The sequence below is a fragment of the Streptomyces sp. NPDC087215 genome, assembly GCF_044744885.1.
Taxonomy (GTDB): Bacteria; Actinomycetota; Actinomycetes; order Streptomycetales; family Streptomycetaceae; genus Streptomyces.
In genome coordinates this window covers 52,942-283,007 of sequence record NZ_JBIUZD010000010.1, presented here as the reverse complement: position 1 = coordinate 283,007, position 230,066 = coordinate 52,942, and the positions used below count along the sequence as shown (strand labels likewise).

The following is a 230,066-nucleotide window of genomic DNA, read 5'->3' as shown; positions in this document are numbered from 1 at the left end:
TCTCGGCGGTCTCGTCGCCGAAGACGTGCGGGTGGCGCAGGATCAGCTTCTCCACGAGGGTCCCGGCGACGTCGTCCACGGAGAACGGCTCCTCCGGGTCCTCCTCGGCGATCCGGGCGTGGAAGACGACCTGGAGGAGGACGTCCCCCAGTTCCTCGCGCAGCTCGCGCCGGTCGCCGTCCTCGATCGCCTCGACGAGCTCGTACGCCTCCTCGATGGCGTACTTGGCGAGCCCCCGGTGGGTCTGGCGCGAGGTCCACGGGCAGGCCCGGCGGATGCGGTCCATGATCTGTACGAGGTCGAGCAGCCGGGCGCCGGGCAGGTCGTAGGAGCCGGGCAGCAGTTCCAGGTCGGGCATCGCCACCCGGCCCGAGCCCGCGAGCCGGGCGAGGCCGTCGGTGAGGGCCCGGTCGCCCTCGCCGGAGGGCAGCACGAGGACCGTACGGCCCCCGGCGCAGGCGGCGACGAGTTCCTCGGCGGTGGGCCGCAGCCGCTCGACGGCGATCCCCGCCTCGCGCAGGTACGGCAGCTGGGGGTGGTCCTCGTCGGGGCAGAGCACCCGGTCGGCGGCGCCCAGCGCCCGCCAGGCGGGCCAGGACAGCAGTCCGGGTGCCACGCGGTGGCTGGCGGTGAGGAGGACGACGCGGCCGGGGCTCTCAGATGTCACCCCTCGAACCTACCGCTGTTCAGGAAGGGCCTCAGGCACCGGCCGGGGCGGCAGCGGGGTCCTTGGTGATCTGCCGCAGCCAGGGGCTGCCCTCGTACGCGGTGTCCAGGCGGACCTGGGTGTCGTCCCAGCGGCCGTAGCGGGGGTTCACGTCGATGGCGAGCGCCTTGGAGGCGGCGGAGAAGACGTCCGTCAGCTTCTGCTGGCCCTCGGGGCTGTCGGTGACGCCCAGCTTGGCGGCGATCTTGTTCATCAGGACGTTGCGCCGGACGACGGCGTCGATCTGGTCGGGGGCCACGCCCTGCTCCTGGAGGAGGGCCGTCGCCAGCCGGTCCTCGCCGCCGCTCTGGCGGACGAAGGCGGTGCGGGTCTCCTGGAGCTCGGCGCGGGTCGCGCCGACGCCGTTGTCCCGGGCGACCCGGTCGACGACCCGGTCGAAGATCATGACGTTGAGCTTGCGGCGGGGCAGGTCACCGGTGGCCTGGACGAGCTGTGCGGCCTGCGGGGAGCCCTGCTGGGCCGCCCGCACGTCGTCCACCTGGGCCTGGAGGCTGGAGACGTCGATCCGTTCGCCGCCGACGACGGCCGCCGCTCCTGGGTGGGCGTCGCTCCCGCAGGCGGTGAGCAGCGGGGCCGCGGCGAGCAGTGCGGCGGAGACGGTGAGCGCAGTGCGGCGGTGCAAAGGAGCCTCCCGGGCTGGTCGTGCGTCAGTGGAACGACCTTGCGGTGATCGATGGTAGGCAGTCGCCGGGGCCGAAACCACTACTTCGGTGCGACTGTTTCCCACAACGACCCACCCGTATGCCGGGTGTCGGCCCGTACCGCCTCCGTCTCGTGCCCCTCGTGGGTCTCCTGCACCAGGTAATGGGGCCGCCGCTTGACCTCGTAGTAGATGCGGCCGACGTACTCGCCGATCAGTCCGGCCATCACCATCTGCACCCCGGCGAGGGCCGTGACGGCGACGAGGAGGGTGACGTACCCGGGTGTGTCCACGCCGTTGGCCAGGGCGTCCCCGACGATCCAGGCCGCGTACCCGAGGGCCACGAGGACGAGCAGCAGACCGAGGTGGACGGCGGCCCGCAGCGGCTTGTTGTTGAAGGAGAGCAGCCCGTCCAGGCCGTAGTTGAGGAGCTTGCCGAAGGTCCACTTGGAGCGGCCCTGCTCCCGGACGGCGTTCTCGTACGAGAAGGTCGTCGTCCGGAACCCGACCCAGGAGAACAGGCCCTTGGAGAAGCGGTTGTACTCGCCGAGGCCGAGGACCGCGTCGACGGTGCGGCGGGACAGCAGCCGGAAGTCGCCGACGCCGTCGACCAGCTCGACGTCGACGAGCCGGTTGATCGCCCAGTAGTAGAGGCGGGCGGTCAGGGTGCGGGTGACCCGGTCGCCCTCGCGGGTGCGGCGGGCGACGACCTGGTCGTACCCCTCGGCGTGCAGCGCGACCATCCGGTGCACCAGCTCCGGCGGGTGCTGGAGGTCGGCGTCCATGAGGACGACGGCGTCCCCCGCGGCCTGCCGGAGACCGGCCAGCATCGCCGCCTCCTTGCCGAAGTTACGGCTGAAGGAGACGTACCGGACATGGCGGGGGTCGCGCGCGGCGAGCTCCTGGAGGAGCGGGAGCGTCCGGTCGCGGCTTCCGTCGTCCACGTAGACGATCTCGAACTCGCCTTCCAGGCGGTCGAGTTCGCGGGTCACATGGTCGTGGAAGCGGGCGAGGACGTCCTGCTCGTTGAAGCACGGGACGACGATCGAGAGCAGCACGCGGACCACGACAACGGAGCGGGGTGACCCGGCCGGTCCGGCGGGGTGGCGCGCAGAAGACCATTGCGTGAACGGGGCCGCCGGGGCCCGTCCCGGCCCGCCCGGCGCTGGCATATTCGACACCGCCATGCCGAACACCACGCGCCCGTACCGCCGTTCCGCCCCGCGCCCCGCGCCCGTCGCCGCCGCCCCGCCCGGCCGTCCCGCCCGGTCCGGTCTCCGGTCCGGTCTCCGCTCCTGCGCGCTCGCCGCCCTGCTCACCGTGGCGGCCGTCTGCGGCGGGGACGCCGTCGCCCGGGTCTTCCCCTTCGGGCCGCGCCACCGGGCCGTCAACGACCTCGCCAACCAGTTCACGCCCTTCCACGCGCACCTGTGGGACCTGCTGCGCGGGCGGGCGGACGGCGGGCTGTTCCTGGACTGGCGGGCGGGCTGGGGGACCTCCTTCCTGCCCGACTACGGCACGTACCTCTCCAGCCCCTTCGCCCCGCTGGTCGCGCTGTTCCCGCGCGCGGACATCGAGTACGCGGTGTACGCGGTCACCGTCCTGAAGACGGCCGTCGCCGCCGTCGCCATGACGTTCCTGCTGCGCCGCCTCGGCACCGCGCCCCGCTGGTGGTGGGCGCCCGTCCTCGGCGCCGCGTACGCGCTGTGCGGCTGGTCCCTCGCCGAGGGCACCTACAACCCGATGTGGCTCGACGGGCTCATCGCCCTCCCGCTGCTGTGTCTGGTCGGCGAGTGGGCCCGGGAGGCCCGGCGCCCGTTCCTCGGCCCGCTGGTGGTGGCGGTCTGCTGGACGGCGAACTTCTACACCGCGTACATGGCGACCCTCGGCGCCGCCCTCGTCCTCCTCGTCCGGCTCGCGGCGACCGGGACCTTCCGCCCCCGCGTGCTGCTGCGGGCGGCCGTCACGGCCTGCACCGGGATCGCGCTCGCCGCGCCCGTCCTCGTCCCCGTGTTCCTCGGCTCCCGGCACGCCCACCCGGGTCTGGTACGGGAGTTCGCCCCGGCGCCCTTCACCGACGTCCTGGCCCGGCTGCTGCCCGTCACGTACGGCTTCGCCACCCCGGCGGTCTTCGTCGGCACGGTGGTGCCGCTGCTGGTGGCGGCGCTGCTGTTCCGCCGGGACGTGCCCGCCCGGGAGCGGTGGCTGTGGCCGGGGCTCTGCGCGGCGGTCGCCGCCTCCACGCAGTGGGGCCCCACGCATCTGGTGTGGCACGCCTTCGCCACCCCGAACGGCAGCCCGTACCGCCAGACCTTCGTCCTCTCCGGTGTCCTCGTCGTCGCCGCCTGGACCGGTCTCACCCACGGCCCGCCGGACCGGCGGGCGCTGCTGGGCGGGACGGGGGTCGTCCTGGCCCTGACGGCGGGGGCGCTGCCCAGCCCGTCCCTGACCTCCTGGGCGCTGCTGCTGACCGGCGCCGGTCTGGTGGCGGTGGCGGGGGCGCTGCTGCTGACCGGCGCCGGTCTGGTGGCGGTGGCGGGGGCGCTGCTGCTGCCCCGGCGGGGGCGGTACGGGGTGCTCGCCGCGCTCCTGGTGGCCGGGACCGTCGTGGGGCAGGCGGCGGCGACGACCGCGTACGCCGACCGGGAGCGGCTCGTCCGGCTCGACGACTACCCGCCGCTGGGGCCGGAGCAGGAGCGGCGGGCGGCGGCGCTCTCGGCGGCCGACGGCTGGCCCGCGTACCGCACGGACCCGGGGCTGCCCCGGGTCGCGGGCAACGATCCGCTGCTGCTCGGCGGGCAGGGCGCCGCCTACTACAGCAGCCACACCCCGGCGGTCCTCACGGCGACGCTGGGCGCGCTGGGCGGCGGCTGGACGTCCCGGGGCCGCAACCTGCAGAGCCTGGACAATCCGGTGACGGACGCGCTGTTCGGGGTGGGGGCGCGGTGGCGGGACGGGCGGGTGGTCCGCGCGGACGCGCTGCCGCTGGTGACGGTCCGCCCGGAGGGCCCGTCACCCCGCTACGGCCGGTCGCCCTTCCGCAACCAGGAACTCCTGCTGGGCTCGCGGGTGTACGGGTCCCCGGTCGCCGGGGCCTGTCCGGTCGGCACCGAGGTCTTCCTGTGGGCGCCCGACGCGACGGGCCCGGCCCGGCTCGGCGGCCATGAGGTCCGGCTGCTCGGCGGGCAGCCGAAGCGGCGGGCCGCCCTGGTGTCCCTGGGCGTCCAGCGGCGGGCGGGCGAGCGGCCGGTGGTCCCCGCCCCCGGCGGCACCCTCGGCTGTCTGGACCGGGCCCGGCTGCGGGCGGCCGTGACGGCACTGCGCGCCCGCGCGGCGACCGGGGTCGCCGTCACCTCGACGGGCGTCACGGCGGCGCTGCCGCCCGGCACGACGGGCACGGTGGTGGTGGCGGTCCCGAGGATCGCGGGCTGGCGCTGCGAGGGCGCGCGGGCGGAGTCGTACGGCGGGCTGCTCGCGGTCCGGCCCGCCCCCGGCACCACCGCCCTGAGCTGCTCCTTCCGTCCGCCGGGCCTCCGCGCGGGCCTGGCGGCGGGCGCGGCGGGGGCGCTGGCGCTGGGCACGGGGGTGTGGTGGCGCGGGCGGCGGGGCCTCGGTGAGAGGGGCGGGGCCTCGGGGCGGGCCTGAGCCCGGAGGTCCCGGGGCCCGCGCGGCCGGACCGCAGGACCAGGGCGGTCGGGGTCGAGGCCGGTGGCGGCGGGGGGCGGCCCGAGGGGCCTGAGAAGGGAGCGGACGGCAGAAGCCCGAGGCTGCCCGAGGGGTTCCGGGGGTCCTGCCCGAGGGGTTCCGGGGGTCGTACGGCAGCGGGGTGGGCGCCCGCCCCCACGGGCCTGGGCGTCAGGACGGCAGCGGGGGCGAGGCTGAGCCCGAGGGCCTGGGAGCACACGGGCGTCGGGCGGCAAGGCCGCCCGACGGTCCTGAGGGGCGGACAGCGGGCCGGAGCGAGGGCGGCCCCGAGGGGCCCGGGGGTCAGCCGGTGCCGGGGGACAGGGCTTCGAGGGTTTCGGGGACCGTCTGGCCGCCGTCGACGGTGAGGGTCTGGCCGGTGATGAAGGCGGCCTCGTCCGAGGCGAGGAAGCGCACCGCGTGGGCGATGTCCTCCGGCTCCCCGAGGCGGCCGACCGGGATCGAGGCGGTCATCCGGCCCAGGCACTCCTCGCCCAGCGCGTCCAGCCCCTCGGTGCGGACGCTGCCGGGCAGGACCGCGTTCACGGTGATCCGGAGCGGGGCCAGTTCCAGGGCCGCGCCGCGCAGGAAGCCGAGCTGTCCCGCCTTGCTGGCGCCGTAGTGCGACCAGCCCCTGTAGCCGGTGGTGGGGCCGGTGATCGAGGAGGTGAGGACGACCCGGCCGCGCCCGGCGCGTTCCATCGCGGGCAGACAGGCCCGTACGGTCAGGATCGAGCCGCGCAGGTTGACGCCCAGGACCTCGTCGATGTCGGCGGCGGTCATCTCGCGCAGCGGCTTCTCGGGGAAGATCCCGGCGTTCGCGCACAGCACGTCCAGATGTCCGTGGCGGCGCTCGGCCTCCGCGGCCATCTCCTCCACCGCGTCGGGGTCGCGCAGATCCGTCCCCAGACCGGTGACCCTTCCGCCGGTGGCGTCCGCGATCTCCGCCGCGACCCCGGCCGCCGCACGGGCGTCCCGGCCCGTGAGCGCGACCGCCGCGCCGCTGCGGGCGAAGAGCTCCGCGATGCCTCGTCCGATGCCTCGGGTGCCGCCGGTCACGAGGACCGACCGGTTCTCCCACCGGGTGAACGTCATGGGGTGTCGCCGTCCCTTCCGCCGGGCCTCCTCCGGCCCGCGCCGCGAAGATCCACCCTAGGCGGGCGCCGCGCTCCGGGAGGGACTTCCGGCCATGCCCCGGCCGCGCTCCCTGACGGGTGCCGTCCCCTCAGCGGGCGGCCCCGGGAAGGCGGAGTTCCCAGCGGATCTCGCCGTCCTCCTCCTCACCGGTCGAGGTGAGTCCGGCGGCGCGGGCCACGGCGGCGGAGGCCGTGTGCTCGGGGTGGATGTGGGCGAGGACCGTCCCGACGCCCCGGTCGGCCAGCAGCCCCACCAGGCCCGTCGCGGCCTCGCCCGCGAATCCCCGGCCCTGCCAGGGCGTTCCGATCACCCAGGCGATCTCGGCGGTCCGGCCGCCGTCGGTGACGGTGGCCTGGACCGTGCCGGCCGCCCGGCCGTCGGAGCGGAGGCGGACCGTCCAGTTCGCCCACACCGTCGCGGGGTCGGGCGAACCGGCGGCCAACCGCTCGTACCGGGCCAGGAGTTCGGACCGGGAGAGCGGGGCGCCGCCGATGAAGGAGTGCAGTGCGGGGTCGGCGAGGACCTCGGACATCTCGTCCGCGTCGGCGACGGCGAGAGGCCTCAGGTCGAGCCGCCGGGTCCGCACGGCGGTGTCCCTCACGGCGGTGTCCCGTGCGGGGTCCTTCTCCGGTGTCGGCGGCACCGCGTGCTCCTCAGGCTCTGAGGTCCCAGACCCCCTGACCGACGTTCGTGGTCTTCATGGTCGCATCCCCCCTCCCGTGTTCGTCCGGCGGTCCACCTGCGGCTCCAGCCTAGGAACGGGCCGCTCCGCCCGGTGTGCGCGGAGCGCGGGCCTCCTTGATCCTCAGCGCACGGAATTCGGTGGGGCTGACCCCGTACGCCTCGCGGAAGGCACGGCTGAAGACGGCGGGGCCGCTGAACCCCCGGCGCGCGGCGATGGCCTGCACCGGGTGGGCGAGGAGCTCGGGACTCGCGAGGTCGTCCCGGCACCGCTCCAGACGGCGGCGCCGGATGCGCGCCTGGACGGTCTCCCCCTCGCCCTTGAACAACTGGTGCAGACTGCGCACCGAGAGGTTGTGGTGGGCGGCCACGACGGCGGGGGTCAGCTCCGGGTCTCCGAGGTTGTACTCGATGAAGAGATGGACGCGGCGGAGCAGCGCCCGGGAGCGCACCTCGGCCGGAAGCCGGTCCTCGGCGTCCGCGTTCCCCGCGAGGCAGGCCGCCGCGAGGTCGATCGCGGTGGCGCCGAGCCGGGCCAGCTCCTCCGGGGCGCAGCCGCCGCCGTGGGTGACGAGCGAGCGCAGGAAGTCGACGAGGACGGCGCCCACCCCGCTCCGGCCGGACATCCGGTGGGCGAGCATCCCGTCCAGCCGCCCGGCGCGCAACGGCAGTGCCTCGCGGGGCAGTTGGAGGATGACGAGCTGCCCCGGGTCGCCCTCGGAGACGTAACGGGCGTCGGAGGGGCGGGAGGTGTCCCAGAAGACGAGGTCCCCGGCCTCCGCCGCGCAGTCGTTGCCGTTCTGGTCGAGGGTCATGGCACCCCGGGTGACCAGTCCGAGCTGGTACTGCTCGGGGTCGCCGCGCCGGATCAGGGCGGGTGTCCTGCGGGACCGCAGCGGGGAGTAGGCGACCTTGGAGAGCTGGACGCCGCCGAGGTCGAGCAGGGCCACGTCGGCCGTGAACTCCTCGGGGCGTTCGCTGGTCAGGGCGGTGGGCATGACCTCGCGGGAGATCATGTCCGCGAACCACTCGAACCGTTCCTGGTCGGGCAGTTCCCCCGACGACACCACTGACCACATCGCGCGCTCCCCCGGACTCGGTCATGCTTCTGGTGGCCAGAATGCATCGACGCGTTCCCGTTCGTCGCGGGGGTTGACCGGCGTGTGGCGCGATCCGCCCGCCCGGGGGCCGCTCGCCCGGCCGCGGCGACCCGGCCGCTCCGCCGTTCCCCGGCGGCCCGAGCCCCTCGGCGCGGAAGGAATCCGCCGCGCCCACCCGCCAGGAGCGCGGGTGGAGCGGGAGCCGGACGGGGACGGTGCCGTACGCGACGGGGGACGCGCCCGCCCCGGACTCCTCCACGTCTCTCCCCCCGGGCGTCGCCGCCCGAGCCGGGTCCTCCGCCTCCGGCCGCGCCATGCGCCCTGCGGCGCGATCTCCCAACTGGCCTGCCCCGGCGAGGTGATCGGGCCCGTTCCGGATCGGGTCCCGCCGTCGGCCGGTGACCGGAGTCCACACGAGCGGCTCCCCCGGCACTCCGGCGTGACCCGCGCGGGCGCGGGCGCGGGACCGGCGCCCTCCGCCTTGCCGGGGCCGCTGCGGCACAGCGGCGGGAGGGCCGTGGGGGCGCGGCTCCGCCCCGCCGCCACGTGGGTCGGCTCGTGCGCGGGGGTGCCCGGCCGCTCGACGGCGCCCTCCGGCCGGGCCGGGACGCGGGTCGTCGCGCGCGTGCCGTCGCCGTTCCGCCGCGCCCGGCGTTCCCGCGCCCAGGGCCACGGCCGGGCACGAATCCGTCACGTCGACGGGGGCGGCCCGGTCACCACCGGGACCCCGGCGCGGGACCCCGGCGGCGGAGGCGTGCCCCCGCGCCGTGCCGGTACCGCGTCCGGGGGGCCGCCGACCGGGGCCGCCGACCGGGGCGTCCGGACAGCGGGGTGTCGCCCTCGGTGGCCTGGAGCACGGGACCTTCTCGTACCCGCCTCGCCTCGCCCCACCCCGCCTCGCACCGCCGGAACCCTCGTGCACCGGCGGCGGGCGAGGGTCTTCCCGAACGTTCCGAAAGTTTTCCGGCGGCGGTCGCAACCCCTGGGGGTGCCGCACGTCTGGTGGGGTGAAGGCGCCCTTCACCGCTCCACCAGACCGTGTCTCCGATCCACTTCTCGGGAGAACCCCATGACCAGCCACTCCACGCGGATCCGCCGCCCCCGTCACCGCGTCCTGGGTGTCGTCGCCGGTGCCGCCCTCCTCCTCGGCGGCGGCTTCGCCGCGCAGGCCTTCGCCGACTCCGGCGCGAAGCCCGCTCCGGCTCCGGCCCCGGCCACCGCGCCCGCCGTGTCGAAGCCCGCGCCCGCCGCTCCCGCCGACGCCCCGCGCGTCGTCACCCCGGGCAAGACCGCCCCGGGCAGGACCGCCCCGGCCGTGGAGCCGACCCGCGCCTCCGTCGCCGTCAAGCCGACCCCGGCGCCCGCCCCGGCCGACGGCGGTACGGTCGTCACCCCCGCACCGGCCGGGGTCGCGCCGCAGGTCGTCAAGCCCGGCACCGCCGTCGGCAAGTAACGGCGAGCGGTGGTTCCCGGGGGAGCGGGCCGGGCCCGGCCCGCTCCCCCTTCCGCACCGGACCGATCGAGGACCCTGCCGTTGTCGTACGCCGTACCCGCCCCCTTCCCCGCACCGCGACCCTGGTGGTCCCGGCTGCTCACCCGCGCGTCCCGGACCGCTGACGCGGTCGCGCCCGGCCGGGGGTTCGCCCGCCGTCTGCGCGCGGTCGGCTCCCCGCCGGGCAGGGCGCGCCCGTACGACACCGGGACGCCTCCCTCGTACGGTCACGGGTCCGCGTACGGCCAGGAGCCGCCGCCCTCGCTCACCGATCTGTACCGGGCCCGGCGGCTCGACATGGTGCGGCTCGCGCTGTTCCTCGTCGACGACCTGCAGACGGCGGAGGATGTCGTCCAGGACGCGTTCACGGCCCTGTGCCGCAGTCACGGCACCGCCCTGGGCGGGCTCAGGGACCCGGGGGCGTACCTGCACACCGCCGTGGTCAACGCCGCCCGTTCCGTACTGCGCAGGCGCCGCACCGCGCGCGCGTACACCCCGCCGCACCCGGGCGTCGGGGCCCCCGTCGACGAGGGGCTGCTGCTCGCGGAGGAGCACCGGCGGGTGCTCGACGCCCTCGCCCTGCTGACCCGCCGCCAGCGCGAGGTCCTCGTGCTGCGCTACTGGTCGGAGCTGACCGAGGAGCAGATCGCCCGGACGCTCGGGCTCTCGCGCGGCACGGTCAAGTCCACCGCGAGCCGCGCGCTCGACGCCCTGGAGAAGAGACTGACGATGCCGGAGACGGACCGATGAGACCCGGGAGCCCGTCCGCCGAGGAGCGGCGTTCCGCCACCGAGGAGCGGCTGCGGGCCGCGTTCACCGCCCGCGCGGCCCTCGTCACCCACCGCGAGCTGCGCCACGCCGAGCCTCCCCGGGGCCGGGCCTGGGGGACGCACCGGGTGCGCGGGCTGGTCGTCGCCGGGTTCGGGGCGGCGGTCGCGGTGGCCGCCGCGTATCTGCTCGTCCTGTCCCCCGGCCCGGTCGGGCCCCGGGTGCCCGAGCCGCCCGCCCGGTCGCCGGGCGTGGTGGAACGCCCGGTGTCGCCGACCCCGCACCCGGCACCGGTCGAGCCCTCCGTACAGCCGGACGTGACCTCGCCGGGTCCGGTACGGACGTCCTGAGCTGAGATCTTGAGCTGAGATCTTGAGCTGAGATCTTGAGCTGAGATCTTGAGCTGAGATCTTGAGCTGAGATCTTGAGCTGACGTTCTGAGCTACGTCCTTGGCTGACGTTCCGAGCTGACCGGGCGGGGTCGGCCGGTGTGCGGAGACGGCGGGGCGGGGCCGGGTCAGCCGGTGTGCAGGACGCGGAAGCGGGCCGGGTCGGCCGGGTCCCGGTCGACGACCTGGACGGGTGCCCACACCCACTGCCAGACGCCGGTGCCGGGCGTACGGGAGAACCGGACCGTGCCCCGGGTGCCTTCGGCGGTGACGTGCGGCCAGGCACCGGCGACGGCCGCCCGGTCCGTGCCGTGCGCACGCAGGGCCTCGGCGAGGACGGTGACGGTGTCCCAGCCCTCGAAGGCGACGAACGAGGGCGTTCCGCCGAGCCGTTCGCGCAGGAGGCCCTCGACGCGCGTGCCGAGCGGTCCGAAGCGCTCGGGCAGATACCGCAGGAAGGGGACGCCCGCCCCGGATGGGCCGAGTTCCCCGGCCCATCCGGTGAGTTCGGGCTGTCCGGCGGGGGCGCCGATCAGGAGTCCGTCGAGCCGCCGGTCGGCCCGGACGGCCCGGACGACCGGCACCGCCGGGTCGGGGTGGCCCACCAGGAGGAGCAGCGCGTCGGCTCCGTGTCCGACGAGCGCGTCGCACAGGGCGCCCGGGTCGAACGTCCCCGCGTCGAGGGTGACGACGGTGCCGCCCCGGGGGGCGAGGTGGTCCCGCAGGACGCGGGTGCCCGTCTCCCAGTAGACGCTCGGCTGGGTGACGACGGCGATCCGGTTCCGGCCGGTGGCGAGGAGGAAGTCGGCGTAGACGCGCCAGCCGTGGGACTGGGCCGGGGCCACGCGCGCGACCCACCGGGTGGGCCCTTCGGTGAGCGCGTCGAGGACGGCCGACGAGCAGAGGAAGGGCACGCCGAGGGCGTCCGCACGTTCCGCGGCTGTCCGGGCGACGACGCTGTGGTACTCGCCGACGAGGGCGGTCACGCCCAGGGCGGCCAGTTCGTCCACGGCGGCGCGGGCCCGCTCGGGGTCGGCCGCGGTGTCCCGGACGAGCAGTTCCAGGGGGCGTCCGCCGATCCCGCCGGTGGCGTTGGCCTCCCGGACGGCCAGTTCGAGTCCGGCGAGCAGATGCTCACCCGCCTCCGTCCAGCCGGGCCGGGTGAGGGGGACGAGGGCGCCCAGCCGGACGGCCGGGCCGTCCGTGGGGTCCGTGGGGTCCGTTCCGGACAGGGCCAGGGCCAGGGGCTGTGACGGCGGTGGCGGTGATGGTGGCGGTGGCGGCATCGGGAGGTTCCCTCTGGGACGGATGCGGGTGCGAGTGCCGGTCATTCGACCCGTCGCGCCCGCCGCCGGGCAACCGGTTATCGGTCCGCCGCCGCCCCGGGCGTCACGTGGCGGGGACCGCTTCGAGGCAGAGGACGAACTTGTCCGAATCCAACTGCTGCGCGAGCGCGGAGAGCTGACCGCCGCACTTGTTCACGTCGAAGGTGTCGTCGATGACCTTGACGACCTTGAAGAGCTCGGGCTTCCCGGAGCCGCAGTCCGTGGTGTCGACCTTCGGGTCGTCGTCCGGTCCGGTCACGGTGACGCACTCGCCGGCCTTGGCATGGACCGGGGCGTCGCCGGTCAGATGGGGCAGGCCGAGCTTGACGGCGAGGGCCACGGCGATGGCGACCACGACTCCGCCGACCTTCTTCAGGAGTGCGGCGCCCTTCTTCGCGGGGGCGGGCTGCTCGGGGGTGAAGGGCGCGGACGGCGTCGTCATGAGGGATTCCTTGGAGACGTGGACATGATCAGACGCGAACGCTACATCTACCAAAAAAGACAAAAGGGATCACGAAGATCCACTTCTCGATCATTTACCGAGTCATGACCCTGCCGGTCCGTCAGAGACCCGGACCGAGCTGCCGCTGGTGCTCCAGAGTCCGGCGCAGCTCCACCGGGAGGGGGTGGTAGGGGCCGTAGGCGCGTTCGGTGTCGAACAGCAGGCGCTGGAGCGCGTCCTGACCCGCCGGGTACTGGCCCGTCGCCACCAGGAGCAGACCGATCCGCTGCCGGACGTCGAAGGAGCGCGCGGTGTCCCCCTCGCGCTCGAAGTGCGGCAGCACCGCGCGGAACTCCGCGAGCGCCCCGGCCGTCTCCCCCAACTGCTCCAGACAGAGCGCCGCGTCGTAGCGGAACCGTACGGCCTGCGGGTCGGCCGGGCCCGCCTCCGCCTCCCGGTCGGCCGTGAGGCGGCGCAGTTCCGGCAGCGCCCGCCGGTACTGGCCGTCGTCGAGGAGCGTGGAGGCGTACTGCTTGCGCAGGATGCGGACGACCGGCGAACCCTCGCCGTGCTCGGCGGCGGCGACCGGCAGGATGCCGCCGAGGACGTCCACCGCCTGGGTCAGCGAGCCCTCGCCGAGCAGCCGCTTCACCTCGTCCACGGCGGCGGCCACGTCGAGCGGCGCGGGAGCCCGCCGGTACGTCCCCGGGGCGGCGCTCGGACCGGTGCGGGGATCGGGGGGCGGGCTGACGGCCGGTGTGACGGCCGGATCCGTACGGGGATCGGCGGGCGGGGCCACGGGCCACACCACGGGCGCGGGAACGGCCGGGAAGCGGGCGGCGGACCCGGAGCCGTGGAGCGGGACCGGGTCCGGCATCGGCCCCGGGGCGGGTGCCGGGGAGCCCGGTGCGAGCCCCGTCCGCGGCGGCACCGTCGGATGCGCCGGGGTCATCGGCGCCGTCGGGGCGGTCGGCGCCGTCGGGCGGTCCGGCCACGGCGCGTGCGGGCGGAGGAACGGCCGGGTCGGGTCCATCGGGCCCACCGGCGCCCCGCGCTCCGGGAGCAGCGGCAGCAGGTGCTCGTACACCTCGTGGGCGCCGGAGGGCCGCTCCCTCGGGTCCTTGGCGAGCAGCCGCAGGACGAGGGACTCCAGGGCCTCGGGCACCTCGGGCCGCAGCCCCCTGAGCGGCACGGGCGGCTCGTACAGGTGCCGGTGGAGGACCCCGAGCGCGGTGGAACCGGCGAACGGCACGTTCCCGCTGAGGAGTTCGTGGAGGAGCACGCCGAGCGCGTACAGGTCGGTGGAGGGGCCCACCGCGCCGCCCATGGCCTGCTCGGGCGCCATGTAGGCGGGGCTGCCGATGGGGGAGCCGGTGTGCGTGAGGCGGGTGGTGTCGGCGTCGAGGACGGAGGCGACACCGAGGTCGAGGACGACGAGCGAGCCGTCCGGACGGACCATCACGTTCCGCGGCTTGAGGTCCCGGTGGACGATCGGCACCGCGTGCACGGCGGCGAGCACCGCGCACAGCTGCGCGGCGACGCAGACGGCCCATTCCCACGGGTAGGGGTCGTGCTCGGCAAGGTGGTCCGCGAGGTCGGCACCCGCCACGTACTGCATGACGAGGTACAGGTCGTCGCCCTCGCTGCCCGCGTCGTGCACGGTGACCAGACCGGGGTGGTCGACCTGCGCGGTCACCCGGCACTCCCGTACGAAGCGGCGGCGCAGTTCGTCGGCGGCGGTCGCGGGGCCGCTCAGGGTGGCGGGCCGGAGCAGCTTCACCGCGACCCGGCGGTCGAGCCGTCCGTCGTACGCCGTCCAGACCTGCCCCATGCCGCCCTGCCCGATGACGGTGGCGAGCTCGTACCGCCCGCCGACGACCCGCCCGTTCACACCCGGCCGTCGCCGGAGCCGTCGCGGCGGGCGTCGTCCCGGCCGTCGCCACGGCGGAGGAGGTCGCTCAGCTCGTCCAGCTCGGCGCGGACCTGCTGGATCCGGGGCGGAGGGGCGGCGTGCGCGGGGGGCGGCCCGGCAGTGTACGGGTTCAGGGGCGCGGGTCCGCCGCTGGGCACGGTGGCGGCGGTGGCGGAGTCGTACCCGAGCGGCGGCAGGTGCGGGGGCGCGGTCCGCAGCCGGTCGAAGTGGCGGATCTCCGCCACCAGGTAGTACGTGAGGGAGCCCGCCGCCAGGAGGACCATCGTGCCGACGCCGAGGAAGGCCTCCAGCCCACCGACCTCCTCCTTCTCGGCGGTGGCCACCATGTACGTGAAGAGCGCGGCCGATCCGAGCAGCGCGATCCCGAACAGCACCCTGTCCGCCGTCCTGCGGGTCACGACGGCGAGCCGCAGCAGCGGCGCCCAGCCGAGGAATCCGCAGCTGAGCAGGGCGAGCGCGCAGAACAGCACGCGCAGCGGGACGAGCCCTCGGGGGGCGGGCTTCCGGGGGGACGGCGCCGGCCGGGGCGGCGGGCCCTGCGGGGCCTGGGGAGGGCCGTACATCTCCTGCTGCTCCTGCTCGGACGGATCTGGGGTGCGGAGACGAGCGTATACACCGGGACGGACAAGGGTTCGACGTTGTGCCGAACCGTTGTACGGGACCGCCGTACAAGACCGTTGCGTCTGACCGTCGCGTCTGACCGTCGCGTCTGATCCGTCGTGCCAGATGTTCCGGGCCGTTGTGCCGGACCGTCGTCCGCTCCCGGCGGCGGGAGCGGACGGGGCGGGCCGTACGCGGCCGGGCGGGGCGGTTCCGGTCAGGGCCCTGCCGGGACCCGCCCGGTGCCGGGGTCAGGGCTCCACGGTGCCGTCCGCGAGGCCGTCGTACAGGCCCTGGACGAGCTGGTCGCCGAGGCGGGAGGCCTGCCGCAGGGCGTCCTCGAACGCGGCGAGGGCGCGGAACCGCTCGCCGAAGCGGCGCTGCTGCGCCAGGGGCAGGCGGGGCAGCCGGAGGCGGCGGACGTCGAGCCGGGTCGCCGTGGAGGCGTAACTGCTGGCCCGGCGGTTGTTGCCGGTGGCCCGGAGGAAGCCCGCGAGGAACCAGGGGTCGAGCGCCGAGGGGTCGGGGCGCAGGAGTTGGAGGTTGCGGCCGAGGGCGGCGCCCGCCGCGGCGGCGTCCACGACCCGGACGGCCGCGCCGCCGCCGAGGACCGGGACGACCACGTCACCGGCGGCCAGCAGTACGGGCTCCTCGGGCGGGCCGCCGGGCAGCGCCCCGGTCGGCGGCTGTCCGGCCAGGACGTCGTGGTCGGTGAGGACGGCGACGGGGGCGTCGGCGGGGGCGGTGCCGGTGCCGCCCGCGTGGAGCGTCAGGGCGCCCGCGCGGGCGAGTTCGCCGACGGTGGTGGCGGGGCGGCCGGGCCCGGCGGGGCCCGCGGGTCCTGTGACGGGCGGCGGGGTGAGTTCCCGGGTGCGGAGCAGGGTCTCCGTGAGGCGTTCGCGGACCCCGGCCAGCTGGGTCGCGCCCTCGGCGGCGGCGGGGGGCGGCAGGTGCCGGGCGGGGGCCAGGTCCACGTCGTCGTCGAGCAGTTCGATCACGGGGACGGAGCGGCTGGCCCCCGGCTCCTCCGGCACGGTCCCGTCCTGGTCGAACGGCGTCCAGGCCGCCAGGACTGCGGTGCGGACCGAGGGCCAGTCGAGCCGGTCGCGGCCCTGGCCGTCCCTGCCCTGGCCGGTGTGTTCGGAGGCGGTGTCGACGAGGAGGAGTTCGGCGGGCGGGCGGGCGCCCGGGACGGGCCTGCGCAGCACCCACAGGTGCAGCGGGACGCCGTACGGGGGCGCGGCACCGGCCGGCAGGGCGACGACGGCCCGCAGGGCGCCCCGGCGGAGCAGGTCGGCGCGGATGCGGCGGCCCGAGCGGCGGGACGCGGCGGCGGGCGGCATCAGGAGGACGGCGGTGCCGCCGGGGCGGAGGCGGGCCAGGGCGTGCTGGACCCAGGCGAGTTCGGACTCGGTGCGGGCCGGGAAGCCGTACTCCCAGCGCGGGTCGTAGGCGAGTTCGTCGTGGCCCCAGTTGCGTTCGTTGAACGGCGGGTGGCAGAGGACCGCGTCTGCGGCCAGGGCGGGGAAGCCGTCGGCGCGCAGGCTGTCCCCGGACCGGACGCGGATGTCGGCGGCGGCCCCGGCGGAGAGCGCGAGGCGCAGGGCGGTCAGCGCGGCGAGTTCGGGATCGGCGTCCTGTCCGCAGAGGGCGCCGGGCCGTCCGACCGCGCTGAGCAGGCCCCCGGTGCCGCAGGCGGGGTCGAGGACGGTGAGGGGGGCTTCGGCGGGGGGCGCGGCCGGGCCGCCCTCCGCGCTCGTGGTGCTCGTGGTGCTCGTGTCGCTCGTGGTGCTCGTGTCGCTCGTGAGGGTGCCGGACGCGGTGGCGGTCCCGGCGTCGGGCGCGGCCCGGCCGGTGCGGGGTGCGGCGCCCGCGAGGGCCGCCATGAGGGCGGCGGGTCCCGGCGGGGTGAGCGTGTACTGGCGCGGGTTGGCGTCGAGGTGGCGGCCGAGCAGGAACTCGAAGGTCTCGTGGACGCCGGTCTCCGTCGCCAGTTCGGCGGCCCCCCGCAGCAGGGGGAGCGAGGGGGCGAGCGCGGAGGCGGTGGGGGTGTGCACGGGGCGCTCGGGGCCGAGGCGCTCGGTGAGCGTCTCCTCCAGGGCGACCGGCAGCACCTCCACCAGTCGCGCGTCGGGAAGCTCGGCGAGCGAGGGCCAGGCCGCCGACCGGTTCCGTACGAGGAGGAGCCCGCAGCCCGCGTGGACGAGGGCGGTGACCGCGCCCGCCGGGTGGCCCGCGATCTGCTGCCAGACGCGCTCGCGGAGCGGGACCTCGGCCAGTTTGCCCTGGTCGCGGAGCCAGCGTTCGATCTCGGCGAGGGCGAAGGAGGGGCTGGTCTCCGTGCCGCCCACGGGCTTGGGGAAGTCGGGGTGCCGACGCCGCCAGTTGCTGACGGCGGCCCGCCCGACCCCGGCGAGCCGGGCGATCCCGGCGGCGGTGACCTCTGTCGCTCCCGGCTCTGCTGCGCTCTCCGGCACCTGGCCCATCTCCCTGGCTCGTCCGCTGGCGTGTCCTTGTGTGACTCCGATCATACCGATGAGCACACCCGACACCACTTCACAGCGTGAGCCGATCCGTTTTCCGTGAACCGTGTTGACTCGGTTCACACGCTCTGCTGTGATTGACCCATCGCGCCAGACATCTTCTCCGTCCGGGAGGACACACTCATGTCGTACGACACTCAGGTCCCGCCCGCCGCCCCGCACGCGGCGATGCGCAACGGGCTCGGCACCGCCGCGCTGATCCTCGGCATCATCGGCACCCTCGCCGGGCTGATCCCGCTGCTCTTCTGGCTCGCGGGCGTCCTGGGCGTGATCGCCCTGATCCTGGGCCTGGTCGGCAAGGGCCGGGTGAAGCGGGGCGAGGCGAACAACAAGGGAGTGACGCTGACCGGCGCGGTCCTGGGCCTCGCGGCGCTGGTCCTCTCGGTGGTCGGCCTGGTCATCACGGTCACGGCCGTCAGCGACGCGGTCGACGAGATCGACAAGGCCGTCAAGGACGCGGCCCCGAAGGACCCCTCGGCCGGGGCGCCCGCGGGCAAGGGCGACTCCACGTCCGAGCCCGGCAAGGGCAAGGCCCTCGCGGACGGTGACACCTCGGTCTACGACGACGACGTGAAGGTGACGGTCGCGGACCCGAAGGCGTACACGCCCGGCGAGTTCGCGGTCGGCCACACCAAGGGCAACAAGGCCTTCCAGGTCACCGTCGTGATCGAGAACGCGGGCAAGGACAAGTTCGACACCGCCCTCGTCCAGGTCAGCGCGCGGGCCGGGAAGAACAGCGTGACGGCCGAGCAGATCTACGACGACAAGACCGGCACGGGCTTCGAGGGCACCGTCCTGCCCGGCAAGAAGGCCACGGTGACCTTCGCCTTCGACACCCCGAAGGACGCGAAGGACCTGACCGTCGAGGTCAACCCGGGCTGGGACTACAACGCCTCGCAGTGGGACCTGAAGCTCGGCTGACCAGGCACCCGGACGGCGGCCGACGGCCCGGCACCCCCGCACCCGGCGGGCGGCCCGGCCCCGGCCCGGCCCCGGCCCGCCGCCACCCCGACCGCCCCATTCAGCACACCCGGCACACCCGGCACACATCCCCTCGCTCCCCCTCAGCTCCTTCCCTCCCCGCGCTTCCCCTCCCCCGCGCCTTCCCTCACGGAGACACCGGCACCATGCAGGCCCAGCCCCGCTCCCGCTCCCACTCCCGGACCCGTCGTACGGCCGTCGCCGCGCTGCTGTGCGGCGCCCTCGCCCTCGGTTCGGCCGCCTGCGGCCCCTCCGGCGGCGACACGAAGACGAAGGGCCCCTTCGGGGAGCTGACCGGCTCGCAGATCCTCGACAAGGCGATGGCCGCGACGAAGTCGGCGAAGTCCCTCACCGTCGCCGTGGACATCACCTCCGAGGGCGAGCCGCTGAAGGCCCATCTCTCCCTCGACACCGCGAGGAAGTGCGCGGGGACGCTGAGCGTCGGCGTCGCGGGCACGGCCGAGATCGTGAAGGCCGACGACCGGGACGTCTACCTGCGTCTCGACGAGGCCCTGCTGCGGGACGAGTTGAAGGACGAGAGCCCGGAGATGCGGGAGGCGGCACTGGAGCAGCTCGGGGGCCGCTGGACGAAGTCGCCGGTGACCGACCCGGACACCCGGGACATGGTGGCGTTCTGCGACCTGAAGGACCTGCTCGCGGACTTCGAGGAGGGCGCGGCCGGGACGGTGAGGGGCGAGGAGACCACCGTCGACGGGCGGAAGGCCCTGAAGCTGACGGAGTCCGGGGGCGGCGAGACGAACACGGCGTACGTGGCCACGGAGGGGACGCCGTACCTCCTGAAGGTGGTCACGACGGGCGGCACCGAACCGGGAACGATCACCTTCTCCCGGTACGACGAGCCGGTCGCCGCGAAGACTCCGGCGCCGAAGGACGTGGTCGACCTCGGCTGACCGCGCGGGACGGACACCCCCCGCCGCCGGAACAGCCCCTCGGAGCCGGTCCGGACGGGCGCGGGACAGCGGAATCGGGGAGAAAGGGGAGGGGCGGGGCCACCACAGGGGTGTGGCCCCGCCCCTCCCCTCCTCGGCGGGCCGCTCCGCGCCGCCGTCACGTCAGACGGTGGCGGACCCATATGTTCGGTTCGACGTAGACCGCGTAGCCTCGGGCGGCCTCGCAGTGGACGGGGACGAGGGCGCCCTCCACCTCGACCGGGCCGTCGGTGTCGAAGGGCAGGCCCGTCCAGGACCGCCACTCCTCCACGGAGCCCGAGATCGTCATGGACGCCGGGGCGACCGTCTCGATCGTCCCGCCCGCGCGGACGTGGGCGCGGAGCCACGGGTCGTGTGGCAGACCGTCGTCCTCGCGGGTACGCAAGGCGTACTCGTGGATCGGGGAACCGGCCTCCAGGTGCTTGCCGTTGGGGCGGACGGGGGCGACGAGTTCGGCGAAGCCGCGCCGGGCCGCGTTGTCCCGCAGGGCCGCCAGCATCCGGTGCGAGACGCCCCGGCCGAGGAAACCGGTGTCCACGGTGATCTCGATGGCGCTGACCGTGTCGGCCTCCCGGCCGTGCTTCAGGTCGGAGAACGCCCAGAGCAGCACCTCGTCCCAGCCTCGGAGGGGCAGTTCGCGGCGGCCGTCCACGTCCAGCCGGAAGGGGACGCTGAAGCCGCGCGCGACGATCTCGCCCCCGGCGTCGGTGGCGACGAGCACGTACTCGGGCAGTTCCCGCACGATCCGGCCGATGTTCGCCCAGCCCACCGGGTCGTGCATCATGAATTCGGGCCAGAGGTCGCTCATGCCCCACATCGGCCCCTCGAGTTCGGGGCGTTCCGCGAGGGTGGAGATCGTCAGTTCCATGCCGTGCAGACTAGAAAGCGGCCCCCATCTGCACAAACGTTTTTTCAGCGCCCTCCCGACCGTTCCGGTCCGCGCGCACCCACCAGCAGTTCGGCACACGCGTTCATCCACACCGGACGGCCGGGGAGGCCCCCTGCCCGCATACAGTTGACTCGCCTTGCCACCACCTGTTCCGTGAGGGGCAGACACCCCACCGTCGACGCCTCTCTGGACTGCCGTGATGCCACACCTCGCCACCCGCCGCACACCTCGCCTCGCCCCCCTCGCCACGCTGCTGCTGGCGGGCTCCCTCGCCCTGGCGGGTTGCGGCGGGGGGAACACGTCCGACGACACTCGGCCCCGAACCACCCCAGCGGCAAAGGGAACAGCGCTGCAGGCCGTCGAAGGGCTCACGGTGAAGGGGCGGGCGCCCAAAACCGGTTATGAGCGGAAGAAGTTCGGCACCGCTTGGGCCGACACCGACCGCAACGGTTGCGGAACCCGCGACGACATACTCGCGCACCAGCTCCGCTCCGTCTCCCGGGACTCGGACGGCTGCAAGGTGCTGAGCGGAACCCTCGATCCGGATCCCTACACCGGCACCCGCATCAGCTATGTACGCGGGCGTAGCAAAGTCGACATAGACCACCTCGTCGCCCTGTCCGACGCCTGGCAGAAGGGCGCTCACCAGTGGACCGCCCGCAAGAGGCTGGCCTTCGCGAACGACCCGCTCAACCTCGTCGCCGCCGATTCCTCCGCCAACCGCCAGAAGGGGGACGGTGACGCGGCGACCTGGCTGCCCTCCAACAAGTCGTATCTCTGTACGTACGTGGCGGGACAGGTCTCGGTCAAGAAGAAGTACGGGCTGTGGGTGACGCAGGCGGAGAAGGACGCGATGACGCGAGTGCTGGGACGTTGCCCGGACCTGAAGCTGCCCTGAGGACTGTCCCAGGTCATGCCCCCCGAGTGGTGTGGCCGATCAAGTGGCGTTCGTGGCGTTCGTGGCGTTCGTGGCGTTCGTGGCGTTCGTGGCGTTCGTGGCGTTCGTGGCGTTCGTGGCGGTGGTGCCGGTCGTGTCAGTGGTGCCGGGTGGCGCGGGGGCGCTGCCGGGGCGCTCGGCGGGGTGGAGCTGGTCCATGCCGGGGATGCGAGGTCGTCTGAGGTGCGGGATCCGCGACCCGGGAGCGGGCGCGGGAATCTGTCCGTGCGGGCCTGGGCGGAGGCGCGGCTCCGCCCGCCGGTCGCGGGGGAGCCGCGCCCCCGGTCCTCCGCCGTCCGGCCCGGCCGTCACCCGTGCGTTCTGAGAAGGTCCAGGGCTCGGCGCGGGCCGATGACGAGACGGAGGTCGTCCAGCCAGACCGCCGTCTCGTCGAACTCCGCGAACAGCGGCTGGTTGACGACGGCGGGATCGCGGCACTGGAGGAAGCGCAGGGACATCAGCCGTCGGCCCTCGATGTCCGGCACACCGTCCACCAGGACCTTGCCCGGGGTCGCGGACATGACCGGCCCCCGCACGGTGCGGCAGAGTCCGGGCACCGACCGGTACGCGTCCGAGAAGATCTCGTAGGCGCGGACGAGCGGCACGGCGAAGAAGTCCCGGGGGCCGGTGTCGCGTTCCACGAACATGTAGTACGGGACCATGCCCAGCCGGGCCTCCCGGCGCCAGAGCTCCGCCCACGCGTGCGCGCAGTCGTTGACCCCTCGGATGACCGGGCTCTGCGTACGGATGACCGCCCCGGTCCCCAGCACCCGGCGCACGGCCCGCTCGGCCGTCGCGGTCTCCAGTTCCCGCGGATGGGTCAGATGGGCCATGAAGGCCAGGTGCTTGCCGCGCGTCTGCACCTTCTCGAACAGCTTGAGCATGTCGTCGGCGTCGGGGTCCGAGACGAACCTGTGCGGCCAGTAGGACAAGGCCTTGGTGCCGATCCGGATGGACTCGACGTGGTCGAGGAGGGGATCGTCGAGCAGCGCGTCGATGTAGGGCGCGAGGACCGCGGTGCTCATCACCATGGGGTCGCCCCCGGTGATCAGGACGTTCCGCACCTCCCGGTGCCGGCGGAGATAGGAGCAGAGCCTCTCCACGTCGCCCGTCGCGATCTTGAGGGCGGGCTCGTTCACGAACTGGGGCCAGCGGAAGCAGTAGGTGCAGTACGAGTGGCAGGTCTGGCCCTGGCGCGGAAAGAAGAGCACGGTCTCCGGATACTTGTGCTGGAGGCCGGCCATCGGTTCGCCGTCCAGCCGGGGCACGTTCAGGTCGAGTTGGCCCGCCGGGTGCGGGTTGAGTCCGCGCCGGACCTCCGCGGCCGCCTGTGCCACCTCCCGGTGGGGCGCCTCGCGTTCCAGCAGCCCGGCGATCCGGGCCACGCTCTCCCGCGGCAGCATGTCCGGCTGCGGGAACGTCAGCCTGTACAGGGGGTCGTCCGGGGCGGCGTCCCAGTCGATCAGCTCCTCGACCACGTAGTCGCTGACCCGGAAGGGCAGCACCGTGGCCACGGCCCGTACGGCCAGCCGCTCGGCGGGACCGAGCCCCGCCCGTGCGGTGAGGTGATCCAGGTGCGCGGCGTTGTAGAAGCGGGGCCGCCGCCCGCGGCGCGCGTCCGTCACAGCGCCGCTTCCGTGCTGAAGAACCCGGCCACGGAGGCCCGCATGTGATCGCCGGCCGCCGGGTCGACCCGGGTGATCCGGTGCGGGTGCCCGCCTTGCAGGAGGACGAGCCGGTTGGGCTTGGGCAGCACGGTCCGTCCTATTCCGGGGCCGAGGAGATGACGGCTCATCGCGCCCCTGTCCAAGGGGGAGGCCAATCGCTCGGCCGTGCTGTCCGGATCGATCTGTCCGGGCGGGCAGTACGGAATGCGGCACGAGGCGTCGGCGACGATCAGCTCGCCGCCCCAGTGGGCCTCCCAGCGAGGGTGCGCGTAGAAGATGTACGTCCCCGCGTATGCGTAGTCGGTGTGCCAGGCCAGGCCCGCTCCGGCGCCGTAGAGGTACGGGGTGGCCGAGCAGGTCCGCCAGTCGGTGCCCGGCGTTCCGAGCAAGGGCCGGGCCTCGGCTGCGAGGGCGGTGATCCGGGCCGTCAGGCGATGCAGCGGCGACGCCGCCCCGGCGCGCTCGGAACCGTACTCGTGCGACGGGAGCGTGAGACCCGGGCCGGCCAGCGGGAGGCGGTTCTCGACGAGCCATGGGGACCCGGGACGGCCCGGGTCGACCTGCTTGTAGCGGACCGACTGAAGATGGCGCCACAGCAGGTCGAACTCCGCGGCCGGGAGGACATCGTCATGGACGGCGAACTGCTCGCACGCGTAGACCGGGTGCGTCGTGGTGGTGGTGCTGCCGGTCATACGTGAGCACCGTCCCAGAAGTTTCCGTAGGATCCGAGCTCTTCCTCAGCCGGCGGTTCCCCGAAGTACGGCCGCTTGCCCATCGCCTCGCCGAGCCACTCGACCCCCTCCAGGAAGACCTCGTAGATCTCGTCGGGCTTCGCGTGCGGGGTCTCGTACACCGGCGGCATGTCCTCGTGGTACAGGCCGTACTCGTGGTGGAGGAGCTTCATCCCGTACTGCTCCGGCGCCTGGTACAACGCGCTGCCCGGATAGGGGACGAGCCCGAAGAGGTACGAGGCCTGCAGCAGGTCCTTCTCGATGAGGCCGCACACCCATTCCACACTGCGTCGCATCTGGTCGGGGGTCTGCTCCGGGAATCCGTTGACGGTGAAGGCGCAGGCCGCGAGCCCCTCGTCACGGATCTTCTTGAGGGTCTCCTCGGTGGGGTCGAGCTTCATGTGGTGCTTGTGCAGATGGTGGCTGTCCTGTCCGGCGGTCTCCAGGCCGATCTCGATCCAGCGGCAGCCGCTCGCCTTGAGCCCGCGCAGTACTTTCGGGTCGCCCAGGCAGTTGAGCCGGGTCTGGCAGTCGTAGGCGATGTCCCCCTCGGCCTCCAGGGCGCTCAGCAGTTCGAGGGTGTGCTCGGGGTGCAGGGTGAAGGTCTCGTCGCCCCAGTAGAGGTGGTGGTGCTCCCCGTACCGCTCGCGGTACGCGTGGATCTCCGCCAGCACTCGGTCAATGGCGAAGTATTCGGCTTTGCGTCCGATGGTCTGGATGGTGCAGAAGGAGCACTTGTACGGGCAGCCCAGCGCATAGACCTGGCGCAGATAGCGGAGGTCCTCGCCCGTGGACCGGGGGAAGAGATCCACCTTCGGGAACGGCAGCTCAGCTACGGGCAGATCGGGGTACCGCAGTCCTGTGGAGCGGACGGTGCCGTCCCGGTCGCGGTAGGTGAGGTGACCGACCGCGTCGGGCTCACCCGGGCCGCGGAGGGCGTCGAGCAGGGCGGGGAGGGCGATCTCACCGCGGTCGGTGACGACGTAGTCGACCGAAGGGTCCGCGGCCACGATCCGGCGCAGGGGGGTGGCCGCGATCCCGCCGAAGACGGTGACGCTGCGGGGGAAGGCGTCCTTGACGGCGTGCGCGATCTGCAGGGCGATGGGCAGGTTCACCGTCATCGGCGAGAACAGGTAGACATCACCGGGGTGTTCACGCAGGGCGGCCCGGACCACGCTGTCGTCGACGGATCCGGCGACCCCGACCGCACCGGGTTCCGTGTACAGGTCCAGGACGTCCATGGACGTGTAGCCGTGCGTCTCCAGCACACCGCCGAGCCAGTGCATCCAGTGCGGGAGTTCCCACATCACCCGTTTCATCGGCCTGAGTTCGGCATGGGTGCTGCGGTACTGGATGTCGAAGTTGCGCCAGAAGGCCTGCCGCTCCGGCACGGAGACCGTGGACATGGGGGTATGGACGAAGACGATGTGCACTGGTGCCCCATTCTCGCCTGGGAGGCGGTCCGGCGGACCGGCTCCGGGGGGTCAGAAGACGATCCGTGCGTCGGCACGCAGTCGGGAGGCTCGGGATTTGCGCAGGTCGCGGGTGACGCTGACCCGCTTGAGCCAGCGGTCGGTGCCGTCGTGCCGGGCCTTGAAGGAGTTCCGGCCGTGTACGGCGCGGTAGTTGTCGACGAAGAAGCAGTCCCCGGGGTGGAACACGACGCGCTCCAGGCGCGTGTCGATCTCGTTCAGCAGCCAGTCGTACGCGGCGCGGGCCCGGGAGTCGAGCCGGTCCAGGTCGCGGAAGTACGGGTCGACGCACAGGTAGGGCGCGTCCGGTGCGCCGAGGAGCATGGCCACCGGCTCCGGATCTTCCAGCATCCGCACGATGCGCCGGTAGGACTGTTCGGCGAGTTCCTTGCCGCCCTCGAACCAGCCGGTGGTGCGGTCCTGTTCGCGGGGCATGTGGGAACCGTCCGGCTGGAGGTGGAAGAGCGGCTCGAAGAGCGTTCTCACGACTTCCGTGGAGGGATCGAGGCCCAGGCTGTCGACACCGGCGTAGGTGGTCTCGGTCTCGTCGGGATTGCGCAGGCAGAACAGACCGATGTAGTCGGCCCGGCTGGGGTGGAAGGCGTCCTCGGTGTGCCACACCAGCGTCTGGTTGCTCCCGGTGCCCAGCTGCCGGTCGGCGTGCTCCGGGACGGGCACCACGTCGTGGACGAGATAGCCGTCCTGCTGGGTGGCCCAGGCGAACGGGTCCCCGAGCAGCGCTCCGCACATCAGCGCGAACATCTCCTCGCGCAGCGTGGGTGAGGTGCCCTCGCGGGGGTTCCAGTGGCGGGGGGTGGGGCCGATGGCGGCGTCGTCCACGGGGTATCCCGAGACCAGGCAGGCCCCGGCCGGTTCCGCCAGCCGGAAGTCGTTGAGGAATCGGCGCAGCCCGCGCGGCAGTTCCTGCGCGTACAGGGTGAGGTCGCGCTGGAATTCCGGCTGTTCGACGGAGCTGTGCGCGGCGGTCAGCTCCTCCAGGAGAGCCGTGATTCCGACGATGTCCCGGTCGTCGAGCGTGAGCCGATGGATGGGTCCACCTCCTCCGTCTTCTTCCGTCGGCCGGTTACCGGGCATCTGAGGTCAGGGCGTCGGAGAGCGCGTCGAGCCCCTCGGCCAGGTCCCGCGGGTCCATGCCGAAGCCGAGGCGCAGGTGTGCCGGGTGTCCGAAGCAGTGACCGGGTACGACCACCACGCCCCGCTCGCGTTCCAGACGGTCGGCGAAGGCGGTCGGATCGGCCACGGTCCGCATCCGGGGGAAGAGGGTGACGCCGCCGGCCGGCTCGGTCCAGACGAGGTGCTCCTCGTGCGCGGACAACCATTCCCGCAGTACGGCGCGGTTGCGGTGGGCCTGTTCGAGGCGGGGCGCGGCGAACTCGGGGGCGTGCTGGGCGGCGTACCGGGCCACGAGCTCCACCAGCGGGGACAGGAAGAGCGTGACGTAGTCGCGCAGCCGTACGCACCGGTCGAGGATCTCGGGAGCCGCCACGCACCAGCCCACGCGCAACCCGGGCAGCCCGTACGCCTTGGAGAAGGTGCCCGTGGAGATGGCGCGCGGGTACTCGCCCGCGGGGTCGGGCAGCGGGCGGGAGTCGAGGGCCAGCTCGGTGAAAGCGCCGTCCCACAGCAGGTAGGCGCCGACGGCCTCGCACGCGTTCATCACCTGGAGCTGCTGATCCCGGGTGATGGTCACCCCGGTCGGGTTGTGCGGGAAGTTGAGCACGACCATCCGGGTGTCGGGGCCGATCATCCGGACCAGTTCGTCCACGTCGGGGGCGAACCCGTCCTCGGGTCGCAGCCGCCAGCGGCGTACCCGGCAGCCGGAGGCCTCCGCGATGGCGTCCAGCGAGGCGTAGGCGGGGTCGGGCACGATGACTTCGTCGCCGGGTTCGAGCAGGGCCCGCTGCACCAGGTAGAGGGCCTCGGTCGAGCCGAGGGTGGCCATGATCCGGCCGGGGTCGCCGCCCGCCCAGCGGGCGGCCATGGCCTCGCGCAGCTCGACCCCTCCCAGGGAGTGGGTGTCGCCCAGCACGAGTTCGTCGAGGACTCCCGGGGTCAGCCCGGTCATCCGGCGGAGCTCGGCGAAGGAATAGTTCTGCACTCCGCTGGCACCGAGGTCGATCTTCGCTGTGAAGTACCGCTCGCGGTACCAGTCCTCCAGATGTGCGGCCGGGATGCTCATGACCGTCCCTCCTCGTCGGGGCTGCTCGGGGCGTGGTGCTGTTCCGGGGCGGCGGCGAGCCGTCGCGCGAGGGCGGCGACGGTCGGTGCCTCGAAGATGTCGTGTACGGCCGGGCCGGGCCGGGCAGCGGGGTCGGCCTCGCGGATGCGGGCGTGCAGGCGGACGGCCAGCAGGGAATGGGCGCCGAGGGCGAAGAAGTCGTCGTGCGCGCCGACCCGGTCGAGCCCCAGGAGCTCGGCGACGAGCCCGGCCAGCCAGGTCTCGGCGGGGCCGGAGGGCGGCGTGTACGTGTCCTCGGCGGCGAGGTCCGCCCGCCGGGGCCGGGGCAGGGCCCGCGTGTCGACCTTGCCGTGGCTGTTCAGCGGCAGCGCGTCCAGGACGACGAGGGCCGCCGGGCGCAGATACGCGGGCAGGCCGCGGTGCAGCAGGCCGTGCAGTTCGGCGGTGAGGGCCTCGCGGCGGGGGACGTGGCCGGGTGCCGCCACGTAGCCGACGAGCCGCTTGTCCCCGGGGGTGACCTCCTGGAGCAGGACCAGTGCCTCGCCGACGGCGGGGTGGCGGGCGAGGACCGACTCGATCTCGCCGGGTTCGACGCGGTGACCACGGATCTTGACGGCCTGGTCGGCGCGGCCGAGGAATTCGAGGCAGCCGTCGGCGCGCAGCCGGGCCAGGTCGCCGGTCCGGTACAGCACCCCGCCGGGCCTCGGGGCGAAGGGGTCGGGAAGGAACCGCTCCGCGGTGGCGGCGGGGCGGCCCAGGTAGCCGCGGGCCGGGCCGGTGCCGCCGATGTACAGCTCTCCCGGTACGCCGACGGGGACCGGCAGCATGGCCCGGTCGAGCACGTGCAGGCGGGTGTTGGCGATCGGCCGGCCGACCGGGATCTCCTGACGGGCCGAGGCCGGGCCCGTGGCCGGATCCGGCCGTCCGGGAGCGGCGGGCGTGTACGGCAGCACTGTCGAGGTGACGGTCGCCTCGGTCAGACCGTAGATGTGCAGCAGCGGCGTTTCGAAGTGGCGGTGCCACTGGTCCCAGCGTTCCGGCAGCATCCGCTCGCCGCCCGTGACCACCAGGCGGAGTCCAGGGTGCGGTGCGCGGCCGGAGCCGATGAGACCGGCGGTCCATTCGTGCCAGTAGGCGGTCGTCAGCTCGACGCAGCTGATCTCGTGCTTGGCCAGCCAGTCGGTGAGATCCGTACCGTCGGCCAGGATCCGGGCCCCGGGCAGCACGACGGTACCGCCGGTGGCCAGGACCGGCAGCACCTCCTCGATCAGGACGTCGAAGCCGGGCGAGGCCAGCTGGGCGAAGCGGTCCCCGGGACCGAGCCCGAACTCCCCGGCGATGGCCAGGGCGTAGCTCACCAGGTCCCGGTGGACGAACATGACGCCTTTGGCCGCACCCGTCGAGCCCGAGGTGTGGAAGACACAGGCCAGGCCGGTGGGTTGCGCGGCGGCCGGGGAAGCCGGGGGCGGGGAAGCGCCGACCGGTACGTCCTCCCGGTCCAGGCAGATCACCGCACGGTGCTCCGCGATGTCCGTGAGCCCCGGGAGCAGGGCGGACTCGGTGAGGAGAACCCCGGCCCCGGCCCCCTCCACCAGGGCACGCAGCCGCTCCACCGGGTGGCCGGGGTCGAGGGGCGCGAACGCCGCCCCCGCCTTCCAGACCCCGAGCATGGCCACCACCAGCCGGGTGGAGGGGGCCAGGCACAGCGCGACCACCGACTCGGGCCCCGCCCCCGCCGCGGAAAGACGCCGGGCCAGCCCGGCGGCCAGATCGTCGAGTTCCGCGTAGGTCAGGCTGCCGCCGTCGTCCTCGGCCGCCACCGCGTCGGGCGTACGCCGTACCTGCTCCTCGACCAGCCGGTGGGCCAGCGGGACCGGCGGCAGCTCCATCGGCGCGCCGGTGCCCAGCGCGAGTACGCGGCGGGCCCCGGCCTCGTCCAGCAGGGGCACTCGGGAGACACACTGGTCCGGACTGGTGGACACCGAGCGCAGCACCGCGAGATATCCGGCAGCGAGCCGTTCGACCGTGGCCGCGTCGAAGAGCTCGGCGTCGTACTCGAAGTTCACCTCCAGCTCCGGGCCCGCGGGCGTGCAGGAGCACACGAGATCGAAGCCCACCATGTGCCGCCCCGTCTCCACCGGGAAGCGCTCGGCGCCCGCCAGGTCCAGGTGCGGCTCCGGGGCGTTCTGCAGCGCGAAGAGCACCTGGAACAGGGGGTTGCGGCCCGCCGTACGCCGTGGCTGGAGCTCCTCCACCAGCCGCTCGAACGGCAGGTCCTGGTGCGCCAGCGCACCGAGGGTGCCGCGCCGCACCCGGTCGAGCACCTGCCGGAAGGACGGGTCGCCGGACAGGTCGGTCCGCATGACCAGGGTGTTGTCGAAGAAACCGACGAGCCCTTCCAGACGGGTGTGCGTACGGTTCGACACGGGCGTGCCGACGACCACGTCCTCGGTGCCGGTCCAGCGGCCGAGCAGCACCTGGAAGGCGCCCAGCAGGGTCATGAACAGGGTGGTGCCCGCCGCGCGGGACAGCTCCTTGAGGCCCTCCGCGAGGCCGGGGTCCAGCCGGAGGCTGTGGGTGGCTCCCCGGTGTGCGGACACCGTCGGCCGGGGCCGGTCCGTGACCAGCGCCACTCTCGGGCACACCGTCCAGCGCGGCCTCCCAGTGGGCGAGATCTCCGGCCGCGGTCTCCGCGTCGAGGGCCTCGCGCTGCCAGGCCGCGTAGTCCGAGTACTGCACCGGGAGGACCGGCAGCGCGGACGCGGCCCCCGGCCCGGCCCGGTAGAGCTCGGTCAGCTCGCGGAAGAAGATCTCCAGGGACCAGCCGTCGCACACGATGTGGTGCATGACGACCCACAGCACGTGATCCACGGGTCCGAGGCGGGCCACGCCCACCCGCAGGAGCGGTCCCCGGCCGAGGTCGAAGGGCAGCGCGGCGGCGGCCTCGGCGAGCCGCCGGACCTCCTCCTCCCGCCGTTCCGCCGGTACACCGCCCATGTCGTGCACCTCCACCGGGACCGGCCCGGGAGGCTCGACGATCTGCCGGGGTGCGCCGTCGGCCGCCGGGAAGCGGGTGCGCAGAACCTCGTGGCGGGCGGTCAGCGCCGCCAGCGCGCCGCGCAGCGCGTCCGGGGAGAACTCCCCGCGCAGCCGGTAGGCGGTGGTGATGTTGTAGAACGGGTTTCCGGGTGCGAGCCGGTCGAGGAACCACATGCGCTGCTGGGCGAAGGACAGGACGGGAGCGCCGCCCTCCGGGGCGGGTTCGAGCGTCGGCAGGGGCCTTCCGGCGGGACCGGAGCGCGCGCCCGACGGCCGCCGCCAGCCCGGCGACGGTACGGGTCTCGAAGAACGCGCTCAGCGGGAGCTGGACGGCGAACGTCTCCCGTACGAAGGCCATGACCTGGGTCGCCAGCAGGCTGTGGCCGCCGAGGTCGAAGAAGTCGGCGTCGGCCGGAACGTGGTCCGTGCCGAGCAGCGCGGACCACAGTTCGCACAGGGTCCGCTCGGTGGCCGTCAGGGTGACGGGAGCGCTCGGGGTCTCCGCGTGTTCGCGGGGCGCGTCGGGCAGGGCCCGGCGGTCGGTCTTCCCCGACGGGGTCTGCGGCAGCGCGTCCAGGGCCGTGAACACCGTCGGCACCATGTACTCGGGGAGCCGGTCCCGCAGGTGCCGGCGCAGGGCGGCGCCGTCGGGGGAGGTGTCCGCCGCGGTCGTGTAGTAGGCGAGCAGCCGGGTGCCGGTGGCCGGGTCCTCGCGGGCCACGACCACCGCCTGGGCCCCGTCCGGGTGCTCCGCCAGCACTCCTTCGACCTCGCCCGGTTCGACGCGGAAGCCGCGGATCTTGACCTGGTCGTCGATGCGGCCGAGGAAGTGCAGGGTGCCATCGGGCTGCCGTCGTACGAGGTCGCCGGTGCGGTACAGGCGCGCGCCGGACGTCCCACGGGGGTCGGGCAGAAAACGCTCGGCCGTGGCCTCGGGACGGCGCGCGTATCCCCTGGCGGGTGCCGCGCCGCCGATCAGCAGTTCTCCCGGGACCCCGTCCGGGACCGGATCGAGGCGGTCGTCGCAGACCACGGCGGTCACGCCCTCGATGGGCCGCCCGATGGGTGGGAGCACCGGCCAGCCGCCGGGGTCCCCGGTGAGTTGATGCGCCGTCACCACATGGGTCTCGGTGGGCCCGTAGTGGTTGTGCAGGCGACATCCGGGGAGGGCCGAGAACCAGGCCCGGATCTCGTCCGTCACCTGGAGCTGCTCTCCCGCCGTGATCACGTCGCGGAGGGAACGGGGGGCGGGCCGTCCGTCGGCCGTCGCGGCCAGTCGGCGCAGTGCGGTGAACGGCAGGAACAGGCGCGTCGCCCGGCTCCGCTCCACCAGGTCCAGCAGCAGACCGGGGTCGTGACGGGCCTCCTCCGGGGCCACCACCAGTCGGCCACCCGCGCACAGGGTGGAGAAGACCTCCTGGAACGAGACGTCGAACGTCAGCGGTGTGGAGTGCACCGTGACGGGCGCCGCCGACAGCTGACTCCGCTGCCATCGCAGCAGGTTCACCAGGGGAGCGTGCGGCATACACACCCCCTTGGGACGGCCTGTCGACCCGGAGGTGTACAGCACATAGGCGGCATCCTGCGGGTGCGCCGTGACGCGCGGCGGCTCGGCCGCCCCGGGTAGCGGCTCCTCGCCGACGTGGATCCGGGGGAGCCCGGCGGCCTCGGGCAGGCGGCGGCCCGTCTCCCGGGTGGTCACCAGCACCGAGGCCCCGCAGTCGTCGAGCAGGTGGGTGAGGCGGGCGGGCGGATGGGAGGGATCCAGGGGCACATAGGCGGACCCGGCTTTGAGGACGGCCAGCATCGCCACCACCGACTCACGGCCGCGCTCCAGGCACAGTGCCACCGGAGAGTTCCGGTCCGGTGCCAGTTCCCGGATACGGCGGGCCAGACCGTTCGACCGGAATTCCAGCTCGGCGTAGTCGAGGCTTCCGCCCGGATACACGACGGCCACATTGTCGGGAGTTCTCGCGCACTGCTCCGCGATCAAGTGATGAACGCAGCTGCCGGAAACAGGCATGACGGAATCCACAGACGCCACCGATCGGATCTCATGAGCTGCGGGCGGGAAAAGAGGCTTCGCGGAGCGTGCGATGTTCCGGGCCGGGGCCGACGCTTCAGGAAGCGGGTTCCCCCCGGTCGTCCCTCGCGCCCAGCGGACACATATCGGTCCATACACGCTGTACATGGGTCAGACATTCGTCCCGGGTGCCGTGCGTTCCCTCGTCGGACCGGCCGGGGGCGTTCACCCGGCCCAACGACCGGATCGAATACTGTCGCTCCGCATTGACGGCGATCTTGAATTCCTGACCGTCATCCCCGATGAGGATCAATTCACGTCTCCAGCCGTCGCGATGTGATCACTGACAGGCGGCACGAGTGAAGAGCCTAGTGGCGTCGCTCCGGCCGGACAGCACCTCGTTTCCGCCAATTCTCGGCCGGTGCCCCGAACCGCACGCCACCGATTCCTCGGCCGTGGCCAAAAAGCCGTCATTGCCGGGCGTGGGCGGCCCCGCCACCCTGAACCCTGGTTCGCGTGACGGGCGCTGAAGCAGAGGGAGCGGTCCATGCAGGGAACGGAGTCCGGTCGGCCGCCCGCCTTGGATCCCGGCGTGCTGTGCGGCCATGAGCTGTGGTCCACGGCCCACGCCTGTCCGGTGACGGTGCGGCTGAGCGGCGATCTGGACGCCGACCGGCTGGCGCGCTGCCTCGACGAGCTGACCGGCGGTGATCCGACCGCGCCGACCTGGGCGGCCGAGCCGACCGGGCCGCACGGGCCGCACGGGCCGGAGAGTCCGCTGCCCGGACTTCCCCCGGACGCCGGGCTGCGGGCCCGGCTGCTGCGCCACGGGCCGCAGGAGCACGTACTCGCACTCCTGCTGCACCCCTCACTGTGCTCCGGCCGCTTCCTCACCGAGCTGTTCCACGAGCTGTTCGCGCGCTACCGAGGGCAGGCGCGGGGCAGCTTCGGCCCGTTGTCACCGGTCGTGCCCACCGACCGGGCCCCGTCGGACGGCACACCCCCCGCCGTGCTCGACCTGCCGGTCGACTTTCCCCGGGCGTCCCCTCCCTCCAGGTCCGGTGCCTGGATCGCCGCCACCGTGCCCGTGGACCTGGCGACCAGCCTCACCGGCCTGGGAAACCGCACGGGGGCCACCCTGTCGGACATCGTGCTCGGCGCCCTGAATCTGCTGCTGGGCCGCCTCGGGGACACCGACGACGTGACCGTGGCCGTGGCGGACGCGGCCCCGGCACCGGGCCACCTGCGCCTGCTGCGCACCGGCCTCCTCGGCGACGAGCCGTTCCTCGACCTGCTCCGGCGCTCTCGCCCCGCGGCCCGCGGACTCGAACACACCCTGTCCTGGGGGCAGTTGATCCAGGACCTGCGCCCCGGCGCCCTCGGCGCGGTCGCGGAGCCGCCGTTCCCCGTCCTCTTCGAGTCCGTGCCCGAGCCGCCCCGGCTCGCAGGCGTGTCGCTGGAGTTCCTCCCCTCCGGACACCCGGTGCAGACCCCCTTCCCACTGGCCCTTCGCCTGCGGGAAGGCAGCGAGCCGGAACTGCGCCTGCTGTACCGGACCTCGATGTTCGCCCCGGCCCGCGCGCGCACCCTGCTGGACCAGCTCACCGGTCTTCTGGGCCTGATCGCCGACGACCCGGGCCGCCCGATCAGCAGCTACCGGCTCACCCCCGAGCACCCGTCCGTCCCGCTGCCCGACCCGAGCGCCCCCCTGCCCGAGCAGCCGTACCCGCTGGTGCGGGACCTGGTCCAGGCATGGGCCTGGGCGCACCCCGACGCCGTGGCCGTCGACCAGGGCGGCCGTACGCTCGGCTACGCCGCACTCGTGGCGGCGGCCGACCGGATCCGCGCCGCACTGGCCGCGCGCGGGCTCGCGCCCGGAGACGTCGTCGCCGTGTACGGGCCGCACAGCCCCGGCCTGGTGGCCTCGCTGCTCGCGGTGTTCTCCGGCGGCGGTGTCCTGCTGGCCCTGGACCGGCGGCTGCCCGACCAGCGGCTGCACACCATGCTGGACCAGGCCGGGGCCGCCTTCCTGCTGCTGGTCGAGGAGGACGGGCGGCCGGCCGGAAGGGACGTGCTGGGCGGGCTGGAAACCGTACGGGTCGACGCGGCGTCGGCGGGTACGCCGGACCTCGGCCCGGCTCCCCGGCAACCGGCCCGGCCCGCCCTCCCCCCGATCCTGTCCGACGCCCCGGCCTGCGTGTTCTACACCTCGGGCTCCACCGGGACACCGAAGGGAGTCGTCAGCGCGCACAACAGCGTCAGCCACTATCTGGTCTGGCACCGCGACACCTTCGGGATCGGACCGGAGGACCGCTGCCCGCTGATCGCCCGGCTGTCCTTCGACGCGGTGCTGCGGGACGTCTTCCTCCCCCTGGTCAGCGGCGCGACGCTGTGTCTGGCGGAGCGCGGCGACGAGCTGGCGCCGCACGAAACCCTCGCCTGGGTGGCCGATGCGGGCATCACCTGCCTGCACGCCGTGCCCACGGTCGCCCAGTCCTGGCTGACCGGCACCCCCGCCCCGGTCGCGCCCACGGTGCGCCTGACCACCTTCGCGGGAGAGCCGCTCACCGGGGAACTGGTGGGCAGATGGCGGACAACGGCCCCCTCGGCCCGGATCGCCAACCTTTACGGAACGACCGAAAGCGTCGTCATCAAGAGCTGGTACGAGGTCCCGGGCGACTGCCCCGACGGTGTGCTGCCCGTCGGCTCGGCGCTGCCGGGCAGCCAGGTCCTCGTCCTCGGCCCCGCCCGGCGGCCCTGCGGAGTCGGCGAGGCGGGAGAGGTCGTCTTCCGCGGGCCGTACCGGAGCCGGGGCTACTGGAACACCAAGGCCGACACCGCGTCCCCGTTCACCGCCAACCCGCACACCGGAGATCCAGCCGATCTGCTCCTGCCGACCGGAGACAAGGGCCGGTACCGCCCCGATGGGTCGGTGGAACTGCTGGGCAGGCTGGACCGGCAGGTGAAGATACGGGGTGTACGCATCGAACCGGGTGAGGTCGCGGCGGTGCTCGCCGCCCATCCCCGCCTGGCTCAGGCGGCGGTCACCGCACAGCGGGACGCGGCGGGCGACACCGTGCTGGCGGCCCATGTCGTGACCGCCGCAGGACAGCCGGTCACCGCACGCGAGCTGCGCCGGTACCTGGGTGAACGCCTCCCGGCCGTGATGGTGCCCGCCGTGTTCGCCTTCCGCGCCGACCTGCCCCGCACCGCCAGCGGCAAGACGGATCTCGACGCACTGGCGGCGCCCGGATCCACCCGGACGGCGGCGCGCTCCGCGGACCCGCCCCGTACGGCCACGGAGGCGGCGCTGTGCGCGCTGTGGGCGGAGGCCTTCGGCCTGGAGCGGGTGGGGCGCGAGGAGGACTTCTTCGACCTGGGCGGGCAGTCACTGCTCGCGGCGCGCATCGTCTCCGGAATCCGGGCCCGGCTCGGGGTGGACCTACAGATCCCGGCCCTGTTCGACAGCCCCACGGTGGCCGAACTGGCCATACGCGTCGGCGAGTCGACCACGCTCGTGCCGAGCGCCCCGGTGCGCCGCCCCGACCCCGTACCGCTCGCTCCGGCACAGCAACGGCTGTGGTTCCTGCAGGAGCTGCGACCGGACAGCTCCGCCTACCACATGTCCCGCGCCTACCGGCTGAGCGGAGCGACGGACACCGCGTCCCTCCGCCGTGCGCTGGACGCCGTCGTCGCCCGGCACGAGGTGCTGCGCACCCGCATCACCACCGCCTCGGACGGACTGCCGTGCCAGACCGTCGACCCGCCGGGACCGGTCCCGCTCGGCCTCCACGACCTGAGCACCGTCCCGGCCGAGCTGCGGGAGACAGAGGCGGCCCGCCTGCTGGCGGACCTGCACGACCGCCCCTTCCGGCTCGCCCTGGACTCCGTACTGCGTCCTGCGCTCGTCCGGCTCGGCGAGGACGACCACGTCCTGTCGCTGACCATCCACCACATCGCCTGTGACGACTGGTCCTTCGACCTGCTGGAACGAGAACTCTCCGCCCGCTACGGCCCATCCGTCCCGCCGGACGGCCCGTCGACGGCACCCCTCCGCGTCCAGTACGCCGATTACGCCGCTGCTCAGCACGCCCTGCTCAGCGGCACCCCGCTCGGTACCACTCTCGACCACTGGCGGTCCCACCTGACCGGCGCCCCGCCGGTCCTGCCGCTGCCCACCGACCGCCCCCATCCGAAGACACCCTCGTACCAAGGGGCCGCGCAGCACTTCCGCATCGACGCCCCGCTGCGCGAGGCCCTCCTCGCGCTGGCCCGCGCCGAGGGCGCCACGCTGCACATGACCCTGCTGGCCGCCTGGCAGGTCGTACTGGGCCGAGCCTCGGGGCGTACGGATCTGCTGGTGGGCGTCCCCGTGGCCAACCGCCCCGACGCCGCGGCGGAGAGTCTGATCGGGTTCTTCGTCAACACGCTCGTGCTGCGCGCCGACCTCACCGGCGCGCCCGACTTCCGGCGGCTGATCGCCCGTACCCGGAAGAGCTCGCTGGAGGCGTACACCCATGCCCACCTGCCCTTCGACCGGCTCGTGCGGGAACTCGACCCGCCCCGGGAGCCCGGCCGCACTCCGCTGGTCCAGGCGATCTTCCAAGTCGTCGACAGCCCGGGGGAGGGGCTGTCGCTGCCGGGCCTCACCGTGACGCGCTTCCCGATGGAGACCCGCACGACCCACTTCGAGCTCGAAATGGAGATCACGGACGACGGCCGGGTCCTGACCGGCCGAGCCGTCCACAGCACCGAGATCTTCGACGCGGCCACCGTCAGGGGGCTGGTCGAGCAGTACCTCACGCTGCTCCGCACCGTGGTGGCCGCACCTGACGTGCCCCTGGACCTGCCGACCGCACAAGGAGTGACCGGATGAAGACGGCCGTGATGATCGGCTCGCGCGGACTGGAGGCGTTCCGCCCGGACCTGCTGGAGCACCCGGACGAAGTGCGGTTCGTGGGCATGTTCACCGAACCCGATGCCGCTCAGATCCCGGCACCCACGCGGGCCTTCCTCCAGACCGAGCACCTCGTGCCGACCTCCCTGCCCGACGCCGGCCAGCTGATGCGCCAGCAGGTCTCCCCCGCGGCCGCCGAGGCGGTGATCGGGAACCTGCTGCGGGACACACCGGCGCAGCAGGTGACCCTGCACTGCCAGAGCGAGCGGAACATGCTCATCGTCGCGCGGCTGCGTGAGCGCTTCGGCATCCGGGGGCCGCGCCGGACGGACATCGCCCCCTACCGGGACAAGCTGCTGATGAAGCGCATCCTCCAGGACGCGGGAATCCGCGTACCGGCCTTCGGAGCCTGGGAACCCGGGCGGTACGCCGCGGACCCGCCCGGCTACTTCGAGCACATCGGCAAGGCCGTGGGCGTGCCCTTCATCCTCAAGCCCGCCAGGGCCTCCGGGGGCGAGGGGGTGTTCCCCGTCGCCTCCCTCGAGGAGTTCGCGGCCCTGCCGCAGGACCTCGGCACCGGCGGGGAGGACGCGGAGTACGAGTACGAGGAGTTCCTGCGCGGCACGATGCACAGCGTCAACATCATCTCAGCGGGCGGCAGGACGCTCTTCGCCGGTGCCTCCCAGTACCTGGTCCGCTCCGCCACGACCACGCCCGGTCTCGTCAACGCCGACATGAACCTGCCCGACGGCGACCCGCGGGTGGCCCCGATGGTGGCCTTCGCCGAACGGGCGCTCCATGCTCTGGGGAGGCTCGACGGCGCCTGCCACATGGAGCTGTTCCACACCCCGGACGGCGAGCTGGTCTTCCTGGAGGTCGGCGCACGGTTCAAGGGCCTGGCCGGACTGACGGCCATGCAGCGGCACTACGGCCGCGCCCTCGCCAACACGGTGTTCGCGATCGAGAGCGGCATCAGCAGCCGCCCGTACGACGCGGACCGTACGCCCTGCTTCGACGCGGCCTTCCTGCTGCGCCGCGGGGTGGCCGCCCGCCTCGTGCCCCCCGACGTCGAGAGCCGCTTCGAGATGCGCTGGAAGGTGCGCCCCGGGCAGCGGGTGGACGTGACGGGCGAACTGGGCGGCACGTTCCTGCTGTGGAACGAGAGCGAGGAGGCGCTGCACCGCGACTTCATCAGGCTCGCGGACTACCGGCCGGTCGTCTACGCCTGACGGCGAGCTGCCGGGCGGCGTACCGTCGGTCCCGGATCGGACGGGCCCAAGGCCCCGGACCCGGCGACCCGGCGCCGGTCCGGGGCAGTTCGGCGTCGGCGGCGGCGAGCGGACGCCCGGCGACCCCGCTGTCCCTGCTGTCCCTGCCGTCCCCACAGACCGCACTGGCCGCGCTATCCCTGCTGTCCCCACCGACCCCACCGATCGCACGATCCCACTCGGCTGAAAAAGATACTTCGCCACTCGATATATGCTCGCTGCATGACACGCCAGAGTCCGTCCCTGACGGAAGCGCAGTACTTCATCCTCGCGGCGCTCCTGGACGGACCGCTGCACGGCTACGGGATCGTCAAGGCCGCCGAGCGGGCCACCGACGGGCGGCTGAGGATCGCCGTCGGCACCCTCTACGGCGCGCTGGAACGGCTCGAAAGGGCCGGTCACGTGACCCCCGGCGACGAGGAGATCGTCGACGGCCGGGCCCGGCGCTACTACCGGCTCACCGAGGACGGCCGCGGGGCGCTCGACCGGGAGGCGCTGCGGATGCGGCAGGCGGCGGCCCTCGTCCTCGGCCGCGCGCGGGAGGCCGGGGCGGCCCCCGCGTGAACCGCCTGCTGCTCATGGCCTACCCCGAGCCCTACCGCTCCCGGCAGGGACGGGAGCTGCTGGACTGCCTCGCCGAGGCGTATCCCGGCCGCTCCTGGCCCCCGCCCCGGGAGCTCGCCGCCGTCGCGCGCGCCGGGACACGGGCCCGCGCCCGCGCCGTCGTGGACGACCGGACCCGCCCGTGGTGGCTGGACGGCATCCAGCTGGCCGCCCTCGTCCTGGCCGCCCTCGCCCTCGTGCCGTACCTCCAGGACGTCTGGCACTGGGCGCTGCGCGTCGATCCCGGGCAGCACGCCATCGCCTTCGACCACGCCGGCTGGTACCCGTGGGCGGAGGGCCCCGGCACCCGGACCCGGATGCTGCCGTACGGGCTGCTCCCGCTGGTCTGTCTGGTCGCCCTGCTGCGCGGCCGGGCGTGGCTCGCGCTGCCCGCCGCCGCGACGATGGTCTACGCCGGGGCGGACTTCCCCCACGGCACGCTCTTCGGCGACGAGGGCAAAGCGGGCCTCGGCTACTACGGCCTCGGCTCCCCGATCACCGCCCGCGACCTGGTTCTCTCCGGGCTGCTGTGCGCCGCCTGCGCCGTCCTCGCGGTCTGCCGTCCCGGACGGCTGCGGCGCCACTCGTACGGCTGGCTGGTGCCCCTGGGGCTCGCCCTGTTCACCGCCGGGGCCCTGCACGTCATCGCCGTCAGCCCGTCGTTCCAGCGCGGTCTGTTCGTCCTGGAGATCGCCGGGCTCGTCGTCGCGTGGGTGGCGACGGCCGCGACCGGTGACCGCCGGTGGCTGATTCCGGTGGCGGCGTTCGCGTTCGTCCGTACGCAGGCGATCGTCCTCCAGCCCGACGGCTTCATGCGGTCGCTGCCGGACCTGGCCGTCCTGCTGCTGCTCGTCGCCCCGCTCCCGGCGCTCGCCATCGCCGCCCAGCGCCGCCAGGACCGCGCGGTCCTCGGCTAGGACCCCCGGCCGGGGCCCGCCGCCCCGCGCGTCCCGCCCTGCCCCGAACGCCCCGAAACGCCCCGACCGACAGAGAAGGCCATGACCCAGCACCTCTCCCCGCCCCCGTCCATCCGCCCGGCCGCCGGGACCGGCACGGGCGCGGCACCGGCTCCCCGGTCCTGGCTCCCGGCCGCGCTCTGCCTCCTGGCCTTCGCCGCGGTCTATCTGGTCGCGGTCCTCACCCCGTTCGGGCAGCGGGCGGAGAACCACCTGTTCAGCGGGGAGCAGGGGGCCATCCCCGCCTGGGTCTACGGCATCGCCGGGGGCGAGTACGGCTCGTGGGCGCTGCCGCCCATGGAACAGACCGCGATCCCCACCCTGCTGGTGGGTACGGCGCTCCTCGCGCTCGTCGCGGCGGCGCGCAGGCGCTGGTGGCAGGGGGTCGCGGCGGTCGGGACGGTCGTGGCCGCGATCGGCGCGAAGGAGCTGGCCGCCCGGCTGCTGCCCCGCCCCGACCTGGTGGGCGCCCGCGACTCCCTGATCGAGTCGAGCTTCCCCAGCGGACACGCGGCCGTGCCCGTCGCCCTGGTCCTGGGCGCGCTGCTCGTCGTCTCCCCCAGGGTCCGCCCGTACGTCGCCGCCGCCGGGATCCTGTGGACGACCTTCGCGGCCTCCGGGGTCCTGGCGACCTACCACCACCGGTCCAGCGACTCGCTGGGCTCCACGCTGCTCGCGTGCGGCTGCTACCTGCTCGCGGTCCGGCTGCTGCCCCGCGAGGACGCGCCCGACAGCCCGTGGCGGACCCGGGCGGTGACGGGGACCGCGCTGGCCGGGGCGGCGGCCGTCGCGCTGCTCTCCGGCGCCCGGGACGACTCGCTCCTGGAGTCGCTGGTCTTCGCGGCGGCGGGCTTCCTCTGCGCGCTGCTCCTCTGGCTCACCACCTCCCGGGGCACGCGGGCCGCCACGGGCCGGACGGCACCCTGACACCCGTACGGGAGGACCCGGCGCCCCGTACACGAGGCCGAACCCGGCCCTCGTACGGGAGCACCGGGCGGCGCCCGTACGGGAAACGGGCGGCTCCCCAGGACGAGCACCGCCCGCTGTCGTGCCGGACCCGGACCCGGACCCGATCTCGATCCGGGTCCGGGTCCGTCAGCCGCCGAGGATCGTGGTGAGGAACTCCCCGGTCCAGGCGAGCAGTTCGCGGCCCACCACCGGCTTCCCGCCGATCTTCCCGCTGGTCGGGCGCGGCACCAGGATCTGGTGGACGGCCGGCTTGATGACCACGCGCGGGTGGAGCCGCTTCAGGCGCAGTTCCTGCGACTCGCGCAGCTCCACCGGGGCGAACCGGATGCTGGAGCCCTGGAGGACGATCTCGCCGACGCCGCAGGCACGGGCCAGCATCCGCAGGCCCGCGACCAGGAGGAGGTTCTCGACCGGCTCGGGCAGCTTGCCGTAGCGGTCGGTCAGCTCCTCCCGTACGGCCCTGACGTCCTCCTCCGAGTTGGCGGCGGCGATCGACCGGTAGGCCTGGAGGCGCAGCCGCTCCCCCGGCGCGTAGTCGTGCGGCACATGGGCGTCGACCGGCAGTTCGATCTTCACCTCCAGGGGTGCCTCCTCCTCGGTGACGCCCTCCATCTGCGCCCGGTAGTCCGCGACCGCCTCGCCGACCATCCGTACGTACAGGTCGAAGCCGACGCCCGCGATGTGGCCGGACTGCTCGCCGCCGAGCAGATTGCCCGCGCCCCGGATCTCCAGGTCCTTCATGGCCACGTACATGCCCGCGCCCATCTCGGTGTGCTGGGCGATCGTGGCGAGCCGCTCGTGCGCGGTCTCCGTGAGCGGCTTCTCCGGCGGGTAGAGGAAGTACGCGTAGCCCCGCTCGCGGCCACGGCCGACGCGCCCGCGCAGCTGGTGCAGCTGCGACAGGCCGAAGTTGTCGCCGCGCTCGACGATCAGGGTGTTGGCGTTGGAGATGTCGATGCCGGACTCGACGATCGTGGTGGACACGAGGACGTCGAACTTGTTCTCCCAGAAGTCGACGACGACCTGCTCCAGGGCCTGCTCCGACATCTGGCCGTGGGCCGTGGCGATCCGCGCCTCGGGCACGATCTCCCGCAGCCGGGCCGCCGCGCGGTCGATGGAGTCGACCCGGTTGTGGATGTAGAAGACCTGGCCCTCGCGGAGCAGTTCGCGGCGGATGGCGGCGCCGATCTGCTTCTCCTCGTACGGTCCGACGAAGGTGAGGACCGGGTGCCGCTCCTCCGGCGGGGTGGTGATCGTGGACATCTCGCGGATGCCGGTGACGGCCATCTCCAGCGTGCGGGGGATGGGGGTGGCCGACATGGTGAGGACGTCGACGTTGGCGCGGAGCTTCTTCAGCTGCTCCTTGTGCTCGACGCCGAAGCGCTGCTCCTCGTCGACGACGACCAGGCCCAGGTCCTTGAACTTCGTCTCCGACGAGAACAGCCGGTGGGTGCCGATGACGATGTCGACCGAGCCCTCCCGCAGCCCCTCCAGGGTCGCCTTCGACTCGGTGTCCGTCTGGAACCGGGACAGCGCCCGCACCTTCACCGGGAACTGGGAGTACCGCTCGCTGAACGTGCCGAAGTGCTGCTGCACGAGCAGGGTGGTGGGGACGAGGACGGCGACCTGCTTGCCGTCCTGCACCGCCTTGAACGCGGCCCGCACCGCGATCTCGGTCTTGCCGTAGCCGACGTCTCCGCAGATCAGCCGGTCCATGGGGACCGTCTTCTCCATGTCCTCCTTCACCTCGGCGATGGTGGACAGCTGGTCGGGGGTCTCGGCGTACGGGAAGGCGTCCTCCAGCTCCCGCTGCCAGGGGGTGTCGGGGCCGAAGGCGTGGCCGGGGGCCGCCATCCGCGCCGAGTACAGCTTGATCAGGTCGGCCGCGATCTCCTTGACGGCCTTCTTCGCGCGCTGCTTGGTCTTCGTCCAGTCGGCGCCGCCGAGCCGGTGCAGCGTCGGTGCCTCGCCGCCGACGTACTTGGTGACCTGCTCCAGCTGGTCGGTGGGGATGTACAGCCGGTCGCCGGGCTGTCCGCGCTTGGCGGGGGCGTACTCGACGAGGAGGTACTCGCGGGTGGCGTCCTGCACGGTCCGCTGGACCATCTCCACGTACCGGCCGACACCGTGCTGCTCGTGCACGATGTAGTCGCCGGGCTCCAGGGTCAGCGGGTCGATGGTCTTGCGGCGCTTGGCGGGCATCCGCTGCCCGTCCTTGCCCGCTGCCTTCTGGCCGGACAGGTCGGTCTCGGTGAGGACCGCGAGGCGGAGCGCCGGGTCCACGAAGCCGTGGTCGATGGAGCCCCGGACGACATGGACGACGGCCGGGGAGATCTCCGCCAGGTCGGTGTCGAGCCGGGCGGCGATGCCCTCGCCGCCGAGGACCTCGACCGTACGGGTGGCGGGGCCGTGGGCCTCGGTCACATAGACCGTGCGCCAGCCGTCGGACAGCCAGCCCTTGGTGTCGGCGAGCGCGCGGGCGGTGTCGCCCCGGTAGGACTCGGGGGCCCGCATCCCCAGGGTGAGGGTGTCGCCCGTGACGGTCTCGTCCGCCGCGAACGGCGACACCGACCACCAGGCGATGCCCAGCTCGCGGGCCCGGTCACGGACGTCCGCGATCCCCCACAGGGAGGCCGCGTCGACGTCGATCGGGGCCTCGCCGCCGCCCGCCGTCGCCGCCCAGGACGCCTGGAGGAACTCCTGGCTGGTGGCGACCAGGTCGGCGGCCCGGGTCCTGACCCGCTCGGGGTCGCAGACCACCGTCATGGAGCCCTGCGGCAGCACGTCGAGGAGGAGTTCCATGTCGTCGACGAGGACCGGCGCCAGGGACTCCATGCCCTCGACGGCGATGCCCTCCGCGATCTTCCCCAGGAGTTCGCCCAGCTCCGGGTGGGCCTCGGCGAGGGCCGCCGCCCGCTCCCGTACCGAGTCGGTGAGGAGCAGCTCCCGGCAGGGCGGCGCCCACAGTCCGTGCTCGGCGACCTCCAGGGACCGCTGGTCGGCCACCTTGAAGTAGCGGATCTCCTCGACGTCGTCGCCCCAGAACTCGACCCGGAGCGGATGCTCCTCGGTGGGCGGGAAGACGTCCAGGATGCCGCCGCGCACGGCGAACTCGCCGCGCTTCTCGACCAGCTCCACGCGCGCGTACGCGGCGGCGGCGAGGCCCTCGACGATCTCGTTCAGATCGGCCGTCCCGCCGGACCTGAGCGCCACGGGCTCCAGGTCGCCCAGGCCCTTGACCTGCGGCTGGAGCACGGACCTGATGGGGGCGACGACCACGCTGACCGGTCCGGCCGCCGGGTCGTCGGAGCGCGGGTGGGCGAGGCGGCGCAGCACCGCGAGGCGACGGCCGACGGTGTCGGAGCGGGGCGAGAGCCGCTCGTGCGGCAGGGTCTCCCAGGAGGGGAACTCGGCGACGGTGTCGGGGTCGAGGAGCGAGCGCAGGGCGGCGGCGAGGTCCTCGGCCTCCCGGCCGGTCGCGGTCACCGCGAGCACCGGGCGCCCCGAGTCCCGGGCGAGCGCGGCGACGGTGAAGGGCCGGGCGGCGGCCGGTCCGACCAGGTCCACGTGCGGGCGGTTGCCGTCGGCTGCGGCCTTCACCGCCTCCGCGAGGGCCGGATCCTTGACGACTACGTCGAGCAGGCCGTGCAGGCTCATGAAGCTTTCCATCCCGGAGGGTGACGGGGGCGGTCAACGCGAACAGCCCGACACGTGGTCACGGGCCGGGGTGCTCCCGGGCGCGTACGGCCCGGTGCGACCAGCCTACGGCGTACCACTGTCACCTGCCCGAGCGAACCCGGGACGGGGGGCCGCTCGGGCGGGTGACGGAGGGGGCGCGAGGGCCGCCCGTACGGGGCAGCCCGTACGGGGACAGCCAGCCGTACCGGGACGGAGCCCCGTACGGGGACAGCCGTACGGCCCCGGGCGGACCTGGCAGGGTCCTTCCGGGGCCGTACGGGGTCCTGGGGCGCCGTGCGGCAACTCGGCACCCACCCGCTCACCGCCGCCGCGTGCGGCTCGCTGCCCGCTACTCGCTGGCGATGGCGTTCAGGACGTTCATCCGGCCCGCCCGGAAGGCGGGGACGAGGGCCGCGAAGAGGCCGACGAAGGCCGAGCCGACGAAGACGGTGAGGATCGTCGCCCAGGGGATGTCGAGGACGCCGAGCCCGTCGAGGGCGAGGAGCTTCTGGGCGGAGGTGCCCCAGCCCATGCCCAGGCCGAGGCCGAGGAGCGCGCCGAAGAGGGCGATGACCACCGACTCCAGACGGATCATGCGGCGCAGCTGGCGGCGGGAGAGGCCGATGGCCCGCATGAGGCCGATCTCGCGGGTCCGCTCGACGACCGAGAGGGCCAGGGTGTTCACGACCCCGAGGACGGCGACGACGATCGCGAGGGCGAGGAGCCCGTACACGATGTTGAGGAGCTGTCCGACCTGGTCCTGGAGGGCCTTCTTGTAGTCGGCCTGGTTGTTGACCTGGTACTGCGGGTAGGGCGCGAGGGCGTCCTTGAGCGCCTGGTACGCCTGGGTCTCCTGGCCGTCCTTCGCGCTGGCGAGGAGCAGCAGGCTCTGCGGCGTCCGCTCGACGGGCAGGTGCTCGGCGAGGGTGGCGAGGCTGGTGTACATCGCCCCGTTGTCGACGTTGCCGGTGTCGGCGGTGATCGCCGCGACCTTCAGCCGTGCCTTGTCGCCGCCCTTGAAGGCGACCGTCAGGACGTCGCCGACCTTGACGCCGTGCTCGGTGGCGTAGTCGCTGCCGACGGACATGGCGCCCTTGCCGTAGGCGTCGGTGAGCTTGCCGGCCGTGGTCTCGCGGCGCAGGTCGTCCACGTACGTGGGGTCGGTGGCGGCCAGGTCGGCGGTGGTGGTCCGGCCGCGCGGGTCGGTGACGGTGGCGTCCACCCACTTGTAGGAGGTGAGGTGGTCCAGGCCGGGGGTCTTCGCCAGGGCGGCCTGGGCCTGCGGCACGATCGGCTGGCCGGTGGCGGACTGGACGATGAAGTCGGCGCCGACGGACCGGTCGAGTTCGTCGGTGACCGAGGCGACCATCGAGGAGCCGACGACGGAGAGGCAGGCGACGAGCGCGAGGCCGATCATGAGGGCCGCGCCGGTGGCGCCGGTGCGGCGCGGGTTGCGGAGCGCGTTGCGTTCGGCGAGGCGTCCGACGGGGCCGAAGACCCGCAGGACGACGACGCCGAGGGCGCGGACGACGAAGCCCGCGAGGAGCGGTCCGACGACGACGAGGCCGAGCAGGGAGAGGACGACGCCGAGGGCGAGCCAGAGGGAACCGGGCTTGGCCTCCTCGGCGCGGGCGGCGGCGACGAGCCCGGCGGCCCCGGCGGCGGTGAGGGCCAGGCCGACGGCGGCGCGGACCCGGCCCGCCCGGCCGTCGGCGGGGGTGCCCGCGTCCCGGAGGGCGGCCATCGGGGAGACCTTCCCGGCGCGGCGGGCCGGGACGTAGGCGGCGAGGACGGTGACGACGATGCCGAGGAGGAGACCGATGGCGGGGGTCGTCCACTTCACGGTGAGGTCGCGGGTGGAGAGTTCCATGCCGATGGACGACATGACCTTCATGAGGCCGACGGCGAGGCCGACGCCCGCGACGACCCCGGCGGCGGAGCCGAAGAGGCCGAGGAGCAGCGCCTCCACGAGGACGGACCGGTTGACCTGCTTGCGGCTGGAGCCGATGGCCCGCATGAGGCCGATCTCGCGGGTGCGCTGGGCGACCAGCATCGAGAAGGTGTTGACGATGAGGAAGATGCCGACGAGGAAGGCGATTCCGGCGAAGCCGAGCATCGCGTACTTCATGACGTCGAGGAAGGAGCCGAGTTCCGTCCGGCCCTCGTCGGCGGTCTCGGCGGCGGTCTGGAGCTCGTAGGCGCCGCCGCCGAGGGAGGCGGCGATGTTCCGCTTGACGGCGTCGTGGCTGACGCCGGGCTTCGCGTCGACGGTGATCTGGGTGAACAGGCCGGTCTTGCCGAGGAGTTCACGCTGGGCGGTGGCGGTCTCGAAGTAGACGACGGTGGCGCCGGGGTTGGTGACCTTGAAGTCGACGAGGCCGGAGATCTCGGCGGTGAAGTCGCCGGTGACGGAGATGACGCGCAGGGTGTCGCCGAGCTTCAGGCCGTTCTTCTCGGCGGTGGCGCCGTCGACGACGACGTCGGTGGGGCCGCGCGGTTCGTGGCCGGAGGAGAACTCCACCGAACGCAGTTCGCTGTCGCTCCAGTTGGCGGCGATGGTCGGGGCGCCGCTGGTGGGTCCGATGTTCTTGTCGCGGGAGTCCACGACGGTGACGCCGGTGGAGACGACGGTGCCCCGGGCGTCCTGGACGCCCTCGGTCTTCTCGACCCGCTCGACGAGGGAGGCGGGGAGCGCCTCGGGCCGGCCGGTCTGCGGGGTGCCGCCCGCGTCGGAGTCCTCGGGGCCGACGGTGACGTCCGAGGCGGTGACCGCGAAGAGCTTGTCGAAGGTCGTGTTCATGGTGTCGGTGAACACGAGGGTGCCGCAGACGAAGGCGACGGAGAGCAGGACGGCGACGGCGGAGAGCGCCATGCGTCCCTTGTGCGCGAAGAAGTTGCGCAGGGAGGTCTTCAGGACGCTCATGAGGTCCGCCCGCGCGCGTCGAAGTCCTTCATCCGGTCGAGGACGGCTTCGGCGGTGGGCCGCTCCATCTCGTCGACGATCCGGCCGTCGGCGAGGTAGAGGACGCGGTCGGAGTAGGAGGCGGCGACCGGGTCGTGGGTGACCATGACGATCGTCTGGCCGAGTTCGTCGACGGAGGTGCGGAGGAAGCCGAGGACTTCGGCACCGGCGCGGGAGTCCAGGTTTCCGGTGGGCTCGTCGCCGAAGATGATCTCGGGCCGGGCGGCGAGCGCGCGGGCCACGGCCACGCGCTGCTGCTGGCCGCCGGAGAGCTCGTTCGGGCGGTGCTTGAGCCGCTCGGAGAGACCGACGGTGTCGACGACCCGGCGGAGCCATTCGGCGTCCGGCTTGCGGCCCGCGATGTCCATGGGCAGCGTGATGTTCTCGATGGCGCTGAGCGTCGGCAGCAGGTTGAACGCCTGGAAGATGAAGCCGATCCGGTCCCGGCGGAGCTGGGTGAGCTTCTTGTCCTTGAGCCGGGTTATCTCGGTGTCGGCGAGGTGGATCTCGCCGCTGGTGACGGTGTCGAGTCCGGCGAGGCAGTGCATCAGGGTCGACTTGCCGGAGCCCGAGGGGCCCATGATGGCGGTGAACCGGCCACGGGCGATGTCGACGTCGACGTGGTCGAGGGCGAGGACCCGGGTCTCGCCGGAGCCGTAGGCCTTGACGACCTGGCGTGCCCGTGCGGCAACGGCCGAACTCAGTCCGGTTTCCCCGGACTTGGGGATGGTCACAGCCGTTGTCACGGTTTCTCCTCGGAGCAGTGGGTGGTGTAGGTCCAAGTTAAGGAGCCCGTGGGCGCGTTCTCCTCCTCCGCCGGTACGAACGACCCCTGGCCCGTATGGGGGAGAGGCCCCTAGGGGTTCCTCCACCCGTGGTCCGAGTGGGACCCTGGCCCCGCTCATTTAGATGTATGGGGAAATGAGGGCTCGGTGGGGGAACCGTACGTGGGGAAGGCCGTGACGGCGGGCCCGGCGGCGCCGTCCCCGCCCGGCCGTGGCCTGGTCCTGGCGCTGATGCTGGGCATGGGTCTCGCCGCCGTGGACGGCACGATCGTGGCCACCGCCGTGCCGCAGATCGTCGGCGACCTCGGTGGCCTTTCGGTCTTCTCCTGGCTGTTCTCCGGCTATCTGCTCGCCGTGACCGTGACCCTGCCGGTGTACGGCAAGCTCAGCGACACCTTCGGCCGCAAGCCGGTCCTGGTCGCCGGGGTCGTCCTCTTCCTCGTCGGCTCCCTGCTGTGCGCCGCCGCCTGGGACATGGCGTCCCTGATCGCCTTCCGGGTCGTCCAGGGGCTCGGCGGCGGCGCCCTCCAGGGCACGGTCCAGACGATCGCCGCCGATCTGTACCCGCTGAAGGAGCGCCCCAGGATCCAGGCGAAGCTGTCCTCGGTGTGGGCCGCGTCCTCGGTCGCGGGCCCGGCGGCGGGCGGCCTCCTCGCGGGATACGCGGACTGGCGCTGGATCTTCCTCGTCAACCTGCCGATCGGGCTGCTCGCGCTGTGGCTGATCGTCCGCCACCTGGTGGAGCCGGGGCGGCCTCCGGCGGCCCGGGGGCGGGACCGGACGGCGGGGCCCGCGCCCCGCGCCCGGGTGCGGATCGACTGGCCCGGGGCGCTCGGGATCTTCGCCACGGGGGCGCTGCTGCTGACCGCGCTGGTCCAGGGCGGTGTCGCCTGGCCGTGGCTGTCGGGGCCGTCCCTCGGGCTGTTCGCGGGGGCGGCGGTCCTCGCCGCCGTCACCGTCGTGATCGAGCGGCGCGCCGCCGAACCGGTCATCCCGGGCTGGGTCTGGCGCCGCCGGACGATCGCCGCGGTGAACCTGGCCCTGGGCGCGCTCGGTCTGCTGATCGTCGCGCCGACGGTGTTCCTGCCGACGTACGCGCAGTCCGTGCTGGGGCTGGGCCCGATCGCCGCCGGGTTGGTCCTGTCGGTGATGACCCTGAGCTGGCCGATCAGCGCCGCGTTCGCGGACCGGGTGTACAACAGGATCGGTTTCCGGCTGACGGCGGTCGTCGGCATCTCCCTGGCGCTGCTCCTGCTGCTGGCGTTCCCGTTCCTGCCGTTCCCCGGGGAACCCTGGCAGCCCGCCCTGCTGATGCTGCTCCTCGGCGCGGCCATCGGCCTCTTCCAACTGCCGCTGATCGTCGGGGTCCAGTCGACCGTCCCCTACGGGGAGCGGGGCACGACGACGGCGTCGGTGCTGTTCTGCCGCCAGGTCGGCCAGAGCGTGGGCGCGGCGCTGTTCGGTGCGCTGGCGAACGGCGTCCTCACCGCCCGGCTGGGCGACGGCGGGGACCTGGACACCCTGGCCCGCGCGCTGGACGCCCCGGCGTCACTGACCCCGGAGACGACGGAGAGCCTGCGCCGGGCGGTGGACGCGGCGGTGGACCACGTCTACGTGGGCGCGGCCTGCGCGGCGGCCCTGGCCCTCCTGGTCCTCCTCACCCTGGCCCCCCGCCGCTTCCCGGTGGTGGGCGAGGCGAAGGGGGGCGCGGAGTGACCTCGTACAGAACGGGGTTGTCCTACCGGACGGAGGCGAGCCGGAGGAAACCGCCCCAGGCGTCACGGGAGACCTGAAGACCCTGCCGGGTCACGTCCTTGGAGTCCCGCACGTGCACGGCTCCGGCGCCGGGGGCGACCTCGACGCAGTCGCCGCCGTCCCCGCCGCTGTGGCTGCTCTTGAACCAGGTGAGGCGTTCCGTGATGTTCATGGCTCTCCCTTTCAGCGCAGCTGTCCACTAGGCCGTGGCGAGCCGGAGGAAACCGCCCCAGGCGTCACGGGAGACCTGAAGACCCTGCCGGGTCACGTCCTTGGAGTCCCGCACGTGCACGGCTGCGGCGCCGGGGGCGACCTCGACGCACTGGCCACCCTCGGTTCCGCTGTAGCTGCTCTTGAACCAGGCGAGGGGCTCGGGGTTGTTCATAGCTCTCCCAGCAACTTCTCGATGAACTCCAGTGACTCTCGCGGGGTGAGAGCCTGTGACCGGATAATCCCATAGCGAGCTGCCGCAAGGACTGTCTGCTCCGGGTCAGTTGCCAGCGAGCTCGTGTTCTGCGCCTCGACGTACAAGAACTTCTTGCCGTCCTTACGCGTAACCACCGTGAACGGGCCGTTCACACCCGCGTTGTCCTCGGATTCGGTGGGCATGACCTGAATCTCCACATTCCGCCGCTGCCCGATCAGGAGCAGGTGCTCCAGTTGGCCACGCACCACAGACTTGCCGCCGTACCGGTGCCGTAGGACCGCCTCGTCCATGACGAAGCCGAGCAACGGAGCCGGGCGTCGGTCGAAGATGTCCTGTCGTGCCAGTCGGGCCGTCACTCGCTGCTCGATCGTCTCCCCGTCCAACGGCGGGCGCCTCATGTCCAGGAGGGCCCTCATGTATTCCTCGTTCTGCAGCAGTCCATTGACCACCATCGTGTCGTACACCAGCAGCTCTATGGCCTGCTTCTCCAGCTGTGCCATCCCCTGGAAGAACACCGGGTACTGGGCCTTCTCCAGCTGTTCCTTCCAGACCGTCAGCAGTCCACCCGCTCCAAGGACCTCGTCCGACTGGTCGATCGCGCGCGGCGGTGGAATTCGCCGCCCCTGCTCGAAGGAGGCGATGGTGGAAGCCGAGTATCCAAGGCGCCTGCCGAACTCCTCCCGCTCCATCCCCGCCCGGGTCCGCAGCATCTTCATGCTCTGCCCGAAGGCCGCCACCACGCCCTGACCGGACTTGTCCGCCGACCGTCCGGCGTCCGCCGTCCCGGGCTCCGGTGCCGCGCCCGCCTGCTCATCCGCCATCGCGCCCCGCCTCTCGTACCTGCACCGACGGCAGGCGTACAAGGCCATCGCGTCGGTGCGTCACCACTGGTCACGCTACGCCACCAGGAGGAGCTTGGTGGGCATGACGAACAACCTCAACCGCCCCGCCGAGACCACCCAACTCGGCTACCTCACAGGTCGCTTGAACACGCATACGTTTTCCATGCGCTTCACCTCCACGCCCCGGGGCGCCCGGCTCGCGCGGCGGCTGGCGGGGATGCGGCTGGACGAGTGGGGGGTGCCGTACGGGAGCGGGCCGCACGAGGCCGCCGTCCTGGTGGTGGCCGAACTGGCGGCGAACGCGGTGCTGCACGGGCACGTGCCGGGGCGGGACTTCCACCTGCTGCTGCGCGTCACGGCGGGCCCCCGCCCGTGCGTACGGATCGAGGTGAGCGACACCCGCGCCGAACGGCTCCCGCCGCGCCCGGAGACCGGCCCGGCCCCCGCTCCCGGCCTGACGGAGGGAGGCCGGGGGCTGCTCCTCGTCGACGGCCTCGCCGAGCGGTGGGGCTGGTACCCGAGGGAGCAGGGGCCGGGCAAGACGGTGTGGGCGGAGTGCGCCCTCCCGCGAAAGGGCGGGAGCCCGTCTGCCGCTCCGGGCACATCCGACGCCGTGGCCATGAGGCCCCCGGCACCGACAGGAGAGAAAGGCACCGCACCGATGACACGGACTCCCGCGCCGTGGGGAACGCACCGCATGGGGCCCTTCACGGCCACCGCCACAGTCCCCCGGTACACACCCGTGATCGACCCCGAAACCCAGGTCGCCGTGATCATGGACGAGTACGGCCGGACCATCGAGCTGGGCGACCACGGCACCAGCACGAGCGGCCTGACACCCACCACGACCTCTCCCGGTGACGGGTCCGGCCCGGGTGGTGCGACCGACGCGGACAGTACCGAGTCGTACGACCAGGACCAGGGTTCCGACTGATGCGGGACGACGGACCGGTGCTGGTGCTGACCAACCCGTCGGACGTGACGGCCGACGTGGTGCTGCGGCTGCTCGCCGACCGCAGGGTCCCCGTGGTCCGCCTCGACCCCGGCACCGACCTGTACACGGACGCCTCGCTGACCGCCACGTACGGTACGGACGGCCGCCGGGGCACCCTGCGCACGGCGAGCCGGTCGACCGGCATCGACCAGGTGCGATCCGTCTGGGTCCGCAGACCCTCACCCCACCACGGACCGCCGGGGCTGAACGACCGGGACCGCCGGTTCGCCGTGGAACAGACGCTGTGGGGAGCGGGGGGCGTCCTCGCGTCTCTGCCGGACGCGCACTACGTCAATCACCCCTGGAACAACCGGGCCGCCGAGTTCAAGCCCGCTCAGCTCTCGGCCGCACGGCGCTCCGGGTTCCCCGTCCCCAGCACGGTGATCACCAACGATCCAGCCGAGGCCAGGAAGTTCACCGCGCGCCACCGTGGCGGAGCCGTCCACAAACCGCTGTGGAACACGCCCTACCGGGTGGACGGCCGACCGCACGGCGTGTGGGTGCGGGAGGTGCGCGCGGACGAGATCACCGACGCCGTGTCCGTCTGCCCGCACCTGTTCCAGGCCAAGGCCGACAAGGCCTTCGACGTACGGGTGACCGCCGTGGGCGGCCGACTCTCCGGGGTCAGGATCGACAGTCCCGATCTCGACTGGCGCCACCGTCAACACCTGATGACGTGCACGCCGATCGAGGTACCGGACGCGGTCACGCGCGCCGTGGCCGCGTACCTCACCCAATTCCGTCTGGCCTACGGCGCGTTCGACTTCGCCGTCACCGCAGAGGACGTCTGGTACTTCCTGGAGTGCAACCCGAACGGGCAATGGGCGTGGCAACTGCCGGAGACCACCACGGCAATCGCCCACGCCATCGCCGACCAGTTGGAGAAAGGACCCGGAACGTGAGCGCATCGGCACGGCTCCGTCAGACCCTGGCGGAGGGACTCACCGAGGGCGGCACCTTCACGGAACCCGGATGGCGCGACGCCGCCGGGGCGGTACCGCGCGAGTTGTTCACCCGGTCCTACTTCAGGCCGGTGCCCGGCACCGTGCCCACCGCCTACCGCCCCGTCCGGGAGGGCGAGCCCGGATGGTTGGAGGGCGTCTACTCCGACGAGACGCTGATCACCCAGCTGGACGGCCGGATCAGGCCCGACGACGTGCCCGGGAGAACCGTGACCGGTTCCCCCTCGTCATCGTCCACCCTGCCGTCCCTGGTACTGCGCATGTGGCAGCGCCTCGGAGCCGAGACCGGACACCGGGTGCTGGAGATCGGCACCGGAACGGGCTACTCGACCGCCCTCGGCGCACACCGCCTCGGGGAAGCCCGCCTCACCAGCGTCGAGTACGACCCGGTGGTCGGGGAGGGCGCCGCCGCAGCGCTCGGGGCAGCCGGATTCGCGCCCCGGCTGATCATCGGTGACGGCCTGCGCGGCGATCCGGCCGGGGGCCCGTACGACCGGCTGATCGCCACCTGTTCGGTCCGGTACGTCCCGCTGCCGTGGCTCCACCAGGTGCGGCCGGGCGGGCGGATCCTGGTCACCCTGTCCGGGTGGAGCTACGCCAACGCCCTCGCGCTGCTGCGCGTCACCGGCCCCGGGGAGGCCACGGGCCGGTTCCTGCCCGGCTGCACCAGCTTCATGATCGCCCGGCCGCACGACCGCCCGCCCCGCCCGGTGCTGGCCCTGCTGCCGGGAGACCTGCGTCCGAGCCGGATCGACCCCGCGAAGCTCGACGACTGGACCGGCGGATGGGTCGCGCAGCTCGCCGCGCCCTCGGCCGAACGCATGGGGACCGGAGCCGAACAGATCCTGTGGGACGTGTCCACCGGTTCACAGGCCCGGACGGCCCCCGACCCCGAGGGCGGATGGACCGTCGTCCAGCGCGGTCCCGTCCGTCTGTGGGACCGGGTGGAGCGGGCCGTTCAGCGCTGGCAGGCCGCCGGGGAGCCTCATCAGGAGGATTTCGGCATCACGGTCTCGCCCGGCGGTCAGCGGGTGTGGCTCGGCACCGAGGACGACCCCGGGTGGCTCCTGCCGATCTGAACCGGCACATTTGCGGGCCCCGGCTCACCGCCCACTCGGCAGCAGTCCCCGGCCCCCGGCAGCCGGCGGAACAGACCCGGACAGACACGGACAGGCACGGACAGGCCCTGGAACAGCTCGTCGTACGCCAGGGACGCGGCGGCGTTCGTCTTCGCGCCCGGCTTGAAGGGGGCCTTCCAGTTGCCCGTGCCCGCGTAGAAGGTGGCGTTGCCCGTGGCCGCGATCAGATCGACGCGGCCGTCGCCGTTGGCGTCGCCGACTCCGACGAGGTCGGTGAAGCCGCCCCAGCCCGCCCCGCCCCGCTCGCGCGCGGCGAAGGGCGCGGTCGCACGGCCCGTTCCGGGGTACAGCCAGAGGATCCCGGACTTGTCGGTGGCCAGCAGGTCGGGCCTCCCGTCTCCGGTGACGTCACCGCCCGCGCCCGCCGTCCGCCCGCTACCCGTCCCCCCGCTTCCGGGGCGATACGCAGAAGGGGTGGCCCGCCGGGTCCAGGAGGACCCTCCACAGGTCGGGGCGGGGCTGCTGTTCCGGCAGGGTCGCGCCCCACTCCACGAGCCGGGCCACCGCCTCCTCCAGGTCGTCGACGTCGAAGTCCAGGTGCATCTGCTGGGGCACTCCGGGCGCGGGCCAGGTCGGCGGCCGGTGGTCGTCGACCCGTTGGAAGCCGAGCAGCAGCCCGCCCCCTTCACCGCCGCCGACCGCCGCGAAGTCGGCGTCCGAGCGCGGGTGCGGCGGCAGTCCGGTCGCCCGGTGGTAGAAGTCGGCGAGGGCCAGCGGGTCGGCGCAGTCGAGGTTGACGGCCGTCGGTCTCATCAGCATGGCGGGGAGCCTAGATCGTGCGACGGGAGCCCGTGCCGTACGGCGGGAAGCCCGTGCCGTACGGAGAGGACGCCCGGACCGTACAGGCGGGACGCCCGGGACCGTACGGGAGGGGAAGCCCGTGCCCTACGGCGGGCAAGGCCCTGACCCGCGCTCCCGGGGCCTCCCGGTCGGGCAGCCCCGGACCGGACCGGCTACGGCGCGGGTCGAGCCATCCCCCCGTCCAGGCGGACCGTCCAGGTGTCCCCCACCGCGCGGCGCAGGACGACCGGACCCGCGACCTCCGCGACGGCGGCGGGCGCGTCCGACAGCCTCAGCGGGCTGTCCGGGACACCGTTCCGGGTGTACCTCGGCAGCTCGCCGTGGCAGTCGAAGGCGTGGAGGGGCGGATCGTCGCCGAACCACGCGGGCCGGTTCTCCTCGGCCCACGCGGTCACGGCGTCGAGCCGGTCCGGATGCGCGAGGAGGTGCTCGGGCGCGGGCCCGTCGCCGAACCGCACGAGGAAGCCGTGCGCGTCGACCGCCCACCAGTCCCAGGTGAACCCGGGCCTGGGGTGCCGCAGGACCGTCACGGCGTCACCGGGTCCGGACCGCGCCGGAGCACCGAGCGGGCGTCGGCCGGACACTCACCGCACCACCGGCCGGGCGCCGGACGGACCGTCCGCCGGGGCTCGGGGCGGGGCGACCACCGGCCAACGGCCTTGCACGGCAAAGGTTTTCACCGGTCCAGGTCACCGGGCCCCGCCCGTCGGACCCCGGTCACCGGGCCCCGGCCGCCCCCTCAGTCCAGACAGAACTCGTTCCCCTCGACGTCCTGCATCACGAGGCACGACTCGTTGAAGCCGTCCGCGCGGAGCAGGTACAGGCGTGTCGCGCCGAGGGCTTCCAGCCGGGCGCACTCCGCCTCCAGGGCGGCCACGCGCTCCTCGCCGACGAGTCCGGTGCCGACCCGGATGTCGAGGTGCAACCGGTTCTTGACGGTCTTGCCCTCGGGGACGCGCTGGAAGTACATGCGCGGGCTCACTCCCGTGGGGTCCGCGCAGACGAATCCGGCGCCCTGCCGCTCGGGCGGCAGCGAACGGCCGTACGCGTCCCAGTCGGCGAACCCCTCCGGGGGCGGCGGCACGACGTACCCGAGCACCTCGCACCAGAAGCGGGCGACGCGCTCGGGGTCCGCGCAGTCGAAGGTGACCTGGAACTGCCTGATCGATGACATCGGCGCACCCTAGCAGCGGGTGCCGCCGGTCAACCTCCCTATTTTCCGGGGGCGTCGGGCGGGACCCCACCGCTCGCCGTCCCCCGGGCGGGCGGACCCCCTACCGCTCGTCGTCCCCCGGCGCCACCCGGCCCGTCAGGGCCGCGAGCGAGTGCCGGATGTGCTCCATGTGCGCGTGGATCTCCTCGCGCGACTCGTCGTGCTCCCGCAGCACCCGCTCGGTCTCCCGCTCGGTCCGCTCCGCGCGCAGCCGCGCCTCCGCGAGCACCTCGCCCGCCCGCGCCTCCGCGTCCTCCTGGCCGTGCCGGGCCTGCTCCTCGGTCCGCGCCAGCGCCCGGCGGACCTCCCCCAGCCGTGCCTCGGCCGCCGTGAACAGTTCCTCGTGCCGTGCGTCGAGCGCCGCCGTACGGGCTCCCTCCGCGCGGTCGGCCTCGTCCCGTACGGCCGTCTGCTCCGCCTCCTGCTCGGCGAGGAGCCGTGCCGCGCGCCGCTCGGTCTCCTCGAAGGCCTCCCGCGCCCCGGCCAGCCGCTCCTCCGCCTCGCGGCGGGCCTCCGTCGTGAGCTCCTCGGCCCGGCCCCCGGCCGTCTCCAGGGTCGCGCGGGCCGCCCCCTCGGCAGCCTTGCGGAGCCCCTGCGCGTACACCCGCGCCGCCTCCGCCGCGTCCAGGGCCGCCGTCTCGGCGGCCTCCGCGAAGGCCTGCGCCGAGGCCTCGGCCTCCCGTACGAGCCGTTCGTCCTCCTGCTCGGCGAGTTCCAGGATGCTCCGGGCCCGGTCGCCCAGGGACTCGTACCGCTGCGGCGGGAGCGCCTCGGCGTGCTCGCGCAGCCGGACGGCCTCGGCGGCCATCTCCTCGGCGAGGACGGTGAGCCGCGCGGCCCGCTCCCAGGCGCCGTCCCGCTCATCGGAGAGCGCGGCGAGGTGGCGGTCGACCTGCTCGGGCCGGTACCCGCGTCCCCGTCCTACGGCGAAACTCATCCTTGGCGCCCCTTCCCTGTGACCGAACGTCCAGGATGCTTGATAAGAACGGACAAAAGGCGCCCAACGTGCATACACGTCGAGCGCCTTTCATCACATTCTGTCTTACCGGATCACCGGATCATAGGAAAATCGCTGTTCTCCGCAAGTTCCCGCGAGCTGCCTACAGCAGGCCGTCCCACATCTGCTCCAGAAGCACCGACCACCAGTTCTCCGGCGACGACAGAGCCGCCGGGTCCAGCATCGCCAGCTGCGCCTGGAAGTCGACCGTCCAGCGGCCCGCCTGCTCCGGGTTGAGCCCGAACCGCAGCCGCCACATCCGGCCGAGCAGCGCCATCGAGCGCGTGAACTCCGGCAGCCCGGTGTTCACGAACTGCGGCGGCACCGACTGCCCGCCGGGCCCCGCCTCCACCGGCACCGCCACGATGTGCGCGGTCCCGTACTGGACACAGAGCGCCCGGCCGAAGTCCGAACCGAGCACCAGGTACGAACTCGCGTCCGGCGCGGCCTGCACCTGCCGCTGAGCCGCCAGCTCCGCCAGCGTCGGCACCACCGGCATCGCGGGCTGCGCCCAGAAGAACGGCCCGAAGTCCGCGGGCAGCCCCGCCCACACCAGCGTCCGCGCCACCAGCTCCGGCACGCCCTGCCGTGACACCGCGTGCTGGTCGAACCGCAGGACGCCCGGACCGAAGGCCCCGGCCAGCTCCTGCGCGACCGCCTCCGGCGGGACCGGCGGCGCGGGATGCACCGGCGGCAGCGGCGCCCGCACCGGCGCGGGCCGCGCCGGACCGTCCGCGACCTGGTGCAGCTCGCCCTGGTGGGTGAGGAGCTGCCGCATCCCCTGCTGACGGCCCGCGTGATCGCGTCCGTACGGGGCGATGCTGGTGATCCGCGCCTGCGGCCAGGTCTCCCGGATCATCCGCGCGCAGTAGCCGCCCGGCAGTTCGCAGGACGCCAGCTCGGTGTGCAGTTCCAGGACCTGCTGCGGCGGCACGTTCAGCGCCCGCAGCTCGTGCAGGATCTGCCACTCGGGGTGCGGGGTGCCCGGCGCCGAACGCCGGATGATCCGCGCCTCCGAACCGTCCGGCGCGCGGTACCGCAGCACCGCCTGGTACCCGGGGCCGACCGTCGGCACCCCCGGGGCCTGCGGATAGCCGTACGCGGGCGGCGGCATGTGCCCCCCGTGCACCGGCGGCGGCGGACCGGGAGGCCCCGGCACGGCCGGAGCGGCGGGACCGGGGTGCGCCAGCATCGTCGCGGCGTGCGCGACACCGCCCTGACCGCCACCGGGCACGCCCGGCGGCGGGGGCGGGGGCGGCGGAGCACCGGGACCGCCCTGGTTCGGGTGCGCCAGCATCGTCGCCGCGTGGTCCACCGGCTGCGGCGGCGCCACCGGACCGGGCGGCGGACCGGGCGGTCCGGGCGGGGACGGCTGTACGGGCGCGGGCGTCGGCCCGTCGGGGCCGAGCTGCGAGACCAACTGCGTCGGTACGTAGGCGGGGGCGGGGCCGGGAACGGCCGGAGCCGCAGGCGCGCCCGGCACTCCCGGCGGCGGGGTCGGGGTCGGGGTCGCAGGACCGCGCCCGCTGTCCGGTGCCGCCACGGCGGGCGGGGAGGGCGGGGCCGGAGGCGGCGGAGTCGCGGGTTCGGCGCGCGGGGGAACGGGCGGGGCCGCCGGAGCCGTACCGGACGGCGCGGGGGCGGCCGGGTCCAGGCGGGGGGCGACGGCGGTCGGCGGCAGCGCGCTGCCGCCCTTCATCAGGGCGGTCGGCGCGTCCGCGCCCACCGAGGGCGGCGGGGCGTCCTCGTCGTCCGTCCCCGACAGCGGCGGTGCGAAGACCGTCGCGGGCAGCGGCACCGCGCCCCCGGCACCGCCGGAGCTCGCGTTGGCGTCCGCCCACGGGCTGGCCCCGGACCCGGCCGGAGCGCCAGGCGCACCCGCCGGAACCCGGTCCGCGTCCGTCAGCCCGCCACCCGACACGGAAGAAGGAGAGGGAGAGGGAGAGGGAGAGGAGGACACTCGCGCCGAGGAATCCGTGGAGGAGTTCCCGGAGGAGTCCGCCGGAGGCGACGGCTCCGGCTCCGACACCGGCTCCGACACCGTCGAGGAGGACGAAGAAGAGGACGGAGGGGACGAAGGGGACGGCACCGACGGAGGCATCGGTACCGACGGAGGCATCGGTACCGACGGAGGCATCGGTACCGACGGGGGCGTCGCCGCCGACGGCATCGACGGGGCCGAGGACTCCACCGACGCCGAAGGCCCCGACTCGCCCGCGCCCACCGGCTCCGACGCGTCGTCCACCGAAGCCGACACGCTCGCGTTCTCCTGCGAGACGTTCGGCTGCTTCGGCAGCCCGATCTTGTCCGCCGCGTCCTGGAGCCACTCCGGCGGAGTCAGCAGGAACGACGTCTGGTTCAGGTCGATCCGGGCCGCCGGGACCGCCGCCTGCGCGGGCACGTCGGCGGCGGCGCCGTACTCCTCCTCGTACCGGCGGATCACCTCGCCCACCGGCAGGCCGGGCCACAGCGTGGCCTCTCCGCCGTCCCGGGCGATGACCAGCCGCTGGCGCCCGCCGTCGGAGACCGGACCGCCCTCGCGGTCCTCCGCCCACACCACGAACCCCAGCTCGAACTCCCGTACCCGCACCTCACGGTGCTGGTATCCGGGCAGATCGCCGTTGATCCACTCCTCGGCGCGCTCCTGCGCCTGCGCGAACGTCACCACAGCCCACTCACTCCCCCACCGGGACCGCACGCGCGAAGCCGCCGTCCACCATCAGGTTGGCCACCGTCTCCAGCTCCGGCGGGTTGCCCGCGAGCCGCTGGAGGAACGCGTCGAAGTCCGCACCGCACGGCAGCAGCAGCCGCTCCACCCGCTCGGCGACCGACCAGCCCGCCGCCGTCGCACCGGAGTCCCGGGCGTCGTCGTACGCGCAGAACCACACCGATCCGACGGCCGCGCCGCGCACCTTGAGCGCGATCAGACCGCCCTGGACGAACGCGACGCCCAGATAGTCCTTGGTCAGATGGTCCCGCAGGCACTTGTTGACGTAGACGAGGTCATTGATCCCCGCCTCCTCCCGCACCGTGAAGAACGGCTGGTCCACCAGGAGCCCCAGCTCCGCGTCGAGCGCCGCGCCCACCGGGGCGCAGCCGCCCGCGGCCCGCAGGAACGAGCGGTACGCGCCCGGGAGGCGGTAGCCGAGGTCCTCCTCGACGCCCTGGACCTGCTCCTCCGACACCGACACCAGACCCCTGGGCAGCCCGAAGTGCACCGGACGGGTCTCCTGGAGCGGGCGGGTGCCCCGCTTGCCGTGGTCGACCGCCGCCGTCGCCACCCCGCCGTGGTGCCGCAGCAGGGCCTTCACCTCGACCGGGACGAGCTCCATCCGGCGGCTGCGCGGCACGTGGTGCCAGGTCCAGCCGTGCGGCGTCGCCACCGCCGGGATCCTGTCCCACAGCTCATGGCCGGTCGACGCCATCGCCGCGTTCGCCGACACGTAGTCCGTGAGGCGCAGCTCGTCGACGCCGAAGCCCTCCGGCGGGTCGGCGATCTCCGCCGCCGCGCGGGCGTACGACGAGAAGTCCGGGTAGCCGGACGCGTCCACCCGCACCCCCCTGGGGTGGCGGGAGGCCCGCACCGGATCGGGGAAGTGCACGACCTGCCCGGCGTAGGCCGCGTTCGGTGGCGCGGTGTCCTGCCCGAGCCGACCTGTCGTCATGGCGGTTGCCCCCTGCGATGGCGTCGCCGACCGCTGCTCCCGGCAGCCGCCGACTCTCCTGCACTGATGCCGCACAGCCTATGCGCTGCCACAAGAGCCCGAACCGGGCCGATCCGACGGTGACCAAGTGTCACGAAGCCATGACAGCGGCACCCTGATTCCGACACACCGAAAGCGGCTTCCGGCGCCCCAGCTTCCCCATATGGCTCCCCATTTGGCAGGCTGTGCACGCAACTCGGGGGATTGCAGGAGGGGATACCAGCACCATGCACACCGCACCGACGCCCACACAGGGTGACCCACGTCTCAACTGGAGCAGCGACGCCGACACCGGCCGGGCGCCCACTCTGAGACACCGCCGCGACGGCATCCTGCCGACCGTGGGCGCCGCCCTGTCGGTGCGCGGCGAGACCCTCACGTGCACCGCGGGCCGCGGCGACCGGCCGCCCGTCCTGCACGCCCTCGTCCAGGACTTCCTGGACACCCTCACCAGCGGCCAGCGCGAACGCTTCACCGGACGCTGCCCCGAGGCGATCCTGCTCTCCCGGCACCTCACCGCCGCCGAGAGCGGGCGGTCCAAGCGCGCCCAGCGCAAGCCGCTCACCCACGGCGAGGCCCGCCGCTCCCTCAAGCAGGCCAAGATCACCACCCGGCGCATCCGGGAGGACGGCGACCCGCTGCACGGCAGTTACGCCGCCCCCTGCCGTTCCTGTACGGCGATGCTCGCCCACTTCGGCGTGCGCGCCGTCGATCCCACCACGCCCGCAGAGAACGGCTGACCGCACGCCCATGCCCGACCACCTCAGCACCACCCGCTTCCCGGTCAACGTCGACGCCGCCCTCCGCGAGGCCGGCTGGCAGCCCGGCCGCTGGGACATCAGGCTCGCCGAGGAATGGGCCGACGCGCTGCGCGCCCACGTCTCCCCGGCGGGGCACCGGCACAGCGTCTTCCCCGCGGCCGTCGAGGCCTGGGCCGAGTTCGGGGGGCTGAGCATCACCGCGCCGGGCCACGGGCGCCAGATAGCGCCCGCCGCCGTCCGTTTCGACCCGCTCGCCGGGCTCCACCTCTCCCGCACCCTCGCGGACCTCGGCCGCGCCCTGGACACGGAGGTCGCGCCGCTCGGGGAGGAGGGCGAGCACCAGGCGGTGCTCGCGATGGACGCCGAGGGACGGGTCTACAGCCTCGACCACGCGGGGGACTGGTACCTCGGCAAGGACATCGACGCGGCCCTGTCCACCCTGGTCACGGGCGCCCGCCCGGTCCGTCTGACGGCGGACTGACGGACCGACGGACCGACGGACCGACCGGGGGAAGGAGCGGGAGGGCAGGGGCGCGCGCCCCGGTCCGGCGCCGCCAGGTCCCCCTCCGGGCCCGGCCGCCGGTCGTTGGCGGCGACCTCCCGAAGAGAGGTCCGGGGGTCCGGGGGGCCGGGGGGTCCGGAAGGTCCGGGGGGTCCGGGGCACGACATCAGTCCCCGCCCCCGGGGCAGGGGTCGGGCATCAGCCCCCGGCCGCCCCCGGCGCCGTCGGGAGGACCGCCGAGACCCGGAAGCCGCCCGCGTCCGTCCCGCCCGAGACGAAGACGCCGCCGAGCCGCAGGACCCGCTCGCGCATCCCGACCAGGCCGTTGCCGCCGCTCGGCAGCCGTACGTCGGGGGCGGTCACGTCCGGGGGGCACGGGCCGTTCTCGACCTGCATGGCGACCTCGGCCTCCCGGTGCGCGAGCCGCACCACGACCTTCGCGCCCACCGCGTGCTTGTGGACGTTGGTCAGCGCCTCCTGCACGACCCGGTACGCCGTCCGCTCCACCTCCGGCGGATACGCGCGTGCCGCACCGGACACCAGCAGTTCCACCACCGTCCCCGCCAGCCGTGACTGCTCGCACAGCGCCTCCAGGGCGTCCAGCCGCGGCCCGTCCCCGGCGGCTGCCTCGGCCGCCGCGGCGGCGGCCCGGCCGACGGCGGCCAGCGGCACCGTCGCCGGGGCGACCCGGTCCGGAGCGGGGCCCGCGACGACGCCCGAACCCTCCCGCAGCACGCCCAGCATCTCCCGCAGCTCCGTCAGCGCCTGCCGCCCCATGTCACCGACCAGGGCCGCGTTCCGCACGGCCTTCTGCGGGTCCTTCAACGCCACCGCCTGCAACGCCGCCGCGTGCACCACCATCAGCGACACCCGGTGCGCCACCACGTCGTGCATCTCGCGGGCGATCCGCGTCCGCTCCTCCCGCCGCGCCCACTGCGCCCGCTGTTCGGCGCGGTCCGCGAGCAGCGACAGCTCCTGCTCCAGGCTGTCGGCCCGCTCCCGGAGGCTCTCCATGAGCCTGCGGCGGGCCCCTATGTAGAGGCCGAAGAGCAGCGGGGGCGCGTTGAGCCCGAGCGTCATGAAGAGCGAGACGACCGGCACGTACCAGCCGCTGGGGTCGATGTCCGGCGAGCCGCCGTCGACCTGGGCGACGTCCTGCCGCATCCGCAGCACGGTGACGACGAAGACGGCGAGCGTCGACATCCCGGCGAGCACGGCGGTGATGCGGCGCGGCACCTCGGAGGCGGCGAGCGAGTAGAGCCCGACGATCCCCATGAGGAAGCCCATCTCGGCGGGCGCCACGGCCATGGAGACGAGGACGACCACGATCGGCCAGCGGCGCCGTACGAGCAGCACGGAGCCGACGGCCAGTCCGAACAGCACCCCCACGGGCACCGGCAGCGAGGTCTTGTCGGCGAACCCGACGCCCTCGATCGCGCACTCCAGCGCCGACAGCAGGGCGAGCCCGACATCGAGCACGGCGCCCCGCCGTCTCCCCCACCACCACCAGATCCCCGCGCGAACGCCCGTGGCGTCCCGGTCTGCCCCCGTTGTGCTCATACCCGTCACCCTACGGGCGCGCCCCGCCCGGTGGCGTGCGCCGCAGGTCCCCGCCCCGCGCACCGTCGCACCGAGGGGTCCGGGTACGGCATAGTGGGGGCCACCGGCCCAACGGTCCATCGATTTGTCCGTTTTGGCTGGCTATGCCATCCCCTGTGGTGTAATTGGCAACACGGGTCACTTTGGATGATTTATTCCAGGTTCGAGTCCTGGCAGGGGAGCGGCGCGGTCCGGGTCCCGGCCTCGTCAGGCCGGGACCCGGACTCATGTCCGGCCCCTTGCCCCCCGGTATCCTTCGTGCGTCCACCACCCAAAGCCGAAGGGCATTCCCGTGAGCGCCAACCGCCCGGCAGCCGTCGTCGTCCTCGCAGCGGGTGAGGGCACCCGCATGAAGTCGAAGACCCCCAAGGTCCTGCACGAGATCGCCGGACGGTCCCTCGTCGGACATGTCGTCTCCGCCGCCCGGGAGCTGGGGCCCGAGCACCTCGTCGTGGTCGTCGGGCACGCCCGCGAGCAGGTCAGGGGGCACCTGGAGGAGCACTACGCCGGTACCCGTACCGCCGTACAGGAGGAGCAGAAGGGCACCGGGCACGCCGTGCGCACCGCCCTGGAGGAGCTCGGGGAGACGCCCGGCGGGACCGTGGTCGTCGTCTGCGGCGACACCCCGCTGCTCTCCGGCGACACCCTGCGGGAACTGGCCGGGACGCACGCCGCCGACGGCAACGCCGTCACCGTGCTGAGCGCCGAGGTGCCGGACTCCACCGGTTACGGCCGGATCGTCCGCGACCCGGCGACCGGCGCCGTGACGGAGATCGTCGAACACAAGGACGCCACCGAGGAGCAGCGCGCACTGAAGGAGATCAACTCCGGCGTGTTCGCGTTCGACGGGCAGCTGCTCGCGGACGCGCTCGGCAAGGTGCGGACCGACAACAGCCAGGGCGAGGAGTACCTCACCGACGTGCTGTCGATCCTGCGCGAGGCGGGGCACCGGGTCGGCGCCTCGGTCGCGGCGGACCACCGCGAGATCCTGGGCATCAACAACCGCGTACAGCTGGCCGAGGCGCGCGTCCTGCTGAACGAGCGGCTGATCGAGCGGGCGATGCTCGCGGGCGTGACGGTCGTGGAGCCCGCCTCCGTCCAGGTGGACGTGACCGTGACCTTCGAGCCGGACGCGGTGATCCTGCCGGGCACGCAGCTGATCGGCGCCACGCACATCGCCGAGGACGCCGTGGTCGGCCCGAACACGCGCCTGACGGACACCAGGGTCGGCAGGGGCGCCCGGGTGGACAACGCGGTGGCGGTCTCCGCCGTCGTCGGCGACGGCGCCTCCGTCGGCCCTTTCGCGTATCTCCGGCCGGGCACGAACCTGGGCCCGAAGTCCAAGGCGGGCACGTACGTCGAGATGAAGAACGCGACGGTGGGCGAGGGCACGAAGGTCCCCCACCTCTCCTACGTGGGCGACGCGACGATCGGCGAGTACTCGAACATCGGCGCGGCGAGCGTCTTCGTGAACTACGACGGCGAGACCAAGCACCACACCACGATCGGCTCCCACTGCCGTACCGGTTCGGACAACATGTTTGTGGCCCCCATCACGATCGGGGACGGCGCGTACACCGCCGCCGGGTCCGTGATCACGAAGGACGTGCCGGCCGGTTCGCTGGCCGTCGCCCGGGGCCAGCAGCGGAATATCGAGGGCTGGGTGGCCCGCAAGCGGCCCGGGAGCGCCGCCGCGCAGGCAGCCCAGGCGGCTTCGGAGGAGTCCGCCGGCGAAAGCTGACCGGAAACAGGTACGTCGAACACGGCGTACCGTGATACGTGCACACAAATTCGGCTGGCTCGTACACGCGCACGACAGCTCGTGGATCGCGACCAGAGAACACGTCTGAGGAGACAGTGCTGTGACCGGGATCAAGACGACCGGCGAGAAGAAGCTGATGCTCTTCTCCGGCCGCGCCCACCCCGAGCTGGCCGAGGAGGTCGCGCACCAGCTGGGCGTCGGCCTCGTTCCGACCAAGGCGTTCGACTTCGCCAACGGTGAGATCTACGTCCGCTTCCAGGAGTCGGCCCGCGGCGCGGACTGCTTCCTGATCCAGAGCCACACGGCTCCGATCAACAAGTGGATCATGGAACAGCTGATCATGATCGACGCTCTGAAGCGGGCCTCCGCCCGGAGCATCACCGTGATCATCCCGTCGTACGGCTACGCCCGTCAGGACAAGAAGCACCGCGGCCGCGAGCCGATCTCGGCGCGTCTGGTCGCGGACCTGCTGAAGACGGCCGGTGCCGACCGCATCCTGACGGTGGACCTGCACACGGACCAGATCCAGGGCTTCTTCGACGGCCCGGTGGACCACCTGTCCGCGCTGCCGGTCCTCGCGGACTACGTGGCCGCCAAGGTCGACCGCTCCAAGCTGACGATCGTCTCCCCGGACGCGGGCCGCGTGCGGGTCGCCGACCGCTGGTGCGACCGCCTGGACGCCCCCCTCGCGATCGTGCACAAGCGCCGCGACAAGGACGTCGCCAACCAGGTCACCGTGCACGAGGTCGTCGGTGACGTGAAGGGCCGCGTCTGCGTCCTGGTGGACGACATGGTCGACACCGGCGGCACGATCTGCGCCGCCGCCGACGCGCTCTTCGCGCACGGCGCGGAGGACGTCATCGTGACGGCCACGCACGGCATCCTGTCCGGCCCGGCGGCCGACCGCCTGAAGAACTCCAAGGTCAGCGAGTTCGTGTTCACGGACACCCTGCCGGTGCCCGGCGCGCTGGAACTGGACAAGATCACGGTCCTCTCGATCGCGCCGACCATCGCGCGCGCGGTGCGCGAGGTGTTCGAGGACGGTTCGGTGACGAGCCTCTTCGAGGAGCACTGAGCCTTCGCCTCACGGCGGACCCGGGAGCCGTTCCCCCGACGGGGGGAACGGCTCCCGGCCGTTTCCGGGCCGCCCCCGCCCGGGGGTTTCGGTGATCGAATTGGGTGGTAGGGGCGGGGACCGGTAGACTGCTGCAGTTGCTCGGCGAGGGAGGCCGGACCCGCAGGGGTCCCGGCGGTCCGTTATCGACGCGCTCTTCGTAGCAGGCCATCGCCAGTCGTGGCCGGGTGACCACCTTTTTCGTCACCTTTCCACGAGGAGCGCATCATGTCCGAAGTCAAGATCGCCGCCGCCGTCCGCAGCGAGTTCGGCAAGGGCGCCGCCCGCGCGATCCGCCGTGCCAGCCAGGTCCCCGCCGTCGTCTACGGCCACGGCTCGGAGCCGGTCCACATCACCCTCCCGTCCCACGAGCTCGCCCTGGCGCTGCGCACGCCGAACGTGCTGCTCTCCCTGGACCTCGACGGCACCAACGAGCTGGCGATCCCGAAGGCGATCCAGCGCGACGCCATCAAGGGCTTCCTCGTCCACGTCGACCTGCTCCTCGTGAAGCGCGGCGAGAAGGTCACCGTCGAGATCCCGGTGCAGACCGAGGGCGAGCTGGCCCCCGGCGGCAACCTGCTGGAGAACGTGCTCTCCACCCTCTCCCTCGAGGCCGAGGCCACCCACCTCCCCGAGTCCGTCACCATCTCCGTCGAGGGCCTGGAGGCCGGCGCCTCCGTCCTCGCCAAGGACGTCACCCTCCCGAAGGGCTCCTCCCTGGTGACCGACGCCGACGCCGTCGTCGTCCAGGTCGTGGCCACCCAGGCCGAGGAGCCGGCCGCCGACGCCGCCGAGGGCGACGAGGCCTGAGCCACGGGCTCCCTCTGAACGTCACGGGGTGGGGGGGGCCCCCCGCCCCCCCCCCCCGGGGGGGGGGCGGGGCGGGGGGGGCGGGGGGGGCGGGGGGGGGGGGGCGGCGCGGGGGGGGGCGGCCCGGGCGGGGCGGCCCCCCCGGGGGGGGGGGGGGCCCCCCCCCCCCGCGGGGGCCCGGGGGGGGGGGCGCGGGGGCCCCCCCTCCCGGGGGGGGGGGGGGGGCCCCCCCCCCCCCCCACCCCGTTTCGCTGTCCCCCCCGCCTTCCCCCCCTTCCGCTTCCGGTACGCACCCGAGGAGACCTGACGCACATGACGGACGACGCGAACGCCCCCTGGCTGATCGTCGGCCTCGGCAACCCGGGGCCCGAGTACGCGGCCAACCGGCACAACGTGGGCTTCATGGTGGTGGACCTGCTCGCGGAGCGGATGCGCGGCTCGTTCAAGCGGGCGCAGAAGGCGCAGGCACAGGTCCTGGAGGGCCGGATGGGCCCGCCCGGACCCGCGAGCCGCCGGGTCGTGCTCGCGAAGCCGATGTCGTACATGAACCTGTCGGGCGGGCCGGTGACGTCGCTGCGCGACTTCTACAAGGTGCCGACGGCGAACATCGTGGCGATCCACGACGAGCTGGACATCGACTACGGGGTGCTGCGGCTGAAGACCGGCGGCGGCGACAACGGGCACAACGGCCTGAAGTCGATGACCAAGGCGATGGGCCCCGACTACCACCGGGTGCGCTGCGGCATCGGCCGCCCGCCGGGCCGGATGCAGGTGGCCGACTTCGTCCTGAAGGACTTCTCCTCGACGGAGCGCAAGGACCTGGACTGGTTCGTGGACCGGGCGGCGGACGCGGTGGAGTGCCTGATCGCGGAAGGCCTGGAACGGGCCCAGTCCGCGTACAACTCCTAGGACGGCGATACCGACCGGCGCGCCCGGCCCGGACGCCGGAGAGGGCCGGTCCGTCCCCGTTCCGGGCCCTGGACCCATGTCCGTACGACTGTACGATCGCGGGTCATGACGCACGTCCGCAACGCCGCCATGGTCCTCGTCGCCCTCCTGCTGCTCGTCGCGGGCGCCTGGACCTCCTGGAACTCGGCCCAGCACGTCCTGCTCCCCAAGGGGCGGGAACACGGCACCCTGACGGTGACCGGCTGCACGGAGAAGAGGTGCGACGGCCGTTTCGCCCCGGAGGACCCCGGCTCGACCCGCAGGACGCTGACGATCGCGCGCTCGGTCGCGGCGGAGCCCGGACAGACCCTCCCGGTGGTGGTGAAGCCCGGCACCGACGAGGGCGTACGGAGCGGCTGGGGCGGCGGGCTGCACGCGTGGCTGCCGTTCGGCGGGGCGCTGCTGCTCGCGGCGCCGCTGGTCGGGGGCGGACTGCGGCTGTCCAGGACGGCGTGGACGATGGCGGGCACCGGCGGGGCGCTGCTGGTGGCCGCGTTCTTCGCGCTCTGAGGCGCCGGTCCCGCCGGTCCCGCCGGAACCCCGCCGGACCGGGCCGCCCGGACACGGCCGTGCCCCCGTGGAAGGACTCCACGGGGGCACGGCCGTGTGCCGCCGGTACGGAACCGGCCCGGTGTCAGCCGGTGTTGCGCAGGCCCGCGGCCACGCCGTTGACGGTGAGGAGCAGGGCCCGCGCGAGCAGCGGGTCCGGGTCCTCGCCGCGCTCGGCGGCGGCGCGCTGGCGGGCGAGCAGGGCGACCTGGAGGTAGGAGATCGGGTCCAGGTAGGCGTCCCGGATGGCGAAGGTCTGCTGGAGCACCGGGTTGGAGTCGAGGAGCGTCTGGCCGCCGGTGACCTTGAGGACCTCGGCGACGGTCAGCGCGTGCTCCGCCTCGATGTCGTCGAAGACGTGCTTCAGCTCGTCCGGCACCAGGGTGTCGACGTAGTGCCGGGCGATCCGCAGATCCGTCTTGGCCAGCGTCATCTCGACGTTGGAGACGAAGTTGCGGAAGAAGTGCCAGTGCTCGTACATCTCGCCGAGGACCGGGTCGAGACCGGCCTCCCGCAGCGCCTTCAGACCGGAACCGACACCGAACCAGCCGGGGACGATCTGGCGGGACTGGGTCCAGCCGAACACCCACGGGATGGCGCGGAGCCCGTCGAGCCCGGCGCCCGAGTCGGGGCGGCGCGAGGGACGCGAGCCGAGGTGCAGGTCGGCGAGCTGGTCGACCGGAGTGGCCGCGAAGAAGTACGCGGGCAGGTCCGGGTCCTCGACCAGGCGCCGGTACGCCGAGTGGGCCGCGTCCGAGACGGTGTCCATGGCCGCGTCCCAGCGGGCGAGGGCCTCGTCGGACTGGCGCGGCGAGGTGTGCAGGGCGGATGCCTGGAGGGTCGCGGCGACGGTCAGTTCGAGGTTCTCGCGGGCGAGCGACGGGATGAGGTACTTGTCGGAGATGACCTCGCCCTGCTCGGTCACCTTGATCTCGCCCTCCAGGGTGCCCCAGGGCTGGGCGAGGATCGCGTCGTGCGAGGGGCCGCCACCGCGGCCGACGGTGCCGCCGCGGCCGTGGAAGAGGCGGAGCCGTACGCCGTAGCGGTGGGCGACGTCGCGCAGCCGCCGCTGGGCGCGGTGGATCTCCCACTGGGAGGTGGTGATGCCGCCGAACTTGGAGGAGTCCGAGTAGCCGAGCATGACCTCCTGGACGTCGCCGCGCAGCGAGACGAGGCGCCGGTAGGAGGGGTCGGCGAGCATCTCGTCGAGGATGACGTCGGCGGCCTTCAGCTCGTCGGTGGTCTCCAGGAGCGGCACGATGCCGATCTCGGCCCAGCCCGCGTGCAGATCGACCAGACCGGCCTCACGGGCCAGGACGGCGGCGGCGAAGACGTCGTCGGCGCCCTGGCACATCGAGATGATGTACGACTCGATGACCTCGGGGCCGAAGCGCCCGAAGGCCTCCTTGACGGTGTGGAAGACGCCGAGGGTCTTCGCTCCGGCCGCGTCCAGCGGGGCGGGCGTGGGCGCCAGCGGGCGGCGCGAGCGCAGCTCCTTGGCGAGCAGCTTCCGCCGGTAGTCGCGGGGCATGTCGGCGTACCGCCAGGACTCCTCGCCGAGGCGGTCGAAGAGCTGTCCGAGGGCGTGGTGGTGGGCGTCGGCGTGCTCGCGGACGTCCATGGTGGCGAGCTGGAGGCCGAAGGCGGAGAGGGTGCGGATGGTGCGGTCCATCCGCCCGTCGGCGAAGAGCGCGCCCCGGTGCTCGCGCAGCGAGGTCTGGATCAGGGTCAGGTCGCGCAGCAGCTCGGTGGTGCCGAGGTAGTCACGGCCGGGCTGGTGCGGGGTGCCGCCGGCGAGGCGCTCGCGGGTGTTGACGAGCTTCTGCCGGACGCAGGTCGCCTTGAGCCGGTAGGGCTCCTCCGCGTTGAGCCGCTTGTAGCGGGGGCTGATCTCCGGGAGGAGTTCCAGGTCGCGCTGGAGGGAGTCCAGGAGTTCCTGGGTGGCTCCGGTGTAGCGGATGGAGTTGGAGAGCAGACCGCGCAGGAAGTCGACGAGTTCCAGGGCGTCGGTGATGCCGTGCTCGTGCTGGAGGATCAGGACGTCCCAGGTCACCTGGGGGGTGACGTTGGGGTTGCCGTCGCGGTCGCCTCCGATCCAGGTGCCGAAGGTGAGCGGGCGGGTGCCCGCGGGCAGCTCGAAGCCGACGCGGTCGAGCTCGGCGGCGAGGTCCTCCAGGACGTCGCCGACGGCCCCCGCGTGCAGCTCGTCGAGGTAGTAGATGGCGTTGCGGGCCTCGTCGGCGGGCTCGGGGCGGACCACCCGGAGCTCGTCGGTCTGCCAGATGAGGTCGATGTTCTCCGCGAGCCGCAGATCGATCCGGCGCCGGTCGGCCTCGATGACCGGGGTCTCCAGGAGGGCGGCGACCCGGCGCAGCTTGTTGAGGACCGAGCGGCGGGCGGCCTCGGTGGGGTGCGCGGTGAAGACGGGGCGCACATTGAGGTTCTTGACCGTCTCGCGGACGTGCTCGGGGTCGCCGTCCTTGAGCATGTCCGCGGTGCGCGCGAGGAGACCGCCCTCGACGGCCCGCCGCTCGCGCATCTCGCGGCCCCGGTGAACCTGCTCGGTGACGTTCGCGAGGTGGAAGTAGGTGGAGAAGGCCCGTACGAGCTTGGCGGCTGTCTCCAGCTCGACACCGCGCAGCAGCTCGGCGGCGGCCTCACCGTCCTCCCGGGTGAGGCCACGGACCCGCTCGACGAGGTCGAGGAGGTCGTGGCCCTCCTGGCGGACGAGGGTCTCGCCCAGCAGGTCGCCCAGTCGGCGGATGTCGGCGCGCAGCTCGGTGCTGGCGGTGGGGGTCTGGTCGGCACTGCTCACAGGTGCGGCTCCTTGCAGTGTTTGAGCACGTCTGGAGGGTTCTGGAGGCTTGCGGACCGCGCTGTCCGACGCACCCAGGATAGGTGCCCGTCCCAGCGGCGGGGGCGCTGCCCCTGTTGCGCCCTCTTGCCGCGCGCCACGGCACTGCCATACTTACGACGCCGTAGGTTACGGAGGCGTAGCCACGGCCGTGTTCTGTCAGATTTTCTTCGTGTTTCCGCGTGTCTCCTCCTGCCCTTCGGCAGTCACCCACCCTCACTCCCACCCCCAAGGGACATCCATGACCATCAGCCCCGAGGTGACCTCGGTGCCCGAGGCGCCGGACGACGCCCCGGTCCAGCCCTCCGCGACGCTCGGCGGGGACAGCAAGCGTTCGATCGAGCAGATCATGCTGCTCCTCTTCATCACGGTGCCGTTCCTGGCGGTGCTCGCGGCGGTGCCGCTGGCCTGGGGCTGGGGGGTGAGCTGGCTGGACCTGGGGCTGATGGTGGTCATGTACTACATCGGCTGCCACGGGATCACGATCGGTTTCCACCGGTACTTCACGCACGGGTCCTTCAAGGCGAAGCGTCCGCTGCGGATCGCGCTGGCGGTCATGGGGTCGCTGGCGGTGGAGGGGCCGCTGGTGCGCTGGGTGGCGGACCACCGCAAGCACCACAAGTTCTCGGACGCGGAGGGCGACCCGCACTCGCCGTGGCGGTTCGGGGAGACGGTTCCGGCCCTGATGAAGGGCCTGTGGTGGGCGCACATCGGCTGGATGTTCGACGAGGAGCAGACGCCTCAGCACAAGTACGCGCCCGATCTGATCAAGGACCCGGCGATCCGGGCGATCTCGCGGCAGTTCGTGCTGTGGACGGTGGTGTCGCTGGCGATCCCGCCGCTGGTGGGCGGGCTGGTCACGATGTCGTGGTGGGGTGCCTTCACGGCGTTCTTCTGGGGCTCTCTGGTACGGGTGGCGCTGCTGCACCATGTGACGTGGTCGATCAACTCGATCTGTCACGCGGTGGGCAAGCGTCCGTTCAAGTCGCGGGACCGTTCGGGCAACGTGTGGTGGCTGGCGGTGCTGTCCTGCGGCGAGTCCTGGCACAACCTGCACCACGCGGAGCCGACGTCGGCGCGGCACGGGGTGCTGCGCGGGCAGCTCGACTCCAGCGCCCGGCTGATCCGCTGGTTCGAGCTGGCGGGCTGGGCGTCCGACGTGCGGTGGCCCGCGAAGTCGCGCATCGAGGCCCGGCGCCAGAACCCGTCCGCAGACGCGGCATGATGGAAGACGTGGCGATCGACGGCAGGAACAGCGGCAGCGAGCAGAAGCCCCGGCGGGGGCGCCGGGTGCGGATGACGGGCGCGGAGCGCCGGGAGCAGCTGCTGGACATCGGCCGGACGCTGTTCGCCGAGAAGGGCTTCGAGGGCACGTCGGTCGAGGAGATCGCGGCGAAGGCCGGGGTCTCCAAGCCGGTGGTGTACGAGCACTTCGGCGGCAAGGAGGGGCTGTACGCGGTCGTGGTCGACCGGGAGATGCGCCAGCTCCTGGACGGGGTGACGGGCGCGCTGACGGCGGGGCACCCCCGGGAGCTGCTCGAACAGGCGGCGTTCGCGCTGCTCGACTACATCGAGAACTACACGGACGGTTTCCGCATCCTGGTGCGGGACTCGCCGGTGGCCCAGTCGACGGGCACCTTCGCGTCGCTGATCAGCGACATCGCCACGCAGGTGGAGGACATCCTGGGCCTGGAGTTCAAGGCCCGCGGCTTCGACCCGAAGCTGGCACCGCTGTACGCGCAGGCCCTGGTGGGCAGTGTGGCGCTGACGGGCCAGTGGTGGCTGGACGTCCGGAAGCCGAAGAAGGCTGAGGTCGCGGCCCACCTGGTGAACCTGGCCTGGCACGGCCTGGACGGCCTGGAGGCGAAGCCCCGGCTGATGGGGCACCGCAAGAGCTGAGGCGGGACGCGCGGCCGGGCGCCGGGGACGGGGACGGGGCGGCCGGGAGCCGCACGGGCCGGAACCGGACGGGACCGTACGGGGCGGAACCGGACCGGTCCGGGTCCGCCTTGCGGGGACACCGGATCGGGGCGCACCGGTCCGGGGACGGACGGGCTTCGGACGGGCCGGAACTGACGGAACGTGAAAACGGGTGGAGGTCCTGTCCGAGGGCCCGGGTACACTCCGCAGCACATCGGGGGGTGTCCGCCCCGCGTGTGCGCCGACCGGCGTGCGCGGACGTCGCGGACCCGCTCCCCGGTCCTTCGTTCTCGACATCCCCAGGGGGGGATCTCTTGCGTTCCACCTTCTCAGGTTTCTCCGGTTCTTCCGGTTCTTCCGCCTCCTCCCGCGCCGCGCGGCGTACGCGCCGCGTCACGACGTGCACCGCGCTGGTGCTCTCGGCGGGAATGCTGTTCTCGACGCCCGCCGTGGCCGACTCCGCGCCCCGGCCGGTGCCCGAGGCCCCGACCAAGGCCCGTACGGCCCCGTCGCAGCTGGACCTTTCGCCGCTGGCCGGGCCCTCGGACCGGGCCCGTACCGCCCAGGCGTCCGCCGTCGTCAAGCCCCGCTTCGACGTGGACGGCGACGGCAAGTCCGATCTGATCAACCGCGACTGGGACGGCGCCGTCTACACGGCGCTGACCTCCGACGCCGCGGGCGGTGCCTGGACGGGCGTGGGTGGTTCGACCGTCCTCACCCACGACATCGTCCCGATCGGCGACCAGGACGGCAACGGCCGCCCCGAGGTCCTGACGCTCACCAAGTACGGGCGCCTGGAGCTGTTCTCCGACGCGTACGCCACCTCCGGCACCTTCCGCTGGGGGGGCAACGGCTGGAACATCTACAACAAGGTGTTCTCGCCCGGCGACGTGAACGGCGACGGCCGCGCCGACCTGATGGCCCGCCGCCACAACGGCGACCTCTACCAGTACCTGGCGACCGGTTCGCGGACCGCCCCGTTCGGCGCGCCGACCAAGGTCGGCTACGGCTGGGGCCTCTACGACCAGATCGTGGGCGTCGGCGACAACGACGGCGACGGCAAGGGCGACGTCGTGGCCCGGGACACCAACGGGGGGCTGTTCTTCTACGGCAGCACCGGCAACACGGCCGCGCCGCTCAAGGCCCGCAAGTCGATCGGCACCGGCTGGAACATCTACAACCAGATCCTCGCCGCCGACGATGTGAACGGCGACGGCCGGGCCGACCTGATGGCACGGGACCGCAAGGGCGCCCTGTGGGGGTACACGGGCCTCGGCGACGGGCGGCTCTCCTCGGCCTTGCGGATCTCGCCGGACAACGAGTGGAACATGGTCGACCAGTTCGGCGGGGGCGGCGGCATCCCGTCCTCGGGCAAGAACGCCTTCCTGGGCCGCGACGCCCGGGGCACCCTGTTCTGGTACGGCGCCCTGAACAACGGCAAGATCGGCGCCCGCAAGCAGTGGGGCGACGTCGGCGGCTGGTCCGGGGCGAACATCACGTACGTCTCGTCCACGGACCGGGGGACCTTCGGTCACCTCCTGGAGACCTACCAGGGACGCCTGTACGACGGTGACGTCGACCTCGGGCGCGGCTGGCAGATCTACAACCTGCTGATCGGTCCGGGGGACCTGAACGGCGACGGCAAGGGCGACCTGCTGGCCCGGGACGGCTCCGGCGTGCTGTGGCTGTACCCGGGCAACGGCGAGGGGACGAGTTTCGGGGGCCGGGTCAAGGTCGGCTCCGGCTGGAACGCGTACAACCGGATCGTCGGCGCCGGTGACTACTCGGGCGACGGCCGCACGGACCTGGTGGCCCGTGACGGCGCGGGTGTCCTCTGGATGTACCGGGGCACGGGCTCGGCCACGACGCCGTTCTCCGGCCGGGTGCGGATCGGCTCGGGCTGGGGCGCGTACAAGCAGATCGTGGCGCCGGGCGACATCGACGGCGACGGCAAGGGCGACCTGCTGGCAGTGGCGTCCAACGGCAATCTGCTCCCGTACATCTCCACGGGCACCGGGAAGTTCACGCTGAAGGCCAAGATCGGCACCGGCTTCCAGATCTACCCGAACCTTTACTGAGCCGTACCGCGACGCCCCGCACCGGAACTCCGGTGCGGGGCGTCCGCGCGTCGGGCGGCGGGACCGGCCCGCCGGGATCAGTCGGATCAGTGGGGTCAGTGAGGTCTGCGGGCGACGGCGAAGATGCGGCGGAACGGGAAGACCGTGCCGTGCGGGCCCGGCGGGTAGGCCTCGCGGAGCAGCTCGCGGTACTGCCCGAGGAAGGCGTCGGCGGCCTCCGGGTCGTCGGCGAGCGTGGTGAGCACGGGCCGCAGGGCGGTGCCCTTGACCCAGTCCAGGACGGGGTCCTCGCCCTGGAGGAGCTGGCAGTACGTGGTCTCCCAGACGTCCGTCTCGCAGCCGAGGCCGGTGAGCCGGGTGAGGTAGTCGGCGGTGTCGAGGACATGGACGTAGCGGCGCCCCTGGTCGCCGAGGCGGGCGCGCCACTCGGGGGTCTCGCACAGCTCGCCGAGCAGCGCGTGGCTGGGCGAGGTGAAGTTGCCGGGGACCTGGAAGGCGAGGACGCCGCCGGGGCGGAGCCCGTCGATCCAGCCCGCGAAGGACCCGGGGTGGCCGGGGACCCACTGGAGGGCGGCGTTGGAGACGATCAGGTCATGGGGTTCGTCGGGGGTCCAGTGGGCCGCGTCGGCGGGCCGGAAGTCGATCCAGCCGCCGCCCCCGGTGCTGCCCGACCAGTCCTTTTCGGCCCGCTCCAGCATCTCGGGCGAGAGGTCGTAACCGGTGATGTGGGCGTCGGACCACCGGTCGGCGAGGAGGACCGTCACATTGCCGGGGCCGCAGCCGAGGTCGGCGATGCGGGCCGGCCGGTCCTGGGCCGGCAGACGGGGTATTCGGGCGAGCAGGTCGAGGAAGGGCCGGGTGCGGTGGCCCGAGTGCCGGAGGTACTGCTGCGGATCCCAGGTGGGTGTGGCCGGTACGACGGATTCTGCGGAATACATGTTCGAAGACCCCTTGCTGGCACGAGTTGCCGAAGCGGAACGGAGTTCCGGGCGGGTCCCTTCCCCGCCGTCCGGGGAAATATATCTTGAAACCAAGATACTCGATATAGAGATACTTGAACCCAAGAGACTTTATGTCAACAGACCCTCTACACTGATCGTCATGGAGGACGAGGTCGACCGACTGGTCGCTGCATGGCGCCGCGAGCGCCCCGACCTCGACGTGGAACCGCTCGAGGTGCTCAGCCGCGTCTCGCGGCTCGCCCGGCACCTCGACCGCGCCCGTCGGCTCGCCTTCTCCGAGCACCAGCTGGAGCCCTGGGAGTTCGACGTCCTCACCTCCCTGCGCCGGGCCGGAGCGCCGTACCAGCTCTCCCCCGGGCAGCTCCTCACCCAGACCCTGGTCACCTCCGGCACCATGACCAACCGCATCGACCGGCTCACCAAGAAGGGCCTCGTCGAGCGGCTGCCCGACCCCAGCGACCGGCGCGGTGTCCTCGTCCGGCTCACCCCCGAGGGACGCGACCGGGCCGACGAGGCCCTCGCCGGACTCCTCGCCCAGGAGCGCGCCATCCTCGCCCAGCTCTCCCGCGCCCAGCGCGGCGAACTGGCCGCGCTGCTACGCCGGCTGACCGCCCCGTTCGACAACCTCCCCGGCTAGTTCCGGCAGCGGCGCGGGACCCACCCCGGCCCGCCGGGCCAGCGCCACCGCCGCCAGCGTCGAGTGCACACCCAGCTTCCCCAGCACGTTCTGCATATGGGTACGGACCGTGTGCGGCGACAGGAAGAGCCGCTCGGCGACCGCCTTGCGGCCGAGCCCCGCGACCATGCAGCACAGCACCTCCCGCTCGCGCGGGGTCAGCGCCTCCACCAGGCGCTCGCCGTCCGTCCGGTGCTTGCGGACCTCCGTCAGCTCCCGCAGGACCCCGGTGAGCAGCGCGGGCGGCAGATGCGTCTCGTCCCGCAGCACCCCCCGCACCACCGCCAGGAGCCGCTGGAGCGAACAGTCCTTCGCCACCCAGCCGGAGGCCCCCGCCTGGAGCGCGAGCGCCGCCCGGTGCGGGTCGTCCTTCTCCGCGAGGACGACCGTACGGACCGCGGGCTGCACCCCGCGCACCCCCGCCACCAGCGAGATCCCGTCGACGGCGCCCTCCCCGTCGTCCGGCACCGCGCGGGCCACCGAGCCCGGCGGGCCCGCGCCCAGCTCGGCGTCCACCAGCATCACGTCGAATCTGCGCCCCTCCGCCGCGCCGCGCTCCAGACAGCGCAGGGCGGCCGGACCGCTTCCCGCGGCGGCGACGTCCACATCGGGCTCCGCCGCCAGCGCGGCGGCGAGCGACTCGGCGAAGACGCGGTGGTCGTCCACCACCAGGACACGGATGCGTGCCACGGACACCCCCAAGTGTCGAGGAACGGGACCGACGCGGGCACGGCGCCGGAGGCGGGTCCGCCGGTGCGCGGCCGCCGCCGTGCGTTGACTGTTACCCCGCTTCCGGCGCCGTACCCGACCGGGTCTCGACCCCTGAACGGCACCGGCCCCCACCGGCGCCGCCCCTCAGGCTAGGGGCCGGGCGCCACGGCGGGGGCCGATTCGCGGAACTGTCCGAACTCGTGCGGACCCGTGCGGACCCGTGCGGATCTCAGAGCCGGCGCGCCCCCGCCGAGGGCACGGCCGGGAAGATCCCGGGGGCCGCGTACCCGGCACCGGCGAAGGCGCCGGTGACGGCGGCGGCGACCGCGTCCGCCCGGCCGTCGTCCACCAGGACGACGGCCGAGCCGCCGAAGCCGCCGCCGGTCATCCGGGCGCCGAGCGCCCCGGCGGCGACCGCCGTGCCGACGACCAGGTCCAGCTCGGGGCAGGAGACCCGCAGATCGTCCCGGAGGGAGGCGTGGCCCTCGGTGAGGACCGGGCCGACCGCCCGGACGTCCCCGGCGTCGAGGAGGGCGACGGTCCGCTCCACCCGCGCGTTGTCGGTGACGACGTGCCGTACGTACCGCCGGACCGTCCCGTCGGTCAGCCGTGCGAGGGCTCCGGGCAGGTGCGCGGCACTCACGTCACGCAGGGCACGTGCGCCGAGCGCCCGCGCACCGGCTTCACAACCGGCGCGCCGCTCCGCGTACGCGCCGTCCCCGAGCGCGTGCTTCACCCGGGTGTCCACGACCAGCAGCCGCAGCCCCTCGCGGGCCGGGGCGAAGGGGACCTGACGGTACGAGAGGTCCCGGGTGTCCAGATGGAGCGCGTGGCCCTCCACCGCGCAGGCGGCGGCCATCTGGTCCATCACCCCGCAGGGCACGCCGACGAAGGCGTTCTCGGCGCGCTGGGCCAGCCGGGCCAGCTCGGGCCGGGACAGCCCGAGCCCGAACAGTTCGTCCAGGGCGAGCGCGACGGCGACCTCCAGGGCCGCCGAGGACGACAGGCCCGCCCCGGTCGGCACGGTCGAGGTGAGGTGCACGTCCGCGCCCGTCACCGGGTGCCCGGCCTCCCGCAGTGCCCAGACGACCCCCGCCGGGTAGGCCGCCCAGCCGCCGCCGGACAGCGGCGCGAGGGAGTCGACGGACAGTTGGACCGTCCCGCCGTCGGCGTCGGCGGAGTGCAGCCGCAGCACCCCGTCGTCCCGGCGCGCGACGGCGGCGACGGTGCTGTGCGGCAGGGCGAGCGGCAGCACGAAGCCGTCGTTGAAGTCGGTGTACTCACCGATCAGGTTGACCCGCCCGGGGGCGGCCCAGACTCCGTCGGGCGCGGCCCCGTAGAGCGTCTCGAACGCGGCGGCGGCGGTCACGCGCGGTCCTCTTCCCGGGCGCGGGCGAAGGCCCAGGCGTCGGCGACGATCCCGGCCAGATCGGGGCGGGACGGCGTCCAGCCGAGCCGCTCGCGGGCCGCGTCGACGGCGGCGACCAGGACCGCCGGGTCCCCGGGGCGGCGCGGGGCGGTGGTCTCGGGGACGGGGTGCCCGGTGACCTTCCGGACGGCCTCGACGACCTCGCGGACGGAGAAGCCGTTGCCGTTGCCGAGGTTGCAGACCAGGTGCTCGCCCGCCGTCATGACGTCGAGCGCGCGGAGGTGGGCCTCCGCGAGGTCGGCGACGTGGATGTAGTCGCGGACGCAGGTGCCGTCCGGGGTGGGGTGGTCGTCGCCGTACACGGAGATCGCCTCGCGGCGGCCGAGGGCGACCTGGAGGACCAGCGGGATCAGGTGCGACTCGGGGTCGTGGCGCTCGCCGAGTCCGCCGTACGCCCCCGCCACGTTGAAGTAGCGCAGCGAGACGGCGGCCAGGCCGTGGGCGGCGCACTCGCCGCCGATCATGTGGTCCACGGCCAGCTTGGTCGCCCCGTAGGGGTTGGTGGGGGCGGTCGGCGCGGTCTCGGGGATCGGCACCACGGCCGGTTCGCCGTAGGTCGCGGCGGTCGAGGAGAACACCAGTCGGCGCACCCCCGCGGTCCGCATGGCCCCCAGCAGGGCCGTGGCGCCCCCGACGTTGTTCTCCCAGTACTTCTCGGGCCTCGCCACGGACTCGCCGACCTGGGAGGAGGAGGCGAAGTGCAGGACGGCGTCGTAGGAGGCGTCGAGCCAGCGCGCCGCGTCCTGGACGCGGCCCTCGACGAACTCGGCGCCCGCCGGGACGCCCTCGCGGAAGCCGGTGGAGAGGTCGTCGAGGACGGTGACCCGGTGGCCCCGCTCCAGGAGGTGGGCGGCGACGACCCCGCCCACGTATCCGGCCCCGCCCGTCACCAGGTACTTCTTCGTGTCGCTGCTCATCTGTCGGTCGCCACTTCCCTGAGTCGTCGGGCCGCTTCCTCCGGCCGTACGTCGTTCATGAACGCGCCCATGCCCGATTCGGTGCCCGCGAGGAACTTGAGCTTCCCGGGGGCCCGCCGGACGGTGAACAGCTCCAGGTGCAGCCCGAAGTCCGCCCGCCGGGCGTCCGTGAACGGCGCCTGGTGCCAGGCGGCGATGTAGGGCGTCGGCGGCTCCCCCGGGCCGAAGATCCGGTCGAAGCGCCTCAAGAGTTCCAGGTAGACCTGTGCGCACTCTGTGCGGGCGGGCCCGTCGAGGGCGAGGAGGTCGGGGACCCGGCGGCGGGGGTACAGGTGCACCTCGTACGGCCAGTGGGCGGCGTACGGCACGAAGGCGGTCCAGTGCTCGGTCTCCAGGACGATCCGCTCGGCGTCGGCGCGTTCGCGGGCGAGGACGTCGTCGAAGAGGTTCCGGCCGGTCTCCGCCCGGTGTTCGTCGATCCGGCGGCGGATCGCGGCCGTCCGGGGGGTCACGTAGGGGAAGCCGTAGATCTGGCCGTGCGCGTGGGGCAGGGTGACGCCGATCTCCCGGCCCCGGTTCTCGAAGCAGTAGACCTGCTCGACGCCGGGGAGGGCGGCGAGCGCGGCGGTGCGGTCGGTCCAGGCGTCGAGGACGAGGGCGGCCCGTTCCTCGGTGAGGTCGGCGAAGGAGACCGTGTGGTCGTCGGTGAAGCAGACGACCTCGCAGCGCCCGGCGCCGCCGGAGAGCGAGGGGAAACGGTTCTCGAAGACCACCACCTCGTAGCCCTCGTCCGGGATCTCGCTCTCGTGTCCCGCGCGGGCGGGACAGAGCGGGCAGGCGTCGGCCGGGGGGTGGTGGGTGCGGGACTGCCGGTGCGAGGCGACGGCGACCGGGTCACCGGTGAGGACGTCGATCCGGATCTCGGAGCGGGAGACGACGGGGGTGAGGGGGCGCGGGTCGACGGCGGTGCGGACGGTGTCGTCGCCCGCGTCGTAGTAGATGAGTTCGCGCCCGTCGGCGAGCGTGGTGACGGTCTTCTTCACGGGTGCCCTCCCGGGCCGATCAAACAGAACCACACACAAGGAAGCACATTCCAACATCAGCGTCAACGGTGAGGCGGTTGCCCGCCGGTCGGCGGGGACACCCTGACCAACGACCGGCCGGACCGGTCGGACCCGCCGGACGCGTGGGACCCGCCGGATGAACAGAACCCGCCGGGCGGGCCGGACGGATCGACTGGATCGACTGGGGCTCCATCGGACCCGCCGGACCCGGTCGGGCGGGTCCAGAAGCGGGCCGGGGCGGGGCGGGGCAGGCCCGGAAGCCCGAGGCCCCGGGCCCGGTCGGCGGTACCTGAACGGTCCGGGGAGCGGGGACACGACGGCCGGGCCGGCCGGCCCGGCGGCCTTCGGAGCAGGCCGGGGACCGGAGACCCCGGAGCTGCCGGTCCCGGAACGGCCCGGCCCGGCCCGGCCCGGCCACCCTCAGCGCCACGGTCCCGGAACGGCCCGGGAGCCCGAGGACCCGGCCGGACCACCCCGGAGCAGGCCCCCCGGCCCGGGTCCGGACCGACCGGACCGGGACCGACCGGTCCCGGAACAGCCGTTCCCGGAACGGCCCGGGGAACACGACAGCCCGGACCGACCCGGCCAACCCCGGAGGCCGACCCCGGAGCGGACCGGCCAACCCCGGAGGCCAACCCCGGACCCGGCCCGATCACCCCGAGCAGGCCCGATCACCCCGAGCAGGCCCACGCGGCCCGAGGACACCGGCCGATCCCCCGCTACGGCGGGGACCCGGCTCAGAGCCGCCCGCGCGGCCCCGGCAGCGCCCGGTCGAGGAGGCCCGTGCGGGCCGCGAGGGCCGCCGCCTCAAGGCGCGAGCCCACCCCCAGCTTCATCAGGACCCGCTGCACATGCGTCCGCGCCGTGCTCGGCGCGATCCCCATGCCCGCCGCGATCACCCGGGTGTCCTCCCCCTCCGCGACCCGGACCAGGACCTCCACCTCCCGCCGCGTCAGCAGCCGCAGCAGCCGCTGCCCCTCGTCGTCCGGCTGCACCGAGGGGTGCAGCAGCTCCGCGAAGGCGGACCTGAGCAGCTGCGGCGCCACCGCCGACTCCCCCGCCCGCGCCTTCACCAGGGCCCGCTCGACGCCCTCGATGCGCTCGTCGTGCCGTACGTACCCCGACGCCCCGGCCGCGAACGCCGCCGCGATCCCGCGCGGCGACGGCACGGGACCGAGCACCACCACCGCCACCTGCGGGCGCTCCCGCTTGATCCGGACGACCGGGTCGAAGACCCCCGGCGCCGCCGGTTGGGCCGTGCCCAGGAGACAGACCTCCGGCGCGCGGCTCACCACCAGCTCCGCCGCGCCCGCCACCGGCGCCGCCGCCGCGAGCACCCGGTGCCCGCGCAGCTTCAGCGCCGAGGCCAGCGCCTCCGCGAGCAGGCGGTGGTCGTCCACCACCACGAGGCGTACGCCCATCCGGTCTTCCCCCAGTCCCTCCGCGCCAGCCGTCCCCCGGCAACGCCTGACCCGGCAAGGTACACGCTCCCCCGCCGCCCCTCGCCCCAACCCAGGGCACGCACTCCCTCCAGGCGCCGAATTCCCCCCGTCCCGGTGACGGACCGGGCGCCCCGGGGACGCGCACGGGCCCCTCCGGTGGTCCGGAGGGGCCCGTGCGCGGCGGTTCTCGGCGTCAGGGCGTGACGGCGAAGGAGACCACCAGGTACTTCTTGTCGGTGGCGCCCTCCCTGGGCTTGCTCACCAGGTCGTCCGCGAGGAACAGGCGCCCGTTCGCGTACAGCATCTCCGAGCCGCTGAGGCTGACGCTGTTCTCCATCTCACGGACCGGCCGCTCGCCCGGGTTCTCCAGGAGCAGGGTCTCCTTCATCGTGCCCGCGTCGATCGACACGATCCGGCCGCCCTTGTCGTAGGGCGGTTCCTTGTACGCGATGAGGGCGCCGCCGTCCATGCGCAGCGGGACGTACGTGTACTTGTCGCCCGCGTCCGCCTTCTCCGGCAGGGTCCTGCCGGTGGCCAGGTCGAAGGCGATGATCTCGTTGGTCTCGTCGCCGTACTCGCCGCTGGAGCCCTCGTGCTCCTCGGTCGGCACGTACAGCCGCCCGCCGCCCACCAGGATGCGCTGGCAGGACTCGACCTTGGTCGAACGGCAGCGGCCCGCGTACTGGTCGGCCGGGGCGGTGATCTTCGTCCGCAGCTTGCCGGTCTTCTCGTCGATCGAGAAGAAGTCCGAGATGCCGCTGCCGTCACCGGCGGTGTCGCCGACGTCCGCCGCGACCACCAGCGGCTTGGTGGAGACCACCGAGGAGTACTTCACACCGGTCGGCATCTTGTACTGGGAGAGGGGGGCGCCCGTCATCGGGTCGAGGTTCTGGATCGTCACGTACTGGCTGTCGTACGCGCCGCACCGGCGGACCGCGACCAGGCCCTCGCCGCCGCCGTACCCCAGGTCGCTGCAGTTGTCGTTGTTGGGCTGCGGCTTCCAGCGCGGGTTGCCGTTGGCGATGTCGAAGGCGGCTCCGCCGTCGATGCCTCCGGCCGCGACCGTCCGCCCGCTGAGCGTGACCTCGCCGAAGCGGAGCTTCGCGTCCCCGGCGGTGCCGCCGGTGACCGAGGTCGACCAGAGCAGCCTGCCGGTGTCCAGGTCGACCACGCCGACCTCGGTGCAGGGCTCGTAGTAGCGCGGCGCGGTCCGCTTCTTCGCCTCGAAGAGGATCGCCGTCGTGTTCCGCGCGGTCTGGTGCCGGGACGCGCCGCAGACATGACCGGTCAGCGGGAGCGTCCACCGGACCGAGCCCTTGGCCGGGTCGTAGCCGACGAGCGAGTTGAGCCCGGTCTTCACGTACGTCTTGTCGGTGAGCCAGGAACCGGACATGTCGGTGACGTCCGGGACCTCGGGGACCTCGACCGAGAAGGCCAGCTTCGAGCGGGTGTCCGCGGGCGGCTTCTCCTTGCCGGCGCTGCCGGGACCGTCGCCGCCGCCCTTCCCGCCGTCGGTGCCCTGCGAGGTGCCGGCCGGGTCCTTGGCCTGCTCGCCCTTGCCGCCGCCACCGTCGGAGTTGGCGTACCAGATGCCCCCGCCGACGATGAGGACGACGGCGACGGCCGCCGCGATGACGATCTGGAGCTGCGCCGAGAGCTTCCGCCGACCGCCGCCCGGCGCCGGGGCCGGGGCCGGGGGCTGGCCGTACGCCTGCTGCGGCTGCGTCGGATAGCCGTACGGGGGCTGCGGCTGGGGCGGCTGCCCGTACGGGGGCGGCTGCTGACCGTACGGAGCCTGGGGCGGCTGCCCGTACGGGGGCTGGCCATAAGGGGCTTGGCCGTACGGGGCCTGGCCCTGGCCCTGCTGCGGCTGCGTCGGGTAGCCGTGACCGGTGTCCGGCTGTCGCGGGTATCCGTAGCCGGGGTCGGGCCGCGGGGGCTGCTGGGGCGGGTAGCCGTACGGCTGGTCCGGGCCCGGCGCGTGCTGCGGATAGCCGTAGCCGGGCTCCTGCGGCGGGGGCGTCGGGGCGCCGAAACCGCCTTGCGGGTCCGGGGGCTGGTTCGGCGGCGGGGGTGGCTGCGTCATCGGTCCTCGTACCTCACTTGCTGAACGCCATCATCGTCTTGACCAGCTTCTCTTCCGTGTCGTTCGAGGCGGAGACCCGTCCGCTGGCCACGACGAAGGTGCCGTCGCCGTAGGCGTAGCCCGGACTGTAGAAGGTGGTCTCGATCTCGGAGGCCGACTCCGGGTGCTTGAGCAGCATCTTCGGCGCGCCGCCGGTCGGGGCGAGGGTGGCGACCCCGCCGCCCCTCTGGAACCCGGCCTTCACGTACAGCAGGACCTCGGAGCCCTCCATGCCCAGCGGGATGACGGCCTGCTCGCTGGGGGACTTGGCGCGCCACTTGGGCTTGCCGGTGTTCAGGTCGAAGGCGACGACCTCGTTCCCGGTGCGGTAGCCGCTCTCGGTGGCCATGTAGAAGGTGTTCGCGTCGGCCGCGACTCCGGTGCAGCCGTCCAGGTTGCGGCCGAAGATGACGAAGCCGCCGCCGCACGAGGGGGCGAACTTGTCCTTGCCGCCCTGGATCTGCGAGCGCAGCGAGCCGTTGGGGGCGAGCGCGAAGACCGTCCACTTCTTCTGCTCGCGCTGGGTGGCGGAGACCACCAGCGGGTCGACCGAGTAGATCTTGTCGACCTCCCAGTCGGGCTGGAGCCTGAAGGTGAACTTCGGCTTGCCGGTGGCCGGGTCGACCGGGCCGACCGCCTGGATCTTCTTGCCGCCGCTGCCGGAGGAGCAGTCCATGGCCGAGACGAGCTTGCTGCCGCCCGCGTAGGCGAAGGGCTTGCAGCCGGTCGTGGGGGCGGTGAACAGCTGCCGTCCGTCGGCGAGCGAGAAGCCGTAGGCGCTGCTGGTGCCCGCGACGGTCAGCGTGCCGCCGCTGATGGCCAGGGTGTTGTCGGAGAACGCGAAGAGGCCCTTGGGCTTCGGCACGTCCTTCTTCCAGCCCGCCCTGCCGGTCTTCAGGTCGATCTGCTGGAGGGCGGTGCACTTGGCGCCGTCCTTGGCGCTCTCCGCGTGGGCGAAGACCATCAGTCCGTCGGCCGAGGGCTTCGAGGGGGCGGCGCACAGCTTGAACGGCAGGTCGACGTGCCACTTCACGGAGCCGTCGGCCAGGCTGTAGCCGTCGACGCCCTTGTACATGGCCTTGACGACGGTGTCGCCGACGATCCACGGGCCGAACACGTCGGAGCCGTTGCGGGGCAGGTCCACATCGTTCTTGAGCAGCCAGGCGACCTTGGCCTCGCCGTCCTTGCGGCCCGCGTTGAGGTCCTCCTCGCCGTTGGACCCGTCGCCCGAACCGTCGCCCTTGTCCACGGACTCCGACGGCTTCGGCGCGGCGGAGGACGAGGCGGAGGCGGGCGGTGCGGCGACCGGTTCCTTCTCGTCACCGCCGCCGACGACGGCCCAGGTGGCGACGGCGGCCACCAGGACGGCCCCGGCGGCCACGGCGGCGACGACACCGGTCCGGCCCTTCAGGGGCCCGCCGCCACCGGTGGGCGGCGGCGGGGTCGGGGCGCCCGGGTACATCGGCTGGGTGGGCTGCCCCCCGTAGGGGTTCTGCTGCCCGTAGGGGTTCTGGGGCTGCCCGTAGGGGCCCGGCTGCTGCCCGTACGGGCCGGGCTGGCCCTGCTGCGGGTAGCCGTACGGGGGCTGCTGGCCGTAGGGACCCGGCTGGCCCTGCTGCGGAGGGCCGTACCCCGGCTGCTGCCCGTAGGGGCCGGGCGCGGCGGGCGGCGGCGTCCCGGGCGGACCGGCGGGCGGCGGGGTGCCCGGCGCCCGCGGCGGGACGGGAGGCACACCCGGCTGCGGGGCCTGCCCGTAGCCCGGGGTCTGCCCGTACCCCGGAGCCTGTCCCTGTCCCTGACCCTGGTCCGGGTCCCGGGGGGCTCCGAAGCCCGGCGGCTGATTGCTGGGCGGCTGGGTCATCTGAGGTTCCCCCTAGGACGTGAGCGACGTGTCTTTCTACCACTCACGCGATGGCGCAAAAGCGACCGGTCCGCCCCTTGTACCCAAGGGAGGACCGGCCTGTGATGCCCTCGTTATGCGTCCTCGGCCAGTTCGAGCCAGCGCATCTCCAGCTCGTCGCGCTCGTTCACGAGCTCGCGGAGTTCCGCGTCGAGCTTCGCCACCAGCTCGAAGTCGGTGGCGTTCTCCGCGATCCTGGCGTGCAGCTTCTTCTCCTTGTCGGAGACCTTGCCGAGCTGCCGCTCGACCTTCTGCAGCTCCTTCTTCGCGGCGCGGGCGTCGGCGGCGGAGATCCCCGGCTTCGGCTGCGAGGGCGCGGCGGCGGACGCCGGGACGGCGTTCTCCGTCATCGTCCGGCGCCGCTCCAGGTACTCGTCGATGCCGCGCGGCAGCATCCGCAGGGCCCGGTCGCCGAGCAGCGCGAACGTCCGGTCGGTGGTGCGCTCCAGGAAGAACCGGTCGTGGGAGATGACGACCATGGAGCCCGGCCAGCCGTCGAGGAGGTCCTCCAGCTGGGTCAGGGTCTCGATGTCGAGGTCGTTGGTGGGCTCGTCGAGGAAGAGGACGTTCGGCTCGTCCATGAGGAGCCGGAGGAGCTGGAGGCGGCGGCGCTCACCGCCGGACAGGTCGCCGACCGGCGTCCACTGCTTCTCCTTGCCGAAGCCGAACTGCTCGCACAGCTGCCCGGCCGTCATCTCACGGCCCTTGCCGAGGTCGACGCGGTCGCGGATCTGCTGGACGGCCTCCAGGACCCGCAGGCTGCCGGGGAGTTCGGTGACGTCCTGGGAGAGGTACGCGAGCCGGACGGTCTTGCCGACCGTGACGGAGCCCGCCGGGGGCTGGATCTCGCCCTGGCTGACGGCGGCGTCGGTGAGCACCCGCAGGAGGGAGGTCTTGCCCGCGCCGTTGACGCCGACGAGCCCGATGCGGTCGCCGGGGCCGAGCTGCCAGGTGAGGTGCTGGAGGAGGGTCTTGGGACCGGCGGTGACGGTCACGTCCTCCAGGTCGAAGACGGTCTTGCCGAGCCGGGCGTTGGCGAACTTCATCAGCTCGGAGGTGTCGCGCGGCGGCGGCACGTCGGCGATCAGCTCGTTGGCCGCCTCGATGCGGTAGCGCGGCTTGGAGGTGCGGGCGGGGGCGCCGCGCCGCAGCCAGGCCAGCTCCTTGCGCATCAGGTTCTGCCGCTTGGACTCCTCCGTGGCGGCGATCCGCTCCCGCTCGGCCCGCGCGAAGACGTAGTCGCTGTAGCCGCCCTCGTACTCGTGCACCGCGCCGCGCTGCACGTCCCACATACGGGTGCAGACCTGGTCGAGGAACCAGCGGTCGTGGGTGACGCAGACGAGCGCGGACCGGCGCTCCTGGAGGTGCTTGGCGAGCCAGGCGATGCCCTCGACGTCGAGGTGGTTGGTGGGCTCGTCCAGGACGAGGAGGTCCTGGTCGTCGATGAGGAGCTTGGCGAGGGCGATGCGGCGGCGCTCACCGCCGGACAGCGGGCCGATGACGGTGTCCAGGCCGTTCTCGAAGCCGGGCAGGCCGAGCCCGCCGAACAGACCGGTGAGCACGTCGCGGATCTTGGCGCTGCCCGCCCACTCGTGGTCGGCCATGACCCCGATGACCTCGTGCCGGATGGTGGCCTCGGGGTCGAGCGAGTCGTGCTGGGTGAGGACTCCCAGGCGCAGCCCGCCGCTGTGGGTGACCCGGCCGGTGTCGGCGTCCTCCAGCTTGGCGAGCATCCGGATGAGGGTGGTCTTGCCGTCGCCGTTGCGGCCGACGACCCCGATCCGTTCCCCTTCGGAGACGCCGAGCGAGACCCCGTCGAGGAGGGCACGGGTGCCGTAGACCTTGCTGACGGCCTCGACATTGACCAGGTTGACGGCCACGTTGACTCCTGTACGGGATGATCGATCGACGTCCCAGGGTACGTCCCCGCGCGGCACCCGCCGGGCGCCCGCCGTCAGGCCCCCGGGCCCCGGGCCCGCCGGGAGCGGGTGCCCCGGCCCGCCCGCTCCACCAGCAGCCGGCCGACCAGCACCAGTGCGAGGGCCGCCGGGGCGGTCACCGGCACCGCGATGAGGGTGGCCGTGTGGCCGTCCAGGAGACCCCCGAAGCCGGTGAGGGAGAGCCCCAGGACGCCCAGCAGGGCCAGGGTGGTCCCGAGGGCGGCGGCCGGTCCGCCCCCGGTGACCGGTCCGCCCCCGATGGCAACCGGGCCGGGCGCCGCCGGGGCCTCGAAGCGGCGGAAGACGGCCACGAGCCCGGCGGTCAGCAGGCCCGCCGCCGCGAACCGGAGCGGCACCTGCGCCCACCAGGCGCCGGTGGCGGGTGCGGGCAGCGCCCGGCCGGACCCGAGCAGCGCCGCGTACACACCGAGCATCGCCGTCAGGTGCCAGAGGAACGCGGTCATCGCGACCCCGTTGGCGGCGACCACCGCGCGCCACACCCCGGCGCGGGCCACCAGCCGGGTGCCGGGGCCCTTGAGCAGTTCGACCGCGCCGACCAGCCACAGGCCGTGGCAGAGCAGGGCGAGGGTCGGCGGCGCCATGTTGGAGACCTCCTCGCCGGGCATCCCCACCATGGACAGCGGGTACGGGCCGAGGGCGACCAGACCGGCGGCACCGGCAAGACCGGCGGCGGCGAGCACGGCGGGGCGGCGGATCATGCCGTCGGCGCGCAGGAAGCCGAGCTGGTGGACCGCCAGCCACACGAGGGCGAAGTTCAGGAACTCGACGTACGGCACGTGCGCGGCGAACCGCAGGACGTCGACGGCGAGCGCGCCGCCCGCGAGCGCCGCGAACGCGCCCCAGCCCCGGCGCTCGTGCAGCCGCAGCAGCGGCGGGGTGAGGGCGACCATCGCCAGGTAGACGCCGATGAACCACAGGGGCTGGGTGACCAGGCGCAGCGCGACCCCGGTGAGCCCGCCGTCCGCGCCGGTCAGCTGGAGCAGCAGTGCGGCGGCGCCCCACACCCCGGCGAAGACCGTCGTGGGCCGCAGCAGCCGCTGGAGCCTGGCCCGCAGGAAGTCCGCGTACCCGGGCCGCGAGCGGTGGGCGAGGGCGTGCGAGAAGCCGCCGACGAAGAAGAACACCGGCATCACCTGGAACACCCAGGTCACCGCCTGGAGCTCGGGCACGACGGCGAGCAGGTTCCCGACCTGTCCTTCGGCGGTGACCGCCGCCATCAGCCAGTGCCCGAGGACGACGACGCCGAGCGAGGCGACCCGGAGCAGGTCGACGTACCGGTCCCGGCTCGCGGGGGTGGCGGCGGCGAGGTCACGCGCGCGGAGTCGGCTGTTTCCCATGCCGGTACGGTCCCGCGCGCGCCCGGCGGGCCGACAGGGCGCGGATACTCAGCCGGTCGCTGAGTACCGGGGGCCGGGTGTCCCGCGCCAGGCGCGCCAGGCGCGGCGGGCGTTCGCGGCGCAGCCGCCGGCCCCGAGGAGGAGGACGGCGAGGGACACCCCGTGCCAGGCGCCGTCGAAGACGGGCTCGCGGGCGAAGAGGACGACGAGAGCCAGGGAGGTGAGCCCCATCACCGCCTCGGCGCCGACCTTCAGCAGCGGATGGATCTTCCCGCTCATACGTGTCCCCCCGTGGGCCCGTCCGTTCGAAAGGCCCATGGTGGCACGGGGTCACGGAGCACGGTCCGGGGGCGGGTCCGGGAAGGCGGGTCCCCGGGGGAGTCCCGGGAGGACGGCCCAGGGCCCAGGGGGCGGGCCCCCGAAGGCCGGTCCTCCCGAGGGGGTCAGTCCGTGAGGACCGTCGCGCCCGGTGCCGGGGACGTCGCCGTCCGGGCGGTGCGGCAGGTGCCCGAGGCGATCAGGGCGGCGGCGACCGCGGCGGCGGCCTCCGCGTCCTTCACCAGGAACGCCGTCGTCGGGCCCGAGCCGGAGACCAGGGCCGCGAGGGCGCCCGCCGCCGTGCCCGCCGCCAGGGTGTCCGCGAGGGAGGGCCGCAGCGAGAGCGCCGCCGCCTGGAGGTCGTTGGCGAGGTGCTCCGCGAGGGCCGTGGTGTCACCGGCGGACAGGGCGTCCAGGAGCACCGCGGGGGCGGCCGGGACGGGCACCTCGACGCCCTCGGTGAGCCGGTCGAACTCGCCGTACACCGCCGGGGTCGACAGACCGCCGTCGGCGAGGGCGAACACCCAGTGGAAGGTGCCGCCGACCGGCAGCTCCCCCAGCCGCTCGCCGCGACCGGTGCCGAGCGCCGCCCCGCCGACCAGGCTGAAGGGGACGTCGCTGCCGAGTTCGGCGCAGATCTCCAGGAGCGTCTCGCGCGGGGTGTCCAGGCCCCACAGCGCGTCACAGGCGAGGAGGGCGCCCGCGCCGTCCGCGCTGCCGCCCGCCATGCCGCCCGCGACCGGGATGTCCTTGGCGATGTGCAGGTGCACGTCGGGGGAGATGCCGTGCCGGGCCGCGAGGAGTTCGGCGGCGCGGGCGGCGAGGTTGCTGCGGTCCAGCGGCACCTCGGCGGCGTCCGGGCCCGAGCAGGTGACCGTGAGTTCCGCGGCGGGGGTGGCGGTGACCTCGTCGTGGAGGGAGACCGCGAGGAAGACGTTGGCCAGGTCGTGGAAGCCGTCGGGGCGGGCCGCGCCGACCGCGAGCCGCACGTTGACCTTGGCGGGGACGCGGACGGTGACGCCCGCCGGGGGGCCGTCCGGGCCGGTCGCCCGCCCGCCGCCCCGGGCCGTCCCCGGCTCCGTACCACCGCTCATGCCTTGGCCTCCGCGATCCGGGCGAACTCCTCCACGGTGAGCGCCTCACCACGGGCCTGCGGCGAGATGCCGGCCTTCACCAGGGCGTCCTCGGCGGCGGCGGGCGAGCCCGCCCAGCCGGAGAGGGCGGCGCGGAGGGTCTTGCGGCGCTGGGCGAAGGCCGCGTCGACGACCGCGAAGACCTCCTGCCGGGTGGCGGTGGTGGCCACCGGCTCGGTGCGGCGGACCAGGGAGACCAGGCCGGAGTCGACGTTCGGCGCGGGCCAGAAGACGTTGCGGCCGATGGAACCGGCGCGCTTGACCCGCGCGTACCAGTTGGCCTTGACCGAGGGCACGCCGTACACCTTGTTGCCGGGGCCCGCGGCGAGCCGGTCGGCGACCTCCGCCTGCACCATGACGAGGGTCCGCTCGATGGTCGGGAACCGCTCCAGCATGTGCAGCAGGACCGGCACGGCCACGTTGTACGGGAGGTTCGCGACGAGCGCGGTGGGCGCGGGGCCCGGCAGCTCCTGGACCTGCATCGCGTCGGAGTGGACCAGCGCGAAGCGGTCGGCGCGCGCGGGCATCCGGGCGGCGATCGTGGCGGGCAGCGCGGCGGCGAGGACGTCGTCGATCTCGACGGCCGTCACCCGGTCCGCGGCCTCCAGCAGGGCCAGGGTGAGGGAGCCGAGGCCCGGCCCCACCTCCACGACCACGTCGTCGGGCCGTACCCCGGCCGTGCGGACGATCCGCCGGACGGTGTTGGCGTCGATGACGAAGTTCTGGCCCTTCTGCTTCGTGGGGCGCACGCCGAGGACGGCGGCCAGCTCACGGATGTCGGCGGGGCCGAGGAGGGCGTCGGGGCTTTCGGGGCCGGTGGTGGTGCTCACCGGTACAGCCTACGGCTCACCGGTACAGCCTCCGGCCGCAATGGGGCCAGGGACCCGCCCCGCGCCGCACGTACAGCTTCTTCGCCCGGTACGTCTGCTCGGCGGCGGGCGCGTCCTGCGCGGTGCCGGTGCCGCCGAGCGAGCGCCAGGTGCCGGGATCGAACTGGTAGAGCCCGCCGTAGGTCCCCGAGGGGTCGACCGCGTCCGGACGGCCGCCGGACTCGCAGGCGGCGAGGGCTGCCCAGTCGAGTCCGTCGGCGCCCGCGACGGAGGTGGGCAGCGGCCGGGTGCCGACCCGGACCAGGCTGCCGACCGGTTCGCGGACGATCTCCTCGCCGGTCCTGCGGGGCTTCTGCCGGACGCCGTCGACGGTCCGCAGGCTGTACGTGACCCGGCGGACCCCGGTGACGCCCTGCCGTTCGACGACCTCGGTCCCGGCGAACAGCTCCGGGTCGCGGGTCCGCTCGACGGCGAACGGCACGGTCTCCTCGCGGACCTGCTGGGAGCCGGTGATCCGCAGCACGTTCACGGTCTGGCCGTCGCGCGGGAAGGAGCCGGGGGCGACGGAGGTGACGTCCTGCCCGGAGAGGGTGATCCCCGCCTCGGCGAGCGCCTCGGCGACGGTGGCGGCGTTCGTCCGGACGGTCCGCTCCCGTCCGTCGGCGAGGAAGGTGACGCTCCGCTCGGTCCGCACGTCGAGCGCGAGGCCCCGCCGGGAGATCGCGGCGCCCCGGGAGACCGAGAGGTGGGCGCCCTCCGCGCGGACCCCGAGCTGGCGCAGCGCGCCCTCGACGGTGCGGGCGGTGGTCCACATCTGGCGGCGCTGTCCGTCGAGGGTGAGGGAGACCGGTCTGCCGTAGCGGACGACGATCTCGTCGCCGCCCTCCAGGGTCTGGCCGGGGGCGGGCGCGACGATGTCGTGGTCGCCGACGGCGAGGCCCTCCTCGGCGAGGAGTTCCCCGACGTCGTCGGCGAAGGTGTGGAAGGCGCGCGGGACGCCGTCCACGGAGAGCAGGACGGGCTTGTCGTCGGCGACGAAGGCGCTGGTGCCCCCGGCGAGGAAGACGACGACGAGGGCCTGCGGGACGAGTCTGCGCAGGCTGCCCCTGCCGGACCCGGTGGACCCGGTGGACCCGGTGGACCCGGTGGCCTTCCGGCGGCGGGCGGCCCGCCGGTCGCCGGAGCGGGGGCCGGGGACGGCGGACGGTGCCGTAGGGCTCGGCTGTTCCTGGACCGGCGGGGACGCGGCACCCCGCCGTCCGGCGCGGTGACTGCCCTGGGATGTGCTCACGAGGCCGGGACCCTAGGCCCCCGGAGCGACACCTTCCGTCACGGCGCGGCCACTTCCCGTAATCGTTATGGATCGGTAGTGATCCACGACCGTGGACCGGTGGCGGTCGGCGGCCGTGGACCGGTGGCGGTCAGTAGTCGAAGGCGCGGGCCGTGTTCGCGGCGACGGCCCCGGCCATCTCCTCCTCGCCGATCCCCCGCACCCGCGCCATCGCCCGGAGCGTCACGGGGATCAGGTACGGGGCGTTCGGGCGACCCCGGTAGGGCGCCGGGGTGAGGAAGGGGGCGTCGGTCTCGACGAGGACGAGTTCCAGCGGGGCCACCGCGAGCGCGTCCCGCAGGTACTGGGCGTTCTTGAAGGTGACGTTCCCCGCGAAGGACATGTAGTAGCCCTTGGCGGCGCAGATCCCGGCCATGGCAGCGTCACCGGAGTAGCAGTGGAAGACGGTCCGCTCGGGCGCGCCCTCCTCGTCCAGGACCCGCAGCACATCGGCGTGGGCGTCCCGGTCGTGGATGACGAGCGCCTTCCCGTGCCGCTTGGCGATCTCGATGTGGGCCCGGAAGGAACGCTCCTGCGCGGCGACGCCTTCGGGACCCGTACGGAAGAAGTCGAGGCCGGTCTCGCCGACCCCCCGTACGTACGGGAGGGCGGCGAGCCGGTCGATCTCGCTGAGCGCGTCGTCGAGGGCCGCTTCGCCGCCGCCCTCCCTGACGCCCTGCCTCGACAGGCCCTCGGGGTCCCCCAAGACGATCCTCGGCGCCTCGTTCGGGTGCAGGGCGACCGCCGCATGCACCCGCTCGTGGGCGGCGGCGGTCTCCGCCGCCCACCGGGAGCCCTTCACGTCACACCCCACCTGCACCACCGTGGTCACGCCGACGGCGGCGGCCTTGACGAGGGCCTCCTCGACGGTGCCGGACTGCAGGTCCAGATGGGTGTGCGAGTCCGCGACCTCCACCAGGAGGGGTTCGGGAAGCGGCGGCGGGGCGTCCTTGGCACTCATGCCCCCGATCGTACGAGGCTCGGGCGCGGCCCCGCGCGGGGTTACTGGTGGCGCCGGAACGGGTGCAGGAGGTCCGAGAGGTGCCAGTGGTGCGGCACCGGGGGGTCGCCCTCGGTCAGTTCCTGTCCGATGGGCCCGGCGGGACCGACCGGCCGGGTCTCCTTGGACCCCCGCCGGTGCTTCTCCGTCGCGGCGATCAGGTCGAGCACGGACGACACCTGCCCCGCGCGCATGATGCGGACGACGTGGCCCCCGCAGTTCATGCAGGTGGGACTGGACAGCGGGGACGGGACCCGCTCCCCCTCTGCCTTGTAGACGACGAACGCGTGGCCGGACGCGTCCACGTGGTGCTCTATGTCGTACGCCTGCTCCCAGCCGTACCCGCACCTCATGCAGGCGAAGGCGTACGCCTCGTGAGCGACGGATATGCCGGTACCGGTGACCTCACTCATGCCAGCTCCTCTCCACTGATCAGTGGACGCCTTTTCCGGCCGGAGCGCATCAGGGTGAGGCGAACCATGGAAGGCTTTTGGCCCTTCCCTTGCCAAGTGCCCCGCGGAGTGAGCCGGTGCGGCTTTCCCCTTTGCTTTTCAGATTAGTCCTTTACCTTTTCCGGGGGCCGGAGCAGCCGCGTTCTTTGCCGCCACCACGGCATCGAAGACCTCCCGCTTGGGCAGCCCCGCCTCGGCCGCGACGGCCGCGATGGCCTCCTTGCGGCGCTCGCCCGCGTCCTCGCGCACCTGGACCCTGCGCACCAGTTCCTCCGCGTCGAGCTCCGCGGGGCCGGTCTCCGGGGCGCCCTCCACGACGACCGTGATCTCCCCCCGTACGCCTTCCGCGGCCCAGGCGGCGAGCTCGGCCAGCGGGCCCCGCCTGACCTCCTCGTAGGTCTTGGTCAGCTCACGGCAGACGGCGGCCCGCCGGTCGGCGCCGAAGACCTCGGCCATCGCGGCGAGCGTGTCGTCGAGCCGGTGCGGGGCCTCGAAGTAGACGAGGGTCCGCCGCTCGTCCGCGACCTCCCGCAGCCGTCCGAGCCGCTCGCCCGCCTTCCTCGGCAGGAAGCCCTCGAAGCAGAAGCGGTCCACGGGCAGGCCGGAGAGGGCCAGCGCGGTGAGCACCGCGGACGGCCCGGGGACGGCCGTGACCTTGATGTCCTGCTCGACGGCGGCGGCCACCAGGCGGTAGCCGGGGTCGGACACGGACGGCATCCCCGCGTCGGTCACCAGCAGCACCCGGGCGCCGCCGACCAGCGCTTCGACCAGCTCCGGCGTCCGGGCGGACTCGTTCCCCTCGAAGTAGGAGACGACCCGGCCCGAGGTGTGGATGCCCAGGGCGCGCGTCAGTCCGCGCAGCCTCCGGGTGTCCTCGGCGGCCACGATGTCCGCGTTCTCCAGTTCGGTGGCGAGTCGGGGCGGAGCGTCCGCGATGTCGCCGATGGGGGTCCCTGCGAGTACCAGCGTTCCTGTCACACGGACCATCCTCCCAGCCCGGACGGGCGACGCGCACAGGCGCGTTCCCTACGATGGCGCGGTGACCAGTACCGCACCCGAGGCCCTGGAAGGCCGGCACTCCGTGGCAGAGCCCTCTTCATGGCAGCGGCGGCTGCGGCGTTTCGGCTACGAGCCGCCCGCCGGACGCGCCGCACCCATCGGGCTGCGGGAGCGGCTCGTGCCCCCGTACACCCGCCCCTCCCCGGGCCTCACGGCGCTGCTCGGGCTCTCCCCCGAGCGGGCCGAGCGTCTCTGGCGGTGGGCCGCCTGGGGCGGTCCGCTCCTGGTCACGGCCGTCGCCGGACTGCTGAGGTTCTGGAACCTCGGCAAGCCGCACGCGGTGATATTCGACGAGACGTACTACGCCAAGGACTCCTGGGCCCTGATCAACCAGGGGTACGAGGGGGCGTGGCCGAAGGACATCGACAAGACGATCCTCAGTGATCCGGGCGCGGTGCTGGTCCCCACCGACCCGGGCTATGTCGTCCACCCGCCGATGGGCAAGTGGATGATCGGCCTCGGCGAGAAGATGTTCGGCTTCGAACCGTTCGGCTGGCGCTTCATGGTGGCGCTGCTCGGCACCCTGTCGGTGCTGCTGCTCTGCCGGATCGGCCGCCGGATGTTCCGCTCGACGTTCCTGGGCTGTCTGGCGGGGCTACTGCTCGCCGTCGACGGGCTGCACTTCGTGATGAGCCGCACCGCGCTCCTCGACCAGGTGCTGATGTTCTTCGTGCTCGCCTCCTTCGGCTGTCTGGTCCTGGACCGCGACTGGGCCAGGCGACGGCTGGCGGGCGCGCTGCCCGAGGACGAGGAGGGGGTGCTGCGGCCCGACGCGGAGATCGCGGGGACCCTGCGCCTGGGGTGGCGCCCGTGGCGGATCGCCGCCGGGGTGATGCTGGGCCTGGCCGCCGCCACCAAGTGGAACGGGCTGTACGTCATGGTGGCCTTCGGCCTGATGACGGTGCTGTGGGACGTCGGCGGGCGCCGGACGGCCGGGGCGGTCCGCCCGTACCTCGCGGTGCTCAGGAAGGACGTCGTCCCGGCGTTCGTGTCGGTGGTGCCGGTGGCGCTCGCCACCTATCTGGTGACCTGGACCGGCTGGCTGGTCAGCGACAAGGGCTACTTCCGGCACTGGGCCGCCGACCAGGACAAGCTGTACGGCGGGGGCACCTGGGGCTGGCTGCCGGAGTGGCTGCGCAGCCTGTGGCACTACGAGTCCGAGGTGTACACCTTCCACGTGGGGCTCACCTCGCCCCACACGTACCAGTCGAACCCCTGGTCCTGGATCGTCCTGGGCCGCCCCGTCTCGTACTTCTACGAGTCCCCCGCGCCCGGCACCAACGGCTGCCCGGCCGACGCCCGGGAGAAGTGCGCGCAGGAGGTGCTGGCCCTCGGCACCCCGCTGCTGTGGTGGGCCGCCTGCTTCGCGATCCTGTACGTGCTGTGGCGCTGGGCCTTCCGCCGGGACTGGCGCGCGGGTGCCGTCGCCTGCGGTGTCGCGGCGGGCTGGGTCCCGTGGTTCCTCTACCAGGAACGCACCATCTTCCTTTTCTACGCGGTGGTGTTCGTTCCTTTCCTGTGTCTGGCGGTGGCGATGATGCTGGGCGCGATCATCGGCCCTGCGGGTTCATCGGAAAGACGCCGCACATTCGGTGCGGTGGCCGCGGGATGTCTGGTGCTCCTCATCGTCTGGAATTTCATTTATTTCTGGCCGATCTACACCGGAACCCCGATTCCGCTGGACCAATGGCGTCATCGGATGTGGCTCGACACCTGGGTCTGACGGACGGTGTGACGGAGGTCCGGGCGGGATGTTCCGGACGCCATGACGAAAGCCCGGCGGACATGACGCAGGGCGCCCGTTCCCGCTCGACTTTTCCTCCCCTTGACTGATTGACTCATGGGCCGAACGGGGAGGGGAGGCGCAGCCATGCGCAGCGGAGTGAAGGTGGCGGTCGTCGGGGGCGTCTTCGTCGTCGTCGCGGGCGGGGTCGGATACGGGGGCTGGAACCTCTGGAACGGGGTCACCGGCGGGGACAGGACGGCCGGTGTCCGGGCCGGTGACACGCCGAGGACCGGACCCGTCACCACCGAGGAGACCACCGCCACCGCCCGGGAGTTCCTGACCGCGTGGGCGGCGGGCGAGTCCGACCGCGCCTCGCAGCTGACCGACGACCCGGTCACGGCGGGCCCCGCGCTCCTCTCGTACAAGGAGGGCGCCAAGGTCGCCCGGTCGGTGATCACCCCGGGGAGCCCGACGGGGGCGACGGTGCCGTTCACCGTACGGGCCACGGTCACGTACGACGGTGTCAGCAAGGACCTGTCGTACGCCTCCGAGCTGACCGTGGTGCGCGGGAAGACCACCGGACGGCCGCTGGTGAAGTGGGCGCCGGCCGTGCTCCACCCCCGGTTCACCGCCGGTGCCAGTCTGCGCACGGGCACCGCGAAGACCGCCTCCGTGAAGGCCGTCGACCGTGCGGGCGTCGAGCTGACCGCCGCGAAGTACCCCTCGCTGGGGCCCGTCCTGGACGCGCTGCGCCAGCGGTACGGCTCGAAGGTGGACGGCACCACGGGGATCGAGACCTGGATCGACTCGGGCAGCGGGACCGTCCCCGACACCACCCTCCTCGTCCTGAAGAAGGGGAAGCCGGGCGTCCTGAGGACCACCATCGACGCGGGCGCGCAGGCGGCGGCGGAGAAGGCGGTCAAGGGGTACGCGCAGGCGGCGGTGGCCGCGGTCGAACCGTCGACCGGCGCGATACGGGCGGTCGCCAACAACCCCGCCGGCGGCTTCAACACGGCCTTCGAGGGGGCGCAGGCCCCCGGCTCCACGATGAAGATCGTCACGGCGGCGATGATGCTGCAGCACGGTCTGGCGACGCCCGGCGGCGAGGTGGAGTGTCCGGCGACCGTGACGTGGGACGGCTACACCTTCCAGAACCTCGACCGCTTCGAGATCGACGGCGGGACCCTCACCGACGCCTTCCGCCGCTCCTGCAACACCACCTTCATCAAGGCGATCGTCCCCCTCAACAAGAAGGGCGTCGAGGGGACCGCGCTCGGCGACACCGCCCGCCGCTCCTTCGGCATAGGGCTCGACTGGCAGGTCGGTGTGCGGGCTTCGGACGGCAGCGTCCCCGCGTCGGAGTCGACCGAGACGGCCGCCTCGTACATCGGCCAGGGCAAGATCACGATGAGCGCCCTGAACGTGGCCTCGCTCTCCGCGACCGTGAAGGACGGCGGCTTCCGCCAGCCGTACCTGGTGGCGCGGGAGGTCGACGACCGGCCGTTCGCCACCGCCGACCGGCTCGCCCCCGAGGTCGCCTCGGGGCTCCGCCGGATGATGAACGCGGCGGCGACGAACGGCACGGCGGCGGAGGCGATGGCCGGGGTCTCCTCTCCCAAGGGCGCGAAGACCGGTTCGGCGGAGGTCGGCGACCAGGCCACCTCGAACAGCTGGTTCACCGGCTACTCGGGGAACCTCGCGGCGGCGGCGGTCGTCCAGTCGGGCGGCCACGGCGGCGACTCGGCGGGCAAGGTGGTCGCGAGCGTGCTGAAGGCGCGGTGAGCGGGCGGGGCGCGGTGACCTCGCGGGGGCGGTGAGCGGGCGGGGGCGGGCCGATCCGTGGCGCACGGCCCGGTCGTCGCTCTCCGGCAGCCGGTCTCCGGCAGTCGCTTCCCGTGGCCGGTCGTCGGGCTCCGGTCGTCGGGCTCCGGTCGCCTCAGCGCAGGTCCCGCCGCTCGTCGTCGGCCACCATCGGGGCGACCGGGGGGACGATCACACGGCGGCGGCGCAGGATGCTCGCGTACACGGCCGTGCCGACGACGCCGACGAGCATCAGGATCAGCCCCACCAGATCGAGGTCGACTCCGTCGAGCTGCCAGTCGGTCGCGAAGGTGAGTATGGCTCCGACGGCGATCAGGATGATGCAGACTCCGAGTCCCATGGTTCCCTCCCTGTGTGTCGGTTCGGACGTGACCCGGGTACCCCGGTCCCGGGCTTTCACCCCCCGCCCCGGCGATGTCCCCGCCAACTGTCTTCTGGAGCGGTCCTCTTGAGGGCCGGGGTCCGAGGGGCGGAAGTCGGTCGCGTGTCCCGTACACCGACCGCTACGGTGCGGGCCATGAGCGCTGAGAGCACCGGGGCCCCCGAGAGCCCCGGACACGCCCCCGAGTCCGCCGCCCACCCCCGGTTCGCCGCCGCGCTGCGGGAGCTGGGCCTCGATGTCGAGGTCCGCCGCTTCCCGGACGGGACGAGGACCGCGCGGCAGGCGGCCGACGCGATCGGCTGCCGGGTCGAGGAGATCGCCAAGTCCCTGGTCTTCGCGGCCGACGGGGTGCCCGTCCTCGTCCTGATGGACGGCGCCTCGCGGGTGGACGTGGAGCGGGTGCGTCAGGAACTGGGCGCGGCGGAGGTGACCCGCGCCGACGCGAAGGCGGTCCGGGAGACCACGGGGTACGCGATCGGGGGCGTCCCGCCGTTCGGGCACCTGGTGCGGACCCGGGTGCTCGCCGACCGGGGGCTGCTCGACCACGACCTGGTGTGGGCGGCGGCGGGCACCCCGCACACGGTCTTCGCGCTGGCCCCGGAGTCCCTGGTCGCCCACGCGGGCGCCACGCTGGTGGACGTGCGCGAGACGACGGCGTGACACCGCTCGTCACGCTCGCGGTCCTCGCCGCCGCGATCGCCCACGCGAGCTGGAACGCGATCGCGCACCACCTCAAGGACCAACTGCTGTCGTTCACCCTGATATCCGGGGGCGGCGCGCTGATCGGCCTGGTCCTGGCCCTGTTCGTGCCGCTGCCCGCGCCGGGGGCGTGGCCGTACCTGGTGGTGTCGGCGCTGCTGCACATCGGCTACATGGCCCTGCTGATGCGCTCCTTCACGCTGGGCGACTTCGGGCAGATGTACCCGATCGCGCGGGGGACGGCGCCGCTGGTGGTGACGGCGCTCGCGGCGCTCTTCCTCCACGAGGTCCCGGACGGGCGGCAGTTGCTCGGCGTGGCGGTGGCGTGCGCGGGTCTGACGGGCCTGGCGCTGTGGGGCGTCCGGGGCGGGGACGGCGGCCCGCCCCGGCCCGCGCTGCTGGCGGCGGGCGCGACGGGCCTGTCGATCGCGCTGTACACGGTCGTGGACGGCGTCGGCGTCCGCGCCTCGGGGACCCCGCTCGGCTACATCGCGTGGCTGATGATCCTGGAGGGCCTGGCGATCCCGGCGTACGCCCTGTGGACCCGCCGGGCGGCCCTGCTCCCCCAGCTCCGCCCGTACGCGGCCCGCGGCCTCCTGGGCGCGGCCCTCTCGGTCGCCGCCTACGGCCTGGTCCTGTGGGCCCAGACGAAGGCCCCCCTGGCCCCGGTGGCGGCCCTCCGCGAGTCCTCGATCATCGTCGGCGCGGCCCTGGGCACCCTCCTCTTCAAGGAACGCTTCGGCGCGGCGCGCCTGGCGGCGGCGACGGTGCTGGCGGTGGGGATAGGGCTGATGCTGACGGCGGGGTGAGCCGGGGCCGGTGACGGCGGGTCCCGTGGCGTCAGATCACCGGCGGCCGACCCAGCCGGGTCATGCGCCACACCGTCCGCCACCGCATGGGCCGACGTGGCGGACACGGGGTCCGCACTCCCTCGAAGAACCCGGCCCACCACGCCCTCAGCCCGGCCGGCGGAGGGCGCCGCAGCAGGGTGTACGCCGCCCACGAGGCGAGGTACACCGGAACCAGCACGGCGGGCAGATGCCGCTTCGCCAACCAGACACGGTTGCGTCCGGTGTTGCGGTAGTAGACCGCGTGGCGGGAGGGCGCGGTCCTGGGGTGGGTCAGTACCAGGTCGGCCCGGTAGTCGATCTCCCAGCCCGCGTCGAGCGCGCGCCAGGCGAAGTCGGTCTCCTCGTGGGCGTAGAAGAAGGGTGCGGGGAACTCGCCGACCTGGTCGATCACGCGCGTCCGGATGGCGTGGGCACCCCCCAGGAAGGTCGTGACCGGCCCGGAGACGAGCGGGTCGGCGCCGCCGAGGCGGGGTACGTGCCTGCGCTGGGAGACGCCTTCCTCGTCCGCGATGCGGAAGCCCACGATCCCGAGGCGGGGGTTCGCGGTGAACGCTTCCCTGACCAGGCGCAGCGTGTCGGTCCGGGGCAGCAGGCCGTCGTCGTCCAGGACCAGCACGACGTCAACGCCCCTGCCCTCGCCCCCGTGCTCGCGCAGCCACCGCACCCCGGCGTTCCTGCCGCCGGGGATGCCCAGGTTCTCCGGCAGTCCGACGACCGCGACCCCGTCGCGGAGAGGGGGAAGTTCGACCCCTTGGCCCAGTACGACGACCGTCGCGGGATCCCCCTCCTGTGCCGCCACCGAATCGAGGAGGGCCAGGAGCTCCTTCTCCCGGTCTCCCATGGTGAGGATCACGATGCCTACGGCGGGAAGGTCCGTACGGGGGGCGTTCACGCCTGGGCTCGCAGCAGGTCGGCGGCACGCCGGTGCAGAGCCCCGGCTCCGGGGATCCGGCGCCTTCGGTAACCGGCCGTCGCGGACCGGATCGACCGGATCTCCTTGCGGTTCCGGTCCGAGGTCACCCCGTCCATGAAATCGAGGGAACGGCTCCACAGGGCCACGGCCTCCTCATGACGGTGCTGGGCGGCGACCGACGCGAAGGTGGCATCGAGAAAGTCCCTGCGACGCAGCATCACGAGCCTCCCGAGGCCGGTGGCACCGGCCAGGTCCGGTACGTGCACCCGGCCTCACCGATGGCGTCCGTCGGCGCGGCGCCCGGACTACGGCCCTCCGTCAACTCGCACTCCCCGCAGTGATCTTGAAAGGATGCAACAGGTCGTCTCAACACGCGGGCCTCCTCGCGGCGCTCCGCGCATCCTCCATCATCGTCGGCGCGGCCTTGGGGACCCTCCTCTCCAAGGACCACTTCGGCGCGCCGCGCCCGGCGACGGGGACCCCTGCTGATGCCGCCCTCCGAGTGAGCCGGGACCGGGGGTGCCGGGCCCTCTGCGGGGACCCGGCACCACGCCGCCTTGAGGGCGAGCCCTCAGAAGGCCTCGCGCCCCACGGCCAGCTCGGCCCACACCAGCTTGCCGGGCCCGTACCGGTCGTCGACGCCCCACTTCTCGGCGAGCGTGTCGACCAGCGGAAGCCCCCAGCCACCGTCGGCGCCCGCGACCGGCAGTGCCATCAACGGCCTTCGCTCGGAGGCATCGTGGACCTCGATGCGCAGGCCGCCCGGCACCCGGACGAAGTGCGTCTCGATCTCCCGGCCAGGCACGCGGCCGTGCCGTACGGCGTTCGTGAGCAGCTCCGAGAGGACGAGCGAGGCGGCGTCCTCGACGGCCCCCCACTCCCATCGCTCCAGCGTCCGGCGCAGCTCCCGCCGAGCCAGCGGCACGCTCCTGGCGGCCTGCCCCCTCGCAGGACGACCACGTCGGCGCCTGGCAGATCCGTCGGCGCGGACTCCATCAGGCCACCTCCGCACGGCGTGCGCCCGCGTGGGATCGGAAAGAGTGAACACGGTTTCGGCAGCGGGTGGTTGACGTCACCCTCCTGTCGCACGTCCGGGTCGACGGTACGGGTGTCAGCGGGGCGCCCCGCGACCGGCGGCGGCCGGTCGGTGGCAGTAACAGACTCAAGGCCAGTCCCGCGAGGCGGACGATAGGGTTGCTCATGTTGACGCTCCTTCGAAGCGTTGGCCATGCCCCCGGACCGGTCGCTCGGTCGCGGGGGTCCTCTTTTCCTGGAATGCCAACTCGGGTCGACCTCCAGATGCAACGTGATCACGCACGGCATCAACATCTGTGCGCTACGTCACACGCAAACAAGCTGAGGGTTACTACCCCACTACCGCAAGTGAGACTTTCGCAAATTTGCGGCACTGTCTCTCCGCAGGCACGGACTGGCCACCCCTTGCCGCGAAGCGGCACACTGAGCGGCACACGGGGAGGAGAAGACATGCCCGCAGGTGGAAGGCCGACGGTTCGCAGCCGACGGCTCGGCGCTGCTCTCAAGCGCTTACGCGAGGCAGCGGGCATCGATCAGTCGGTCGCGGCGCAGGCCATCCTCAGGTCAGTCACCAAGGTGAGCCGACTTGAGAGCGGACAAGTCTCCGCCTCCGTCCTGGAAGTGAGGACCCTCCTGGACTGCTACGGGGTCCGGGACCAAGGTGAGCGCGGTCGGCTCGAAGAGCTGGCGCGGGCGAGGAACCAACGCGGTTGGTGGCTGGACTACCAGGAGACTCTGCGCCCGGACTACGCCGATCACATCACTCTCGAGAGCGACTCGACCTACATCAAGTCATGGGAACCGTCATTGATTCCCGGCCTGCTGCAGACCCCGGAGTACGCGGAGTCGGTGATCTCCACCGGCCCAGCCTTCATCGCGCCGGACCGCATCACGGAGTTGGTCAAGGTCCGCCAAGAGCGCCAGCGGAGGATCGATCAGGGCGGGGTCCACCTCACCGCAATTATCTGGGAGCCCGCCATAACGGCGCTCGGTCACGATCAGGTCCTCTGCGTCGGCCAGCTCCGGCGCCTCATGGACGCCGGGGAGCGTCAGAACGTCACCTTGCAGATCCTGCCGACTGCGGCCAGCAAGACAGCGGGAATCTCGGGCGCGTTCGTCGCCTTCTCGTTCGGGGTCGAACCCACCGTCGAAGCGGTGACCGCCCGCACCGTCACCCACACCACAGTCGTCGAAGCCCCCGAAGACCTCGCCGCCTACGCGAACGTTTTCGACCGACTACGCTCGGCAGCGTTGTCGCCCGAGGAGAGCGCGGACCGCTTCCGCCGGATGCTGGACGACGTATCAGATCAGAAGGAAGAGGGACCATGACACCTGGGATCGTCGGCGTTTTCCGCAAGTCGTCCTTCTCCGACCAGGAGGGCGACTGCGTCGAGATGGCGCACACGTCCACGGCGGGGAGCGCCATCAGGGACAGCAAGGCCGTCACCGGGCCGCACCTCCTCTTCGGGGCGGACGCCTGGACGTCCTTCCTCGGGGCGGTGCGGACGGAACAGTTGTAGGCCTCCGTGGAAGGGAAACCCCATGATTCCCCACCACCTTCGGGACGACGCCACGCTTGTCCAAGACCTCCAGCGGATGGGGCACGCGCCCCGGGAGTACTCCGCCGGGCTCGGGCCCGGGAGTCATGACCTCGGCGTAGTCGACGTGCGGCACGCTCCCGCCGAACCCGCCTGGCGAAGCAGCAGCTACAGCAGCGGGAACGGTCAGTGCGTAGAGGTCGGGAGCGGGCTCCCGGGCAACGTTCCCGTACGGGACAGCAAGACCGCCCCAACCGGGCCGCACCTCACCGTCGAGGCTGACGTCTGGACGTCGTTCGTCAGCGCGCTCAAGTCCGCGCGGCTCTAAGCCAGGGTGTGCCGCCTCGCACAGGAGACCCCATGATCCCCGACGACCTCCGGGCCGACGCCCAACTGCTCTGGGACTTCCAGCGGATGGGGCACGCGCCCCGGCCGTGTTCCGTGGTGCTCGGGCTCGGGAGTCATGACCTCGGGGTCGCCGATGTCGCCGTGTCGCTGTACCGGGGCGGGTTCGCGCCGCTCCTCGTCTTCACCGGGGCCACCAGCGCCACCACCCGGGAGCGGATGCCCCGGGGCGAGGCCGTGCACTACCGGGAGCGGGCCCTCGCGCTCGGCGTGCCCGGGGACGCCGTGCTCGTCGAGACACGGGCCCGGAACACCGGGGAGAACATCCGCTTCTCCCGCGAACTCCTCGCCGCGCGCGGGGTGGACGTGACCTCCGTGCTGCTCGTCAGCAAGCCCTACGAGGAGCGGCGGGCGTACGCGACCGCCCTGCGCGCCTGGCCCGGGGTCGACGTCGTCTGCGCCTCCTCGCCGCTGGCGCTCGACGCGTACGCCGGGGAGATCGGGGACGTACGGCTCGTGCTCGACATGCTCGTCGGGGCCGTACAGCGGCTGATCGTCTACCCCGCCCGGGGGTTCACGGCCGAGCAGGACGTCCCCCCGGCCGTCGCCGACGCCTATCGGCGGCTGCGCGACCGGGGGTTCACCGGGCGGCTCGTGCCCGAATCCGTGTGAAGGCCACGGGGCGGGGCCGGGAGGACGGGGACGGGAGGACGACACCCCGCCCCCGGCAGTCGAGCGCGGGCGTTCCCCGGTCGGCTCCCGGTCCCGGTCCCGGCCGGGACCGGGGCGCCGGGGCGCCGGACAGGCCCCGGTACGGGATCTGCGGGGGCCTCAGCCCTCCCCCACCACCTCCCCGAAGTGCGTGTTCACCGCCAGCAGGCCGCCGTCGACGCGCAGGACCGTGCCCGTGATCCAGGACGCGTCCCGGGAGGCCAGGAACGCGACCGCCGCCGCGATGTCCTCGGGGGTGCCCACCCGGCCCAGCGGGTACACGCGGGACGCGAGGGCGGCCAGGGTGTCCTCCCGGCCCGCCCAGCCCGCCGTCGCGATCGTCCCCGGGTTGATCTGGTTCACCCGGACCCCGCGCCGCGCCGCGTCCCCCGCCAGCGTGCGGGTCAGCGACGTCAGGCCCGCCTTCGCCGCGCTGTAGGCGTGCCCGCCGAAGTCCGCCTCCGCGTTGACCGAGCCGATCGTCACGATCGCGCCCCGCCCGCCCGCCGCCGCCAGATGCGGCAGCGCCGCCCGCGAGCAGCGGACCGCCCCCATGAACGTGATGTCCTGCTGCGCGCTCCACACCGCGTCGGGCTCCTCCTCGAAGAGGTCCAGGTCCGGAGTCACCGCGCCCAGCGCGTTGTTGACGAGGACGTCCAGGCGGCCGAACGCGCGGACCGCGTGCGCCACCGCCGCGTCCACCGACGCCTGGTCAGCCACGTCGCAGCGCAGCGCCTCCGCGCCGTCGATGCCCGCCGCCGTCCGTTCCGCCTCCTCCTCGTCGACATCCGTGACGAGGACCCGCGCGCCCTCCGCCGCGAGCCGCCGTGCCGTGGCCGCGCCGATGCCCCGGGCCGCGCCCGTGACCATGACCGCGTATCCGCCGAAACGTTCCCTCGGGTCCGGGACTCCCGCCCCGCCCTTCCCGTCCGTGTGATCCATACGGACGATCACAGCAGCCGGTGCCCCCGTGCGCCACCCCCCGGAGCCCCGAACTCGCCCCGGCCCGGCGGCCGTCCGCTCAGACGGTGGCGTCCACCGCCGCACGTACCGCCCTGACCAGTGCCTGGGCGCGCGGGTCCGCCGTGACCGTCCTGCGCATCCCGTTGGTGACGTACCCGAAGGCCACCCCGGTGTCCGGGTCGGCGAAGCCGAGCGAGCCGCCCCGGCCGGGGTGGCCGAAGGACGACGGGCCGAGGAGCGGCGACGCCGGGCCGTGCAGCATGTGGCCGAGCCCGAAGCGGGTGCCGACCAGCAGGACCCGGTCCTGGCCCGCCGACTCCTCCGTGCCCGCCAGCGCGAGGCTCTCCGGGGTGAGCAGGCGCGGGGCGCCGTCCACGGGCCCGAGGAGGGCCGCGTAGAAACCGGACAGGGCGCGGGCCGTCGCCACCCCGGCCGAACCGGGCAGTTCGGCGGCGAGATACGCCGGGTCGTTCTCGTCGGGCCGGGGGTCGATGGCGCCGAAGGCGCGCCGGGTGAGGGAGCCGGGGTCCTGGTACGCCTCGGTGACGGAGCGCTTGGGGCGCAGCCGCAGGGCGCCGCCGCCGGGCGGCTCGACCTCCTCGACGGGCCCGATCCGGCCGGCCCGGTGCGCCTCGGCGGCGGGGAGCCCGATCCACAGGTCGAGGCCGAGGGGGCCGGTGATCTCCTCGGCGGTCCAGCGGCCGATGGTGCGCCCGGTGACCCGGTGGACGAGTCCGGAGAGCAGCCAGCCGAAGGTGTGGGCGTGGTAGCCGTGGGCGGTGCCCGGCTCCCAGACCGGCGCCTGGGCGGCGACGGCGGCGGTCGCGGTGGCCAGGTCGGTGGCCTCGGCGAGGGTGAGCGGCCGGTCGAGGACGGGCACGCCCGCCCGGTGCGCCAGGAGCTGCCGTACGGTCACCCGGTCCTTGCCCGCGGCCTTGAACTCCGGCCAGTACGCGGCGACGGGGGCGTCCAGGTCGAGGAGTCCGCGCTGGTGCAGCAGCAGGGGGACGACGGCGGCGACGCCCTTGGCGGCCGAGCGGACGACCTGGGCGGTGCCTGCCGTCCACGGGGCGGGGTCCGGGTCGCCGCCCCCGGCACCCCCGGCACCCCCGATGTCCCCGGCACCCCCGGCATCCCTGGTGCCCGCCCACAGGTCGACGACCGCGCGCCCGTCGTGGTGGACGGCGACGGCCGCGCCCCGCTCGCCGCGCTGCTCGAAGTTGCGCAGGAACGCGTCCCTGACGGGCTCCCAGCCCGCCGCCACCGTGCCCTGGACGTCCACGTCCCCGCTCCTCACCGACCGCTCACCGGATACCGACCCTCCATGGTGCAACGCGGCGGACCGGGGGCGGATTCCGGGGGCGGATTCCGGGAGGGGGGCGTCAGGCGACGGACTGCGGGACGAAGCCGAACGGCAGTTCGAGGCGATGGCGGGCCATCAGCTCCCCGTCGACGAGGAGGGCGCCGGTCGGCCCGTCGGCGGCGATGACGCCCTCGCTGAGGACGACCGCGCGCGGGCAGAGTTCCAGGGCGTACGGCAGGTCGTGGGTGACCATGAGGACGGTGACGTCGAGGGCGCGGAGGATGTCGGCGAGCTCGCGGCGCGAGGCCGGGTCCAGGTTGGAGGAGGGCTCGTCGAGGACGAGGATCTCCGGTTCGGTGGCGAGGACGGTCGCCACGGCGACCCGGCGGCGCTGCCCGAAGGAGAGGTGGTGCGGGGGCCGGTCGGCGTACGCGGTCATCCCGACCCGGTCGAGGGCCTCGCGCACGACCTCGTCGAGGGCGGCGCCGCGCAGTCCGGCGGCGGCCGGGCCGAAGGCCACGTCCTCGCGGACGGTCGGCATGAACAGCTGGTCGTCGGGGTCCTGGAAGACGATGCCGACCTTGCGCCGGATCTCGGCCATGTGTGCCCTGCCGACGGGCAGTCCGGCGACGGTGACCGATCCGGCGCCGCCGGTGAGGATGCCGTTGAGGTGCAGGACCAGGGTGGTCTTGCCCGCGCCGTTGGGGCCGAGGAGGGCGACCCGCTCGCCGCGCGCCACGGTCAGGTCGACACCGAACAGGGCCTGGTGGCCGTCGGGATAGGCGTACGCGAGGCCGCGCACGTCCAGCGAGGGGGCGTCGGTCATGTGATGCCTCCCAGGAGGCGGACGAGAAGGGCGGTGACGGGGAGCGCGGCGGCGTACGCCCATTGGGCGCGGGTCGCGGTGACCTCGTCGAGGACGGGCATCGTGCCGGTGTAGCCCCGGCTGACCATGGCGAGGTGGACCCGCTCGCCGCGCTCGTAGGAGCGGATGAAGAGCGCGCCCGCCGACTTGGCGAGGACGCCCCAGTGGCGGACGCCCCGCGCCTCGAAGCCGCGCGAGCGGCGGGCCACGGACATCCGGCGCATCTCGTCGGTGATGACGTCGCCGTAGCGGATCATGAACGAGGCGATCTGGACGAGGAGCGGCGGCAGCCTCAGCCGCTGGAGGCCGAGGAGCAGGGCGCGCAGTTCGGTGGTGGAGGCCAGGAGGACGGAGGCCGCGACGCCGAGGGTGCCCTTGGCGAGGACGTTCCAGGCGCCCCACAGGCCGGGGACGCTCAGGGACACCCCGAGGACCTGGGTCTGTTCGCCGGGCACCACGAACGGCATGAGCAGCGCGAACGCGACGAACGGCACCTCGATGACCAGCCGCCGCAGCAGGAACCCGGCCGGGACGCGGGCCTTCGCCGCGACGACGGCGAGGAGCAGGGCGTAGAGGGCGAAGGCCCAGACGGCTTCGCGGGGCGTCGAGACGACGACCAGGACGAAGCCGAGGACGGCGACGAGCTTGGTGTGCGGGGGCAGCTCGTGGACCGGCGAGACCGCGTGCCGGTAGAGCTTGTGCGCGTGCCCCGCACCCATGTCAGACGGCTTCCGTACGGGTCTCTTCGGCGGGCGTACGGGTCTCCCCCTGCGCCCGGCGGCGGCGCACGGTCCAGAAGGCGCCGGTGCCGACGGCGAGGGTGGCGCCGACTCCGATCACCCCGGCGAGGCCGCCGGAGAGGCGGGGCGCCTCGACGCCCTTGACGCCGTAGTCGGCGAGCGGGGAGTCCGCGGCGGCGTGCTCCTCGGCCTTGGCGTCGATGCCCTTGTCGGCGGCGACCTTCTCCAGGCCGTCGGGGCTGGCGGAGGCGTAGAAGGAGACGAAGCCCGCGAGGACCAGGGCGGTGACGACCCCGGCGGCCCACAGCTTCTTCGGGGAGCGGGCGGGGGCGGCGGGGGCCGGGTCCGGCGCGGGCGCGTCGATCAGTTCGCCGCCGACGCGGAGCCTGAGCGGGGCGGTGAGGCCCCGGGCGCCGTGGACGAGGTCGGGGCGGACGGCGATGACCGCGCCGACGGTGAGGGTGGTGATGACGGCCTCGCCGATGCCGATGAGGACGTGCACGCCGACCATGGCCGTGAGGACCTTGGGGACGGGGACGTCGGTGGTGCCGCCGATCGCGTAGATCGCGGTGAAGGCGGCGGCCGCGGCCGGTACGGAGACCAGGGCGGCGACGAAGGAGGCCACGGTCACGGAGGCGCGGGTGCGGGGCAGCAGGAGGACGAGGCCCCGGAAGAGCGCGTAGGCGACGACGACGGTGACGACGCCCATGACGGTGATGTTCACACCGAGGGCGGTGAGACCGCCGTCGGCGAAGAGGACGCCCTGCATGAGCAGGACGACGGCGATGCACAGGACGCCGGTCCAGGGACCGACGAGGATCGCGGCGAGCGCGCCGCCGAGCAGATGTCCGCTGGTCCCGGCGGCGACCGGGAAGTTCAGCATCTGCACGGCGAAGACGAAGGCCGCGACGAGTCCGGCGAGCGGGGCGGTCCGCTGGTCCAGCTCGCGCCGGGCCCCGCGCAGGCTCACGGCCACGGCGGCCGCGGCGACGACACCGGCGGCGGCCGAGACGGGAGCGTCGATGAATCCGTCAGGTACATGCACAATCCGCATGATGAGCGCTGCTGCGAAGGGCTTGCAAGAGCGCACAGGTCACAGAACGGTGGCGCATGGCCGCGCGGGACCGGGGAAGGAGTGGGACATTGGTCGACAAGAGGACAAACCCGAGGAGCCTTCGATGGCCGCCGCAGACGACCGTCCGGTCGAGCACCGCCCGGTCGAGCACCCCCTGACCGAGGGCCTCCGGGCCGAGCACCACCGGGCCGAGGACCCATGGACCGCGCGCAGCGTGCCCGAGGGGCTCCACGGCGCGGACCACCCGGCGGAGGGGCTTCGGGCCGGGGGCCGCACCGCCGACGGGACGGTGGCGGCGGGCGGGGACGGTTCGGTCGACGACCGGACCAAGGGCCGGATCATCACCGACGCCCCGCTGTCCCGCCCCGTGCCCGTCTCCCTCCGGTACGACCCCGCTTTCTCCCCCGCGACCGTCCGGTTCGGCTTCCCGGGCTCCGTCGAGTGGTCCTTCCCGCGCGCCCTCCTGGAGACGGGGCTGCGGGCCCCGACCCGGCGCGGCGACATCGGGGTCTGGCCGTGCGGACGGGTCCAGACGGTGGTGGAGCTGCACACGGAGGACGGGGTCACGGTCGTCCAGTTCGACAGCCAGGCCCTGCGGCGCTTCCTCCGGCACACGTACGCCTCCGGCACGCGTACGCCGTCGGCACCCCGATGACGGGGCACCGACGGCGTACGGAGCCGGTGCGGGCCCGCGAGGGCCCCCCGGTCAGACCTTCACCAGGTCCCGTTCCCTGGGGTCGCCCGCCGGGTCCGGCTTCGTGAGGGCCTCGCCCTCCACGTCGACGTTGGGCAGGAGGCGGTCCAGCCACTTCGGCAGCCACCAGGCCTTGTGGCCCAGGAGCGCCAGCACGGCGGGGACGATCGCCATCCGCACCACGAAGGCGTCGAAGAGGACCGCGACGGCCAGGCCGAAACCGATCATCTTGATCATCTGGTCGGTCATGCCGATGAAGCCCGCGAAGACCGCGATCATGATCACCGCGGCGGCGGTGACCACCCGGGCGCTGTGCCGGAAGCCGGTCACGATCGCCTCGCCGGGCCGCTCCCCGTGGACGTACGCCTCCCGCATCCGGGTGACGAGGAAGACCTCGTAGTCCATCGCGAGACCGAAGACCACACCGACCATGAAGATCGGCATCATCGACATGATCGGGCCGGTCTGCTCGACCCCGAAGAGACCGCCGAGCCAGCCCCACTGGAAGACCGCGACGACCGCGCCGAGGGCCGCGACCACCGAGAGCAGGAAGCCGAGGGCCGCCTTCAGGGGGACGAGGACCGAGCGGAAGACCAGGGTCAGCAGGACGAAGGCCAGACCGACGACGAGGGCCAGGTACGGCACCAGGGCGTCGTTCATCTTCTCCGAGAAGTCGATGTTCATCGCGGTGGCGCCGGTGACCAGGACGTCGTCGCCGGTGGCGCCCCGGATGTCGTGGACGAGGCTCTCGGTGGCGGCGGAGGACGGCCGGTCCTTCGGCACCACGGTGATCATGGCGGCGTCGCCCGCCTTGTTGAGCGTGGCGGGGGTGACCGCGGCCCAGCCTTCGAGGCCCTTGATCGTGGCGACGGTCCGGTCGGCGGTCGCCTTGTCGCCGTCCACGACGACGAGCAGCGGGCCGTTGAAGCCGGGGCCGAAGCCGTCGGAGAGGGCGTCGTAGGCGCGGCGCTCGGTGGCGGAGACCGGCTTGACGCCGTCGTCCGGGAGGCCCATCTCAAGGGAGGCGGCGGGCAGCGCGACCGCGCCGAGGCCGAGGACGCCGACGAGCAGCACCAGGACCGGGCGGCGGAGGACGAAGCGGGCCCAGCGGGTGCCGCCGTTGGGCTTGTCCGCGGGCTTCGCGCCGAGCTTGTCGGCGGACTTCGCGGCGCCCGCGCCCTGCTCGGGCTCCTCGCCCTGCTCGCGCTCCTTGCGCTCCTTGCGCTCCTTGCGGCTGAGGACCTTGTCCCCGGCGAAGCCGAGCAGCGCGGGGATCAGGGTCAGCGCGATGAGGACGGCGATGACGACGGTCCCGGCGGCGGCGAAGCCCATCTTCGTCAGCATCGGGATGTTGACGACGGCCAGGCCGACGAGGGCGATGACGACGGTGAGTCCGGCGAAGACGACGGCGGAGCCCGCCGTGCCGACCGCGCGGCCCGCGGCCTCCTCCTTCTCCCGGCCCTCGGTCAGCTCCGCGCGGTAGCGGGAGACGATGAAGAGGGCGTAGTCGATGCCGACCGCGAGGCCGATCATCATGGCGAGGGTGGAGGTGGTGGAGCCGAGGTCGAGGACGCTGGCGAGCGCGGTGATCGTCGCGACGCCGATGCCGACGCCGATGACGGCGGTGAGCAGCGGCAGTCCGGCGGCGACGAGGGAGCCGAAGGTCATGACGAGGACGATGCCCGCGACGACCACGCCGACTATCTCGCCCGCGCCGGTCGCGGGCATGGTCTGGAGGGCGTCACCGCCGACCTCGACGGTCAGGCCCTTGCCCTGGGCGTCCTGCCCGGCCTCGGTCAGCGCCTCACGGGTCGCGTCGGTCAGCTCCATCCCGTTGACCTTGTAGGAGACGGAGACGTAGGCGGTGGAGCCGTCCTGGGAGACGGCCTGCGCGGTGTAGGGGTCGGTGACCGAGACGATCTGGTCCGAGCCCGACTTCAGCTGGGCGACGGTGTCCTCGACGACGGCCTTGTGCGCCGCGTCGGTCATCTTCTGGCCCTCGGGCGCCTGGAAGACGACACGGGCGGTGGCCCCGTCGGCTCCGGCGCCGGGGAAGCGCTCTTCCAGCAGGTCGAAGGCGCGCTGGGCCTCGGTGCCGGGGATGGAGAAGGAGCTGGAGGTCGCGGTGGGGGCGGTGGCGGCGCCGATGCCGGCGACGGCCAGGAGCGCCACCCAGAGCAGGGCGACGAGCCGTCGGCGCCGGAAGGCGGAACGGCCGAGCTTGTAGAGGAACGTGGCCACGGGGGCGTACTCCCGGTGTGGGGTGGAAGACAGGGCATGGGGAGCCGGCCCGACGGCGTGAGCGGTACGCGTCAGGATGTGCTGGTGCTGTTGCTGGTGCTCCGGCGCGCGGCCGGGGCGGAGGGGGGATCAGACGCCGAGTGAGGGGAGCACGACGGCGTCGACGTACGCTCTGAGGAAGGCGGCGTCGACCGGCTGGTCCTCGATGAGCGGCCGAGCGACGAAAGCGCCGATCAGCATGTGGGGGACGAGCTTGAGCGCCGGGTTGTCGGCGGCCACCTCACCCCTGCGGACCGCGCGGGCCAGGACTTCGTCGAGGCAGTTCATCTCGGGTTCGATGAGCAGTTCGCGAAGGGCCCGGTGCAGTTCGGGGTTGGTGTGGACGGCATGGGCGAGGCCCCGCATCAGCGCGGAGTCCTTCTCCATCTGACAGTCGTCGGTCCGTTCGAGGAGCACCCGGAAGTCGCCGCGCAGGGTGCCGGTGTCGATCCCCGAGAGGTCGGCCGGCTTGTTGTGGCGCATGGCCCTGGCGACCAGCTCGGGCTTGCTCCCCCACTGGCGGTAGAGGGTGGCCTTGCTGGAGTGGGTGCGGGCGGCGACGGCGTCCATGGTGAGGGCGTCGTAGCCGACCTCGCGCAGGAGGTCGAGCACGGCTCCGTACAGCTCGGTCTCCCGCTCGGGAGTGAGTCTGCTGCGGGCCATGGCCGGGGCTCCTGTCCGGAGGGTGTCCGTCGAAACGACTTTCGTACGGTACGAGACTACCCGGGCCCCCAGCGAAACGAAACCGTTTCGTACGTGTCCTGAACCACACCGCCGACGGGAACTCGGACGGCCCCGGCGCCGAAGGCGGGCCACCATCCACGACGGTCGACGGGGCGGGGCGCACCACCGGGGGCCGGGCCGCAACCACGCCGGGCGCACCACCGGAAGCCCGACCCCGACCCGGCCGGGCGCACCACCGGAGGGCGGGCCGCGCCCTCCGTGAACACCTGCGGAGCCGGGCCGCCCCTCCCCCGTGAACACCCGCAAACACGTACGAGTTGCCGCGCCCCCTCCCCACGGAAAGCATGAGGAGGTGAGTGACGACGCCGCGTATCTCCGATTCCCGCACCTCCACGAGGACCTGCTCTGCTTCGCCGCCGAGGACGACCTGTGGATCGCCCCGCTCGTCCCCGCGGGCCACCGGCCCGGCCGGGCATGGCGGCTCACCGTCGACCGGACCCGGGTCGGACACCCCCGCTTCTCACCGGACGGGCGCCACCTCGCGTACACGAGCTGGCGCAGCCTCGACCCCGAGATCCATCTCGTGCCGGTCGACGGCGGGTCCGCCCGGCAGCTCAGCCACTGGGGCTCCGCCGACACCCGGGTCTGCGGCTGGACGCCCCCCGGCGAGGACGGCCGCTCCGACATCCTCGCCGTCTCCTCGCAGGGCCAGCCCTTCTCCTACTACTCCTGGGCCTACACCGTCCCCACCGACGGCTCCCCCGGCGGCCGGATGCCCTGGGGCCCGGTCTCCGACATCGCCGTCACGGAACACGAAGGGGAGCGCCGCACCCTGCTCCTCACCGGGAAGCCGCCGCACGAACCGGCCGCCTGGAAGCGGTACCTCGGCGGCGCCACCGGCCGCCTCTGGCTGCACGGCAGACGGCTGCTGCCCGACATCGGCGGCCATCTCGACTCCCCGATGGCCGTCGACGGCCGGGTCGCCTTCCTCTCCGACCACGAGGGCGTCGGCAACCTCTACTCCTGTCTGCCCGACGGCACCGGGCTGCGCCGCCACACCGACCACGACGCCTTCTACGCCCGGCACGCCTCCAGCGACGGCCGCCGGGTCGTCTACCAGTGCGCGGGCGACCTGTGGATCGTGGACGCGCTCACCCCCGACTCCCGGCCCCGGAAGCTGGAGGTCCGGCTCGGCGGACAGCGCGTCGGCCGCCGCCGGTACCAGGTGCCCGCCGCCCAGCACGTCGACGCGGTCTCCGTGGACGAGACCGGACGCGCCAGCGCCGTCTCGGTCCGGGGCAGCCTCTACTGGCTCACCCACCGCGACGGCCCCGCCCGCACCATCGTCGACACCCCGGGCGTCCGGGTCAGGCTCCCCGAGATGCTCGGCAGCGGCGGCCAGGTCGCGTACGTCACCGATGCCGAGGGCGAGGACGCGGTCGAGGTCGGCCATCTGCCGCGCGCCAGCGGCGACCGGCCCCCGCGTCGGCTCGCCTCCGGCGGACTCGGCCGGATCGAGGAACTGGTCGCCGACCCCGAGGGCGAGCGACTGGCCCTCGCCACCCACGACGGACGACTGCTGCTCGTCGACGCGACGGAGGACGCCGAAGACGCCGAGGACGCCGAGGACGCTGTGGACGCCGAGGACGCCGAAACCCCGTCCGGCGAGGCCACCTCCGACGTCGACCGCACCGAAATCCCCTCCGGCGAAGCAACCGCCGGACAGACCGCCCCCGGACAGACCGGCCCGGAAGCGGCCTCCCCCGGGCCGGTCGCGCCCGGACCGGCCCCCGACGGACGCGTCACCGAACTCATCCGTTCCGTCAACGGACCCGTCCGCGACCTCGCCTTCTCGCCCGACGGGACCTGGCTCACCTGGTCGCACCCCGGCATCGGCCGCTCGCTGCGCTCCATCAAGATGGCCCGGATCGCGGGCCCCGGCCCCCGGACCGTCCTGGACGTCACCAACGGGCGCTTCGAGGACGAGAACCCCGTCTTCACCCGGGACGGCCGCTATCTCGCCTTCCTCTCCTGGCGGGGCTTCGACCCGGTGTACGACGTGCACACCGGCGACCTGTCGTTCCCGCTCGGCTGCCGCCCCTACCTCGTACCGCTCTCCTCGGCGACCCCCTCGCCGTTCGCGCTGCTGCCGGACGGGCGCCCGGCGGCCGGGGGCCTCGATCCGGCCGACGACGACACGGAGTCCGCCGACGGGACGGTCACCGTGGAGACCGAGGGGCTGGCCGAGCGGGTCACCCCGTTCCCCGTCGCCGCCTCCAAGTACTCCGCCCTGCACCCGGTCAGCGGCGGCGGTCTCGTCTGGCTGCGCTGGCCGATCTCCGGCGCGCTCGGCGAGACCTTCGCCAATCCGGCCGACACCTCGGGCCGCCCCACCCTGGAGCACTTCTCCATCACCAAGGCCCGCAGGAGCGAACTCACCAAGGAGATCGACTGGTTCGCGGTCAGCGGCGACGGCAGCAGGCTGGTGGTCGCCGAGGAGGGCGAGCTGCGGGCGGTGCCCGCGACCGAGCCCGCCGACGGCGACTCGACCGTCTACCTGGACCTGCGGCGCATCCTCCACGAGATCGACCCGGGCGCCGAGTGGCGGCAGGCCTTCGACGAGGCGGGCCGGATCGTCCGCGCCTACTTCTGGGAGCCCGGCATGGGCGGTGTCGACTGGACGGCCGTCCTCGACCAGTACCGGCCGCTCGTCGAACGGGTCGCCTCCCCCGACGAGTTCGCCGATCTGCTCCGCGAGGTCCTCGGCGAACTCGGCACCTCGCACGCCTACGTCACCCCCGCCCGCCGCAACGAGGGCCCCCCGCACTACCAGCGGCCCATGGGCCTGCTCGGCGCCAACCTGGTTCCCCGGGAGGCCGGCTGGACGGTGAAGCGCATCCTGCCGGGCGAGTCGTCCGACTCCAAGGCCCGCTCCCCGCTCGCCGGTACGGGCATCCGCGCGGGCGCCGTCCTCACCCATGTCGACGGGCGGCCCGTGGACCCGGTCACCGGGCCGTACCCGCTGCTCTCCGGCACCGGCGGCACCACCGTCGAGCTGACCTTCACACCCGCCGGGGGCGAGGGCGGGCCCCGCCGTGTCGCCGTCGTCCCGCTGGTCGACGAGCGGCCGCTGCGCTACCAGGACTGGGTGGCCAAACGCCGGGCGGTGGTCAGACAGCTCAGCGGCGGCCGCTGCGGCTACCTCCACATCCCCGACATGGGCGGCTCCGGCTGGGCCCAGTTCAACCGCGACCTGCGGATGGAGGTCTCCCGGCCCGCGCTCATCGTCGACGTCCGGGGCAACGCGGGCGGCAACATCAGCGAACTCGTCATCGAGAAGCTCACCCGGAAGATCCTCGGCTGGGACCTCACCCGCGACGCCCAGCCCGTCAGTTACGCCTCCAACGCCCCGCGCGGCCCCGTCGTCGCCCTCGCCGACGAGGCCACCTCGTCCGACGGCGACATGATCACCGCCGCGTTCAAGCTGCTGGGCCTCGGCCCGGTCGTCGGCCAGCGCACCTGGGGCGGGGTCGTCGGCATGACCGGCCGCCACCGGCTCGGCGACGGCACCCAGATCACCGTGCCGATGAACGCGGCCTGGTTCCCCGAGTACGGCTGGTCCCTGGAGAACCACGGCGTGGAACCGGACCTCGCGGCCCTGCGCACCCCGCTCGACTGGGCCGAGGGCCGCCACGCGCAGCTCGACGACGCCGTCCACGTGGCGCTCTCGCTCCTCGCGAAGACCCCGGCGGCCTGCCCCCCGGGCTACGAGGACCTCCCGGACCGCTCCCGCCCGGCACTGCCGCCGAGGCCGTAGCACCCCGCCGGGACCGGGGTCATCGGCCCCGGCCCCGGTTCCGGCCCCGGCGGAGGCCCGGTCCTCAGGAGGCGGCGGTCCCGTACGACAGGCCCAGGTCCAGTTCGTACGAGGTCCCCGCGCGCCCGCCCAGCGTCACGCTGCCGACCGCGCCGAACCCGGCCCGGCCGAGCACGGCCCTCGACCCGTCGTTGTCGAGGGTCGTGACGGCGGTCAGCCTGCTCAGCCCGTACGCCTCCCGGGCCAGCCTGCACACCTCCCGCACCCCGGCCGTCGCCACGCCCCGCCCGGTCGCCCGCCGGGCCACCCGGTAACCCAGCTCGGCGCCCCCGTCGGCGACGTCGAAGAGGTTGAACCGCCCGAGGACCTCCCCGTCCTCCCCCACGAGCACATGGAAGTGGACCGTCCCGGTCTCCTGCTCGTCGAGCAGCGCCCGGTGCCGCTCCTCGAAGGCGGTGAAGTACGCGTCCCCCCGGTCGGACACGGACGCGGCGAAGTAGGCCCGGTTCTCGCGCTCGAAGGCGAGCAGGGCGGGTGCGTGATCGGAGCGCAGTCGCTCAAGTACGGCCATGGCCGTCACGGTACGAAGATCCGCCGCCCGGTGCGTACGACTTTTCGGCCGGAGGCGTCCGGTCCGGCACGGCGAGGGCCCCGCCCGCGCGCCGTCCGGGTGTGCGGGCCGCGCCCCGGAAGGCGCCGGCCGTGCCCCGGGCGACCCGACCCGCGCCCCGCCCGCCCGTGCCGGACGTCCGCGCGCCGAGGCGCACCCGGTGCCCTCACCGGGTGCGCCTCGCGCGGACGGAGCCCTCGGGGCCGCCGTCAGGCGTCGTAGTCCTGGTCGAAACGGTCCTGGGCCTCCTGCTGGGCCCGCTGCGTCTCGCTCTTGCCCCGGTCGCCCGCCTGGGAGGCGCGCTCGGACGCCTCGTCCTTCGCCTTGCCCGCCGCCTGCCTGGCCTGCTCCTTGAGCTGTTCCGCCTTGTCCTTGAACTGGTCCTGGATGCCCATGAGAGGTCACTCCTAGAAGGGTGTGAGGGGGACGGGGCGGTGTGCCCCGTGGGCCTCGACCAGCCTCGCACGGGCGAACATTCCACGCATTTCGATCAGTTACGGACGGCTACCGGTGGGGGAGGCCCCGGTCCTGGCCTTCTCGTCGGCCGCGCCGCCCGCCCCCACGAGCCCCTTGGGCACCGAGCCGAGCCGGGGCCCGAAGCGCTTCATCTCGCGCTGTCCGACGGTCGCGATCATCCCCGGCAGATACCCCCGGAGCGCCTGCATCCCGCGCAGCCACCCCTGCGCGTACACATGGGCCGAGCGCCGCTCGATGCCCGCCACGATCCGGTCGACGGCCGGGCCGAGGGGGTACGTGCGGTTCGCCGGCCACGGCAGCCGCTGCCGCAGCTCCCGCATCACGTCGTCCTCGTCGGCGCCCCGGACCATGTCCGTGTCGGTCCAGGAGAGATAGCCGACGCCGACCCGCACCCCCTTGTACGCGACCTCGGCGCGCAGGCTGTGCGCGAACGCCTCGACGCCCGACTTGGAGGCGCAGTACGCCGTCATCATCGGCGCCGGGGTGAGCGCGGCGAGCGAGGCGATCTGGAGGAAGTACCCCCGGGACTCCACGAGGACGGGCAGGAACGCCCGGCCGGTCACGGCGCCGCCGATCAGATTGACCTCGATGACCCGCCGCCAGGCCGCCGGGTCGGAGTCGGCGAACGGGCCGCCCGCCGCGACCCCGGCGTTGGCGACGACGATGTCCACCTTCCCGAACCGTTCCTTCACCTCGGCCGCGACCCGGGCCATCGCCTCGTGGTCGGTGACGTCGGCGTGCCACCAGTCGGCCTCGGTGTGCAGCCGTCCGGCGACCTCCTTCAGCTGCTCCGGTTCCAGGCCGACGAGCGCGATCCGCGCCCCGCGCGCGGACAGCTTGCGGGCGAGGAGCTCCCCGACCCCGCGGGCTCCTCCGGTGACGACCGCGACCTGTCCTTCCAGGCTCACCCGGCTCATGCCTTCTCCTCCGTCTCCAGGTACGTGCTGGTCAGTTCACGGATGCGGGCGGTGACGGCCTCCGGGGCCTCCACCGGTGTCATATGTCCCATACCCGGAAGTTCGAGCAGTCCCACGCACTGCGGCAGCATCGCGGCCATGGCCCGGGAGTGCGGGGGCGGGGTGAGCCGGTCGGCGGTGCCGACGAGGACCGCGACCGGCAGGTCCAGGGCCCGCAGGCCCGCCTCCAGGTCGAGCCCGGCGAGGACCCGGGACCAGCCGACACGGGCCCCGCGCGGGCAGGCGTGCACGATCCGGGCGCAGGCGTCGACCCGGTCGGGGGCGGAACCCGGCCCCATCGTCGCGTACTTGAGGACCTTCTTCGAGACGGCGTTCACCGGGCCGAACGGCGCCCTGGCACCGAGGACGCCCCGGGTGAGCCGGGTGCGCCGGGCGCTGGGGCGGCCGGGGACCACGGTGGCCTCGGCGGTCAGCCGCGACGGGCCGGTGGAGCAGAGCAGCAGGGCCGCCGCGTGGGCCCTGAGACCGGGCCGGTCGGCCGCCGCCATGAGGGTCATGCCGCCCATGGAGTGTCCGGCGACGACGGCCTTCTCGCCGGGGGCGAGGGTCGCGGCGAGGACCGCTTCGAGGTCGTCGGCGAGCGCCCGGACGGCGTAGCCGGAGGGTCCGGCGGGGGCCGGGGAGCGGCCGTGACCGCGCTGGTCGTAGGCGATGACGCGGTGGTCGGCGGCGAGGGACCTGATCTGCGCGGCCCAGAAGGCGATCGAGCAGGTCCAGCCGTGGGCGAGGACGACGGCGGGCGCGTTCTCGGGGCCGTAGGTCTCGACGTGGACGGGGGAGCCGTCGGCGGAGACGACGGTGAGCTCCCTGGACGGGGGCAGTGGGATCGGGCGCCTGCTCACCGGGCGTTCTCCTTCGTACGGGGGGTGTCGCCGTCCTCCGGGACGCTGCCCTTCGGGGCGCTGTTCTTCGGGGCGCTGTTCTTCGTGCCGCCGACATCGGGGGCGGGGGCCGTCGGCCGGGGCGCGCGGATCACCTCGTACTCGGAGAGGTCGACCTGTCGGGTCTCGCGCCGGAACTCGCCGGTCGTGCCGGGCCACAGGGTGGTGTTGCGCCCGTTGGCGTCGAGGTACCAGCTCTCGCAGCCGCCCGCCCAGACGGTGCGTTCCATCCGCTTCTGGACCTTGCGGTTCCAGGCGCCGACGGCGGAGGGCCGGGCGGCGAGGGCGGCCCGCCCGCCGAGGACGTCCAGCTGACGGAGGTAGTCCGCCAGGTAGTTCAGCTGGGACTCGATCATCAGGATCATCGAGGAGTTGCCGAGGCCCGTGTTGGGACCGATGACGGTCAGGAAGTTGGGGAATCCGGCGGCGGTGGCGCCGCGCAGCGCCTCCATGCCGTTCTTCCAGGACTCGGCGAGGCTCCGTCCGTCCGCGCCGACGACCCGCTCGGCGATCGGCAGGTCGGTGACGTGGAAGCCGGTCCCGAAGATGATCACGTCGGCCTCGGTCTCGCTGCCGTCGGCGCCGACGAGGGTCGAGCCGCGGACTTCGCGGAGCCCGGCGGCGACGACGTCCACATTGGGCTGCGCGACGGCCGGGTAGTAGGTGCTGGAGAGCAGGATGCGCTTGCAGCCGATGCGGTACGAGGGGGTCAGCTTGGCCCGCAGGACGGGGTCCTCGATCGCCTTGGCGAGGTTGGCCCTGGCGAGCTTCTCGACGAGCCCCAGTCCCCCGGGATGCTTGGTGAAGGCGCCGACCTGGAGCTCCCTGATGCCCCAGAGGAGGCCGCGGCGCGCGGTGCCGGTGGCGGGCACGGCCCGGTGCAGCCAGCGCTCGGGGCGGCTGATGGCCCGGTCCATGCGGCGCATCACCCAGGGGGGCGTGCGCTGGAAGAGGGTGAGCCGTCCGGCCTTCGGCTGGATCGCGGGCACGATCTGGATGGCGGAGGCGCCGGTGCCGATCATGGCGACGCGCTTGCCGGTGAGGTCGTGGTCGTGGTCCCAGCGGGCCGAGTGGAAGACCTTGCCGGGGAAGCCCGCGAGCCCCGGGATGTCGGGGATCTTGGGGTCGGAGAGCGGCCCGGTGGCGGAGACGACGACATCGGCGCTGAAGCCGCCGCGGCTGGTCTCGATCTCCCAGCGGAGCGCCTCGGTGTCCCAGGTCATCCGCAGGACCTCGTGGCCGAGGCGCAGATGGGGGCGGATGCCGAAGGTGTCGGTGACGTGTTCGAGGTAGGCGCGGATGTGGCGCTGGCCCGAGAAGGTGCGGGGCCAGTCGGGGTTGGGCGCGAAGGAGAAGGAGTAGAGGTGGGAGGGAACGTCGCAGGCACAGCCGGGGTAGCTGTTGTCCCGCCAGGTGCCGCCCACGGAGTCGGCCCGTTCCAGGACCACGAAGTCGGTGACGCCCTCCCGGCGCAGCCGGACGGCGGCCCCGAGGCCGCCGAATCCCGATCCGATCACCGCCACCCGTACGTGCTCGTGCTTCGCCATGCCGCCTCCCGCGCCCGGCTGATCGCGCCAGCAATCACTGGCACAGTCGGGACTGTAGAGCAGCGGCCTACCGAGCGGTAGGGGTACGACGAGGGAAAGTTACCGGCGGTACAACATAGGCTGGCGGGCGTGACGGACGGATGGGACGAAGGACCGGGCAGGACGCCGGGCACCCGCGCGGCGACGGGCGGAGACCCCGGCGGGCCGCCGGGAAGCGCCACGGCGACCGGCGGGGGCGTGCGCGAGTACCGCATGGAGGAGCTCGCCGCCGCCGCCGGGATCACCGTGCGCACCCTGCGCTTCTACCGGGAGCGCGGTCTGATCCCGCCGCCCCGCCGGGAGGGCCGGATCGCCTGGTACGACGAGCAGCACCTGGCCCGGCTCCGCACCATCGCCGCCCTCCTGGAGCGCGGCCACACCCTCAACGGCATCGCCGACCTCACCACCGCCTTCGAGAGCGGCCGCAACGTCCGCGAGGTCCTCGCCCTCGGCGCCCCCAGCGAGGAGGAGCCGGTCCGCCTCACCCCCGAGGAGCTGGCGGACCACTTCGCGGGCGAGGTCACCCCGGACAACCTCGCCGCAGCCCTGGACCTCGGCTACCTCGTGACCGACGGCGAGGAACTGGTCCACATCAGCCGCAGGCTGCTCGACGTCTCCGCCGCCCTCGTCCGCGAGGGCGTCCCGCTCGCCGAGGTCCTCAAGGCGGGCTCCCGGGTCCGCGAGCACGCCGACGCGCTCGCGGACCTCTTCGCCGACCTGCTGCGCGCCCATGCCGCCGGGGACGACCCGTGGCGGCTGCGCCCCCTGGCGAAGAGCGTGGTGGAGGCGGAACTGTCGATGGCCCTCGACCGCCGCCTGGGCCCCGGGAAGCCCCCGGCCTGAGAGGGGCGCGGGCCGGACCGGCGGGCGGGGCGCCGAAGGACAGCGGGCGACGGGGACCGGCGGGCGACGAAGAGCACGAGGCACCCCACCACCTCCCCTACCTCCCCGGCCCCTCCGGCCTCAGAGCTCGTAGACGACGGTGACGGGGGCGTGGTCGCTCCACCGCTCGGCGTGGGTCTCGGCCCGCTCGACGTACGCCTTGACCGCCTTGGCGGCGAGGCCGGGGGTGGTCATCTGGTAGTCGATCCGCCAGCCGGTGTCGTTGTCGAAGGCCCGGCCCCGGTAGGACCACCAGGAGTAGGGGCCCTCCTGGTCGGGGTGGAGGGCGCGCACGACGTCGACGTAGCCGCCGTCCTCCGCGTCGAGGAGCCGGTCGAGCCAGGAGCGCTCCTCGGGCAGGAAGCCCGCGTTCTTCTTGTTGGACTTCCAGTTCTTGAGGTCGGCCTCGCGGTGGGCGATGTTCCAGTCGCCGCAGACGACGACCTCGCGGCCGTCGGCGGCGGCCCGCTCCCGCAGCCCCTTGAGGTAGGGCAGGAACTCCTCCATGAACCGGTACTTCTCGTCCTGGCGCTCGGTGCCGACCTCCCCGGACGGCAGGTAGAGGCTGGCGACGGTCACGCCGGGCAGATCGGCCTCGACGTACCGGCCGCTGTCGTCGAACTCCGCCGACCCGAAGCCGACGCGCACCCGGTCCGGCTCGCGGCGGGTGTAGAGGGAGACGCCCGCGCGGCCCTTGGCGGCGGCGGGCGCGTGGACGGTGAACCAGCCCTCGGGCGCCCGCAGCTCCGGGGGCAGCTGCGCCTCCTCGGCGCGCACCTCCTGGAGACAGACGGCATCGGCGGTGGTCCCGCCCAGCCACTCGACGAAACCCTTCTTGGCGGCGGCGCGGAGCCCGTTGACATTCGCTGAGGTGACAGTGACCATCCCGGGAGGATACCGATTCCCCCCGTTCGCATAGATGTACGATGCATCGCATGAACATCCAGCTCGTGCCCTACGACCACCCCGACGCCGTCGCACTCGACGCCGAGGTCCAGGCGGAGTACGCCGCCCGCTACGACGACGAGGGCGACGCCACACCGCTGGACGCCGGGATGTTCGTCCCGCCCCGGGGTCTCTATCTGCTCGTCTACGACCCCGAGGGCCAGCCGGTCGCCACCGGCGGCTGGCGCACCCAGGACAAGAACGACGCGGGCTACGAGAACGGCGACGCCGAACTGAAGCGCATGTACGTCGTCCCCGCCGCCCGGGGCCTCGGTCTGGCCCGCCGCGTCCTCGCCGCCCTGGAGTCCGACGCCCGCGCGGCGGGCCGCACCCGCATGGTCCTGGAGACGGGCATCGCCCAGCCGGAGGCGATGGCCCTCTACCTCTCCAGCGGCTACGAGCCCTGCGCCAAGTTCGGCCACTACCGCGACCACCCCAGCAGCCGCTGCTACGCAAAGCCCCTGACCTGACCTGACCTGACCCGGCCCGGCCCGGCCCGGCCCGGCCCTCAACCCAGGATCTCCCGCCAGACGTCGAGCAGCTCGACCTCGCCCTTGTAGATGCGTCCGCCCCCGCGCGCCTGGTGCACGTCCTCGTACCGCCGGACGAGTTCACCGGCCGTCCGTTCGGTCACCACGGGCAGCTCCTGCTGGATCATTCCGTCCCAGTCGTGCCGTGTCCCGGCCTCCACATGCAGGTCCGCGAGCGGCAGCAGCCTCCGGCACGCCTCCCAGCAGATCAGGTCCGGGGCGTACTCGATCAGGTGTCCGGGGCCCTTCTTCTGGTGCCCGGGAAGCCTGCGCAGCGCACCCCGCGCGCTGTCGTACGCCTCGACGGCCCGCACCACTCCGAGCGGGCTCATCCGCTCACGGAACACCGCCCGGTAGAGCGGGGAGTCCAGCCGGGCCCAGAGCCGCTCAAGACCCTCGTCGGTCGCGGCCAGGTGTACGGCGTCCGGCCCTGGGGCCGGAGAGAGGCAAGCGAGCCCCCGGGTGACCTCAGGCATCGAGAAACGGCGGCTGTGCGGCCCGGCGGAGACTCCTCGCCGGGGGTCGAAGAACCCCTCCTTCTCCCAGTCCCCGGCCATGAGCCACTGGATGTCCGGGCACCGGATCAGCCCGTCCTGCGCGGTGGGCGGATTGGTGGACAGGTGACCCGTGTCGTGGAGTCGGCGAAAGACCTCACGGTGCGGCCCGCAGCGGATCTCCAGGCGTACGGTCGAGAGCGCCAGATGCTCGGGACCGAAGGCGGCGAGCGCGTCCGCGAGGAGACAGAGCCGCTGGAATCCGTCGAGGCACTCGATCCCGAAGAGCCGGACCGGCGGGGTGAAACCGCGCGAGGCGGCGAGATCCGGGACGTCCACGCCGTCCGCTCCGAGGACGATCGGATGGACCCACCCGAATTCGGCGGGCCGCTCCCGCAAGGTCCGCGCCAGTTCCCGGTTGGCCGGGGTGTCCCCGAGGAATCCGCGCCGCGCGCCCAGCCTCCGCACGGCGTCGGGCCCCGCCGCGAGCCCCGCCAGCTCGACCGCGGACACATGCACGTCCCACCCGTGGGGACTCGGCGAGACATGGCGAGGACGCAGAACAAGGGTCTCCCCCACGGGAAGGGACCACGGAACGCCAGGGGGTACGGAAGTCATACCCGGCTAACTCGCCGAACCCTCAGAAGGTCGCGCCCGAAATCCACCACCCCCGGCGGACATCGAACCGCCCCCGGAACGACGAAAATCCCGTCCGATCTTTCGATCGTACGGGATTCCCGTTTGTCTGTGGACCTGTGGGGATTTGAACCCCAGACCCCCTCGATGCGAACGAGGTGCGCTACCAGACTGCGCCACAGGCCCTTGCGACGTGTGAAACATTAGCACCCCGACCGGCCCAGACAGAAATCAGTGCCTTCGCAGGTCAGCCGGGGGCTCACTCGTTGGCCGCGCGGGGCCTCTCGTCGTCGTCCGCGTACTGGTCGAAGAGCGGGGTGCGGCCGTGGTCGTGGCCCCGGGGGGCGCGGCGGCGGGGGGCCGGGGGCGCGGCGGGGGCCGGGTCGGCGACCGTGGAGGAGCGGGCGGCGCTCCAGGTCTCGGGGTCCGTGATGTCGATGCCGCCGGAGGCGCGGGGCGCGACCGGGGCGGTGACGTAGGTGGGCAGCGGGACGGGGACGGGGTCCCAGCTGTCGCCGCGGGCCGGTCGGCGTTCGCGCTGCTGGTCGACCCACTCCGCGTGGTCGGTCTGCTCGACGAGGGCCCGCCGGTCCGCCTCCTGCGGGGAGGGCCCGGCGGAGGGTTCGGGGGTCGGTTCGGGGGTGGGCGCCGGGCGCCTGCTCTCCCGCAGCCGGGCCGCGGCGGCCTCGGCGCGCCGCCGGTCCATGACGTACACGAAGCGGCGGCGTTCCTGGACGCGCAGATGCACGATGTACGCGCTGAGGAGCAGCGCGGGCACGGCGGGCGCCCACAGGAAGGCGACGCCGCCGACGGCGGCGACGACCGCGCCGAGGGTGAAGGCGGCGAAGAGGAGCGTGGTGGTGCGGCGCCGGCGGGCGAGGACCTCGCCCCGGCGGGCGCGCTCGGCGGCGCCCGGGGCGGGGCGGCCGGGGGCGGGCTGCGGTGCCGGTACGGGTTCGGGCTCCGGGAGTTCCAGGCGCGCTTCCGTTCTGGCCGCGGGCGCGGAGAAGGCCCGGACGTCGGCCGAGCCGAGGGGCTCGGTCGCCGCGTCCGGGTCGACGTCGGGCGTCGGACCTTCCACCGTACGGTCCCGCTGCTTGAGCTCCTTGGCGTAACGGCGCTCCATGCCCGCCCGTCCGGAAAGCAGCCGGATGGCGGTACTGAAGCGTTCGGTGGGACGGGCTTCGTTCAGCTCGTCCTGCCTGCGGAGCCACATCGGCACCAAGTAGGCGGCCCAGGCCCCGACGATGACTGCGTAGATGAGGCCGCTGCTGCTCACGCCTCACACGGTAGAGGGGTTCACGGGGGGGCATCGGCCAATTGGGCCGGTGTGTCGCACGATCTCGCTGATATCACTGAAGTTTTTTGTGATTTTTCAGATCGATTGCCCGTCAACTACCGATTGAATTCGAACACTTATTTTATTCTTGCGCGGTGCCAGCGCCGGAGCAGTCCGTCCGGCACCTCTTCCGCCGTGAGCGCGAAGACCAGATGGTCCCGCCAGGCCCCGTCGATGTGCAGATAGCGGGGCCGCAGCCCCTCCTCGCGGAAGCCCAGCTTCTCCACCACCCGGCGCGAAGGCCCGTTCTCCGGGCGGATGCACACCTCCATCCGGTGCAGACCGACCGTGCGGAAGCAGTGGTCGACCGCGAGGGCGACCGCCGTCGGCATCACCCCGCGCCCGGCGACCTCACCGTCCACCCAGTAGCCCACGTGGCCCGAGCACATCGAGCCCCAGGTGATCCCGGCGACCGTCAACTGGCCGACGAGCCGTCCCCGGTACTCGATGACGAACGGCAGCATCCGGCCCGCGTTCGCCTCCGACCGCAGATGGCGCACCATCTGGCGGTACGTGGGCCGCTCGGCGGCCGGTGCGTCCGGCGGGGGCGGCGGGACCGTCGCCTCCCAGGGCCGCAGCCAGTCGCGGTTGCGCCGGTTCACCTCGCGCCAGGCCGTGTGGTCGCGCAGCCTGATCGGACGGAGCAGAACCTCCCCGTCGACGAGGACGACCGGCCAGGACGGGATCACGACGGTCCCGGGTGGTCGCCGCCCCGGATCTGGTCGACGGCGTGCCGCAGCAGCGGCTCCAGGACGGCGAGCCCGTCCCGCACCCCGCCGGGCGAACCCGGCAGGTTCACGACCAGGGTGCCGCCCGCGACCCCCGCCAGCCCCCGGGAGAGCGCCGCCGTGGGCACCTTCTCCCGGCCGTACGCGCGGATCGCCTCGGGAATGCCCGGGATCTCCCGGTCCAGGACCCGGCGGGTCGCCTCGGGCGTCCCGTCGGTGGGCGAGATGCCCGTACCGCCGGTGGTGACGATCACGTCGTACCCGGCGGCGACACCCGCCCGCAGCGCCGCCTCGACCGGTGCCCCGTCCGGGACGACCTCGGGGCCGTCCACGGCGAAACCGGCCCGGGTCAGGCCCTCGGCGACCAGCGGGCCGCCCCGGTCCTCGTAGACCCCGGCCGCCGCCCGGTTGGAGGCGGTGACGACCAGCGCGGCGTACGGGGCGGTCAGGGCCCCGCCGGTCCCGGCACCGAGAGCCGCGGGCACGGGCTCCGCCTCTTCCGTGCCCGCGCCCCGTTCGTGTGCGTGGTCGTGCGTGCCCGACACCCGGCCCGCCCGGGTCACGACTCGCCCCGCGTCCAGTGGCCCGACTTGCCGCCGGTCTTCTCCTCCACCCGTACGTCGGAGATGACCGCGCCCTTGTCGACCGCCTTCACCATGTCGACGACCGTGAGCGCCGCCACCGACACCGCCGTCAGGGCCTCCATCTCGACCCCGGTGCGGTCCGTGGTCCGCACCGTCGCCAGGATCTCCACGGCCTCGTCGGTGACCGCCAGGTCCAGCGTCACGCCCGACAGCGCCAGCGGATGACAGAGCGGAATCAGCTCCGGGGTCTTCTTGGCACCCATGATCCCGGCGATCCGGGCCGTCGCCAGCGCGTCGCCCTTCGGAACGCCCTCGCCGCGCAGCAGCCCGACCACGCGCGGCGAGACGAGGACCCGCCCGCTGGCACGCGCGGTGCGGGACGTGACGTCCTTCGCCGATACGTCGACCATGCGGGCCGCGCCCGCCTCGTCGATGTGGGTGAGACCTTGCTGCGTGCTCATGCCCGTGACACTCCCGGTCGCTGTGTGGGACGACACCGTACCCCCACCCTCGCCCCGTCAGCCGAGGAGGACCACCTCCAGCTCGGTGCCCGGTTCCACGCTCCGCGTCTCCTCCGGGACCACCAGCAGGCAGTCCGCGTGCGCGAGGGCCGCGATCAGATGGGAACCCGCACCGCCCACCGGAGTGACGGTGCCCGCCTCCGGGTCGTACGTCCCCCGGAGGAACTGGCGGCGCCCGGCCGGTGACGACAGCGGCCCGTCGGCGACGAGCCTCGCCCGCTCCCGGGGCCGGTGCAGCTCCGCCAGGCCCATCATGGCCCGGATCGCGGGCCGGACGAACAGTTCGAAGGAGACGTACGAGGAGACCGGATTGCCCGGCAGCGCCAGCAGCGGGATCTGCTCGGCGCCGATCGCGCCGAAGCCCTGCGGTTTGCCCGGCTGCATCGCCAGCCTGCGGAAGTCGACCTGCCCGTCGGCGCTCAGCGCCTCCTTCACCACGTCGTACGCGCCGACGCTCACCCCGCCCGTGGTCACGATCAGATCGGCCCGGATCAGCTGGTCCTCGACGGTGGCCCGCAGCGACTCGGCGTCGTCGGCGACGGCCCCCACCCGGTAGGCGAGGGCTCCCGCGTCCCGCGCGGCGGCGGCCAGCGCGAAGCTGTTGGAGTCGTGGATCTGGCCCTCGCCCAGCGCCTCCCCCGGCTGGACCAGCTCGCTGCCGGTGGACATGACGACCACCCGGGGGCGGGGCCGCACCCGGACGGTGCCGCGCCCGATCGCGGCCAGCAGCCCGATCTGCGGCGGCCCCAGGACGGTGCCCGCCGCCAGGGCCAGCTCCCCGGCCCGGACATCGCTGCCGCGCGCCCGGACATGGGCGCGGTCCTCGACCGGACGGTGCACCCGGACCTCGCCCGCCGCGCCCCCCGGGGAGGTACTGGCGGCGCTCATACCGGTGGCGGCGCCCCCGCCCGTACCGCCGTCGGTCCACTCGACGGGGACGACGGCCCCGGCGCCGGGCGGCAGCGGGGCGCCGGTCATGATCCGGGCGGCCTGCCCCGGGCCGACCTCCGGCAGACCCCCGGCGCCCGCGGCGACGTCCCCGACGACCGTGAGGACGGCGGGGAACTCCTCGGTGGCCCCCGCGACATCGGCGACCCGGACCGCGTACCCGTCCATGGAGCTGTTGTCGAAGGGCGGCAGCGCGACCGGCACCGTCACGTCCTCGACGAGGACGCAGCCCTGGGCGTCGAGGAGCTGGAGCTCGATGGGTTCGAGCGGGCCGACCGCCGCGAGGATGTCCGCCAGGTGCTCGTCCACCGTCCACAGACCGTGCTCCGGGCCCGCGCAGACGTCCGCGGGGCCCGTCTCGTGCCCGAGGTCGTGCCCGTCCCGGCCACCGTCCCCGGTCCCTCCGGACCCGTCGTGGCCGGGCCGCTCCCCGTGCTCGCCGTGGGACTCCGACGGTGCCGTGCTGCTGCTCAAGGCGCTACATCTCCTCGTTGACGTATCTCCGGAGCCAGCTCCGGAAGTCCGGTCCCAGATCTTCACGTTCACACGCGAGTCTGACAATGGCACGCAGATAGTCCCCGCGGTCGCCGGTGTCGTAGCGGCGTCCCTTGAACACCACCCCGTGCACCGGCCCGCCGATCTTCTCGTCGGAGGCCAGTTTCTGCAGGGCGTCGGTCAGCTGGATCTCCCCGCCGCGCCCCGGCTCGGTCTCCCGCAGCGTCCGGAAGACGGCCGGATCGAGCACATAACGGCCGATGATCGCGTAGTTGCTGGGCGCCTCGCCCGCGTCCGGCTTCTCGACCAGGTCGGTCACCTTCACGACGTCCCCGTCGACGGTCCCCTCGACCGCCGCGCAGCCGTACAGGTGGATCTGCGAGGGATCGACCTCCATGAGGGCGATCACACTGCCGCCCTCCCGCTCCTGCACCTCGACCATCCGCGCGAGCAGCGGATCGCGCGGGTCGATCAGGTCGTCGCCCAGGAGGACCGCGAACGGCTGGTCGCCGACGTGCGGCGCGGCGCACAGCACGGCGTGCCCGAGGCCGCGCGGGGCGCCCTGGCGCACGTAGTGCATGGTGGCGAGGTCGCTGGACTCCTGGACCTTGGAGAGCCGTTCGCCGTCGCCCTTCCGGCTCAGGGCCTCTTCCAGCTCGTAGTTCCGGTCGAAGTGGTCCTCCAGGGGACGCTTGTTCCGGCCGGTGATCATCAGTACGTCGGAGAGCCCGGCGGCGACCGCCTCCTCGACGACGTACTGGATGGCCGGCTTGTCGACGACCGGCAGCATCTCCTTCGGCGTCGCCTTGGTCGCCGGGAGGAAGCGGGTGCCGAGACCGGCGGCCGGGATGACAGCCTTGCTGATCCGGCCGAGCCTGGGGAGCGACTGATTCATGCGGAGCACCTTAGCCGTTCGGAATGAGAAGAAGATGTGGCTCCGATTAACTTCCTCCGCATAAAGACCCTTACAAGACTTTCGAGAATGCGCAAGGGACTGCCATGACAGCAGAATTCTCCGAAAAGACCGTGCTGCGCCGTCGACTTCTGGCCGCACGCGCCGAGCGGGACACCGGGTCCCTGGCGGACACGGCCGGGTCCCTCGCCCGCCGGGGCCTCGAACTGGCCGAACTCTCCGGGGCGTCCACGGTCGCCGCCTATGTGTCGGTGGGCCGCGAACCGGGCACGCGCGCGCTGCTCGACGCGCTCCACGCGCGCGGGGTGCGGGTCCTGCTCCCCGTCCTGCTCCCCGACAACGACCTGGACTGGGCCGCGTACGAGGGTCCCGGAGGGCTGGTCAGGGCGGGCCGGGGACTGCTCGAACCGTCCGGTCCCCGGCTCGGCCCCGACGCGGTGTGCGCCGCCGACGCGGTCCTGCTGCCGGGCCTCGCGGTCGACGGGCGGGGGATGCGGCTCGGCCGGGGCGGCGGCTCGTACGACCGGGTGCTCGCCCGGCTGGCACGCGCGGGCGCGGACCCGGCCCTGGTGGTGCTCCTGTACGCGGACGAGGTGGTCGCCCGGGTTCCGGAGGAACCGCACGACCACCCCGTGCACGCGGTGGTGACCCCGGCGGGGGTCACCCGTTTCCGCGGCCCCGCTACGGCTTGAGCAGCAGCGTGTCCTTGGTCGTCGCCTCGACCGCGGCCTTCCCGAACGCCCAGTCGTAGAGCTCGCCGCGCGCCCAGGCGTCCGTCTGGTCGGTGTAGTGGGAGCTGAAGGCGTGGCCGGAGGCGCCGGTCAGGTTGATCCACCGGGACTTGTCCCAGTCGCCGACGTTGACGACCATCCGCATCGACGGCACCCAGATGACCTCGTAGCCGCCGGCCGCGTTCCAGCCGGTGGCGTCGACGGCCGCCTCGCCGCCGCCCAGGTTCCACGGGCCGCGGTTGAGGAGCCGCTGCACGACGTCGGGGCCCGCGGTGCCGAGGGTCTGGTTGCGCAGGGTCAGCTGGTGCAGCCGGCCCCAGCTCCAGCTGGAGACGTCCTTGCCGAGCTTGGCGGTCAGCTCCCAGCGCGCGTCCTTCATGGCGCGGGCCAGCAGCTGGTCACGGGTCTCGGTGGCGGCGTCGAGACGGTTGCCGGGGGTGGTCCACCACTCGTTCTTCTCCTGCTTGAGGAGCGGGCGGACCACCTCGTACCAGCGGTCGCCGCCGTCGGGCTGGGCCGAGTCGGGGTCGCGCTGGCCGCATTCCCGCACGAGCTTGTTCTGCTCGTCGACCGGGCCGGTGGAGTCGGCGGGGCGCACGTTGACGCACTCGCCCTCGGGGCGCAGTTCCTTGGGCAGCTTCTCGCCGAAGGCCAGCTTGAGGACGTTGCGCCAGACCGCGTTGAAGTAGGCGGCGGCGGCCGAGTCGGGCTCCTGGGTGTAGTCCCAGCCCTCCAGGAGCTTCTGCGCCTCGCGGACGTACGGGTCGGAGATGTCGACCTTCAGCAGGAGCGGGTTCAGCAGGGTCGCGATCTCGCTGCGGTTGTCGGTCTGCATGGTCCGCATGTCGTCCGGCGAGATCTTCCCGCCGTCCTTGGTCTTCGACTCGATGAGGTCGTTGATCCGCTGGCTGCGCGAGCCGTAGCCCCAGTCCTTGGTGAGCAGGTCGGGGTAGGTCCTGTGGTCGATCACGGCCTGGTTGGCGGTGACGATGTAGCCGCGCTCGGGGTTGTACTCGTAGGGCAGCCGGTCGAAGGGGATGTAGCCCTTCCAGCGGTACGAGGAGTCCCAGCCGGGCGCCGGGAGGGTGCCGTCGCCCTTGCCGCGCTGCGGGATCTTGCCGGGCGACTGGTAGCCGATGTTGCCCTCGGTGTCGGCGTAGATCAGGTTCTGGGAGGGGACCTCGAAGTTCTTGGCGGCGGCCCGGAACTCGTCGAAGTCCTTCGCGCGGTCGAGGGCGAAGATCGCGTCCATCGACTTCCCGGGCTGGAGCGCGGTCCACTGGAGGGAGACGCCGTAGCCGGTGCCGCGGTCGGGGGCGGCGTTGCCGACGGGGGCCTTCTGGCCGACCTTCTCCAGTTCGGCGGAGCGGTCGGAGACGAGCGGGCCGTGGCCGGTGGAGCGGACGGTGATCCTGCGGTCGGCGCCGCCCGCGACCTTGATGACCTCTTCGCGGGTGGTGAAGGGCTTGACCCTGCCGTCGACGAGGTAGCCGTCGGGGCCGATCCGCTCCAGGTAGAGGTCGGTGACGTCGGCGCCGAGGTTGGTGAGACCCCAGGCGATCTTGTCGTTGTGGCCGATGATCACACCGGGCATTCCGGAGAAGGTGTACCCGGCGACGTCGTAGCGGCAGGTGGCCGAGACCGAGCGGCAGTGCAGGCCCATCTGGTACCAGAGGGACGGGAGCTGCGGCGCGAGGTGCGGGTCGTTGGCGAGCAGCGGCTTGCCGGAGGTCGTGTACTTCCCGCCGACGACCCAGGAGTTCGAGCCGATGCCGTTGCCGTTCGGGCCGAGCAGGGCCGGGACCCCGTCGAGGACCTCGGAGAGCGCGCCGAGCTGCGCCTGCGCGCCGGAGCCGTCCGAGCCGTCGGAGCCGTCGGAGCCGTTCGAACTATTCGAGCCGTCGGAGCCGGTGCCCGGGGTGTCGCCGGTGGTCGTCCCGTCGCCCCCGTCCGCCTTGCCCTTCGGGTCGAACTTCCCGGTCTCCCCGTCGACCGCTCCCCCGCCGACGATCGGCTGGTGGAGCGCGTACGGGTACTCCGGGTACAGCTGCTTGATCTGGCTCGCGCTCAGCCTGCTCGTCATCAGCGAGCGGTCGATCTCGTCCTGCATGTTGCCGCGCAGGTCCCAGGCCATCGCCTTGAGCCAGGCCACCGAGTCCACCGGAGTCCACGGCTCGATCGCGTAGTCGTTGGTGAGGGCCAGGGCCGCGTACTCCATCGAGATCGCGGCCGGGTCCCGGTCCTTCAGATAGGCGTTGACGCCCTCCGCGTACGCCTGGAGGTACTTCTTCGTCTCCTGCGACAGGACCGTGTCGTACTCCTGCTGCGCGACCCGGCGCCAGCCGAGCGTGCGCAGGAAGGAGTCCGTCTCGACCTGGCTCTCGCCGAACATCTCCGAGAGGCGGCCCGCGGTCACGTGCCGCCGGACGTCCATCTCGTAGAAACGGTCCTGCGCCTGGACGTAGCCCTGGGCGCGGAACAGGTCCGTCTCGGTGTCCGCGTAGATCTGCGGGACGCCGTTCGCGTCCCTCTTGACCTCGACCTCGCCCGCGAGCCCGTCGAGCCGGATCTCGCCCGTGGTCTGCGGGAACGAGGCCCGGACGGTGCTCACTCCCCAGTACCCGCCCCATCCGACGCCCGCGACCAGGGCGAGGACCAGGACGAGGAGGATCAGGCGGGCGCGCCGCCCTTTCTTCTTGGCGGGGGGCGCGGTCGTGTTGGAGGGCATCGCTGTCCTTCGAGGGGCAGGGTGGTCCTGGAGTACGGGAGCCACCTTAGGCGCAGCGTCCGGGCCGCCCGGACTCGGAGTCGACAAGAAGACCGCACTGATGAGCGAGGAGCCGCGAAGAAGGCGTCAAGAAAACGTTAAAGATTAGGTAAGGTAACGAAGTACCTGCCGCTGGAGGAACGATCCAGCTGCGTGTGAGGGGAAGGAACGGCCACTGACTGTCCACCAGCTCAACGAACTCCTGCTCATCAGCTCCCTCGTGCTGCTGATCGCGGTCGCGGCCGTACGGATCTCGTCCCGGAGCGGGCTCCCCAGCCTGCTGCTCTACCTCGGCATCGGCATCGCCATGGGCCAGGACGGCATCGGCAACGTCGCCTTCGACAACGCCGGGCTCACGCAGGTCATCGGTTACGCGGCCCTCGTCGTGATCCTCGCCGAGGGCGGCCTCGGCACGAAGTGGAAGGAGATCCGGCCGGCGCTGCCCGCCGCGGTCGTCCTCTCCACCCTCGGCGTCGCCGTGAGCGTGGGCATCACGGCCGCGGCCGCCCACTACCTCGTCGGTCTCGACTGGCGGCAGGCCCTCATCATCGGCGCCGTCGTCTCCTCCACCGACGCCGCCGCCGTCTTCTCCGTGCTCCGCAGAGTGCCCCTGCCGTCCCGGGTCACCGGCGTCCTGGAAGCCGAGTCCGGCTTCAACGACGCCCCCGTCGTCATCCTCGTCGTCGCCTTCTCCACCGCGGGACCGGTCGACCACTGGTACGTGCTGGTCGGGACGATAGCCCTGGAGCTCGCGATCGGTGTCGCCGTCGGCCTCGCCGTCGGCTTCCTCGGCGCCTACGGGCTCCGCCACGTCGCCCTGCCCGCCTCCGGCCTCTACCCGATCGCCGTCATGGCCATCGCCGTCGTCGCGTACGCCGCCGGTGCCATGGCCCACGGCTCCGGCTTCCTCGCCGTGTACCTCGCCTCGATGGTCCTCGGCAACGCCAAGCTGCCCCACGCGCCCGCCAACCGCGGCTTCGCCGAGGGACTCGGCTGGATCGCCCAGATCGGCATGTTCGTCCTGCTCGGCCTGCTCGTCACCCCGCACGAACTGGTCCACGACTTCTGGCCCGCCGTCGTCATCGGCCTGGTCCTGACCGTCGTCGCCCGGCCCATGGAAGTGCTGGTCAGCCTGCTGCCCTTCCGCATCCCCTGGCAGGAACAGGCCCTCATGTCCTGGGCCGGTCTGCGCGGAGCCGTGCCCATCATCCTGGCCACCATCCCGATGGTCTCCGGCATCGAGGGCAGCGAACGCATCTTCAACATCGTCTTCGTCCTCGTCGTCGTCTACACCCTCGTCCAGGGCCCGACCCTGCCCTGGCTCGCCAAGGCCCTCAAGCTCGGCGACTCCGGCGAGGCGGCCGACCTCGGCGTCGAATCCGCGCCCCTGGAACGGCTCCGCGGCCACCTGTTGTCCGTCGCCGTCCCCGAGCACTCCCGGATGCACGGCGTCGAGGTCGCCGAACTCCGCCTCCCGGCCGGAGCCGCCGTCACCCTCGTCGTGCGCGAGGACGCCAGCTTCGTCCCCGGGCCCGACACCGTCCTGCGACACGGCGACGAACTCCTCGTCGTCGCGACCGACCCCGTACGGGACGCCACCGAACGGCGGCTCCGCGCGGTCGGCCAGGGCGGCAAGCTCGCCGGATGGCTCGGCACCGGCGGCGCCACCGCCGCCTCCACCCCCACCGGCACCGCCCTCCGCTTCCAGCGCTCCGGCCGACATCACGGAGAAACATCCGATTAGTCCGATCAGTCCGTCCCGCTCGGATCCGGACCGTCCTTCCCGGACCGCCCTTCCCGGGCGGGCGTCACGGGCGGGCGTCACGGGCGGGGCGGGACCCGGCCGGGCGGCCCAGGCAGGGCCGGGAAGAGACGGCTCAATCACAGGCGCGGATTCGGGGCAGGGAGCGTTTCCCAGGCAGGGGGCGCTCCCTCCCTGTACCATGAAGGCACACTTGATCGAACCAACTCTGCCTGACGCAGAGCTGGCGCGACCGTATGGCGGCCGCGGCGCCCCTCCCCACCGGAGGCCGGCCCGGTATCTACCGCAGTTCCGCGCATGAGGACAGCTCTCGGCGACACCCGCACCACCGTGCACGGGACGCGCTACCAGGCGGCAGAAAGGCAAGGACCGTGGCGTCCACGGTCGACACGGAGAAGCGGCCCGGTTACGGGCAGTTGCTGCGCACCCCCGGAGCGCTCTCCTTCCTCCTGCCCGGCTTCGCCGCCAGGCAGCCCTTCGCGATGCTGACCATCGGCATCGTCCTGCTCGTCCAGCACACCACCGGCTCCTTCGGCAGCGCGGGCGCCGTCGCCGCCGCCACCGGTGTCTCGATGGCGCTCTTCGCCCCGCAGAGCGGCAAGCTCGCCGACCGCTTCGGCCAGCGCGCCGTCCTGCTCCCCGGCGTCCTCGTCCACACCGCGTCCGTCTCCCTGCTGGTGGTCCTCGCCCTCGGCGACGCACCCCTGTGGGCCCTGTTCCTCGCCGCCGTCCCCGCCGGTGCCTCCGTGCCCCAGGTCGGCCCCATGGTCCGGGCCCGCTGGGCCGCCAAGCTCGACGGCACCCCGCTGATGCCGACGGCCGCCGCCTTCGAATCCGTCACCGACGAGTTCACCTTCGTCGTCGGCCCCGTCCTCGCCACCGCCCTGTGCACCGGGATCCACCCCGCCGCCGGACTGATCGCCGAAGCGGGCCTCACGCTCGTCGGCGGACTCTTCTTCGCCGCCCAGCGGGCCACCCAGCCCCCCTTCGGCGCCGCGGCCGCCGCCAGCACCGAACCCCACCGCTCGGCGCTCTCCGTCCCCGGCGTCCGCGTCCTGATCGTCGCCTTCCTCGGCATCGGCGCCGTCTTCGGCGGTATGCAGGTCTCCCTCACCGCCTTCACCGAGGAGATCGGCAACCCCGGCGCCAACGGCCTCCTCTACGGGGTCTTCGCCGCCGGGAACATGCTCGCGGGCATCGCCATGGGCGCCGTCGCCTGGAAGTCCGGCCCCCTCCGCCGCCTCCTCTTCGGCTACACGGGCCTCACCGTCGCCGCCTCCCTGCTGTGGACCGCCCACTCGGTGCTGCTCCTGGGCGCCCTGGGCCTGGTCGTGGGCCTCTTCATCGCCCCCGCCCTGATCACCGGCTACACCATCGTCGAGACCCTCATCCCCGCGTCCGCCCGCACCGAGGCCTTCACCTGGCTCACCGGCGCCGTCGCGCTCGGCCAGGCCGCCGCCGTCACCGTCGCCGGACGCCTCGCCGACACCCAGGGCGCCAGCACCGGATTCCTGGTCCCGCTGGTGGGCACCGCGCTGGCCCTGATCACCCTGCTCGCCCTGCGGTCCCGGCTCACGCCGCGCGAGACGAGCCGGGTCACGGCACGTGGTGTCGGTCACCGCGTGCCGGTGGCGGTGGACTGATCCCGCGGAATACGTCACTATGGAACGTCGTTAGCACTCGATGAGTGTGAGTGCCAGGAGGAAGACAAGTGCCGACCTACCAGTACCAGTGCACCGAGTGCGGCGAGGGCCTCGAGGCGGTGCAGAAGTTCACCGATGACGCGCTGACCGAGTGCCCCCAGTGCAAGGGACGCCTGAAGAAGGTGTTCTCGGCCGTCGGCATCGTCTTCAAGGGATCCGGCTTCTACCGGAACGACAGCCGCGGCTCGTCGTCCAGCAGCTCCCCCGGCGCGTCGAAGTCCTCGACCTCGTCGACGTCCACCGGGTCCACCGGTTCCGGCTCGGACGCGAAGCCCGCCGCATCGGCTGCCTCGACGTCTTCGTCGGCGTCGTCGTCCTCGTCGAGCACCGGAAGCTCCACCTCGGCCGCCTGACGCCCGTACGCATCACCCGAAGGCCCCGTCGTCACCCGACGGGGCCTTCGGCATGTCCGGGAAAGGGGGGGACCGCCCCCGCGCCGAGACCCGGAGGGCGCTGCACCCACCGGAAGAGTGACCGGGTTGTCCACAGGCACCGGGTGATCCACAGGCCCCGGCAGGACACCGCCCCGAACGGGACAGTGGGAACCGACCCACCCCCGACCAGGACGGCGGCCACCGATGACGAACCCGCACCACGACCCCGGACACCCCGAGCACCGGACGTACGAGAACGGGACCCGGCGCCCCGAACAGCGGACCCACGAAGGCGGGACCCGGCCTCCCGAGCACCGGACCCACGAGGACAGGACCCGGCTCTCTCCGAGCGGCCCGTGCCCTACGGACAGCGTGGCCCGGCACCTCCGGGACGAGACGCCCGGCCCCTCACCCGTCCCCGAGCCGTGTACGGTCCCCGCCTTCGAACCCGTCCACGTACGAAGCGCACGGCACCGGCTGCGCAGGGCCCTGCGACGGGCCCGCCACGCCCCCGCCGCCCTCCTCGCCCTGACCGCCGTCGCCCTCCTCCTCACCGACGGCCGCACCGCGCCCCCGCGCCACGAGACCCCGACGGCCACCGTGGCCGCCCGCGCCCGACCACCCGCCGCCGCGCCTCCCGTGTCCGTCCCCGTACGGATCGCCGACGCCGCGACCGTACGGCTGCTGCGCCCCGGCGACCGGATCGACGTCATCGCCGCGCCCCACCCCGCGCTCGGCGGCGGGACACGGACACGGGTGGTCGCCCGGGGCGTCCGCGTGGCCGAGGTGCCGCCCCCGGACGGAACCGGCCCGGACGCGGGGGCCCTCGTCGTCCTGTCCGTGCCCCGGCCGACGGCGGCGGAACTCGCGGGCGTCGGCACCGCCTCCCAACTGGCGGTGATCCTGTGGTGATTCACACCGATCCACCGTCAAGTCACCCTTCCGTGTGTACGGATTGGACGCCTCTACGCCGTTCGCGGCCTAATGGCTCCGCACACAGCACACGCGACGAAAGGCACCTCAGTGACCCAGAAGAAGGAAAGTCTCATGGGGGGCTTCAAGGCGTTCCTGATGCGTGGCAACGTGATCGACCTGGCCGTGGCCGTCGTCATCGGTGCCGCGTTCACCAACGTCGTGAACTCGGTGGTCAAGGGCCTCATCAACCCGGTCGTCGGCGCCTTCGGCACCAAGGACCTGGAAAGCTACGCGAGCTGCATCAAGGACCCCTGCACGATCGGGGCCAACGGCGAGATGGAGGGCATCCAGCTCCAGTGGGGCCTGGTGCTCAGCTCCGTCCTCAGCTTCCTGATCACCGCGGCCGTCGTCTACTTCCTGATGGTCCTGCCGATGGCGAAGGTCCTCGCGAAGCGCGCCGCGCACGACAAGGCGAAGGAGGGCGTCGCGGAGACCATGGAGATCAGCGAGCTGGAGGTGCTCAAGGAGATCCGCGACCACCTGGTCGCCCAGCGCGGCCCCGTCACGGGCAGCGGTACCGGCACCGGTACGGGCTCCGGCGGCGGTACGGGGACGAACCCCGCCTCCTGACCGGCGGCAACCGCCGGGATCAGAGGTGGTGCGGCGGCTTCTCGTCGAGGAAGCGCGCGAGGTCGGCGGCGCTGTCGCCGCCGGCCGGAGGCCGCTCGCCCCAGCCACGGTCCGTGTCGTCCGCGGACTGCTGGTCCAGCGGATCGTCGAAGACGAACGTCGGCTTCGGGCCGGTCCCGGGACGGGAGGCTTCGCCGGACCGCTTCGGGTCTCGCGGTCCGTGGGCGGGGGCGGTACTCATGCCTTCAGGGTACGCCCGAGGGGCCGCACCCCGGCCGTTGCGGCCGACCCGGCAGACCTCCCGCGCCCCGACCCGCAGCGCCCCTGACAGCCGCACCCGTGCCCGGCCCCCGCACGCCGCTCAACGGTCCTCGGGGTCGAGGAACCAGAGGCCCAGCACCACCAGGAACGACAGGACGAGGAAACCCGCGCCCCACCAGGCGGTGCCGGTGTCGCCGGTCATCCACTCGTCCACCACGATCGTCAGGCCCCAGAGCTGGCCGACGACCACCGTCAGAGCCAGCGCCAGCCGGGCCGACAGCTTCGACGACCGCTCCGGCTCCTGCTCCGTACCGGCCCCCGGCCCCGGTCCGGTGCGGGTGATCCGGGGATCGCCGTACCCACTGGTGGGCCGGATCTGCGGATACCGCTCGTGCACGGGCCGGTTCAACCGCGGCTGAACGCTGCCGGGGGTGTAGACGGGGAGGGGAGGGAGGGGGGCGGAGGGGGAGGGGGAGGGGGAGGGGGGAGCCCCCCAGGGACCGGCTCCAGAGGGACCGGCTCCAGCCACTTCGGGCACCCCGCTCCCGCCCGGCGCCCCTCCCCCACCGCCGTTCCCGCCGTCCACAGCTCCGGCCCTCGCCCCGGCTCCTCCCCCCGTTCCGGTCCCTGCCCCTGCCCCCGCCCCGGTTCCTGATCCGGTTCCGGTCTCTGATCCGGTTCCGGTCTCTGATCCGGTTCCGGTTCCTGACCTCGTTCCGGTTCCTGATCCGGTTTCTGCGGGTGGTGGTTGTGGGGCTTCCGGGTCTCGGGGGAACGGGCTGTCGGTCATGTGCGCTCGTTCCTCTCGGGGTCCGGGAAAGTGCGGCAGATGCGGAGGGCGTCGCCCTGTTCGCGGCAGAGGCCCTCTCGGGCGGTCTCGCCGGAGCGGGTGGTGCCGATCGCCCAGACGCTGCCGTCGGCCTGTTCCACGAGGAGGACCTTGGGGAGGGCGCGGGGCGGTGGGCCCGCGGTGACCCCTCCCGTACGGGCGTCGAAGACTCCTTCGTGGCAGGGGCAGTACAGCTCGCCCTCGCTGCCGCGTTCCTTGCGCCACAGGACGGCGCAGGCGAGGTGGGTGCAGACGGCGGAGTAGCCCGCGAGGGTGCCGTCGTCCAGGCGGACGGCGACGGCGCGGTCCTCGGATCCGGGGTAGCGGAAGGCGAGGGATTCGCCGGGGAGGATGCGGTCGGCGATCCGCCGGGGTTCGGGGGCGCCTTCGCTGTCGCCGTGCCGGTGGAGGATGCCGGAGGCGACGGCGACGCCGCCGACGGCGAGGCCGCCGGAGACGGTGGCGACGATCCGCAGGTAGTCGCGGCGGGTGGTGAGGGAGTCTGCGGCGATCCGGTCGCGGAGGGCTTCCTGGGCGGCGTCGGTGTGGGGGTCGGGGGCGGGTGGCTGGGGGTCGGTGACGCTCATCGGGGGCCCTCCGGTCGTGGGGTGCCGCCCTGGCGCGGGTTGGCGTCGCTCACGTCCACTCCGTTGATCTCGACGACGGGCAGGCCGCCGGGTACGGGCCACTGGACCTTGTCGGCGGGGACGACCATGGCCACGCCGGTGGTGACGGTGCTGGTGCCGAAGGTGAAGGAGTCGGCGACCTGGACGCCGGGGCGTTCGTTGCGGAGTTCGTCGAGGGTGCCGTAGAAGAGGGCGCCGGTGGGGCAGACGGTGGCGCACATGGGGGCCAGTCCGTAGGCGGTGCGGTCGTAGCAGAGGTTGCACTTCATCTGGAGCTTGGCCTGGAGGTCGATCTTGGGTACGCCGAAGGGGCAGGCGTTGACGCAGTTGGCGCAGCCGATGCAGCGGGTGGTGTCGGCCTGCTGCACGACGCCGTCGGCGGTGACGAGGATGGCGTCGGCGGGGCAGACCTCGGCGCAGGGCGCGACGGGGTCCTCGCAGTGCATACAGACGGTGGGGAGGGAGGCGACGGAGTGGCCTTCGTCGGGGTAGTCGAGGTGGATCATGGATTTGCCGCGGTGGGAGTCGCATTCGCGGCAGGCGGAGACACATGCCTGGCAGCCGATGCAGCGGCCGGGGTCGATGAAGATCGTGCGGCCCATCATGGGCGGTCAGCTCCTCTCCGCGGTGCCGCGGCCCTGGGGTGCGGTGGGGGGCAGCGGGTCGGTGCGGGAGACCTGGGTCTCGGGGTAGGCGTGGTGGCCGGGTGCGGTGGGTGGGGCGGGGACTTCGTCGATCACCGGGGCGGCTTCGATGCGGGCGGCGCAGACCTTGTACTCGGGGATCTTGGAGCGGGGGTCGAGGGCGTCGATGGTGAGGGCGTTGGCCGAGGTGGGGACGGGCCAGTGGTAGGGGATGAAGACGGTGTCGGGGCGGATGGCCTCGGTGACCAGGGCGGGGAAGACCTCGCTGCCGCGGCGGGTGACGACGCGGACGGGGTCGCCGTTGCGGAAGCCGTGGGAGGGGTGGACCTCGACCCAGGGGCGGGGGGTCTGTTCGACGAGGGCGCCGAGTCGGCGGGTCTGGTTGCCGGAGAGGAAGTGGGCGACGGTGCGGCCGGTGGTGAGGGAGAGGGGGAATTCCTCGCTGTACGGGTCCATCGGCGGGTGCCATTCGACGACCTGGAGGTGGATCCTGCCGTCGGGGTGGTAGCTGCGGCCGTCCTCGAAGAGGCGGGGGGTGCCGGGGTGTTCGGTGGTGGGGCAGGGCCAGGCGATGCCGCCGGTCTCGTCGAGGCGTTCGTAGGTGATGCCGTAGTAGTCGTTGACGGTTCCGGCGGAGGCGATGCGGAGTTCCTCGAAGACGGAGCGTGAGTCGGGGAACCGGAATTTGTCGCCCGCGCCGAGGCGTCGGGCGAGTTCGACCATGACCCAGGTGTCGGTGCGGACGCCGGCGGGGGGTTCCTGGGCCTTGTTGTGTTTGACGACGCGGGCTTCGGCGTTGGCCATGACGCCTTCGTCCTCGGCCCAGACGGTGACGGGGAAGACGACGTGGGCGTTGGCGGCGGTCTCGGAGAGGAAGAAGTCGAACTGGGCGTGGAATTCGAGGGTGTCGTAGCCGTTCTTGACGGTGGCGTAGTGGGGGAGGGAGACGAAGGGGTTGTTGCAGATGCCGATGAGGCCGCGGATCTCCTTGCGTTGCATCTGCCAGACCATTTCCATCATGGAGGTTCCGGCAGGGGGGAGTTCGGTTTCGTCGATGCCCCAGATCTCGCAGATCTGACGGCGGTGTTCGGGGTTGGTGATGGAGCGCCCACCGGGGAGGAGGTCGGATTTCTGGCCGTGTTCGCGGCCTCCCTGGCCGTTTCCCTGGCCGGTGATGGTGCCGTATCCGGCGCCGGGTTTGCCGATGTTTCCGGTGGCGACGCACAGGTTGATGATGCTGAGGCAGTTCTCGACGCCCTGTGAGTGGTGTTCGACGCCCCGGGCGTGCCAGGCCATGGCGTTGTCGGCGCCCGCGAACATGCGGGCGACCTGGATGATCTGTGCTTCGGGGACGCCGCAGATCTGGGCGGCGCGGGCGGGCGGGTAGTCGGCGACGGTGTTCTTGACGTCGTCCCAGCCGGTGGTGTGGGCGGCGAGGTAGGTCTCGTCGGTGAGTCCTTCGGCGACGACGACGTGGAGGACGGCGTTGAAGAAGGCGGAGTCGGTGCCGGGTTTGAGGGCGACGTGGACGTCGGCGGTGCGGGCGACGGCGGTTTCACGGGGGTCGATGACGATGAGGGTGGCGCCCCGGTCGCGGGCTCCCCAGAGGTACTGGGTCATGACGGGGAAGCATTCGCCGACGTTGGAGCCCGCGATGAGGAGGCAGTCGGTGAGGAGGATGTCGGAGAAGGGGTTGCCCGCGCGGTCGATGCCGAAGGCGAGTTTGTTGGCGCCCGCGGCGGAGACCATGCAGAGGCGTCCGTTGTAGTCGACGTGCCGGGATTTCAGGGCGACGCGGGCGAATTTGCCGACGAGGTAGGTCTTCTCGGAGAAGAGGCTGGCGCCGCCGAGGAGGCCGAAGGCGTCGTTTCCGTGAGCGGATTGGATGCGGCGGATCTCGGCGACGGTGTGGTCGAGTGCCTCGTCCCAGCTGACTTCGCGGAATTCCTCGTCGCGGTCGCGGCGCATGAGGGGGGCGGTGAGCCGGTCGGGATGGTTGACCTGCTGGTAGGCGTTGATGCCTTTGGGGCAGAGGCGCATTCGGTTGATGTCGTGGTTGCGGGGTTCGACGCCGAAGACCTTGCCGTGGCGGTCGACGCGGAGGTACATGCCGCACTGGACGCCGCAGAAGCAGCAGTGGGTGGGGACGAGGGTCTCGCCGTTCTGGTCGGCGTGCCAGCGGTCGGCGGGGATGCCTCCGGCGTCGCGGAAGTTACGGGTGCCGGGTGGGGCGAGGGAGGGGTCGAGGGGAATCCGGGTGGGGCGGGCCGCCGGGTTCCCGGGGGGCGGGGACGCCGGGTCGGTGGGTGTGGGGGACGCCGGGTCGGTCGCGGTCACTGGAAGCCCTTCTTCACGTGGTCGAGGTAGGCGTTGCCGCGCAGGACCCGCTTGCAGCGGGGGCAGTACTCGGTCCACTGGTCGAAGCCGAGGTCGAGGTCGCGCATGGTGCCCCGGAGGTTCTCGACGTAGGGGGCGGTGTCGATGGGCTCGTGGCAGCGGCGGCAGGTGAGGACGTCCTCGTCCTGCCGGGAGGTGTATTTGAAGAGCTGCATACCGACGGCGGCGGGCCGCTGGACGATGTGGAAGAACTTCCCGAAGGGGATGTAGATGAGGGTGAAGACGACCGAGACCATGTGGAGGACGGCGAGGAATTCGTAGCCGCCGCCGTGCAGGAAGATCGACGAGAAGGTCAGCAGGAGCCCGGTGACGGAGACGACGATCAGGGCGATGAGCGGGACGAGGTCGTACGCGAAGCGCTGGCCGGTGATGGCTCCGCGGTCCTTCATGCGGCGCCGGAGGAAGTAGACGGCGCCCGCGATGACGAGGACGGCGGCGATGTCGAGGCCGTGGAACATGAGCCAGCCGACGGGGCTGAGGGCGTCGAAGCCGAGGATCTTGATGCCCCAGATCCGCATCTCGTAGCCGGGGCCCGAGCCGGTGTCGGAGGTGAAGGTGAACCAGCCCCAGGTGAGCGGGAAGGTGATGGCGGCGGCGAGCAGACAGCCCCAGAAGATGAGCTGGTGGGCGGCCCAGCGGGCGTGTGAGCGGGCGCCGAGGAACTTCTGGAAGCCGAGGTAGGTGGCGATCATCCGGGGCAGGGCGGTGGGTGCCTTGCGGAAGTTCGCGGTGGAGAAGAAGGAGCGCCAGCCCTGCCGGAAGAGGCGTCGGGCGCCGGGGGCGGAGATCCAGACGGTGTAGCGGTAGGCGATGCCGAAGGCGAGGAAGACGGTGGCGACGGCGTAGGGCAGGAGGGCCGAGTCGAAGTCGCGGAGCAGACGGCTGCCGAGGACGATCGCGATGACCAGCAGGACGGAGACGGTGGTTCCGGCGAGGGTGGCGCGGCGGCGTACGGCGGCCGGGCTCCGTGGCGGGGGGCCGGTGGGGTCCGGGTGTCCGGGCTGCCCGGGGTGTCCCGGGTGGGCGGGGGCTCCGGGGCCGGGGTCGCCCGGTGGGGGTGTCGGCTCGGCGGTCTGCGGGGGCTCGGTCACGCGGCCACGGTAAGACCACGTATGGCGGTTTGCCCTGTTTTGCGGGGTGGAGGGGTGAGGCTTCGCCCGGACGGCGTTCGAGCCGCGTTCGGACGCCGGTGAGCGCGGGCGCGGGGCGCCGAGCGGGTGGGCGCGGGGCGGCACGGACACCGGGCCGCGTCACGTCGGGCGGGCGGACGGGCGGTGGGGACACCGGGGACGGACGGACGCGCGGGGCGGCACGGACACCGGGGCGCGTCGCGTCGGGCGGGCGGGGTGGCGGGCCCGGCCCTCGGTGGGTCAGATCGCGTTCAGGCCGTGGGCGAGGAAGATCTCGCGGACCTCGGCGATTCGCTCGGGGGTCGGGGACGGGGTGTCGTGCAGGGTGAACGGCTTGGCGAGTGCTTGCCACTTCGCTTCGCCGAGCTTGTGGAAGGGCAGGATGTCCACGCGGGAGACGTTGCCGAGACCCCCGGCGAAGGCGGCGACTCCCTCGACGTTGGCGGGGTCGTCGGTGAGTCCGGGGACCAGCACGAAGCGGACGTGGACCTCCTGGCCGAGGTCGGCGAGCCGCCTCGCGAAGTCCAGGGTGGGGCGCAGCGGCCGGCCGGTGACCTTCTTGTACGTGTCCGGGTCCCAGGACTTGATGTCGAGCAGGACCAGGTCGGTGTCGCGCAGCAGGGCGTCGGTGGCGCGGACTCCCAGGAAGCCCGAGGTGTCGAGCGCGGTGTGCAGACCGAGCTCGTGCTTGAGGCGGTGGAGGAGTTCGCCGGTGAAGACGGGCTGGAGGAGGGGTTCTCCTCCGGAGACGGTGGCGCCGCCGCCCGAGGCGGAGATGAAGCGGACGTACTTGCTCGCTTCGGCGATCACCGCGTCGGCGGAGGTGCGCTTGCCGTTGCGCATCTTCCAGGTGTCGGGGTTGTGGCAGTAGAGGCAGGTGAGGGGGCAGCCGGAGAGGAAGGTGACGAAGCGGGTGCCGGGGCCGTCGACGCCGGTGGAGAGGTCCCAGGAGTGGATGGAGCCTTCGGAGGGCCGCTGGGTGGCCGCGGCGGCCGGGGTGGCGGGCAGGACCGGGACGTCGGGTCCGAGGAGTACGGCCATGGCAGGGTCTCCGGAGGGAAGGGGCGCGGGATGCGGAGATCGTGGGGACGGTGGGGATGCGCGCGGCTCCGGGGCCCGGGTGAGGGATGAGGGACCGGGCCCCGGGGCCGCGCGGGTCAGTGGCTCAGAGCGAGCCGTGGAAGGTGCGGTTCAGGACGTCGAGCTGCTGCTCGCGGGTGAGCCGGACGAAGTTGACGGCGTATCCGGAGACCCGGATGGTCAGCTGCGGGTAGTTCTCGGGGTGCTCCATGGCGTCCATGAGGACGTCGCGGTTCAGGACGTTGACGTTCATGTGGAAGCCGTCGCTGGCCATGTAGCCGTCGAGGACGCCCGCGAGGTTCTTGATCCGCTCCTCGGGGGTGCGGCCGAGGCCGTCGGGGGTGACGGTGTTGGTCAGTGAGATGCCGTCCTCGGCGTCCTCGTAGGGGAGCTTGGCGACGGAGAGGGCCGAGGCCACGTAGCCGTGGGTGTCGCGGCCGTTCATCGGGTTGGCGCCCGGCGAGAAGGGTTCTCCGGCGCGGCGCCCGTCGGGGGTGTTGCCGGTCTTCTTGCCGTAGACCACGTTGGAGGTGATGGTCAGGACGGACTGGGTGTGCTCGGCCTGGCGGTAGGTGGGGTGCTTGCGGATCTTCCGCATGAACTCCTCGACGAGCGAGACCGCGATCTCGTCGACGCGCTCGTCGTTGTTGCCGTAGGCGGGGTAGTCGCCCTCGATGACGTAGTCGGTGGCGAGACCGGTCTCGTCGCGGACCGGGACGACCTTGGCGTACTTGACGGCGGCGAGGGAGTCGGCGGCGACCGAGAGGCCGGCGATGCCGCAGGCCATGGTGCGGCGCACGTCGCGGTCGTGGAGCGCCATCTCGATGCGCTCGTACGCGTACTTGTCGTGCATGTAGTGGATGACGTTCAGGGCGTGGACGTAGACGCTCGCGAGCCATTCCATCTGCTCGTCGAACTTCGCCATGACCTCGTCGTAGTCGAGGACCTCGGAGGTCAGGGCTCCGGTGGAGGGGCCGACCTGGTCGCCGGACTTCTCGTCGCGGCCGCCGTTGATCGCGTAGAGGAGGGTCTTGGCGAGGTTGACGCGGGCGCCGAAGAACTGCATCTGCTTGCCGACGGGCATCGCGGAGACGCAGCAGGCGATGGCGGTGTCGTCGCCGAAGCGGGGGCGCATCAGCTCGTCCGACTCGTACTGGACGGAGGAGGTGTCGATGGAGACCCTGGCGCAGAACTCCTTGAAGCCCTGGGGCAGCCCCGGCGACCAGAAGACGGTCATGTTCGGCTCGGGGGCCGGGCCGAGGTTGTAGAGGGTCTGGAGGTAGCGGAAGGAGGTCTTGGTGACCAGGGGGCGGCCGTCCTCGCCCATGCCCGCGATGGACTCGGTGACCCAGGTGGGGTCGCCGGAGAACAGCTCGTCGTACTCGGGGGTGCGCAGGAAGCGGACGATGCGGAGCTTGATGATGAAGTCGTCGACGAGTTCCTGGGCCTGCTCCTCGGTGAGGAGACCGGCTTCGAGGTCGCGCTGGAGGTAGACGTCGAGGAAGGTGGAGGTGCGGCCGAGGGACATCGCGGCGCCGTTCTGCTCCTTCACGGCGGCGAGGTAGGCGAAGTAGAGCCACTGGACGGCTTCGCGGCCGGTGGTGGCCGGGCCGGAGATGTCGTGACCGTAGGAGGCGGCCATGGCCTTGAGTTCGCCGAGGGCGCGGATCTGCTCGGAGAGTTCCTCGCGGAGCCGGATGGTCTCCTCAAGGGTGCGGTTTCCGGCGGGGAGGGCGTTGATCTCCTCCTTCTCCTCCTTCTTCACCGCGATGAGGTGGTCGACGCCGTAGAGGGCGACACGGCGGTAGTCGCCGATGATGCGGCCCCGGCCGTAGGCGTCGGGGAGTCCGGTGACGATGCCCGCCTTGCGGGCGGCGCGGATCTCGGGGGTGTACGCGTCGAAGACTCCGGCGTTGTGGGTCTTGCGGTACTCGGTGAAGACCTTCTCCAGGTCCTCGGAGACCGGGTAGCCGTAGGTCTCCAGGGCACCGGCGACCATGCGCCAGCCGCCGTAGGGCATGATCGCGCGCTTGAGCGGGGCGTCGGTCTGGAGGCCGACGATGAGGTCCTTGTCGCGGTCGATCCAGCCGGGGGCGTGGGCGGTGATGGTGGCGGGGACGTCGTACGAGACGTCGTAGACGCCCTTGGCGCGTTCCTCGGGGAACTTGTCGGTGATGGCCTTCCACACGGCGGTGGTCCGCTCGGTGGGTCCGGCGAGGAAGGAGTCGTCGCCCTCGTACGGCGTGTAGTTCTGCTGGATGAAGTCCCGGACGTCGATGGCGTCGCGCCACAGTCCGCCCTTGAAGCCCTTCCAGGCCCGCTCGTTCACCGTTGCCTCAGCAGGGGTCGCAGTCACTGCCCGCACCGCCTTCTTCGATTCATTCGATCGCGTCGTTGCTTGCTTCCATTGCACTCCTTTTGATCGATCATCTCGGTCGGCAATGGTCATCTCCCGGTGGCCTTAGGTCCCTTTCCGGGGATGCGGAAAGACCCCGCCGGAGCGGGGTCCTTCGCGGCCTGGGGCAGTGGTCAGCTCGGCGCCTCGGCGTTCTTGCGGGCGTAGAACCACCAGGTCACGCCCATGCAGCTGAGGTAGAAGGCGACGAAGCCCCACATCGCGCTGGTCACGGCCACCGAGCCGAACAGGGCGGGGATGAAGAAGAAGCCGTAGGCGGCGACGGCGGAGGTGAATCCGGTGACGGCGCCGGACTCCATCTCGGCCTGCTTCAGCGCCGCGGTGTGTTCCGGGGTGCCTTCGGTGAGGCCCTTGAGGTGGGTGCCCCGGAAGATGACGGGGATCTGCCGGAAGGTGGAGCCGTTGCCGATGCCGGAGAAGAAGAACGCGGCGAGGAAGCAGAAGAAGAAGCCGTGGAAGGAGCCGCCGTCCCCGCCGGAGGGCAGGAAATTGATCACGCCGATGATCGAGAGGGCCATGCCCACGAAGGACAGGACGGTGACGCGGGCGCCGCCCAGGCGGTCGGCGACCCAGCCGCCGCCCCAGCGGGCCAGCGCGCCCACGGCGGGGCCCATCCAGGCGTAGGTGGCGACGGAGTAGTCGGGGAACGTGGTCTTGATCAGCATCGGCAGGGCGGCGGCGAAGCCGATGAAGGAGCCGAAGGTACCGACGTACAGCCAGGTCATCAGCCAGTTGTGCTTGCGCTTGAAGATGACCTTCTGGCGGCTGAAGGGGGTGGAGGCCACCTTGAGGTCGTTCTGTCCGAACCAGGCGACGGCGGCGAGGACGATCAGGACCGGCACCCAGAGGAAGGCGGCGTTCTGCAAGTGGACGGGGGTGCCGTCGGCCCTGTGCTGGGCGGAGCCGATCGCGATGGTCGACCAGGTGATGACGATCGGGGTGAGGAGCTGGACGACGGAGACGCCGAGGTTGCCCAGTCCGCCGTTGATGCCGGTCGCGCCGCCCTTCTTCTCCTTGGGGAAGAAGAAGCCGATGTTGGCGAGGGAGGAGGCGAAGTTGGCGCCGCCGATGCCGCAGAGGGCGGCGATGGCGACCATCACGCCGTACGGGGTCGTCGGGTCCTGGATGGCGATGCCGAGCCAGATCAGCGGCACGATCAGGACGACCGTCGACAGGGCCGTGAACCGGCGCTGGCCGACCATCGGGCCGAGGAACGTGTAGAAGATCCGGGCCGTGCCGCCGGTCAGACCCGGAACGGCCGTCAGCCAGAACAGCTGGGAGGTCGAGAAGCCGAAGCCGACGTCCTTCAGGTCGGTCGCCGTGACCGACCACACCTGCCAGACGACGAAGGCCACCAGGAGCGCCGGGACGGCGATCCACAGGTTGCGGGTGGCGACCCTGCGGCCGATCGACTTCCAGAAGAGCTCGTTCTCGGGCTCCCATTCGGTGATCGTCCGGCCGGGCCGGTACTGCTCCGTGTCGTACGAGACGGGCGGCCCGCCCGTCGTTCTGCTGTCCTGGACCACGGAACCCATCGCACTTCCCCTGACTTCCCCGACGTTCGAGAGCTGGCTTGCCCTTCCAGGCTGCGCCGCCCGCCGGGAGCTCCGTGAGTGCCGATGGCCTCGGGGCGGGCGGGCCTAGGTCCCGCCGGGGACGGGCCGTCCGCACAGGGGGCTGGTGGGACCGATGGGGCCAGCGGGACCGAGAGGACCGGCGAGGTCAGTGGGACCGGCGGCCCCGCCCGTTCAGACCCCGGCCTTCCCCGTCCAGACCCCGGCCCCGCCCGTCCAGGCCCCGGCCCTCCCCGTTCACCCCGTCCGGACCGCTCCCGGCGGGTCCAGCGGCAGTACCGGGAGGGACACCTCCGGGTCGTCGAGACAGGCACCGGTCCGCAGGTCGAACTCCTGCTTGTGCAGGGGGGAGGCCACCACCGGCACCCCGTCCCGGCTGCCCATGATCCCGTCCGCGATGACGTCGGCGCCCGAGAACGGGTCCCGGTTGCCCACCGCGTACACCGTGCCCCCGCCGTCCCGGAACAGCGCCGCCTCCGTGCCGTCCGCGAGGACCGCGGCCCGGCCACGGCCCGGCTCCAGGAACTCCACCCCGTCCACGTGCGGCTCGAAGCGGGCCAGCGCCGCCGGGTCGTCGAGGACGGCCCGCCACTCGTCGCGGTAGGCGGCGACGTGCCGCTCCATCTGCGCCTCGAGCTCGGCGCAGATCCCCAGCGAGTCCTCGATCAGGACCTCCCTGAGGTGCGCGGTGCCGCCGCCGAGCCGCTCCAGCCACGCCGAGGTCCGCTCCAGGCGCTCCCCGGTCCGGATGTAGTACATGAGGAAGCGGTCGATCAGGGCGAAGAGTCCGGCGGCGGTCAGGTCGGAGGCGAGCAGCTCGGCGTGGCGGGGCTCGGTGCCGCCGTTGCCGCCGACGTACAGGTTCCAGCCGCCCGCGGTGGCGATGACGCCGATGTCCTTGCCCCGGGCCTCGGCGCACTCGCGCAGACAACCCGAGACCCCGCCCTTGAACTTGTGCGGGGCGCGCAGGCCCCGGTAGCGCAGCTCCAGGTCGATCGCCAGCCGCACCGAGTCGCCCTGGCCGAAGCGGCAGAAGCGGGAGCCGACGCAGGACTTGACCGTGCGCAGCGACTTCCCGTACGCCTGGCCCGATTCGAGTCCGGCGGCGATGAGCCTGCGCCAGATCGTGGGGAGTTCCTCCTTGCGGGCGCCGAACAGGTCGATCCGCTGTCCGCCGGTGATCTTGGTGTAGAGGCCGTGGTCGCGGGCGACCTCGCCGATGGCGATGAGCTGGTCGGCGGTGATCTCGCCGCCGGGGACGCGCGGGACGACCGAGTAGGTGCCGTCCTTCTGGAGGTTGGCGAGGAAGAGGTCGTTGGAGTCCTGGAGGGCGGCCTGTTCGCCGTCCAGGACGTGGCGGAGGCCGAGTTCGGGGGCGAGGGTGCCGAGGACGTTGGCGACGACCGGCTTGCAGACGGCACAGCCCGCGCCGCCGGAGCCGTACCGCTCCACGAGTTCTGTGAAGGACCGGATGTGTTCGGTGCGGACCTTCTCGTACAGCTCGGGGCGGGACAGTTCGGGGAAGTGCTCGCACAGGCCCCTGCGGCGGGCGACTCCGGCGGCGTCGAGGACGGCCTGGAGGGTGTTCAGGCAGCCGCCGCAACCCGTGCCCGCCTTGGTGGAGCGCTTGACGCCGCCGATGTCGGTCAGACCGTGTTCGGCGACCGCCCCGGCGACCGCGCCCTTGGTCACGTTGTGGCAGGAGCAGACGACGGCGTCGTCGGGGAGGGCGTCCGCGCCGGGCGGGCGGGCCCCGGCGGCGGAGGCGGACAGCAGGAAGGCCTCGGGCGGGCCGGGCAGCGGCCGTCCGGCGTGCGGCTTGAGGGAGCCGTACGCGTCGGCGTCGCCGACCAGGATGCCGCCGAGGAGCTGCCCCTCGGGGCCGAGGAGCAGCTTCTTGTAGACGCCCTCGCGGCCGTCGGAGAAGACGATCTCGGTGGCCTGCGGGCCGTCGGCGAAGGGGTCTCCGAACGAGGCGACGTCCGCGCCGAGCAGCTTCAGCTTGGTGGAGGTGTCGGCGCCGGTGAAGACGGTGGTGCCGGGGCCCGCGAGCTGGTCGGCGACCGCCTCGGCCATCTGGTAGCCGGGGGCGACCAGGCCGTAGACGCGTCCGTCGGAGGTCTGGGCGCACTCGCCGATCGCGTACACGCAGGGGTCGGTGGTGCGGCAGTGCTCGTCGACGGCGACTCCGCCGCGGTCACCGACCGCGAGTCCGGCCTCGCGGGCGAGCCGGTCGCGGGGCCGGATCCCGGCGGAGAAGACGACGACGTCGGCGGGGAGCCGTTCGCCGTTCGAGAGTTTCAGTCTGCGGGCCGTGCCGTCGGCGTCCAGCTCGACCTCGGCGGCGCCGACGCCGGTGTGCACGGCGACGCCCATCGACTCGATGGTGGCGCGCAGGGCGGCCGCGCCGCCGTCGTCGACCTGGAGCGGCATCAGCCGGGGCGCGAACTCGACGACGTGGGTGGCGAGCCCGAGGGTGCGGAGCGCTCCGGCGGCCTCCAGGCCGAGGAGTCCGCCGCCGATGACGACTCCGGTGCGGGCCTGTTCGGCGTAGGAGGTGAGGGCGTCGACGTCGTAGAGGGTGCGGTAGGTGAAGCAGCCGGGGGCGTCGGCGCCGGGGATGGGCGGGACGAAGGGGTACGAGCCGGTGGCCAGGACCAGGGCGTCGTACGGGACGACCGTGCCGGAGGTGGCGGTGACCGTGCGGGCGGCGGTGTCGATGTGCTCGGCGGGGTCGCCGAGCCGGAGGTCGATGCCGTGCCCGGCGAGGAACTCGGGCGTGGAGAGGGCGAGTTGGTTGGGGTCGGTGCCGGTGAAGACGGAGGAGAGGTGGACCCGGTCGTAGGCGGGGACGTCTTCCTCGGCGAGCACCGTGACCCGCCAGCCGGGGCCCTCGGGGTCGGCCGGGTCGACGAGCGCCCCGCGTTCGGCGAGCGCTTCCAGGAGCCGGTGGCCGACCATGCCGTGGCCGATGAGGACGAGGTTCTGGGTCCGCTGCGCTGCCATGGCGGTCTCCGTGGGGGTCGCGTACGAGCGCCGGGGTGGTTCCGGCACTTCCCTTCCGACCGTAGGGGCGCGGGGTGGCCGGGTCGGGGGCGTGAAGGGCCCGAGGATCAGGGACTTGTGGCCCTGGGGGCGGGGCCGAACGGCGCGGGTGCGGGGCGGGCGGCCGGGTCTAGCGTGAACGGGTGGGGGCCGTGGCGGCGCACGACACCGCCGCGCGGCCCACGGACGGTGGTGTCGTACGCCGCCGTACGGTCCTGGACAGCCCGTACGGCGGCGACGGACGACGGCACGGGGTCCCCAGGGGTCCCCGGCCGTCCCTGGATCGCCCCGAACGTCCCTGGACGTCCTGGGCGGGGCCTTCGAGGGACTGCCCGTACGGGTTCCCCCCGAAGGGATCGCCCGTACGGGACCCCCGCGCGGGGCCCCGGTGGTCCGTGCGGCTGTGCGGCCCGCACGGGCCCGTAGGGGCCCCTTCGGGGTGTACGGGCACGGGCCCCACCCCCGAAGGGTCGCCCCCGACAGGTCTCCCCCCGACGAGGCCCGGCCAGGCCCCACGGGAACCGGCCGACCTCGGCCAGGGCCGCCCCGGGGGCCCGGCGGGAGGCGGGACCGGACCCCGTGAGGGGTCCAGGGGCCCGGCGGGATCCGGGACAGGGCCCCTAAGGGGCGCAGCCCGTAAGGGACCTGCGGGTTCCGGACGGACAGGACCCGTGAGGGATCGACGGGGGCCGCACAGGCCCCGGGCAATCGGCAGGGGCGGGCTGGAGGTTGGGATGAAGCGGAACCTGGTCCTCGCCGTGCACGGCAGCACGGTCCCCGAGGCGGCCACGGCCGTCGGGCGGCTCGCCGACGCGGTCCGCCCGCTGACCGGCGCGCCGGTCACCGTCGGGTACCTCGACCACCGGAAGCCGTCGCTGCCGTACGTCCTCGCGGACCGGCCCGGCGCGGTCGTCGTCCCGCTGCTCCTCGGCGACGGCTACCACCGGACGGTGGACATCCCTTCGGTGGCCCGGCACTTCGACTGCGCGGTGACCCGGGGGCTGGCCGGGGAGCACGGGGTGGCCCTCGCGCTGTACGACCGGCTGCGGGCCGCCGAGCGGGCGGCGGGCGGTCCGGCGGACGCGGTCGTGGTCGCCGGGGCGGGCTCGTCCAGGCCGGGCGGCGACGACGGGACCCTGACGGCGGTACGGCAGTTGCGGCGGCTGCTGCCGGTGCCGGTGACCGTCGCGTACTGCTCGGCGAGCGGGCCCGCTCCCGCGGAGGAGGTGGCCCGGCTGCACGCGGCCGGTTTCCGGCGGGTCGCGGTCTCGGCCCATCTGCTCGCCCCGGGCCGTTTCACCCGTGCGCTGGCCGAGGTCCCGGGCACCTGGGCGGTGTCGGAACCCCTCGCGGACCACGCGCGCGTGGCGGGCCTCGTGGCGGCGAGGTACACGACGGCGGACGGAGACGCGGAGGCGGCGGGCCCTCCCGGACCGGGAGCGACGAGATCGACGAGAACGACGATGAGCGGACGCCCGGGAGCGCGGGCGGCCTGAGACCGCCCGGATCCGGGCAGGCGACGGACGTACCACCCGGCGCGCGGGGGCCACGGAGCCACGGACCGGACCGGCGAACGGGCGGGCAAGCGGAGGCCCCGCAGGAACGGGCGGGCACGAGGCCCCACGGGTAGGGGCGGGCCCCCGACCGCCCCTACGGGATCGCCAGGCACGCGGGAGCTCGTACGAGATCGACCCGCCCCCGGACCCCTGCGGAATCGTCCGGGGAGCGGAAGCCCGTACGGGATCGGCAAGCGTCCGGAGGCCGTAACGAATCGGTCCGCCCCTCCCCCAGCCCCTACGGGATCACCCGGCCCCCGGGACCCCTACGGGATCTCCGGGCCCGCCCCTCGTCCCCTCCCGGCGCCGCCCGTCCGGAAGCATCCGGCGGGCGGGCGTGTGGCACGAGGAGGGGAGGGGGTGGCTCTGCTGTGCTGGGGCGATGACACAACCGTTCCTGCCGCTGACCGCGCGTTCCCGCGCGGAGTCGCACCGGGCCTCCACCCCGCTCGAACTCTTCTTCGACCTGTGTTTCGTGGTCGCCGTCGCCCAGGCGGGCTCCGAACTCGTGCACGCGGTCGCCGAGGGGCACGCCGGACAGGGCGTCCTCAACTACGCGATGATCTTCTTCGCGGTGTGGTGGGCCTGGATGAACTTCTCCTGGTTCGCCTCGGCCTACGACAACGACGACGTGCTGTACCGGGTCGTCACCCTGCTCCAGATCGCCGGTGTGCTCGTCCTCGCCGCCGGGGTGCCGCGCGCCTTCGAGGAGCACGACTTCCTGGTCGTCTACCTCGGCTACGTCGTCATGCGGCTCGCGCTCGCCTCGCAGTGGCTGCGGGCCGCCCACCACGCGGTGGACCCGGCCGAGCGGGTGATGTGCCTGCGGTACGCGGGCGGGGTGGCCCTCGTCCAGACGGGCTGGATCGGCCTGCTCCTGGTGCCGGAGCAGGCCCGGGGGTGGGTCTTCCTCGTCATGGCGCTGGCCGAGATGTCGGTGCCGCTGTTCGCGGAGAAGGACACACCGAGCACCTGGCACCCGCACCACATCGCCGAGCGGTACGGCCTGTTCACCATCATCGTGCTCGGTGAGACCGTCGCCGCGGCGACGGTCGCGGTGCAGACCGGGGTCGTCGAGCACGACGCCCTCGGCGAGGTCCTGCCGATCGCCCTGGGCGGTCTGCTGCTCGTCTTCGCGGCCTGGTGGATCTACTTCGTGGTGCCCGCGCACGCCCGGCTGACCTCCAGCCGCCAGGGCTTCCTGTGGGGGTACGGCCATTACGTGATCTTCGCGTCGGCCGCCGCCGTGGGCGCGGGCCTGGAGATCGCCGTGGAGCAGGCCGTGGGCAAGGCGCGGCTCTCCCCGCTCGGCGCCTCGGCCTCGGTGACGGTCCCCGCGGCCCTGTACCTGCTGTCGGTGTGGCTGCTCCACGCGCGCCGCTTCAAGGTGGGGACCGCCCAGCAGCTCGTGCTGCCGGTGGCCGCGCTCGCGGTGCTGCTGTGCTCCTTCGCGGGCCGCTGGGCGGTGCTCGCCGCCGGTCTCGTCGCGGCGGCCGCGGTCGCGGTCGGCACGACCCTGGCGGCGCGCGGCCCGGCGGGTGCGGGACCGGCGGGTGCGGGACCGGCGGAGAGCGGGGCCGCGGGCACCGGCTGACACCCCGGCGAAGGGCGGGCGGGCGTGGTAGGCAGGGGACATGACACCACCCGAGCGGGCGCGGGAACAGGACGGGATCACCGATGTGGCCGGGGTGCGCGTGGGGCACGCGCGCGTGGCCGGGCCGGGCGCGCTCAGCGGCACCACGGTGGTGCTGGCCCCGGTGGGCGGGGCGGTGGCCGCCGTGGACGTGCGGGGCGGCGGTCCGGGGACGCGGGAGACCGACGCGCTCGATCCGAGGAACGTCGTCCAGCGGATCGACGCGGTCGTCCTGACCGGCGGCAGCGCGTACGGCCTGGAGGCCGCGGCCGGGGTGATGGCCTGGCTGGAGGAACGGCACCGGGGCGTCCGGGTGGGGCCCGATCCGGCCCATGTGGTGCCGGTGGTGCCCGCCGCCTGCGTCTTCGACCTGGGCCGGGGCGGCGACTTCCGGGCCCGGCCGGACGCCGCCACCGGTCGCGCGGCGGTGGCGGCGGCCGACGCGAGCGGTGACCACGCGCGCGTGGAGACGGGCGCGGTCGGCGCGGGCACCGGCGCGGTGGTGGGCGGGCTGCGCGGCGGGGTGGGCTCCGCGAGCGCCGTCCTGGAGTCGGGGATCACGGTCGGCGCGCTCGTCGTGGTGAACGCGGTGGGTTCCGCCGTGGACCCGGCCACCGGTGTCCTGTACGGGAGTCACCACACGGGCGGGCGGCCGGTCTTCCCGGACGCGCGGGTGCACGGGGCGGCCGTGCGGCGGCTCGCCGAGGCGCGGGCGGCGTCCGTGCCGCCGCCGCTGAACACCACGCTCGCGGTCGTCGCGACGGACGCGGTCCTCACCCGCGCGCAGGCGCAGAAGCTCGCGGGGACGGCGCACGACGGCATCGCGCGCGCCCTGCGTCCGGTGCATCTGATGAACGACGGGGACACCGTCTTCACGCTCGCCACCGGGGTGCGGGACCTGCCCGCGGAGCCGGGGCCGCTCGCGCTGAACGAGATCCTGGCGGCGGGCGCCGATCTGGTGACCCGGGCGATCGTCCGGGCGGTGCTCGCGGCCCCGGGCGGGAGGCGGGGACCGGGTGGCGACTTCCCCTCGTACAGCGAGCTGTACGGGTCGGAAGTGACGTCGGAAGTGACGATCGATTCGCCTGAAAACAAAGGAAGTTGAAAGAAAGGGAAAGGAAGAAGAAAAGGAACGGACGGGACAGGGCGGGAACTTCTGCCGCACGCCCTTCGTTTTCCGGAACCCCGGACATGATGTCAGAACCAGGGACTACGTTTAGCAAGCACCGAGTGACATGCGGCGACGGCCTGGAGACCCTCTTGAACGATCCGCAGGATCCTCACGATCCGTACGAGACGACCGAGACGCACCTTGAGCGACTTCTCGGCCGGGCGCTCAACTCCTTCGATCTGCCCGACTCGACCGTCGAGCGCCTCAGTACGGCGCTCGCCCACTCCAGCGCGCTGCACTCCTCGCACCACAGCGCGTCGCTGCACCGTTCCACCTACCGTCACACCTATCTGCTGGGCGACGGCAGCGCCCTCACCCTCTGGGAGCTCGCGCACAACGCGGGGCGGGACGGCACCGAGCACTACGAGCTGTACGCGGAGGAGGCCGAGGCGCGGCTCGCGGCCTCGCGCCTGCCGACCGGGCCGCTGCCCGGCTGGAGCGCGGAGCGCGCCGACTGCCGCGCCCTCGACGAGGACGAGGACATGGAGCTGCTGGGCGGTCTGCTCACCCGGCCGATACCGGCACAGCCCAGGATGTACGTGCCGGACAACTCCGCCGACCACGCCCGCCGCGTCCTGCGCCGCGCGGAGAACACGGACCGGCCGGGAGAGCGGACGGCCGGCCGGCTCCGCTCCGCCTTCGCCCACCACATCACCCAGGCCTTCGGCCGGCACTGCCCGCTGGAGAGCGGCCGGGCCGCCGGATTCACCCTCTACGAGCACCAGTTCCTGCTGCTCGACGGCAGCGAGGTCAGCCTCTGGGAGGTCGAGCACACGGCGACACCGGACGGCCGCCACATGTGCGAGGTGTACGAGAACGAGCGCGCGGCCCGGGAGGCGATGGAGTCCCGCTCCCGCCTCGTCTGACCGGCGCGCGAGGGACGGCGCGGCGGACGGTGGCGTGCCCCTGGGCGCGCCACCGGTCCGGCCGACGCGCGAGGGGCGGTGCGCCACGGCTTCCGCCGGGTGCGCACCGCCCCTCGTTCCGGGGTCCGGGCTCAGTGGGTGAGCGCCGGTTCCTTCTCCACCGGGGCGGGGGCGGGGAGGTCGCCGTCCTCGTCGCCGCCACCGCCCTCCAGGTGCTGCTCGGGCTTCGCGGGGAGGGCGAACATCACCAGGAAGATCACCGCGAGGACTCCGGCCGCCCAGCCCAGCGAGTTCTGGAAGGCGTCGGTGAAGGCGGCGCCGACCTCACCGGGGACCCGGGCGAGCCGCTCGTCGTCGATGGTGCCGAAGAAGACCACGGACACCAGGCCGAGGCCGAGCGCGTTGCCCATCTGGCCGGTGGTGTTGATCAGGCCCGAGGCCGAACCGGCGTGCTCCTTCGGGACCTCCGAGAGGACCGCGTCGGTCAGCGGCGCCACGATCAGGCCCATGCCGAGGCCCATGACGATCAGCGGCACGACCATCTGCCAGGGGTGGATCTCCGTCCCGTACCGGCCGGCCACGAAGAAGTAGCAGAGGACGCCCGCGATCATCGTCAGGGCGCCCGCCTGGAGGACCTTCCGGCCGAAGCGCGGCACCAGCTTCTGCACCGAGATCCCGGCCGCCACCGACACGGCGATCGAGAACGGCACACCCGTCAGACCCGCCCGCAGCGCGCTCCAGCCGAGACCGATCTGCATGTAGAGCGTCCACACCAGGAAGAAGATGCCGAGGACCACGCCGAAGGTCAGCTGCACGGCGATGCCCGCGGCGAAGCTCTTCACACGGAACAGCGACAGCTCCACCAGCGGCGACCCGTCCTTGCGGGTCTTGTACCGCTCGTACGCGACGAGGGCGCCGAACACCACCAGGCTGCCCGCCATCATCAGATGGCCCCACAGCGGCCAGTCCAGCTCACGGCCGCGCGTCAGCGGGTAGACCAGCATCAGCAGCGCGGCGGTCACCAGGACCACACCCACCAGGTCGAGCTTGAGGGCCTTCGGCGCCTTCGACTCGGTGATGTACTTCCAGCCCAGGAGCAGACCGGCGATGCCGACCGGCAGGTTGATCAGGAAGATCGGGCGCCACTCCAGGCCCGCGATGTTCCACTGGGTGAGCAGGGCGCCCAGCAGCGGTCCGGAGACCGCGCCCAGACCGACGATCGCGCCGAACATGCCGAAGACCTTGCCGCGCTCGTGCGCGGGGAAGGTGACGTGGACGATCGACAGGACCTGCGGCACCATCATCGCCGCCGCCACGCCCTGGAGGAGACGGGAGGCGACCAGCATCTCCGGGTTCGAGGCGAAGCCGCAGAGCGCGGAGGCGAGCGTGAAGCCCGCCGTGCCGAGGAGGAAGAGACGCTTGCGGCCGTAGATGTCGCCGAGCCTGCCGCCGGTGATCAGACCGGCGGCGAACGCGAGCGCGTACCCGGCGGTGATCCACTGGATGGCCCCGAAGTCGGCCCCGAGGTCCCGCTCGATGCTGGGGATCGCGATGTTGACGATCGTGGCGTCGACCAGGTCCATGAAGGCGGCCGTCATGACGATGGCCAGGGCGATCCAGCGCCGCCTGTCGCCCTGGTCGGTGTGCGTGGGCACCGTTTCGGTGTCCGTGGGGGGCGCGTCCAGGACGGCGTCGTGTGAACTCATATGAAGAAGATAAGACCCATCTAGGTCAGTACGTGTCCTAGATGGGCCGCATCCTGAGGGGCATGACGGACACTCCGGCACGACTCCTGAATCTGCTCTCGCTCCTCCAGACCCCGCGCGAGTGGCCCGGAAGCGAACTCGCCGAACGGCTCGCGGTCTCCCCCCGGACCATCCGCCGTGATGTCGACCGGCTCCGTGACCTGGGCTATCCCGTGGAGGCGACGCTGGGCTCGGTCGGCGGCTACCGGCTCGTCGCCGGTACGGCCATGCCCCCGCTGCTGCTCGACGACGAGGAGGCGGTCGCCATCGCGGTCGGCCTGCGCGCCGGGGCCGGACACGCGATCGAGGGCGTCGAAGAGGCTTCTGTACGGGCCCTGGCCAAGCTGGAGCAGGTCCTTCCGGCACGGCTGCGGCACCGGGTCTCCACCCTCCAGAACGCCACGATCCCGCTCACCCGGGGTGACGGCGCGACGGTCGCGCCCGCCACCCTCACGACGCTCGCGGCGGCGGTCACGGGCCGCGAGAAGCTGCGGTTCGGCTACCGGGCGGGGGACGGCGCGGAGACGAAACGGCTGGTCGAGCCGTACCGGCTGGTGTCCACCGGGCACCGCTGGTACCTCGTCGCCTACGACCTGGGGCGGGACGACTGGCGCACCTTCCGGGTGGACCGGGTGAGCGAGCCGCTGGCCACCGGCGCCCGGTTCGGCCCGCGCGAGCTTCCGGCGGGCGACGCGGCGCAGCTCCTGGCCCGTTCGATGTCCCGGGCGCAGCCCGAGCTGGAGCTGGACATCGACTTCGAGGCTCCGGCCGAGTTCGTGACGGCCCGGCTGCCCTCGCACCTGGCCCCGGAGCCCACGGGCCCGTCCTCCTGCCGGCTGCGTGCCGGGTCGTCGGACTCGGTGGAGTGGCTGGCGCTCCGGCTGGCCCTCGTGGACGCCGCCTTCACGGTCCACGGCCCGCCCGCGCTGCTCGCCCACATGACGGACCTCGCGGGGCGTCTGACGGCGGCGACCCGGGGGTAGCGCCCGCCCGTACGGTGCCGGGCGGCGGCCCGGGAGAACCGTAGGGGCCCCGGCCCTTCCCCTGGGGGAGAGCCGGGGCCCCTACGGGCCGTGCGGGTCACGCCACCGCGTCGAAGCCGGTGTCGTGGGCCATCTTCTTCAGTTCCAGCAGGGCGTGCTTCTCGATCTGGCGGATGCGCTCGCGGGTCAGCCCGTGCTGCTTGCCGACCTCGGTCAGCGTCCGCTCGCGCCCGTCCTCGATCCCGTACCGCATCCGGATGATGGAAGCCGTCCGGTGGTCGAGCTTGGCGATGAGCTCGTCGAGCTCCTCGCTGCGCAGCAGCGTGAGCACCGACTGCTCCGGCGAGACCGCCGAGGTGTCCTCCAGGAGGTCACCGAACTGCGTCTCGCCCTGGTCGTCCACCGCCATGTTCAGCGAGACCGGGTCGCGCGCCCAGTCCAGGACGTCGACGACCCGCTCGGGCGTCGAGTCCAGCTCGGCGGCGACCTCGGCGGGCTCCGGCTCCCGGCCGTTCTCCCGGTTGAACTCGCGCTGCACCCGGCGGATGCGGCCCAGCTCCTCCACCAGGTGGACGGGGAGCCTGATCGTGCGGGACTGGTCGGCGATGGAGCGGGTGATGGCCTGGCGGATCCACCACGTGGCGTACGTGGAGAACTTGAAGCCCTTCGCGTAGTCGAACTTCTCGACGGCGCGCACCAGGCCCGCGTTCCCCTCCTGGATCAGGTCGAGCAGCGGCAGCCCGCTGCGCGGGTAACGCCGGGCGACCGCGACCACGAGCCGCAGGTTCGACTTGATGAAGAGTTCCTTGGCACGCTCGCCCTCGGCCACCAGGGCTTCGAGCTCCTCGCGGCTCGCGCCGCCCGCCTCGCTCTCGGCCTCGCCCTCGAGTATCCGCCGGGCGTACACCCCGGCCTCGATGGTCTGGGAGAGCTCGACCTCCTTGGCGGCGTCGAGCAGGGGGGTGCGCGCGATCTCGTCGAGGTACATGCCGACCAGGTCGCGGTCGGCGATCTCCCCGCCCACGGCGCGAACGCTGCTGGCCCGTGCGGCTCCGCTCGTGGCGGAGGTCTGACGACGGGCGACGGCACGGGTTGCCATGCGTGCTCCCTTGCTGAGTAGGTCGCGACACCCTTTCGGGTGCCCTGCATCCGACGGAAACAACGACTGGAATCAGGACAGAATTCCCACCCGGCACATGGATTTTCGCGATCATGCAGTATCCTGCGCGGCCGAGCGGCCCCACGGGCACACCGCAGGAACCCGCTGAGGTGCAGGTCAGACCCGGCACGGAGGGCGATCCGGCGCCGCTCGCGGGGCACTCGACCACACCGTCGGTGAGACCGCGATCACATGCGGCGCCACCCTTCAAGACGCGGGGACGGCCCGTCGGGTTGCCCATGGGCGGACCCGGACCTTCCGGGGCCGACCCGGACCTTCCGGGACCTTCCTGGGGCTGCCTGGGCCTTCCCGAGCCGATCCGGCCTGATCCGGTCCTGATCCGGTCCTGATCCGGTCCGGTCCGAGACCGCTCGGCCTCGCGGACTAGGTCCCGAGACCGTTCCGCCAGGCGCCTCCCCCGCCCTAGCGTCCTCGGTATGAGCGACCGCACCGGAACCCTCGACGAAGCCCTCGAACGCCTCCACACCACCGGCCCCGAGCGGAACGGCTGGCTCAGCAACCATGCCCCGATGGCCGTCGAGGCGCTGGTGCGCCACGGTCAGGCGGCGACCGTGCACCGCTGGCTGGACCACTACGCCGACAGGCTGGAGGAGTCGCCCCCGCCGACCCGTACCCTCACCGCCGCCGACGCGGCCGGGGCGCTCGGCGACCCGGCCCGGATCACGGACTGGACCCTCTTCTTCGGCCGGGAGCTCGAAGCCCGCCCCTGGCGGGAGGTCCTCGCCGAGTGGTGGCCCCGGCTGCTGCCCGGGATCGCGGCCGGGGCGACCCACCCGGTGATCCGTACGGGGCACGCCGTGCGCACCCTCCTGGAGTCCGGCGAGGCGGGGACGACCGCGCCGCGCCTGGCCGAGCTGGCGCACGCCCTCGGCTACTGGGCGGCCCGCCACCAGCCGCTGCCCGCCCTGGCCCCCCTGGCGGCGGCGCCTTCGGCGGCGGCGGCGCTGGACGCCGTACCCCTGGTTCCGGAGCAGGACGGGGGGATCAGGGAGCGGCTCGCGCAGCTGACGGCGTTCCCGGTCTGGGGCACGGCCCCCGACCCGGACACGGCGCAGGAGCGCCTGGTGGAGCTGGTGACGGCGGCCACCCACCGGTACGCGACCCACGGGCACGGCGAGCCGGTGATGCTGGTGCACGCGGCGACCGCGCCGAACGCGGTCCTGCGCGCCCTGCCCGCGCTCCCCCGCGAGCTGTGGGCGCCGAGCCTGGCGGCGGCGTGGGCGGCCGCGGCGGCGGTGACCGCCGCTTACGGCCCGGCGGAGGCCATGGCGTGCGCGCCGGTCCCCCTGGCCCCGGAGGAGGTCTTCGCGCGGGCGGCGGCGCACGGCGACGACCACACGATCAAGTTCACCGACACGGCCCTCGACGTGGGCGGTCCGCTCGCGCTCGCCGCCGCCGTCCGCTCGATCGAGCTGAACCCGCCGTTCCTCTGACCCGCGCCGGACCGCGGGGCTCCGGCCGGGTCCGTACGAGAGCCCCAGGGCCGGGCGGGGGCGCCGCCGGGGCCGTACGGCAGCCCGGTCGTGCCGTGGCCGTACGGGTCTGCCCGCCGGGGCTCAGCCGAACTGCACCGAGCGCTTGGCCAGGCCCATCCAGAAGCCGTCGATCACCGACCGCCCGGCGTCGAGGTCACCGGCCGCGTCGGCCGCGCCCATCGTGACGAAGAGCGGGGCGAAGTGCTCCGTGCGCGGATGGGCGAGGCGTCCGGCGGGCGCCTTGTGCTCGAAGTCGAGGAGCGCGTCGACGTCCCGGGCGGCAAGGGCCTCGTGGCCCCAGGCGTCGAACTCGGCGGACCAGCCGGGGACGCCGCCGCCGGTGTGCCGGAGGGCGGCGAGGTTGTGGGTGAAGAAGCCGCTGCCGACGATCAGGACGCCCTCGTCGCGGAGCGGGGCTAGCCTGCGCCCGATCTCCAGGAGGCGGCGCGGGTCGAGGGTGGGCAGGGAGATCTGGAGCACGGGGACGTCGGCGTCCGGGAACATCTCGACGAGCGGCACGTACGCGCCGTGGTCGAGGCCCCGGTCGGGGATGTCCTGGACGGGGGTGCCGGGGGCCCGGAGCAGCCTCCGGACGGACTCGGCCAGCTCCGGCGCGCCGGGGGCTTCGTAACGGACCCCGTAGTAGTGCTCGGGGAAGCCCCAGAAGTCGTACACCAGCGGCACGGTCCCGGTGGCGCCGAGCGCGAGCGGGGCCTCCTCCCAGTGAGCGGAGACCATGAGGATCGCCCGGGGGCGCGGGAGGTTCCCGGCCCAGGCGGCGAGTTCGCCGGGCCAGACGGGGTCGTCGGCGAGCGGCGGGGCCCCGTGGGACAGGTAGAGCGCGGGCATCCGGTCGAGCGTGGCGTCCATGGCGACGACCCCCTTCAGGGTTCTTGAAACTTCAAGCGTCATGGGGAGCGTAAACCCAAATAGTTCAACTTTCAAGGATGAGTCGTACGATGGGATCCATGGGAGACACCACCGAACCACGCTGGCTCACCGACGAGGAGCAGCACGTCTGGCGCGCCTATCTGCACGCCACCACGCTCTTCGAGGACCACCTCGACCGCCAGTTGCAGCGCGACGCCGGAATGCCGCACGTCTACTACGGGCTGCTCGTCCAGCTCTCCCAGGCACCCCGGCGGCGGATGCGGATGACCGAGCTGGCCAGGAGCGCCAAGATCACCCGCTCCCGGCTCTCCCACGCGGTGGCCCGCCTGGAGGGGAACGGCTGGGTGCGGCGGGAGAGCTGCCCCTCCGACAAGCGCGGGCAGTTCGCCCGGCTGACGGACGAGGGGACGGAGGTCCTGCGCAGGACCGCGCCCGGCCATGTCGCCGCCGTCCGCCAGGCCCTCTTCGACCGGCTCTCCGCCGAACAGGTGACCCAGCTCGGCACGATCATGAAGGTGATGGCCGAGGGCCTGGAACCCCAGGACCCGGACGCGGACCTGCCCTGGCTCCGCTGACGCCGGAACCAGGGCAGGGTCCTGAGGAACGGGGCAGGGCCCCGGGGACCGTTCAGTGCGCGATGACCGGGACCCTCACCTCCGCGTCCGCGTCCGTGCCCGTGCCCGAACCGGCGACCGCTCCGGCGCCCGTGCCCGGCTTCCCCGTGGTGATCAGGGCGAAGGCGATGGCCGCCGCCGCGACCAGGATGCCGACCGCCCACCAGATGGCCGCCGTGTAGCCCTCGACCATGCCCTGGAGCTGGAGCAGCTTCTGCCCCGCCGGGGTGGTCGCGCCCGCCGCGTGGTCCGTGAGGTACGCGGTGGTCGCCGAGGCGGCGATCGTGTTCAGCAGGGCCGTACCGATGGCGCCGCCGACCTGCTGCGAGGTGTTGACCATCGCGGAGGCCACCCCGGCGTCCCTGGGGTCCACGCCCAGCGTCGCCAGCGACATCGCGGGCATGAACGCCGTGCCCATGCCCAGGCCGAGGAGCAGCTGCGCGGGCAGGATCAGACCGGCGTACGAGGTGCCGGTCTCCAGCTGCGTCAGGAGCAGCATCCCGAGGGCCGCGGTCAGGAAGCCGGGGGCCATCAGCAGGCGCGGCGGGACGCGGGTCATCAGGCGCGTGCCGATCTGCGTGGAGCCGACGATCATGCCCGCGATCATCGGGAGGAACGCGAAGCCCGTCAGGACCGGCGAGTACCCCTTCACGATCTGGAGGTAGTACGTCAGGAAGAGGAACAGGCCGAACATGCCGATGACCGCGAGGCCCAGCGACAGGTAGACACCGCCCCGGTTGCGGTCGGTGAGGACGCGCAGCGGCAGCAGCGGGGACTTCACCTTCGCCTCGGTGAGCACGAAGGCGAGGAGCAGCACGGCGGAGCCGACGAACAGGCCGACCGTGCCCGCGTCGCTCCAGCCCTCGGACTCGGCGCGGGTGAAGCCGTAGACGAGCGCGACCAGGCCCAGGGTGGACAGGATCACGCCGGGGACGTCGAGCGCGGCGCGGTTGCGGGCGCCCGTGGGCTCGCGGACGACGAGGTACGCGCCGACGGCGGCGACGATCGCGAACGGGATGTTGACGAAGAAGGTCCAGCGCCAGTTCAGGTACTCGGTGAGGAAGCCGCCGAGGATCAGGCCCACGGCGCCGCCGCCGCCGGCGATCGCGCCGTAGATGCCGAAGGCCTTGGCGCGCTCCTTGGCGTCGGTGAAGGTCACGGCGAGCAGCGAGAGCGCGGCGGGCGCGAGGAGCGCGCCGAAGGCGCCCTGGAGCGCGCGGGCGCCGAGCATCGTGGCCTCGCCGGTCGCGGCCCCGCCGAGGGCGGAGGCGAGGGCGAAGCCGATCAGGCCGACGACGAAGGTGCGCTTGCGGCCCCAGATGTCGGCGATGCGTCCGCCGAAGAGGAGGAGGCCGCCGAAGGCGAGGGCGTAGGCGGTGATGACCCACTGCCGGTTGCCGTCCGATATCCCCAGGTCCTGCTGGGCGGAGGGCAGGGCGATGTTCACGATCGTCGCGTCGAGGACGACCATCAGCTGGGCGAGGGCGATGAAGACGAGGGCTTTCCAGCGCCCGGGGTCGGGCCGGGTCGCGGTGCTTTCGGGGATCTTCGCGGGGACCTTCGCCGTGTTCTCCGTGGTCTTCGCGGTGTTGTTCTCGGGGATTTTCGGCATGGGTGGAGCCACCTCTTGGCGCGTACTGGCAGAAAAGGGACGTAAAGCGACGTGGAAGGTGTCGGGTGCGGGGCGGGCCTCTCGAAGCGTCAGGCGTCGGCGGTCACGGCGTGCGCGACGGGCAGGAGTCGCGTCTCAGGTCCTCCAGGGTCGCGGCCGTTCCGGGCAGTTCGGAGCGCGCGGGCGCCTCCAGGCCGTCGAGGAACAGTTGGAGGTGACGGTGGACGTACTGCTGGAAGTGGGCGGTGCAGGCGGTTCCGGGCAGGGGCCGGGTCAGCTGGGACACCGCCACCATCAGGTCGCCGACACCGACGTCGGCGCGGAGGCGGCCCGCCTCGCGCGCCCGGTCGACGAGGCCCTGGACGGCCTCCTCCAGCCGTTCGCGCTCCACCGTGAGCTCGGGGTGGTCGCGGTCGAAGGCGCCGTCGAGCATCGGGCACAGGGCTCCGACGCGCTCCTCGGCGGCGCCGTGGGTGAAGCGGCGGAGGGCGGCGAAGGTGTCGGCCTCCTCCTCGGCGGCCCGTTCGGCGAGTTCGGTGACCCGCGCGAGGAGCGAGAGGACGACCTCGCGGATCAGGTCGGAGCGCTCGGGGAAGTTCCGGTAGAGCGTGGCGTTGCCGACCCCGGCGCGGCGCGCGACCTCGTCGTACGGCACCTGGGGGCCGAACTCGACGAACATCTCACGGGCCGTCGTCACGAGCCGCTCGCGGTTGCGCAGCGCGTCGGCACGGGGGCGGGGGGCGCGGCGGGCGGGCGGGGCGGCGGTGCCGCCGGACCCGGCGTCGACGGACCCGGTGTCCGCGAGTCCGGCGCCCACGGACCCGGTGTCCGCGAGTCCGGCGTCCACGGGCCCGGCGTCCGCAGGCGCGGCACCCACGGACCCGGCGCCGGGCTCGTCGCCCGCGGACGCGGTGTCCACGGGCCCGGCACCTGCGGGCGCGATATCGGCGGGGCTGGTCACGCCACGACCTCCTGGGATCACTGAGGGATCTCCGCTCCTGGCGGACCTCCCGTCACGGTGCGCCGGGCCGTCGGGAGACGACGGCCGGGCGCCGGGGCGTCCGGCCGCGAGGAGGGCGACCGGACATCGGATCGGGGACGACCGGCCGCCGCGTGCGACCGGACGTCCGGGGCCTCCCACCTCCGGGCCCCTCACGGGAGCATCCGGGGAAGGACTCCCCACTTCGTCCGACACGACTCTGAACGGGGAGGAGGTCCCCGCTTATTTCCCGTACGGAAAGTGATCCGGGTCACTTTCACCCCTCCCGCCGGAATACCCACGATCGGCCCTTCCGGCGCGCGCTCCGGAACCACCCGTCACAGGCTGATCGCACAGCGCGGCCCGGGACGCACCGGCCGGGACCGTGCCGCCGACCTGCCCCGACCGGAGAGGCGCCCGTATGCAGCACCCCCGCCGACGGATACGCAGACCCGTCGCCCTGGCCGCGACCACGGCGCTCTCCCTCACGCTGCTCGCCTCCGCGAGCACCACCCTCCCCGGGCCCGCCCCCGCCTCGGCGGGCCCCGTGGCCGCCGCCCCGGACGGCGCCCAGCTGGGACCGTGCCGGATCGCCACCACGATGGGCGTGCAGATGTCGGAGGGGCTGCCCACCGCCCCCGGATACGTCCGCTCCACCGGCCGGATCAGGGCCCTCAACCTGATGGTCGACTTCCCCGACGCCCCCGGCGACGGCACCGCGATGAGCCGCTACCGCGAGTTCTTCCCGCAGACCGCCGACTGGTTCCGCACCAGCTCCTACGGACGGCTGCGCTACCTCGCCGAGGCACCGATACCCGACTGGCTGCGGATGCCGAAGGCGTTCTCCGCGTACGGGATCGAGCGCGGCTCACCGTACGAACCGGGCTACCGCGGCCTCGTCGAGGACCTCGTGAAGGCGGCCGACCCCCGGGTCGACTTCAGCGCGTACGACCTGGTCAACGTCCTGGTCACACCGAACGCCGGGCCCTCCGCCCTCGACACCGTCCTGTCCGTGACCTTCTCCGGGAACGACGACGCCCCCTACGCGGACGGCGTACCGCTCGCCAACACGTCCTTCGTGTACAGCCGCCAGGACGACGGCTCCGGCAGCTTCGCCGAGACCGGCTACCGGGTCCTGCCGCACGAGAACGGGCACGTCTTCGGACTGCCCGACCTCTACACCTCGGACGGCGGCGGCACCGTCGGGCACTGGGACATCATGTCCGAGGACTGGGGGGCCAACAACGACCTGCTCGGCTGGCACAAGTGGAAGCTGGGCTGGCTCGACAACGACCAGGTCGGCTGCGCCTCCCGCCCCGGCTCCACCGAGTGGACCCTCACCCCGCTGCCCGTCACCGGCGGCCCCAAGCTGGTGTTCGTCCCCCTCTCCGGCACCTCGGGGTACGCGGTCGAGGTCCGCGCCAAGGGCGGCAACGACGAGGCGGTCTGCAAGGACGGGGTCCTCGTCTACCGGGTCGAGTCCGACGTCGACACCGGCCACGGCCCGGTGTCCGTCGCCGACAGCGAGCACGCCAGCGGCGGCTGCACCCGCCGGGCCAACGTCCACGCCGAGCTCTCCGACGCCCCGTACCACCCGGGAGAGACGTTCACGGACCGCGCGAACGGCGTCCGGATCACCGTCCTCGACACGGACGCGAACGGCATGTACCGGGTGCGGGTGACCCGCGACTGAGGAGCGGGACCGGGCCGCCCCGGCCCTTGGGCTCAGACACCGGCCCCCGGGTCGGCCAGCGCCTCCCTGAGCCGCTTCTTCAGGACCTTGCCGGTCGGGTTCCGGGGCAGCTCGCCGTCCCGTACGACCACCCGGGCGGGCACCTTGAAGGAGGCCAGGCGCGCGCCCACGTGGGCGCGCAGCTCCTCGGTGCCGGAGGTGGCGCCGGGCCGCAGCCGGACGACGGCGGCGACCTCCTCGCCCAGGAGGGGGTGCGGGACGCCGAGGACGGCGGCGTCGAGGACGTCGGGATGCTCCTGGAGGACCCGCTCGACCTCGACGCAGTACACGTTCTCACCGCCCCGGACCACCATGTCGGTGAGCCGGTCGACGATCTGGACCCGGCCCTCCGGGTCCACCCGGGCGAGGTCCCCCGTACGGAACCAGCCGTCCCCGGTGAACGCGGCGCGGGTCGCCGTCTCGTCGCCCCAGTACCCCCGGACCAGCGACTGGCCGCGCAACAGCAGCTCCCCCACGCCCTGCGCGTCGGGCCGGTCGATCCGGGCCTCGGTGGCGGGCGAGGGGCGGCCGACGCTGCCCGGGTGGGCGCGGTACTCGGCGCCGACGTTCGACAGGACGCCGCCGCAGGTCTCGGTGAGCCCGTAGCCGTTGCGGGGCTCGACGCGCTCCCCGTACCCGGCGGTGAGTCCGGCGACGATCCCCGGCGGGGCGGTGGCGCCACCGGTGCTGAGCAGGGTGAGGCTCGCCAGGTCGTCCCCGGCGGCGCGGGCCGCCGCGAGCAGCTGGAGCGCGGTCGTCGGCACGCCCGCGTAGTGGGTGACGCGGTGCTCGCGGATCAGCCCCAGGGCCCGTACGGCGTCCCAGCCGCGCATCGTGACGAGGGTCCCCCCGGCCGCCATCACCCCGTAGAAGGAGGTGAACGCGGCCACGTGGAAGAAGGGGAAGGTGGTCAGCGACACCGGCGCGGGCCCGGTCCCCGGCACGTCCCCCCGGGCGAGGGCCGCGGCGGCGGCGAAGTACCGGGAGTTCGCGGCGGCCCCCGCCTGCGCGAGATGGGTGGCGACGGCGCCCTTCGGGCGGCCGGTGGTGCCGGAGGTGTAGACGAGGGTGGCGTCCCACTCGGGCAGCACGTCGACGGCGGGCGGCCCGAGGAGCGGGTCGAGATCGGGGACGTACGCGGTGAAGCCGTCGGTGGCCGGGCCGCCGAAGACGATCCCCGGCACCGCGTGCGCCCCCGCCCAGGCCCCCAGCCGCCCGGCCGACTCCGGGTCGGCGAGGAGCAGCCGGGGCGCGCAGTCGTCGAGGGCGTACGCGCACTCGTCCTGCGTCCACCAGGTGTTGAGGGGTACGGCGACGAGCCCGGCGAGCTGCACGGCCCAGAAGGCGGTCTGCCAGTCGGCGCCGTTCCGCAGGGCGACGACGACCCGGTCGCCGGGCCGCAGCCCGTACTCCCCGACGAGCCGCCGGGCGAGCCCACAGGCCCCGTCGAAGAACTCCCGGTAGGTCACGCTCCCGCCCTCGGACACGAGGAACACCCGCTCGCCGTACCCCCAGGTGACCTCCACGAACTCCCGCAGCGTCCGGGCCCCGAAGACGTACCGCCCGTCGTCGACGGCGAAGGGGGCCCCGCGGGCGACGAGCCGGGGATCGGCCCGGGGGTCGGCCGCATGGGAGCCCGCACTGGACCCGGGCCTCTCCCCTGACCCCGCCTCCGCTGCCGCCCCTGCCCTCGGCTCCGGCCGTGCTTCTCGCATGTCCACCACTGAACCTCCTGAGCGTCCGAGTGCCGACGGGAAGGAAACACGCCCCGCCCGGCCGACGCCGAACCCGGTCCCGACCCCGGCCACGGGGCCGGAGCATAACGCGCGGCCCGGCCGCTGCCGCCGTCGGCGGAACACCCGGCTCGACCGGCCCCTGAAGGACGTCGTCAGGGCGCCGCTGTTCCCCTCACGGCTCCATGAACGTGCCGACCCCATGGCCGATCTCAGGACGCGGCAATACAGTCACCCGGACCCGCATCGATCGCAGAGGGGACGACGACGATGACGAGACCGTGGGAAGCCGATCCGACGACGACGTTCAAACGGCGTCTGGGCAGGTCGCCGCAGGACCTCGGGATCACGACCGACAACCCTGACTGCCCCGACCTCTGGGAACTGGAGAACGGGGACGTGGCCGTCATCGGCCGCGACCTCACGGAGGCCCTGGGCGGGAAGCTGCCGACAGGAGTCTCCATCGGACCGGACGAACGGCTCGTGGTGATCCCGAGGACCATGCTGATCGCGGCGAGACCAGACATACCGAACGCCTGATCCCAACCGGGCACGTATCCCGACTCTCCGGGCCGCCCCGGCCCTCCGCGTCGGCTGGCGCGGCCTCCACCGTCCCGTCAACCCGATCGAATCGGAAGAGGACTCCGCCGCGGCTTCTCCCGGCTCAGCCACCAGAGCGCTCCCACCGACGAAATCACCAGGCCAGACCGGCCACCCCGCCACCCCGGCCCACCCACCCCGAACCGAGGCGACCTCGGCAACCCTCATCCGCTAGGCTGTCAGCGGTCAGTCCCGCCTTCGGGGACTGGTTGAGAATTGTGAATCAGCAGGTGGGGGCACTTAGCCAGATAGCCCAGGAACGTCGAGTGCCTGATTTCAGAACGGATTCGGCACTTTCTCTGTCTGGCGAGCGATGCGCGAGGTGCTCGTGGGGAAGCCGAAGGTCGAGTCTCCCTGGTACATGGCGGCCCGTCTGAGGGGCCTCGCTTCAGGTGCCGACCCGGCCGGTTCTCGGACTATTCCGTCGACAGTCCGGTTCGCAGACATCAGGCTTCCGGCGTCGGCACCGGTGGAGTTGCAGGCCGCAGTCTCTCTGGCGCGGGTTCTTCGCGACGAGATCATGAGATGCAGCCGGATGGACCGGGGGTCACGCGGCCCGGTCGGGCAGGCCGAGAAAGACGTGGCTGACCGTCTCGCCATAGCGGTCAGCACTCTTCGAAAGACCGTGCAGGGCACGCGGTGGCCTTCGTTCGCGGACTTCGTCCGTATCACCCAAGTCCTGCCCGCCGCGCGCAACTGCCTGCCCAGCAAGGCCTCTTCAGACTGACGCTACCTCTATCTTCCGGCACCCCAGGTACAGGTTCGATCGATTATTCGAATGCACTTCTCTATGTTGAGCAGAGTCTGAACCCGGTGCGGGAAATGGGTCTCCAACTGACATTCCTCTGGGCATGATTGGTGTGTCCTTCACTTCCTGGGGGTGTGAGTTGCCGGACGAGTCTTCCTCCGCATTCGTGCGCCGCTCTCTTGTCACGCAGCTGAGTACCGCACAAGCTTCGGCCGCCGAGGCGGCACGTGATCTGGTGATGCTCACCGCTGTGGGCGAGGCCGGCCTAGATCTGGCATCGGCCTGCCACCTCCGCTCCGCTGACGAGAAGTTGCGGCACCTGCTGACTTTGGTAGCCCCGGACGTGGAGGCCGTCCAGGTGGACTGGGACACCTTCCTACGCAGGCTGGGACAGGACGAACCCGAGTCGCCCGCCGCAGGCGAGACCACTCAGAGCGGTGGCGGGGAAGCGGGCGTGCGGGAGCACATCCTCGCCGTGCTGGCCGCGAGCGGGGAGAAGTACTTCACCCCGAACAGCGTCTTCGTCGTGCTGCGCGAGAACCCTCCGCCCGGTTACACCGACTTGCACCGCCTGCGTAAGGCGGTGCAGAACGCGGTGTCCGCCATGGCGAAGAGCCGGGTGATCACCCGGCGTGATCGCGGGGTCTACATCGCGCCGGGCCGGGAGAACGATCCCGACCCCGAAGACCACTTCCCCGGCGATGCCGGAACGGAAGAGCGAACGTCCGACACCCTCGCCGGTGGCGGAACTGGGTGGTTCGCAGAAGGCGGGCCACATGACACATCAGAGGAGGCCCCGTTTGGGTACTCGGCGAATGGTTCCCATTCCGCCAGATCCGCCGCCTGACATCACGAACGGCCGCGCCGAGGGATCTCTTACATCCCTCGGAACGGCCGCCCAAGGCGAAGTCCCCGAGGGGACTCCGGCCTCTTCGCACCATACCCGCGGGACACCGGGAAATTCCGTGCTCTCGCGAGTCTGGTATAAAGTGCGCCGGTTTTCCTGCCAATTCGTAGTCGTCTCGTCGGTGATCCATGAGGCGACCGCCTGGTCGCGGGAGTGGGGGTGGTGAGCGGCATACCCAGGCGGGACGGTATCGGCGCCACAGCCGGGACCGTCCCGCCGTCCCCGCATCCGCGTCAATCTACTGCGCCCTCGTATCGCCCGATTGAGTGTCAGATCACAGTGGCCAAGGCCGCCGGGCTGGTTGAGGGCATCTGGCATAAGGCCGTCGTGGACGGGACGATGTCGGAGCAGACGGTGGAGAAGTTCGCCCAGCTCACCGACCGCTTCATCCGCTAGACCAAGGCCCAGGGCACGCTCGCCCTGGCGGATGTCGACGCCGGACTGGCGGAAGCGTCTATCACAGCACGTGGCCGCAGCCGACGCGGCGAGGTGGTGGTCGCGGCGATCTCGACGATGCGGCCGCGGCGCTCGGTCATGCGGACGTTCTTCCGTAGGGCCCGACAGCTGCTGTTGACGGACGCCGATCCCACGCTCGACATCGCCTTGCCCGGACGCCCCGGGCGGCGCATCCGTCCTCTGGACGCGCTGGAGGCGGAGCTGTGCCGGGCATTTCGCGCAGCTCACCGAGGGGGCGATCCGGCATGCGGCGGTCCTTGCGCTCGCGCTGGCCGGGGTGCACTCCGCAGAGGCCGCCCGGTGCTGCCCGAGCACGTCGACCTGGCGGGGTGCCGGGTCTTCGCAGTGGGAGGCGCACGGACCGCGGCCCGCTGGTGCGACCTGGACCGGTGGTCGGTGCAGTGCCTGCGGCGCCGGATCGAAGGTCTGCCGACCTCGGTGATGCCGTTGGTCGGAACCGGCGGGGGCACTCCTGCCCAGCAGCAGGCGCGGATCCGCGTCGCGTTGCGGGACGTGCTGGTGCGGGCCGGGCTGGGGACGACCTCTCGCTGCGGCCTGCTTCGATTACGGCCTACGCGGGACGGACGGCGTTCGAGGCCAGTGGACGGGTCGAGAACGCGGCCCGCCCGGGTCTTGGGGATGGGCTCTCTGGACCGTCCGGCCGAGCTGATCGGCTACGACTGGCGCCGCCCCACAGCGGCCGCATAGCGGGCGGCGCGATGAACAGCTCCGGTGGACAACATCCGCCGGGAGTCGATCACACTCCTGACCCGGTCGCGGCTGCCGATGCCGGTCTATCGATGACGGTGCTGGAAACCGTCCGGGTCCGGGTCCTGGCCGCCTGCCCCGAGGTCTACACCCTGGCAGGGGTGATCCCGCCGCGCCCGGCCGGGACGGCGGGCCGCCAAGCGGTCTTCCCCATCTACGTCTGGGTGCTGTTCTTCGGGATGCTGGGTATCTTCGGCTCGGCCCGCAAGACCGCTGCCGCCATGGCCGATACGGCCTACTGGCAGCTCATCCTCGACGGTGTGATCTCCCGCCTGGGCCTGGCCGAAGCCTTACGTCTTCCGGCCCACGGCACGAGCTGGAACATGTGGAACTGGCACTCCAAACGACTCCACGCCTACCTCCCCTCCCTGCAGGAGGAGTTCAGGAGGATGGCGGCCTGCCAGGCGGGGAAGCCGGATACGCCGACCCCGGGCAGGCCGCTCGCTGGCCGCCCCCGGACGGGGCCAGTTCGTCGTCGGGGACGGCACCGTGCCCGCCTCCCCTGTCTGCGGGCCGAGCAGCAAGACAAAGTCCAGAAGAAGCACGCGCGGGAGAAGAAGGAGCCGGGCCCGACCGAAGGCGACGAGGCCAGCGCGGCCACTGGCGGGGAAAGTCTCGAGTTGGCCGAGGACAGGGCGCAGGCGAAACCACGACGGAAGACCCGGGCGCGGGCTGGCATATCGAGGGCGGGGAGGAAGAAGACGGCGGACACCGGGTCTTCGGCCCGAAATTCGTCCTCACCTCCGTCCGCGACGACCGCCCGCTCTCGCGGATCGTTCTAGACATGCGCTACCAGCGGCCCGGCAAGGGCTACGGCGGCGAGGCCGCCCTTGCGGTGTCCATGCTTCTGGATGCCGCCGCCCGGCTCCCGGGGCTGACCGGGGCCTGCTGGGACGGCGCCCTGCGCGGAGTCCACCGCGACCAGGTCATGAAGGCCGGCCTGCTGATCGTCTCCCCGCAGCACAACGGCATCGCCCCCGCCGCCTCACTCTGGTCACCGACTGCATCTGGGGGGATCGGCACGACCCATGATCCAAGGACGGCGCCCTGCATGAGGCGGAGAGCCTCGACACCGGCGAAATCCACCTCACCCCCACCACACCACCGGGTCCCGCTCGAACCTCGCGGTGGCCGCCGACACCGCTGGTACCTCCTCACCCGGCTGAGCTGCGGAAACACCCACCGCGAACGCCTGGACACCACTCGTGAGGACCACCGGCGCGGACTCAACCACGGCGGCGGCGCCAGCACCCACCCGACACCGACAGCTACACCCACTGCTATCGCTGGCGCCCCGACGCCGAGTCCCTCAACGCTCAGCTCGACGCCACACTCTGGAACCGCAGAGAATGATCGCCTACGGAGCACCCCAGCAGACCCTGGTCATGCTCGGCTTCGCCCTCGCCCAGAGCGCCCTGACCCGCCACCTCCACCAACAGCAGCCAGCCATCTCTGACGCGCCAGGAACGGGCTCGCCGTAGCCCGACCGACATGATTACCGTCCGCCCGGCGGAACCCGCCGACACCCTGCCATCCACGCGATGACGCTGAGAGCCGAACCCGCCCAACTCGACGGATGCGGCTACGCCCGAGGCCTTCCCGCCTGGTGCTACACCGCGTGGGTTGCCCTCCTCGACGGTGAAGTCGCAGGGCTCCTCGAGGGTCGCTTCGATGCAGGCTACGTCGACGAGATCGCGCAACCTGACCACCCCGCGCCCCAGGCCTGGGCTCAGCTGCTGATGGTCGACCCCACACTCCGCAGCCACGGCATCCAGCATCTCCTGGTGGGATTCGCCGCAGCGGCGCAGCAGGCCGACTCTACTTTCCTGGCGCTGACCGCCGACGGCAACGACGGGCTCGCCGACCGCATCCGCTTCTTCCAGAAATGCGGTCTGACCTCGATCGACCGTCACACTCCAGACGCCTCCTTCGGAGCCCCTGTCGACACCATCCTGACAACTGGCTCCACCTCGGGCGAGCAGAACCGGTAAGCTGCCTCATGGCCGTCCATCCAGACGACCACCGGGACTAGCCGGTGATAGTTGAGACCGCAACGACAAGTAGCCGTTCTCAACCACTCACCCAACAGTCCCCCGCCTTCGTAGCTCAGGGGATAGAGCACCGCTCTCCTAAAGCGGGTGTCGCAGGTTCGAATCCTGCCGGGGGCACCATGCATGACCGCTCCTGTCTGGGGTTCACCCCCAGGTAGGAGTCCCACTCGGCCTCGGACGTCTCGTCCGGGGCCGTTTGCGTGGGCGCTGCGTGAGCGGACGGGGCGGCAGCCTCCAAAAACTCCTCCCAAACGATCAGCACCATTCGGCACGTCGCGAGGGGGGCTCGTGCGCGGAACGAGGCGGGCCGCAGCCTCGGCGATCGCGAGATCCGCTTCGGGGAGCAGGCCTGTGCACGTGTCCACCGTGATGGTGATCGAGGAGTGGCCGAGCATCTCCTGAATGTCCTCAGGTCGGCGCCAGCCGCGTGGGCGAGGTCGCCGCACCGTGGCGCAAGTCGTGGAGCCGGGCCGGCGGGAGGCCGATCTCCCGCCCGCCTTGCCGCGTCACAGTCCGCGGAACGCGGTCAGGTGGAACAGCGGGTAAAGGGCGGTCCTCGGCAACATGGTCGAGGAAGAGGCCGGTGTGCTCGGGCGTCCAGAGCATCACCGGGGAGGGCTTCTCGCCGGTGCGCTTCCAGTGCAGGATGCGCTCGTCCGTCCAGACGAGGGCCTTGGGGCGCTTGCCCGCTTCCAGCTCGACGTGGGCGGCCGGGTTGAAGGTGATCAGCTGCTGGGCGATGGCGGCGTTCAGAGCGGTTCTGAGAGTGGAGCGGACCCGCTGGCGGGTGGCCGCGCCGACGATCCGGCGGTAGGGCTCCGTCTCGTCGATGGCGGCCTTCATCACCTTGCGATGAGCGCGGTGTTCGCGGCCCTTCCAGGGGATCTGTGCGAGGTCCTCGAACGCCTTGCGCCTGGCTGCGTTGCCTTCGGCTATCTCGACGTTGGCCTCGGCGATGGCCTCGAACAGCTCCGACAGCTGGGCCACGCGAAGGCGGTCGAGCCGGAGGTGCCCGATGCGCGGTTTGGGGTGGACGCGGATGTTGCTCTCGTCGCGACTGATCGCGCTCTGGCGTCCCTTTTTCCGGCCAGCCACATGTCCAGCCAGTCCCCGACGTGAAGCGGCTGGTCAGGGTCAGGTCGAGGCCGTGGGCGAGGCGCCGCCGGGTGGCCTCGATGTCCGGCAGCGGTGACTTCTCGTCGGCGACCAGCTCCAGAAGCTCGGCGATTTGCGCGAGGCCCTCGGGGTCGTCGCTTTCGGCGAGGCCGGCAAGAGCGCGGACGTGGTCGAGGTCGGCCTGCGCCGCCTTCAGGGTTTCGTAGCCGGCGCGGCTGAAGGAGCGGCGGGTGCCGTCGTCGCGGGGCGGAAGTTCCTGGCGTATGGAGAAGGAGTCGCCTGGGGCCGGACGCCATGGATGCGTTCACCGAGAGCTGCGCTGAAAGGAGCGCACCGAATGCGGAAGACGTCGTGACCGGACGACCGAAGGGGATGAGCAGGGAAGAGCTACTCATCTCCTTCCGGCGGCTGTTGACCTGGACACTAGCAACCGTGCTCTCGGGCTGGGGCGGAGCAAGGGGTACGAGCTGGTGAAGCGCGGTGCCTATCCGTGCAAGGTGCTGCGGCTCGGCAACGCCTACTGGGTCGTGACCGCAGACTTGTTGAACCTGCTCGGAATGGCGGCGTGAAGGGCGGGGAGCGTAGCAGGCGGTTCTACGCTGAGCTGACACAGAAACGCTGGACTGTTCAGGGGTGCGGACGTACTGTCCGTGTTCCCTCGGGGAACGCCTGGCCTGTTCCGATTCGGAACACCGGGCACGTCCCCCGAAGGGCCGGAGCGGGCCTCCAGCGACGCAACGCCGGAGGCCCCGGCAGCCCCGAACGGCCCGTCAAGAACCAACCCTGCGGCAAGGTCGACCCACACCTGATCGCCGCTTTCGACCCGCTCGCCCCCGACCCGGCCGCGATCCCAACGCCACCTACCAGCAGTTGCAGGGCCTGCTCGACCAGCCCATCAACGCCCTGCCCGTCGGCCGACGCCCCAAGAAGCACGTGTGGCACCTGTCCGTACGTACCAGCCCCGAAGACCGATCCTGTCCGACAACGACTGGGCAGCCATCGCCCGCCGTATGGTCGCCGCCATCGGCATAGCCCCCGACTGCGACCATGCCGCATGCCGGTGGGCGGCCGTGCGGCACGCCGACGACCACATCCACATCATCGCCACACTGGTCCGCGACGACGGACGACGGCCCCGCCTGAGCAACGAGGCCCGCCGCGCCCAGGCCGAAGCCCGCGCCATCAAAGCCGACTACGGCCTGCGCAGGGTCCGTCCGGGCGATGGCACCGCCGCCAAGCACCCCACCAGCGCCGAACGCCACAAAGCCGACAGCTGTGGTCAACAGCGCACCCCGCGCGAGGAACCGCGCGAGGCGGTCCACCGCTCGGTGGCCGGAGCGGCGAGCGAAGAGGAGTTCTTCGACCGCCTCGCCGCGGGCGGCCTACTCATCCGACGCCAGGTCGCACCGTCGGGCGACACCCTCGGCTACACCGTCGCCCTCCCCGGTGACCGCAACGCCAAGGGCGAACCCGTCTTCTACTCCGGCTCCAAGCTCGCTCCCGACCTCTCCCTGCCCCGCATCCGCGAACGCTGGACCCCAACCTCGGACGACGCCACCCAGCAGCAGCCCTGCCGTCGGGGACCGGGCCCGCCTCCGCGCGCCGGCTCACCACCGCCGCCGCTTGGCAGGAGCTGTTCGTCATCGACCACGGCGACGACGGCGTGATCGACGCGCAGATCACCGCCACCGGAGAAGTTCTCTACGCCCTCGCCCACACCTCCGCCGCCCACAACCGCCACGAACTCCAGGCCGGGGCCACCGCGTTCGAACGCACCGCACGCGGCCACGACCTCGCCCTTCGCCAGGCTGCCTCGCGACCTCGTCCACAGTGGCCCGGCCTTCGGCCGCAGAGAGGACAGCGCCACCACAGCCATGGCCATGCTGATCTTCCTCACCAGCACCACGGCGAACTGGCACGCCAAGAAACAGCACGCCCACCAGGCCAAAGCCGCCCACCGGGCCACCGAACACCTCCACGGCGCCTACCAGGCCGCCGCCGAACGCCCCATGGACCTGCTTCACCAGCGGGGCGCTCGCCTGGCCCCAGCCTGGCAGCGCCACCACACCACCGCCGTACGCCAAACCCTGCCCGAACTGGTCGACCAGATCCTCGCCGAACCCGGCTGGCCAGCACTCGCAGCCACCCTCGACGAAGCCCGGACCGTCAGCCACAACCCCACCACCCTGCTCACCCAGGCAGCGGCCCCCGGGGAACTGAACTCGGCGGAACACATGGGCGACGTGCTCGTGTGGCGGCTCCGGCGAATGGCCGTCCTACCCGCTGATCCCCAGAACTCGTGGAGCCGACGAGTCGGCAGCACCCATTCCGTGCCCTCTCCCGAACAGGCAGCGCGCATCGGGACCAGGCACGCGAACAATCCCCTACGACGACGCTGAACCCAAAAAATCGAACGCGGAAATTAGCACGCAATCCCTGGTTGGGCTAACGGGGGATTCTCCAAACCATGGGTATGTCAACACCCGCCCATGGCCCGCTACGGAGAACCCCTATGCCCGCATCCACCCCTCGCCCCCACGTCATGGCCCTGCTCTTCGACCCGGACTTCAACCGATTCTCGGGTACCCGTACCTTCCGCCACCTCGACGGACGCCCCTTCACCGACAAGGAACAGGCCCTCGCCAGTGACGCCATCCTCGAAGAACTCCAGGCCGTCGGCATCCGCGTGCACGACCCCCGAGGCCGGAACCGAGGCCCAGGCCGCCGCGCACCAAATGGCCGAGCTCCTGTTCGAGTACGTCTTCCCGCACCGCGAAGCCCTCATCCCCTCCATGACCACGAGGACACGCTCGAGTACAGCCGGTTGGAGACCGTCATCGCCGCGGGCGCCGACAGCCTCCGCCCGCACAAGGACTGAGCGCGAAGACATGGCCTCGTACAGGGAGCCCGGCCCCGCACAGGTCAGACCGCACGACCGCCCGTCTCCACCAGGCTCTGTGCCTCATCAGCACAGCCCCAGGACAGCGTGACCCCAGCGCTTCCATGCCCGTAGTCGTGCACGACGACGGTGCCGTCCACCAGAGGCTCCGCTTCCACGCGGACTGTGGCGCGGGTCGGTCGAGCGCCAATCCGGTGCTCCAGGAAGCGGGCCCCGACGAGACGCGGTTCGATCTCGGCACAGCGGGCCAGGATACTGGCCGCCGCCTTGTCGTCGGGGGCGAGGTCGCCTTCGCCGTCGATGGCAGTACCACCCAGGACGACGGTGTCGCCATGGGGGTACAAGCAAGCCTTCCGAGCGCCGTCACCGTATCCCACCGAGGTGGCCTCAGCTCTTGATGAGCACTTCCCTGGCCGCGTAGTTGGCGTGCAGTGCGGCCTCGCTCCCCGAACCCAAGGCGGTCATGATCCGCCGGAAGCGGGCGGAGCGGAGATCGCCGGCCACGATGACGTGCGGGGATGCTGGTCAGTCGGCGGACAGTACCCGTCCATGCCGCAGGTCAGGTCGCCGGACGGGGCGGTCGGGGCGTTGCCGATGCTGAGGTAGGCGGCATCCGCCGCGATCGTCTGCGAGGTGCCGCCCTGACCCATCGCTTCCGCTGACACCCCTGTGCCTTCTGCGGTCCTCAGCGTCAGGTGCTCCACGGGGAGGAGCGTGACGCGGGGGTCCTCGCGGGCCTCTTCGATCTTGTATTCGTCGGCCGCCGGGTACGCCACGAGCAGGCGGGTGCCAGTGGTCGGGTGGCGCGCAGGAAGGTGCCGATCGGGCGGTCGCCGCCGAGGACGAGGAGTGTCCGGCCCTCGGCGTCGTCCGCCTCGGCCTGCCAGAGCGGGGGCAGGGTCAGGTCGTCGGGGGCGGTGATCCAGGTGGCGTCGCGGGGTTGGAGGGGGCCGACGCCGGTGGCGACGATGACGTGCGGGGCGGTGAGACGGACGCCGGTGTCGACCGTGACGGTCACGTGGACATCGTCGGCACGAAGCTCGGTGATGTGTCGGCCGAGCTCGAGGCGGCACAGCTCCGTGCTCTTCAGCTCAGCGACGATGGAGTCGGCCAGTTCGGGGCCGCTGGTGTAGCCGCCGAGGACGTTGTTCAGTGCCGGGATCCGGTAGAGATTGCGGCACAGCTGGTCCGGCTCCACCAGGATCGAGCGCATGCCGACGCTGGCGGCCATGCGGGCGGCGGCGCAACCGGCCGGGCCTCCGCCGATGACGATCAGATCGGTGTCGTACAGCGTGTCGGCCATGGGGCTATTCCAGCACCGGGGTCCCTGTGTACGCAGTGAGTTGACTCATCACGTTTTCGGCGGTGACGAGTTGGCCGGTTCCGATCAGGCGGCGGGCGACGAGGAGTCCGACGTCGGGGCCGGCATCGCTGGCGCAGGCGTCGGTGACGACCCAGGGTGCGCAGCCGAACTCCAACCACTGGTCGTCCCCGCTCGGTGTCATGTGTGCGCGGAGCAGGCGGGAGCGCTCGACACCGATGAAGACCGGCAGGAACTTGTGGGAGTCGACTTCGATCTGGCCTGCGACGGATCCAACCGCTTCGCTCATTCCCGGCGCCGCCGCGAACCGGGCCTTCGCGTCCTCCGAAGCGCGGCCGAGCGCGGCGTCCAGGACGGCCTGAGATTCGGCACGAGGCTGGTAACTGGCTCCGTCACCCTCCCAGTTCGACGCCGTTCGGTGACTTACGCCCAGGTATGCAGCGAAATCCCGCAGGCTCATGCGCAGGGCATCGCGTAACAGCCGGGCTTCCCGGCCGGACCATCGCTGCACCGTGACCACCGTCGACCCCCTGTCCGTCACCTGGTGGAACGCCGAAACGACCAGCGTAGCCAGCCTCGTTCAGCAGTGGTGCGGCATTGCCGTAGCGCCCGTACGTCACACCCCGTCATCGCCCCGCACCATGCTGGGTCCACCGAGCCGGAATGTCCTCCGCCCGTTCTCTCCGGTACTCCATCAGAAGGAGCAAACGGCATGACCGACATCGTCAGGCGCAACGCCCGCGCCATCCTCCTCGACGGCGACGAGCTGGTCCTCATCAAGCGCACCAAGCCGGGCAGGGAACCGTACTGGGTGTCCGTCGGCGGCGGGGTCGAGGAGGACGACGCGACCATCGAGGCCGCCCTGCACCGCGAGGTGTTCGAGGAACTGGGCGGCAAGCTGGAGCACGCCGAGCTCGTCCACCTGATCACCGACGAGCTGGAGGGCGGCGTCGGCGTCCAGCACGTCTTCGCCGCGCGCCTGGAGTCGATGGACCTGGCCGCGCGTACGGGGACGGAGTTCGCCAAGCCGGAGCGGGGCGGGTACGAGGTGGTCCGGGTGCCGTTCACCGCCGAGGCCGTCCGCGCGCTGAACCTGATGCCGCCGGAGCTCGCCGGCTTCATCGCCGCGAACACGGACGCGATCGTCTCCGTCCTCGACACCCCGATCCGCGAGGCGTGAACGATGGTGCGGGTCCCGGACTTCGTCAGCCTCAACGGCCCTGACAACGTCGGCAAGACGACCCACCTCGTGCGGCTGGCCGAGCGGTGGGACGTCTTCCAGCCGCTGGGCGCGGTCCACGAGCACGACCCGGAGCCGTGGGCGCGGGTGGCGGGCAGCGACTACGCCCGGTGGTGGTTCGAGACGTCCACGACCGTCGAGCTGACCGAGATGCTGCTCGTCGGCCACGCCGAGCGGGCCGCGGCCCGCGAGGCCGGGCGCACGGGGCTGCTCGACCGGGGCCTGCCCATGCTCCTCGCCGTGGCCACCGCGACCTGCGTGGTCAAGGACGGCCTGACGGTCGGCGAGGCGTTCAAGACCGTGACGGACATCGCCGGTTCGCGAGCCGTCGCACCGGAGACCTCGGTTCTCCTGCTCCCGTCCCTCGACGCCGAGCGCAGCTACGCCGTCACCAGCGCCCGCGAGGGGCGCCCCTGGACCGGGATCTACCCGGCCTACCAGAAGACGCTGCACGCGGTCCTGCTCCACCAGGCCGAGCACGGCGCGTACACCGCGGTCGTCGACTGCGAGGACCACTCCCTGGACGACGTCCACGGCGACGTGATCGCTCACCTCGACCTCAGCCGACTCACCGACGGGAGTCCCCGATGACCCAGAACTCCCCGCCCCTGGTCCTGCCGCCCGGCCTGTCCCGCGCCATCGCCGCGCTTCAGGACAAGGACCGGCACCGCCTGGACGACGCCGTGACCCGGCTCCACACCGTCAACGGACGTCTGTGGGACACCGAGGACCGGGTGCGCGGCGCCCTACTCTCCGCCGCCCAGGTCGCCGACTGCAAGCGGGAGATCGACCAGCTCAACGCCGAACGCAACGCGCTCGCCGAGCGGGCCGACGAGGTCCTCGGCGCGCTGGTGGACGCGGGCCGCGCCGACGCACCGCTGCACACCGAGACGCTCGCCACCGTCGTCGACCGTCTGTCGGTGCTGACGCTGCGGATCTGGCACAGCGAGCGGGCCGCGGCCCGGGACGAGCTGACCCGCCGCCGCGTCCCCGCCCTCCACGGCCAGCGGGAGGAGCTGTGCGCCGCCCTCGACGCGCTGGTCTCCGACGTCGTCGCCGGACGCCGTCGGCTTCCCGCACCGGCCCGCTTCAAGTTGTACGGCCGGGACGACCCCGCCCCTGCGGAGATCAAGCCAAGCCGACACCTGCGCCGGGTCCTCGCCTTCGGCGGGCTGAGCGAGTGCGGCAAGAGCACCAGCGCCGAGTTCGTCCAGCGCACGTGCGGTGCCCAGCGCTTCAAGATCGGCTTCCTGCTGCGGCAGACTGCCCACCGGGAAGGGCTTGCCGACCCGTACGCGTTGTCGGCCCAGCGGCAGGCCGAGCTGCCCCGGCGTGCGGCTCACCGCCCTAACCGGCAGCCCCGGCGAGGGCAGCTGGATCGCAGGATGGTCCGACCTGGACCTCCTCGTGATCGCCGAACACGAGGCCATCGGCCGGGTCCACGAGGCCCTGGAGCAGTGCCGGACGACCCTGGGGGCGGTGCGGCTTCCCTCGGCCCCACTTCGTCACCCCAGGCGAACTGACCGCTCGGCGCCTCACCCCGCGCCTGGCGTTCGTCCTCCACCAGCTCCAACAGGGCCGCCCCGTTCTGCACGCCGTACCCGATCTCGAACTGCCGACGATCGGCCGAGACCCACCCGCTGGCCTACCGCGCCCGGCGAGCCCGGCGCCTCGCCAACCCCTCCCTACCCTGTGAACTCGCCAACCCCTCCCTACCCTGTGAAGACGGCGAAAGCCTCACCGACCTTCCCACACACCCGCCCGCCACTGCGCGGCCTTCCTTCACCGCACCGCTGGGCGTCATGGCCCCCTCCTGGCCGTCTCCCACACCCTCCTCCTGGGCGTCCTCACTCACCTCCCAGAAGGCCCCGCCGCCTTCACCACCGCCGCGAGAACCCCCTGACAGTTCGCCGAGCGTCGCCTCTTTACCACCTACTAGTCCACGCAGTCACGTGACAAAGCCACTGACGGCGGGGGAAGGAACAAGAAGCATCGAGATTACATATTGCGCCACCCCTGACAGCGCTTCTCCCGACTGAGGCACGACACATAGATTAGTTTGTTCGAGTATTCGACAAGTGTGCCCCGATGTAACCCACGACTACTTTTCCAGTGGCGCCAGCCGTGTCGTCGTAGAAGTGGATGCGAGGCGCGATCCTGCCCTTGTTGTCGATCTTTATGTGCGCTTCCATGAATATCTTTCGCGACGCGTCGACGTCCGCAGGGACTTCGAACATTCGCTGACGCCGATGCCCCTTCTTATCATTCCTTACGGAGTCGGACTCCACCATTGCTACACGGGATGCGGGGTATGTTCGCATACCCTGCGGTGCGACTTCGCAGAAATCTCGGAACGTTCCATCGAAGCCCTCGGTGATTGAGCTGCTCGCACTGTACGAATCCAGCGCGAGCAGCGCGTCCCACACCTTCGATACCCAGGTGGAACTCTTCATGTCGTCGTCTAGGTCTGCGGCTTTGCTCTTGTCGTACGTTAGAAAAAGATGCTTCATTCGATCGTGAACACGTTCGTTCAGTTCAGAAAATGACATGGGCGCTGGCTCTTCAATGGGAGGCGTGTAGGCGTCTCCCGCCTTGCCTGCTTCGACGAGTCGCTGTTGGAGAAATGCCACCTGATGACGCAGAGTGGACAGTCCCGCCTGAGTGGCATCATGGTCGGCGATTTCGCATTCGTACCGATCGATCGCTTCCTGAAGCTGCTGATCGAGTGCGCGCCTGCTTCGCTCCGCGAGGTCGCGAGCGCTGGCGGCCTCGCTCAGCTCTTCAAGCGCCTTATCGATCGTATGATTCGCCGTATTCAGCTGGGCACGCAGGGAATCGACATTCTCGTTTTCCTGGGACTGTACCGTTTGGGAACGTGCCGCACGAAGTCCCTTGAGCACCGCTTCGATCCCTGGAAAAGCGGCCTCGGCGAGGAGTGTCGGCTGGGGTGTCGTCACGGCGTGCAGTCGCGGATGCCTGGCGATTCGGATGTCCGCGTTGTGGAACTTCGGATCTCGGAGCCGCCGGTACGTCAGCAGGCGGTGCCGACGGCCGTCTTCGGCCGAGCCCAGGGTAATGTCCGGCAGATATGTGCGTATCTGGCCGGGGAAGACGTCGTGCCGATCCCCGGCCCCCTCGCGGAAGATCGGGATGGCCTCTCGCTCCAGTCGGTAGACAGAGGCAATCCCGGCTAGATTCCTGACGACCTTGGTCAGAAGCTTCTCCCAGTCGGCGTCCTCGCCTGGCGGCTCTGCCACCAAGACGAGCGGCAGCTCTCGGTCGGGATCGACGAGGGCGGACAGGAGCACGTCAACCGAGGCTGTACCGATCGGATGAGGCGTCGTGGAGAGGCGGGTCGTCCCGTCCGTCACAGTGAAGTGATCGAGAAGTTCGCGTACGAGCCGAGGAGGGAACGGGGTGGCCTGCCGTCTACCCGGGCTGGGATAGTGCTCGAGGTCTACTCCGACGTACGCCGCATCCGAGTCACGCTCAACAGCGGACGTGAGCGTCGTCTGCCAGGTTCCTTCCTGCCGGTCCTCTTTGTTCTCTCGCAGACGGAGCCGCAGCGCCGTCTGGTGACCGTCGCTGTCGTAGGAGTCGGTAACCGTGAGGGTGTAGGTGCTCGTGAGTCGGTGGATGCCGGAGGAGAGCTGAGTCGTCAGCCCCTTACTCTCCAACCAAGACGTGAAGCACGAGCGAGCCCGAGCGAACATCTGATCCTGCTCGGTCTCAGGGAGTGGCAGGACCGCCCGATAGACCAGTGGGTTCTCAGCACGCTGCTCGTCTCGGACGAACCCGGTCTGCCCCCTTACCGGGGCCTGCGGGGCGGCTTTGCGGCTGGGCATCGCCAACGGAGTGGGTTTCAACGCTGACCTCCTGCTTACTCGACGTAGGGAGGGACGCTCCACCCACCAGCACCGCAGGGTCCCCCGACCTGCTACGCCTTGGCTCCGATTCCCCTGACCGAAGTCGCAAAGAGGCTGCTGAGGATGGTGGCGGCAACCGAAGACTTGAGATTACCTAGCCCGGCCATGAGATGGCACAGCCCCTGGTCTCAAGTTCCGATCTCATTCGCTTCCGTCCGGGCCCATCCAGATGAGGCCAGCCCGAAGACTTTGTCGCAGGTCAGGACGCCGGACCCTCGTGCCGACGTTTTGGAAAGCGTGAACCACCGCCGTGGTCGGAGTGAAGGGCCCGGAGGCGACCCGCGCAGGCGGATCAGGTACATGGCCGTGCGGGGTGAGCAGCGTGCCGTCAGATCGGGCCGAGATCCGTCAGGCCGGGGTGACCTGATTCACCGTCGGAGGCGGAAGGGGCTCTGCCGTGGCGCTCCAAGTGGGCGACTATCGCCGCCCGCGAAGGCTCTGGACCCCCGGGTTGCGCGGGCATGCCGTCAGCCCAGTCGATACCGCAGTGCACCTCGTGCCACTTCGGTCGAGGCTGCTTGTCCTCGCGTCCTGACCCCTGTCGGTTGACGCCGAACCCTTCCAGCACCACGTTCCACGCGGGTTGCAGGTCGCTGATCATCAGCCGTTCAGCCATGGGCGTGAAGAGATCATCGGCAGGTAGGTATCGCGCGGGAAGTCGCTGAGATCGAGGTCCAGCGACTTGTCGATTTTGCGGGCGTGCTGCCTGAGGCGGTCCCGCAGTTTGATGCCTTCCCAAGCCGCGCCCACGTTCTGGCTCTTGCGGCTCCCCTCCGGGTCGGCCTTGCCTACGTAGATGGGTACATCGCACTTTGTGGAGGAGATGCGCGTATACGGCTCGTGGGGTCTCGCTTAGTAGATGGCGATACCCGAACCGCGAAAGTCAGGGATGCCACCGAGGGGCACTGGCTTCGACGACACCAGAGCCCAGAGCACACTCCGCCCGAGGTTCTCACGTCGCAGCGGATCGTAGATGCGGTCGCGCCCGGACTCTGCGGATGAACCCAGACGGCCGCGATCGCTGAACTCGGTAACGGGACAGGCTCCTTCGCTGGGCTGAGTCTCCCCCTGCCTCGGCCCGCGACGGTCGGGGAGACGCGGGGCATCGGAGGAACTGCAGTCACCACGTGGTGAAGATTTTGACCAGAATGGCGACATGATCACTCACTCCGCGGTATGGTTTTACCTGCACTGATCCGCTAGGAGTGTGAAACGCGGCACGGACGTCGGTCGAACTGTTCGCCGGAGGCGGTGGGCTGGTGCAGGCTGGCACGAACGCCGGCTTCCGCCATCTCCTCGTAAATGAGTACGCGAAGTGGGCATGCGGGACGTTGAGGGAGAACGACTTCGTGGCCTACCCGGAAGGGTCGTGCCCTCCCGTCCCCGAGGAACTGAAGGATGGGGAGAAGAAGACCGCCAAGCACAGGACGCCGCTGGTCATGGGCGATGTGCGCAAGCTGAACATGACCTACCTGGGGGAGCACGAGGTCGACCTCGTGGCCGGCGGCCCGCCGTGCCAGCCGTTCAGTTTGGGCGGCGTCGCCAAGGGTGACGAGGACGAACGGAACATGTTCCCCGAGATGTTCCGGGCCGTGAGGGAGATCAGGCGAAGGCGGTCCTCTGTGAGAACGTCCGCGGCTTGCTGCGTCAGTCTTTCGCCCCGTATTTCCAGTACATCAAGCGCGAGCTGGAGCTGCCCTTCGTGGAGCGCGCTGGCGCGACTTGGCAAGAGCGCGATCGGCGGCTGCAGGAGCGACTGAAGGCGGAGGACACGGACCCGACGCAGCGGTACGAGGTTCTCGAATTCCCCGTGAACGCCGCCGATTACGGGGTCCCGCAGATCCGGAACCGTGTCATCCTCGTAGCCTTCCGGGCTGACCTCGGTGTGGATCGAGAGAAGTTCCGAGAAGCGGTCAAGGAGACACACTCCAAGCGATCTTTGATCCGGTCTTTCCTCGATCACACCTACTGGGACCGACACCGAACCGTCGAGAAGCATGTCCATGATGGTGTCGAGCGCCTGTACCGGCAGGAAGAGCCCCAGCTTGATGAAGGGGAGTCCCTGGCCCCATGGCTGACACTGAGAGACGCCTTGGTCGGGCTGCCTGAGATCGACTTGGAGCAGTTGGACAAGGAGACGCCGCAGGGCTTCCCTGACCACATCGGGTGGCCGGGTGCGAGGATCTACCAGGGCCACACGCAGAACATGCCGGATTACCCAGCGAAGACCGTGAAGGCCGGCGTGCATGGTGTCCCTGGCGGTGAGTCCGTGATGCTCCTGGACAAGCGTGAGCGAAACCAGGAGACCGGGCGCCTGGACTACATCCACCGATACATGACCGTCCGGGAGACCGCGCGCGTCATGACGTTCGGCGACAAATGGAACCTGATGGGGCCGCGCGGGGAGCGGATGCGTCAGCTGGGCAACGCCGTGCCGGTACGCCTGGGAGAGATCTCCGCGAAGGCTATTCACGCGGCACTGGATGACGTGGAATCGCGATCGTGACCGATGCGCAGCGTGGCAGGCAAAGCGGCTGGAACGATCAACCGCCGCCGACGCGAGCCTGGAAAGGCCGCGCCGGTCGAAGCCGAGAAGCTCTGGCGGCCGACCAGGACCGCGCGGCCGACGGTCGCCAAGGGCGCTACGTCCGTCTGGATGACGATCGCTACGCTCTCGCCTCCGTCGAACTCAAGGTGCTGCCCAACACACGACGCATTCGCACCTACTTGCGGTGGTCCGACAAGGGCCGTTCGCCCGCCAAGTACCTCGGGCAAGTCGACAACGAAACCCGAGCGGCGAACCTCGTCGCCGGGTGGGAAGCGGCGGTGGAGAAGGCACTCGTGGGCGTCCGACCCGTGCCGCGGGGCTCGTGGGCCTCATCGGACGCGGTTCGCGCGTCGATGCGTGGCAACCGGGGCAAAGACACCGGTCCTGAGGCAGGTTCCGCTCCCCCTCACCATCGTGAGGGAGTGCGGTACCGCGTATCGGCGCGGCCGCTGCCCGACCTGCGTCGTACTGCGGACCTTGTGTTCACGAAGGCCCACGTGGCGGTGTTCGTGGATGACTGTTCTTGGCACGGGTGCCCGGAACATCACAGGCCGGCGACGACTCGAAATCCTGAGTTCTGGCGCGACAAGATCGAGGTCAACCGCTCGCGGGACGAGGAGACGAACCGTCGCCTCTCCGAAGCCGGGTGGACAGTTGTCCGCATTTGGGAGCATGAGGACCCCGTCGACGCCGCTGGCCGCGTCATGCGGCAATACGCGGTCAGTGATGGGGTTACAAGGTCCCGTCGCGGAGTAGGTCCCCGACCGCGCCAGTCGCGCGCCGTAGGGTGATCCGGCCGTCACCGTCACCGTCACCGAAAGCGAGCAACCGCTCGCCGACGTGCAGACCGGCCTCAACCAGGACACCCATCGGGATCTCGATGGTCCCATCCTCCGCCACGGCCACCTCAGCGGGCTCTCGAATCATCTTCCCAGGATGCCATGGGAGTGGAACGGAGACCGTCATGGTGGTCCCGGCGGTAGACCCCTCCCGCAGGGGCTGGGCCACCCCGCGTTTCGGAGAACCCATGGCTCCTGAGACCGCGGCGGTACGCGTCGCGGAACTGGCGCGCGAGAAGATCAGCGGCTGCGGAGCTATCCGTCCCTCGCCAGCCGCGACCGAATCGTTCTTATTCATGGCGGTATGTAACCTTTATGTTCGTCCCCGGTAGCCACATGATTCGCCGGGGTTCGCAAACTCCGACCGAATTGTTAGCCGCACGTTCTACTCTCGGGATCGAATGCTCGACTCATGAGAGTCGGGCGGCTTCGCCATGACCATGCATGCCGCAGCCGCTGTGACAGCGTCCCGATCCTTCAGGAGGGTTCCGCCGGAGTGAAGATCACCCCTTCTTCCCGCGTGCTGAGCATGCTGGGCGAGATCGATTTCGATGAGTGGCAGTGTGTGGCCGAACTCGTCGACAACCCCTTCGATGACTTCCTCGAGATCCTCCGCTCGGGGGTGGAGTGGCCTGACGGCTTCACGGTCAGCGTGACCCTGCCGTCGTCTCCGAAGGGGCATCTGGAGGTCCGCGACACCGGACGAGGCATGTCGCGGGACCGCCTGGCGCGCGCGGTACGGGCCGGCTGGTCCGGGAACGACATGCACGACAAGCTCGGCCTCTTCGGCATGGGCTTCAACATCTCGACCGCTCGCCTCGGCCGGCGCACCCGCATCCTGACGACACGAGCGGGTGACACGAACTGGATCGGCGTCGAGATCGACCTCGACCAGATCAAGGACGACTTCGAGGCGAAGGACATCATCGAAGCGAAGGGCGACCCGTCCCAGCACGGCACCAAGATCATCGTTGACCGCCTGCACGGGACGCGTGCCGATTGGCTGCGCCGCAACGGCGCCTCGCTCCGCAACATCCTGGGCTCGGTGTATTCGTGGATCCTCGCTGAGCACCCCTTCCACCTCTACGTCGGAGGGACCCGGGTCAAGCCGGTCCGTCACTGTCGCTGGGGCGACGACCGTCACGTGCTCTACAACAGCAAGGAGCGGATCCCCGCCTACATCCCGATCAACGAGAAGCTCCAGAACGGGATCGCCTGCCGGGACTGTGGGGAGTGGCAGATCGGTTCGGGCGAGGATTGTTCGGTCTGCGGCAGCGGCAACTTGACTGTGCGCGAGCGCCGGATCCACGGCTGGCTCGGTGTCCAGCGTTACCTCGACAAGACCGAGTACGGGATCGACTTCCTGCGCAATGGCCGGAAGATCCTGCGTTGGGACAAGCAGCTCTTTACCTGGAACAACCCCGAAGGTCGCGAGGGTGAACAGGAGGTGCCCGAGTATCCGGTCGAACTCGCCCACCAAGGCGGCCGTCTCATCGGTGAGATCCACCTCGACCACGTCCCCGTGACCTACCAGAAGGACGCCTTCGAGTACGCGGACCGTAGCTGGCTCGCGGCGGTGCAGTTGCTGCGCGGGGTGGCGCCACTCCAGCCCAAGCGCGCTCAGGGCTACCTGGAGAACGACAGCCCGCTGGCCCTGCTGTTCAAGGGTTTTCGCCGCAACGACGCGGGCCTGCGGTGCCTCGTCCCCGGCGACGGCAACAAGCCGGTCCACGCGGATACCCGGGACTGGGGCCGGAAGTTCCAGGCAGGTGTCGCCGAGTTCCAGACCGACGATCACTGGTGGCAGGCGGTCCTGCGGCACGAGGAGATCAAGAAGCAGGGTAAGGAGGCCAAGACGACGGCCAGCGTGCCGGCCCAGCCCGACGAGCAGGCCGTCCTGGGCGCCCTCGGCCTGCCCGCCAACATCCCCGCATCCGGCACCGCCAAGCCCGAAACCGGGCCCAAGGTCGTCTCCACCGCGCCCGCCCCGGCCGTGGCGATCAGAGAGAGGGCGGAGACTCGTGGTGAGCGCCTGGCCCGGTACGAGGGCGCGGCATCGCCGCATGCCTACCTGACTCGATCCTTCGGGCACCCCGAGCTCGGTTACATGAAGGTGAGGACCCTGCTGCTGAAGCCGGGCGCGCGGCTTCTCGACGACAACGGGCTGCACGTTCCGGTCCTCCTCGACCAGCGGTCCGGCAACGAGCTCACCGCCCTCGTCGACCCAAAGCACGCCGCGTTCCGGCGGTTTGGCACGGACTACGCCGATCTCCTTCTGGTCGAGCTGGCCGCCGTCCTGAAAGTGCGGGCGCGCTCCGACTGGAGTCCGTCCCAGCTCGTCGCCGCGATCCGTGCTGAGTCCCTGCAGGACAGCGCACTCGACGGCACCACCGTCGGCGCGGAGGCCCGCGACCTCCTCGCGGAGATCCGCGAGCGCGTGGCCGAGGCCCTCGACCAGAGCGGCGACTACGCGCTCGCCTACCGCCACCTCTCCAAGGAAGAGAAGACCGCGACCGAGGAGGCGATGATCGCCGCCGGACGTGTCGGTCTCATCGGTCGTCTCGGCCTCGACTCCGGGTTCGTCCACCACGTTCCCGCGCTGGCTCTGGTCCGGCTCGTCGAGGCAATGCCGACGGCTTTCATGGACGGCGCCGCCTTCCGTGGCCCGTACGCCGGAGTGTCCTCGCCGTCCGGAAAGGCCCTGAGCCTGGCCCGTGTCACGGGCTGCCTCGCGGATGTCGCGACGATCGGCACCTTCGCGGGCGAGGCCACGGCGCCACAGCTGCGGCGCGCCCGCCTGAGTATCGCCCTCCTGCGCGAGGAATTGGCGGGTGAGGAGTGAGTGCCGCGTTCCTGACGGCCGTCGAACTCCGCGACGGTGGCCCCGAGGGGCTGACCAAGGCACTCGAGCGAGCCTTGTGGCACCTCGGATTCCAAGACGTCCGCGTTATCGACGGCGCTCACGACCACGGTGCCGATCTGCTCGCGGTCCGTGATCACGAACAGTGGGTGTTCCAGAGCAAGTGGAAGGCGCACGGCACCGCCGACCACGCCGGCGTCGACGACCTCGAGCGCGCCCGTACCCACTACCGGGCCGACAAGGCCGTCCTGGTTACCAACACGGACATCACCGCGTCGGCTCAGGCGCGGCGCCGGGCACTGGCGGGGATCGGCGTCGACATCACCCTGTGGCACGGGGCCACCCTGGACGCCATCGGCGAGAGGATGCCCGACCGGGTACCCGTCCCCTATGCCCTGCGGCCGTATCAGGAACGGGCCGTGGCCGCGATTGAGCGGGACCTCGACGCGGAGGGGACGGCGCTGCTGGTCTTGGCGACGGGCCTGGGTAAGACGGTCGTCGGCGGCGAGGTCATCGGCGATTTCCTCGCCTCGCGACCAGACGCCCGTGTCCTGGTCGTCGCGCACATGCGTGATCTGGTGGGTCAGCTGGAGAAGGCACTGTGGCGGCACATCCCGAAGGGTGTGCCGACCCGCCTCCTTACCGGCGAGAACAAGCCCAGGGTCCTCGACGGCGTCGTCGTCGCGACCGTTGAGTCCGCGCTGTCCGCCGCACGCGTGGGCTACGAACCCGACCTCATCATGATCGATGAGACCCATCACGTCGCCGAGACCGGCAGGTTTGCGGAACTCCTCGATCTGTGCGGGACTGCGGGGCGATTCGGAGTCACCGCCACTCCTTGGCGCGGCGATAAATTCGACATCACCGCCCGCTTCGGCCGGCCCAGCTTCAAGATGGGCATCGCCGAGGGCATGGCGGCGGGCTATCTGTCGGCCGTCGACTACAAGCTGTACGCGGACGGCGTCGACTGGGACGCCGTCCAGGACATCAGTCGCCACGGCTACTCGATCAAGGATCTGAACCGGCGACTGTTCCTCCCCCAGCGCGACGAGGAGATCGTCGAGCACCTGCGGGCGACCTGGCGAGAGACCGTCGAACCCCGCGCCATCGTGTTCTGTCAGACCATCGAGCACGCCGAGCACATGGCGGGCCTCCTCGCTATCTCGGACCCCGCGTGGACCAACGCCTCCCATCTGCACAGCGGCCTGTCGAAGCGTCACCGTGACCTCCTGCTTAATGAGTTCCGTCTCGGCCGCGTCCCCGTGATCACCTGCGTGGACGTGCTCAACGAGGGCGTCGACGTGCCCGACGTGAATCTGATCGCGTTCCTTCGTGTCACCCACAGCCGCAGGATCTTCGTGCAGCAGCTAGGCCGGGGGTTGCGCCTGAGCCCCGGCAAGAAGGCTCTGAAGGTCCTCGACTTCGTCACCGACATCCGCCGCGCCGCGGCGGTGTTGAACCTGCGCCGGACGCTGGAGGCAGAGGAGACCGAGCACCTGGAACTCCCTCACGTCTCCCGCATCGAGTTCCAGGACGAGACGCTCGGCTCCCTCATGGACATGTGGATCCAGGATGCCGCCGACCTTGAGACCGCGGCGGACGAGGTCCGCCTCCAATTCCCCCTACCGAAAGGAATCCTGTGACCGACTACAAGATCCCGCCCGCCGTCGAGAAGGCCGTGGTCACTCGGATCTACGCCCAGGCCGACGAGGCCCAGTGGCCGCACCTCCAGGACGCGGACCGCACTCGCCTGTACCGGGAATGGACTGAGGATCCGGAGATCGGCGGCCGCCTCCTCGGCTTCGTGGGGCAGCAGGCCAACATCCGTCCGTGGCTGAAGGACTGCCCCATGAAGGAGTACGAGCGGGCACGGCGCGGGGAGGGCAAGTACGCCAAGTATGTGACCCGGCCGGCGGCGACGCTCGAGCAGATGGTCGTGGCGACGTACGGCCCCGGCTGGGAGGTCATCCCGGAGACCACCCAACAGAAGCCGATGCGCGCGAAAGTCCGCGAAATCGGGACTGAGGACGAGGAGCGGCACTTCGTGGCCGGGACGGCGGCGAACCTCAAGCACCTCATGTGGCCCGCCATTCTCGACCGATCCACCGGCGAGACCTGGCCCTGGACGATCTGCGTCGTCGATCCGTTCCGCAACCCTGTGTCGCCCGAGAAGAAGGAGGAGCACGAGCGCATGGCCGAGTTCCTCGGCGTGCGGGTCGTCTATTTCAACGAGATGTAAGGGTTTTCGGTGGGGGACGAGTGGTCGATGGGCGAATGGCTGGTCAGGGCGTGGGAGACCGGGGTCTTCGACGAGCGTGAGCGAGCCGTCGTTGCCGGCCGGTCCAAGGGCCGGACTTTCGATGAGGTCGGAAAGGCGCTGGGGCTGAGCCGCGAGCGCGTGCGCCAGGTCCAGAGCGGGACGCGGAAGCGGCTCGTGGTGATGGCGGACCTGGTCCAAGACGGTTGGCGGGAGAGGCTGCGCACCATGGGCGCGGGCGCGGCCACCCTGCGGGGGGACTTCGCCGCCACGCTGGGGATCGTCGACCACGTGTTGCTGGACGAGCTGCTGGCAGCAGCGGGATTGGCCGCGCCCCGGACGTGGGCGGGGCCGTTGCGGGGCTGGTGGAGTGTCGATCCGGGGACGCTGGGCAGCGCCCTACGGCGTCTGGTCGACGCCGCACCCTTCCGCGGGGACGACCTCGGCCGGGCCGCCTCCGAGGCCGGACTGCCTGCGGGGCTCCCTCTGACCTGGCTGCTGAGCCACTCCGAGTCACGGCTCACCCTGAGCGCCGACGGGCACTGGGTCCGCCGCAAAGCGCGGGGACGCGACGCGGCGTACCTATGGCTGCTGGAGGCCGGGCGTCCGTGTCGGGCCGAGGAGCTGCTCGCCCCGATGGCCGCGACGACCGCCGCAGCCGTGCGGGAGGCACTGCGCCGTGATGACCGCTTCCGGCAGATCCGCCCCGAGGGCACCTGGGCCCTGGTCGAGTGGACGCACCTGCGCGCGTCCCCGTACGCCAGTGCGGTGGAGGCGATGGTCTCGGTGGTCACCGAGTCGGGCCCCCTCTCCCGGGCACAGCTCTTCGCCAGGGTGACAGAGCTGCATCCCGTCACCCCTTGGCGCTTGAAGCAGTGCCTGCTCAGTGATCAGCTCGGCGAGACCCACGACGGCTTCGTCGATCTCGTCTCCCGCGGCGCTTGCCCCTTCGAGGAAGAGGAACCGGTCCGGCCGGACACGATGGCCGTCGAAGGCGAGGTCTTCGGCATGCGGCTCCCCGTGAACGCGGACATCCTGCGCGGCAGCGGCGTCAATGTGCACGCCTGGCTGACCTGGCGGCTCGGGCTGCGCAGGGCCCCGATGAGCCGCACATTCACGACTCCCGGCGACCACTCGCCGCTCGTCGTCCGCCGCGGCACCAGCAGCGCCCAGCTGTCCAGCCTGCGCCGCCACGCACTGGAACTCAAGGTCACCGATGGTTGCGTGCTCGCCGTCCTTCTCCGCCTCGACGACGGCACCGCGCGCGTCGGCCACGGCTGCGTGCCGGAGACCTGTCCGGCACAGCGGGCGCCAGCCGCCGTGCCACCGGCGGTGAACGCTCTTGAGATGAAGGACGTGTGAGCTCAGGACGCCAAGCACTGCGGGCGGGTGGTGGGCGTACCACTCTGCGCTCGGGACCGCGGAGACGAGCGGGCTGTCCGCCATGACCCAGCCGACCGGCAGCGGCCTGGTTGCGGTTCTCGTCGCATTCACCCCCGTCAGGCCCCGTCCGGACAGGGCCACCCCGAACGCTCCGCCGCAAGCCAGGACACCTGCGGCCCCCGCCGGACCCCCTTACGAACATTGGGAAAGCGTGTTGGTGGTGGGCCTTTGGTGAGAAGGAGTCCGCTGGCTTGCCCACCAGCTGAGCCAGCCACCGCCCGTGCCTCCACCCTCCAGGACACATGCTTCGTGCGTGAGCGATGCGTGAGCGGACTGCCCACTACAGGGTGGCAAGAACCGGATCAAGTGACTCGCCACACCGTGCTGACCAGGGAAATCAGCACTGCTCAGCAGTAGCACGCAGCCCCCGGCAAAGATTCGATCCCGCTCCTAAAGCGGGTGTCGCAGGTTCGAATCCTGCCGGGGGCACCATGCATGACCGCTCCTATCTGGGGTTCACCCCCCGGGTAGGAGTCCCACTCGGCCTCGGACGTCTCGTCCGGGGCCGTTTGCGTGGGCGGATGGAGCGGCAGCCTCCTAAATGGCGCCCAGACGATCAGCACCGTCCGGCACGTCGTGAGGGGCCCGTGCATGGGGGGGAGGCGCTCTGAAGTTCTCGGACGGTGGTCCCGGGGGGATCGAAGTCCGGGATGGTGGAGCGCCTCGCTCAGCGCAGTTCCTCCGGGCAAGCCGTGCCCCTGGAGAGTTTGTACGGGGCCGCCAGGCGGTACGTGCCTGGTTTCGGGGCGATCAGTTCGGTCCATTCGTCGCCCTCGGCGTCCGGTTCCGCCTTGAAGAGGCAGCCGTTCTCGTTGGCGAAGGTCTTGGGGAGTTCGGTGTCGGACTCCTCGCGGGCGAGCTTCGACGCCTCCGTCTCCTGCGGGGGCTCGACCTTGCCGCCGTTCTCGTCCATCAGCGCCAGCCACGGCGAGTACGGGACCCGGATGAGGATGCGGCCGGGGCGCTCGACGCGGATCACGACCTCGTTCTCCTCCGCGCTCACCACCTCCGCCGGCGGGTCCGCGAGGGGCGTGGGGTCCTCGACCTCGTACAGGCGCCAGTTCTCGTCCGACCACACCTGCTTCAGGTACGGCAGCCCCGCGTCGACCAGTTCCGCCTCCTGCTCGGCGCCCGAGTCCGGCGCGCCCGTCGGCAGCACCACGTAGTGCACGGCCCAGCGGGCGAGCCACTCCTCGTAGTTCACCGCGTTCAGGGTGTCGTCGTAGAAGAGCGGGTTGCGCTCCATGTCCGCCTGCCGGTTCCAGCCGCGCGCCAGGTTGATGTACGGGCTCAGTGCCGAGGACTCGCGGTGGCTGGACGCCGGGACGACCTCGACCCGCGCCCTGCCCGCGTCCCGTACCTGGAGCTGGTTGACCAGCGGCGCCAGCTCCCGCGCCCAGGAGGCGTCCGGGGCGGTGCGGATCACGTCGTCGACGCCCTTGAAGCCGATCCAGAAGTTCAGCCCCGCGAACGCCAGGAGCAGCGCGTACCAGCGGCGGGAGCGCGGCGCCGTGTACGGCAGCGCGGCGAGCAGCAGCACCCCCGCGAAGAGCATCGGGAGCCGCGAGATGTTGGAGCCGATCTGCGAGTCGATCAGCCAGGTCAGCAGCGTTCCGACCGTGTAGACGGCCGCCCCGGTGCGGACCGTCCGCCAGTCCTTCGGGACCAGGACGAACACCAGCACCCCGAAGAGCAGCGGCAGCGCCGTCGACCCGAAGGCCATCGGCTGCGTACCGGAGAAGGGGAACAGCCAGGACGACAGGGCGACGACCACGACCGGGGCGAGACCGAGGGCGTACGCTCCCGGGCGCCGCCCGTTGAGGAACAGCGCCGCCGCCGCCACCCCGAGGAACAGGCCCGCGACCGGGCTGCACGCCGTCGCCAGGGCCGCGAGCGGCGCCGCGACCGCCGCCTTCACCCAGCGCCTGCGGCGCCAGCGGTGCGGCCAGCAGAAGACCGCCGCCACCGCGCCCAGCGCGAACATCATGCCGAGGCCGAACGTCACCCGGCCCGACAGCGCGTTGCAGAGGAACGCGAACACCGCCGCCACCGAGCAGGCCAGCGGATTGCGGACCGCCCTCACCCGCACCAGGATCAGCGCGGTGAGCGCCGCCGACAGCGTCCCGGCGATCATCATCGTGCTGCGCACGCCGAGCACCGACATCAGGTACGGCGACACCACGCTGTACGAGACCGGGTGCATCCCCCCGTACCAGGCCAGGTTGTACGCCGAGTCCGGGTGCCGGCCGACGAACTCGGCCCACGCGTCCTGGGCTGCCAGGTCGCCGCCGCTGTTCGCGCAGAAGAAGAACCACAGGAGGTGGGCGACGGCCGCGAGCGCGGTGGCCGCCAGGACCGTGTAGCGGCGCTTGCGCCGGGGGGCCTGCCGCTCCGGGGCCGCCGGAGGGGCCGTGGGGGCGGGTGTGGGGACGGCTGCGGGGGCGGGCCGCTGCGCCGGAAGCACTATTCGCGGAAGCGAATCATCGGACACGTCGGTTCCTTCGGACGCCCCCGGGACACCGGATCCGGCGGCCCCGGACCGGCCCGTTCCACCGGGTCCGCCGGACCCTTCGCCCACGGACGCCGGAGCGTCGGGATCGACGGTGGAAGGCACGCGGTCGGCGCGTGTCGGCTCGGCGGTGGTCAACTGCGGCCCTTTCCCGTGCTGCCCGTCTCGCTGCGCGCGGGAAGTGCCACGCGTCCCTCTCGTCCCCCGCACGACGCTAACAGCTGGGCGCCCGGGGGACCCGGGGCGCCCGGCCAAGCGGGTGGGGCCGGGGTCACGCCCCGGACCGCGCGGGACCGGGCCGGGGCGTGGCCCCGGCCGTGGCCCCTCAGCCCACGCGCGTGAGCTTCTTGTCGAAGCCCGGCTCCACCAGGTCCGTGCGGAGGGCCACCGGGGAGCTGACCCGGCCCGCTCCGGTGCCGATCGAGACCTGGCCGACGATGTCGCCCGCCTTGCCCGCGTGGGGCACCGCGCGACCGCCGTCGGTCAGCTCAAGTTCGACCTCCAGGCCGGGCCAGCCGACCGCCTTCAGTTCCTTGGTCGCCACCACGGGCGTCCGGCCGCCGAGTCCGTCGTCGACGTACCCCAGGACCTGGTCCTCACGGATCACGACGGCCGAGGTGACGTCCTTCTGCGCCCGCTTGATCAGCTTGAGGCTGTTGTCGATGGCGAGCTGGAGCTTGTCGTTCAGGACCTTGGCGTCCTTCGCTCCCATCACGATGCCGAGGATCCGCCGGTTCTCGCCGTCGACGACCGTGTTCGCCGACCACAGCAGGTTGCCGCCGGCCGGGGTGGAGGAGCCGGTCTTGATGCCGCTCACCCCCGGCTCCAGAAGGATGTTGTTGTTGTTCTCGATCCGGCCCGGGATGCCGTCCACCGTCACGTTCGGCATGTTCACGATCTCCCGGAACACGTCGTACTGCATGACCGCCCTGGCCAGCTTCAGCTGGTCCCCCGGCGTCGACACCGTGCTGTCGAGGAGACCCGAGGGGTCCGTGTACGTCGACCGGGTCATCCCCAGGTCCTTCGCGGCGGCGTTCATCTTCGCCACGAACGCGGCCTCCGAACCGGCGTCCCAGCGCGCGAGCAGCCGGGCCACGTTGTTCGCGGAGGGGATCATCAGGAGCTCGAGGAGCTCCCGCTCCGTGTACTTCTGGCCCTCCTCGACCGCCGCCGTCGACTCGTGCTCGGCGTTCGCCTGATCGGCGGCCTTCTTGTCGATCGTGATCTCGGGGCCCTTCTGCTTCCCCTTGATCGGGTGGTCGCGGAGGATCACGTACGCCGTCATCGTCTTCGTGACGCTGGCGATCGGGGCGGGCTTCTGGGGTCCCCACGTGCCCATGGAGCCGACGCCCTCGACCTCGACGGCGCCCTGTCCCTCACCGGGCCACGGCATCTTCAGCTCGCCGCCCGCGAAGGTGAACGTCGGATCCGCCGTGAGCTTCAGCGCGGGGTCGGGCAGCGGGCGGACCATCTGTGCGATCGCGAAGACGATCAGGAGCAGCAGGACGAGCGGGGTCCAGATCCGCAGCCGGCGGATCGTCGTCCGCATCGGGGTGGGCGGCGGGGGCGGGGTGTTCGTCAGCTCGGCGAGCAGGTCGAGCGGGGGCAGCGGGGGCAGCGGCTGCTGCCGTGTCCGCTCCGGCTCGGTGAGCCCGGCGGCGGGGACACCCGGCGTCGGCGTCCGGCCGGACGCCGGGGCCTGGCCGGAGGTCGGGCCCGAGGTCGGGTCGGACGTCCGGCCGGGGGTCCGGTCACCCGGGGTCCGCGCCGGGCTCTCCACGCGGTCCGGCGTGACCCGGTCCGGGGACGGCTGCGGTCGGGCCGGGGCGGGCGCGGTGGCCGCGGCGCGGGACTCCCGCTCCTCCGCGGCCTCCTTCTCGGCCTTCTGCTCGGCCGGGATGTCGGCGCGCAGGGGCAGGAAGGTGCTGGTGCGCTCGTTGTCGGAGTCCCCGGCCAGGGACGGCGGAAGCTTCAGCGCGGTCGTCGGCTGATCCAGGGGCGGGCGGACGGCCTTGAACATGGTCGTGGGCTGGTCGACCGGGTCGTCGTCCCGGGAAGCTTCGTCGCCGGACCGGGAGGTCTCGGCGTCGTCCCGAGAGGCCCCGGTGCCGGGCCGGGAGGTCTCGGCGCTCGAACCGGAGGCCGGAGCACCGGTGTCGGGGCCGGAGGCGTCCGTGTCGGGCCGGGGAGACCCGGTGTCCCTGTCGGCGCGGGAAGCCCCGCCGCCCGTCCTGGGTCCCTCGGCGGCGGCCCCGGTCCCGGCCGTGACCGCCCCGGGCTCCCTCTTGAGCGTGGTCGTCGGCTGGTCCACCGGATCGCCGGTCGCCCGGCCCGGCGCGTCCTCGGCGTCGCTCGCGGCCGTACCGGAAGCGGAGCCGGAGTCTGGGGCGGAGTCGGGGGCGGAGCCGGAGTCGGGGTCGGGGTCGGGCCGCCCCTCCGTCGTCGGCTTCCGCGCGGCGAACCAGGACTCCGTGGCGGACTTCGCCTCCACGGGCTCCTCGTCCCCCTCGTCGTCGCCCGTCTCGTCGTCGGGGTCGGGCCCGGTGCCGGACTCGTCGCCGTCCTCGGGCGCGGGCTCCTCCTCAGGCTCGTCGGCCACGTCCCGCTCGGCCACGGCCCCGGGGGCGGAGTCGTTCCCCGCCCGCGAGTCGGCCTCGGGGCCGGAGGCGGTGTCCGGGGCGCCGTCCGACGCGGAAGGCCCCTCCGGGTCCTCCGCCGTGGCGACCCACGCCGCCACGGCCGCCTTCAGCCGCCCGCCCTCCGGCTCGGCGTCCGCGGGCCCGTCGGAGTCCCGCCCGGCGCTCTCCGGCCCGGTGGTGGCCTCAGCCCCGGTCACGGTCTCCCGTTCGGTCACGGTCTCCCGTTCGGGCGTCTCCGGCCCGGCCGCCGCGTCGTCCTCCGGCGCGCGCGGCGCCAGGTTCTTGAGCACGGCCGTCCGCTCGTCCACCCGGACCGCGCCCGAGGACGCCGCCGACGGCGTGGAGTCCGGATCGGCGGGCGCCGCAACCGAGGCCGACGGCGAGGCGTCTGACTCACGGAGCACGGAGAGCCGGGGATCCCGGCCGCCGCCGCCCGAGGTCGTCGTCTCCTGCGACGACCGCTGCTGCTCCGCCATGTCGGGGGACTCGCCCGCCACCGTGCCTCCTTCAGCGTCATGCGTACGTTCGAACCATGTACCGGTCCGTGTACCAGTGTCCTGTGTGAACCCCTTGGCCCCCGTGCTAGACGAGAACGACATACCTACTGGTTCCCGGATGAAGCACCCAGGCGCTCTCGACAGATGAATGTGAGAGGGGTCACCCTGTCATTCATCCACGCGGGGAGGCATGGATGGGCAGGAGCCGCAGAACCATTCCGGAGGAGCTTCTGCTGCTCGCTCTGGACCCGGCCACGGGTACCACAGCGCAGCCGCAGTCGCTCGACCTGGGCCTGGCCGGCGCACAGCTAGTGGAGCTGGCGCTGGCAGGCCGGATAGCCCCAGACGGGGATCGTATCGCCGTGGTGATGCCACGGCCGACCGGAGATCCGACCTTGGACTCCGCACTGGAACTGCTGCGCAGACGCGGCAGTCCGGTTCGGGCCGTCCACTGGATCGGCGGACCCCGACTGGGGCTCCGTCAGACGTATCTCTCGCATCTGGAGCGATGCGGCATGGTTCATGCCGTGGAGGGCCAGATGTGCGGGGTGTTGCCGACGACTCGCTACCAGGCGACGGAGACGGCGATCAGTCGGGAGATCCGTTCCCGGCTGGACAGTGCGATCCGCACCGGCGTACCGCCGGACCCGCGGACCGCGGCGCTTGCCGCGCTGGCCCATGCGGTCGGTCTCGGCAAGCACCTCTACCCCGGCAACGAAGGAAGGTCGTCGCGGTCCCGGCTGCGCGATCTGATCCGGCACGACCCGATGGGCGGCCTCGTGGCACACGCCGTGATGGACGTCCAGAACGGCGCGGCGGCACAGCCGCGCCGGAGCGCCCCGGGTGTCCCGGCGCAGCCGCACGGCAGCATGGTCCGCGCGGCGGCGCTCTAGCACTTGGCGTACTCAGCGGTACTCGGCAGTACCCGGCGAGCGGGCACACGCTCGCCCAGGCACCCCACAGGGAGCCGCACGAGGTGCGGGGCGGTCTCGACGACCGTCCCGCACACGCGCGTTCCCGGGCTCGCGTTGTGCTCGTTTCCCAGCGCGCACCCGGGCTTTGGTGGCAGTCTGCCAAGCGTTAGATACTCACAGCTACGCAGCAGACAGCCGGAGGTGCAGTTTCCGTGGCGTCCAGTGTCAACCCCACCGTCAGGCGACGCCGATTGGGCCAGGAGCTGCGACGGCTCCGGGAAGCGAAGAACATGACGGCCGAGCAGGTCGCCGAGCGTCTCCTCGTCTCCCAGTCGAAGATCAGCAGGCTGGAGAACGGCCGCCGTTCCATCAGCCAGCGCGATGTGCGCGACCTCTGCGGGGTGTACGAGGTCGAGGACGAGCGCATGGTCGACTCGCTGATGCAGATGGCCAAGGACTCGCGCCAGCAGGGCTGGTGGCACGCCTTCGGCGACATCCCGTACAGCGTCTACATCGGTCTTGAGACGGACGCGGAGAGCCTGCGGATGTACGAGCCGCAGATCATCCCGGGGCTGTTGCAGACGCACGCGTACGCGGAGGCGGTGATCTCCGGGGCACTGCCGGAGTCGACGCCCGCGGAGATCGAGAAGCGCGTCACGGTCCGCACCCGGCGCCAGGAGCGCGTCCGGGACGCGGAGCGGCCGTTGCGGCTCTGGGCGGTCATCGACGAGGGCGCGCTGCACCGGATCGTCGGGAGCAGACAGCTGATGGTGGAGCAGTTGGAGCATCTGCTCGAACAGTCGCAGCTGCCGCACGTGACCGTGCAGGTGCTGCCGTTCGAGATGGGCGCGCACCCGGGCATCAGCGGGCAGTACTCGATCCTGGAGTTCCCTGACACCTCCGATTCGAGCGTGGTCTACATCGAGGGCGTGACGAGCGACCTGTATCTGGAGAAGACGCAGGACGTCGGCAAGTACAGCGTCATGTACGAGCACCTGCGGGCGCAGGCGCTGAACGTCGAGCAGACCCGGGAGTTCATCTCGGAGATGGCGAAGAAGCACGCCAGGGGCTGAGGCCGGGGCTTGTGGCGGGCAGGGCCGCGGAAAGGCACCGGGCAGGGCCGCGGAAGGCCGCCGGGGAGATCCCCGGGAGGGTCGCGGAAGGCCGCCGGGCAGGCCGGAACACCGTTTTCTGCGGGCTGGGCCGGGGAGCGTACACCCTTTGATCGTTGCCGGGAAAGCCTGGTTGGAATATGCCACTCGGACGTGTGAACGCCGGTCCCGCCGGACGGGGCCGGCGAGTAGCTTCGATCACGCCGGCAAGAACGTTGGCGCGACACCTCACTGGCAGAACCGGAGCTGAGCAGCATGGCGATTATTCAGGGTGGTACGGACGCCTGGACGAAGTCCTCCTACTCCGGGGGGAACGGGGCCTGCGTCGAAGTGAAGTCCCCGGTCATGGCCGCGGTCGCGGTGCGGGACTCGAAGGCCCCCGAGGGCCCCTCCCTCTCCTTCGGGCCCGGATCGTGGAACTCCTTCGTCGGCGAGGTGAGCAACGGGGCCCTCTGAGCCCCGCCGCCTCCGCCGCACAGCGGTACGCAAGAGCCCTCTCGTCCGGTCCGCCGTCCTGGCCGAGGGGGCTTCGGCCTTTTCCGGGGCCGTACGCCACCGGCACGGCCGTACGCCCCGGGCAGGGCTCCGGCCGCGCCCGGGGCTCAGCGCAGTTCGTCCACGTACCGGTCCGTGCCCGGGACCGTGGGGACGAAGGGGGCCACCAGTTCCACCCGGGCGGCGGGGGCGTCCAGGGCCCCCAAGTCGGCGAAATGGTCCTGCCAGCAGGTGCGGGGGTCCTCCTCCAGGAACCACAGGAGGGTGAGGCGGGTGTCGACGGCCTCGACCTGCTTCACGTACGTCATGCGGTCGCCGGGCAGCGGGGTCGGGCGGAAGACGGTGACCATCGCCGCCGGTGAGCCCGCGAGGCGGCGGGGCAGTTCACGGTGGCGCAGGTGGTCGAGGAGGGCCGCCCGCTCCCCGGGGTCCTCGGCGTCGACGACCTGGAGGATCAGCCCCGCGTAGGGGTGGTCGAGGGCGTGGAGGTCGCGCGGGCCCGCCGCGCCGTCGCGGTAGACGGTCGCCGCGTGGTCCTGGAACGCGGTGAAGACATGGGTCCGTTCCCGGTGGACGCGGGCGTCCCGGTTGAGCCGCTTGTTGATGCCGACGGTCCACTTCATGTGCTCGTCGTAGCGGCCCTCGGTGATCCAGTACGTGGAGAGGTAGCAGCCCGTGGTGACCGGCCGGGCGACGGCGGAGTCCTCCGGGACCCGCAGCTCCCGGAGTTCACGGGTGGCGACCCAGCGGCGGCCCGCGTACATCCAGGGCATGGCCATGGCGCCCGCGTAGTAGTGGTCGTCCTCGTACCAGCGGTTGTACGCGTACTCGTGGCCCGGGTGCGGCTCGACCATGGTGATCAGCGCGTGCCCCGGCCGCACCCCGTACGGGCCCACGGCGGCCAGTTCCGCGTACGTCTCGCTGCGGGTCTCCTCGCTCACGCTCGTACCCCTTCCCAAGTCGGTGACGGAGACCTACCCTGACGGGCCGTCAGATGAATGGCCAGGGGCGAGAGGGGTCGGGATGCTGCTCCGGGGGAAGACGGTCGTCGTGTCGGGGGTCGGCGCGGGGCTCGGCCACCGCGTCGCCGAGACGGTCGTCGGGGACGGCGGGAACGCGGTCCTCGGCGCCCGCACCGGGGCCAACCTCGTCAAGTCCGCCGCCGCCATCGACCCGGCGGGGCACCGGACCGCGCACCGGGTCACCGACATCACCGACGAGGAGCAGTGCGAGGCGCTGGCCGCCCTCGCCGTCGAGCGCTTCGGCGGGATCGACGCGGTCGTCCACGTCGCCGCCTGGGACTCGTACTTCGGCGGCCTTCAGGACGCCGACTTCGCCACCTGGCAGGGCGTCCTGGACGTCAACCTCCTCGGCACCCTGCGGATGACCCGGGCCTGCCTCCCCGCGCTCAAGGAGCGCGGCGGCTCGGTCGTCCTGATCGGCACCCAGTCGGCCGTGGCCGCGCCCACCCAGGTGCGGCAGGCGGCGTACGCGGCCTCCAAGGGCGCGCTGACCTCGGCCATGTACTCGCTCGCGCACGAACTGGGACCGCACCGCGTACGGGTCAACACCGTGCTCCCGGGCTGGATGTGGGGGCCGCCGGTCGAGGCGTACGTACGGTTCACCGCGCACACCGAGGGGGTGCCGGAGGAGGAGGTCCTCGGACGCCTCACCGAACGGATGGCCCTGCCCGAGCTCGCGACCGACGGGGACGTGGCCGACACCGTGGCCTTCCTCGCCTCGGACCGCTCCCGCTCGATCACCGGCCAGTCCCTGCTGGTCAACGCGGGAGAGCTGATGCGGTGATCCCTCCCGGGGGGGGACGGGGGCGCCGGGCCGCCGGGCGCCTTCGGTCCCGGACCGCCCCGCGGGCGTCCCCCGTCAGGCTCTCGGGTAGCGGGTCAGCCAGCCCGGGGAGGCGTCCGTCGGGCTGTGGAGGGCCGGGCCCTGGGTCATCTCCATCGCGAAGTCGTCCGCGAGTTCCAGGACCGTCGGGCGGCCCTCCAGCTCCGCGAGCCAGGCCGGGGGGAGGGCCGTCTCGCCGTGCAGGGCGCCGAGCAGCGCGCCCGTGAGCGCCCCGGTGGCCGCCGACGGGCCGTCGTGGTTCACCGCGAGCCGCAGCCCGTGCCGTACGTCCTCGCCGACCAGCGCGCAGTACACGGCCGCCGCCAGCTGTCCCTCCGCCCGGTCCTCGGCCGCGCCGAGCGCGGTCACCCGGTCCGGGTCCGGCGCCCCTTCCCGTACGGCCGCCAGGGCGCGGTCGAGCGCCTCGCCGACCCGTTCGTGGCCGGGGCGGGCCGCCAGCTGTTCCAGGGCCCGGTCGACGGACGCCTCGACGGTGCCGCCCCGGGCGAGCCCGTGCACGATGACGGCGAAGGCGCCCGCGGCCAGTCCGGCGGCGGGGGCTCCGTGGCTCTGCGCGGCGCACTCCACGGCGAGCTGGCAGACGAGCTGCGGTTCCCAGCCGACGAGCAGGCCGAAGGGGGCGGAGCGGACGAGGGCGCCCGAGTCGTCGGCGGCCGGGTTCTTGGGCTTGCCGAGGGTGCCGAGGACCTCGTCACCGAAGCCGGTGAGGCAGGCGCGGGGCGGGTTGCGGCGGGCGTAGAGCCACTCCTCGCGGGCCAGCCAGCCGTTGTCCTCCCGCCGTTCGTCGGGGCCCCAGTCGCGCTGGGTGGCGGCCCAGCGCAGATGGGCCCGGTGGACGTCGGTGGGCGGGTGCCAGGCGCCGGTGTCGCGGCGGACCTGGGCGCGGATGAGGCCGTCGACGGTGAACAGGCCCATCTGGGTGGCGGCGGTGACCGCGCCCCGGCGGCCGTGCGCGGGGGCGGGCTCGGTGAGCCCCTCGGGGCCGTGGGCCTCGCGGAGTTCGGCGAGCGTACGGCCCTCGGCGCCCGCGCCCAGGGCGTCGCCGAGGGCGCCGCCGAGCAGACAGCCCCGGACGCGGGCGCGGAAGTCCTGTTGTTCGGCGCGGCCCCACACGGCCGCGGCTGTCGTGGCCACGACGCGCCCCCTCCCCCGTAGACCGGTCTGCGCAGCACTGTAATGGACCGGGTACGCCCGCTCGGGGGCCGGAACGTTATGTGATCCGTCGCCCTTCCGGCCACTTTTGACCGCAGTTGGCCGGGGGAAGGCGAAAGGCCGGGGCTCCCGTGTGGGGGTGCCCCGGCCTTCCTTCAGCGGTCCTCCGGAGGTTCTTCAGCGGTCCCCCGGGGATCCCCGGGAATCCTCCGGCGGACCGTCAGCGGCGGACCTGGTAGGCCCTCGTCACCGTCTGGTCGACGGAGTTGCCGTCGGCGTCGGTGGCGGTGACCCGCAGCGAGACGAAGCCCGCGGCGGACGGGTTGTCGATCCGGCCGTTCAGGGCGCCGTCCAGGCGGACCTGCCGCCAGGAGGCACCGTCGTCGTACGAGGCCCACAGCTTCACCCCGGTGATCTTCGAGCCGGTCAGGCCCTTGGGGTGCCGCACGCCGAGGCCGACGGACGTCCGGGACTTCGTCCGGGCGCTGTTGGCCAGATCGGTGCCGAGGCGGTAGTCGACCGACAGGACGGGCAGCGCCGTCCGGCCCTCGGCCCGCTCGGAGTGGAAGCGCCAGTCGGTGCGGACCTCGGTGGAGGTCGTCCAGCCCGGCTCGCCGCGCCGCACGTCGGTGACCACGCGGTACTCGGCGCGCTCCGGGACCACCGGGAAGGCGACGGAGGCGGAGGGGGCGGTACCGAGGAGGGTGCCGTCCCGGTAGACCGTGGTCAGCTCCTTGTCGGCGCCGCCGCGCAGGGCGGTCCACCGGCCGGAGCCGCTGTCGAGGAGGCCGACGGCCGCGATCCCGGCGAGGGAGCCGTCACGGACGGCCGCGTTGTCCAGTCCGTCCGGCAGCGCGGTGCGGACCACGGCCTTGTTCCAGTCGCGGCGCACCTTCTGGCCGGGGGCCAGCGTGGTGCCGGTCGTGACCTGCCAGGCGCCGCCCGCCGTCCATACGGGGCCGAGCTTCATGGCCTCGCCGGTGCTCACGCCCGGGGTGACGTACTCGGTCAGGGTCCGCTGGAGCGTCACCCGTCCGTAGAGGAAGTTCGCCACCGGCTGCATCGGGGAGCGGGTCAGCCTGCTGTATCCGGCCTCGGCCCCGGCGGTCGCGCCGTGGAACCGGGTGTCGACCGTGGCGAGTTCCCCGGCCCGGACGCGGTAGCGCTGGTCGGCGGGGACCCGGCCGTCGGTGTACTTGAGGAGGTCGTAGGAGTACGGGCTGACCGCCGTGCCGGAGAACACGATCCGGGCGCCGGACAGGGACATCAGGCGCTCGCCCTCGGCGCCGGAGACCGTCATCGCGGGGATGCGGGTCTCCTGCTGGCGCCAGTGGCTCGCCAGCCAGTTGCCGGGGGTGTCGTTGGCGACGATCACGGCGACCGCTCCGGCGTCGGCTGCGGCGTCGACCTGCGCGTACGTCGTGGTCTTCGCGTCGTCCCGCTTCACGAGCGCGACCTTGCCCCGGACGTCCTCGCCGGGCCGGGCGACCCGCAGGACCCGGGTGCCGTCGAAGCGGGCGGAGCCGATCCAGCCCTGGAAGTAGGAGGCGTCGAGGGTGCGACCGCCGTGGCCGAGGAGCCGGGCCGAGAGCGCGGGGGCGGAGAGCGTCCAGCCGACGCGCGACTCGAAGAGGCGGTCCTCGGTGGACTCCGACGGCACGGAGTACACCGCCGTCTCACCGCCCAGCCAGGTCTCGCGGTCGTGGATCGGGCCCGTGGTGGCGCGGGCGAAGACGCCGACCCTGACCCGGTTGGCCTCGGACGGCAGCGGGGTGGTCATGGTGACCCGGCCCGCCTTGGAACCGTCGAAGACCAGGGTCCGGTCGGAGTCGATCAGGGCGCCGGGCCGGGCCGCGTAGGTGTACTCGTGGAGCCTGCTCCAGTCGGGGCTGTAGTGGAAGACCTCCGCGGTGAAGGAGTGCTCGCCGCGCGGGACCCGGATCACGACGGTCCCGTCCTCGCCGACCGGGTACGTCTCCGGGAGCTGCACCTTGTCCAGGGCGGTGTCGGTGACCGCCGCGACGCCCTTGGTGGGCTTGCCGTCGCGGTCGAGGACCTTGAGCGTGACGTCGAAGCGCTGCACGTCCCGGCCGAAGCCGATGGCGGTGACGGCCGTGGTCCCGTCGGCGGCGCGGGCGGTGACGTGGGCGCCGTGCGAACCGGTCGTGACGCCCGCGCTGTCGAGGGTGACGGCGACCTCGGCGGTGCCGTGCGCCGGTACGGTCACCGAGTCGGCGCCCAGGGCGAGGACACCGGCGGGGAGCTGCTCGCCCGCCGCGCCCAGGGTGAGCGCGAGCGTGACGGGGGCGTCGCCGCCGTTGACGTACTGGATCTTCTTCTCGACCGGGGCGGAGTCGTCCCAGCCGCGCAGGCCGAAGTCGACGGTGCCGCTGGCGGAGACCGGCTGGCGGACCGCGCGCGCCACGTCGACGCGTCCGGCGCCCTGGGCGTACACGGAGGTGTCGGCGGTGGTCTTCGCGGTGCTGATCAGCTGGCTCTTCAGCTGCGCGGGCGTCCAGTCGGGGTGGCGCTGGGCGAGGATCGCGGCGGCGCCCGCCACGTGCGGGGTGGCCATGGAGGTGCCGCTGGCGCTGGTGTAGAGGTCGCCGGTGGGGGTGCCCATCGTGGTGCCCGCCGCGCGGGCCGCGACGATCCGGACGCCGGGGGCGGTGATCTCCGGCTTGAGGCCGCCGTCACCGCGCGGGCCCCGGCTGGAGAAGTTCGCGACGGCGTCGGCGGAGTCGACCGCGCCGACGGTCAGGGCCGCGGCGGCGGCGCCGGGCGAGCCGACCGTCTTCGCGCCGGGGCCGCTGTTGCCCGCGGCGACGGTGAACAGGACGCCGGTGCTCGCGGTGAGCTGGTTGACCGCGAGCGACATGGGGTCGGTGCCGTCGGCGCCCTCCTGGCCGCCGAGGCTCATGGACACGACCTTGGCGCCGGAGTGCGCGGCCCAGTCCATGCCCTCGATGATGCCGGACTCCGAGCCGGAGCCGTCGTCGCCGAGGACCTTGCCCACCAGCAGCTTCGCGCCGGGGGCCACGCCCTTGTACGCGCCTCCGGAGCCGGCGCCGCTGCCGAGGATCGTGGAGGCGACGTGGGTGCCGTGGCCGTGGCCGTCGCGGGCGGTCTCGCCGGGGACGAAGCTGCGGCTCTCGACGAGGCGGTCGGCGAGGTCGGGGTGGGTGGCGTCGACGCCGGTGTCGAGGACGGCGACCTTGACGCCGGTGCCGTCGTATCCGGCGGCCCACGCCTCGGGGGCGCCGGTCTGCGGGACGCTCCGGTCGAGGAGGGCGTCGACCCTGCCGTCGAGCCAGAGGCGCTGGATGCCGCCGGAGAGCCGGGCCCGGGGGGTGCCCGCGCGGGCGCTGTCGTCGTCGACGGCCTCCCAGAACGTGTCGCCCTTCGCCTTGTCGGCGCTGACGGCCGCGCCGCGCACACCGGGGAGCTCGCGGGTGAGGCGGGCGCCGTCGGGGGTGGGGGCGGTGGCGGAGTCGTAGCGCACGATCAGCGGGGTGGCCGTGCGGTGGGCGTCGTCGAAGCCCTGGGCGACGAGCCGGGTGACGTTGAACAGGCGCTTGTCGACCCGGCCGTTGTTGATCAGCGGCTCGACGTCCCGGGGTATGACGTAGACGTCGGTGCCGACGGTGTAGGTGCGCAGTCCGGTGGCGTTGGCCCGGTACGGGGTGACGTTGACGGCCACGGTCTTCCCGGCCCGGGTGGCGACGGTCACCTTGTCGCCGGTCACCAGGGTGACTGTCGCGGTGCGGACAGCGTCCCGGGGCGCGGCGGTCACCGCGTCCTCCCCGGCCGCCGGGAGGGGGGCGGCACCGTACGCGAAGCCTCCGGCGGCCATGGTGGCCGCCAGGGCGAAGCTGAGCAGTGCGGTTCTCCGTCTGCGTCGCATGGTGAGGCGCTCCTTCCGCCGGCGGGGGGTCCGTGTCCGGCGGAACCAAGAGTCAACAGAAAGGATCACCTCCGCTACGGTCCGCGACTGACGAAGAAGCGACATGTCCACCCGCCGCCACTTCGCGCCGTTCACCGCCCGGGGATGGGGCCCCTGTGGTAATGCGGACTCTCGTTTCCCATGGGGTTGGTGTGGTTTGATCACGCCCTGTTCGGGAGCGGTCGCGTCGGCCGGGGCGGGGGAGGGCGTCGTGGGAGAAGGGCACATGCTGGAGGCGGCGGGGGTCGGCGCCACGGAGGAACGCGTGTACCGCTTCCTGGTCGGGGCGCGGGAGTCCGACGCCGCCGGGATCGCCGCGCGGCTCGGCCTCGACGTGGCACGGGTCCACTGGCTGCTGGCGTCGCTCCACGACAAGGGTCTGGTGGGACGGGTCGCCGATCCGCCGGAGGGCGGCCCCGAGCGGTACGTGCCGGTGGCGCCCGACGCGGCACTGCGCCCGCTGCTGCTGCGCGGGCACGAGGCCCTGGAGTGGGCGCGGCGGGGGGTGGAGCAGCTCGCCGAGGAGTACCGGGCCGGGGGCCGTCGGCACGACGCCGGGCAGCTGGTCGAGGTGATCACCGGGGCGGGTGTGATCCGGCAGCGGCTGCGGCACATGGCGTACGCGGCGGGCGAGATGCGCTGGCTCTGCAAGGCGCGTCCGGTGGCGCTGGCGGCGGCGGAGAACGACGAGGAGTGGGAGCTGCTCGCCCGGGGGGTGCGGTACAAGACGATCTACGAGCGCGAACTGCTCGAAGTGCCCGGCATGGTGGACAACGTCGCCCGGAGCATCCGCGCGGGCGAGCAGGCGCGGGCGGCCGTCGGATCGCTGCCGGTCCGCCTCGTGATAGCGGACAGCTCCATGGCCATCTGCCCCCTGGTGTACGAGAGCCGGGGCGAGGGGGCCGGGGCGGAGGGGGCCGGGGACCCGGCCGGGCGGGGAGGCGAGCCGACCGCCGCCGTGGTCCACAGCAGCAGTCTGCTGGACGCGCTGATCGCCCTGTTCGAGAGCCAGTGGGCGGCGGCTTCCCCGCTGCACGTCACGGACTCCGGCGAGCTGGCCGACCTCGGCGAGGGCCCGCGCCCGGCGGTCCAGCTGGCCGACGACGAGCGGTATCTGCTGTCGCTGATCGTCGCCGGGGTCGCGGACAAGGCCATCGCCTCCCAGCTGTGGGTCAGCCAGCGCACGGTCCAGCGCCGGGTCCAGGCCCTGATGCACCGCGCCGGAGCCCTGACCAGGACCCAGCTGGTGTGGCAGGCGGCGCAACGGGGCTGGCTGGGCTGAGCCTTCCCGGCGGGGCGGCGGGGCGGCTCGGATCGGCGGGCGGGTCAGTGGGCGGGGCGGCGGGCGGTCGGGGCTTCTCGCCCCGGCCGGACCCGCCGCCCGGCCGGTTCCGCCCGGCCGGTTCCGTCAGGCCGTACCCTCCGGCGGGAGGACCGGCAGGAGTTCGGGGAGATGGCCGTCGGAGGTCCGGGCGGCGCGCTGCCGTTCCTCCGGGACCTCGCCGTACAGGGTCGTGCGGGGCTTCGCCGGGCGTCCGGCCGCCTCCGCGATGGCCTCCAGGTCGCGGATAGAGCGGTACGAGCCGTAACTCGATCCGGCCATCCGGGAGATGGTCTCCTCCATCAGGGTGCCGCCGAGGTCGTTCGCGCCCGAGCGGAGCATCTCGGCGGCGCCCTCCGCGCCCAGTTTCACCCAGCTGGTCTGGATGTTGGGGATGTGCGGGTGGAGGAGGAGACGGGCCATCGCGGTGACCGCGCGGTTGTCGCGGACGGTCGGGCCGGGGCGGGCGATGCCCGCGAGGTAGACGGGGGCGTTGGTGTGGATGAAGGGGAGGGTCACGAACTCGGTGAAGCCGCCGGTCTCCTGCTGGACGCGGGAGAGGGTGCGGAAGTGGCCGAGCCAGTGCCGGGGCTGGTCCACGTGCCCGTACATCATGGTCGAGCTCGACCGCAGGCCCAGTTCGTGGGCGGTGGTGATGACCTCGATCCAGGTGGCGGTGGGCAGTTTGCCCTTGGTGAGGACCCAGCGGACCTCGTCGTCGAGGATCTCGGCGGCGGTGCCGGGGATCGAGTCGAGTCCGGCCTCCTTGGCGGCGGTGAGCCATTCCCGGATGGAGAGGCCGGTGCGGGTGGCGCCGTTGACGACCTCCATCGGGGAGAAGGCGTGCACGTGCATCCCGGGGACGCGCTCCTTCACCGCGCGGGCGATGTCGAAGTAGGCGCTGCCGGGCAGGTCGGGGTGGATGCCGCCCTGCATACAGACCTCGACGGCGCCGACGTCCCACGCCTGCTGGGCGCGGTCCGCGAGCTGGTCCAGGGAGAGGGTGTACGCGTCGGCGTCGGTGCGGCGCTGGGCGAAGGCGCAGAACCGGCAGCCGGTGTAGCAGACGTTGGTGAAGTTGATGTTCCGGGTGACGACATAGGTGACCTCGTCGCCGGAGACGGACCTGCGGACGTCGTCGGCGATCCGGGTGAGCGCGTCGAGCGCGGGCCCGTCGGCGTGCAGCAGGGCCAGGGCCTGGGCGTCGGTGAGCCCCGTCGGGTCGTCGGCGGCGACGGCGAGGGCCTCGCGGACGTCGGCGTCGACGCGCTCGGGGACCATCCCGGGGGCGGCGGCCTCACGGAGCGACTCCCAGTCGCCGTACACCTCGTCGAAGTCGTCGCGCCGGTCGTGGGTGCGGCCGGTGGTGTCGATGGTGTGGTGCAGATCGGTGCGGCCGGTGCCGGTGAAGGTCTCGTCGGGCTCCTGCCAGGGCAGGCCCCTGACGGGCGCCTCGGGGTTCGCGAGGCCGGTGACGGGGTCGGCGAGGGCGCGGACGTGCGGGACGATCCTGGGGTCGAGCCAGGGTTCGCCCCGGGTGATGAACTCCGGGTAGACGCAGAGGCGTTCGCGCAGCTCGAATCCGGCCGCGCGGGACCGCTCGGCCAGTTCCTCGATCTTCGGCCAGGGCCGCTCGGGGTTGACGTGGTCGATGGTGAGCGGGGAGACCCCGCCCCAGTCGTCGACGCCTGCCGCGATCAGCCGCTCGTACTCCGCGTCGACGAGGTTCGGCGGGGCCTGGAGGCAGGCGGCGGGGCCCATGATGTGCCGGGCCACGGCGACGGTGGCGACGAGGTCGTCGAGTGCCGCGTCCGGCATTCCGCGCATGGCCGTGTCCGGCTTGGCGCGGAAGTTCTGGATGATCAGCTCCTGGATCGAGTGGTAGGCGCGGGAGATCCGGCGGAGCGCGAACAGGGACTCGGCGCGCTCCTCCAGGGTCTCGCCGATGCCGAGGAGCAGCCCGGAGGTGAAGGGGACGGAGGAACGTCCGGCGTCCTCCAGGACGCGGAGGCGGACGGCGGGTTCCTTGTCGGGGGAACCGTGGTGGGGGCCGCCGGGCTCGGACCAGAGGCGGGTGGCGGTGGTCTCCAGCATCATGCCCATCGAGGGGGCGACGGGCTTGAGGCGCTGGAAGTCGGTCCAGGACAGGACCCCTGGGTTGAGGTGCGGGAGGAGACCGGTCTCCTCCAGGATGCGGATCGCCATGGCCCGTACGTACGCGACGGTGTCGTCGTAGCCGTGCGCGTCGAGCCATTCGCGGGCCTCGGGCCAGCGGTCCTCGGGCTTGTCGCCGAGGGTGATCAGGGCTTCCTTGCAGCCGAGTTCGGCACCGCGCCGGGCGATGTCGAGGACCTCGTCCGGGGACATGAACATGCCGTGCCCGGCCCGGCGGAGCTTGCCGGGGACGGTGACGAAGGTGCAGTAGTGGCACTTGTCGCGGCAGAGGCGGGTGAGCGGTATGAAGACGCTCTTCGAGTACGTGATGATCCCGGGGCGTCCGGCCGCCGCGAGACCGGCGTCGCGGACGCGTCCGGCGGAGGCGACGAGATCGGCCAGGTCGTCACCGCGCGCCCGCAGCAGCACGGCGGCCTCGCCGACGTCGAGCGCGACCCCGTCCCTGGCTCTGCGCAGGGCACGTCGCATGGCGTTCGCGGTGGGCCGGGCTTCCTGGTGATCCGTCATGAACCGAGCATACGAGCGCCGCACGCCCCGGCGCTTCGGGTGCCCGCAGGGAAGGTCGGTCCGTGTCCTTGGGGTGCCTCGGCGCGGCGTACACCAGGTGCACCGTACGGCGGAGGGCGTCGACGGGATACCGGACCCGGCCCCCTGCGGTCACCTCGTACTCCCACTGCGGGTGGACGCGTCCGCCGAGGGTGCCGGTGGCGGGGCGACGCCGTCGCCCCGCTCGGTGTCACGGAGCGCCGCCTCGCCGTGGTCCTCGGCCGAGAGGTGCCGCACCCAGGGGAAGACCGAGGGGAGGGTGCACCCCATGACGTGCCCCGTACTTCGGCAACGTGTTCCGAAGTACGGTCGGACATCGGGCGAGCACCTGTTCTCAGACGAACGGGGCGTACGCGTCCAGCGTCCGCAGCACCTCCTCCTCCGGCGCGGACGGGAGCTGGAGGACGACCTCCTCGCAGCCGAGGTCCGTGTAGTGGGCGAGCTTGCCGGGGGTGGGCAGGACCGCGTACGGGACGATGTGGAGGGTCTCCGGGTCGCGGCCCGCCCGCTCCCAGGTCTCGCGGAGCGCCGGGAGCGCCTCCGTCAGGCCTCCGCCGCCGATCGGCAGCCAGCCGTCGGCCCAGTCGGCGGTCGCGGCGAACAGCTTGGGGCCGCCCGCCCCTCCCACGAGGACCCGGAGGGCGCCTCCGGCGGGCTTGGGCCAGGCCTCGGAGGCGCGTACGGAGTCCCCGTGCTTCCCCTCGTACGCGGTGGGTTCCGGCGCCCACAGGGCCCGCATCAGATGGACCCGGTCGGCGACCAGGTCCCGCCGGGTGGCCCAGTCCACGCCGTGGTCGGCGGCCTCCTCGCGGTTCCAGCCGAAGCCGACGCCCAGGGTGAAGCGCCCGCCGGAGAGGTGATGGAGGGTTGCGGCCTGCTTGGCAAGGGCGATCGGGTCGTGCTGGGCGACCAGGGTGACGCCGGTGCCGAGGTGGAGGCGTTCGGTGACGGCGGCGGCCTGGGCGAGGGCCACGAAGGGGTCGAGGGTGCGGGCGTACTCCCGGGGCAGTTCCCCGCCCATCGGGTAGGGCGTGGTCCGTTCGACGGGGATGTGGGTGTGCTCGGGCAGGTAGAGCCCGCCGAAGCCGCGCTCCTCCAGTGCGCGGGCGAGCCGCAGGGGGGTGATGGTCTCGTCGGTCAGGAAGATCGTGGTCGAGATCCGCATGGGGGCACGGTAGGGCGTGCGGGCCGGATTTCCGAGGGGCCCGGCCGCCCCGGGCTCGGGCCCCGGCCGCCGCCGCGCGGCCCGTACGGGGCCGGGGGCCGCCCTGGCCTGCGGCCGTCTCCCGGGCTCCGTCGGGAAGGCCGGGGACGCCGGGGAGAAAGTTCTCGGGAACTCGTCACATCTCCGGCGCGCGGTCCGTCAGTGCGGTGGAAGCGGCGGGACGACCCGCCCCCGAGACGTCGAGGAGCGATCGTCATGACGTACGAGCCCGAGGCCCGCATGACCAACCCCGCCCACGTCCTGCCGGAGGCCGGAGCCGCGATCCAGGACCTGGTGGAGGCCACCCGGCGGGGCGGGGTGGCCGAGTCCGTCCTGGAGCTGGTGCACCTGCGGGCCAGCCAGATCAACAACTGCGGTTTCTGCGTCGGCCTCGGGGCGAGGAGCGCGCGGAAGAACGGGGTGGGCGACGAGAAGCTGTTCGCGGTCGCCGCCTGGCGCGAGACCCCGTACTTCTCCGAGGAGGAGCGGGCGGCCCTGGCCCTGGCGGAGGCGGCGACCCGGCTGGCCGACGCCCCGGACGCGGTGCCGGACGAGATCTGGGACGCGGCGGCCGACCACTTCGACGAGAGGCAGCTCGCCTCGATCGTCCTGATGGTCGGCCTCACGAACCTGTTCAACCGCCTGAACGTGACCGTCCGGCAGCCGGCCGGAACGGGCCTGTGAGCGGACGCGGGGGCCACGGCCCGCGCCCGGAGCGACGAGCGGGCCCGGTGAGCCTCCGCACCCGGGCCCCGGGCCCGAGGGCATCCGGTCGTAACCGGACGTACTCCCTCCGCGTTGGTGCGGGCATGAAGAAGATCCTGACCGCCGTCGCCCTGACCTGTTTCGCCGCGAGTGGCGGCGCCCTCGCCGCCGGGACCGCCGCCGCCGACACCGGGGGCCTGAACCTGCCCTCGGTGGTGCCGCTCAGCGGGGTCCTGAACCCGAAGGCCAAGCCCGCCGCCTCGCCCGACCTGCCGCCCGCGAACACGATGGTGGAGAGCCTGCTCCCCCGCCACTGACCACCCGGCCGGGGAGACGGCCGAGAACAGCACGGAGACCGACGAAGGTGACGGGACCCCCCACGGGCCCGCCACCTTCGTGCTTCTCCGGGACGGCCCGGAGGCCGTCAGGGGGCCGTCAGTCGGCGATCACCAGCGACGGCGTCTCCTTCGTCAGGACCTCGCCCCGGAAGAAGGCGGGGCTCCTGCGCCGCATGACCAGCATGATCACCACGCCGAGCAGCAGCAGTCCGACGCCGATCACGAAGACCGAGCCGACGCCGAGGACGGCGGAGCCGGAACCGTACGCCGGGTCCCACATGTCGTAGAGCGTCTTGCCGAAGACGGCGGTCAGCATCGTCCCGCCCAGCAGCGGCATCAGGCCCTTGAAGGCGAAGTCACGGCCGGAGCGGAACAGCTCGCCGCGGAAGTACCAGACGCAGGCGAAGGCCGTCAGCGCGTAGTAGAAGCAGATCATCAGACCGAGCGCGTAGATCGTGTCGACCAGGACGTGCTCGCTGACCAGGGTCATCACCGTGTAGAAGACGCCGGTGGCGACACCGGCGACGACGGTCGCCTTGCCGGGGGTCTTGAAGACCGGGTGGACCTTGGTGAAGGACTTCGGCAGGGCCTCGTACGTGGACATCGCGAGGACCGTGCGGGCGACCGGGATGAAGGTCGTCTGGAGGCTGGCTGCGGCCGAGGCGAGGACGGCGACGAAGAGCAGGACGCCGAGCGTCGGGCCCATGACCGGTCCGGCGAGGGCGGCGAAGACGTTGTCGGAGGTCTCCGGGTTGGCGAGGCCGAGGCCCTGCTCGCCGGAGCCGACGGTCATCTGGGCGGCGACGCCGGTGGCCAGGTAGGAGCCGACCAGGACGACCATCGCGATGAGCGCGGCGCGGCCGGGGGTCCTGGCGCTGCCGGTGGTCTCCTCGTTGGTCGCCATGCAGGCGTCCCAGCCCCAGTACATGAAGATCGAGAGCGAGAGGCCGGCGGTGAAGGCGGCGAAGGACTGGACCGCGAAGGGGTTCATCCAGGACCAGGAGAAGTCCACCGAGGTCTCGAAGGACCCGGCCTTCGACAGGGCCATGCCCACGAAGACGGCGAGGACGACGAGCTGGAGGCCGACGAGGGTGTACTGGACGCCCTTGGTGGCGGTCATGCCCCGGTAGCTGATCGCGGTGGCGGCGGCGATGAGCGCCAGGCAGGTCAGGATGTGGACGGCCTTGTTGTCGTCCAGGGCGGCGATGGAGGCGTTGCCGCTGATCTCGCCCGCGAGGAGCCAGAAGTAGGAGGTCGCCACCCCGGCCAGGTTGGAGAGCACGATGATCGTCGCGATCACGAGGCCCCAGCCGCACATCCAGCCGATCTTGGGGCCGAAGGCCTTCACGGTCCAGGTGAAGGAGGTGCCGCAGTCGGGCATGACCCGGTTGAGCTCCCGGTACGCGAAGGCGACGAGGAGCATCGGGAGGAAGCCCGCGAGGAAGACGGCGGGCATCTGCAGTCCGACCTCGCCCGCGGTCGAGCCGAGGGTGGAGGTCAGGCAGTAGACGGGGGCGACGGTCGAGATGCCGATGACGGCACTGCCGAGGAGGCCGACGGAGTTCCCGCCGAGGCCTTTGGTGCGCACGCCGTTGGTGTCGCCAGGGGCATCGACGCCCCTTACCGTGTCTCCGGCCGGAGGCCGGGCTTCCACCTGAGTCATGAACAGGACGTTAAATCATGCGGTTTCCACATCCGGAAGATCCAAATCCGCTCATCTGATCGATCATCGCCTTGCAATACGGGGGTCGAATCAGACACCCGCCAATGATTGAAAGATCGACAACCACTACGTACCGACCAACTGGTAGGTCGGTCGACCCGTGTCCGATATGCGGGAACCGCAGCCCTGCCCGAAATGTCCGATTTCAAAATTTCCCGAGGGCTTTTCCGAAGGCTCCCCCGAGGCCGCCCCTCCCGGTCCGCGTCCGGGCCAGGGCCGTAGGTCCTCGGGGCCCGAGGACCTACGGCCCCGAGGTGCTCGGGGCCGGGAGTCCCGGGGCGGGAGTCCCCGGGCCCCGGACCGCCCGGACCTCCCTCGCGGCCCCCGGCCCATCCCGGCTCACCCCGGCCACACCACCGCCTGGAGTTCGCTGTACGCGTGCAGCGCGTACGAGCCCACGTCCCGGCCGACCCCGCTCTTCTTGAACCCGCCGAACGGCGCCTCCATGTTCCGGCCGATCGTGTTCACGCCCACCCCGCCCGCCCGCAGCCGGGCCGCGATCCGGAAGGCGCGGGCCACGTCGCCGGACCACACGTAGTCGATCAGGCCGTAGTCGCTGTCGTTGGCGAGGGCGATCCCCTCCTCCTCGTCGTCGAAGGGCACCACCACGACGACCGGCCCGAAGATCTCCTCCCGCACCACCCGCATCCCGGGGGTGCAGTCGGCCAGCAGCGTCGGCGCCACGTAGAAGCCCTTCGGGAGGTCCGGCCGCTCGCCGCCCGCGACGATCCGCGCCCCCTCCTTCCGGCCCAGCTCCACGTACGCCTCCACCCGGTCGCGGTGGGCCGCCGAGATCACCGGGCCGACGACCGTGCCGCGCTCCGCCGGGTCCCCCACCCGCAGGTGCCGCAGGTAGCCGGTGAGCTTCTCCACCAGCCGCTCGTAGATCCCGCGCTGGGCGAGGACCCGGGTGGGGGCGGTGCAGATCTGTCCGCTGTAGAAGGAGAACGTCGTCCCGATCCCCATGACCGCCGAGTCCAGGTCGGCGTCGTCGAGGACCAGCGCCGCGCCCTTGCCGCCCAGCTCCATCAGCTGCCGCTTCAGCTCACGGCCGCAGACCTCGCCGATCGCCTGCCCGACCTCCGTGGAGCCGGTGAAGGACACCATGTCGACGTCCGGGGAGTCCACGGCCGCCCGCCCGGACTCCGCCGAGGAGCCGGTCACCACGTTGACGACACCCGGCGGGACCCCGGCCTCTTCGAGCGCGCGGGCCATCGCGTACACCGACAGCGGGTCCTGCGGGGCGGGCTTCACCAGGACCGTGTTGCCCATCGCGAGCGCCGGGGCGACCTTGCCCGCCGGATTGGCCCAGGGGTTGTTGTACGAGGTGATGCAGCTGACCACGCCGACCGGGCGGCGCACCGCGACCGCGCCGAACACCCCGGCCCGGCCCATCGGGCCAGCCTCGTTGATCTGCGGGGGCAGCGCCTGCTCGACGGGTTCCAGGGCGCCCCGCGCGTACCGCCGGAAGCGGGCCGCGCCCACCGCGACCTGCATCCCGCGCGCGGTGCCGGTCGTGGCGCCCGTCTCGGCGCGGGCCAGCAGGGTGTTCTCCTCCGCGTCCCTGGCCATCAGATCGGCGGCCCGGTCGAGGATCGCCGCCCGCTCCTGCGGCCCGGTGCGCGACCAGGAGGCGAGGGCCGCGCGGGCGGCGGCGGCGGCCTCGTGGACCTGGGCCCGGGACGCCTCGGGAGCGAGGCCGACGACCTCCTCGGTGGCCGGGTTCACCACCTCGTAGTGGCCGAGGGCGGGCTCGACCCACTCCCCGCCCACGAAGAGCCGCTCGGTACGGGTCATCGGGTGCTCACCGTCCTCGTGTCACGGCCCGAGCGCAGCACCCTGCCGGGGATCGCGCCGGTCACCTCGTCGTCCCGTACCGTCTCCACGCCGTTGACCCGCACCGACACGATCCCCACCGCGCGGGAGTCGAGGCGGGGGCTGTCCCCCGGCAGGTCGTGCACCAGGGTCGCCGGGCCCGCGTCGATCCGCTCCGGGTCGAAGAGGACCAGGTCGGCGTGGAAGCCCTCGGTGATCCGGCCGCGTTCGCGGAGCCCGAAGAGCCGGGCCGGGTCGTCGGTCAGCATCCGCACCGCGTTCTCCAGGGGGACGAGCTTCCGGCCGCGCAGACAGTCGCCGAGGAAGCGGGTGGTGTAGGGGGCGCCGCACATCCGGTCCAGGTGGGCGCCCGCGTCGGAGCCGCCGAGCAGGACGTCCTCGTGCTCCCAGGTCGCGCGGCGCAGCTCCCAGGAGGCCGGATCGTTGTCGGGGGGCATCGGCCACAGGACGGTCCTGAGGTCGTCGTTGGCGCAGATCTCGACCAGGCACTGGAAGGAGTCCTGGCCGCGCGCGGCGGCGATGTCCTTCACGACCCGGCCGGTGAGCCCCTCGTTCTCCTCGCTGTACGTGTCCCCGACGACGTACCGGCCGAAGTCCGCGAGCCGCCGGAAGACGCCCGCCTCCCGGGAGTCGGCGCGCCGCAGCATCTCGGCGCGGACGGCGGGGTCGCGGAGTTCCGCGATGCGTTCGGGGACGGGCAGGGCGAGGACCTCGCCCCAGCCGGGGATGAGGTTGAGCGCGCAGAAGGTCCCGAGGGACATGTTCATGGGGGTGAGGATCGGCATGGTGAGGGCGACGATCCGGCCGCCGGACTCCCGGGCCCGTTCGGAGGCGGTGAGCTGGCGCGGGACGCGTTCGGGGACGGCGGCGTCGATGGTGAGGACGTTCCAGTTGAGGGGGCGTCCGGCGGCGGCCGTCATGGCGACGAACAGGTCGATCTCGGCGTCGGAGAACTGGTCGAGGCAGCCCGCGAGGATGGCCTCCAGCTGGGTGCCCTCGTGTTCGCCGACCGCGCGGGAGAGGGCGATCAGCTCCTCGGGGGCCGCGTGCCGGGAGGCGACGGGGGCGCCGTCGCCGTCGGAGTGGGTGGCGGACTGGGTGGTGGAGAGCCCCCAGGCGCCCGCCGCCATGGCCTCCTTGAGGAGGGCGACCATCCGGTCGAGCTGTTCGGGGGTGGGCGTCCCGCCGACGGCGTCGGCGCCCATCACGTACCGGCGCAGCGCGCAGTGGCCGACCATGAAGCCCGCGTTGACGGCGATCCGGCCGTCCAGGGCGTCCAGGTACTCCGCGAAGGACGACCAGCTCCAGTCGACGCCCTCCTCCAGGGCCTTCAGGGCCATGCCCTCCACCTTGGACATCATGCGGCGGGTGTAGTCGGCGTCCTCGGGCCGGTCCGGGTGGAGCGGGGCGAGGGTGAAGCCGCAGTTGCCGCCCGCGACGGTGGTGACGCCGTGGTTCATGGAGGGGGTGGCGTACGGGTCCCAGAACAGCTGGGCGTCGTAGTGGGTGTGCGGGTCGACGAAGCCGGGGGTGAGGACCAGGCCGGTGGCGTCCTCGGTGGTCCGGGCCTCCTCGTGGACGGCGCCGGGCTCGGCGACGACGGCGATCCGGCCGTCGCGCAGCCCGATGTCGGCGGTGAAGGCGGGGGCGCCGGTGCCGTCCACGACGGTGGCGCCCGTGATGAGGTGGTCGAGCATGACGGTCCCTCTCCGCTCGGGGTCTCTCCCGGTCCCGGCGCGGGCCCGCCCCGCGCCGGATGCGCGCGCCGGGCCGGGCGGGCCGGGACGCGGGCGTGCCCCGGCCGCGGGCCGCCGCGGTCGGGGCGCTGTGGGCGGCGGTCCGGGAAGACACCGCCCACGCGTGGGTGCGTTACGCGCCCGCGGCCTGCCGGAAGCGGGTGGTGCGGTGGACCGGGTCGGTGTCGATCTTCGGTATGACGTGCTCGCCGATCAGCTTGATCGAGTTCATGGTGTCCTCGTACGAGATCCCGATGGGGAGCCCGAAGGAGAGCTGGTCGGCGCCGGCCTGTTCCCAGCGCTTGCACTGGGCGAGGACCTCCGAGGGGTCGCCGCAGATCATCAGTTCCTCCTGGATGAGGAGTTCGATGATCTCGGCGGAGTACTCGGGGAGCAGTTCGGGCCACTCGGGGATGCCCTCGGGGCGGGGGAAGGTGTCGTGGTAGCGGAAGAGCAGCGACTGGAGGTAGTTGAGTCCGCCGCCGACGGCGATCTCGACGGCCTTGTCGTGGGTCTCGGCGCAGATCGCGGTGGAGGTGACCATGACGTTGTCGTTGACGAAGTCGCCGATCGCGCGGGCCTCCTTGATCGCGGTCTTGTAGGAGTCGACGACCCACTCCATGTCGGAGACCTTCTGCACGCTGAAGCCGAGGACGCCGAGGCCCTTGTGTCCGGCCATGGCGTACGAGGAGGGGGACCCGGCCGCGTACCACATGGCGGGGTGGGACTTCCCGTACGGCTTGGGGAGGATCTTGCGGGGCGGCAGGGACCAGTGCTTGCCCTGGAAGCCCTGGTACTCGTCCTGGAGCCACATCTTGGGGAACTCGGCGATGGTCTCCTCCCAGAGTTCCTTGGTGTGGTTCATGTCGGTGATGCCCGGCATGAACCCGAGGATCTCGTGGGAGCCCGCGCCCCGGCCGGAGCCGAACTCGAACCGGCCGCTGGAGAGGTGGTCGAGCATGGCGACCTTCTCGGCGACCTTCACGGGGTGGTTGACGGGGGCGAGGGGGTTGAAGATGCCGGACCCGAGGTGGATGCGGTCGGTGGCGTGGGCGAGGTAGCCCAGGTAGACGTCGTTGGCGGAGAGGTGGGAGTACTCCTCCAGGAAGTGGTGCTCCGAGGCCCAGGCGTACTTGAAGCCGGACCGGTCCGCCTGGATGACGTACTCGGTCTCCTCCATGAGCGCCTTGTGCTCGGCTTCGGGATCGGTCTCGGCACGCTTGCCGACGTATCCCTGTACGAAGATCCCGAATTCCAAGGGGGTTCACCGTCCTCGTCGTCTCCAATGATTCTGACGATCCGTCAGATTCATGATGTGCCAGACTTTCGCACCACGGGGTGGGGTCGTCAATACCTGACGGCCCGTCAGAACAGACTGACCCCGGCCAGCCAGCCGCCGTCGATCACGAAGGGCTGGCCCGTGATGTACGCGGAGTCCTCCCCGGTCAGGAAGAGCGCCAGGGCCGCGACCTCCTCCGGGCGTCCGATCCGCCCCAGCGGCACGAGCTTGCGGTACAGCTCCGCCGTGGCCGCCGGGTCCACGCCCTCCGGGTTGCTCATGGCCGTGTCGATCGCCCCCGGGCAGACCGCGTTCACCCGGATGCCCTTCGGGGCCAGCTCCAGGGCCGCGACCCGGGTCAGTCCGAGGACGGCGTGCTTGGAGGCCGCGTAGGCGCCGACCCCGGCCATGCCGGTGAGCCCCGTGTACGAGGCCGTGTTGACGATCGTGCCGCCGCCCGCCGCCGCGATCTCGGGCGCGACCGCGCGGATGCCCAGGAAGCAGCCCTTCTGGTTGACCGAGACGATCGCGTCGAACTCTTCGAGGGGGGTCGAGAGCAGCTCGTTGAAGCGGAGGATGCCCGCGTTGTTGACCAGCCCGTCGATCCCGCCGAACCGTTCCTTCGCCACGGCCACCGCCGCCGCCCAGTCCTCCTCGCGGGTCACGTCCAGCCGGACGTAGGCCGCCCGCTCCTTCCCCAGCTCCCCGGCCAGCGCCTCCCCCGGCCCGTCGAGGACGTCCGCGAGCACCACCCGCGCGCCCTCCGCCGCGAACAGCCGCGCCTCCTGCTCGCCCTGTCCGCGCGCCGCCCCGGTGATCAGGACGACCCGCCCGTCGAGCTTGCCCATGCCCGCCACGCTCCTCGGTTCAGTTCAGAAGGGGGGCGACCTCCGTGCCGAAGGCCGCCATCTGGTCGATGAGTTCGGTACGGCTCCGGGACCGGAACCGGACCTGGATCTGGTGCACCCCCATCTCCCCGTACGCGCGCAGGGAGGCGGCCAGCTCCTCCGGCGGGCCGCTCAGGGTGCGGCGGCCGACCCGCCAGGCGGGCGTGCCGACGTGGAGGGGTTCCGTGATGGCGCCGACCGTCAGGGGCTCGGCGACGCCCGCGTCGGCGCGCAGCCGGAGCAGGGTGGCGATCTGTTCGGCGAGCCGCTCGCGCGGGTCGCCCTGCGGCAGCCAGCCGTCGCCCTTGAGCGCGGCGCGGCGCACGGCCGCCGGGGAGGAGCCGCCCACCCAGAGCGGGACGCGTTCCTGGACGGGCCGGGGCCGCTGGCCCAGCTCCTTGAAGGAGAACAGCTCGCCCGTGTGCTCCGGGTACTCCTCGGGCCCGAGGGCGGCGCGCAGCGCGTCGAGGGTCTCGTCGAGGACGGCGCCCCGGCGGGCGAAGTCCACGCCGAGGGCGTCGAACTCCTCCCGGACGTGCCCGGCGCCGACCCCGAGGACGAGCCGTCCGCCGGAGAGGTGGTCGAGGGTGGCGTACGCCTTGGCCGTGGCGAGCGGATGGCGCAGCCCGACGACGGCGACGTGCGAGAGCAGCCGGACCCGCTCGGTGGCGGCGGCGAGGAAGGAGAGCGTGGCGACCGGGTCGTACCAGACGGTGCTCATGGCGTCGGCGAGGCGGCGCGGGATCGCCACGTGCTCGCAGCTCGCGAGGTAGTCGAAGCCGTGGGCCTCGGCGGCGCGGGCGACGGCGAGCAGATCGGCGGGCCCGGCGGTCGCCTCCCAGGGCTCGGCGTAGAGGGCGGACTGCGACTGTACGGGCAGCTGCATCCCGTAGACCACCATGGGAACCCCCTCGGAGCCGTGCGCACCTGACGGCTCGCCGTGTGGACGAGCGGGACCATGCTCATACCTGACGGTCCATCAGACAAGGCTTGTGCGGGAGGAGTTCGGACGGGCCGGGAGGGACGCCGGGCGACTCCGCCGGGGTGGACGACGACGGGCCGGGGGGTGGCGGGGATCGGACGCCGGGTGCGCCCGGGGCCGGACGGGGCCCGGGGCCGGACGGGGCCCGGGGCCGGATGGGGCCCGGTCTTCGCCGGGCGATCCGGTGCGGACCGGACGCCGGGCGGGGCGGAGCCGGTGAGGGCCGAGCCGGAGAGGCCGGAGGGCCGGAGAGGCCGGAGGGCCGGAGAGGCCGGAGGGCCGGAGAGGCCGGAGGGCCGGAGAGGCCGGAGGGCCGGAGAGGCCGGAGGGCCGGAGAGGCC

184 protein-coding genes, 4 tRNA genes and 10 pseudogenes (1 of these 198 running past the window's edge) are annotated in these 230,066 nt (G+C 72.6%); 82 read left to right on the top strand and 116 right to left on the bottom strand.

Features of this window, described 5'->3' with window-relative positions:
* The 3 genes from ACIO92_RS24835 to ACIO92_RS24825 form a co-directional block, all read right to left on the bottom strand.
* Positions 1–667, bottom strand: the 5' portion of a protein-coding gene (locus tag ACIO92_RS24835) for a nucleoside triphosphate pyrophosphohydrolase (protein WP_366443842.1). Its footprint begins 305 nt before the window's first position; 667 of the gene's 972 nt are visible here — the first part of the coding sequence; it begins with the start codon at positions 665–667; the stop codon falls past the left edge of the window.
* 31 nt (positions 668–698) lie between these two features.
* Positions 699–1,349, bottom strand: a complete 651-nt coding sequence (locus ACIO92_RS24830) for a SurA N-terminal domain-containing protein (RefSeq protein ID WP_366443843.1) — start codon at positions 1,347–1,349, stop codon at positions 699–701.
* An 80-nt stretch (positions 1,350–1,429) separates the two neighbouring features.
* Complete coding sequence (locus ACIO92_RS24825; protein WP_401238462.1) at positions 1,430–2,425, bottom strand: glycosyltransferase family 2 protein; 996 nt, start codon at positions 2,423–2,425, stop codon at positions 1,430–1,432.
* A 127-nt stretch (positions 2,426–2,552) separates the two neighbouring features.
* On the opposite strand from ACIO92_RS24825, the gene ACIO92_RS24820 reads away from it, so the two are divergent.
* A complete protein-coding gene (locus ACIO92_RS24820) occupies positions 2,553–5,012 on the top strand; it encodes a YfhO family protein (protein WP_402284036.1) in 2,460 nt (819 codons plus the stop codon).
* A gap of 342 nt (positions 5,013–5,354) precedes the next feature.
* Here the strand turns inward: ACIO92_RS24820 and fabG are convergent, their stop codons facing one another.
* The 3 genes from fabG to ACIO92_RS24805 all read right to left on the bottom strand — a co-directional run bounded on the left by fabG (position 5,355) and on the right by ACIO92_RS24805 (position 7,948).
* Complete coding sequence (gene fabG / locus ACIO92_RS24815; protein ID WP_402059071.1) at positions 5,355–6,146, bottom strand: 3-oxoacyl-ACP reductase FabG; 792 nt, start codon at positions 6,144–6,146, stop codon at positions 5,355–5,357.
* Positions 6,147–6,276: 130 nt separating this feature from the next.
* A complete protein-coding gene (locus tag ACIO92_RS24810; protein WP_401238469.1) occupies positions 6,277–6,831 on the bottom strand; it encodes a GNAT family N-acetyltransferase in 555 nt (184 codons plus the stop codon).
* Positions 6,832–6,940: 109 nt separating this feature from the next.
* Positions 6,941–7,948 carry a helix-turn-helix domain-containing protein gene (locus tag ACIO92_RS24805; RefSeq protein ID WP_366443849.1) on the bottom strand — a complete coding sequence of 336 codons (1,008 nt, stop codon included), beginning with the start codon at positions 7,946–7,948 and terminating at the stop codon, positions 6,941–6,943.
* A 1,090-nt stretch (positions 7,949–9,038) separates the two neighbouring features.
* Here ACIO92_RS24805 and ACIO92_RS24800 point away from each other — a divergent pair.
* The 3 genes from ACIO92_RS24800 to ACIO92_RS24790 all read left to right on the top strand — a co-directional run bounded on the left by ACIO92_RS24800 (position 9,039) and on the right by ACIO92_RS24790 (position 10,579).
* Positions 9,039–9,422: a hypothetical protein gene (locus ACIO92_RS24800; RefSeq protein ID WP_366443850.1), complete on the top strand. Its 384-nt coding sequence runs from the start codon at positions 9,039–9,041 to the stop codon at positions 9,420–9,422.
* Positions 9,423–9,497: 75 nt separating this feature from the next.
* A complete protein-coding gene (locus tag ACIO92_RS24795; protein ID WP_401238655.1) occupies positions 9,498–10,211 on the top strand; it encodes an RNA polymerase sigma factor in 714 nt (237 codons plus the stop codon).
* Positions 10,208–10,579 (top strand): hypothetical protein, encoded by a 372-nt coding sequence (locus tag ACIO92_RS24790; protein WP_401238474.1) that lies wholly within the window; start codon positions 10,208–10,210, stop codon positions 10,577–10,579. Before ACIO92_RS24795 ends, ACIO92_RS24790 begins: the two co-directional genes overlap by 4 nt.
* 167 nt (positions 10,580–10,746) lie before the next feature.
* Here ACIO92_RS24790 and ACIO92_RS24785 read toward each other — a convergent pair whose 3' ends face one another.
* The 5 genes from ACIO92_RS24785 to ACIO92_RS24765 form a co-directional block, all read right to left on the bottom strand.
* Positions 10,747–11,904: an ABC transporter substrate-binding protein gene (locus ACIO92_RS24785; protein WP_402284033.1), complete on the bottom strand. Its 1,158-nt coding sequence runs from the start codon at positions 11,902–11,904 to the stop codon at positions 10,747–10,749.
* Positions 11,905–12,007: 103 nt separating this feature from the next.
* Positions 12,008–12,385 (bottom strand): hypothetical protein, encoded by a 378-nt coding sequence (locus ACIO92_RS24780; RefSeq protein ID WP_366443853.1) that lies wholly within the window; start codon positions 12,383–12,385, stop codon positions 12,008–12,010.
* A gap of 121 nt (positions 12,386–12,506) precedes the next feature.
* Entirely contained in the window at positions 12,507–14,276 is a 1,770-nt protein-coding gene (locus ACIO92_RS24775) for a protein kinase domain-containing protein (RefSeq protein WP_366443854.1), read from the bottom strand.
* Positions 14,273–14,881, bottom strand: a complete 609-nt coding sequence (locus tag ACIO92_RS24770; protein WP_402284031.1) for a hypothetical protein — start codon at positions 14,879–14,881, stop codon at positions 14,273–14,275. Before ACIO92_RS24770 ends, ACIO92_RS24775 begins: the two co-directional genes overlap by 4 nt.
* A 288-nt stretch (positions 14,882–15,169) precedes the next feature.
* Complete coding sequence (locus ACIO92_RS24765; RefSeq protein ID WP_402284043.1) at positions 15,170–17,404, bottom strand: N-6 DNA methylase; 2,235 nt, start codon at positions 17,402–17,404, stop codon at positions 15,170–15,172.
* A gap of 180 nt (positions 17,405–17,584) precedes the next feature.
* Here ACIO92_RS24765 and ACIO92_RS24760 point away from each other — a divergent pair, with 180 nt between their 5' ends.
* Complete coding sequence (locus tag ACIO92_RS24760) at positions 17,585–18,382, top strand: DUF4190 domain-containing protein (protein ID WP_366443856.1); 798 nt, start codon at positions 17,585–17,587, stop codon at positions 18,380–18,382.
* A 206-nt stretch (positions 18,383–18,588) separates the two neighbouring features.
* The gene (locus ACIO92_RS24755) at positions 18,589–19,353 is read left to right on the top strand and encodes a hypothetical protein (protein ID WP_402059079.1); all 765 of its coding nucleotides are present in this window, start codon (positions 18,589–18,591) and stop codon (positions 19,351–19,353) included.
* A 157-nt stretch (positions 19,354–19,510) separates the two neighbouring features.
* Here ACIO92_RS24755 and ACIO92_RS24750 read toward each other — a convergent pair whose 3' ends face one another.
* Positions 19,511–20,260: an N-acetyltransferase gene (locus ACIO92_RS24750; protein ID WP_402284028.1), complete on the bottom strand. Its 750-nt coding sequence runs from the start codon at positions 20,258–20,260 to the stop codon at positions 19,511–19,513.
* Positions 20,261–20,480: 220 nt separating this feature from the next.
* Between ACIO92_RS24750 and ACIO92_RS24745 the strand changes: the two genes are divergently transcribed.
* Positions 20,481–21,179: an HNH endonuclease family protein gene (locus tag ACIO92_RS24745; protein WP_401238490.1), complete on the top strand. Its 699-nt coding sequence runs from the start codon at positions 20,481–20,483 to the stop codon at positions 21,177–21,179.
* 39 nt (positions 21,180–21,218) lie between these two features.
* On the opposite strand, the gene ACIO92_RS24740 is transcribed toward ACIO92_RS24745, so the two are convergent.
* From ACIO92_RS24740 to ACIO92_RS24695, 10 genes and pseudogenes are all read right to left on the bottom strand, one after another.
* On the bottom strand, positions 21,219–21,377 hold the full coding sequence (locus tag ACIO92_RS24740; RefSeq protein WP_402284026.1) for a hypothetical protein: 159 nt from the start codon (positions 21,375–21,377) through the stop codon (positions 21,219–21,221).
* 149 nt (positions 21,378–21,526) lie between these two features.
* Positions 21,527–22,843, bottom strand: a complete 1,317-nt coding sequence (locus tag ACIO92_RS24735; protein ID WP_366443860.1) for a lysine 2,3-aminomutase — start codon at positions 22,841–22,843, stop codon at positions 21,527–21,529.
* Positions 22,840–23,577 (bottom strand): 2OG-Fe(II) oxygenase, encoded by a 738-nt coding sequence (locus tag ACIO92_RS24730; RefSeq protein ID WP_366443861.1) that lies wholly within the window; start codon positions 23,575–23,577, stop codon positions 22,840–22,842. The genes ACIO92_RS24735 and ACIO92_RS24730 overlap by 4 nt, the downstream gene beginning before the upstream one ends.
* Positions 23,574–25,022, bottom strand: coding sequence for a B12-binding domain-containing radical SAM protein (locus tag ACIO92_RS24725; RefSeq protein ID WP_402284023.1), 1,449 nt, complete (start codon positions 25,020–25,022; stop codon positions 23,574–23,576). Before ACIO92_RS24725 ends, ACIO92_RS24730 begins: the two co-directional genes overlap by 4 nt.
* 78 nt (positions 25,023–25,100) lie before the next feature.
* Complete coding sequence (gntD, locus tag ACIO92_RS24720; protein WP_366443863.1) at positions 25,101–26,183, bottom strand: guanitoxin biosynthesis L-enduracididine beta-hydroxylase GntD; 1,083 nt, start codon at positions 26,181–26,183, stop codon at positions 25,101–25,103.
* Positions 26,173–27,288 (bottom strand): capreomycidine synthase, encoded by a 1,116-nt coding sequence (vioD, locus tag ACIO92_RS24715; RefSeq protein WP_401238661.1) that lies wholly within the window; start codon positions 27,286–27,288, stop codon positions 26,173–26,175. Before vioD ends, gntD begins: the two co-directional genes overlap by 11 nt.
* Positions 27,285–29,921, bottom strand: a complete 2,637-nt coding sequence (locus tag ACIO92_RS24710) for an amino acid adenylation domain-containing protein (RefSeq protein ID WP_402284020.1) — start codon at positions 29,919–29,921, stop codon at positions 27,285–27,287. Before ACIO92_RS24710 ends, vioD begins: the two co-directional genes overlap by 4 nt.
* A 22-nt stretch (positions 29,922–29,943) precedes the next feature.
* A pseudogene (locus ACIO92_RS24705) lies at positions 29,944–30,522 on the bottom strand (condensation domain-containing protein); the annotation flags it as partial.
* Between the two features lie 85 nt (positions 30,523–30,607).
* Positions 30,608–32,350: pseudogene (locus ACIO92_RS24700) on the bottom strand (amino acid adenylation domain-containing protein); the annotation flags it as partial.
* 97 nt (positions 32,351–32,447) lie between these two features.
* Positions 32,448–32,663: an MbtH family NRPS accessory protein gene (locus ACIO92_RS24695; RefSeq protein ID WP_402284018.1), complete on the bottom strand. Its 216-nt coding sequence runs from the start codon at positions 32,661–32,663 to the stop codon at positions 32,448–32,450.
* Positions 32,664–32,897: 234 nt separating this feature from the next.
* Here ACIO92_RS24695 and ACIO92_RS24690 point away from each other — a divergent pair, with 234 nt between their 5' ends.
* The 5 genes from ACIO92_RS24690 (at position 32,898) to ACIO92_RS24670 (ending at position 41,001) form a co-directional block, all read left to right on the top strand.
* Complete coding sequence (locus tag ACIO92_RS24690; protein ID WP_402284016.1) at positions 32,898–37,226, top strand: amino acid adenylation domain-containing protein; 4,329 nt, start codon at positions 32,898–32,900, stop codon at positions 37,224–37,226.
* Entirely contained in the window at positions 37,223–38,476 is a 1,254-nt protein-coding gene (locus ACIO92_RS24685) for an ATP-grasp domain-containing protein (RefSeq protein ID WP_366443866.1), read from the top strand. The genes ACIO92_RS24690 and ACIO92_RS24685 overlap by 4 nt, the downstream gene beginning before the upstream one ends.
* A 261-nt stretch (positions 38,477–38,737) precedes the next feature.
* Positions 38,738–39,079, top strand: a complete 342-nt coding sequence (locus tag ACIO92_RS24680) for a PadR family transcriptional regulator (RefSeq protein WP_402059089.1) — start codon at positions 38,738–38,740, stop codon at positions 39,077–39,079.
* Positions 39,076–40,035, top strand: coding sequence for a hypothetical protein (locus ACIO92_RS24675; protein WP_366443868.1), 960 nt, complete (start codon positions 39,076–39,078; stop codon positions 40,033–40,035). The genes ACIO92_RS24680 and ACIO92_RS24675 overlap by 4 nt, the downstream gene beginning before the upstream one ends.
* An 81-nt stretch (positions 40,036–40,116) precedes the next feature.
* Positions 40,117–41,001, top strand: a complete 885-nt coding sequence (locus tag ACIO92_RS24670) for a phosphatase PAP2 family protein (protein WP_366443869.1) — start codon at positions 40,117–40,119, stop codon at positions 40,999–41,001.
* A 168-nt stretch (positions 41,002–41,169) separates the two neighbouring features.
* On the opposite strand, the gene mfd is transcribed toward ACIO92_RS24670, so the two are convergent.
* The 3 genes from mfd to ACIO92_RS24655 all read right to left on the bottom strand — a co-directional run bounded on the left by mfd (position 41,170) and on the right by ACIO92_RS24655 (position 48,429).
* A complete protein-coding gene (gene mfd / locus ACIO92_RS24665; protein ID WP_366443870.1) occupies positions 41,170–44,700 on the bottom strand; it encodes a transcription-repair coupling factor in 3,531 nt (1,176 codons plus the stop codon).
* A gap of 370 nt (positions 44,701–45,070) precedes the next feature.
* Positions 45,071–47,644 (bottom strand): ABC transporter permease, encoded by a 2,574-nt coding sequence (locus ACIO92_RS24660; RefSeq protein WP_402284012.1) that lies wholly within the window; start codon positions 47,642–47,644, stop codon positions 45,071–45,073.
* Positions 47,641–48,429 (bottom strand): ABC transporter ATP-binding protein, encoded by a 789-nt coding sequence (locus tag ACIO92_RS24655; protein ID WP_402284010.1) that lies wholly within the window; start codon positions 48,427–48,429, stop codon positions 47,641–47,643. The genes ACIO92_RS24660 and ACIO92_RS24655 overlap by 4 nt, the downstream gene beginning before the upstream one ends.
* Positions 48,430–48,699: 270 nt before the next feature.
* Here ACIO92_RS24655 and ACIO92_RS24650 point away from each other — a divergent pair, with 270 nt between their 5' ends.
* Positions 48,700–50,184, top strand: coding sequence for an MFS transporter (locus ACIO92_RS24650; protein ID WP_366443900.1), 1,485 nt, complete (start codon positions 48,700–48,702; stop codon positions 50,182–50,184).
* A gap of 22 nt (positions 50,185–50,206) precedes the next feature.
* Here the strand turns inward: ACIO92_RS24650 and ACIO92_RS24645 are convergent, their stop codons facing one another.
* The 3 genes from ACIO92_RS24645 to ACIO92_RS24635 are packed head-to-tail and all read right to left on the bottom strand — an operon-like array spanning position 50,207 to position 51,471.
* The gene (locus ACIO92_RS24645; protein ID WP_402284008.1) at positions 50,207–50,395 is read right to left on the bottom strand and encodes a DUF397 domain-containing protein; all 189 of its coding nucleotides are present in this window, start codon (positions 50,393–50,395) and stop codon (positions 50,207–50,209) included.
* A 27-nt stretch (positions 50,396–50,422) separates the two neighbouring features.
* The gene (locus tag ACIO92_RS24640) at positions 50,423–50,608 is read right to left on the bottom strand and encodes a DUF397 domain-containing protein (protein ID WP_366443874.1); all 186 of its coding nucleotides are present in this window, start codon (positions 50,606–50,608) and stop codon (positions 50,423–50,425) included.
* On the bottom strand, positions 50,605–51,471 hold the full coding sequence (locus tag ACIO92_RS24635; RefSeq protein WP_402284006.1) for a helix-turn-helix domain-containing protein: 867 nt from the start codon (positions 51,469–51,471) through the stop codon (positions 50,605–50,607). The genes ACIO92_RS24640 and ACIO92_RS24635 overlap by 4 nt, the downstream gene beginning before the upstream one ends.
* A 103-nt stretch (positions 51,472–51,574) precedes the next feature.
* On the opposite strand from ACIO92_RS24635, the gene tgmA reads away from it, so the two are divergent.
* From tgmA to tgmC, 3 genes are read left to right on the top strand one after another with little or no spacing between them, the layout of a single operon-like run.
* On the top strand, positions 51,575–52,426 hold the full coding sequence (tgmA, locus tag ACIO92_RS24630; RefSeq protein WP_402284004.1) for a putative ATP-grasp-modified RiPP: 852 nt from the start codon (positions 51,575–51,577) through the stop codon (positions 52,424–52,426).
* The gene (gene tgmB, locus ACIO92_RS24625) at positions 52,426–53,388 is read left to right on the top strand and encodes an ATP-grasp ribosomal peptide maturase (protein ID WP_402284002.1); all 963 of its coding nucleotides are present in this window, start codon (positions 52,426–52,428) and stop codon (positions 53,386–53,388) included. The genes tgmA and tgmB overlap by 1 nt, the downstream gene beginning before the upstream one ends.
* Positions 53,385–54,527 (top strand): ATP-grasp peptide maturase system methyltransferase, encoded by a 1,143-nt coding sequence (gene tgmC, locus ACIO92_RS24620; RefSeq protein ID WP_366443877.1) that lies wholly within the window; start codon positions 53,385–53,387, stop codon positions 54,525–54,527. Before tgmB ends, tgmC begins: the two co-directional genes overlap by 4 nt.
* Here tgmC and ACIO92_RS24615 read toward each other — a convergent pair.
* From ACIO92_RS24615 to ACIO92_RS24585, 7 genes and pseudogenes are all read right to left on the bottom strand, one after another.
* A pseudogene (locus ACIO92_RS24615) lies at positions 54,473–54,925 on the bottom strand (FG-GAP repeat domain-containing protein); the annotation flags it as partial. The gene tgmC and the pseudogene ACIO92_RS24615 sit on opposite strands and share 55 nt — an antisense overlap.
* A gap of 37 nt (positions 54,926–54,962) precedes the next feature.
* Complete coding sequence (locus tag ACIO92_RS24610; RefSeq protein WP_366443878.1) at positions 54,963–55,346, bottom strand: VOC family protein; 384 nt, start codon at positions 55,344–55,346, stop codon at positions 54,963–54,965.
* Positions 55,347–55,540: 194 nt separating this feature from the next.
* A complete protein-coding gene (locus ACIO92_RS24605) occupies positions 55,541–55,972 on the bottom strand; it encodes a hypothetical protein (protein ID WP_402283999.1) in 432 nt (143 codons plus the stop codon).
* A 155-nt stretch (positions 55,973–56,127) separates the two neighbouring features.
* Positions 56,128–56,562: a VOC family protein gene (locus ACIO92_RS24600; RefSeq protein WP_366443880.1), complete on the bottom strand. Its 435-nt coding sequence runs from the start codon at positions 56,560–56,562 to the stop codon at positions 56,128–56,130.
* 100 nt (positions 56,563–56,662) lie between these two features.
* On the bottom strand, positions 56,663–57,538 hold the full coding sequence (locus ACIO92_RS24595; RefSeq protein ID WP_401238536.1) for a cellulose-binding protein: 876 nt from the start codon (positions 57,536–57,538) through the stop codon (positions 56,663–56,665).
* A 163-nt stretch (positions 57,539–57,701) separates the two neighbouring features.
* On the bottom strand, positions 57,702–60,266 hold the full coding sequence (locus ACIO92_RS24590; RefSeq protein WP_402283996.1) for an SUKH-4 family immunity protein: 2,565 nt from the start codon (positions 60,264–60,266) through the stop codon (positions 57,702–57,704).
* A 7-nt stretch (positions 60,267–60,273) separates the two neighbouring features.
* Positions 60,274–61,263 carry an SMI1/KNR4 family protein gene (locus tag ACIO92_RS24585; RefSeq protein WP_401238541.1) on the bottom strand — a complete coding sequence of 330 codons (990 nt, stop codon included), beginning with the start codon at positions 61,261–61,263 and terminating at the stop codon, positions 60,274–60,276.
* Positions 61,264–61,529: 266 nt separating this feature from the next.
* Here ACIO92_RS24585 and ACIO92_RS24580 point away from each other — a divergent pair, with 266 nt between their 5' ends.
* Positions 61,530–62,042 carry a YwqJ-related putative deaminase gene (locus tag ACIO92_RS24580; RefSeq protein ID WP_366443885.1) on the top strand — a complete coding sequence of 171 codons (513 nt, stop codon included), beginning with the start codon at positions 61,530–61,532 and terminating at the stop codon, positions 62,040–62,042.
* A gap of 10 nt (positions 62,043–62,052) precedes the next feature.
* Complete coding sequence (locus ACIO92_RS24575) at positions 62,053–62,544, top strand: SUKH-3 domain-containing protein (protein ID WP_366443886.1); 492 nt, start codon at positions 62,053–62,055, stop codon at positions 62,542–62,544.
* A gap of 219 nt (positions 62,545–62,763) precedes the next feature.
* Here the strand turns inward: ACIO92_RS24575 and ACIO92_RS24570 are convergent, their stop codons facing one another.
* Positions 62,764–64,125: a histidine kinase gene (locus ACIO92_RS24570; protein ID WP_366443887.1), complete on the bottom strand. Its 1,362-nt coding sequence runs from the start codon at positions 64,123–64,125 to the stop codon at positions 62,764–62,766.
* Positions 64,126–64,274: 149 nt separating this feature from the next.
* Here ACIO92_RS24570 and ACIO92_RS24565 point away from each other — a divergent pair.
* The 6 genes from ACIO92_RS24565 (at position 64,275) to ACIO92_RS24540 (ending at position 69,308) form a co-directional block, all read left to right on the top strand.
* Positions 64,275–64,346, top strand: a tRNA-Gln gene (locus ACIO92_RS24565).
* 110 nt (positions 64,347–64,456) lie between these two features.
* Positions 64,457–65,905 (top strand): bifunctional UDP-N-acetylglucosamine diphosphorylase/glucosamine-1-phosphate N-acetyltransferase GlmU, encoded by a 1,449-nt coding sequence (gene glmU / locus ACIO92_RS24560; RefSeq protein ID WP_402283993.1) that lies wholly within the window; start codon positions 64,457–64,459, stop codon positions 65,903–65,905.
* Between the two features lie 121 nt (positions 65,906–66,026).
* Positions 66,027–67,001, top strand: a complete 975-nt coding sequence (locus ACIO92_RS24555; protein WP_366443889.1) for a ribose-phosphate diphosphokinase — start codon at positions 66,027–66,029, stop codon at positions 66,999–67,001.
* A gap of 267 nt (positions 67,002–67,268) precedes the next feature.
* A complete protein-coding gene (locus ACIO92_RS24550; RefSeq protein ID WP_401238549.1) occupies positions 67,269–67,850 on the top strand; it encodes a 50S ribosomal protein L25/general stress protein Ctc in 582 nt (193 codons plus the stop codon).
* Between the two features lie 312 nt (positions 67,851–68,162).
* The gene (gene pth, locus ACIO92_RS24545; RefSeq protein WP_366443278.1) at positions 68,163–68,759 is read left to right on the top strand and encodes an aminoacyl-tRNA hydrolase; all 597 of its coding nucleotides are present in this window, start codon (positions 68,163–68,165) and stop codon (positions 68,757–68,759) included.
* A 105-nt stretch (positions 68,760–68,864) separates the two neighbouring features.
* Positions 68,865–69,308, top strand: a complete 444-nt coding sequence (locus tag ACIO92_RS24540; protein WP_366443277.1) for a hypothetical protein — start codon at positions 68,865–68,867, stop codon at positions 69,306–69,308.
* Positions 69,309–69,432: 124 nt separating this feature from the next.
* Here the strand turns inward: ACIO92_RS24540 and ppc are convergent, their stop codons facing one another.
* Complete coding sequence (ppc, locus tag ACIO92_RS24535; protein WP_366443276.1) at positions 69,433–72,162, bottom strand: phosphoenolpyruvate carboxylase; 2,730 nt, start codon at positions 72,160–72,162, stop codon at positions 69,433–69,435.
* A gap of 280 nt (positions 72,163–72,442) precedes the next feature.
* On the opposite strand from ppc, the gene ACIO92_RS24530 reads away from it, so the two are divergent.
* From ACIO92_RS24530 to ACIO92_RS24520, 3 genes are all read left to right on the top strand, one after another.
* Entirely contained in the window at positions 72,443–73,426 is a 984-nt protein-coding gene (locus ACIO92_RS24530) for a fatty acid desaturase (protein ID WP_366443275.1), read from the top strand.
* Positions 73,426–74,100, top strand: coding sequence for a TetR/AcrR family transcriptional regulator (locus tag ACIO92_RS24525; RefSeq protein WP_366443294.1), 675 nt, complete (start codon positions 73,426–73,428; stop codon positions 74,098–74,100). The genes ACIO92_RS24530 and ACIO92_RS24525 overlap by 1 nt, the downstream gene beginning before the upstream one ends.
* A gap of 449 nt (positions 74,101–74,549) precedes the next feature.
* Entirely contained in the window at positions 74,550–76,199 is a 1,650-nt protein-coding gene (locus ACIO92_RS24520) for an FG-GAP repeat domain-containing protein (RefSeq protein ID WP_402283153.1), read from the top strand.
* Between the two features lie 95 nt (positions 76,200–76,294).
* Here the strand turns inward: ACIO92_RS24520 and ACIO92_RS24515 are convergent, their stop codons facing one another.
* Positions 76,295–77,137 carry a trans-aconitate 2-methyltransferase gene (locus ACIO92_RS24515; protein WP_366443270.1) on the bottom strand — a complete coding sequence of 281 codons (843 nt, stop codon included), beginning with the start codon at positions 77,135–77,137 and terminating at the stop codon, positions 76,295–76,297.
* Between the two features lie 163 nt (positions 77,138–77,300).
* Between ACIO92_RS24515 and ACIO92_RS24510 the strand changes: the two genes are divergently transcribed.
* Positions 77,301–77,798, top strand: coding sequence for a MarR family transcriptional regulator (locus ACIO92_RS24510; protein ID WP_366443269.1), 498 nt, complete (start codon positions 77,301–77,303; stop codon positions 77,796–77,798).
* On the opposite strand, the gene ACIO92_RS24505 is transcribed toward ACIO92_RS24510, so the two are convergent.
* From ACIO92_RS24505 to rsmI, 16 genes are all read right to left on the bottom strand, one after another.
* Positions 77,757–78,527 carry a response regulator transcription factor gene (locus tag ACIO92_RS24505; protein WP_366443268.1) on the bottom strand — a complete coding sequence of 257 codons (771 nt, stop codon included), beginning with the start codon at positions 78,525–78,527 and terminating at the stop codon, positions 77,757–77,759. The two genes, ACIO92_RS24510 and ACIO92_RS24505, sit on opposite strands and share 42 nt — an antisense overlap.
* Before the next feature lie 250 nt (positions 78,528–78,777).
* Positions 78,778–79,917, bottom strand: coding sequence for a galactokinase (gene galK / locus ACIO92_RS24500; protein WP_401238562.1), 1,140 nt, complete (start codon positions 79,915–79,917; stop codon positions 78,778–78,780).
* Positions 79,914–80,894 carry a UDP-glucose 4-epimerase GalE gene (gene galE / locus ACIO92_RS24495; RefSeq protein WP_366443266.1) on the bottom strand — a complete coding sequence of 327 codons (981 nt, stop codon included), beginning with the start codon at positions 80,892–80,894 and terminating at the stop codon, positions 79,914–79,916. The genes galK and galE overlap by 4 nt, the downstream gene beginning before the upstream one ends.
* A complete protein-coding gene (gene galT, locus ACIO92_RS24490) occupies positions 80,891–81,937 on the bottom strand; it encodes a galactose-1-phosphate uridylyltransferase (protein ID WP_366443265.1) in 1,047 nt (348 codons plus the stop codon). The genes galE and galT overlap by 4 nt, the downstream gene beginning before the upstream one ends.
* Positions 81,938–82,695: 758 nt before the next feature.
* On the bottom strand, positions 82,696–83,379 hold the full coding sequence (locus ACIO92_RS24485) for a LuxR C-terminal-related transcriptional regulator (protein WP_366443264.1): 684 nt from the start codon (positions 83,377–83,379) through the stop codon (positions 82,696–82,698).
* A gap of 214 nt (positions 83,380–83,593) precedes the next feature.
* Positions 83,594–85,486: a PQQ-binding-like beta-propeller repeat protein gene (locus ACIO92_RS24480; protein WP_402059124.1), complete on the bottom strand. Its 1,893-nt coding sequence runs from the start codon at positions 85,484–85,486 to the stop codon at positions 83,594–83,596.
* 13 nt (positions 85,487–85,499) lie between these two features.
* On the bottom strand, positions 85,500–87,386 hold the full coding sequence (locus tag ACIO92_RS24475; protein ID WP_366443262.1) for a PQQ-binding-like beta-propeller repeat protein: 1,887 nt from the start codon (positions 87,384–87,386) through the stop codon (positions 85,500–85,502).
* 113 nt (positions 87,387–87,499) lie between these two features.
* Positions 87,500–89,305 carry an ABC-F family ATP-binding cassette domain-containing protein gene (locus ACIO92_RS24470; protein ID WP_366443261.1) on the bottom strand — a complete coding sequence of 602 codons (1,806 nt, stop codon included), beginning with the start codon at positions 89,303–89,305 and terminating at the stop codon, positions 87,500–87,502.
* Positions 89,306–89,379: 74 nt separating this feature from the next.
* A complete protein-coding gene (locus ACIO92_RS24465; RefSeq protein WP_402283158.1) occupies positions 89,380–90,723 on the bottom strand; it encodes an acyltransferase in 1,344 nt (447 codons plus the stop codon).
* A gap of 48 nt (positions 90,724–90,771) precedes the next feature.
* The gene (locus ACIO92_RS24460) at positions 90,772–91,002 is read right to left on the bottom strand and encodes a hypothetical protein (RefSeq protein WP_402283160.1); all 231 of its coding nucleotides are present in this window, start codon (positions 91,000–91,002) and stop codon (positions 90,772–90,774) included.
* Between the two features lie 164 nt (positions 91,003–91,166).
* Complete coding sequence (locus ACIO92_RS24455) at positions 91,167–92,135, bottom strand: 4-(cytidine 5'-diphospho)-2-C-methyl-D-erythritol kinase (RefSeq protein WP_366443258.1); 969 nt, start codon at positions 92,133–92,135, stop codon at positions 91,167–91,169.
* Positions 92,132–93,004 carry a 16S rRNA (adenine(1518)-N(6)/adenine(1519)-N(6))-dimethyltransferase RsmA gene (rsmA, locus tag ACIO92_RS24450; protein WP_366443257.1) on the bottom strand — a complete coding sequence of 291 codons (873 nt, stop codon included), beginning with the start codon at positions 93,002–93,004 and terminating at the stop codon, positions 92,132–92,134. The genes ACIO92_RS24455 and rsmA overlap by 4 nt, the downstream gene beginning before the upstream one ends.
* 16 nt (positions 93,005–93,020) lie before the next feature.
* Positions 93,021–94,295: a ubiquitin-like domain-containing protein gene (locus ACIO92_RS24445; protein WP_401238581.1), complete on the bottom strand. Its 1,275-nt coding sequence runs from the start codon at positions 94,293–94,295 to the stop codon at positions 93,021–93,023.
* A gap of 130 nt (positions 94,296–94,425) precedes the next feature.
* Positions 94,426–95,295 carry a TatD family hydrolase gene (locus tag ACIO92_RS24440; RefSeq protein WP_366443255.1) on the bottom strand — a complete coding sequence of 290 codons (870 nt, stop codon included), beginning with the start codon at positions 95,293–95,295 and terminating at the stop codon, positions 94,426–94,428.
* 41 nt (positions 95,296–95,336) lie between these two features.
* Positions 95,337–95,747, bottom strand: coding sequence for a hypothetical protein (locus tag ACIO92_RS24435; protein WP_351786767.1), 411 nt, complete (start codon positions 95,745–95,747; stop codon positions 95,337–95,339).
* Between the two features lie 138 nt (positions 95,748–95,885).
* A complete protein-coding gene (rsmI, locus tag ACIO92_RS24430; RefSeq protein ID WP_366443254.1) occupies positions 95,886–96,773 on the bottom strand; it encodes a 16S rRNA (cytidine(1402)-2'-O)-methyltransferase in 888 nt (295 codons plus the stop codon).
* A 52-nt stretch (positions 96,774–96,825) separates the two neighbouring features.
* On the opposite strand from rsmI, the gene ACIO92_RS24425 reads away from it, so the two are divergent.
* On the top strand, positions 96,826–98,568 hold the full coding sequence (locus ACIO92_RS24425) for a phospholipid carrier-dependent glycosyltransferase (RefSeq protein ID WP_366443253.1): 1,743 nt from the start codon (positions 96,826–96,828) through the stop codon (positions 98,566–98,568).
* A 147-nt stretch (positions 98,569–98,715) separates the two neighbouring features.
* Positions 98,716–100,353, top strand: coding sequence for a penicillin-binding transpeptidase domain-containing protein (locus ACIO92_RS24420; RefSeq protein WP_366443252.1), 1,638 nt, complete (start codon positions 98,716–98,718; stop codon positions 100,351–100,353).
* 154 nt (positions 100,354–100,507) lie between these two features.
* On the opposite strand, the gene ACIO92_RS24415 is transcribed toward ACIO92_RS24420, so the two are convergent.
* A complete protein-coding gene (locus ACIO92_RS24415) occupies positions 100,508–100,732 on the bottom strand; it encodes a DUF6458 family protein (protein WP_366443251.1) in 225 nt (74 codons plus the stop codon).
* A gap of 177 nt (positions 100,733–100,909) precedes the next feature.
* Here ACIO92_RS24415 and ACIO92_RS24410 point away from each other — a divergent pair, with 177 nt between their 5' ends.
* Together ACIO92_RS24410 and ACIO92_RS24405 are read left to right on the top strand one after the other, a co-directional pair.
* Positions 100,910–101,434, top strand: a complete 525-nt coding sequence (locus ACIO92_RS24410; protein WP_366443250.1) for a YbaK/EbsC family protein — start codon at positions 100,910–100,912, stop codon at positions 101,432–101,434.
* Complete coding sequence (locus ACIO92_RS24405) at positions 101,431–102,282, top strand: EamA family transporter (protein WP_401238593.1); 852 nt, start codon at positions 101,431–101,433, stop codon at positions 102,280–102,282. Before ACIO92_RS24410 ends, ACIO92_RS24405 begins: the two co-directional genes overlap by 4 nt.
* Before the next feature lie 31 nt (positions 102,283–102,313).
* Here the strand turns inward: ACIO92_RS24405 and ACIO92_RS24400 are convergent, their stop codons facing one another.
* The 3 genes from ACIO92_RS24400 to ACIO92_RS24390 all read right to left on the bottom strand — a co-directional run bounded on the left by ACIO92_RS24400 (position 102,314) and on the right by ACIO92_RS24390 (position 104,162).
* Positions 102,314–103,165, bottom strand: coding sequence for a glycosyltransferase family 2 protein (locus ACIO92_RS24400; protein ID WP_402283274.1), 852 nt, complete (start codon positions 103,163–103,165; stop codon positions 102,314–102,316).
* Between the two features lie 47 nt (positions 103,166–103,212).
* Positions 103,213–103,503 carry a hypothetical protein gene (locus ACIO92_RS24395; RefSeq protein WP_402283165.1) on the bottom strand — a complete coding sequence of 97 codons (291 nt, stop codon included), beginning with the start codon at positions 103,501–103,503 and terminating at the stop codon, positions 103,213–103,215.
* Positions 103,504–103,808: 305 nt separating this feature from the next.
* Positions 103,809–104,162 carry an ATP-binding protein gene (locus tag ACIO92_RS24390; protein ID WP_402283167.1) on the bottom strand — a complete coding sequence of 118 codons (354 nt, stop codon included), beginning with the start codon at positions 104,160–104,162 and terminating at the stop codon, positions 103,809–103,811.
* Positions 104,163–104,722: 560 nt separating this feature from the next.
* On the opposite strand from ACIO92_RS24390, the gene ACIO92_RS24385 reads away from it, so the two are divergent.
* From ACIO92_RS24385 to ACIO92_RS24370, 4 genes are read left to right on the top strand one after another with little or no spacing between them, the layout of a single operon-like run.
* The gene (locus ACIO92_RS24385) at positions 104,723–105,601 is read left to right on the top strand and encodes a helix-turn-helix transcriptional regulator (protein WP_351786741.1); all 879 of its coding nucleotides are present in this window, start codon (positions 104,723–104,725) and stop codon (positions 105,599–105,601) included.
* Complete coding sequence (locus tag ACIO92_RS24380; RefSeq protein WP_402283169.1) at positions 105,598–105,792, top strand: DUF397 domain-containing protein; 195 nt, start codon at positions 105,598–105,600, stop codon at positions 105,790–105,792. The genes ACIO92_RS24385 and ACIO92_RS24380 overlap by 4 nt, the downstream gene beginning before the upstream one ends.
* Before the next feature lie 22 nt (positions 105,793–105,814).
* Complete coding sequence (locus ACIO92_RS24375) at positions 105,815–106,138, top strand: DUF397 domain-containing protein (RefSeq protein WP_402283171.1); 324 nt, start codon at positions 105,815–105,817, stop codon at positions 106,136–106,138.
* A 32-nt stretch (positions 106,139–106,170) separates the two neighbouring features.
* On the top strand, positions 106,171–106,827 hold the full coding sequence (locus ACIO92_RS24370; RefSeq protein WP_366443243.1) for a YdcF family protein: 657 nt from the start codon (positions 106,171–106,173) through the stop codon (positions 106,825–106,827).
* A 159-nt stretch (positions 106,828–106,986) separates the two neighbouring features.
* On the opposite strand, the gene ACIO92_RS24365 is transcribed toward ACIO92_RS24370, so the two are convergent.
* From ACIO92_RS24365 to ACIO92_RS24345, 5 genes are all read right to left on the bottom strand, one after another.
* The gene (locus tag ACIO92_RS24365) at positions 106,987–107,808 is read right to left on the bottom strand and encodes an SDR family NAD(P)-dependent oxidoreductase (RefSeq protein WP_402283173.1); all 822 of its coding nucleotides are present in this window, start codon (positions 107,806–107,808) and stop codon (positions 106,987–106,989) included.
* Between the two features lie 79 nt (positions 107,809–107,887).
* A complete protein-coding gene (locus tag ACIO92_RS24360) occupies positions 107,888–109,111 on the bottom strand; it encodes a serine hydrolase domain-containing protein (protein ID WP_366443242.1) in 1,224 nt (407 codons plus the stop codon).
* A 100-nt stretch (positions 109,112–109,211) separates the two neighbouring features.
* Entirely contained in the window at positions 109,212–109,958 is a 747-nt protein-coding gene (locus ACIO92_RS24355; RefSeq protein WP_402283176.1) for an energy-coupling factor ABC transporter ATP-binding protein, read from the bottom strand.
* Positions 109,955–110,716 (bottom strand): cobalt ECF transporter T component CbiQ, encoded by a 762-nt coding sequence (gene cbiQ, locus ACIO92_RS24350; RefSeq protein ID WP_401238617.1) that lies wholly within the window; start codon positions 110,714–110,716, stop codon positions 109,955–109,957. Before cbiQ ends, ACIO92_RS24355 begins: the two co-directional genes overlap by 4 nt.
* Before the next feature lies 1 nt (position 110,717).
* Entirely contained in the window at positions 110,718–111,782 is a 1,065-nt protein-coding gene (locus tag ACIO92_RS24345) for an energy-coupling factor ABC transporter permease (RefSeq protein ID WP_366443239.1), read from the bottom strand.
* A 133-nt stretch (positions 111,783–111,915) separates the two neighbouring features.
* On the opposite strand from ACIO92_RS24345, the gene ACIO92_RS24340 reads away from it, so the two are divergent.
* Positions 111,916–112,467, top strand: coding sequence for an SsgA family sporulation/cell division regulator (locus ACIO92_RS24340; RefSeq protein WP_401238619.1), 552 nt, complete (start codon positions 111,916–111,918; stop codon positions 112,465–112,467).
* Positions 112,468–112,518: 51 nt separating this feature from the next.
* On the opposite strand, the gene ACIO92_RS24335 is transcribed toward ACIO92_RS24340, so the two are convergent.
* A complete protein-coding gene (locus tag ACIO92_RS24335) occupies positions 112,519–114,747 on the bottom strand; it encodes an MMPL family transporter (RefSeq protein ID WP_402283179.1) in 2,229 nt (742 codons plus the stop codon).
* 129 nt (positions 114,748–114,876) lie between these two features.
* A complete protein-coding gene (locus ACIO92_RS24330; RefSeq protein ID WP_366443237.1) occupies positions 114,877–115,449 on the bottom strand; it encodes a TetR/AcrR family transcriptional regulator in 573 nt (190 codons plus the stop codon).
* Positions 115,450–115,822: 373 nt separating this feature from the next.
* Here ACIO92_RS24330 and ACIO92_RS24325 point away from each other — a divergent pair, with 373 nt between their 5' ends.
* On the top strand, positions 115,823–119,287 hold the full coding sequence (locus ACIO92_RS24325; protein WP_402283181.1) for a S41 family peptidase: 3,465 nt from the start codon (positions 115,823–115,825) through the stop codon (positions 119,285–119,287).
* Between the two features lie 64 nt (positions 119,288–119,351).
* Here ACIO92_RS24325 and ACIO92_RS24320 read toward each other — a convergent pair whose 3' ends face one another.
* From ACIO92_RS24320 to ACIO92_RS24300, 5 genes are all read right to left on the bottom strand, one after another.
* Positions 119,352–119,858 (bottom strand): GNAT family N-acetyltransferase, encoded by a 507-nt coding sequence (locus ACIO92_RS24320; RefSeq protein WP_366443235.1) that lies wholly within the window; start codon positions 119,856–119,858, stop codon positions 119,352–119,354.
* A 248-nt stretch (positions 119,859–120,106) separates the two neighbouring features.
* On the bottom strand, positions 120,107–120,292 hold the full coding sequence (locus tag ACIO92_RS24315) for a hypothetical protein (RefSeq protein WP_366443234.1): 186 nt from the start codon (positions 120,290–120,292) through the stop codon (positions 120,107–120,109).
* Between the two features lie 99 nt (positions 120,293–120,391).
* Positions 120,392–121,291 (bottom strand): SDR family oxidoreductase, encoded by a 900-nt coding sequence (locus ACIO92_RS24310; protein WP_402059152.1) that lies wholly within the window; start codon positions 121,289–121,291, stop codon positions 120,392–120,394.
* Positions 121,288–122,193, bottom strand: a complete 906-nt coding sequence (locus tag ACIO92_RS24305) for an alpha/beta hydrolase (protein WP_366443232.1) — start codon at positions 122,191–122,193, stop codon at positions 121,288–121,290. Before ACIO92_RS24305 ends, ACIO92_RS24310 begins: the two co-directional genes overlap by 4 nt.
* Positions 122,190–123,779 (bottom strand): flavin-containing monooxygenase, encoded by a 1,590-nt coding sequence (locus ACIO92_RS24300; protein WP_401238629.1) that lies wholly within the window; start codon positions 123,777–123,779, stop codon positions 122,190–122,192. The genes ACIO92_RS24305 and ACIO92_RS24300 overlap by 4 nt, the downstream gene beginning before the upstream one ends.
* A gap of 252 nt (positions 123,780–124,031) precedes the next feature.
* Between ACIO92_RS24300 and ACIO92_RS24295 the strand changes: the two genes are divergently transcribed.
* On the top strand, positions 124,032–124,661 hold the full coding sequence (locus ACIO92_RS24295; protein WP_366443290.1) for a MerR family transcriptional regulator: 630 nt from the start codon (positions 124,032–124,034) through the stop codon (positions 124,659–124,661).
* A gap of 120 nt (positions 124,662–124,781) precedes the next feature.
* Here ACIO92_RS24295 and ACIO92_RS24290 read toward each other — a convergent pair whose 3' ends face one another.
* Positions 124,782–125,585 (bottom strand): exodeoxyribonuclease III, encoded by an 804-nt coding sequence (locus ACIO92_RS24290; RefSeq protein ID WP_366443230.1) that lies wholly within the window; start codon positions 125,583–125,585, stop codon positions 124,782–124,784.
* A 50-nt stretch (positions 125,586–125,635) separates the two neighbouring features.
* On the opposite strand from ACIO92_RS24290, the gene ACIO92_RS24285 reads away from it, so the two are divergent.
* Entirely contained in the window at positions 125,636–126,115 is a 480-nt protein-coding gene (locus ACIO92_RS24285) for a GNAT family N-acetyltransferase (protein ID WP_366443229.1), read from the top strand.
* Positions 126,116–126,153: 38 nt separating this feature from the next.
* On the opposite strand, the gene ACIO92_RS24280 is transcribed toward ACIO92_RS24285, so the two are convergent.
* The 8 genes from ACIO92_RS24280 to galU form a co-directional block, all read right to left on the bottom strand.
* The gene (locus tag ACIO92_RS24280) at positions 126,154–127,182 is read right to left on the bottom strand and encodes a hypothetical protein (protein WP_366443228.1); all 1,029 of its coding nucleotides are present in this window, start codon (positions 127,180–127,182) and stop codon (positions 126,154–126,156) included.
* Positions 127,183–127,417: 235 nt separating this feature from the next.
* Positions 127,418–127,491, bottom strand: a tRNA-Ala gene (locus ACIO92_RS24275).
* Between the two features lie 73 nt (positions 127,492–127,564).
* A complete protein-coding gene (gene glpR / locus ACIO92_RS24270) occupies positions 127,565–128,584 on the bottom strand; it encodes a gephyrin-like molybdotransferase receptor GlpR (protein ID WP_366443227.1) in 1,020 nt (339 codons plus the stop codon).
* A 137-nt stretch (positions 128,585–128,721) separates the two neighbouring features.
* A complete protein-coding gene (locus ACIO92_RS24265; protein ID WP_366443226.1) occupies positions 128,722–129,333 on the bottom strand; it encodes a GNAT family protein in 612 nt (203 codons plus the stop codon).
* Positions 129,330–129,857 carry a MogA/MoaB family molybdenum cofactor biosynthesis protein gene (locus ACIO92_RS24260; protein ID WP_366443225.1) on the bottom strand — a complete coding sequence of 176 codons (528 nt, stop codon included), beginning with the start codon at positions 129,855–129,857 and terminating at the stop codon, positions 129,330–129,332. The genes ACIO92_RS24265 and ACIO92_RS24260 overlap by 4 nt, the downstream gene beginning before the upstream one ends.
* A gap of 74 nt (positions 129,858–129,931) precedes the next feature.
* Entirely contained in the window at positions 129,932–130,417 is a 486-nt protein-coding gene (gene moaC / locus ACIO92_RS24255) for a cyclic pyranopterin monophosphate synthase MoaC (RefSeq protein WP_351786680.1), read from the bottom strand.
* A gap of 57 nt (positions 130,418–130,474) precedes the next feature.
* A complete protein-coding gene (glp, locus tag ACIO92_RS24250) occupies positions 130,475–131,743 on the bottom strand; it encodes a gephyrin-like molybdotransferase Glp (RefSeq protein WP_366443289.1) in 1,269 nt (422 codons plus the stop codon).
* 160 nt (positions 131,744–131,903) lie between these two features.
* The gene (gene galU, locus ACIO92_RS24245) at positions 131,904–132,815 is read right to left on the bottom strand and encodes a UTP--glucose-1-phosphate uridylyltransferase GalU (RefSeq protein WP_351786677.1); all 912 of its coding nucleotides are present in this window, start codon (positions 132,813–132,815) and stop codon (positions 131,904–131,906) included.
* Positions 132,816–132,919: 104 nt separating this feature from the next.
* Between galU and ACIO92_RS24240 the strand changes: the two genes are divergently transcribed.
* Positions 132,920–133,525, top strand: coding sequence for a 5-formyltetrahydrofolate cyclo-ligase (locus tag ACIO92_RS24240; protein ID WP_366443224.1), 606 nt, complete (start codon positions 132,920–132,922; stop codon positions 133,523–133,525).
* Here the strand turns inward: ACIO92_RS24240 and ACIO92_RS24235 are convergent.
* Positions 133,515–136,292 carry a penicillin acylase family protein gene (locus tag ACIO92_RS24235; protein ID WP_402283189.1) on the bottom strand — a complete coding sequence of 926 codons (2,778 nt, stop codon included), beginning with the start codon at positions 136,290–136,292 and terminating at the stop codon, positions 133,515–133,517. The genes ACIO92_RS24240 and ACIO92_RS24235 overlap by 11 nt on opposite strands.
* Before the next feature lie 259 nt (positions 136,293–136,551).
* On the opposite strand from ACIO92_RS24235, the gene ACIO92_RS24230 reads away from it, so the two are divergent.
* The 5 genes from ACIO92_RS24230 (at position 136,552) to mscL (ending at position 141,715) form a co-directional block, all read left to right on the top strand.
* The gene (locus ACIO92_RS24230; protein ID WP_366443222.1) at positions 136,552–138,075 is read left to right on the top strand and encodes a potassium/proton antiporter; all 1,524 of its coding nucleotides are present in this window, start codon (positions 136,552–136,554) and stop codon (positions 138,073–138,075) included.
* Between the two features lie 389 nt (positions 138,076–138,464).
* Entirely contained in the window at positions 138,465–139,736 is a 1,272-nt protein-coding gene (locus ACIO92_RS24225; protein WP_366443221.1) for an MFS transporter, read from the top strand.
* 68 nt (positions 139,737–139,804) lie between these two features.
* Positions 139,805–140,149 (top strand): FmdB family zinc ribbon protein, encoded by a 345-nt coding sequence (locus ACIO92_RS24220; RefSeq protein ID WP_402283191.1) that lies wholly within the window; start codon positions 139,805–139,807, stop codon positions 140,147–140,149.
* Between the two features lie 225 nt (positions 140,150–140,374).
* The gene (locus ACIO92_RS24215; RefSeq protein WP_402283193.1) at positions 140,375–141,082 is read left to right on the top strand and encodes a hypothetical protein; all 708 of its coding nucleotides are present in this window, start codon (positions 140,375–140,377) and stop codon (positions 141,080–141,082) included.
* A gap of 111 nt (positions 141,083–141,193) precedes the next feature.
* Positions 141,194–141,715, top strand: coding sequence for a large conductance mechanosensitive channel protein MscL (gene mscL, locus ACIO92_RS24210; RefSeq protein ID WP_402283195.1), 522 nt, complete (start codon positions 141,194–141,196; stop codon positions 141,713–141,715).
* Positions 141,716–141,734: 19 nt separating this feature from the next.
* Here mscL and ACIO92_RS24205 read toward each other — a convergent pair whose 3' ends face one another.
* The 10 genes from ACIO92_RS24205 to nirB form a co-directional block, all read right to left on the bottom strand.
* Positions 141,735–141,956 (bottom strand): hypothetical protein, encoded by a 222-nt coding sequence (locus ACIO92_RS24205; RefSeq protein ID WP_401241561.1) that lies wholly within the window; start codon positions 141,954–141,956, stop codon positions 141,735–141,737.
* Between the two features lie 120 nt (positions 141,957–142,076).
* Entirely contained in the window at positions 142,077–142,505 is a 429-nt protein-coding gene (locus tag ACIO92_RS24200) for a hypothetical protein (protein ID WP_402283197.1), read from the bottom strand.
* A gap of 257 nt (positions 142,506–142,762) precedes the next feature.
* Positions 142,763–143,392, bottom strand: coding sequence for a ubiquinol-cytochrome c reductase iron-sulfur subunit (locus ACIO92_RS24195; protein WP_402283199.1), 630 nt, complete (start codon positions 143,390–143,392; stop codon positions 142,763–142,765).
* Entirely contained in the window at positions 143,389–144,036 is a 648-nt protein-coding gene (locus ACIO92_RS24190; RefSeq protein ID WP_402283201.1) for a 4Fe-4S dicluster domain-containing protein, read from the bottom strand. The genes ACIO92_RS24195 and ACIO92_RS24190 overlap by 4 nt, the downstream gene beginning before the upstream one ends.
* A gap of 6 nt (positions 144,037–144,042) precedes the next feature.
* Positions 144,043–146,328: a molybdopterin oxidoreductase family protein gene (locus ACIO92_RS24185; RefSeq protein WP_402283276.1), complete on the bottom strand. Its 2,286-nt coding sequence runs from the start codon at positions 146,326–146,328 to the stop codon at positions 144,043–144,045.
* An 80-nt stretch (positions 146,329–146,408) separates the two neighbouring features.
* Positions 146,409–147,563 carry an MFS transporter gene (locus ACIO92_RS24180; protein WP_402283203.1) on the bottom strand — a complete coding sequence of 385 codons (1,155 nt, stop codon included), beginning with the start codon at positions 147,561–147,563 and terminating at the stop codon, positions 146,409–146,411.
* A gap of 279 nt (positions 147,564–147,842) precedes the next feature.
* Positions 147,843–148,643 (bottom strand): pyruvate formate-lyase-activating protein, encoded by an 801-nt coding sequence (gene pflA / locus ACIO92_RS24175; protein WP_366443213.1) that lies wholly within the window; start codon positions 148,641–148,643, stop codon positions 147,843–147,845.
* Between the two features lie 124 nt (positions 148,644–148,767).
* A complete protein-coding gene (gene pflB, locus ACIO92_RS24170; protein WP_366443212.1) occupies positions 148,768–151,047 on the bottom strand; it encodes a formate C-acetyltransferase in 2,280 nt (759 codons plus the stop codon).
* A gap of 164 nt (positions 151,048–151,211) precedes the next feature.
* Complete coding sequence (locus ACIO92_RS24165; protein ID WP_401241550.1) at positions 151,212–152,633, bottom strand: MFS transporter; 1,422 nt, start codon at positions 152,631–152,633, stop codon at positions 151,212–151,214.
* Positions 152,634–152,909: 276 nt separating this feature from the next.
* A complete protein-coding gene (nirB, locus tag ACIO92_RS24160; protein WP_402060923.1) occupies positions 152,910–155,678 on the bottom strand; it encodes a nitrite reductase large subunit NirB in 2,769 nt (922 codons plus the stop codon).
* Between the two features lie 773 nt (positions 155,679–156,451).
* On the opposite strand from nirB, the gene ACIO92_RS24155 reads away from it, so the two are divergent.
* From ACIO92_RS24155 to ACIO92_RS24140, 4 genes are all read left to right on the top strand, one after another.
* Positions 156,452–157,213 (top strand): sirohydrochlorin chelatase, encoded by a 762-nt coding sequence (locus ACIO92_RS24155; RefSeq protein ID WP_402060924.1) that lies wholly within the window; start codon positions 156,452–156,454, stop codon positions 157,211–157,213.
* 442 nt (positions 157,214–157,655) lie between these two features.
* Positions 157,656–158,867 carry a low temperature requirement protein A gene (locus ACIO92_RS24150; protein ID WP_366443208.1) on the top strand — a complete coding sequence of 404 codons (1,212 nt, stop codon included), beginning with the start codon at positions 157,656–157,658 and terminating at the stop codon, positions 158,865–158,867.
* Positions 158,868–158,907: 40 nt separating this feature from the next.
* On the top strand, positions 158,908–160,011 hold the full coding sequence (locus ACIO92_RS24145; protein ID WP_401241541.1) for a P1 family peptidase: 1,104 nt from the start codon (positions 158,908–158,910) through the stop codon (positions 160,009–160,011).
* 89 nt (positions 160,012–160,100) lie between these two features.
* A complete protein-coding gene (locus tag ACIO92_RS24140; protein ID WP_401241588.1) occupies positions 160,101–160,943 on the top strand; it encodes a DUF6227 family protein in 843 nt (280 codons plus the stop codon).
* A 131-nt stretch (positions 160,944–161,074) separates the two neighbouring features.
* On the opposite strand, the gene ACIO92_RS24135 is transcribed toward ACIO92_RS24140, so the two are convergent.
* Positions 161,075–162,649, bottom strand: coding sequence for an MFS transporter (locus ACIO92_RS24135; protein ID WP_366443206.1), 1,575 nt, complete (start codon positions 162,647–162,649; stop codon positions 161,075–161,077).
* Between the two features lie 62 nt (positions 162,650–162,711).
* Here ACIO92_RS24135 and ACIO92_RS24130 point away from each other — a divergent pair, with 62 nt between their 5' ends.
* Positions 162,712–163,671 (top strand): YafY family protein, encoded by a 960-nt coding sequence (locus ACIO92_RS24130; RefSeq protein ID WP_366443205.1) that lies wholly within the window; start codon positions 162,712–162,714, stop codon positions 163,669–163,671.
* 97 nt (positions 163,672–163,768) lie between these two features.
* Here ACIO92_RS24130 and ACIO92_RS24125 read toward each other — a convergent pair whose 3' ends face one another.
* A complete protein-coding gene (locus tag ACIO92_RS24125) occupies positions 163,769–164,770 on the bottom strand; it encodes a sigma-70 family RNA polymerase sigma factor (RefSeq protein WP_366443204.1) in 1,002 nt (333 codons plus the stop codon).
* Between the two features lie 497 nt (positions 164,771–165,267).
* Between ACIO92_RS24125 and ACIO92_RS24120 the strand changes: the two genes are divergently transcribed.
* Positions 165,268–166,284: a questin oxidase family protein gene (locus ACIO92_RS24120; RefSeq protein ID WP_401241537.1), complete on the top strand. Its 1,017-nt coding sequence runs from the start codon at positions 165,268–165,270 to the stop codon at positions 166,282–166,284.
* Positions 166,285–166,407: 123 nt separating this feature from the next.
* Here ACIO92_RS24120 and ACIO92_RS24115 read toward each other — a convergent pair whose 3' ends face one another.
* A complete protein-coding gene (locus ACIO92_RS24115) occupies positions 166,408–167,196 on the bottom strand; it encodes a class III extradiol ring-cleavage dioxygenase (protein ID WP_366443285.1) in 789 nt (262 codons plus the stop codon).
* 89 nt (positions 167,197–167,285) lie between these two features.
* Here ACIO92_RS24115 and ACIO92_RS24110 point away from each other — a divergent pair, with 89 nt between their 5' ends.
* On the top strand, positions 167,286–167,792 hold the full coding sequence (locus ACIO92_RS24110) for a MarR family transcriptional regulator (protein ID WP_366443202.1): 507 nt from the start codon (positions 167,286–167,288) through the stop codon (positions 167,790–167,792).
* Between the two features lie 52 nt (positions 167,793–167,844).
* Here the strand turns inward: ACIO92_RS24110 and ACIO92_RS24105 are convergent, their stop codons facing one another.
* Entirely contained in the window at positions 167,845–169,443 is a 1,599-nt protein-coding gene (locus ACIO92_RS24105) for an MFS transporter (protein ID WP_366443201.1), read from the bottom strand.
* Between the two features lie 103 nt (positions 169,444–169,546).
* Positions 169,547–170,161, bottom strand: a complete 615-nt coding sequence (locus tag ACIO92_RS24100; RefSeq protein ID WP_402283279.1) for a TetR/AcrR family transcriptional regulator — start codon at positions 170,159–170,161, stop codon at positions 169,547–169,549.
* Positions 170,162–170,843: 682 nt separating this feature from the next.
* Here ACIO92_RS24100 and ACIO92_RS24095 point away from each other — a divergent pair.
* The gene (locus tag ACIO92_RS24095; RefSeq protein WP_366443200.1) at positions 170,844–172,115 is read left to right on the top strand and encodes a M6 family metalloprotease domain-containing protein; all 1,272 of its coding nucleotides are present in this window, start codon (positions 170,844–170,846) and stop codon (positions 172,113–172,115) included.
* Between the two features lie 32 nt (positions 172,116–172,147).
* Here ACIO92_RS24095 and ACIO92_RS24090 read toward each other — a convergent pair whose 3' ends face one another.
* Complete coding sequence (locus ACIO92_RS24090) at positions 172,148–173,869, bottom strand: class I adenylate-forming enzyme family protein (protein WP_402283211.1); 1,722 nt, start codon at positions 173,867–173,869, stop codon at positions 172,148–172,150.
* 288 nt (positions 173,870–174,157) lie between these two features.
* Here ACIO92_RS24090 and ACIO92_RS24085 point away from each other — a divergent pair, with 288 nt between their 5' ends.
* From ACIO92_RS24085 to ACIO92_RS24060, 6 genes are all read left to right on the top strand, one after another.
* Complete coding sequence (locus ACIO92_RS24085; protein WP_366443198.1) at positions 174,158–174,427, top strand: hypothetical protein; 270 nt, start codon at positions 174,158–174,160, stop codon at positions 174,425–174,427.
* A gap of 911 nt (positions 174,428–175,338) precedes the next feature.
* Positions 175,339–176,082, top strand: a complete 744-nt coding sequence (locus tag ACIO92_RS24080) for a hypothetical protein (protein ID WP_402596768.1) — start codon at positions 175,339–175,341, stop codon at positions 176,080–176,082.
* 1,235 nt (positions 176,083–177,317) lie between these two features.
* Positions 177,318–178,148, top strand: a complete 831-nt coding sequence (locus ACIO92_RS24075) for a hypothetical protein (RefSeq protein ID WP_402060939.1) — start codon at positions 177,318–177,320, stop codon at positions 178,146–178,148.
* A gap of 567 nt (positions 178,149–178,715) precedes the next feature.
* Positions 178,716–178,847, top strand: coding sequence for a hypothetical protein (locus ACIO92_RS24070; RefSeq protein WP_402060942.1), 132 nt, complete (start codon positions 178,716–178,718; stop codon positions 178,845–178,847).
* A gap of 60 nt (positions 178,848–178,907) precedes the next feature.
* The gene (locus tag ACIO92_RS24065) at positions 178,908–179,357 is read left to right on the top strand and encodes a GNAT family N-acetyltransferase (protein ID WP_402060944.1); all 450 of its coding nucleotides are present in this window, start codon (positions 178,908–178,910) and stop codon (positions 179,355–179,357) included.
* Between the two features lie 104 nt (positions 179,358–179,461).
* Positions 179,462–179,537 (top strand) — tRNA-Arg (locus ACIO92_RS24060).
* A gap of 288 nt (positions 179,538–179,825) precedes the next feature.
* Here the strand turns inward: ACIO92_RS24060 and ACIO92_RS24055 are convergent.
* Complete coding sequence (locus ACIO92_RS24055) at positions 179,826–180,404, bottom strand: hypothetical protein (RefSeq protein WP_402060946.1); 579 nt, start codon at positions 180,402–180,404, stop codon at positions 179,826–179,828.
* A 501-nt stretch (positions 180,405–180,905) separates the two neighbouring features.
* Between ACIO92_RS24055 and ACIO92_RS24050 the strand changes: the two are divergent.
* The 3 genes and pseudogenes from ACIO92_RS24050 to ACIO92_RS24040 all read left to right on the top strand — a co-directional run bounded on the left by ACIO92_RS24050 (position 180,906) and on the right by ACIO92_RS24040 (position 183,411).
* A pseudogene (locus ACIO92_RS24050) lies at positions 180,906–181,102 on the top strand (hypothetical protein).
* Between the two features lie 236 nt (positions 181,103–181,338).
* Positions 181,339–182,932 (top strand): annotated as a pseudogene (locus ACIO92_RS24045) (mobilization protein).
* A gap of 113 nt (positions 182,933–183,045) precedes the next feature.
* Positions 183,046–183,411: a hypothetical protein gene (locus ACIO92_RS24040; protein ID WP_402060948.1), complete on the top strand. Its 366-nt coding sequence runs from the start codon at positions 183,046–183,048 to the stop codon at positions 183,409–183,411.
* A 44-nt stretch (positions 183,412–183,455) separates the two neighbouring features.
* On the opposite strand, the pseudogene ACIO92_RS24035 reads toward ACIO92_RS24040, so the two are convergent.
* From ACIO92_RS24035 to ACIO92_RS24025, 3 genes and pseudogenes are all read right to left on the bottom strand, one after another.
* A pseudogene (locus ACIO92_RS24035) lies at positions 183,456–183,800 on the bottom strand (FAD-dependent oxidoreductase); the annotation flags it as partial.
* A gap of 19 nt (positions 183,801–183,819) precedes the next feature.
* A pseudogene (locus ACIO92_RS24030) lies at positions 183,820–184,735 on the bottom strand (FAD-dependent oxidoreductase).
* 4 nt (positions 184,736–184,739) lie between these two features.
* On the bottom strand, positions 184,740–185,273 hold the full coding sequence (locus ACIO92_RS24025) for a helix-turn-helix domain-containing protein (RefSeq protein WP_402060951.1): 534 nt from the start codon (positions 185,271–185,273) through the stop codon (positions 184,740–184,742).
* Positions 185,274–185,465: 192 nt separating this feature from the next.
* Here ACIO92_RS24025 and ACIO92_RS24020 point away from each other — a divergent pair, with 192 nt between their 5' ends.
* The 4 genes and pseudogenes from ACIO92_RS24020 to ACIO92_RS24005 form a co-directional block, all read left to right on the top strand.
* On the top strand, positions 185,466–185,933 hold the full coding sequence (locus ACIO92_RS24020) for an NUDIX domain-containing protein (RefSeq protein WP_401240677.1): 468 nt from the start codon (positions 185,466–185,468) through the stop codon (positions 185,931–185,933).
* Positions 185,934–185,936: 3 nt separating this feature from the next.
* Positions 185,937–186,584, top strand: coding sequence for a hypothetical protein (locus tag ACIO92_RS24015; RefSeq protein ID WP_402283215.1), 648 nt, complete (start codon positions 185,937–185,939; stop codon positions 186,582–186,584).
* Positions 186,581–187,516, top strand: coding sequence for a DUF4254 domain-containing protein (locus tag ACIO92_RS24010; RefSeq protein WP_402283217.1), 936 nt, complete (start codon positions 186,581–186,583; stop codon positions 187,514–187,516). The genes ACIO92_RS24015 and ACIO92_RS24010 overlap by 4 nt, the downstream gene beginning before the upstream one ends.
* Before the next feature lie 96 nt (positions 187,517–187,612).
* Positions 187,613–187,896 (top strand): annotated as a pseudogene (locus ACIO92_RS24005) (histidine phosphatase family protein); the annotation flags it as partial.
* A gap of 151 nt (positions 187,897–188,047) precedes the next feature.
* On the opposite strand, the gene ACIO92_RS24000 reads toward ACIO92_RS24005, so the two are convergent.
* Together ACIO92_RS24000 and ACIO92_RS23995 are read right to left on the bottom strand one after the other, a co-directional pair.
* Positions 188,048–189,859 (bottom strand): hypothetical protein, encoded by a 1,812-nt coding sequence (locus ACIO92_RS24000; RefSeq protein WP_402283219.1) that lies wholly within the window; start codon positions 189,857–189,859, stop codon positions 188,048–188,050.
* 388 nt (positions 189,860–190,247) lie between these two features.
* Positions 190,248–190,717: pseudogene (locus ACIO92_RS23995) on the bottom strand (Eco29kI family restriction endonuclease).
* A gap of 461 nt (positions 190,718–191,178) precedes the next feature.
* On the opposite strand from ACIO92_RS23995, the gene ACIO92_RS23990 reads away from it, so the two are divergent.
* From ACIO92_RS23990 to ACIO92_RS23955, 8 genes are all read left to right on the top strand, one after another.
* Positions 191,179–191,679: a DNA cytosine methyltransferase gene (locus ACIO92_RS23990; RefSeq protein ID WP_402283221.1), complete on the top strand. Its 501-nt coding sequence runs from the start codon at positions 191,179–191,181 to the stop codon at positions 191,677–191,679.
* On the top strand, positions 191,622–192,425 hold the full coding sequence (locus ACIO92_RS23985) for a DNA cytosine methyltransferase (protein ID WP_402283223.1): 804 nt from the start codon (positions 191,622–191,624) through the stop codon (positions 192,423–192,425). The genes ACIO92_RS23990 and ACIO92_RS23985 overlap by 58 nt, the downstream gene beginning before the upstream one ends.
* Positions 192,422–193,258: a very short patch repair endonuclease gene (locus ACIO92_RS23980; RefSeq protein WP_402283225.1), complete on the top strand. Its 837-nt coding sequence runs from the start codon at positions 192,422–192,424 to the stop codon at positions 193,256–193,258. Before ACIO92_RS23985 ends, ACIO92_RS23980 begins: the two co-directional genes overlap by 4 nt.
* A gap of 544 nt (positions 193,259–193,802) precedes the next feature.
* Entirely contained in the window at positions 193,803–196,148 is a 2,346-nt protein-coding gene (locus ACIO92_RS23975) for an ATP-binding protein (RefSeq protein ID WP_402283227.1), read from the top strand.
* Entirely contained in the window at positions 196,145–197,809 is a 1,665-nt protein-coding gene (locus ACIO92_RS23970; protein ID WP_402060480.1) for a DEAD/DEAH box helicase family protein, read from the top strand. Before ACIO92_RS23975 ends, ACIO92_RS23970 begins: the two co-directional genes overlap by 4 nt.
* Positions 197,806–198,405 carry a hypothetical protein gene (locus tag ACIO92_RS23965; protein WP_402060478.1) on the top strand — a complete coding sequence of 200 codons (600 nt, stop codon included), beginning with the start codon at positions 197,806–197,808 and terminating at the stop codon, positions 198,403–198,405. Before ACIO92_RS23970 ends, ACIO92_RS23965 begins: the two co-directional genes overlap by 4 nt.
* 9 nt (positions 198,406–198,414) lie before the next feature.
* Positions 198,415–199,785: a sigma factor-like helix-turn-helix DNA-binding protein gene (locus ACIO92_RS23960; RefSeq protein ID WP_402283230.1), complete on the top strand. Its 1,371-nt coding sequence runs from the start codon at positions 198,415–198,417 to the stop codon at positions 199,783–199,785.
* 444 nt (positions 199,786–200,229) lie between these two features.
* Positions 200,230–200,298: transfer RNA gene (locus tag ACIO92_RS23955), tRNA-OTHER, on the top strand.
* Between the two features lie 235 nt (positions 200,299–200,533).
* Here ACIO92_RS23955 and ACIO92_RS23950 read toward each other — a convergent pair.
* Positions 200,534–202,513 carry an MFS transporter gene (locus ACIO92_RS23950; protein ID WP_402283232.1) on the bottom strand — a complete coding sequence of 660 codons (1,980 nt, stop codon included), beginning with the start codon at positions 202,511–202,513 and terminating at the stop codon, positions 200,534–200,536.
* A 187-nt stretch (positions 202,514–202,700) separates the two neighbouring features.
* Positions 202,701–205,511: a D-alanyl-D-alanine carboxypeptidase gene (locus tag ACIO92_RS23945; RefSeq protein ID WP_402283234.1), complete on the bottom strand. Its 2,811-nt coding sequence runs from the start codon at positions 205,509–205,511 to the stop codon at positions 202,701–202,703.
* Between the two features lie 194 nt (positions 205,512–205,705).
* Between ACIO92_RS23945 and ACIO92_RS23940 the strand changes: the two genes are divergently transcribed.
* The 3 genes from ACIO92_RS23940 to ACIO92_RS23930 all read left to right on the top strand — a co-directional run bounded on the left by ACIO92_RS23940 (position 205,706) and on the right by ACIO92_RS23930 (position 207,993).
* Entirely contained in the window at positions 205,706–206,404 is a 699-nt protein-coding gene (locus tag ACIO92_RS23940) for a GPP34 family phosphoprotein (protein ID WP_366443180.1), read from the top strand.
* Positions 206,405–206,637: 233 nt separating this feature from the next.
* The gene (locus tag ACIO92_RS23935) at positions 206,638–207,498 is read left to right on the top strand and encodes a helix-turn-helix transcriptional regulator (protein ID WP_366443179.1); all 861 of its coding nucleotides are present in this window, start codon (positions 206,638–206,640) and stop codon (positions 207,496–207,498) included.
* A 294-nt stretch (positions 207,499–207,792) separates the two neighbouring features.
* Positions 207,793–207,993, top strand: coding sequence for a DUF397 domain-containing protein (locus tag ACIO92_RS23930; RefSeq protein WP_402283237.1), 201 nt, complete (start codon positions 207,793–207,795; stop codon positions 207,991–207,993).
* 146 nt (positions 207,994–208,139) lie between these two features.
* Here the strand turns inward: ACIO92_RS23930 and ACIO92_RS23925 are convergent, their stop codons facing one another.
* Positions 208,140–208,973: a hypothetical protein gene (locus ACIO92_RS23925; protein WP_366443177.1), complete on the bottom strand. Its 834-nt coding sequence runs from the start codon at positions 208,971–208,973 to the stop codon at positions 208,140–208,142.
* Between the two features lie 82 nt (positions 208,974–209,055).
* Between ACIO92_RS23925 and ACIO92_RS23920 the strand changes: the two genes are divergently transcribed.
* Positions 209,056–209,838, top strand: a complete 783-nt coding sequence (locus ACIO92_RS23920; RefSeq protein WP_366443176.1) for an SDR family oxidoreductase — start codon at positions 209,056–209,058, stop codon at positions 209,836–209,838.
* Positions 209,839–209,913: 75 nt separating this feature from the next.
* On the opposite strand, the gene ACIO92_RS23915 is transcribed toward ACIO92_RS23920, so the two are convergent.
* Together ACIO92_RS23915 and ACIO92_RS23910 are read right to left on the bottom strand one after the other, a co-directional pair.
* Positions 209,914–211,032: an ADP-ribosylglycohydrolase family protein gene (locus ACIO92_RS23915; RefSeq protein WP_366443175.1), complete on the bottom strand. Its 1,119-nt coding sequence runs from the start codon at positions 211,030–211,032 to the stop codon at positions 209,914–209,916.
* Positions 211,033–211,270: 238 nt separating this feature from the next.
* On the bottom strand, positions 211,271–214,954 hold the full coding sequence (locus ACIO92_RS23910; protein WP_401241514.1) for a S8 family peptidase: 3,684 nt from the start codon (positions 214,952–214,954) through the stop codon (positions 211,271–211,273).
* 265 nt (positions 214,955–215,219) lie between these two features.
* Here ACIO92_RS23910 and ACIO92_RS23905 point away from each other — a divergent pair, with 265 nt between their 5' ends.
* Positions 215,220–216,275, top strand: a complete 1,056-nt coding sequence (locus ACIO92_RS23905; RefSeq protein WP_366443282.1) for a helix-turn-helix transcriptional regulator — start codon at positions 215,220–215,222, stop codon at positions 216,273–216,275.
* A 126-nt stretch (positions 216,276–216,401) separates the two neighbouring features.
* Here ACIO92_RS23905 and ACIO92_RS23900 read toward each other — a convergent pair whose 3' ends face one another.
* The 3 genes from ACIO92_RS23900 to ACIO92_RS23890 form a co-directional block, all read right to left on the bottom strand.
* The gene (locus tag ACIO92_RS23900; RefSeq protein ID WP_366443173.1) at positions 216,402–218,996 is read right to left on the bottom strand and encodes a bifunctional FO biosynthesis protein CofGH; all 2,595 of its coding nucleotides are present in this window, start codon (positions 218,994–218,996) and stop codon (positions 216,402–216,404) included.
* Positions 218,997–219,146: 150 nt separating this feature from the next.
* The gene (locus ACIO92_RS23895) at positions 219,147–219,305 is read right to left on the bottom strand and encodes a hypothetical protein (protein ID WP_402283240.1); all 159 of its coding nucleotides are present in this window, start codon (positions 219,303–219,305) and stop codon (positions 219,147–219,149) included.
* A 64-nt stretch (positions 219,306–219,369) separates the two neighbouring features.
* Positions 219,370–220,200 carry an LLM class F420-dependent oxidoreductase gene (locus ACIO92_RS23890; RefSeq protein ID WP_366443171.1) on the bottom strand — a complete coding sequence of 277 codons (831 nt, stop codon included), beginning with the start codon at positions 220,198–220,200 and terminating at the stop codon, positions 219,370–219,372.
* Between the two features lie 255 nt (positions 220,201–220,455).
* On the opposite strand from ACIO92_RS23890, the gene ACIO92_RS23885 reads away from it, so the two are divergent.
* The gene (locus tag ACIO92_RS23885; protein WP_366443170.1) at positions 220,456–220,923 is read left to right on the top strand and encodes a carboxymuconolactone decarboxylase family protein; all 468 of its coding nucleotides are present in this window, start codon (positions 220,456–220,458) and stop codon (positions 220,921–220,923) included.
* 125 nt (positions 220,924–221,048) lie between these two features.
* Positions 221,049–221,261 carry a hypothetical protein gene (locus ACIO92_RS23880; protein ID WP_351789597.1) on the top strand — a complete coding sequence of 71 codons (213 nt, stop codon included), beginning with the start codon at positions 221,049–221,051 and terminating at the stop codon, positions 221,259–221,261.
* Positions 221,262–221,379: 118 nt separating this feature from the next.
* Here ACIO92_RS23880 and ACIO92_RS23875 read toward each other — a convergent pair whose 3' ends face one another.
* The 6 genes and pseudogenes from ACIO92_RS23875 to ACIO92_RS23850 all read right to left on the bottom strand — a co-directional run bounded on the left by ACIO92_RS23875 (position 221,380) and on the right by ACIO92_RS23850 (position 229,644).
* The gene (locus ACIO92_RS23875) at positions 221,380–222,945 is read right to left on the bottom strand and encodes an APC family permease (protein WP_366443169.1); all 1,566 of its coding nucleotides are present in this window, start codon (positions 222,943–222,945) and stop codon (positions 221,380–221,382) included.
* A gap of 399 nt (positions 222,946–223,344) precedes the next feature.
* The gene (locus ACIO92_RS23870; RefSeq protein ID WP_401241505.1) at positions 223,345–224,802 is read right to left on the bottom strand and encodes an aldehyde dehydrogenase family protein; all 1,458 of its coding nucleotides are present in this window, start codon (positions 224,800–224,802) and stop codon (positions 223,345–223,347) included.
* Positions 224,799–226,583 (bottom strand): annotated as a pseudogene (locus ACIO92_RS23865) (amidohydrolase family protein); the annotation flags it as partial. The pseudogene ACIO92_RS23865 and the gene ACIO92_RS23870, both read right to left, overlap by 4 nt.
* Positions 226,584–226,710: 127 nt before the next feature.
* The gene (locus tag ACIO92_RS23860) at positions 226,711–227,835 is read right to left on the bottom strand and encodes an LLM class flavin-dependent oxidoreductase (RefSeq protein WP_366443167.1); all 1,125 of its coding nucleotides are present in this window, start codon (positions 227,833–227,835) and stop codon (positions 226,711–226,713) included.
* 107 nt (positions 227,836–227,942) lie between these two features.
* Positions 227,943–228,704, bottom strand: a complete 762-nt coding sequence (locus ACIO92_RS23855; RefSeq protein WP_366443166.1) for an SDR family NAD(P)-dependent oxidoreductase — start codon at positions 228,702–228,704, stop codon at positions 227,943–227,945.
* Between the two features lie 19 nt (positions 228,705–228,723).
* Positions 228,724–229,644, bottom strand: coding sequence for an LLM class F420-dependent oxidoreductase (locus ACIO92_RS23850; protein WP_366443165.1), 921 nt, complete (start codon positions 229,642–229,644; stop codon positions 228,724–228,726).
* Positions 229,645–230,066: the final 422 nt, after the last annotated feature.

What these genes read in the sequence shown, in the direction of transcription:
- ACIO92_RS24820 (WP_402284036.1), top strand. Translation starts at nt 2,553, where the DNA reads ATGCCGAACACCACGCGCCCGTACCGCCGTTCCGCCCCGCGCCCCGCG.
- fabG (WP_402059071.1), bottom strand. Translation starts at nt 6,146, where the DNA reads ATGACGTTCACCCGGTGGGAGAACCGGTCGGTCCTCGTGACCGGCGGC.
- ACIO92_RS24805 (WP_366443849.1), bottom strand. Translation starts at nt 7,948, where the DNA reads ATGTGGTCAGTGGTGTCGTCGGGGGAACTGCCCGACCAGGAACGGTTC.
- ACIO92_RS24800 (WP_366443850.1), top strand. Translation starts at nt 9,039, where the DNA reads ATGACCAGCCACTCCACGCGGATCCGCCGCCCCCGTCACCGCGTCCTG.
- ACIO92_RS24790 (WP_401238474.1), top strand. Translation starts at nt 10,208, where the DNA reads ATGAGACCCGGGAGCCCGTCCGCCGAGGAGCGGCGTTCCGCCACCGAG.
- ACIO92_RS24785 (WP_402284033.1), bottom strand. Translation starts at nt 11,904, where the DNA reads ATGCCGCCACCGCCACCATCACCGCCACCGCCGTCACAGCCCCTGGCC.
- ACIO92_RS24780 (WP_366443853.1), bottom strand. Translation starts at nt 12,385, where the DNA reads ATGACGACGCCGTCCGCGCCCTTCACCCCCGAGCAGCCCGCCCCCGCG.
- ACIO92_RS24770 (WP_402284031.1), bottom strand. Translation starts at nt 14,881, where the DNA reads ATGTACGGCCCTCCCCAGGCCCCGCAGGGCCCGCCGCCCCGGCCGGCG.
- ACIO92_RS24765 (WP_402284043.1), bottom strand. Translation starts at nt 17,404, where the DNA reads ATGGGCCAGGTGCCGGAGAGCGCAGCAGAGCCGGGAGCGACAGAGGTC.
- ACIO92_RS24760 (WP_366443856.1), top strand. Translation starts at nt 17,585, where the DNA reads ATGTCGTACGACACTCAGGTCCCGCCCGCCGCCCCGCACGCGGCGATG.
- ACIO92_RS24755 (WP_402059079.1), top strand. Translation starts at nt 18,589, where the DNA reads ATGCAGGCCCAGCCCCGCTCCCGCTCCCACTCCCGGACCCGTCGTACG.
- ACIO92_RS24750 (WP_402284028.1), bottom strand. Translation starts at nt 20,260, where the DNA reads ATGGAACTGACGATCTCCACCCTCGCGGAACGCCCCGAACTCGAGGGG.
- ACIO92_RS24745 (WP_401238490.1), top strand. Translation starts at nt 20,481, where the DNA reads ATGCCACACCTCGCCACCCGCCGCACACCTCGCCTCGCCCCCCTCGCC.
- ACIO92_RS24740 (WP_402284026.1), bottom strand. Translation starts at nt 21,377, where the DNA reads ATGGACCAGCTCCACCCCGCCGAGCGCCCCGGCAGCGCCCCCGCGCCA.
- ACIO92_RS24730 (WP_366443861.1), bottom strand. Translation starts at nt 23,577, where the DNA reads ATGACCGGCAGCACCACCACCACGACGCACCCGGTCTACGCGTGCGAG.
- ACIO92_RS24725 (WP_402284023.1), bottom strand. Translation starts at nt 25,022, where the DNA reads ATGTCCACGGTCTCCGTGCCGGAGCGGCAGGCCTTCTGGCGCAACTTC.
- gntD (WP_366443863.1), bottom strand. Translation starts at nt 26,183, where the DNA reads ATGCCCGGTAACCGGCCGACGGAAGAAGACGGAGGAGGTGGACCCATC.
- vioD (WP_401238661.1), bottom strand. Translation starts at nt 27,288, where the DNA reads ATGAGCATCCCGGCCGCACATCTGGAGGACTGGTACCGCGAGCGGTAC.
- ACIO92_RS24690 (WP_402284016.1), top strand. Translation starts at nt 32,898, where the DNA reads ATGCAGGGAACGGAGTCCGGTCGGCCGCCCGCCTTGGATCCCGGCGTG.
- ACIO92_RS24685 (WP_366443866.1), top strand. Translation starts at nt 37,223, where the DNA reads ATGAAGACGGCCGTGATGATCGGCTCGCGCGGACTGGAGGCGTTCCGC.
- ACIO92_RS24680 (WP_402059089.1), top strand. Translation starts at nt 38,738, where the DNA reads ATGACACGCCAGAGTCCGTCCCTGACGGAAGCGCAGTACTTCATCCTC.
- ACIO92_RS24670 (WP_366443869.1), top strand. Translation starts at nt 40,117, where the DNA reads ATGACCCAGCACCTCTCCCCGCCCCCGTCCATCCGCCCGGCCGCCGGG.
- mfd (WP_366443870.1), bottom strand. Translation starts at nt 44,700, where the DNA reads ATGAGCCTGCACGGCCTGCTCGACGTAGTCGTCAAGGATCCGGCCCTC.
- ACIO92_RS24660 (WP_402284012.1), bottom strand. Translation starts at nt 47,644, where the DNA reads ATGAGCGTCCTGAAGACCTCCCTGCGCAACTTCTTCGCGCACAAGGGA.
- ACIO92_RS24650 (WP_366443900.1), top strand. Translation starts at nt 48,700, where the DNA reads ATGCTGGGCATGGGTCTCGCCGCCGTGGACGGCACGATCGTGGCCACC.
- ACIO92_RS24645 (WP_402284008.1), bottom strand. Translation starts at nt 50,395, where the DNA reads ATGAACATCACGGAACGCCTCACCTGGTTCAAGAGCAGCCACAGCGGC.
- ACIO92_RS24640 (WP_366443874.1), bottom strand. Translation starts at nt 50,608, where the DNA reads ATGAACAACCCCGAGCCCCTCGCCTGGTTCAAGAGCAGCTACAGCGGA.
- ACIO92_RS24635 (WP_402284006.1), bottom strand. Translation starts at nt 51,471, where the DNA reads ATGGCGGATGAGCAGGCGGGCGCGGCACCGGAGCCCGGGACGGCGGAC.
- tgmA (WP_402284004.1), top strand. Translation starts at nt 51,575, where the DNA reads ATGACGAACAACCTCAACCGCCCCGCCGAGACCACCCAACTCGGCTAC.
- tgmB (WP_402284002.1), top strand. Translation starts at nt 52,426, where the DNA reads ATGCGGGACGACGGACCGGTGCTGGTGCTGACCAACCCGTCGGACGTG.
- ACIO92_RS24610 (WP_366443878.1), bottom strand. Translation starts at nt 55,346, where the DNA reads ATGCTGATGAGACCGACGGCCGTCAACCTCGACTGCGCCGACCCGCTG.
- ACIO92_RS24600 (WP_366443880.1), bottom strand. Translation starts at nt 56,562, where the DNA reads ATGTCATCGATCAGGCAGTTCCAGGTCACCTTCGACTGCGCGGACCCC.
- ACIO92_RS24595 (WP_401238536.1), bottom strand. Translation starts at nt 57,538, where the DNA reads ATGAGTTTCGCCGTAGGACGGGGACGCGGGTACCGGCCCGAGCAGGTC.
- ACIO92_RS24585 (WP_401238541.1), bottom strand. Translation starts at nt 61,263, where the DNA reads ATGACGACAGGTCGGCTCGGGCAGGACACCGCGCCACCGAACGCGGCC.
- ACIO92_RS24580 (WP_366443885.1), top strand. Translation starts at nt 61,530, where the DNA reads ATGCACACCGCACCGACGCCCACACAGGGTGACCCACGTCTCAACTGG.
- ACIO92_RS24575 (WP_366443886.1), top strand. Translation starts at nt 62,053, where the DNA reads ATGCCCGACCACCTCAGCACCACCCGCTTCCCGGTCAACGTCGACGCC.
- ACIO92_RS24570 (WP_366443887.1), bottom strand. Translation starts at nt 64,125, where the DNA reads ATGAGCACAACGGGGGCAGACCGGGACGCCACGGGCGTTCGCGCGGGG.
- ACIO92_RS24550 (WP_401238549.1), top strand. Translation starts at nt 67,269, where the DNA reads ATGTCCGAAGTCAAGATCGCCGCCGCCGTCCGCAGCGAGTTCGGCAAG.
- pth (WP_366443278.1), top strand. Translation starts at nt 68,163, where the DNA reads ATGACGGACGACGCGAACGCCCCCTGGCTGATCGTCGGCCTCGGCAAC.
- ACIO92_RS24540 (WP_366443277.1), top strand. Translation starts at nt 68,865, where the DNA reads ATGACGCACGTCCGCAACGCCGCCATGGTCCTCGTCGCCCTCCTGCTG.
- ACIO92_RS24530 (WP_366443275.1), top strand. Translation starts at nt 72,443, where the DNA reads ATGACCATCAGCCCCGAGGTGACCTCGGTGCCCGAGGCGCCGGACGAC.
- ACIO92_RS24525 (WP_366443294.1), top strand. Translation starts at nt 73,426, where the DNA reads ATGGAAGACGTGGCGATCGACGGCAGGAACAGCGGCAGCGAGCAGAAG.
- ACIO92_RS24520 (WP_402283153.1), top strand. Translation starts at nt 74,550, where the DNA reads ATGCTGTTCTCGACGCCCGCCGTGGCCGACTCCGCGCCCCGGCCGGTG.
- ACIO92_RS24515 (WP_366443270.1), bottom strand. Translation starts at nt 77,137, where the DNA reads ATGTATTCCGCAGAATCCGTCGTACCGGCCACACCCACCTGGGATCCG.
- ACIO92_RS24510 (WP_366443269.1), top strand. Translation starts at nt 77,301, where the DNA reads ATGGAGGACGAGGTCGACCGACTGGTCGCTGCATGGCGCCGCGAGCGC.
- galE (WP_366443266.1), bottom strand. Translation starts at nt 80,894, where the DNA reads ATGAGCAGCGACACGAAGAAGTACCTGGTGACGGGCGGGGCCGGATAC.
- ACIO92_RS24485 (WP_366443264.1), bottom strand. Translation starts at nt 83,379, where the DNA reads ATGGGCGTACGCCTCGTGGTGGTGGACGACCACCGCCTGCTCGCGGAG.
- ACIO92_RS24480 (WP_402059124.1), bottom strand. Translation starts at nt 85,486, where the DNA reads ATGACGCAGCCACCCCCGCCGCCGAACCAGCCCCCGGACCCGCAAGGC.
- ACIO92_RS24475 (WP_366443262.1), bottom strand. Translation starts at nt 87,386, where the DNA reads ATGACCCAGCCGCCCAGCAATCAGCCGCCGGGCTTCGGAGCCCCCCGG.
- ACIO92_RS24465 (WP_402283158.1), bottom strand. Translation starts at nt 90,723, where the DNA reads ATGGGAAACAGCCGACTCCGCGCGCGTGACCTCGCCGCCGCCACCCCC.
- ACIO92_RS24460 (WP_402283160.1), bottom strand. Translation starts at nt 91,002, where the DNA reads ATGAGCGGGAAGATCCATCCGCTGCTGAAGGTCGGCGCCGAGGCGGTG.
- ACIO92_RS24455 (WP_366443258.1), bottom strand. Translation starts at nt 92,135, where the DNA reads ATGAGCGGTGGTACGGAGCCGGGGACGGCCCGGGGCGGCGGGCGGGCG.
- ACIO92_RS24440 (WP_366443255.1), bottom strand. Translation starts at nt 95,295, where the DNA reads ATGAGTGCCAAGGACGCCCCGCCGCCGCTTCCCGAACCCCTCCTGGTG.
- ACIO92_RS24435 (WP_351786767.1), bottom strand. Translation starts at nt 95,747, where the DNA reads ATGAGTGAGGTCACCGGTACCGGCATATCCGTCGCTCACGAGGCGTAC.
- rsmI (WP_366443254.1), bottom strand. Translation starts at nt 96,773, where the DNA reads ATGGTCCGTGTGACAGGAACGCTGGTACTCGCAGGGACCCCCATCGGC.
- ACIO92_RS24420 (WP_366443252.1), top strand. Translation starts at nt 98,716, where the DNA reads ATGCGCAGCGGAGTGAAGGTGGCGGTCGTCGGGGGCGTCTTCGTCGTC.
- ACIO92_RS24415 (WP_366443251.1), bottom strand. Translation starts at nt 100,732, where the DNA reads ATGGGACTCGGAGTCTGCATCATCCTGATCGCCGTCGGAGCCATACTC.
- ACIO92_RS24410 (WP_366443250.1), top strand. Translation starts at nt 100,910, where the DNA reads ATGAGCGCTGAGAGCACCGGGGCCCCCGAGAGCCCCGGACACGCCCCC.
- ACIO92_RS24400 (WP_402283274.1), bottom strand. Translation starts at nt 103,165, where the DNA reads ATGGGAGACCGGGAGAAGGAGCTCCTGGCCCTCCTCGATTCGGTGGCG.
- ACIO92_RS24385 (WP_351786741.1), top strand. Translation starts at nt 104,723, where the DNA reads ATGCCCGCAGGTGGAAGGCCGACGGTTCGCAGCCGACGGCTCGGCGCT.
- ACIO92_RS24380 (WP_402283169.1), top strand. Translation starts at nt 105,598, where the DNA reads ATGACACCTGGGATCGTCGGCGTTTTCCGCAAGTCGTCCTTCTCCGAC.
- ACIO92_RS24375 (WP_402283171.1), top strand. Translation starts at nt 105,815, where the DNA reads ATGATTCCCCACCACCTTCGGGACGACGCCACGCTTGTCCAAGACCTC.
- ACIO92_RS24370 (WP_366443243.1), top strand. Translation starts at nt 106,171, where the DNA reads ATGATCCCCGACGACCTCCGGGCCGACGCCCAACTGCTCTGGGACTTC.
- ACIO92_RS24365 (WP_402283173.1), bottom strand. Translation starts at nt 107,808, where the DNA reads ATGGATCACACGGACGGGAAGGGCGGGGCGGGAGTCCCGGACCCGAGG.
- ACIO92_RS24355 (WP_402283176.1), bottom strand. Translation starts at nt 109,958, where the DNA reads ATGACCGACGCCCCCTCGCTGGACGTGCGCGGCCTCGCGTACGCCTAT.
- cbiQ (WP_401238617.1), bottom strand. Translation starts at nt 110,716, where the DNA reads ATGGGTGCGGGGCACGCGCACAAGCTCTACCGGCACGCGGTCTCGCCG.
- ACIO92_RS24340 (WP_401238619.1), top strand. Translation starts at nt 111,916, where the DNA reads ATGGCCGCCGCAGACGACCGTCCGGTCGAGCACCGCCCGGTCGAGCAC.
- ACIO92_RS24330 (WP_366443237.1), bottom strand. Translation starts at nt 115,449, where the DNA reads ATGGCCCGCAGCAGACTCACTCCCGAGCGGGAGACCGAGCTGTACGGA.
- ACIO92_RS24320 (WP_366443235.1), bottom strand. Translation starts at nt 119,858, where the DNA reads ATGGCCGTACTTGAGCGACTGCGCTCCGATCACGCACCCGCCCTGCTC.
- ACIO92_RS24315 (WP_366443234.1), bottom strand. Translation starts at nt 120,292, where the DNA reads ATGGGCATCCAGGACCAGTTCAAGGACAAGGCGGAACAGCTCAAGGAG.
- ACIO92_RS24310 (WP_402059152.1), bottom strand. Translation starts at nt 121,291, where the DNA reads ATGAGCCGGGTGAGCCTGGAAGGACAGGTCGCGGTCGTCACCGGAGGA.
- ACIO92_RS24300 (WP_401238629.1), bottom strand. Translation starts at nt 123,779, where the DNA reads ATGGCGAAGCACGAGCACGTACGGGTGGCGGTGATCGGATCGGGATTC.
- ACIO92_RS24295 (WP_366443290.1), top strand. Translation starts at nt 124,032, where the DNA reads ATGGAGGAGCTCGCCGCCGCCGCCGGGATCACCGTGCGCACCCTGCGC.
- ACIO92_RS24290 (WP_366443230.1), bottom strand. Translation starts at nt 125,585, where the DNA reads ATGGTCACTGTCACCTCAGCGAATGTCAACGGGCTCCGCGCCGCCGCC.
- ACIO92_RS24285 (WP_366443229.1), top strand. Translation starts at nt 125,636, where the DNA reads ATGAACATCCAGCTCGTGCCCTACGACCACCCCGACGCCGTCGCACTC.
- moaC (WP_351786680.1), bottom strand. Translation starts at nt 130,417, where the DNA reads ATGAGCACGCAGCAAGGTCTCACCCACATCGACGAGGCGGGCGCGGCC.
- galU (WP_351786677.1), bottom strand. Translation starts at nt 132,815, where the DNA reads ATGAATCAGTCGCTCCCCAGGCTCGGCCGGATCAGCAAGGCTGTCATC.
- ACIO92_RS24240 (WP_366443224.1), top strand. Translation starts at nt 132,920, where the DNA reads ATGACAGCAGAATTCTCCGAAAAGACCGTGCTGCGCCGTCGACTTCTG.
- ACIO92_RS24235 (WP_402283189.1), bottom strand. Translation starts at nt 136,292, where the DNA reads ATGCCCTCCAACACGACCGCGCCCCCCGCCAAGAAGAAAGGGCGGCGC.
- ACIO92_RS24215 (WP_402283193.1), top strand. Translation starts at nt 140,375, where the DNA reads ATGACGAACCCGCACCACGACCCCGGACACCCCGAGCACCGGACGTAC.
- ACIO92_RS24205 (WP_401241561.1), bottom strand. Translation starts at nt 141,956, where the DNA reads ATGAGTACCGCCCCCGCCCACGGACCGCGAGACCCGAAGCGGTCCGGC.
- ACIO92_RS24195 (WP_402283199.1), bottom strand. Translation starts at nt 143,392, where the DNA reads ATGAGCGTCACCGACCCCCAGCCACCCGCCCCCGACCCCCACACCGAC.
- ACIO92_RS24190 (WP_402283201.1), bottom strand. Translation starts at nt 144,036, where the DNA reads ATGATGGGCCGCACGATCTTCATCGACCCCGGCCGCTGCATCGGCTGC.
- pflA (WP_366443213.1), bottom strand. Translation starts at nt 148,643, where the DNA reads ATGGCCGTACTCCTCGGACCCGACGTCCCGGTCCTGCCCGCCACCCCG.
- ACIO92_RS24165 (WP_401241550.1), bottom strand. Translation starts at nt 152,633, where the DNA reads ATGGGTTCCGTGGTCCAGGACAGCAGAACGACGGGCGGGCCGCCCGTC.
- nirB (WP_402060923.1), bottom strand. Translation starts at nt 155,678, where the DNA reads ATGGCAGCGCAGCGGACCCAGAACCTCGTCCTCATCGGCCACGGCATG.
- ACIO92_RS24155 (WP_402060924.1), top strand. Translation starts at nt 156,452, where the DNA reads ATGAAGCGGAACCTGGTCCTCGCCGTGCACGGCAGCACGGTCCCCGAG.
- ACIO92_RS24150 (WP_366443208.1), top strand. Translation starts at nt 157,656, where the DNA reads ATGACACAACCGTTCCTGCCGCTGACCGCGCGTTCCCGCGCGGAGTCG.
- ACIO92_RS24145 (WP_401241541.1), top strand. Translation starts at nt 158,908, where the DNA reads ATGACACCACCCGAGCGGGCGCGGGAACAGGACGGGATCACCGATGTG.
- ACIO92_RS24140 (WP_401241588.1), top strand. Translation starts at nt 160,101, where the DNA reads ATGTCAGAACCAGGGACTACGTTTAGCAAGCACCGAGTGACATGCGGC.
- ACIO92_RS24135 (WP_366443206.1), bottom strand. Translation starts at nt 162,649, where the DNA reads ATGAGTTCACACGACGCCGTCCTGGACGCGCCCCCCACGGACACCGAA.
- ACIO92_RS24130 (WP_366443205.1), top strand. Translation starts at nt 162,712, where the DNA reads ATGACGGACACTCCGGCACGACTCCTGAATCTGCTCTCGCTCCTCCAG.
- ACIO92_RS24125 (WP_366443204.1), bottom strand. Translation starts at nt 164,770, where the DNA reads ATGGCAACCCGTGCCGTCGCCCGTCGTCAGACCTCCGCCACGAGCGGA.
- ACIO92_RS24120 (WP_401241537.1), top strand. Translation starts at nt 165,268, where the DNA reads ATGAGCGACCGCACCGGAACCCTCGACGAAGCCCTCGAACGCCTCCAC.
- ACIO92_RS24115 (WP_366443285.1), bottom strand. Translation starts at nt 167,196, where the DNA reads ATGGACGCCACGCTCGACCGGATGCCCGCGCTCTACCTGTCCCACGGG.
- ACIO92_RS24110 (WP_366443202.1), top strand. Translation starts at nt 167,286, where the DNA reads ATGGGATCCATGGGAGACACCACCGAACCACGCTGGCTCACCGACGAG.
- ACIO92_RS24105 (WP_366443201.1), bottom strand. Translation starts at nt 169,443, where the DNA reads ATGCCGAAAATCCCCGAGAACAACACCGCGAAGACCACGGAGAACACG.
- ACIO92_RS24095 (WP_366443200.1), top strand. Translation starts at nt 170,844, where the DNA reads ATGCAGCACCCCCGCCGACGGATACGCAGACCCGTCGCCCTGGCCGCG.
- ACIO92_RS24090 (WP_402283211.1), bottom strand. Translation starts at nt 173,869, where the DNA reads ATGCGAGAAGCACGGCCGGAGCCGAGGGCAGGGGCGGCAGCGGAGGCG.
- ACIO92_RS24085 (WP_366443198.1), top strand. Translation starts at nt 174,158, where the DNA reads ATGACGAGACCGTGGGAAGCCGATCCGACGACGACGTTCAAACGGCGT.
- ACIO92_RS24080 (WP_402596768.1), top strand. Translation starts at nt 175,339, where the DNA reads ATGATTGGTGTGTCCTTCACTTCCTGGGGGTGTGAGTTGCCGGACGAG.
- ACIO92_RS24075 (WP_402060939.1), top strand. Translation starts at nt 177,318, where the DNA reads ATGAACAGCTCCGGTGGACAACATCCGCCGGGAGTCGATCACACTCCT.
- ACIO92_RS24070 (WP_402060942.1), top strand. Translation starts at nt 178,716, where the DNA reads ATGATCGCCTACGGAGCACCCCAGCAGACCCTGGTCATGCTCGGCTTC.
- ACIO92_RS24065 (WP_402060944.1), top strand. Translation starts at nt 178,908, where the DNA reads ATGACGCTGAGAGCCGAACCCGCCCAACTCGACGGATGCGGCTACGCC.
- ACIO92_RS24040 (WP_402060948.1), top strand. Translation starts at nt 183,046, where the DNA reads ATGCCCGCATCCACCCCTCGCCCCCACGTCATGGCCCTGCTCTTCGAC.
- ACIO92_RS24020 (WP_401240677.1), top strand. Translation starts at nt 185,466, where the DNA reads ATGACCGACATCGTCAGGCGCAACGCCCGCGCCATCCTCCTCGACGGC.
- ACIO92_RS24015 (WP_402283215.1), top strand. Translation starts at nt 185,937, where the DNA reads ATGGTGCGGGTCCCGGACTTCGTCAGCCTCAACGGCCCTGACAACGTC.
- ACIO92_RS24010 (WP_402283217.1), top strand. Translation starts at nt 186,581, where the DNA reads ATGACCCAGAACTCCCCGCCCCTGGTCCTGCCGCCCGGCCTGTCCCGC.
- ACIO92_RS23940 (WP_366443180.1), top strand. Translation starts at nt 205,706, where the DNA reads ATGGGCAGGAGCCGCAGAACCATTCCGGAGGAGCTTCTGCTGCTCGCT.
- ACIO92_RS23930 (WP_402283237.1), top strand. Translation starts at nt 207,793, where the DNA reads ATGGCGATTATTCAGGGTGGTACGGACGCCTGGACGAAGTCCTCCTAC.
- ACIO92_RS23920 (WP_366443176.1), top strand. Translation starts at nt 209,056, where the DNA reads ATGCTGCTCCGGGGGAAGACGGTCGTCGTGTCGGGGGTCGGCGCGGGG.
- ACIO92_RS23910 (WP_401241514.1), bottom strand. Translation starts at nt 214,954, where the DNA reads ATGCGACGCAGACGGAGAACCGCACTGCTCAGCTTCGCCCTGGCGGCC.
- ACIO92_RS23905 (WP_366443282.1), top strand. Translation starts at nt 215,220, where the DNA reads ATGCTGGAGGCGGCGGGGGTCGGCGCCACGGAGGAACGCGTGTACCGC.
- ACIO92_RS23900 (WP_366443173.1), bottom strand. Translation starts at nt 218,996, where the DNA reads ATGACGGATCACCAGGAAGCCCGGCCCACCGCGAACGCCATGCGACGT.
- ACIO92_RS23895 (WP_402283240.1), bottom strand. Translation starts at nt 219,305, where the DNA reads ATGGGGTGCACCCTCCCCTCGGTCTTCCCCTGGGTGCGGCACCTCTCG.
- ACIO92_RS23890 (WP_366443171.1), bottom strand. Translation starts at nt 220,200, where the DNA reads ATGCGGATCTCGACCACGATCTTCCTGACCGACGAGACCATCACCCCC.
- ACIO92_RS23885 (WP_366443170.1), top strand. Translation starts at nt 220,456, where the DNA reads ATGACGTACGAGCCCGAGGCCCGCATGACCAACCCCGCCCACGTCCTG.
- ACIO92_RS23880 (WP_351789597.1), top strand. Translation starts at nt 221,049, where the DNA reads ATGAAGAAGATCCTGACCGCCGTCGCCCTGACCTGTTTCGCCGCGAGT.
- ACIO92_RS23875 (WP_366443169.1), bottom strand. Translation starts at nt 222,945, where the DNA reads ATGACTCAGGTGGAAGCCCGGCCTCCGGCCGGAGACACGGTAAGGGGC.
- ACIO92_RS23870 (WP_401241505.1), bottom strand. Translation starts at nt 224,802, where the DNA reads ATGACCCGTACCGAGCGGCTCTTCGTGGGCGGGGAGTGGGTCGAGCCC.
- ACIO92_RS23855 (WP_366443166.1), bottom strand. Translation starts at nt 228,704, where the DNA reads ATGGGCAAGCTCGACGGGCGGGTCGTCCTGATCACCGGGGCGGCGCGC.
- ACIO92_RS23850 (WP_366443165.1), bottom strand. Translation starts at nt 229,644, where the DNA reads ATGGTGGTCTACGGGATGCAGCTGCCCGTACAGTCGCAGTCCGCCCTC.